Genomic DNA, 176,911 nt, shown 5'->3' on the forward strand with positions numbered 1-176,911 from the left:
TTCGGTCAGGACACGCGCCCCGCGGTGGCGGCAGACGTTGTGCAGGACGTTGACATCGCCTTCGTCCGTGCGGAGGACGATCAGGGAGTAGGGGCCGTAGTCGACCGTGATGTAGTCGCCCGGCTCCGGCAGCTCGGCAACGCTGCCGGCGAAGATCCAGTGCTGGCCGAAAATTGCCTCCATGTCGACCTTGAAGATTGCGGGGTCGGTGTAGAAGGGGGCATCGAGGGAATACCCCTTGCGCCGGAAGGCAAACAACTCGGTGATCTCAGCCAGCTGCTCTGCAGGCAATGAAGTAGCGAGTTTTCCGCGCGAATTGAGGGGCACGTTCACTGAAGTAGTCATCTGTTTCCTCCCGGTAGGGCTGGGTAGTTTGCGGGTCGGCGTTGTCGAAGACGTCTTGTGGCCATGCGATCAGGGAGGATCGGCCTGCGGCAGAACCGCGAGGCCGAGAGAATAACCGTAAGCGTGTGACGCAACATCAATCACCATGTGCAACAGTGTGACGCCTGCCACCCATGGTGTCAATCCACTACGAAAACGGCAGAAAGTTACGGGCGTCACGTAGGCGCAGCCATGCGGACACGCCGCGCACTTGCCGGTTGCGCATGGCACGAAAAGCTAGCGTGGTATTGCCCGATATTGCTTGTAAGGACTCCCGTAATCATCCGTTCCGCCACCCCGCCCCTGACCGCCCTCGCAGCACTGGTTCTTGCCGTGTCCCTGACCGGCTGTGAGGCTGCAGCCAACGCCCTCGAATCCATCGACAACAGCCCGGGCACGGCCTCAGCCAGTGACGTTGCCGCCGCCATCGTCCATTTGGAGAACATCCCGGTGAAAGGCCGTGCCCCGAAAACCGGCTATACCCGTGACGCGTTCGGCCCGGCTTGGGCGGACACCAACCACAATGGCTGCGACACCCGCAACGACATCCTCGCCCGCGACCTGGCCGGGGAAACATTCAAGGCCGGGACGAATAACTGTGTGGTCACCTCGGGAACCCTCGCAGACAAATACACCGGCACAACCATCAGATTTGTCCGCGGCCAGGACACCAGCTCTGACGTCCAGATCGACCACATCGTCGCGCTAAGCGACGCGTGGCAGAAGGGGGCACAGCAGCTCAGCGTGGACCAGCGCAAGGAACTTGCCAACGACCCGCTGAACCTCATGGCAGCTGACGGCCCAACCAACAGCGCCAAAGGCGACAAAGACGCCGCCACCTGGCTGCCGCCGAACAGGTCCTTCCGCTGCGAATACGTTGCACGCCAGACCGCGGTGAAGGCCAAGTACAGCCTCTGGGTCACCCAGGCAGAGCACGATGCCATTGCCGGTATCCTCGACGGCTGCAAGTAGATCCGTGCCCCGGTCAACCGCTTCCGGCCGGCGGGCCGGTAGGCTCGGAGCATGGTGGTTCAAGATTCCCGGGGCAACGCCACCCGGAATATCGACAAGGAATTAAGCCGGCGCCGCGGCTGGATCCTGACTGTCGCCGTTGGCTTCGCCCTGCACATTCTGAGCATCGTTATTGGGCTGAAACCAGCGGGGGAGTTGTGCGGCAGTCCGATGCTCCCGAACAGCGGTCAGGCTGAACTGTCCGACGCGCAGCTGTCCACCACCGGTCTTGCGGCGCAGTGCTACCGGGACATTGCCTCGGCCGCGGTGCCCGTCTGGATCATGATGGGCCTGGGGATCTGCCTGGTCCTGGCGGGCGTGGCCGTCCGGATCGTCGGTATCCGCCGGCACGCGGCGGCTCAGGGAGCGTAGCAGCCGGGTCTACGCCAGGGACGCGGCCAGTGTGGCGCAGGCGTTTTCGCATTTGCGGCAGGCTTCAGCGCAAAGGCGGCAGTGCTCATGCATTTGTGCGTGCTGTTCGCACTCCGCGGCGCATACCCGGCATACCGTACGGCAGGCCTCCAGGACGGCCCTGAGGACTTCCGCGCTGGCGCTGGTTTGGCGGGTCAGGATGGCCCCGGTGGCTGCGCAGATATCCGCGCAGTCCAGGTCGGTCCTAATGCAGCGGGCCAGATCTGCCACCATGTCCTCACTGAGGCATGCATCGGCACAGGCGGTACAGGCCTGGGCGCATTCAAGGCAGGCTGCGATGCACTCGGCCAGCTTTTCCTTGTCCACCCCCTGGCTTCCGGCGGGGTGGGTTTCGATCATCCGGCCAATGTGGTGGGTCATCACCAGCTCCTTGCGTCGTGGTCCCTGACACAGCCCACCCTAGACCCGGACCGGGCCTGTGTCACCCGCGCGTTGCCGCCCGGCGACCGGCAGGAACAGCCTCAGTTTCCTCCGTAGCGGCTGAACGTGGCTCCGCCGTCGCTGGAGTGCACAATTCCTTCGGCCGTCGCGGCCCAGACGGCCGCCGGGCCACCAGCTTTCAGAGCTGTCAGGGCCTGGACCGTGCCTTCGATCTGCCCGGCAGGGGCCCAGGTGGCTCCAGCGTCCGCTGACGTGTGCACTTTGCCGCCGGGCGCGATCCCCACGACGTCGGTGGCGCTGGCGAAAGCGGCGAACTGGATCACCGGCGCGGCGGTGTTCAAGGTCCAGGTCTTTCCGCCGTCGGTGGACCGCCGGAGTCCGTCGGTGGTGGTGGCGAGGACGGTGTCGGCGGCGGGGTGTCCGGCAAGGGCGAATGGCGTGAACCCGGGATCTGCAGCACTCCAGGTTGTCCCGTCGGCGCTGGCGCGCAGGGTTCCGTCGAAACCGAGAACCCCTGATTTGCTGGTGGTCAGGGCATGGAAGTCTGATTCTCCCTGGCGCGACAGTGGTTCCCAGGTTTTGCCGCCGTCGCTGCTTCTCAGCAGGCCCATGGGGTTGGGCAGGGTGGAATCCGGTCCAGGGTGGCCGGAGGCGTAGAAGACGCCTGGCTCCGCCGCAGGGGTAAATCCCATGAAGTCATTGGGGGTGCCTATCCTGGCACCCGGAAACCCGGTGACGTTAAAGAGACCTTCGTGTGTTGCCAGGAACAGTTCACCGGTCCGGGCGTCGACGGCGAGGCCGTGCGCGTGGGAGCCAGGCGGTTCGCCGCTGGTTGTGTGGGTGTCTGCCGTGCCGGCGGGGCCTGGGGATGCGGAACATCCGGACAAGGCGATGACGACGGCGGCCGCTGCGGCCAATACAAGCCGGCGCGGGGCGGGGGCTGGAAAGGGCAAAGATGCCTCCAATGGGCTGGGGCCGCGGCTGTCCGCGGGTATCAGGGGGTTCTCTTCTCCAACGTACCGGGACTTGGGAGGGTTTCCTGCCCGGCAGGGGCGAGGGGCCGTGCGGGGCGGGCGGTGCTGGCCTCGGGCGTCCCGGGCCGGGGGAGCCGGAGCCGCTTGAGCAGCAGTGCGTTGACGGCCACCAGGAAGCTGGAACCGGACATGGACAGCGCTGCGATTTCAGGGCTGAGGACAATCCCGGCGAAGGCAAACACGCCGGCGGCGATCGGCAGGGCGATGGTGTTGTACCCCACGGCCCAGCAAAGGTTCTGCCGCATCTTGCGAAGCGTGCCCTTGCCGATGCGCAGGGCAATGGGAACATCCAGGGGGTCCGAGCGCATCAGGACGACGTCGGCGGTTTCGATGGCGACGTCGGTGCCGGCGCCGATGGCGATGCCCAGGTCTGCCTGGGCGAGCGCCGGGGCATCGTTCACGCCGTCGCCAACCATGGCGACCTTCCTGCCGGCGGCCTGCAGTTCAGCGATCTTGGCCGACTTATCCCCGGGGAGGACCTCGGCGATGACGGTGTCGATTCCAAGCTGCCCGGCGATCCGCCGGGCGGTTGCCTCGTTGTCGCCGGTGAGCATCACGACTTCAACGCCGGCCTCGTGCAGCGCCGCCACCGCCGGGGCTGCGGTGGCGCGGGCGGCGTCGGCCAGCGCGATGACCCCGGCGGCCTGGCCGTCCACGGCCACGAGGACAGCGGTGCGGCCGGTGCCCGCAAGTTGGTCGCGCACCGCCGACAGGCGGCCGAGGCCGATGCCCTCGTCCGACATGAGCTTCCGGTTGCCCACCAGTACCCGGTGGCCCTCCACCATGGCTCCGGCGCCGTGGCCGGGGACGTTCCTGAAACCGGTCGCCTGGAGCGGTTCAATACCTTCCTGGCGGGCATGCCGGACCACGGCTGAGGCGAGGGGATGTTCGGATTCCTGCTCAACCGCAGCGGCCAGTGCCAGCAGTGCGGAACGGTCGATGCCTTCGACGGCGACGTCGGTCACCTCCGGTTCGCCCTTGGTCAGGGTTCCGGTTTTATCCATCACCACGGTATTGATCCGCGCGGAAACTTCCAGGGCAGTGGCATTCTTGAAGAGCACCCCGCGTTTGGCGCCGAGGCCGGTGCCCACCATGACGGCGGTAGGGGTGGCCAGGCCGAGGGCATCGGGGCAGGTGATGACTACGACGGTGATGGCGAACAGCAGTGCAGTCTGCACTCCTGCTCCGGCGGCCAGCCATGCGATAAACGTCACGCTTCCGCCGATCAGGGCGACGAACACCAGCCAGAATGCGGCCCTGTCTGCCAGCCTTTGCCCGGGAGCCTTCGAATTCTGTGCCTCCTGCACCAGCGCCACGATCTGAGCCAGGGCGGTGTCCGCCCCCACCTTGGTGGCGCGGACCCGCATGGTTCCCGTGGTGTTGATGGACGCGCCGATGACGTCCGATCCGGGCGCCTTGGTTACGGGGAGGCTTTCGCCGGTGACCATGGATTCATCCACTTCTGACTGGCCGTCCTCAACGACGGCGTCGACCGGGATTTTGGCTCCGGGCCGGATCAGCAGCAGGTCTCCCGTCCGGACCTCGGAGGTGGGGATTTCCACTGTTTCCCCGTCGCGGATGACCAGCGCTGCCGGCGGCGCGAGTTCGAGCAGGGTCCGGATGGCCTCATTCGCGCCGCCACGGGCACGCATTTCGAACCAGTGGCCCAGCAGCACGAAGGAGGCCAGGACCGTGGCGGCCTCGTAGAAGACCTCACCACCACCGGTGAACGTGATCCAGACGCTGTAAAGCCATCCGGCGCCGATGGCGATCGCCACCAGGACCATCATGTCCAGGGTCCGGGCACGCAGCGCCCGGTAGGCGCCGTCGAAGAAGATCCACGCGGAGTAGAAGATGACCGGCAGGGACAGGATCAGGGCCACCACGTCGTCGCGCAGGCCAAATGGAGCAGGGACGGTAAAGCCGAACATGTCCCGGCCCATGGGTGACCAGAGGGTCACCCCAACGGAGAGGAAAGCCGCCACGAGGAACCTGTTGCGCATGTCCCTGACCATGTCGTCCATGGACATGCCCGCGTGATGCCCGCCGTGCCCCATCATGTCCTGCGGGGTATGGGCCATGTGTTCGTGCGGGGCCGGCTGCCCGCCGGGGCGACTGCCGTCGTCGTGCCTGTGCTCATGTACACGTGGGGCGGCGGGGGCCTCCTGCGCCGGGTAGCAGATGTGGTCGGGGACAACTTCTCCCCTGCAGTGGTAGCCGCAGTCCTGTACCCAGCGGGCGATCTGCCCGACCGAGGTCACCGAAGGGTCGAAGCTGACTGTCGCTGTCTGTGCCACGGCATTCGCCTCAACGGCTTCCACGCCCGGCCTCCGCATCAGGACCTGTTCGACGGCGGCCTTGGAGGTGGCCCAGTGGAGGCCACCTACTTCCACCACGGTGCGCTTGATTGTTGATGCCACGGTTCCTCCTTCAAGTGCTGCTGTCGGCTGGAGGAGGCGGGGCGGGGCAAGGGAGCCGTTGTTCGCCTTCTGCGGGACCTTCAACGCGTAAGGGCGGTCGCCTGGACGTCATCTTCCGCTTGTCGCCAACATATACCGCCGGTAGGTACTCCCGAGTGGTGCCTGGAGGGCCTGCGTAATGGATTTTGCCCAGCTCTGCTCCCTGGCAACAGGGTCTTTCGTCACCGTCGCAACAGGGGGGAGTCAAAGCGCGAGCTGGCGAAGGTGGCACTGGCTGATCAGGTCGGCAGCTTCATCAAGATCGTCGGTACAGCGCAGCAGCCGCAGGTCCCCGGGGGCGATGAAGCCTTGGTCCTGCAGTTGCGTGCGGATCCAGGACACCAGCCCGGACCAGTGGCGGGCGCCAATCAGGACGACAGGAAATTCGTGGATCTTTCCGGTCCGGACGAGCGTCAGCGCTTCAAAAAGTTCATCCATGGTGCCGAAGCCGCCAGGAAGCACAACAAAAGCGGAGGCGTAGCGCACAAACATGATCTTCCGTGCGAAGAAGTACCGGAAGGTCATGGATATGTCCACGTAGGCGTTGACGGATTGTTCGTGGGGCAGTTCGATGCCGAGGCCGGCGGATATGCCGCCCGCTTCGAGCGCGCCGCGGTTTACGGCTTCCATCAGGCCCGGCCCGCCGCCGGTCACCACGGTGAAGCCTTCGACGGCCAGCCTGGCACCAAGGGACCGGGCTGCGGTGTAGAGCGGATCGTCCGGGCCGGGCCGTGCGGACCCGAAAACGGCGACAGCCTTGCCGATTCGTCCGGACAGCAGCTGGAAACCTGCCTCGATCTCCGCCCGAATCCTTTCCAGCCTGGCCGGGTCCCCGGCGGGATCGGCCAGGACCGCCAGGAGTTCCTCGTCAGTCATCCTCATGGGGAGAACGTTCCTGCGTGCATCCTGCAGTGCTGGTCATGCTCTCCTGGTTCTTCGCTGATCAGGCGGCCGTCCTCGATGGTGATGACGCGCTTGGCGGCCGTGCGAAGCCGCTGGTCGTGACTGACAATGATGACGGCCCGACTCTCCCGGCAGGCGGTTTCGCAGAGCAGCAGGGTCACGTCCTGCCCGGTTTTGGCGTCAAGGTTTGCGGTGGGTTCGTCGGCGAGGATCAGGCGTGGGTCGTTGGCAAGGGAGCGGGCGATGGCCACCCGCTGCTTTTCTCCGCCCGACAGGTCCCGGGGCAGGTTTTTGAGCCGGTGCCCGAGCTGAAGCTGGTTTAGCGCGGCGCGGGCCTGCCCGCGGGCCTGTTTCCGGGGCACCCCGGCCATGAGACGGGGAAGCATAACGTTTTCCTCTGCGGTCAGGGCGGACAGCAGGTTGAAGGTTTGGAAAACGAAGCCGAACTCCTTCAAGCGCAGCCGGGACAGCTGCGCGGGGCCGAGGGCGGAGGTGTCCTGGCCCGAGATGAGGATCCTGCCCGCGGTGGGGGACATCAGCGTGCCAATCATGGACAACAGCGTGGTTTTGCCGGAGCCCGAGGGTCCCATGACCAGGACGATGTCGCCGGCGGCAACGTCAAGGGATACGTGGTCCACGGCGGTGACCGCGGTGTGGCCAGCGCCGAAGGTCTTTGATACCTCCTGGACCGAAACGACGTTCATGACCGGAAGACCTCGGCCGGGTCGATGCCGGCGAGCCGGTGCACGGGCAGCAGCGAGGACACCACAGCCATGCCCACGGTGACGGCGAAGATCCAGGCGGCGTCTGCCCAGCGGATCTCCGTGATGAATTCGGGCACAAAACTGCCCGCGCTGGCATTAATGGCCAACGCCAGGGCCGCGCCGACGGCGTAACCTAGCACGGCCGCCGTCACCGCCTGCTGGACCACCACGGTGTAAAGCTGGCGGTTGCTCACGCCGATGGCTTTCAGGACGCCGTATTCGCGCGCCTTTTCAATCGTGGAGGTGAAAATAGTCAGGCCGATCACTGTCATGCCAACGGCTATCCCGATCAGCAGCAGGACCAGGATGATGGGCAGGAAGGTGTCACGGACGATGTTTGTGTTGTTGTCCACGAACCGGTCCTTGGTGATGGCATCCACCGCAGGTTCGGTTTCGATCCGTTCCGCGACCGCAGCCGCGTCCGCTCCTTCCTGCACGGTGACGAGGAAGAAATTCGTGGCGCCGGGCAGCTGGAGGATATTCTCGGCGTCGCTCTTGGTGGCGAAGGCGAACGAGAAGCTGAGGATGTACCCGCCGTCGGAATACCCCGCGACTTTCAGCGGCCTGCCGGCCACCTCCAGCGTGTCTCCAATCCTGATGTCCTCGCTCCGCCCGACCGTGCGGTCGATGATGATTTCGCCGTTTTCCGGTACGGCTTTGCCTTCCACCACGCGGGCGGGAGCGCCGACACCGTTTTGCGTGTCGTCGGCGATGACGTAGAAGTTGATGTCCTTGCCATTGTGCGCAACAGCCACCCGGCGTCCGCTGAAGGGCTTGGCCGTGGCCACCCCCTCCACGCCTGCCAGGAAATCCCGGAGCTTCAGCGGCAGCACGGACGGGGTGTGGAACATGTCCGTGGCTCCCGTTTGGGTCACCCAGTAGTCGGCCGGAACGGTGCGGATGTATTCGCCGATCTTGTGGCTCCAGCCCTGGTAGAGGCCCTGGATGCTCATGATCAGCAGGACGCTGAACGCAACCCCGCCGACGCTGATCAGCAGCCGGGTTTTCTCCTGGACCAGGTTCCTTACCGCCAGGAACAGCACGGCGTGCCTCCTGGCCATGTCCACAGGTTGGCATCCATGACCGCTCCTATGGCTTCTGTCCGGCGTTTGCCGGGTGGCGCCTGCGGGGAACGAATCCCGGGACCTGGCGCCGGTACCCGTTGTACGCGGCGCCAAACTTCGCAACCATCAGGGCCTCTTCCCTCCGGGCCAGCCGCAGGTAGACAACAACCAGGACGGGAAACATCAGCAGGGTCAACAGGGTGGGCCACTGCAGCAGGAACCCGGCCATGATGGCCAGGAAGCCAAGGTACTGCGGATGCCGGACCCAGCCATAGGGGCCGGTCGTGGCCAGCCGGCCGTCACGCTGGGCCCTAAAGAGCACCTGCCAGGACCTGTACAGCAGGATGAATCCGGCAGCGATCAGCAGGTTGCTCAGGAGGTGCAGCGGGCTCAGGTGGGGGTCTCCTTCCCAGCCGGTGAGGTCCTGCCAGAGATGGCCTGAATTGTGCGTCAAGAGGTCAAGGCCCGGCACCCGGCTGCCCAGCCAGCTCGAGAGCAGGTAAATGGTCAGCGGAAACCCGTACATCTCGGTGAACAGCGCCACTATGAAGGCGGAAAAGCTTCCCAGCGCCCGCCAGTCAAGCTTGCTCCGGGGACGGACAAAACTGAAAGCGAAGATGATGAACACCGCGGAGTTGAGGAACACCAGCCACCATAGGTTGTATCCGTAGTCAGTGGGCATGGCCCGACCCTCCTCCCGCCGGGGGACCTCCATGCCCGCCGTGACCCCCGTGCATGAACAGGTGCATGCCCATCATCAGCACCACACCCAGGTACGGAAGGGCATCAAGGATGTGCAGCCAATGGCTGGTGACCAGATAGACGCCGGCGGCACCGATGGCGATGAGGAGGACACCTTGGACGAGGGGCGTCAGCGGGCGCCCCGGGTCCACGGGCCGTGAGTCGTCATGTCTGTCCATGGCATCAGTCTCGGCCTGCCTGCGGGGTGCGGGTAGAGTCAAACGGCCCGGGCACCCTGCAACGTGGCTGCGCTGGACACCGGCCTCCTGCAGTTCAGTGGTCCCCGGAGTGCTCGGTGTGTTCCACCGCCGGTTCCGGGCCCGGGGCAGTGCCGCCGGCCGGGGAACTGATCAGCGGCCCGACCACGAAGGCGGAGAGGCTGAACATGCCGGCGAAAACCAGCAGGCCAATTACCGGTGCGGCCCAGTTGCCGAACTTCCGTTACAGCCCGGCCAGCATGGGAATCGACGCCACAAACCCGAGTGCGCCGAACAGCGCCGTCCCGCCGGAACCGGCCACCAGCGCCGTCCCGGCGAGGAGCCCGATATGGTGAAGAACGTGCGGCAGGAGGCCCACGACCAGGCCCACGGCACCAACAATCGACTGCCGCAGCGCCTGCAGGCGTGTCCTGGCCGGCCGCGGTTTGAGACCGTCCCCGGCTCCGTGGCCGTCGGGAGTGCGCCGATACGCATGGCGCCGGGCGGCCGCCGGGGATTCTTTCCTCATGGTCCACAGTGTCGTGCCGCAGCCCTGCCGGCGCCAGGGCCAAAAGCCCGGATCGGGCATTGTCCGGCCGCGAGCCTGGCCCCGCATGTGAGGCAAGTGCACGACGGCGGGTGCTGGCCGCCGTCGTTCGCCTCCTTCGGGTGTGGCTACTGGAAACGGAAGCCCTCACCGCTTCCCCGGCGGGCGATAAGCACGGGACCCCGTGCGTGGTGAAGGACGGCGTGGGCCGTGGAGCCGATGGTTTCCCTGAGCATCCCGTGCCCGTGGGAGCCGACGACCACCATTCGTGCCCCGTCCGAAGCTTTGAGGATGGCGTGCGGGACCGAGGTGTCGTGCAGGACCCGGCCGTCAACGGGGACCCCCGGTGCAAGGGCGCGGGCACGGGCCACGGCGGCGGCCAGGACGGACTCAGGGTCCGCCCCGTCGCCGGCCAGGGGGCGGTGCCCGTATCCGGCAGGGGTGTGGTGCACATGAACCACGGTGAGTCCCGCCTCCTCAACCTCGGCCAGCGCGCACGCATCCTCCAGCGCTGCGGGGGAGCCTGATGCATCAACTCCGACGACGACGGGCCCTTCCGGGCGCGGTGCCGGCCTGATCACTGCCACGGGGCAGCTTGCGGCCGCGGCGAGTTCCAGGCTCACGGATCCCACGAGGAGCCCCAGGAATCCGCCGAGGCCCCGGCTCCCCACGACGAGCATGGCGTGGCGTGCCGAGAGGGCCGCGAGATGCGAAGCGGGCAGCCCATGGAGCAGGGTGGCGTCAATTTCCAGGCCGGGGCCGGCCGCCTGCGCTATTTGCAGGCCCTCTTCAAGGACGGCCTCGGCGGCCCGTTCCAGGCCGCTGTCCGCGACACCCGGGACGGGCCCCAGGTTGCGGGTCAGCAGCGGCCACAGCGAACAGTGCACCACCTGGAGGGGCAGGCCGCGGAGCCAGGCCTGCCTCGCCGCCCACCGGATGGCGGTGGCAGCCTCATCGGAACCGTCATAGCCGGCGATGATTGATCCGGAGTCCGTCATCGCATCCTCGCGTTCCTGATCAGCGGGACCTTAGGCCCTGTGGCATCCCATTCCTTGGTTCCATCCTGATTCTACGAGGCAAGGAGCAGCAGATGTCCGTTTGGCAGGAGCAGATCACCCCCGGCCGGTTTGATGGCCAGACGGTCATCGTCACCGGAGCCGCATCCGGCATCGGGCTGGCCACGGCATTGCGCGTCGCCCGTGAAGGCGGGCACGTCGTGGCCAGCGATCTCAGCGACGAGGGCCTGGAGAAACTGGTGGCCGGGTACCCGGAGCTGGAGTTTGCGACCGTGGGAGGAGACATCAGCCGGGAGGACGTGGTGCAGCAGGTGGTGGCAGCCGCCGACGGCCGCATCGATGCACTCGCGAACGTGGCCGGGATCATGGACAGTTTCCAGCCGGTGCATGAGTTGGATGACGCCACCTGGCAGCACGTCCTGGAGGTCAACCTCACCTCGATGATGCGCCTGATGAGGGCCGCCATCCCGGTGATGCTCGCCGCCGGTTACGGGTCGGTCGTGAACGTCTCGTCCGAGGCGGGCCTGCGCGGCGGCGCAGCCGGCACTGCCTACACCGTCTCCAAGCATGCCGTCATCGGGCTGACCCGCAGCTCCGCTGTGATGTACGGACGCCGCGGACTGCGCATCAACGCTGTGGCCCCAGGAGGTACCAGGACGAACATCCACGCTGAATTCAAATCCCAGCTTGGCGCCGAAGTCCTTGGCCCGCTGCTGCAGGCCAACGTGGGCCCTATTGCCGAAGCCGCGGAGCTCGCCGCCTGCATCACCTTCCTGCTCAGCCGGGACAGCTCGAACATCAACGGCGCAGTGCTTGCCTCGGACAACGGATGGAACGCCATCTAACCCCACCGGACGGAAGGTGACAACGCATGCCCAGGATAGCCGGCGTGCTGTTGGCGTTGCTGGTGTTGCTGCCCAGTGCTGCGGGCGTTGCCAGGACGCAGCCAAAGACCTCCTCCGCGATGCCCAATGGATGGACGGAACCATTGCCGAAGTCCGGCGGGCTGCGGAACTCATCAACCAGCCCTGGTACCAGTCCGCCGCTTTCATCGTCACGGCCTGGGTGGCTGCCGGCACGGCGGCACTGGGTGCCGCTGCCTTGCTCGTTGCGCGGACGGTGACCAGGTCCGCCGTCCGCAAGGAGATTGAGCGCGGTGACCAGAGCTTCTCCAGTGTCAGCATGGACCTCGACGTGACCGAACTGAACGCCGGCACCATCCCGGAATTGTCCCGGTACGGCAGCCAGATCCTCGAAAAGCACCGTACGTTCCTCAACCGTTATAACGCCGCCAGCGCACTGGCCACCCGCGCGCACGCGTTGTCCCGTCACGAACGCGGGCAGCGGAAGAACCTCAGGCTCGCCCGGGACTATGCAGATGCCACGGCCGAGCTCGATGCACTGGACGACGTCATCGCCGACACCAACGCCCTGCTCAACCGTGCAGCCGCGTGGCCCACGGCGTGGGACCGCCAGCTCGCACCCTTCCGCAACGATCTCGCAGGGCTGGAACAGCTCCTCGCCAAACGCCACGGCCAGGGGGACTCGGCCAGCGCAGCCGCGCTCCGCTCCTTCCGCGACCGGAGCGTGCGGGACGTTGAGCGCTGGACTGCAGAGTTCGCGGAAGCAAATATCAGTACCGAGGAAGCCCTGGACCGCCTCTACGAGGCACGGACGCGGCTCGCCGATCTCCTGGCGAACCACGCGCAAACGGTCATCGCGGGCTATGCAAAGAATGAACGCGAAGCGGAGCTGATGCGCCAGGACATGGAGGCCACCCAGAACGGCCCCGACCACAAGCGCCGCCGCAGCTATGAACCCAGCATCCTGGGCGCCGTCTACCCGTCCTACAACTTCCTTTCTGTCGCCACGTTCTCCTCCGGACTCAACACCGGGGTCAGCAGCGTTGATTCCGCACGGGGCGGGGGAACCGGCACCACCGGTTACGGCAGCAGCGGAGGCAGCTTCTCAGGGTCGGGCAGCTCGTCCGGTTTCTAGGCAGGTTCCGGTGACCCGCACAACGGACCGTCGCGGGTACCGGCGAACGACGCACGACGGCACATACCCTAGGCACATGAGCGAGCGTAGAAGTACCTGGCATGCCCAGCACAAGGAGAGCCTGAGCCGGGGCGAACGGGCGGCCGACGTCCTGCGCAATGGAATGGGCAGTTGGACGTTCGTGGGCCTGTTCCTCGCCTTCATGGCGGCCTGGGCCATGGTTAATTCCGTTGTCCTGGCCCTGGACGCCTGGGACCCCTACCCGTTCATCCTCCTGAACCTTTTCCTGTCCATGCTGGCCGGCCTCCAGGGAGCCATCCTGCTGATCGCGGCCAAGCGGCAGGACGCCATCGCGGCGGCAATGGCCCGGCATGATTACGAGACCGATGTGCAGTCGAAACTGGAAATCGAGCAGCTGATGGCGATTAACAGCCAGCAACTGGAGTTGTTGAAGGAACTGCGAAGGACGCTGGACGAAGGAACGCCCCGGCCCGGGACGGACAGCGCCTGACTGATCCGTCTGCCGGTCGCCGCGCGCTGCCCCGCCGGTCAGGTGTAAGGCCAGATAACCCTGGTCTGCCACTGTTGCGGGTCAGGCTGGTTTTCCGGATCGGTCAGGTAGTACTCCCACATGATGTTTGCCGGAGTGAATCCTTCCGCCTCGATCTGTTGCTGGATCACCCCGTAAGTCCGCTGGAGTGTGTCATACGGGCCGGCGTGGACGGCCTCGAAGGCGTCGGTTTCGGGCAGCGTCCCGGCCTCAACGCCGCCTGCCGCCGTGAAGCCGCCCGCCACGGGGAACCCCGCCTCCACGTCCACCGTCTCCGCCGGGGTTCCCCGGTACAGGGCGAAGGGCGGTCCTGCGGGACTCGCGCCCTGCAGCTGGACCGCTGCCATCACCGTGCCGAAGGCACGGCCAAAGAAGTCCGTCAGTTCGGCCATAGGGACACGTTCGCGGACGACGGCGACGGGCTGTTCAGCCAGGTGGACTTTCCTCGGGTGCGGGGCAGTGTTAGTCATGGCTCCAGCATGCCCGGGCGGCCGCGGCAATGGCAGTGTCCAAGGACCCTAAACGCCCGAAGGGATCTACGGGAGCCTACCCTGCATGCGCATAGGCCAGGCGCATCCATTCTTCGACTTCGCCGTCCAACTGGCTGCTGTCCGTCAGCTCGAGATGGTGCATCCAGATGCCTGGGGACGGGTGGGCGACCTGCTTGAAACGCGGCGACGGTATTTCGGCAGGAAGCGCCAGTGACAGGACCGCCGGCACCTCGGATTTGACGTAGAGACCGGGCCGCCAAAGGTAGGCGAAACCCCGCCGGCGACGGAACGCAACCTGGCTTTTGGTGGTGCGGACCTCCAGGGGACCGATCCGCGAGGCCATGAGTTGTGCCGCCTTGCAGATGGCAAGCCCGGTTGCCGAACCATCAAAGAATCGTTCAACGGTCCAGGGCGCGCCGCCCTCCGGGGACCCGGTGGCGGCTATTCGAGCCCCGCCCGGGTCGCCTCGTCCAGCGGTGTCCGCCACATGCCGGAGGCCGACAGCGTGAACTTCCGGCCGGTCACGGACTGCGGGATGATCCGGACCAGATGGTCCTGGCCGACGCCCTGCCAGGGGAACAGGCCGCGGCGCGTCTCGTTCAGGGCGCTGCCCGCAGCGTCATCCTGTACTGCACGGCCCTTGACGACGACGCTCCACGCCAGCCCGAACTCCGCGCTCACGCTGTCGGCTTCCAGGCAGACCGTGGAGTTCGCCTCGATAGCCTGCAGTTTGGTGCCGCCGCCGGTGCGGAAGAGAAGTTCCCGGCCGTCCGGCTTGAAGCTCACCGGAAACACATCAGGCTCGCCGTCAACAACAACGGCAAGGCGTCCCACACTTGTATGTCCCAGCAGGTTCCAGCACTCCTCGGCGTCGAGAATTTCCGCTTCAGGCACCATATTCATGTCTGTCATGCCCAGATCCTATGAACGCACTCCTCCCGTCAACAGGGCACAAAGACCCCTTGCCTTATCAATCCCGACGGGAGGGGACCAAGGACCCTGATGCGCTGCCGGACCAACAGACGATAGTGGACGGTGGCCGCTGTCGCATCGAGGAAGTCGAGCACCCCATGGACCTCCGCCTTATCTCGCGGGTGTTGTACCTCAGGGCTGCCTGGCGGAAGAGGGACCGGTGGGACGCGGCCCGGATCGGCAGGCATCAGGACCGTGCACTGCAGCAGTTGCGCCGCGCGGCGTATGCCGGGTCAGCGTACTACCGGCGTCACCATGCCGGACTGTTCGGCGCGCCCCTTAGCGAGTTGCCGTCCGTTACGAAAGCGGACCTGATGGACAACTTCGACGAGGCGGTCACGGCCCGGGGCCTGAGGCTGCCCGATCTGGAAAACCATCTGCGTCTCCTGGTTGAGCACCATGAAGACCCCGGACTGCCCTGGCAGGGCAAATGGCGGGCCGCGGCCACGGCAGGCACGACGGGCCGGAGCGGAACCTTCGTCTGGAACCGGGCTGAATGGGGGACAGTGCTGGCCTCCTACGCCCGCGCAAACGACTGGGCGGGGGTCCCTGCCGGCCCGACCCGCCGCTTGAAGATGGCATTGGTGAGCTCCCGCGTCCCCACCCACCAGTCCGCCGTCGTCGGTGCATCACTGCGCTCCGGAATTGTTCCAACCCTCCGCCTGGACGTCACCGCCCCGATGGAGGAAACAGTCTCTGAGCTGAACAGGTTCCAGCCCAGGGTCCTGGCCGGTTACGCCTCGGCGCTCAGGCCCCTCGCCGCGGAGCAGCTGGCAGGGCGGCTGCACATTGCACCGCAGGCCGTGATGTCGGCTTCAGAAGTACTCACTCCGCTTGCGGCAGCCGAACTCGAGGCGGCATGGGGGAGCGTCCCCTTCGATGTTTACGCCGCGACCGAGACGGCCGGCATCGCCTCACCGTGCACGTACCGGAACCGGCACGTTTACGAGGACCTGGTGATTGCCGAACCCGTGGACGCATCGGGGACTCCGGTGGCGCCGGGGACCACCGGGACAAAGCTCCTCGTCACGGTCCTGTTTTCCAGGACCCTGCCTCTGATCCGGTATGAGATGTCGGACACGGTGCGGCTGGACGGCCGGGATTGCCCCTGCGGGCGTTCCTTCGTCCTCCTCGACGCCATCGAAGGCCGCATCGAGGATGTCCTGCACCTGCCCGCAGTGGCCGGCCACGTCGATGTCCACCCGATCGTGTTCCACCATGCACTCGATCAGGCCGGCGCCGCAGGATGGCAGGTCATTCAGGAACGAGGCAGCCTGCGGGTGCTCCTTGCCGGCCTGGCCCCGGGACATTCGCCGGAGTCCGCGCGAGCTGCGGTGGAGTCGGCGTTGCGGGCTGCAGGGGTTGTGCGGACAGGAGTGCAGGTCCAGGTGGTGGAACGGCTGGAAAGGACAGCTTTGGGCAAAGCGCCGTTTGTGCGTGGGCTCAAGGCCTGAGCCTGAGACCGGGTGGAAGGCCGGGTCCAAGTGCCCTAGTGCCGCCGCTGCTGCCGACGTAGTTTCACCTGTATGCGCAATAGTTCGGGACACAGCACTTCGGGGCACAACACTCCAGGGCACGGCGGGGCGGGAGCCGTGGAGGAACTGGAAGCCGGCACATGCTGGGACCTTCTGCGGCAGGTTTCGGTGGGGCACCTGGCAGTTACCGTGGAGGGACACCCGGAGATTTTCCCGGTCAACTACAAGGTTGACCATGGCTCGGTGGTCTTCCGGACCGGAGAGGGAACAAAGCTCGCCGCTGCGGGCGGACAGGCCCCCGTCGCCTTCGAAGCGGACGGCACGGATCCGGCCACCGGCAAGGCATGGAGCGTCCACCTGAAGGGCCACGCCGCCGTGCTGGACCCGACGCCGGACCTCATGGCCGGAGTCGGCCTGACACTCTTCCCGTGGCAGGCAGGGCGGAAGGACCACTTCGTAAGGATCATCCCGACGGCGGTCAGCGGCCGCCGCTTTCCGGTGACGCCTGCGCTGACCTGGTGGAACCACCTCACTGATGTCCCGCGGGCGGGCCTTGCCTGAGGGGCAGCCCCTCCCGCAACCGGGCACGCTTTCCGGGCCGGAATCCACTGTACCGGGCGGTGAACCGCGACCGCGGTTCCCGGCCGGGGCGGTCGGGCTGGTGCGGCGCTACCCGCTTGTGGCACTGACCGGCCTGGTACTCCTCCTGACCGCGCTGCTGCTGCTGTCGGGCTTCGAACAATCCGCCCGCCTGCTGGCATCGGGCTACGCGGTCGGTGCCGCGGCGGTGCGTGCATGGTCTATGGTGCGGTCACTGCGCGAGGGCCGGTGGGGGATCGACGTGCTCGCCCTCATGGCGACCGCCAGCACAATTGCGGTCGGGGAATACCTGGCCGCGCTGGTGGTGATCCTCATGCTGTCCGGAGGTGAGGCGTTGGAGGCCTTCGCCCAGGGACGTGCAGCCCGCGAACTGCGGTCCCTGCTGGACAGGGCACCACGGTTTGCCCACCGCGAAGCGGCAGGCGGGACCCTGGAAGACACACCGGTGGGAGAGGTCGTGCCCGGGGACATCCTGGTGGTGCGCCCTTCCGAACTGGTGCCCGTCGACGGCGAACTCCTCAGCGATGCTGCGAGCCTGGACGAGTCGTCCCTGACGGGAGAAAGCCTGCCGGTCGAGCGGGTCCGCGGAGACCGCCTGCTCAGCGGCTCCGTCAACGGGGAAGCGGCCATCCGGATCCGCGCCTCGGCCACAGCAGCCGATTCGCAGTACGGCCGGATTGTCGCCCTCGTGGAGGAGGCGTCCTCCAGCCGGGCACCCGTGGTGCGCCTGGCCGACCGCTACGCTGTCCCCTTTACCGCACTCGCCATCACCATGGCAGCCACAGGCTGGTGGCTCTCGGGGGATCCGTTGCGGTTCGCCCAGGTCCTGGTGGTGGCCACCCCGTGCCCCCTCCTGATCGCAGCGCCGGTGGCGTTCCTCGCCGGCACCAGCAGGGCAGCCCACAAGGGAATCATCATCAAGAACACCGGAACGCTGGAACAACTGGCGAAGGCCCGGACAGCGGTGTTCGACAAAACCGGTACCCTGACCTCGGGCCGTCCGGTCCTCGACACCATCCAGCCCGTGGAGGGCATGGAGGCCGGCGGTGCCGCCGCCCCCTCCGCCCTGCGGATCCTCCAGCTCGCAGCCTCCACAGAACAGTACTCCTCCCATGTCCTGGCAGGTTCCGTCATCGAAGCCGCCGCTGTACGGAACCTCGAACTCCTGCCCGTGACAGAAGCCACCGAACACGCCACGCAGGGTGTTGAAGCCGTCTGCGGCGGTGAAAGCGTGGTCGTCGGCAAGGCAGGCCTGGTCCGAAAAACGGCCTCGGGCTTCCGCGAGGCCGAACTCGACACCGGCCAGCTTGCTGTCCATGTCGCAGTCAACGGAGCCTACGCCGGCGCCCTCATCATGAAAGACCCGCTCCGCCCCGAGGCCGGCCGGACACTCGACCGGCTCAAGAATCTCGGCGTCAGGAACACCATGCTGCTGACAGGGGATGCCGCCGGGACGGCCGCGCACATCGCCCGCGAAGCAGGCATCGAGCGGTTGCAGGCGGACTGCCTCCCGGAGGACAAGGTCCGCGCCGTAGCCGCCCTGCAGGATCGCCCCGTCATGATGGTGGGCGACGGCGTGAACGACGCGCCCGTCCTCGCCGCCGCGGACGTGGGAATCGCCATGGGCGCCAAGGGTGCCACCGCCGCGAGCGAATCAGCCGACGTCGTGATTATGCTGGACGACCTTTCCAGGGTCGCCCTGGCAGTGGAGGTGGGCAAGCGCACTGTCAACGTGGCCCTGGCCAGCATCTGGACAGGCATAGGCCTGAGCGTCGGACTGATGGCCGTGGCGATGACCGGGTACATTCCCGCCATCACAGGCGCCCTTTTGCAGGAGGCTGTTGACCTTGCCACCATCCTGAACGGCCTGCGGGCCCTGCACGGCGGCGCCCGCGGGCCCGGCCCCCGGGCGTGACCTTCGGCCCTTCCCCCCGCACGCCGCCGGCGGGAACGTAATGGGTATGCACGCTGCTGGTGGGCCCGAAGGCGGACGACGTGTGATGGCGTCGCCCGGCCTGACCTCGGAACGGGCCGCCCAGCTCCTGAAACAGGCAGGGCCCAACGTCCTTCCCGGTGAAAAACCGATCCCGCAGTGGCGGAAACTCTGGGGCGAGCTCACCCATTTCTTCGCCCTGATGCTGTGGTGCGCTGCTGCCCTGGCGTTCGTTGCGGACATGCCGGAACTGGCTGTGGCGATCGTCGTCGTCGTCATCGTCAACGGGGTCTTCGCGCACATCCAGCAGGAACGTGCACAGCATGCCGCGGCCAAACTGCGGGCGCTGCTGCCGGCGGACGTGCTCGTCCGCCGGGACGGCCGGGTCCAAAAGGTGCATGCCAGCGGGCTCGTTCCCGGGGACTGCGTGGTCCTGGCGGCCGGGGACCGGATTCCCGCGGACGTCCAACTGGTTACCGCTGCAGCCTGTGCGGTGGACGAGTCGATGCTGACCGGCGAAAGCGAACCCTTGCCAAAAACAGCCGGTGAGTCCGCGTGGGGCGGTACCTTCCTGGTCAACGGCGACGCCGAAGCCGCCGTTACGGCCACCGGCGCGGGAACACGCCTGGCAGGAATAGCCGCACTGACCAGCCGGGCAGCTTCACCGCCCACCCCGCTGTCCCGGGAACTGCGCCGGATCGTCCGGCTGGTGGCGTCGGTGGCCCTGGCCATCGCGGCCCTGTTTTTCCTGGTTTCGCTGCTGGTGGGGATCCAGTGGCGTGACGCTTTCCTGTTCGCCATTGGGGTGGCTGTCGCCCTCGTGCCGGAGGGCCTGCTGCCCACTGTGACCTTGTCCCTGGCTATGGGCGGGCAGCGCATGGCCTCGAGGAACGCGTTGGTCCGCAACCTGGAGGCTGTGGAGACGCTCGGGTCAACCACCTTCATCTGCACGGACAAAACCGGAACGCTCACGCAAAACCGGATGAACGCCGTCGAGGTCTACACCGCCGGCGGTTTGGTGCGGATAGCGGGCGAGGGGTACGGGCCCGCGGCGACCGTCGAGGGCGGGGGCCGGGAGGAAGCTGCGCGGGCGGCGCTCGCGGCGCGGGCCGCCTCACACGGCCGCGCCGAACTCCACAACGGACAATGGCGTGCCTCGGGCGACCCGATGGAAGCGGCGATCGACGCACTGGCCCGGCGACTGGCGGGTCCGGACCTTCCCGACACGCCGCCTGCACGCCGCCTTGCCTTTGATCCTGGCCGACGCCGCGAGTCGGCGATCGAGGGCCGGGAACTGTTCTGCAAAGGCGCGCCGGAGGCTGTGCTGCCCTTGTGCCGCGACGTTTCCGCCGCCGTCGCGGAACGGGTCCACGGCATGGCGTCGCGGGGCCTGCGAGTCATCGCTGTCGCAAGGAAGGGCCTGGCTGGTCCGGCGGACCTCAGGGAATCGGGGTCCGCGGAGGAACTTGAGCGCGGCATGGAACTGCTGGGCCTGATCGGGCTCCATGACCCGCCGCGTCCCGATGTTGCGGACGTTATACGCACGGCCCGCCGGGCCGGCCTGAAACTGGCGATGATCACCGGCGACCATCCCGCAACGGCGGCGGCCATCGCCCGGGAAATTGGCCTCATGGGTGCGCCGGAGTACGTGCTGGAGGGCCACAGCCTTCCTGCCGATGAACAACTCCTCGGGGCGCTGCTGGACCGCGACGGTGTGGTCATCAGCAGGGTCTCGCCGGAGCAGAAGCTTCGCGTCGCCAAGGCCCTGCAGTCCCGCGGCCACGTGGTGGCCATGACCGGTGACGGCGTCAATGACGGCCCCGCCCTGCGGGAAGCGGACATCGGTGTTGCCATGGGCCTCACCGGCACCGACGTGGCCCGTGAGGCCGCCGACCTGGTCCTCCTGGACGACCACTTCGGGACCATCGTGAATGCCATCGAGCAGGGCCGTGCCACCTACTCGAACATCCACCGCTTCCTGACCTACCATCTGACGGACAATGTGGCGGAGCTGACGCCCTTTGTTGTCTGGGCCCTCTCCGGCGGGCAGTTTCCGCTGGCCCTCGGAGTCCTGCAGATCCTTGCCCTGGACATCGGTACAGACCTGCTGCCGGCCCTCGCACTCGGCGCGGAACCGCCCGGAAAGCGGATCCTGTCCCGGCCCCCGGAGCGGCGGCACCTGATGGACCGCCAGTTGATGGTGCGGGTGTTCTGCGTCCTGGGCCCGGTGGAAGCCGTGATCGAGATGGCCGCATTCTCCGCAGTCCTGTTCGCCGGCGGCTGGATGCGCGCCGGCGCCCCGGAACCCGGGCTTCTGCTTGCCGCGTCCGGCGCGGCCTTCACCGCCGTGGTGCTGGGCCAGCTGGCCAATGCCTTTGCGTGCCGGAGCGCCACCGTCCCGCCCTGGCGGCTCGGCTGGTCAACCAACCCGCTCCTCGCCTGGGCCGTTCTGGCCGAACTGGCGGTGCTGGGCGCCTGCCTGTTCGTGCCCCCGGTGGCGGCGCTGCTGGGGCAGGCCCCGCCACCCCCCGCGGGCCTGCTTGTGGCTGCGCTCGCCATTCCCTCGCTCCTGGCCGCGGACTGGGTGCATAAGGCCGTCAAAGGCCGACTGGCACGGAGGTGAGGTCCCCGCCACCCGCGGGCATTGAGGAGCGTTCGGGGCGGGCAGGTGCCGGGACCAAAGACCCTGCCGGGCCCTGCCGCCGCGGCACAGAATCGAGGCATGACTGCTCCCTCCGTCACATCCCTGACCGGCGCCCATATCAAGTGGTTCGAGGAGACCGGGATCGGGGACATCGCCTCCGTGGGAGGAAAGAACGCCTCCCTGGGCGAGCTCAGCCGCTCGCTGCGGTCTGCCGGGGTGAAGGTCCCCGAAGGTTTTGCCACCACTGCTGCCGCCTACCGGACCTTCCTCGAACACAACGGGCTGGAACCGCAGATCCGGGACACCATCGGGGAGTACCGCGCTGGGCGGAGCACCCTCAGGGAGGCCGGCGCCGCCATCCGGGAACTGGTCCTGGCGGCACGGTTCCAGGAGAGTTTCGAAGCTGAGCTCCGGGAACATTACCGGCTCCTGTCCAGCCGGGCCGGGCAGGCCGACGTGTCCGTGGCGGTCCGCAGCAGCGCCACCGCGGAGGACCTGCCCGACGCGAGTTTCGCCGGGCAACAGGAGACCTTCCTCAACGTGGCCGGGGAGCGGGCCGTCCTGGAGGCCTGCCGGCGTTGTTACGCTTCGCTTTTCACCGACCGTGCCATCAGCTACCGGGAGATGAAGGGCTACGACCACCTGGACGTGGCGTTGTCCGTTGGCGTCCAGCAGATGGTCCGTTCGGACGTGGGCGCCTCCGGGGTCATGTTTTCGATCGACACCGAATCGGGGTTCCCCCAGGCCGTGATCATCAGTGCGGCCTGGGGGCTTGGCGAAACAGTGGTCCAGGGAACCATCAACCCGGACAAGTACCAGGTGTTCAAGCCCCTGCTTGCTGACCCCCGGTACAGCCCGGTGATTGCCAGGGAATTGGGCGCCAAGGAACGCAAAATGGTATACGCCCGGGCGGCAGTGCACGGACGGAGACCGTGGAGACCACCGGCCGGGAGCGCAGTTCCCTGGTGCTGGGCGATGACGAAGTTATCCTGCTGGCGCGCTGGGCTGTGGCCGTCGAGGAGCACTACGGCCGGCCGATGGACATGGAGTGGGCCAAGGATGGGATTACCGGCGAACTGTTTATGGTGCAGGCCCGGCCCGAGACGGTGCAGGCCCGGCGCAGCAGTTCCAGGTTCCGTACCTACCACCTGGGCCGGCCGGGACGGCTGCTTGCGGCAGGTGCCGCGATCGGCGATGCCATCGCCGCCGGGACGGCATGCGTCATCCGGGACGCGAAGGACATCGAATCCTTCGTGGACGGGGCCGTGCTGGTCACCCGCATGACTGATCCTGACTGGGTTCCCGTCATGAAACGTGCTGCCGGCATCGTCACCGACCACGGCGGACCGACCAGCCATGCTGCCATCGTCAGCCGCGAACTCGGGGTGCCCGCCGTCGTCGGAACCGGGAACGCAACCGAAACGCTCCCGCACGGCGCACCCATCACCCTGTCCTGCGCCGAAGGCGAGGAAGGAAGGGTTTACGAAGGTCTGCTGGAGTACACCGTCGAGGACGTGGACATCGACCGCCTCCCCGCGACCCGCACGGATATCATGGTCAACATCGGCAGTCCCGCTGCAGCATTCAAGTGGTGGCGCCTGCCGGCTGCGGGCGTGGGCCTGGCGCGGATGGAATTCATCATCAACAACCTCATCCGGATCCATCCCATGGCGCTGGTCCACCCCGAAAAGGTTGCAGACCCGGAGGAAGCCGGGCTCATCCGGAAGCTGACCGCCGGCTACGCGGACCCGCAGGAGTACTTCGTTGACGTACTGGCCACGGGAATCGCCAAGATCGCGGCGCCCTTCCATCCCAAACCGGTGATCGTCAGGTTGAGCGACTTCAAAAGCAATGAGTACAGCCACCTGATCGGCGGTGCAGCTTTTGAGCAGCCGGAGGAGAACCCCATGCTTGGCTTCCGTGGCGCTTCACGCTACTACAGCGAACGCTACCGGGACGGTTTCGCCCTGGAGTGTAAGGCACTCAAACGCGTCCGCGAGGACATCGGCTTCGCCAACGTTGTGGTCATGGTTCCTTTCTGCCGGACCGTCCGCGAAGCCGACCTGGTGATCGAAGCGATGGCCGCCCAAGGGCTGGTCCGCGGAAGTGCGGGGCTGCAGCTCTACATGATGTGCGAAATCCCATCCAACGTGGTCCTCGCGGAACAGTTTGCCGATCGGTTCGACGGCTTTTCGATCGGTTCCAATGACCTCACCCAGCTGGTGCTTGGCGTGGACCGGGACTCTGAACAGCTCGCCGGCCTGTTCGATGAGAGGGATCCGGCCGTCATCGCCATGATCAGCCAGGCAATCGGAAAAGCCCATGCCGCTGGGATCAAGATCGGCATCTGCGGGCAAGGCCCCAGCAACCATCCGGACCTTGCCGAACTCCTCATTGGCCAGGGCATCGACTCGATCTCGCTCAACCCGGATACGTTCCTGAAGACCGTGCCCGTGATTGCTGCGGCAGAACGCCACCTGGCCGGACAGGCCTAACGGCACTGTGACCGCCGGGTCCCGGCTGATATCACTGACCTATGACCGTCTCGCCCACCGCGGCTGCCGCAAGGCCGCCGTTCGACGCCGTAATCTTTGACCTGGACGGTGTTGTGACCAATACGGCGCGGACCCACCGGTCGGCCTGGAACGAGGCCTTCGAGCGCATCCTGAACGACCCCCGGGTCCCGGCAACGGCCGACCGCTCGCCGATGTCCAAGGCGGACTACGCGGCGTACGTTGACGGACTGCCCCGGGAGGAAGGGGTCCTGAAGTTCCTGGCCGCGAGGGGCGTCACGGTCGAGCGGGGAACCGAACGGGACAAACCAGGCACCTGGACCGCGCATGGGCTGGGCGCTCTGAAGAACGGAATCTTCCTGGAGCACTTACGGAAGGACGGGGTGCAGACCTATCCGGGCACAATGCAGCTGCTGGAGAGGCTGACCGATGCCGGCGTCCCCACCGCTGTGGTCACGTCCAGCCGCAATGCGTCCTTCGTCCTGGACGCGGCCGGTGTCACGGACCGTTTCAAGGTTGTGGTCGACGGCGGTTCCGCTGCCCGCCTCGGCCTGCGGGGCAAGCCCACACCGGATGTGTTCCTGGCCGCTGCCTTCCGGCTGGGAGTACCCCCGTCCCATGCCGTGGTCATCGAAGATTCGGTGGCGGGCGTTGAGGCAGCCCGCCGGGGCGGGTTCGGCCTCGTGGTCGGTATCGACCGCCACGGCACACGGCGCGACCTGGAGGCAGCCGGTGCCGGTGCCGTCCTGAATGACGTCGGCGAACTCGACCTGGGGCTGGTCCTGGGTGATGCATGGCGGCTCACCTATGAAGGTTTCGACGCCGGACACGAGGGGCACCGCGAAGCTCTGACGACGGTGGGCAACGGCTACCTGGCGGTCCGCGGAGCTGCACCGGAGGGCGGTGGCCTGTCCTCGTACGCCGGCATGTATCTTGCAGGGGTCTACAACCGCGCAGCGGCGGAAGCCGGCGGTGAGCCGGTGGTGGAGGAACACCTGGTCAACGCCCCCGATTGCCTGCCCTTGGACCTGCGGCTCGGGGACGGGGCCTGGTGGTCCGAAGGCGGAATGGCCGTCGTCCTGGAGCACCGGTCCCTGGACCTGCACCGTGCGGTCCTGGAACGCCGGCTGCTCCTGGAGGCGGGCGGGGGACGGCGGCTGGAGGTGGTCCAAAGCCGGTTCGCGTCCATGGCTGAACCGCACCTCCTGGTACTGGACACCACAATCACGCCACTGGGCTGGTCAGGAATGCTGGAAGTGCGCAGCGGCATCAACGCCGGGGTCCGCAACGCCAACATTCCCGGCCCGGCATCCGGCGAGGGCATCCACCTGGTCGATGTCACGGGCACAGGGCCGGCGGTGGAGGAACCTCCGGACGGAGGCATCTCCGTCGTCGAAGCAGAAACCACGCAGAGCCGCATCCGGATCGCTGCGGCATTCCGCACCTGCGTTCCCGGCGGCCTGGAAGGGAGGCGGGGGCAGTCGGGGGCCTTCCATTTCCGTACTTACCGGGTATCCCTCGCCGACGGCACTCCTGCGAGGGTTGGCAAGTTGGTGGGGGTGGTTACGTCCCGCGACCGGGCCATCTCCTCCCCGGCATCCGGGGCGGTGGCCGTCCTCGAACGCGCCGGCCATGATACCGGCACGCTCCTGGCCGCCCACCAGGACGCGTGGCAGCGCGAGCTGCGCCCGTTCCTGGTCGACCTTGACGCGCCGGGCCAGGTGCGGCTGGTGTTGAACCTCCATATCTTCCACGTCCTGCAGACCCTCACCCGCCACACCGCCGAACTCGACGCCGGCGTCACGGCCCGGGGCCTGCACGGCGAGGGATACCGGGGCCACGTGTTCTGGGATGAGCTGTTCGTGCTGCCGCTGCTGACGTCAAGGACGCCGCACGTGGCGCGGTCCCTCATCAATTACCGGTGGCGGCGCCTCCCGGCTGCCCGGCACGCAGCGGCGCAGCTGGGGTACCGCGGCGCGATGTTTCCCTGGCAGAGCGGCAGCGACGGCACGGAAGAAACCCCTAAATGGCTTTACAACGACAAGTCCGGCCGCTGGGTGAAGGACCACTCGCACCTGCAGCTGCACGCAGGCCTGGCGGTGGCCTTCAACGCCTGGCAGTACTACCAGGCGACCAACGACAAGACCTGGCTGCTCGGCAGGGGAGCAGAACTGATCATGGAGGTTGCCAGGTTCTTTTGTTCCCGGGCCGAATACAGCGAAAGCACCCGACGCTACCATCTCCGGGGCGTGGTGGGCCCGGACGAATACCACACCGGATACCCCAACAGGCCCGAGCCCGGGCTGGACGACAACGCCTACACCAACACCATGGCAGCCTGGTGCTGCCTCCGGGCAGCCGAGATCGCCACAACCTTCCAGGGCGGTGAGGCGGACGAACTTGCAGGACGGTTGGGCGTCACAGGAGGGGAAGTGGCCGGCTGGACCCGGGTGGGCAGGTTGTTCTTCGTGCCCTTCCATCCGGACGGCGTGATCAGCCAGTTCGCCGGTTACGGGGAGCTGGCCGAACTCGACTGGGACCGCTACCGGGAAACCTACGACAGCATTGAACGGCTGGACCTCATCCTGGAGGCCGAAGATGACGGGACCAACGGCTACAAACTTGCCAAGCAGGCCGACGTCCTGATGCTGCCGTACCTGCTGGGCAGGGATGGCCTGATCAGCCTGCTCTCCGAGCTGGGCTACACGCTGACCGTGGAACAGTTCAACCGGACCGTAGAGTACTACCTCAACCGGACCGCCCACGGGTCGACGCTGAGCCGGGTGGCCCACGCCTCCGTCCTGGCAGCCCTGGACGCCGACCGCGCCTGGGACAGTTTCCGGGAGGCATTGGACGCCGACCTGGACGATACCCAGCATGGCACTACCCGGGCGGGAATACATCTGGGTGCCATGGCGGGAACCGTCGATGTCGTCCAGCGCAGCTTCGCAGGACTGAGGCTCAGCGGTGACGCGCTGGTCTTCGCACCCAACATGCCCAACGGGCTCCGGTCCGTGGCCTTCGAAGTGCACTACCGCGGGCACCACCTGACAGTCGGGCTCAAGGACGGCCGGATACGGATAACTTCATCGCCGGGGGACGCCGCGCCGGTCAGGTTGAAGGTGGCCGGCGCCATCACGGCACTTTCGACGGGGGAGACCCGGGAGTTCCGGGTTCCGCGCCCCGACCCGGGCACGGCCGTGCCGTGAGGCAGTTCGGCATCCTCACGAGCGGCGGTGACTGCCCCGGGGTCAACGCGGTGATCCGCGGGGCTGTCCTGGCCGGCACGATCATCCATGGCTTCGGCTTCGTGGGCTTCCGCGACGGCTGGCGCGGTGTGCTGGAACAGGACATTGTTCCACTTCCCCGCCAAAGTGTCCGCGGGATCTCCCGCCTGGGCGGAACCATCCTGGGAACCTCCCGCACCAACCCGCTCAAAGACGGCGGGACAGCGGCGGTCCGTGACAGCTTCCGGCGCAACGGCCTGGACGGCCTGATCGCGATCGGCGGCGAGGGGACCCTGGCGGCAGCCAGGGAGTTGTACCGGCAGGGGATCAACGTGGTGGGCGTCCCCAAGACCATCGACAACGACCTCGGCGCCACCGACTACACCTTTGGCTTCGACTCCGCCGTCCAGACCGCCACGGAAGCCATCGACAGGCTCCGCACTACCGGCGAGTCACACCACCGCTGCATGATCGCGGAGGTCATGGGCCGCAACGCCGGCTGGATTGCCTTGCACGCCGGGTTGGCCTCCGGCGCCCACGCCATCCTGATCCCCGAGCACCCGGTGCCCCTCAAGCAGGCAGCCGCCTGGGTGTCCTCGGCCCGGGACCGGGGGCGGGCACCCCTCGTCGTGGTCGCCGAGGCCTTCACCCCCGTCGGCCAGGCGGCACCCTACGCGCCCCGCGGGCTGGACACCTTCGGCAGGCCGCGGCTTGGCGGCATCGGCCGGCTGTTGGAGGAGGAACTGCAGCGAATGACCGGGATCGAAACCCGCGCCACCATCCTCGGACATATCCAGCGCGGCGGCGAACCCACCGCTTACGACCGGGTGCTGGCCACCAGGCTGGGGACCGCCGCCGTCGACGCCGCCGCCAACGGCCGGTGGGGGACCATGGTGGCGCTCCGCGGCACGGACATTGTCAGCGTCGACCTGGGACTTGCCCTTGGAGAACCCAAACTGGTTCCGGAAGCGCGGTACCAGGAGGCGGCAGTCCTCTTCGGCTGAGCGCCCTTGCCGGCGGGTACCGCCGGACCGAAGTCACGCCGGCCGGACACGCAGGACAGCGGACCCTGTGATCCTGTCCGCGGCGAGGTCGGCCAGGGCTGTGCCTGCAGCGTCAAAGGGATAAACAGTGGTGGCCGGTTTCAACGGGATGTCCGCTGCCAGGGCAAGGAATTCACGGCCGTCAGCACGCGTATTCGCTGTCACGCTGCGCACCTGGCGCTCGTAGAACAGGTGGGCCTGGTAGTTCAGGGCCGGTATGTCGGTGAGGTGTATACCCGCGATGGCCAGCGTTCCACCCCGGTCAAGGGCGCCCAGCGCCACCGGTACCAGGTCGCCGACAGGGGCGAACAGGATAGCGGAATCCAGCGGCACGGGAGGGCGGTCATCGGCTCCGCCGACGAATTCCGCGCCAAGGTCCCTGGCGAGGGCGCGCGCCGAAGCGGAGCGGGTCATCACGTAGACCGTGGCGCCGAGGTGCATCGCCATCTGCGCGGTCAAGTGGGCGGAACTGCCAAAGCCATAGATGCCCAGCCGGCCGCCGGCGGGCAGATTGGCCCGTTTCAGTGCCCGGTACCCGATCAGGCCCGAGCAGAGCAGCGGTGCGGCCTCCTCGTCCGGGAAGACTTCCGGGATGGCGTAGGCGAAGTCCTGGTGGACAGTCAGTTGCTCGGCGTAGCCGCCGTCCTTGTCCCACCCGGTAAACACCGGCGCCGTGCACAGGTTTTCGTCCCCGCGGCGGCAGTAGGCGCAGGCGCCGCAGACGCCGCCGAGCCAGGCCACACCAACCTTGTCGCCGGGCAGGAACCGCGACACGCCCGCACCGATATCGGCCACGGTGCCCACGGCCTCATGCCCCGGCACGACGGCGGGATGCCGGGGCGGGAGGTCCCCTTCGGTCAGGTGAAGGTCGGTCCGGCATATGCCGCAGACCGTGACGTCGACCAGGACTTCATGGTCCCCGGGCCGTGGATCGGCGCGTTCACCCTGGACCAGGGGATGGCCGGATATGGGGCCCGGCCGGCCCACCCACCATGCACGCACTGTTTCCTCCTCTGCCGTCTGGCTCAAGGCTGGCAGCGTCAGTGCGCCGTGCCCAGAGCCGAAAGTCACATCCGCGGCCGGGATGAACGCCGGTCCGCGGTGTGCCGCTGGAACCAGGCGGCGGCTTCGACCGTAAGGCACCCGGCCACGGCTGCCGCCAAGACGGCAGCCAGGAGGTCCGGCGGCGGCCAGTCGAGCCGGAAGAAGTCCTTGACCGGTGGCAGGGTGAAGAGGATGGCCAAACCGCCGTACATGCCGGCGAGGATGAGCGCCTTGGGTGCCGTAAGCCGCCGGGATGCGACGACGAGGATCCAGGCTGCCACGAGGGCCAGCGCCAGGGCGGTTGCGGACTGCGTTTCTTCCGTGCTGTGCCCCGCAATGCGGGCGTAGGTGCCCACGGCCAGCACGCACAGTGCTGTTGCTGCCCCGGCAGGGACAGCGAAGGCCAGGGAACGGGCGAGGAACCCGGGAGCATAACGGCGGGCGCCGGGCTGCAGGGCCAGGAAGAAGCCCGGCAGGCCAATGGTCAGTCCATCGAGCACGGACAGCTGCCGTGGAAGGAACGGGAAGGGCCACAGGAGCAGTGCAAACGCCAGCGAGACGGCGGTGATGTAGACGGCCTTGCTGAGGAAGACCATGGATACCCGCTCGATGTTGCCGATAGCCCGGCGGCCTTCGGCGACCACGGAGGGCAGCCTGTCGAAGCGGCCGTCCAGGAGAACCATGCGCGCCACCGCTTTGGTGGCGGGGGACGCCGTGTCCATGGCAATACCCAGGTCGGCCTCCTTCAACGCAAGCACGTCATTGACCCCGTCCCCGGTCATGGCCACCGTGTGTCCGCGCCGCTGCAGGGCCTGGACCATGTCGCGTTTTTGCTCCGGGGTGACGCTGCCAAAAACGTCATGGGCAGCCAGGACTTCTTCCAGCCGGCGCGGGTCGGCAGGGAGGTCCCGGGCGTCAAAGGCTCCGCCGTCGCCTCCCAGGCCGACCTCTCCGGCGAGCGCCGCAACGGTGCGGGGATCATCGCCTGACAGGATCTTCAGGGTTACCCCCTGCTCCCGGAAGAATGCGAGGGTGCCTGCCGCCTCTTTACGGATGTTTTCCCGAAAGGTCAGCAGCAGCGCGGGGACCAGCCCGGCGGGCAGCTCCCCGTTTTCCCCCCGCTCCGGAAGGCTCCCGGGCAGGTGGGCAAGAGCCAGGGTGCGCAGCCCGCTGGACGCGAGTTCAACGGCGAGCCGGTAGGCACGGCCGTCACCCGGGTGGCTGCCAAGCACGGCGTCCGGGGCGCCAAGGACCCACGTTCCGGCGGCCGGCGAGCCCGGCGGGAACGTCACGGCACTCCACTTCCGCGCGGAGGCGAACGGTACCGATGCGGCCTCCTGGAGCAGCGTGTCCGCGGGGTAGGCGGCGCCGATGGCCGTGGCGGTGGTGCTGGCTTCGGCTTTGGCACCGAACCACTCAAGCGCCTGGCGCCACCCCGGCGCCGGTGGTGCGCCTGCATCGTGGACGGCGTCAAAGGCCATGGCTCCCGAGGACAGGGTGCCCGTCTTGTCGAGGCAGAGGACGTCAACCCTGGCCAGCACTTCAACGGCCGCGAGTTCCTGTACCAGCACCATGTGGCGGGCCAGCCGGACGCCGCCCACGGCGAACGCCACACTGGTCAGCAGGACCAGGCCCAGCGGGATCATCGAGATGATGCTGGCCACCACGCCCACCACGGCGGGTATCCAGCGGCCTGATGAAAAGGCCGCTGCCCAACCCCCGGCGCTCTGCACCTGGGCATGGGTCACCAGGAGCGCGGTGGGCAGGAGCAGCCACGTGATGACGCGGAGGACCTTGTCCAGGCCGGCGCGGATTTCCGATGTGACCAGGGAGAACCGTTTGGCCTCGGCCGTGAGCCGGTGGGCAAACGTGTCCGGGCCTACCCGGAACACCACCGCCGGGCTGCTTCCTGCCATGACCAGGGTTCCGGAGAGCAACACTGCCCCTGAGGATTTGGCGACGGGCGCGGATTCACCGGTGAGGAAGGACTCGTCCGCCTCAACGTACCCGCCGTCCAGGAGCCGCACGTCGGCGGTGACTTCTTCGCCGGGGCTGAGCAGGACTATGTCATCCGGCACCAGCTCCCCGGCGGGAACGGACTTGGCTTCGCCGTCGCGGATGACCCTGCTCCTGGACGCGTGGAGGATGGCCAGGCGGTCCAGCGACTGCTTGGCGCGGTACTCCTGGATGATCCCGATCAGGGCGTTGCCCAGGGCAGAAAAACCGAAGAGCGCGTCCCGCCACTGGTCCAGCACAAACAGCAGAATGAAGCTTCCTGCCACGATGCCGTTGAAGAGGGTCAGGACGTTGGCGCGGATGATCTCCCACATGCTGCGGCTGGTGGTTCCCGGCACCGTGTTGGCCAGGCCCCGGCCGGTCCGTTCCAGGACCTGGGCCGTTGTCAGCCCTGAGGGCAACGGGGTGACAGCCGGTGGACCGACCGCGTGGCGCGGTGCTCCGCTGTCGCCTGCCTCAGCCATTGCACTGAAGGAAGGCTCCGGTCCTCATTGTTCGTGCCGGACCTTCCGCAGCCGGGTGATAACCGTCGGACACGGCGGCCGGGACAGTACGGCGTGGGCGGTGGAGCCGAGGAGGAACCGGCTGACGCTGCCCCTGCCACGGCTGCCGACCACCAGCAGCCGGGCGTCTGCGGCCGCCTCCACGAGGGCATCGGCAGGTTCGAGGACAGTTTCCAGGAGTCCATGGACAACAAGGCCAGGGTGATCCTGGCGGAGCCCGGCCACCGTTTCGGAGAGGACGATCTGTTCCTCCTCCAGCACATGGCCGGCGAACCGGCTCGAGGGCAGGCCGGCTTTGATCCAGCGGTTGGGGCCAGTGAAGGCGTAGGCAACCGTCAATTCCTCGCCGAGCGCGTCCGCCTCGGCCGCTGCGAAAGCCACGGCCTGCGTCGCCTCTTCCGAGCCGTCCACACCAACTACCACGCCGCGGCCTGCTTCCTGCCCGGCTCCGATAACAGCCACCGGGCACTGCGCGGTGGCTGCCGCCTGCAGCGCCCGGTCAGTGAGGGCCCCGCGCGGGTGGCTGCTGGTGCCAAGGACCAGCATGGACACATTCGCGGAATAGGAGCCGAGGGATGAGCCAATGCCGCCCTCCAGCAGTTCACTGGATACCTGGAGGCCGGGCGCACCGTCCCTGACGCGTTTTACGGCCTCTCCGAGGAGTTCCAGGCCCGACTCCCGCAAAACGTCGATGTACGGCAGCGCCTCGCCTGACATCCAGCGGTCGTCCAGGACGTGGACGATCACGAGGGGAGTGTGCAGCCTACGGGCGCGCGCGGTCGCCCATGCCAGGGCGGCGTTGGAAGCGGCGGAGTCGGTGATGCCGACGGCGATGGGCTGGGTCATGGGATTCACCTTTTTCTGGTCCCGGGCAGCGGGGTCAGGCGGGGCCTTCCGGTTCGAGCGGCGGCCACCAGTGCGTGGGAGGGGCGATGACGAACCTCCGCCCGGTGATATCCGCCGGTGTGACCCTGATCAGGTTGTCCTTGGGCCCTGCCTGCCAGGGAGACAGTCCGGCGTCCATGGCATCTTGCACTTCCTCGGCGTCGCTGACCACCGCGGCATGCCCTTTGACCACCACGCTCCATGCGATGGTGCCGTACTGGTTCATGCCGTCGGCTTCCAGTGACATGGCGCCCCGCGAACCGGCGGCTTCCAGTTTGGTTCCTTCCCCGCTGCGGATCAGCAGTGTTCCGTTGACGGGGACGTAGTTCACGGGGAAGATCTCCACCGTGTCCCCATGGTTGAAAGCGATCCTGCCCACGGAGACCGTGCGCAGATACCGCCAGCAATCATGGATGCCGAGTACTTCCGCTTCCGGTTCTGTCGCTGCTGTATCCATGACCGCAGCTTAGGGCCGGTTCCGTGGCCCGGTGTAGGGGAAAAAGTCCCTTCACGTGCTGGGACGGCGGCGGCCGGGCCAAGCTGCCAAAACTGCCGCTGCCCGGGCATTTCACCCATCGGCCACGTCTCCTAGACTGGTGCCAGGGCTGATGCTGTGCGCCCGGCAAACGGTAGCGCGGCGAGGGATCGGTGATCCCAAGCCTTAAGGGGCTGCTGAGGGGCCGCAAGGACGCGGGCGTATCAACAGGAGGTCGGACGTGAGTACGGAGCCGTGGCGCTCGCCCATGAGGGAGAGAGCTGAAGACCTCCTGCGGGACTTTGTTGCCCGGGCGGACGAACTGCTGCAGACCCAGGAGCGCATGAACGGACTGCTCTCCGCCGTGGTCGGCCTCGCCCAGGACCTCAGCCTGGAGACCGTACTGGACCGTCTGGTCCGATCTGCATGTGAGCTCGTCGGCGCCAGATACGGCGCACTGGGTGTGATCGGCGAGGACCGCAGCCTTAGCCACTTCATCACGGTGGGAATTGACAGTGAAGGGATCACATCCATTGGCGACCTGCCCACCGGCCACGGTGTCCTGGGCCTGCTGATCCGCGAACCGAAACCTTTGCGGCTCCACGACCTGGGCCAACACCCCATAGCCTCGGGTTTCCCTGCCAATCATCCCCCCATGAGGACATTCCTGGGCGTGCCAGTCCGGGTCCGCGACGAAGTCTTCGGGAACCTCTACCTTACGGAGAAGAACGGCGGGCAGGACTTCACGCCGGAGGACGAGGACCTTGCGGTGGCGCTGGCAGCCGCAGCAGGCGTGGCCATCCAGAACGCCCGCCTGTTCGACGACAGCCGGCGGCGCCAGAAATGGCTCGAAGCGGGGATGGAACTGAGCAGCAGGCTCATTGTCACCCCCCAGCCGGGAAATGTGGAGAACCTGGATCTCGTTGCCGACACGGCATTGAAGGTCTCGGAGTCCGCGCTCGCCGTGGTTGCCGTCCCGGGCGGTGATGGAACCCTGCGGTGCCGGTCCGCCCTCGGCGCACAGAGCCTGCAGGCGGGCCAGGAAATCAAGGGTTCAGCCCTGATTTCGGGTGTCACCGGAACAGGCGAGTCGGCGATGGCCGGTGATCCGCGGCAGGTTTTCGATGCTGAGGTCGCGGAAAAGCTGGGTGCCGTCCTTGTATGTGCACTGGGCCATGGCAGCAGCGGGAACGGTGTGTTGCTGCTTGCCCGGCCGCCGGGTGCAGGGTCCTTCACCCAGGCGGAGGTTGAATCGAGTTCAATGTTCGGCAGCAGGATCGGCCTGGCCCTGGACCTTGCCCGGGTCCACGCGCTGCGTGAGCAGAACCTGCTGTTCACGGACCGGGAGCGGATTGCGCGCGACCTGCACGACCTGGTGATCCAGCGCCTGTTCGCGTCCGGCCTCAGCATCCAGAGCCTTCGCCGCTACTCACAGGATCCCGTCGCGCATGACCGGATAGCGGCAGTCACCGGCGAGCTTGATGACACCATCCGGATCCTGCGCGACACAATCTATTCGCTCCGCACCGGGGAAGTGGACACCGGGCCGTTGACGGGCCGCATCCTGAAAGTGGCGGAGGAAAACTCCAGGGGATACGCCACGGCACCACGGGTTTCTTTCGTGGGGCCGGTGGATGAGGCCGTAGGGGAGAATATCGCGGGGCACGTGCTCTCGGTCCTGTCCGAGGGGCTGAGCAACGCTGCACGGCATTCAGGAGCCGACGATATCCGGGTCACCGTGTCGCTGCGCGACGGCGGAGTGGAACTGGTGATCACAGACAACGGCCGTGGATTCACCGAACCTTCCCATGTCAGCGGCCTCGCCAACATGCGGCACCGTGCCGAACTGCTCGGTGGTTCCTGCATCGTCGACAGCACTCCGGGCCGGGGTACACGCATCGTCTGGTCCGCGAAGCTCCAGTAGGGCGTACCCTGCGGTGGCTCAGGGCGCGTCCTGGCCCGCCCGCGTGACGTAGACCGCCGCCTGGGTGCGCCGCTCGAAACCCAGTTTCGCCAGGATCGAGGACACGTAGTTCTTGACAGTCTTCTCGGCCAGGTACAGTTCAGCACCGATTTGCCGGTTGGTCATGCCCTGCCCGATCAGTGTCAAAACCTTCCTCTCCTGCGCGCTGAGCGCCTCGGTCCTGGGGTCGACGGGAGTGTCGGGGAGCCCGGCGATGATCCGCTCCCGGTCACCGGGTTCAAACAGGGACTCCCCGGCTGCGGCCCTTCGGATTCCGTTGAGAAGGTCGTTGCTTCTGATCTGCTTGAGGATGTAGCCCGAAGCCCCTGCCAGCACGGCGCCGCGGAGGGCCTGCTCGTCGTCGTAACTGGTGAGAATCAGGCAACGCAGACCGGGGTCCAGCGAGCGTACGTCACGGCAGACTTCGATGCCCGTGCCGTCGGGCAGGCGCCCGTCCAGGATCGAGATATCCGGCCGCAGTGCCGGTATGCGCCTGGTGGCTTCCGCGGCGGATCCGCTTTCGCCCACCACCACGAAACCTTCACCTTCCAGCAAATCCTTCAGTCCCTGCCGGACAAGCTCGTGGTCGTCGAGGATGAACACCCGCAGGGGCCCTCCCGGGCCGGCGTCTCCTGCCGGGCCTGTTTCATGCCTGTACACCTTTGCTCCCGTCTCAATGGGACTCGGCCCGCACGATTGCCCGGGCGGCCCGGCTGGCGGGCATAGACCATTCTTCCGTCCCCGCAACCATGCCGGAAGGGACTAAAGCCACGTGTCGCCGTGCACCGGTCATGACTTTGGGCCCTAGGCCCGGAAGGCGGTCGGCCCCAGGGTTGTAACAGACAACAGAGGACGGAGCCGCACAATGGATACCGGCAGCAAGCCACCCGTGATCATCGTGGGCGTTGACGGGTCCACGGCGTCCATCGCAGCTCTCCGCACAGCAGAGCAGCTGGCAGGACCACTGGCAGCCCAGGTGGAAGCCTGGACGTGCTGGGATGTCCCTCCGGGTTACGGGGTGTATCTGGCGGTGGGCATCGAGGGATTCAAGTTTGCAGCCAAAGAAATGCTGCAGCACTCGCTCACCGACGCATTTGGCGCGGAACGGCCTGCCGGCCTGCGAGGCAGGCTGAAGCGCGGCAGGCCCGGACACCTGCTGGTGGAAGCCAGCCGGGACGCAGCACTCCTCATTGTTGGCCGGCGGGGCCATGGCGGGTTCGTGCCGGGATCGGTGAGTTCAGCCTGCGTCAGCCACGCCCACTGTCCTGTCCTGGTGGTTCATGCCGAGGACAAGGACGTAAAAGAGGACAAGAACCCTGAAGACAGGGACGGCGACGGCGGGCGGTGAGACGGGCGGGCGCGCTCAATGGTGACCCGCTCAAGGGTGACGGGTGCCGTCGTCGTGCTTCTCCGCGTGGTGCCTGCCTGCGTCGTGGTGCTCGCCGTTTTCTTCGCCGACCAGCTCATGCAGGCCCTGGACCGCCTCTGCCAGGGACAGATCGGGCGATTGGGCAATGAATGGCATGAGGAGACGGTTCTCTTTGTCCAGGTGCACCGCGAACAGCCTTTGGACTGCCGCGCCCGCCACTGCGGCGGCAACCCCGGTTGACGTGCGCAGTTCCTCCACCAGGTCCACGATCACGCGGTGCTCCGCCAGCATCCCTTCCACCAGGAGTTTCCCTTCCGGCGTCCCATGCGGCCCGCTGTACAACGGTCCCTCTTCTGCCAGGGCATGCGGGATGAGTTCCGCGTCACACCAGTCCACGAGGGTTGCCTGCGCCGCCTGCCCGGCGGCGGGATCACCTGCTTCGACTGCCTCCAGCAGCAGTGCGACAAGCCCGTTGAGATGCCGGAGCATTTCCGCGTGGTGGTTCTCCACTGCCTGCATCGCCTGGGTCTCTGCGGCAGCGTCTTTTACCTGGTTCATGGTGCCTTCCTTGGTGTTGGGCGGTTTCCCGGGCGTGTGCCACGGCCGGTGGTTAACGGTGGCACCGCGGCCACCACGTGGTCCGCGGGGCCGTGTCCGGCCAGCAGGCCCAAAGACAGCAGCAGGAAGCCAAGCTCAGCCAAGCCCACCGCAAAGTAGAGTGCCTGGAGGGCGCTGAACGGGATAAACACCATCTGGACGAAGATCCAGATCAGGATTGCGAACGCGGCCACCGCGGTGACGAAACGGGCCGGGTGCGACCTGCGAAGGGTCAGCACGAAGGCGGCCAGATGCGTTCCGCCCACAACTACTGTGAGGATCAGGCCCGGGACAAGGTAGCTCTCGAACGGTGAATCCTGGAGCAGCCACAAGGGCAGCGACGCTTCCGGCGGCAAGGCAACCGCGCCAGGGCCCAGCCAGGTCTGCACCAGCATCACGAGTCCACTGATGATGGACGTCGCCGCGGTGAATCCCAGCAGGACCAGCAAGACAATGCGGCTCATGGTTTTCTCCTTTTCCTGCCGCACAGCGGCTCCCGGGGCAGCCGCAGGTTCCGTTCCAATGCCACCAGCAAGCGGGGGCCAGCGGCAGAGCCATTGGTCCCCTAATCCGGCGGCAGTGCCGCTGCCGGGGCTTTCGGCTCTGGCCCCTTTCCCCGCTGCACGGGGAACCTTGAAGGGAACAAAGGAGCACTGGATGGCGGGACACGCAGGTACCCGGGAAGGCCAGGAGCTGATGCGCCGGACGTTCCTCACCCGGTGGGTGGTATGGGTGGGCCTGGGCGAAAGCCTGGGATTCCTGGCTCCGGCTGCTGTGCAACTGCTGGCTGCGGCCTTCTGGCCCGCAGCGGTGTTTCCGCTGCTCGTTGCGGCGGGAGCCGTTGAGGGCGCCGTCCTCGGCTGGTTCCAGGCAAAGGTGCTCAGGACCCGCCTTCCCGGGGTTTCAAAGAACCGGTGGGTCTTGCTTACGGCTGCCGCGGCTGCCGCCGCCTGGGCCCTGGGGCTGCTGCCGTCCGCCACGGACGCCTGGCAGGACTGGCCGGTGGCCACACAAGTGGTTGCCGGGAGTGCCGGCGGGGCCGCGCTCCTGGTTTCACTCGGCCTGGCGCAATGGTTTGAACTGCGGCGGCACGTGGCTGGGGCCTGGCGCTGGATAGCGGGCAGTGCCGCTGCCTGGGCTGCCGGGCTTGGTGTCTTCATGGCGGTTGCCACCCCGCTGTGGCAGCCGGGTCAGGACTGGGTGCTGGTGGCCGCCATTGGCGTGGCCGCGGCGGTCCTCATGGCCGGGTCCATGGCCGTTGTCACCGGCGTGGTGATGTCACGCCTCGTTGGGGACGGACCCCGCCGGGCGGTTAGCTCCCGCCCGTTCCCGTGACCGCCCCCTGGTTAGGGTGCCGTTTTCAAGCGGGATAACGTCGATGCGCTCCTGTCCTTGCGCCCCGGCCCCGATTACCACCAGGACGTTGCGGGCGGTGACCCCGGCCAGTGCAGCGACCACTCTGTCCGCGAGCCCATCCTGCCGTGGTGTGGTCTCCTTCACCGGGGACAGGGCTGCCGCCGACTGTGCGTCCCCGGCAGCATCAGCCCTTCGCCACACTGTGACCGAAGCTCCGGTAGCGCCGGCGATGGCCGCCGGCAGGGCCTCCCCGGCTGTCCCCGCCACGAGGGTTATCTGCTCGATGGTGCGGCCGCTGCCCTGCGGGGAACCCGCGGTGGGGATGGACCTCTCGTGGCGCCACAGGACAAAGTGGTATCCGGCGACGAGGGCCGCGGCTACCAGCAAACCGAACGGTGCCCGGATCCGGTCCACGAGGCTTCCGCCGGAGACTTCACCAAGCACGAATTCGAAGAGCCGGTATCCGATGACGAGGAGCGCGATGAGTGCCACGACAGCACTGATGCCGAAGAACACCACCAGGTAGACGCGGCGTCCGGGCGTGAGGGTCTCCGTGCCGTGCCGCTGCTTCAGCGGCTTCCAGGTCCGCCACCACACCGGACCACCCACCGCCAGGGAGCTGATGCCTCCCAGCAGCAGCGTGCGGGGGCCGCCGCCGGCCAGGGGTGAGACAGCCATGGCAAGAGTGGCGTTGATGATGACGCCCACCCCGGCAGCGGCCGCTGCCAGCGCGATGCCGGACGTCACCAGCCGTCCCGCCCGCCTGGCTGCAGCCGAACCGCTTGTTCCGCTGACCCGGTGGTACCGCCACACCAGCGCGCCGATGACTGCTGAGGCAATCGCAGAGCCGGCAGGGGCCAGCAGTTCATCCGTGGGCACGTCCCGGACGAACACGGTCCGAAGGAGGACAAAGAGCACGACGGCGGCTCCGCCCAGCGCCGTGATCCCCGCCGCGAAAATCCCTGCGGCGAGCACCGCCACGTGCATCAGGGCGGTGCCGGCAGCCCGGCCGGCCTCCCTGATCCAATGCCACCACCACACAACGGAGCCGCCGGCTGCCCACACCAGCCCCTGCAGCACGGGCTGCCACCATTCCCCCTGCCCGGGGGTGAGGCTGGTGAAGCCGCGGATTGCGGTGTCGAGCAGGTCACCCAGCGCGGCAATGGCGGCGAAGGTTGCCACCAGCAGTCCAAAGACCGTGCCGATGACGGCAGGAACGTCGTCGAGGTTGATGGGGCGCTTTGCCGTGTGCCTCCACATCCAGCGGTGCCACAGCCAGACCGCGGCCCAGGCCATGCCGGTCGCCAGGGATTCCTGCCAGAATGGTTCCTCCGGGCTGATCAGCGATGCCGCCGCCGCCAGCAGTGAAGTGCTCGCCTGGATGAGGGAGACTGCATAGACCGCTGCCAGGTACAGGCCCCAGCCGGGAGCGGTGCGTTCGGCCTCATCGTCCAGCCGTCGCCAGACCACCCACCACAGAAGTGCTGCGAGCGGGCCGCCGATGAGCGTGAACGCCAGGGACAGGGCCAGCCCGCCCACCTCCGTTGATGCCAGGACCGCACCCGAGGTGAAAAGCCGCTGCAGGAGTCCGCCCAGTCCCACGGCAGTTATGGATACGAGGGCGAACAGCAGAACGTACAGGATGAGACGGCGGAGGGTCAGCTGGGCGGTGGCTGCCGCCGGGGCAGCGTTCCGGGCCGGGGCGTTCACGGCTTAACGCCTGCCCCGGCACAGGACAGCAGCTGGTACGGTGCCTGGTCGATCAGCCACTTGTCCTGGACCTTCAGCAGTGAGAACCGGTCCTCGGCCTGGTACTCCGACGGGCCGAAGGGGCCGCCGCCCGCGTCCAATTCCGTAATCGAGACTTTCACCAGGGCCGAAGTTTCCCTCTCGGTCGTGGAAATCAGCACCACCCGTTCGGGGACCGGCCCGCCTTCGCGGAAACCGCTGCAGGCGGAACGGGCAGCATCGGTGAGGTAGGAGTCGGCGGTGGCGGTGTCGCCGTCGATGACCGCCGTGCTGTAACGCTGGACAACGCCGGCAGGGGTGGACGCATCGAGTTGTTCAGGCTCTCCACGCGAAAATACCACCGCCAGCGCAACGACCACCAGGCCGGCGATGGCGGCGACAATGGCGATCAGGATTCGGTCTGTTTTGTGCGCGCCAGCGTTCATGCAGACAGTATGGCGTGCCGTGGGACGCCAGGGATGTGCCGTTGGGCCCTACAGCCAAGTACCGGCTATTCCACCGAGGTGTTGTTGGGGATGCCGGGGTACTGCCGCCGCTTGCGCTGGAGGAAACGGGGCGGGTCGATGAGGCGTGACGCGGACGACGCCCCGGCTGCCATCACCAGGAACCCGATGGCGCCCAGTGCCGTGGACATCAGCACGGCTCCCAGCATGAGCAGGAGGAAGCCTGCGGCGGCCAGGAGGAGGGACCCTGCCAGCCGCCAGCCACTTGATTTCGGCCGTGGCGGCCGGCCCAGGTGGGCGGCGAGTTGCGGGTCATCTTCGAGCAGCCGGCGCGCTATGTCATTGAGCAGGCTGCGTTCCCGCCTGGATAGTGACATCGGTGCCTCCTGTAAACGCGTATTGGTCGACGTGAATCCAATACCGGTTTCAGTGTCCGGCACGTGTGCTGCCCCGGGTAGGGGCAAACGTCCTGTGCCTGACTACGGTGCTGGTCCGGGCCCAGCGACGGTGGCGGAGTACTCACAACTCCTTGCGCCGGAAGAGAACTGCGGCGAACCACACAAGGAGGACGGCAAGGGCAAGGGACGTGACAACAGGCCAGAGGGGCAGCGGAACATCCGACCCGGCTGCCAGGGCAGCAGCCTGGCCCATGATGCCGGCAGGCGAATAGGTTGCCAGCGGCTTCCAGATGGCTGCTGCGGAGAGCAGCGCATAGACGCCCAGGCCGATTCCGGCAGCGCCGGCAGCGGCGGGCACCATCACCGACAACGCCGTCATCAGTGCGATGAAGAAGGCGCCAAGCGTCAGCCACAGCAGGGCGGCCTCCCACAATACGGCAGCGGGCGCCGCCCCGAACATTACCGCGGTCATGAGCCAGGTGGCACATGTCCCGGCCGCCAGCGTTACTGCAATAAACACCGCGTGGATCACGGCTTTTGTGACCACGAAGGCCGTACGGGACAACGGTTTGGCGAGGACGAAGGCAGCGGTGCCGCTTCGAACCTCCGAGGAGATCAGCCCGCCGTAAACGATGATGAGCGCGAAGAGCACGATTTGGGACAGGTTCTTGATCCATTGCCCGTATGCGTTGAGATACGTTGGTGGCGGGATACTGATCTGCCCCAGCTGCCCGCCGGCAACAGCGGAGAGCAGCTCCGGGGTGAAACGGGCGAGCGGCGGCCCGGTCAGAGCGAAAAACATGATGATGCCCGGCAGTACCCAGACGCGCCAGGTGCGGACCAGTTCCAACGCTTCCTTCCGGGCGAAGACCAGGGACGTGTTCATGGCTTGTCCGCCTCGACGAGGTGAACGAACACCTCTTCAAGGTCCATCTCCTGCGTTTCCAGGCGTGACAGCCCTGTACCTTGGCGGCTGACCAGGCCGGGGATCGCCCGTCGGGCGGCTTCGAGGTCCCCGACCACGACCTCCAGGACCCCGTCCGGCCGGATTGCTGCAGATCTCGCCCAGGCGCACCTGGAAATTGCCTCGGAGAGGATGCCGGCGCCGCCCGTTACCTCAAGGAGGATCTTCTGTTTAGGGTAGCGGTCCTTTAATTCCCCTATGGGGCCCTGCGCCACGACCCGGCCCCGGTTCAGGACTGCCAGCGTGTCACAGACCCGTTCGGCGTCCCCAAGGATGTGGGTCGAGAAGAACACGGTGGTCCGGCCCCGCAGGGAAGACACCAGTTCCAGGACATCCTTGCGTCCCATGGGATCGAGGGCGCCTGTTGGTTCGTCAAGGAGCAGGAGTTGCGGCGCGCTGACAAGGGCCTGGGCAATGCCCAGGCGCTGGCGCATCCCGCGGGAGTAGCCGCCGACTTTTGTCTCCGTGCCCGCCAGGCCCGCCATGTCCAACAAAATCCGTACCCGGTTGTCGAGTAGTCGTCCTGTCATCCCATGCAACCCGCCCGCTAGCCGCATAATTTCGGTGGCGGTCATCCAGTTGTAGAACGCCGGGACATCCGGCAGGTAGCCAATTTTTGAGCGCAGTGCTGTCCCGGAGCCAGGCAGCGGGTGTCCCAGCACGCGCAGGGACCCGGATGTGGGCCTGGCAAGTCCGGCAAGGAGCCGCAACATCGTGGTTTTCCCCGCGCCGTTCGGGCCCAGGAAGCCGAAGATTGAGCCTTCCGGGACGGAAAGGTCCACTCTGTCGAGGGCAGGGTGGATTCCGAAGGTCTTGGTGAGCCCGGTGGCTTCGATTGCCGGTTTCATTGCTGCAAGGGCTGGTCCGGGGGGCCGTACAGCTCATTGGCGGTCTCTGCCCCGCCGATGTGCCTGTGAGGGGCATGGCGGTCAGCCGTGGCCTCCGCTGCTGAAGGTTTTCTGCCTGCCAGGAAATAAAGGACCGGGCCAAGCAGGTTGAGGAGCAGTATCACCGCCACCCAGATCCATTTCCTGCCGAGTGCAATCCCTTCGGCGGGCCGCCGGTACAGGTCCACCAGCGCGACGGCGTCCAGCGACAGCGCCGCGGCCAACAGGATGCCCAGCACCGCCAGCACGCCCGCGGGGAGAACCGACAGGTCCGTGTTCATGGCCGCCGCCGGCTCAGCTGTGGGCCGCGACGTAGGCGGCCAGACCCTTGACGGTGGACACCTGCGGATAGTCCTGTTCCGGGATGTCCACGCCGGTTGCCTCATGTATGACCTCCACGAGCCGCAGGAAGTCCAGCGAGTCAAGCTCAAGGTCCTGCCGCAACCGGGCATCACCGGACAGGTCCTCCGGCCCAAGATCCGGGGCCACCTGCCCTATGGCCCAATGGACCGCAACCATGGCACTGTCTCCGTTCACAACTCCTCCGGTCTCTGCACGAGTTCATCCAGCCGGGCCAGGTAGCGTGCTCCGCGCAAGCCGTCGCTGACCCTGTGGTCCGCCGAGAGGGTGGCAGTCACCATGGGGCGGACGCCCAGCATCCCGTCCTGGGCCCACGGCCGTTCCATCAGCCGGCCCAGGCCCACCATGGCGACCTGGGGCGGATAAATCACGCCAAACACGCTCTCCACCCCCAGGTCGCCCAGGTTGGTGACGGTGATGGTCGGATCGGCCATCTCCGCCCGCTGCAGCCGGCCCGCCCTCGCCCGCGCTACGACGTCCCGAAGCTGTTCCATGAGGGCATCCAGGGTCAGCGTGTCCGCGTCGTGGATGGCGGGTGCCACGATTCCGCCCTTCCGCAGCGCCACCGCGACACCCAGATGTATGGACTGGCTGGGCCGGAATTCGTCGTCGACGTAGAACCCGTTGACTTCCGGGACGTCTTTGGCAGCCAGGGCGGCTGCTTTCAAAAGGAGTGCGGAAACCACCAGCCGCGCGGAAACGGGGCGCCCGAGGTTTGCCTTCTCCATCCATGCCACCGTGGCGGCCATGTCCAACGTGGTACTGAGGTAGTAATGCGGGATGTTCTTTTTGGAACGGGACATCAGGGCGCCCACGGCCCGTCGGAGACTGGACTCCCGTTGTACCGCTGCCACAGGCGGTCCGGCGGCGGGCACCGCGGCTGCCGGGGGCCGCGCAACCGCCGCTTCCACGGGTTCGGTCCGGTCCACGACGCCGAAACTGCCGGCACCCGAAAGAATGTCAGCTTCGGTGATTGCGCCGCCTGGCCCTGTTCCGGTCACGGAGGCGAGGTCCAGTCCCCGCTCTGCTGCAAGCCGCCGTGCCCGCGGCGATGAACGGAACCGGAACGCTTCGCCGGCCGCGGCCCGCGTCGGCGCGGCTTCCGGGCGCCTTTCCTCCGGGTGCCTGTCCTCCTGGCGCCTGGCCCCGCCCGGGTCCCGCTTCGCCGGCCTGCCCGGCGTCGCCGCAGCGCGTTCCACATCCGCGCGTTCCACATCGGCGCGGGTCACCGCGCCGTCCCTGCCGGTGCCGGGAATTGTGTCCGGATCGATACCGAGCCTGCGGGCGAGGTGCCGGACAGGCGGGGAGATGTGCCTGCCGACTGACGGCGTGTCCGGACCGCCGGTTCCGGCTTTTGCAGGCCCTGCTTCCGGGGACGCGGCCAAGGATGGCGCCGCCGCGGGATGTTCGCCGTCCGGTGTGGCGGTGATCCTGGCCAGGGGAGTACCGATGGGAACAGTGGTCCCCACGTCCACCAGCAGTTCGGCGACAACCCCTTCCTCGAAGGTCTCCACGTCCATCATCGTCTTGTCCGTGTCCACCACGGCCACCACGTCGCCGCGGTGAACGAAGTCACCCGGTTTGACGAGCCACTCCACCATTTTGCCGTGATCCATGTCTGCGCCGAGGGACGGCATGCGGAAGTCAGCCATGGCGACCCACCGCCTCCTGTGCAGCCGCTACAATCCGCTCGGCGGAGGGCAGCGCCGCGAGTTCCAGGTGCTTTGCGTAGGGCAACGGCACCTCAGCACTGCAGACCCGGGCCACCGGGGCATCGAGGTCGTAGAAGGCCGATTCGGTGATCCGGGCACTGATTTCGGCTGAGATGCTGCCGCTGCGCCACCCTTCGTCCACGACCACCGCCCGGTGCGTCCGGCCTACCGAGGCCAGGATCGCCGCGTCGTCAAGCGGGCGCAGGCTGCGCAGGTCCAGGACTTCCGCGTCAATGCCGTCCCCGGCGAGCTGTTCCGCGGCGTCCAGAACCGCCGGAAGCGTCCCGCCGTAGGTGATGAGGGAGACGTCCTGTCCCGGCCGCCGGACAGCCGCCGTGTCGATGTCTACCGGCCCGGCGTCGTCCTCAAGCTCGCCTTGCATGTTGTAGAGCGTTCCGTGTTCGAAAATGAGCACAGGATCCGGGTCCTGCAGGGCGGTCCAGAGCATGCCGCGGGCGTCCTCAAGGGTCGCGGGCGCGAGGATGCGCAGGCCAGGGATGTGCGCGTACCAGCCTTCCAGGCTGTGGGAATGCTGGGCACCCAGCTGGCGTCCGGCTCCTGTGGTCATCCTGATCACCACAGGGACGTTGAACTGTCCCCCGGACATATGCAGGAGCGTGGCGGCGTTGTTCATGATCTGGTCCAGGGCAAGCAGGCTGAAGTTGACGGTCATGATCTCCACGATCGGCCGCATGCCGCCCAGGGCGGCACCGATGCCGGCACCGACGAAACCGGACTCGGACAGGGGAGTGTCGCGGATCCGTTCCGGACCGAATTCCTCGAACAGGCCCAGGCTGACAGCAAAGCAGCCGCCGTACGCTCCGACGTCCTCTCCCATGAGAAAGACCCTTTCGTCGCGTTTCATGGCGTCCCGGATTGCGGCCCTGACGGCTTCCCGGTAAGTGGTTTTCATTCGGCATCACGCTCACTGTGGACGAAGCGGGTGAGTTCCTCCACTGGTTCCGGAGTGCCGGCCTCGGCGAATTCGATGGCCGCTTCCACCTCAGCCTCGGCGTCCCGCTGCAGGCCTGTCCACTGTTCTTCGCTCAGGTGTCCCGTCTTTTCCAGCGCGGTACGGAGCAGGTTGATTGGATCCCGTTCCTGCCAGTGCGCAACTTCCGCCTTCTCGCGGTAGCGTTCGGGATCGAACATAGAGTGTGCGCGGAAACGGTACGTGCGCAGTTCCAGGAAGTGCGGGCCTGCGCCGGAACGGACGGCGTCCACTGCGCGGCGCGCGGCCTCATGGACGGCGAGCACGTCCATCCCGTCGACTGACCAGGCGGGCAGCTGGTATCCGGCGGCCTTCAGTGCGATGTCCGTCTGGGATTGGGACCGGCCCAAGGCCGTGCCCATCGCGTACAGGTTGTTTTCGCAGCAGAAGAGTACCGGCAGTTGCCACAACGCGGCCAGGTTCAGGCTCTCGTGGAATTCACCCTCCGCCGCGGCCCCTTCCCCGAAGAAGCACACCGTCACCCGCGGCCGCCCGGCCATCTTGTCCGCGAGGGCAAGCCCCACGGCGAGGGGCAGCCCGCCGGCCACGATGGCGTTGCCTCCGAAAAAGCGGGTGTGGGCGTCAAAGAGGTGCATCGAGCCGCCGCGGCCCCGGCAGCACCCCTGGATGTATCCGTACATCTCGGCAAAGATGGCACCGGCGGAGACACCCCGCAGCAGGGCGTGGCCGTGTTCCCTGTAGGTGGCGACCACGGCGTCGCCCGGGTCCAGGGGGCCCAGCACGCCCGCGGCAACGGCCTCCTCACCGATGTACACGTGCAGGAATCCGCGGATCTTCGCCGCACTGTAGAGCTCGACGCACTTCTCCTCCAGCCGCCGCACGCGCAGCATCTGGTGCAGGAGGTGCCGGGCGAGGCCGGCCTGGTCCGCGCCGACCCGCTCAGGTTTGCCGGTCATCGTGCTTCCGAGGGGGATTCGATTGTTGACGTGTCGCCTTCCGGAAGTCCCAGTTCCCTGGCTTTCAGGAGGCGGCGGAGGATCTTACCGCTGCGGGTTTTCGGCAACATGCTGGTGAAATCAAGCAGGCGCGGAGCCACCGCGGCTCCAAGCCGCTTGCGGGCGAAGCCGATGATGTCCAGGCGCAGCTCCTCGGACGGCTCCCACCCGTCCCGCAGCTCGACAAACGCCTTAACCACTTCGCCGGCCACGGGGTCGGGTACACCGATGACGCCCGCCTGGGCCACCGCCTCGTGTTCCATCAGCGAACTTTCCACTTCGAAAGGGCCTATAAGGTGGCCTGAAGACTTGATGACGTCGTCGCTTCTGCCCACGAACCAGTAGTAACCGTCCGTATCCCGGCTGGCGAGATCCCCTGTGAGGTACCAGTTCCCGGCGAAACAGCGCCGGTAGCGTTCCTCCTCATTGAGGTAACCCCTGAACATCGAGGGCCAGCCCGCCCGCAAGGCCAGTTCTCCCATGGTGTCCGGTTCCGTGACGAGTGTCGGCTGCCCATCCACGATCACCGGCTTGCCGTTGTCATCCCGCGCCACCAGTGCCGCTTCCACACCGGGCAGCGGCCTGCCCATCGACCCGGGCCGGATCTCGGTGGCCGCGAAATTGGCGATCATGATGCCACCGGTCTCGGTTTGCCACCAGTTGTCGTGGACCGGCTGGCCGAGAGCCTCCTGGCCCCAAAGCACCACCTCGGGGTTGAGCGGTTCGCCAACACTCGCCACAAACCGGAGCGCTGACAGGTCGTGGCCTGCGGCCCGGTCCGCGCCGGCCTTCATAAGCATCCTCAGGGCTGTAGGGGCCGTGTACCAGACGGTGACGTGCTGGCCGGCAAGGATGCGGTACCAGCGGTCGGCCTCCATTTCCTCTTCGTCAACGATTGTGGTGACCCCGTGGACCAGCGGAGCGATCACGCCGTAGGACATCCCCGTGACCCATCCGGGATCGGCGGTGCACCAGTAGACATCGTCCGGGTGCAAGTCCAGTGCGAAGAGGCCCGTGGCATAGTGGGCTGCCACCGCGTCGTGGACGTGGAGGGCACCTTTGGGCGTGCCGGTGGTCCCGCTGGTGAAGTGCAGCAGGGCCACGTCGTCGCCCCGCGTCGCAGCGGTGGGGCCGGTGTGCGGTGCGGCCTTCATCAGTTCCGCCAGATCGAGTGTTCCCGGTTCGGCGGCACCGTTGGCGTCGGTCAGTAACACGTATTTAAGGTCGGGCAGGGTATCGCGAATCTGGCGGACTTTCCTGCGGTAGAGGGTCGTGGTGGTGATGAGGGCACGCCCGGATCCCAGCTGCAGGCGCTGCCGCACGGGCTCCGGTCCAAAGGCCGGAAACAGCGGGCAGAAGACGCTGGCGTTCTTGAAGGTTCCCAGCACGGCGACATACAACTCCGGGCTGCGGCCCGTCAACGAAAAGATCCGGTCACCACGCCCGATCCCGAGCTGGTCCAGGACAGCGGCAAACCGGTTCGTCTGCCCGGCAAGCTCGGCGTAGCTCATCGACCGGGTGGAACCGTCGGCGCGCACGAAGCGCAGGGCCGGATGGTGGGCGCGGGGGCCGGCAGCGTGGCGGTCCACCGCTTCATGGGCGATGTTGAGGCCGCCGCCCGGCAACCCGGACAATGCCTTGCGGGCTTCATCCCAGGTGAACCTGCGCTGCATTGATTCGTAATCCGGCAGGTTGGGCGGGACAGGGAAGCGGGAGATGTCTTTGGGGATCCGCGGCCAGCGGGTAAAGCCTTGGGTACCTGCCGTCATGCTCCCATCCGACACCTGCCGGGCAGTACCGGCAAGGGTAGAAAGTCCCGCCGGAGGAGCATCCTGGTGCCTGGGGGCTATGCCGACTCGGGCGGGGTCACTGTACCCGCGGTGTCACCGCCGTCGATGACGAACTCGGCCCCGGTGACGAACGAGGATTCGCTGGAAGCCAGGTAGAGAACGAGGTCGGCGACTTCCCCGGGATGGCCTATGCGGCCGAGTGCAACGCGGCTCATGTCCATGGCAAGGTCGGCAGTCATCGGGGTGGCAATGACTCCGGGATGGACGGAATTGACCCTGATGCCGCGCCGTCCCAGGTCCAGTGCAACGCTCTTGGTGAGTCCACGCACGCCAAATTTCGACGCCGTATAACCTGGGATCTGCTCATAGCCGCGAATGCCGGCGATGGAGGAGATGTTGATTATTGACCCCGCTTTGGACTGCTTCAGGGCCGGGATTGCAGCCTTGATGCCAAGGAATGTACCTGTCAGGTTCACGCCGATAACAGCGTTCCACTGTTCCAGGGTGTATTCCTCTATCGAGGCGAAGTTCACGATTCCCGCATTGTTCACCAGGATATGCAGGCCCCCGAACGTCTCTACCGCTGCACCCACGGCTGCCTCCCAGTCCAGCGGACTGGTCACATCAAGGTGAACGTAGAGTGCCCCGGAGCCCATGCGTTCTGCAGTGTCCTTTCCCTCGTCGTCGAGGATGTCACCTATCACCACCTTCGCCCCCTCCCCATGCAGCCGTGATGCCACGGACGCTCCAATCCCGCGCGCACCCCCGCTGATCAGCGCTACTTTGTCAATGACCCGTTCCATCTGATGCTCCTTCAGTGTGGTTGGTTCCGGTGATCACCGGATCGGTTGGTTTGCGTCCGGCGGGGCGGAGCCTAGAAACCGGACGGCTCGGTTTCGAGTTCCGGTTCCTGGGGCAGGTGTTCATGGTGCAGGGGCTGCAGCGCCGAGGTCTGCGGGACCCAGAACAATGCGTCGTAGCGTCTGCCCATCACGGTGGGCACGTAGTTGCCCTTCTCCCGTTGCGGGTTGTAAACCACTCCGATGGCCCGGTGCCCGCGCCAGCTGGAGAGCCAGTGCCCGTCCCGGTGCGCGCCGAATACCAGCGTGGACGGGCCTTCCAGTGCCTGGTGCAGCAGGTCCTCATGGCTGCCGGGCAGGGCGTCAGGGACAGCCATCACCTGTTCCGGGGATCCCCAGGCGCGGGCCGCCGTGACGGATCCCTGATAGGACGCGAACCCCACCAGCGCCACCGTCCCGTGATGCCGGCGGCGCATAAGCTCACCGATGTTGACCATGCCGTCCATTGCCATATCGGTGGCGCGGGCATCACCGATGTGCGTGTTGTGCGCCCAGATGAGCCCCTTGGACCCGGCGCCGTGGTGGCGGGCCAGCCGGTCAATGGTGTCGCTCATATGGTGGTCACGTATGTTCCAGGATTGCTGGTCGCCCCGCACCATAGTCCGGTAGTAGCGTTCGGCGTTGGCTGCGACAATAGCGTTCTGCACTGCGTCAAATGCTGCGGGATCGTCCTCCACGTGTCCGGTGGTGTGGCGGTGCACTGCGGCCAGCAGCGCCACGACATCGGCTTCGCACGACTGGGGCACCAGGCGGGAGCTCAATGCGTACCGCTGCGGGTCCTCACGGAACGGAACAAAGCACTGCCACGCCCGCAGGGCGGATGGTACGTCACTTGGTGCGTTGGCATCGAGCCAGCCGAAGATCTCCCGCAGGGAATCCCACAGTGAATAGACATCGAGCCCGTAGAAACCTGTTCTCCGGTTTTCTGGCCGGCCCAGGTTCCACTCGCGAAGCCACGCTATGAACGTGGCAATCTCATGGTTGGCCCACATCCACGTGGGCCAGCGTTCGAAGCCGGCAAGGAGCTGCCGGGCATCGAGGTCCTGGTCGCCCTGGCCCCGCACCCACCGGTTGATCCGCCAGCAGTCCGGCCAGTCACCCTCGACACCGATCCAGGTGAACCCGTGCTCTTCAATGAGCCTGCGGCTCAGTACTGCCCGCCAGTGGTAATACTCCCGGGTGCCGTGCGAGGCCTCTCCGAGGCAGACGAACCGCGCCGGCGCGCAGAGGTCAACCAGGCCGTCAAGGCTGCCCGCCCTTTCCAGCGGGCGGGCCAAGGCCCGGATCCCCTCGAGTTCCGGCCCGTGCCCGTGGCTTGACTGCCCGCTGCCGACGCTCATTGCAGCAGCTCCCGGCTGTTTTCCTCCTGCCGGGACGGCAGGAGGAACCGGCTGAACCATCCGGCGGCGAGTGTGGCAGCCCGCGCCAAGGTCCCAGGCTCTTCGAAAAGATGGGTTGCATCCGGGACGATTTCCAGCCGTGCCGGGGCGCGCATGAGGGCCAGGGCCTGCCGGTTGAGCGCCAGCACCTGGGTGTCCGCACCACCCACTATCAGCAAGGTGGGGGCCCGTACGGCCGCAAGCCGGGAGCCGGCCAGGTCCGGCCTGCCTCCCCGCGAGACGACGGCGGCGATGTTCGCATCGGGTTCGGCGGCAGCCCATAGCGCTGCCCCGGCGCCAGTGCTTGCCCCGAAGTAGCCGGTCCGGCCGCGCCCGCCCTGCTGGATGTTGAGCCACCGGTTTGCCGATCCAAGCCGCCCTGCCAGCAGCGGAATATCGAACACGTTGGCCCGGTTGACCTCCTCGGCCGGCGTCAGGAGGTCAAGCAACAGCGTGCCCAGGCCCGCTTCGTGCAGGACGGAGGCCACGAACCGGTTACGGGGACTGTGCCTGCTGCTGCCGCTGCCATGGGCGAAGATCACAAGGCCTTCACAGCCTGTGGGACGGAAGAGGCTGCCGAGGAGCCGCACGTTCCCGGCGGGAATCTCCACCTCATCTTCGGCGCCATCGTTTTGAACGCCCTCTGAGCCGGACCGGTGCAGGGTGCGGGCGGCCGCGTCCAGCAGCCGCACCACCTCGTCATCCTCCGTGGGCGAGAAGTCGTGGTAGTAGTAGCCAACGGCCTGGAAGTCCCGGGGTGAAGCCAGGCATACGACGTCGTCCGCTTCCTTGAACGAAGCAACCGTCCGGGCGGGCGCGACGGGAACGGCAAGGACGACACGTGCCGCGCCCAGGTGCCTGGCCACCTGGCAGGCGGCCCGCGCGGTGGAGCCGGTGGCAATGCCGTCGTCGACAATAATGGCTGTGCGCCCGTCGAGGTCAAGGCGCTCCCGCCCCTGCCGGTAGCGGGCAAGGCGCTGCTCCAGGAGCCCACGTTCCTTCCGTTCGACCGTCCGCAGGTCTTCCTCCGTGACGCGTGCCAGCGAGAGGACGCGCGCGTCGAGAACCCGCACGCCGTCCTCTCCGATGGCCCCCATGGCGACCTCGGGCTGGAACGGAACCCCCAGTTTCCGCACCACTATCACGTCCATCGGCGCATCAAGGGCCTTCGCCACTTCGAACGCCACCGGGACCCCGCCCCGGGGCAGTGCCAGCACCACAACATCCCCGCCGCGGAACGCGGCCAGCCGTTGTCCCAGGCGCCGGCCGGCATCGGTTCTGTCAACAAACTCGAACATCACGGGTTCACCTGTCGTGGAGCAGTTCCCCGCCGTGCAAGTCGGTCCCCGGCGTCCAGGACATCCGCAGGACAAAATGGGCGTCGGAGGTGCCCTTGGCGATCAAAGCGCCCGCGTCCCCGGCCAGTTTCACCCCGAATTCGATCTCCATCTGGTCCGGGGCCAGCTCCGCCATGGCCTCGAGCGCTGCAGCAGCTGCCGGGCGGACGCTGGCGAGGGCATCTTCCAGGCGCCTGCCGACGTCAAGGATTCCCTGCTCATTCCGGGCCGGATGGTTCACGCCGTAGCTGTTGTCGTCAGCCTCGACCAATACCGTCCCGGAACCAACCTCGTACCGCAGTACTTCAGTCATGGCGAAACGACACTGCTAATGCGACATGCGCATGTTGTGGCGGACGTCAATACTGGGCCGGATGGCCACCGCGGTGACCACCAGGGCTACAGCCCCGGCTATCCAGCAGGTCAAGGCCGCCCCCGTTGCAGAGGTGTAGGAGCCCAGCCACGGGGAGAGAACCAGCCCGGCAGCGAGGACCGCCTGCGCGTATTCCATGGCAGGTGTTCCGGGCAGGGCCAGGTTAACGAGGCCGCTGACTGCCAGGAGCCCGCCGAGAACGAGCATCAGGGTGGTTGACATGCCTTCCTGCCGGGTGAACAGAACCGCGGCAGCGGTGAAAATTCCGGCGGCGACGGCCACATAGTCCTGCCACCGATACCACTTCTTCACTTCATTTTCCTTTCTCAGTTACTGGCCCCGGGTTATTTCGATCTTCTGTGGCGCCGGCTGCTGGGCCGCCGTCGGAACGGGTGCCCGGACCTCCAGCACCCCGTCCTTGTAGGACGCTGTAATGTCTTCCGGTTTGACGCCGTCGGGGAGGGCGAGCCTGCGGACGAACGAACCGTAACGGAACTCTGACCGGTAACTGTTCTTGGCCTTCTGCTCGGACTTCTCGCGCCGCTCAGCCTTGATTTCAAGACCCCCGTCGACGAGGGAAATATTGACATCCTTATCCGGGTCGACCCCTGGCAGTTCGGCTTTAACCACAAGGGTGTCACCCTCCACCGATTCCTCCACCCGTATGCCGGATGCGGATGTGTCGCCTTCGAACAGCCTTTCCAGCATGTCCATCGGCGAGCGCCGGGTGTCAAACCATTTCATGAGATCAGCCACGGTTGCCTCCTTGCACTGGTGACCGTCGGGTGGATACCCGACGGATTAATCCTCGGAGCCGGGCGGATGCGGACGTAGAGGCTTTGGTCCCCAGCCTTCGGAGACGTTGGAAAGCAGGGCCTCCGCCCAGGCGCGGGCCTTGTCCAGTTCGCCGCTCCTCAGCGGCCCTTCCGTTCCCTGCACATAAAACAGTGCCGGGTCCGAGATGATGCGGGCACCGCCTTCCTTCAGCATCCTGGTCATCTTCCTGGCGGCGTCGCCGTGGATGAAGAACCTGATGCGGGTATCGAATGCGGCCGCATTGATGCCTTGGAGCCGGCCGTTGCCGAGCTGTGCCAGGAGGGCTGTGACCCTCGCGGTTGGCCGCCACCCGTTCACGGGGGAACCAACGACCAGGAGGTCGCCCGGCGCCAGGGCACGGAGATCGAACTCCGGTACCGGCACCGCCGACGCGTGCAGCGGGTGGAGTTTGCCGGCAATCGCTTCGGCCACGGATTGGGTGTTCCCGTAGGCGGAGTCGTAAACGATATGTGCTTTCATGCTGCCTCCCTGGTGTTGTGGTTGATGGCGTGCGGACTAGAACCTGTGGCGCCGGAAGCGCTTGTCCACCGCCACCACGAGGGAGGCGAGCAGGGCGATCCCCAGGATCCGCAGCCATGCCTCACCGCCGATCGGTGCCGTGTGGAAGAGTTCGTTCATGGCCGGGGTGTAGGTGATGGTCAGTTGTGCGGTGGCCTGCACCAGGACGCCCAGGATGACCCAGCGGTTGCTGAACGGGCCGATCCGCCAGCCGGAACGGGTAAGGGACCGGCAGCTGAAAAGGTAGAACAGTTCCACGGCCACGAAGAGGTTGACCGCGGCGGTCCGTGCTTCGGCCAGTGAGGCGCCGGCGGCCAGTTCGAGTTCGAAGATCCACCAGGTGCCCGCCACGAGCAGCGTGGACACCAGCAGGATCCGGAGTGTGAGGGTCCAGGTCAGCAGGGGCCGGTCGGGTGCCCTGGGCGGCCGTGACATCAGGCCTGGCTCCTTCGGTTCGAACGCCAGCATGAGCCCCAGGGCAACGGCGGTTGTCATGTTGATCCACAGGATCTGGGTGGGCAGGACGGGCAGTGTTGTCCCCAGGAGGATGGCAACGAGGATCACCAGGCCTTCACCCATGTTCGTGGGCAGGGTCCATACGATGAACTTGGTCAGGTTGTCGAAGACGTTGCGGCCCTCCTCGACGGCCGCCTCGATGGTGGCGAAGTCGTCATCGGTCAGGACGATGTCTGCCGCTTCCTTCGCGACCTCCGTACCTGCGCGCCCCATGGCGATCCCAACGTTGGCCTGCCGGAGGGCCGGGGCGTCGTTGACGCCGTCGCCCGTCATGGCCGCCACATGGCCGCCGGACTGCAGCGCGCCGATCAGGCGGAGCTTTTGTTCCGGGGTGACCCGTGCGAAAACCGTTGCCCGCTCCACGGCCCCGGGCAGTTGCTCCTCAGGTATGGCGTCCAGTTCGGTTCCGGTCAGCGCCGTCCCGTCCGCCCGGCCGGCGCGAAGGCCCACTGCCTTGGCGATGGTGGCTGCCGTGCCCACATGGTCCCCAGTGATCATTTTCACCGCCACCCCCGCCTCAAGGCAGGCCCGCACTGCAGCCGCCGCCGCTTCACGGGGCGGGTCGAGCATGGCCTGGAGCCCGGTCAGCACCAGTTTGCCCTGCAGGAGTGCTTCCTCGAGTCCGGCTTCCGGAGGCACCCGCACCATGGCCGTGGCGAGCACCCTCAACCCGGTGCCGGCAAAATCGTGGGCAGCATCAAGGACCGCCTCCCGGGACAGGGACATGCTGTTACCGCGGCTGTCCATACCGGCATCGCAGAGGTCCAGCACTTTTTCCAGTGCACCCTTCACCAGCACGATGGAGTGCGCCGCGCCTGATCCGTCGGCGGAGATCGGCGCGTGCAGTGTGGCCATGTACTGGCGTTCGGAGGTGAAGGGCAGTGCGCCGGCACGGGGACTGGCAGCCAGGAACCGGCCGATATCGACGCCCCCTTTGCCGGCCGCCACCAGCATCGCCGCTTCCGTAGGGTCGCCCTGCGCCTGCCACACCTTGCCTTCGCGGACGACCCTGGCGTCATTGCAGGCACCCCCTGCAATGAGGGACCAATACAGTGCGGCATCGCCGGCCGCCGGTGTCGCCGCTTCCGTTCGCCAGACAGGCGCTTCAACGCCGGCCGCACGGACCTGCCCCTCAGGGCCGTAACCGGACCCGGTTACCCCATACCGGCCCGACGGGGTCCACAGGGACCGCACCGTCATCTGGTTTTCCGTAAACGTGCCGGTCTTGTCCGAGCAAATCACCGTCGTGCTGCCCAGCGTTTCGACGACCGGCAGGCGGCGGACCACAGCGCGGCGCCGGGCCATCCGGCGGACCCCGATTGCCAGGGTCACGGTGACGGCGGCAGGCAGCCCTTCCGGGATGGCTCCCACCGCGAGCGCGACGGCGGCAGTGAACATTTCTGCCGGCTCCTGCCCGCGTGCCACGCCGGCGAGGAACGCGACGGCGGCGAGGGCCAGGATGGCCACCGTCAGCGTCGTGCTGAACCGGGCCAGCTTCTGCGTCAGGGGCGTGGCAACAGGCCGGACGGCGCCCACGAGCCGGTGGATTTCCCCCAGTTCGGTTTCACCGCCGATGGCGACGACCACGCCGGCGCCGGTACCGGCCGTGACCAGGGTTCCGCTGTAGACCATGTTCCGGCGGTCAGCCACAGGTGTGGTGGGCGGCAGGACCACCTCGTCCTTTTCCACCGCTTCGGATTCGCCCGTCAGCGCCGACTCGTCCGCGCGCAGGCCGGAAAGCCGGACCAGGCGCAGATCCGCGGGCACCTTGTCCCCGGCTTCGAGCAGGACAAGGTCTCCCGGAACAAGCTCCTCCGAGGGAATCTCCATCCTTCGCCCGTCCCTGACCACCACGGCCCGGGTTCGGACGAGGGAGTGCAGCGCATCCAGCGCGGCCTCTGCCCGGACTTCCTGGACGAAGCCGATCACTGTGTTGACGAGGACGACGGCGAGGATCACGACGGCGTCCAGATATTCACCGAGCAGTCCGGCGACGGCCGCGGCGGCCAGCAAAACGTAGACCAGGGGATTGTTGAACTGGCGCGCGAGTTTCCGCAGGACGCCCCCGCTGCGCGAACGGGGCAGCACGTTCGCACCGAACTGGGTGTGCCGGCGCGTCGCCTCTGCGGAGGCCAGGCCGCGCATGTGGTCGGTTTCGAGGAGCAGGACAACCTCGTGCAGCGGCAGGCCGTGATGGGCCGCGTCCGCTGTTCCGTTGCGGGCGGGCACAGGCTTCCGGCCGGTGCGCCGGTCCTGCCGGGTCTGGTTCACTGTCCTGGCTCTCCTGGTCTGGTTTCAAACAGCGGTATCGGGCAGGCAGTTTTACGGGGCAAGCAGTGCATCGAGGGTGACGAAGCCGTAACCAGCGGCACGGATCCTGTCGATGAGGACGGGCAGGGCGTCCGCATCCAGGGTGGTGCCGTCGTCGGGATTGGAACCCAGGTGCATCAGCACGATCTCACCGGGCTGAAGCGCCGCCAATGTCCGGTCGGCAACAGTCTGTGCGGTGATGCCGCCGCTGGTGCCCTTCCATCCCAGCGTGTCGATTGTCCAGCGGACGGCGACGTAGCCGAGGTTGTTGACGGCAGCGATGGTGCGGGGGTCGCGTTCGCCGTAGGGGAACCGGAACAACGGCCGCGGATCGCCTCCCGCTGCCAGGATCACCTGCTCTGCCCCGCGGACCTGCTGGCTGATCTGCCCTTCGCTAAGTCCGGTAAAACCGGGATGGGTCATGGAGTGGTTGGCGAGCCGGTGGCCCGCGCCGGTAATTTGTACCACTCCGGCCGGATTGGCTTCGGCCCAGTTGCCCGTGAGGAAAAACGTCGCTGCCACCTGCTTGGCGGACAGCGTTGCCAGGATCTTAGGCAATCCCGCCGCATTGGCACCGGCGTCGAACGTCAGCGCCACCACGCGCCCGGCTCCGGGGATCACTGTCAGGTCCTGGTTGCGCAGGGTCCCCGGGAACGCCGGTGGCGGTTCGGGGCCGGGCTCTGTCGGCGTCTCCGGGGGTACCTCGACCGGAGGGACGGTAGCCGGCGGTTGAACCGGTGCCTGGCCTGCTTCCGGCGTATCATCCGGGGATTGCAGGGGCTGCGGCGTGGAGCTTGCCGGGCTGGTGGGGGAGGCTGGTGCCGGCGGCTCGGCCGTTGGCTGCGGCCCGGCCTCCGGGGGACGGAACACAAGGACCAGTATGACGGCGACAAGCAGAAGGGCCAGGGCGGCTCCCATGGCCACCACCCGCCGTCGTCCGCCCTGCTGTGGCGTCGTCAACGGCCAGGCCCTGACGCCGTCCTGCCCACCGGATCGTCCTTAGGACTTCTGGGGGTGCTTTTCGGGCGTGTGCACCACCAGCACGGGGCAGTGGGAATGGGCCACCAGGGCCGAACTGACCGAACCCAGCAGCAGGCCGCCAAAACCGCCGTGCCCGCGCCTGCCGACCACGATCATGTCCGCCTCGCGACTGGCCTCGATCAGGGACTCCCGCGGATGCCCGCGGACCAGGTTGGGCACAACGTTCGACGGCGTGCTGTCGCCAAACGCCGTGACAAGCGCTTCGTTGAGGATCTGGCCGGCCCGTTCTTCGAAGCCTTCGATGCCCACCATCACGTAGCCCGCATAAACCTGGGGGTAGTCCCAGTAGGCATTGGCCAGGACTTTGGCCCCCAGGGGCAGCGCAAGGCGCTGGGCCTGCCGGAGTGCTTCGATGGAGGCGTCCGAGCCATCCACCCCCACAAGGATCCGGGTGAACGGTCCTTCTGCGATATCCATGTCAGCTCCTTGTACGGGCGGTGCGGTCATCGGCCATAATCTCCCGGCCGGCGCCGGCGAAGGTAGGGCCTAAAGTCACTGCGGAACCGGCCCCGGCCCCGGACCCGGACCTGGCGCGGGCAGGTCAGCGGGTCCGGAGTCGAGCCGGAAGGGCGGATACTCGTCCCGCATCAGGGCGGTATAGGCGATTACCCGATAGATCCAGCGGTTGATGCCGAGTATCAGGTCGAACAGCGGGCGCTGGTACCGGCCGGTGAAGAGCAGGATGACCAACGCAACCAGGACCAGGACACCCAGCAGGGACAATCCCGTGCTCCTCTCGTAGGTTGTGCCGAGGTCGGTGGTTTCCGCCCGCCACGACCAGCTGGTGCCCGCCAGCGCGGCAACGATGAGCAGGTGCGGGATGGCCAGCAGCCACCACTTGACCAGCACCAGACCGCGGGAAAGCCGGGCCGGGTAATCCACCTCGAAGTCGGCGGGGTAGCTGGTACGGGCCAGGGTGAAAGGCGGGTAGAGATCCGTGCCGGCGGCGGTGAAGGCGTAAAACGCCACCCGCCAGTTCCAGCGCAGGACACCTACGTTGAAATCGAAGAGAGCCCGCGGATACCGCCCGGTGAACAGGATGGCGAACCCGGCAACAACCGTGGCGACCAGGAACGCAAACCAGAGGAAGGCCAGCAGGATGACATGCGGGATGGCCAGGAACCACTTCACCAGCCACATGGCGCGGGACAGCCCTGGGTCGAGATAGCCGGTGAGCCGGGCAGGGTACGGTGCCAGTTCCCCTTGCCCGGCTGCCTCCAGCGGGCGGACCTGTGGCGGTCCGTCGGGCGGTGCTGCTGGCGACCCGGGGTGCGGTGCGGCGGGCGGTCCCGCCGTGCCCGCATATCCGGGTGCAGAGCGGGGGTAGCCCGGTGCAGGGCCGGGGAACGCGGGAGGCGGCGCCTGCGGGCCATGCGGCGCCGGGCCGGCGTGCCGTCCCAGTCCCATGGCGCCGAGCACCAGCAGCGGAACCCCGATGGCCAGGGCAATGGCGCCTCCCACCAGGAGTCCGGTGGCTGCGGGCCTGATCAGTCCGGACCGTGCGCCCGCCTCCAGCCGCGCGTCCACGCCCTGGCTTGCGTCCGCGTTCATGAGGACGATGGCCCAGTTGCCGGCCGCAAGGTCCCAGGTGAGCTCCTGTTCACCGGCACCGGAAGCGGAGGCTGTCCAGAACGCCTGCCCGGCCGGCGGTGCCGGCACGGCAGCGCCCGGGATGTCACGGTACTCCGCGCGGAAGGGCGTCATTTCCACGTCGAGCAGTTCCGAATGGTGGACGCCCGCAAGGTAGGTTTCGACGTCGTCGCGCGGCGCGATGCCGATGAAGATCTCCCTGGCAGGGTCAACGGCGGTGGCGCGGAGCCGCAGGGTCCCGACATCGAAGGGGAGCTGCGGGGGAACGCCTTCGCCGACGGCGTCAAGCGGCGGCGAGGTCAGGGCATGGGATCCTACGGAGAGCCGCGCGGTGCCGGTTGTGAAATACCCGTCGCCCTGGGCAGACCCCAGCGCCATGGCCACCGCACCGCCTGCCAGGGCTGCCAGGCCCAGCAGCGAAAACACGATGCCCAGGATGAGCAGGAGCACTGCAGCAGTTTTTCTCATGGTGTCGAACCTTGCGAACAGGGGCCATGGCGGGAGGACGGGGAGGGAATCCCGTACCGTGCGCCTAGATCTTGTCCTGCATGGCCTGGAGCCGGGTGATGACCGTAGGGCATGGCAGGTGCTTGAGCACCCCGTGCGCTGTCGACCCCAGCAGGAGCCTCTTGAAGCCGCCCCTGCCGCGGCTGCCCACGACCAGCATCCGCGCTCCGGAGGCTGCATGGATCAGGGCATCGGCGGGATCCCGTTCGGTGTCCAGCACCTGGCGCACTTTCAGGTCGGGATAATCCTGTTCGAGCCCGGCGACGGTCTCGGAAAGCACAACGCGTTCCTCTTCGGCGATCATTTCCGCCAGGCTGGCCGGTGACAGGCCGATGTCCGTAACGGCATCCGGTGTCCGGACGGCATACACAACCGTGAGTTCGTCGCCTTCCCGGTCCGCCTCGGCGGCAGCGAACGCCACGGCCTGGGTCGCTTCCCGGGACCCGTCAACGCCCACCACGATTCCGGTGCGCCCGTTCAGGTCCTGGGTCCCCACCACGGCAACCGGGACTTTGGCGGAAGCGGCTACCTGGAGGGCCCGGTCAGCCAGGGAACCGCCCAGGTGTCCGCTTCCGGATCCCACCACCAGCATGGACGCCTTGCCTGAATACCGTGCAAGTTCGCCTCCAACACTTCCGTTCAGGAGGCGGGTGGTTACCGGGACAGGGAAGGCGCCCCGGATCCGCCCTGCCGCGGTTTTCAGGAGCTGGTCGCCGGCCTCCTCGAGGACGCCGAACCACGGGTAGGGATCGGCCACCCAGCGGTCGTCCACCACATGCAGGATGACCAGCGGCAGGCCGGCGCGTTCGGCGCGGCGGGCGGCCCACAACACTGCCTCCTGGCTTTGCGCGGATTCATTGGTGCCGACGGCGATTGGTTTACGTGATGTCATGGCCCGGTCTTCCTCCTGGTGCAGATGCTGTACACCTCCAACATTGGTGGCCAGGGAGGGGGGAGTTGTAGGGCCAAAGGTCATCATGGCGCCGGGCAGGGCTGTATCTTCGGAGACGGCCTCAGCGCGTGGCTTTCACCTCACGTGCAGCCGGCTTCCGCCGCGGCGCCGCACTGCGGACGGCACCGATGCCGGCTGCCACCACCAGTGCGATGGCCGCCCCCTGCGTCCAGTTCAGCTGCTGTCCGAGCAGGACAAGGCCGGCGACGGCAGCGACGGCGGGGGAAGTGCAGGTCAGCACGGAGAAGACAGCGGCGGAAATGCGGCGCAGGGCCACCATCTCCATGGCGTAGGGGACGGCGGAGGACAGCAACGCCACAGCCAGTCCCAGTGCGAGGATGCCCGGTTCGAAAAGGGCCGGCCCGGCGGTCCATAAGGCGCCGGGAAGGGACACGGCAGCGCCGATGGCCATGCCCAGGGCCAACCCGTCGAATCCGCGGAACATGGCGCCGGCCTTCGCGTTGCAGAGGATGAATGCCGCCCAGGCAGCAGCCGCGCCGAGTGCGAAGCAGACGCCTGCCAGGTCGAGGTCGGCCGGGGCGCCCCGGCCCAGGAGCGCAACGCCTGCCAGGGCCATTGCTGCCCACAGCAGGGAGCGGACCTTCCGGCTGACCGCCACCGAGAGAATGAGCGGACCCAGCACCTCCAGGGTGATAGCGGTGCCAAGCGGCAGCCTGGCGATGGCCTCGTAGATCAGGCTGTTCATCGCCGCCAGCGACACACCCAGGCCCAGGGCAGCAGACCACGCCGGCGCGGAATGCCCCCTTAACCGCGGCCTGGCGACGGCAAGGAGCACGACGGCGGAGAACACCAGCCGGAGCGCGGCAAGCCCCAGCGGGCCGGCGGCGGGAAAGACAGTCACAGCCAGGGCGGCACCGGCCTGCTGGCACACCACCGCCGCCAGGACCAGGAGGACGGCAGGGGTGGAAGGGCGCGGCTGGGATCCGGCGGCAGGCGGGCGGACGGTCGGCATGGTTACAAGGCTAGGCAAGGGGCCGCGGCGGGGGAAATGCGGGCGCACGCGGTTTTGGGGTGCAGATCCTGTTTCCCCTAAGGTTGATGCTCGATGAAAGCCCTTGACCAGCAGCCCGAGCAGCGCCGCGCCCGCCGCGGTCCTGTATTTGTAGACACGTCAGGCCGCCGGCTGCGGCTGGCCAAGGTGGGCGGCCTGGCGGCGCTGGGGCTCGTGGCGGCGTACGTCGCGCTGCTGCTGGTTGCCTTCATTGGCGGCTCCAACGTCCCGGCACCCTACCTGCCCCTGCCTGCCGCGGCCGGTAAGCCGGAGCTGCCCCCGCCTCCGCCGGCCCCGTTGTCCGGTGCGGGGGACCGGCCTGCAGAAACACCGGCGCCCGCCCCGGTTGCGGCTTACGCCCCGGGACCCGGAGCCGAGCCCGGGAACGTTCCCGCCGTCCCGCCGGCCGAAATCACCCCCGCCCAGCCCGCCGAGCCTGCTGCGCCCGCAGCCGTGCCGGTACCGGCGGATGACGCAACGGCGCCGGGCATGAGCGGCACCGACCCCGGCATGAGCGGCGCTGCCCCCGGGCAGGCAACGCGGCCCACAGCACCCGCCCACCCGTGATGCGCCGCCCGAACCCCGGCTCCGGTCCCGCCAACGTCAAGGCTCACTGGATCGTTCTCCTGGCCGTCGTGTTCGCCCTGGGTGTTGCACTGGCCGTGCAGGGATATATGCACCACCTGGGCGGAGTCGGGTACGCATCGCCGGCTCCTGGCACGTCCGCCGATACCGTTCCGGCTTCCGTATCCCAGGGCGGCCCCGTGGTGGACGCCCGCGGGGGGACCGTGCGGACGGTGAGCCCGCCGGACCGGACGCTGGCCCTGACCTTCGACGACGGCCCGGACCCTGTCTGGACGCCGCAGATCCTGGATGTGCTGCGCAAGCACCAGGTCCACGCGACGTTCTTCGTGGTTGGCTCGGCTGCAGTGGACAATCCCGAACTGGTGCGGCGCATCGCCGCTGAAGGCCACGAAATCGGTGTCCACACGCTCACCCATACCGACCTTGGAGCTGCAGAGGGGTGGCACCGGGATCTCGAAGTGCAGGGCGCGCAGGACGCCATTGTCGGAGTGACCGGCCAGGCCGTTTCCCTGCTGCGGCCGCCTTTCAGCTCCGGCAACGGGGAGCTCACTGATGGCACCTGGTCCGCCATGCAGGGGCTGGCGGACAGGGGCTACCTCACCGTGCTGAGCAGCCTGGACAGCAAGGACTGGGAGACTCCGGGCGCCGCGGAGATTGAACGCAACGCCACGCCGGCGGGGGACCAGGGCCAGGTCATCCTGATGCACGACGGCGGGGGCGACCGGGCCCAGACCGTTGCGGCCCTGGACGCCTCGCTTTCCCGGTACGCGGACCAGGGGTACCGCGTCACTTCGGTGGGTGACGCCATCGGCATCAACAGCATGCGGCCTGCCTCCACTGTTGAACAGGCCAGCGGCTGGGCCCTTGTGTGGGGCATCCGCTTGAGCGACTTCGTTGTCACAGCCATCTCGTGGGGGCTGGTCGCGGCCGGTGCGGTGACCTTCATCCGGGCCGTCCTGGTCATCTTTTTCGCCGCCCGGCACAGCCGCGCGGCGCGCCGGCTGCACGGCAGCGGGCGCGGCAGGCGCAGGTCGGACGTCCTGGTCCGGCCTGAGGTCACCGAACCGGTGTCGGTCATCGTTCCCGCCTACAACGAGGCCGCCGGGATTGAAGCCGCGGTCCGGTCAATCGCCGCATCCACGCACCCGGTGGAAATCATCGTCGTGGACGACGGCTCAACCGACGGTACGGCCGATATCGTCGATGCCCTGGGGCTCCCGGGGGTGGTTGTGATCCGCAAGGAGAACGGCGGCAAACCCTCCGCCCTGAACGCCGGGCTGCACGCGGCGGCCCACGACCTTGTGGTGATGGTTGACGGCGACACCGTGTTCGAACCGGACACGGTCCACGCCCTCATCCAGCCCTTCACCGACCCGCGGGTGGGCGCTGTCTCCGGCAACACAAAAGTCGCAAACCGCGGCGGGGTCCTGGGCGCCTGGCAGCATATCGAATATGTGGTGGGCTTCAACCTCGACCGCAGGCTGTTCGACGTCGCGGAATGCATGCCGACCGTGCCGGGCGCCATCGGGGCCTTTCGGCGGGACGCCCTCCTGAAGGTCGGCGGCGTCAGCGATGACACGCTGGCCGAGGACACGGACCTGACCATGGCATTGTGCCGTGACGGCTGGCGGGTGGTCTACCAGGAGGACGCCCGTGCCTGGACCGAGGCGCCGGCAAGCCTCGGCGCCCTCTGGCGCCAGCGCTACCGCTGGTGCTACGGCACGCTGCAGGCGATGTGGAAGCATCGGGGCGCCGTACTGCAGACCGGTGCTGCCGGCAAGCTGGGCCGGCGGGGACTCGGTTACCTGCTGGTCCTGCAGGTGCTGCTTCCCCTGTTCGCGCCCATCGTTGACGTCTTCGCGATCTACGGCCTGATCTTCCTTGACCCGCTCCGCATTGCAGCCCTGTGGCTGGTTTTTCTGGCCGTGCAGTTCCTGATGGCCGCCTACGCGTTCCGGCTGGACAAGGAGCGGCTGCGGCCACTGTGGACCCTTCCACTGCAGCAGTTCGTCTACCGGCAGCTGATGTACCTGGTGGTTATCCAGGCGGTGGTGACGGCCCTGGCGGGCGTCCACCTCCGGTGGCACCGGATGGAAAGGTACGGCAGCCTGCGCGTCCCGGCCGCAGGCAGCGAAACGTAACCCTGGACGTCCGGCGCGGGGAAGGCACGCCGTCCGCTGCGGCTAAGGGCCGTGAGAGCCGCCTCTCGCTACGCAAATAGGGGGCATTGTTGATTGACTTTCCTTGTCAACCTGAGGATGCTCAATCTTACAAATTCACCGCACTAAACCCTGCTCAGATCGGGTCGCCATGGACAACGATGACTATGGAAACTTTGAATTGGATCTTTTGAAGTCCTGGCAGCTGCGCCAGGGCGGGGAAGTGGTCCATGTGGCCGCCCGCCAGCAGCGGCTCATCGCGGTGCTGGCCGTGCGGGGTGACAGCCTCCGCAACTATGTCGCCGGTCTCCTCTGGCCCGAATATCCGGAAGCCAAAGCCTTGGAAAGCCTCCGCGTCACAGTCCATCTGGTTACCCGCCAACTTCCGGGGCTGGTCATCAAAAAGGGGCCGGTGCTGTCCCTGGATGCGCGCACCATTGTGGATTTGCACCGGGTCCGCACGGCCCTCAAGGCCGCCGGCACGGCGGATTATGCCGCGGCGGAAATTCTGCTGCAGGACCTGCGCGGCCTTGATTTCCTGCCCGGCTGGTATGAGGACTGGGTGCTGTTCGAGCAAAGCAGGCTCCGGCACGACCAGCTGCGTGCCTTTACCCTTCTGGCGCACCGGTTCACCGACGCCGGTGACTACGGTGCTGCTGCCGATGCGGCAGTGGCGGCCCTTGAACTCGAACCCCTTTACGAGAGTGCGGTGCGGGTCCTCGTCACGTCGGAACTGGCCCAAGGCAACCTTGCCACGGCGCTGCTCGCCTACGACAAGTACCAGGAACAACTCCAGCGTGACATGGGGGTGCCGCCGTCGGAGGGGCTGAGGCACCTGGTGGCCGGCATCAGGCCGCAGGCGCCTTCCCCGCTGCTGGCTGCGCAGGAACCGCTAGTCGCCGTCCTTGACAGCGGCCTGGGCCAGCAGCCACTGCTGCACAACGCGTAGGGCCTGCTCCGCATCAGCGGTGGAGACGGTGGTCCGCTCCGCGGCGGACGTACCGCCGTACGTGATCCGGGCCCGGAAGCCGCCGCCCTGGGCGCCGCGCTCATGCCAGGTGCTGACGACCAGCGTCCCGGCGTCCGGGACGGAGCTCCCGTCCGGTGTGCCACCGGATCCGTCATCCCTGCGCATGATGCCCCCACTTTCAGTCAGCAACGCAACCCTTTCCCGGGCTGAGACCGGTGTCCGGCCCTGCGCCCTGCCGGCCAGGATGCTTCCCGTTGCCGCGGCCCTAAACCGAACTGGCTCTCATCCTGCCGCACAACTCCGGGGCAACGGTTTACCTTTAGTAAATATTCACGCAAAATTGAGCCTTTCCGGGCGCGCCGCCGCCTCCAGCGAACCACCCCTCCGTTACCCGGCCATGACGGGGCCCCGGTGACCGAAGCCGCCTGGGGCCTGTAACGCCGTCGTAACGGCATGCATGATCAACTGCCACCGCTGCCCGCAGGCCCGCGGGAGCGGGAAGATTTGGCGGAAGAGGGACAGGCAATGGGCACCGCAGGCGACGATGGCAGGCTCCCCATCATCTATGTCCGTGGCTTCGCCGGCACCGGATCGGCCATCAACAGCGCGGTGGACGATCCGTTCTACGGATTCAGCCAGGGCTCGGTCCACGTCCGGGCGGACAGCCGCGGCAGGGCGCAGTTCCACCAGTTCGAATCACCCATGCTGCGCCTCATCACGGACCACAACTACGAGGTGCCGGTCCACGGGGACCAGTCGGCGTTCCTCAACGGTGCCGATCCCGGAAGCGTCAACCCCGCATCGGTCTGGATCCACCGCTTCTACGACGACTCCGCCGATACATTCGCCGACGGCCCGGTGCCCTTCTCCTTCGAGGCGGCAGCCCGGGACCTGTTCAAACTCATCAAACTGGTTTTGGACCGGACCGGGGCGCCCAAGGTCTTCCTGGTGGCCCACTCGATGGGCGGGCTCATCTGCCGGTCCCTGCTGCAGCGGGTCATCCCCGAGGAACTGGCGGACGGCGCCGGCACCATCGATCCCGCGGCCGGCGCCAGATACGTCGCCAGGGTCTTCACCTACGCCACCCCGCACGGCGGCATCAACTTCGCCATCGGGTTCGGCTGGCTGGAGCGCCTGCGCGACGCCACCGGGATCCAGGGGGCGGACATCTTCGGGCCGGACCGGATGTACGACTACCTCACCCCGCCGGCCCTGCGGCGGCAGCTGGGCAGGGACGCCTTCAAGGGCACGGAGATTCCCGACGGCGGGTTCCCGGCCGCGGAGCTCTTCTGCCTGGTCGGGTCCAACCCCGAGGATTACGACGTTGCCTTCGGTCTGTCGTCCAAGGCCGTGGGCGCACGCAGTGACGGGCTGGTCCAGATCGACAATGCGGCCGTCCGGGGCGCGCCGCTGGCCATCGTCCACCGCAGCCACAGCGGACGGTACGGGATCGTCAACTCCGAGGAGGGGTACCAGAACCTGCAGCGCTTCCTCTTCGGCGACCTGAAAGTCGAGGTCGAACTGGTGGGGTTCACCGTGGGACGGGACGCGCCCGACGAGGTCGAGTTCCAGCTCGACGTCAGCCTAGCGATCCGCGGGCTGCCTGTGATGGTCCACGAACAGAGCGCCGCGCACTTTTGCCCGGTACAGATCGAGCGGTGGAAGGAAGGGGACCCTATCGATTCGCCCCAGCCGCTGCTCACCACCTTCCTCTCTTCACAGGCACCACGCCCGCGGGTAGGCGGGCGGATGGTTCCCACGCTGCGCCACGCCCTCAGGCTGCGGCTGATGTCCATCACCGAAAAGGAAGGCCGTTTCTTCTTCGCGGACCACATGGAGCAGACCGAGGACTGGCAGGACACCCTGGTGGTGGACATCCAGCCGCCATCCGCGGACCGGCCGCTGCCGATGGCCTGGGCCGCCTGGAACAGCACCATTCCCACCGCCCTGCGGGACTGGAACCCCGAGGACAAGGACCGACTGGTGGACCGCAACAGTGCCGCGGACAATTGGAGTGGACGCATCGACGTCCCCGACCTGATGAAACCCCTGCTCGGACAGAACGCCGGCATCCGGATCACCGTAACGCCCAGGACCCTTCCGCTGTAGCCGGCCGTAACGGTGCAGTAACGCGGCCGCGCCTATCGTCCTGCCTGCCAGTCCTTAAGCATGGAAGAAGGCCACGATGTCCCAGTTGCAGGGGTTGCATTACCACGCCGGGCAGGAGGAGGCGGCCTCCCGATCGGCCGAGTCCTTCCGGGGCCAGCCGCCCGCAGGGGAAGCTGACGGGCCGGCCCTGACCTTCACCAGCAACGAGGCTGCGGCCCGCTTCTACCTCGACCAGCTGCTGCAGCAGGACGACCGGCCCGCCATGCGGTCGCTTGCCGAGCCCGAGCTGCCGGAACGGGTACCGGACCTTGTGGTGGGCAGCGAGCGGGACGTGCCGGCGCTGGGGACGCACACACTGCGTTTCTCCCAGACGTACCGGGACATCCCCGTTTTCGGGGCCGCTGCCCTGGTGGAGCTCACCGGTGCCCGGGAACTTGTCAGCGTTACGGGCCAGCTGGGCGAGGCGCCGGACGCCAGCCCGGTGGAGTCCCTGAGCCGTGCGGAAGCGCTGGCCCGGGTGGCGGCCTACACCGGCGCGGACATTCCCGCCGAGGCCGGAGCGGGCGCACGCCTCAACTTCTTCAAGAAGGACGACGACGGCACCTGGCACCTGGCGTGGTTCTTCACCGGCCTGCCGGCCGAGCCGCCCGCAGACAACGGGGACGGCGGCAGTCCTGATGAGGCCGACTTTGGGCACGGCCTGGGCAGGCGGCCGGTTCCGCCCGGCTACAACTACCTTGTGGACGCCCACGACGGCGCGATCCTGTTCTGCTACAGCGCGGCCCCCACCGCACTGGCCATCCCGGCGCGGTGCAAGGGCATTGACGAGGACGAAGCGGAACAGACGTTCTTCGGCGAGTTGGTTTCACCCACGGGAACCACCTGCCGCCTCAACGACCCGCGCCGGATGGTCCGCACCTACGACCTGCAGTTCGCCGACATCGACACCAGCCCACGGGACCCCGACTTCCCGGTGGAAGCAGAAAGCAGCGACTACGGCATCACCAACCGTGCCGCGGTGTCGGCCCACGCCAATGCTTCGCGCGTCCTCGACTTCTACAACGTGGTGCTGCAGCGCAACGGCATCGACGATAAGGGCATGGACCTGATCTCCCTGGTCAACGTCACCGCGGCCAGCATGCAGCCGCCCCCCGGGCTGCTCAACGCCTTCTGGTTCAGGCACCGCATGTGGTACGGGCAGATCCAGAAGAACGGGCGGCTTGTCAGCCTGTCCCGCTTCCTGGACGTCATCGGGCATGAGCTCACGCACGGCGTGATCGAGACGACCTCGAACCTGGTCTACGCCACCCAGTCGGGCGCACTGAACGAGTCCTTCGCGGACGTCGCGGGCGTCATCATCAAGAACTGGTATGAGGCCCCCGACCGCAACGACGTGAGCACATGGGACTGGGAGATCGGTCCCGGGCTGCGGCCCGATGGCCGGCCGTTGCGCGACTTCGCCGACCCGGCGCGCACGGGCCACCCTAAGCACATGGACGAATTCCGGAAGCTGCGGCCAGGTGAACTGCCCGGCCGTGCCAACGACCAGGGGTGGGTTCACTTCAACAGCAACATCCACAACAAGGCCGTCCACAACCTGCTGACCATGGCCCGGGACGGAAAGCGGGTCTTCAGCGTCGAGGATGTCGCTGTCCTGACATACCTCGGCATGGCGCGCCTGGCCCCGCTCGCCACCTTCCCCGAAGCGCTCCAGGCCGTGGTGGACGTGGGGCAGACATACTTCGGCGGGGATCTGCAGAAGGCGGACAAAATCGGCGCTATCCGGAAGGCGTATCAGCTGGTGGGGATCACTTCCCCATAACGAGCTTGTCCGGCGTCCAGGACTGGACCTGTCCTGGAAAGGAAGCGCCGGCCGCTGCGGGGATGGTGATGCGGGCCTGCCCGCCGCCCAGGTCTTCCCAGCGGCCCGGGAAGGCCTGCCCGCGGTCGTCCGGGCTGCTGCCGTGCCAGATGCAGGTCCCGTCCGGATGGACTTCGATGGCATCCCGCCATCGGGCGGGCTTCAGTGCGTAGCCGCGGGGCCGGAACACCATGGTCGAGGCCGTGTCCTCCTCATGGGCGTGCAGCCACACGCCGGCCATTTCCGCCGGGATTCCGCTCATGGTTGTGTCCGCAAGGTCATGACTCCATCATCCACCCGTTGGTGCGGTGGCACTATTGAGTGCCGCGCGGATTCCCTCCAGGATCGTCCTGGTTTGTTGGTTTTCACGCCGGAGCCGGTCCACTTCCTGCCGGAGCTGCAGCAGTTCGCTGTTGTCCTGGGCATGTTCCGGGGCTTGCTCCTGGGTTTCCTGCTGCGCCGCGTGGCCGGCGGCCACCGGTACAGGACCTGTAAAGGACGGGCCGGTTCCGCCATGCGAAGGCTGGGCAGCCACTGCTGGTGGCGAAGCAAGGGCGAAGGCGGGCGAAGCCAGGAAAGTCGACCGGGCACCCTCCAGGCAGGCGTCCATCCGGCGTGACTGGCCGTTGGTGAACATGAACATTGCGGCATCGTCCGTGTAGTCCATGTAGTTCATGAACATGTTTCCATCCGGCCCGTTGTCGCAGCTGATCTGCGGGAATGCCGGGCTGTTGAAGGTGGCGTCGGCCTGGTTGGGCGTGTCGTCCACCAGGTCGCTGCCCCGGCACGAGCCGCGGTCGTCGCCCCAGATGTGCCGCAGGTCCAGCCAGTGTCCGATTTCATGCGTCGCGGTGCGGCCCAGGTCGAAGGGTGCCTGTGCCGTGCCGCCCTTGCCGAAGCAGAAGTTCGCGATCACCACGCCATCGGTGCTGGGCGGGCCGCCGGGGAACTGGGCGTACCCCAGGATTACCCGGCCGATGGTGTCCTTGATTTCGCTGCACACCCAGACGTTCAGGTATTCGTCGCTGGGCCACGGGTCCGCGCCGCCGGTGCTGGACGATTTGACGTCGTCCAGGTCCGTGGTGAAGAACGGCGTCGTGGTGGCGGTCCGGGTGATGCCGTCAGTCGCGTTGCCGTCAGGGTCCTGGACCGCCAGCCGGAACTCGATGTTGCAGTCGGCAACCCGGTCAGCCCAGACCGGCGGCACCCTGGACACATCGGGGTTGCCGGCCCGGAAGTCCTCATTGAGGACTTCGATTTGGCTGTGGACCTGTTCGGCGCTGATGTTTTGGGCGGGCTCGTCGGGGTTGTGCACCACGTGGACCACCACTGGGATTACCAGCACCCCGCGGCGCGCCGCGCGCCGCGTCTGTTCCTCGTAGGCGAGCGCCCGGTTCTCGATGAGGGCACGGCGCTCCTGGTAGGTGATGCTGTGGTTCAGGAGCCGGCGGTGGACTTCCATGGTCCCGCACAGCTCGCGGCTCCGCGGCTCAATCAGGTTCAGCTGGCTTACCTCATACATGGTTTGTTCTCCTTTGCCCGTCAGGTGCGGCGCTGCTGAAGTCGATGTCCAGGGCCTGCGCGATGAACAGGATGTTCATCCGCAGGATTTCCAGGGCGAGGCCGGTGTCGAGGGCCTCGAACGTGTCCTGGCCGGTATGGACCCGGCGGTTCGCCGAGTCGGTGCCTTCGATGGTCAGCACGGCAGGTATTCCGTGCTGCAGGAAGGGCACGTGGTCGCTGTTGAAGGGGTCGAGGCTCGTCTGCACAGCCAGGGTGGTGTGTTGCCGGGCGATACTGGCCAGGGCGTCGATCACCGGCCGGGACACCGGGGCTCCCTCCAGCAACACTGTTGGGTGGCCGGTGTTCCGGCAGGCGATCATGTCCATGTTCACCACGGCCTCGATGCGGGCCCGCTCTGTGGTGTCCAGGCCGGCAACATAGTGCCGGCTGCCGTAGAGGCCCTGCTCCTCGCCGCCGAACAGGATGAGCCGAATGCCGTGCCGTCCCGCCCGGCCGGCGAGCGCCTCACCGATGGCCAGCACACCGGCGCTTCCGGAGGCGTTGTCGTCCGCTCCCGGTGCCGGCGCTTCAGGATCCTGAAGGTTGACCGAGTCCAGGTGCCCGGTAGCCAGCACCACCTTCGGGTCGGGACCGGTGCCAGGGCGGTCAGCCACCAGGTTGCGGGTGTTCCCGCCCGGAAAGGGGACGTCCTGGACCGCTGTTGCGAAGACCAGGTCCTCCAGCCGGTCCTTCGCCCATCGAAGGGCGCCGAGGAAGTCCGCGCTGCCGGAGTGGCGCGTCCGCAGGGAAGCCAGCCTGTCGACGTCGTGCTCATACGAGGCCCGGGACAACATCGGGAGGCCTGCGTCCCCGACAGGTCCGGCGGCCGGGCCGGGCGGATGCTCGTCGAAGACGATGCCGTCGGCCGGCAGCGGCCTGATGTCGTAGCAGGCCGCCGCCGCCCCGCGGTGGACGAGCGTGCCGGGGGTGGCGTCGACCACCAGGTAGCGTCCCTTGTCCACCAGCACCCGCGCGTCCGGGTGCTCGTCCTGGAACGTCCGGCCGACCTGGGTCACCAGGTGGAGCCGCTGCTCCGGCAGCAGCGGCGGGCGTGGACCGGGTATTCCGGTTCGGCCGGTGGACTGTCCGGCACGGGCGGGTGACTGGACCACCAGCGTGTCGCCCAGCCGGGTCCACCTCGCTCCGCTTCCGCGGAGCCGGTCCACGGCGCTGCTCCGGGTGGCGGGGGAGTCCCGCAGCACCGTAGTTTCGGGTGGTTCCCGGTCCTGGAGGAACTCGCGGACCAGCGGGACGAGCGCGGGCAGTGTGTCCACGTCGCCGCCGGCCTGGCCTGGGCCCCGCACGTGTACCGCCACAAGCCCGAGCAGGCGGGCGGCGAGCACGTGGCCCGGGTTTTCGGTGACGAACAGGACGTCCTTGAAGTCCAGGGCGGGACTGAGCTTCGCAGCGGCTGCACGGAACATCGCCGGGTCCGGTTTGAAGACGCCCACCTCGGTGGACAGGGTCACCCGTTCGGCCACCGGCTCGAAGAACTCCCGGATGCCCAGGTCGTCCAGAAGGTCGCAGTACTGCTGCCGGATGGCGGCCACGTCCTCCGGACCGGCGGGCATGTGGAAATCGGAGAGCAGGCCCAGCACCGGGGCGGGCTCTCCTTCCGGGCCGGGGGAGGCGATGGCCTCGAGGGTTTCCCGGGCGCCGGGCAGCAGGACACCGCCGCTTTCCAGCGTGTTCCCGAGATCGAACAGGACAAGCTTCACGACGGCGGTCACCACCGGATGTCCGCCGGCCCGCCCAGTGGGGCGCGGCCGGTGCCGGGACCGTGCCGCGTTTCAGCCCCGCTGCCGTGCAGGGGGCCGGGGAAGCGGAGCCCGGTGCGGTCTTCGAGTTCCGCCGTACTGACCTGGAAGGCACGGAACTCGTCGAAGTCCAGGGACTCGAGCGGGTTGATGTTCTGGGTCAGCAGGAAGGCGCTGCTCTTGAACGCGCCGTCTTCCACGTAGGCGAGGATTTTCCAGTATTCGCGGGGCATGCGGACGCCGCGGTACTCGCGGGCGTTGTCCTGGAACACCGGACCGCCAAACGCGGTGACTCTCAGGTCCTGAACGTCGACGTCGGCGAAGACCGCCTCCTCAAGGCGCCCCCACACCCCGTTCTTGCTGCTCTGGTTGAAATCGTCCATTTGCGGGGCGATGTTGGTGAAGTAGAACGAGTCCCGGTTGGCGCTGTTGGCCTCGGGCAGCGGCCCCCATACCAGGTCCGCGCGGCGGGCGATGTGCCCCCGGTCCAGCCGGTTATCCCCGTACAGCTCATCTCCGTTCTGGAATTGTTCCGGAAGGCGGGAATCCTTGACGAACGCGATCCCCTTGCGCGTGACCTTCTTCAGGCTGCCACCGTCGATGTTCCACGCCACCCAGCGCGCGAAGCGTCTCGACTTGCTCACGGCGAGGGAAAAATGCGTATAGGGGATCACTTCCGCACCGTCCAGACGGACTGCGTCCTCCAGCAGGCCGGCGTCCATCGACGGGACACCCAGCTCAATGCCAAGGAAGTCGGAAGCGTACCCGGTGCTCTGGGAATCCTGCTTGCCGCCCATGCCGCGACGGTATGGCGACGGGCGTTATCCCGGCGTTACAGCGCCCGCCCTGCCCACTTCGGTCCCAAAGTTTTTGTCCGGATATGCAGGCTTCCAAGGCCCCGAACCCTGCATACCTGGACAGAATCTCCTGTGAGGCGTGTCAGGTGACCGATTTTTACAGCGATGCCAGCGCTTCAGGCAGAGGCATCCGCAGCGCGGGCCCGTGTCCGGGAAGGATCACTCCGGCGTCGATGCCGGCCAGACCCCTTGTTGCTGCAGCACGTGCCGCCCCCGGGTCCGAGTGGTACATGGGGTGCAGCATCTGGGAACCGGTGCGCCGGCTGATGGGGTGGCCGCTGACGAACGAGTCTCCGACAGCTATCGCCGCTGCCCCGGGCAGCAGTACCGCGGAGTTGCCCGGCGTATGCCCTGGCAGCAGGACCGGCTCGGGGGTGCCCGGCAGGTTGCCGAGCGTGCCCGCATCCCAGGCCCTGGCGTGGACGGCGGGTTCGGCCCGCAGGGCGCCTGCCCGGATGACGTGGAGCATCCAACGGAAGACCCTCGGCCGCCACGCCCGGCTGATGACCTGGCCGAACGTGACCTGGTGCTTTTCCTCGCCGCGGACGTGGGCAAGCTCCTCCGGTGAGCAGAGGACCGGGGTTCCGTAAGCCGTGGAGAAGTGTGCGGCTGACCCGGTGTGGTCCACGTGGCCGTGCGTGATCAGCAGCGCTGCGCAGGCAGCCGGTTCCAGGCCGAGGAAGCGGAGGGAGCCAAGGACGAGGGGCAGGTCGGCCGGGTACCCGCTGTCAATGAGGATGAACCCGGTGGCATCCCGCACCACCACCCAGTTGGAGGCGGGTCCCTCCACGAAGAAGACACCAGGGGCCTGCTCGGAAACCCCGTCCGCCGGGGTCCACTGCCTCACTGCGTGAGCGCAGCAACAGCGCTGATTTCAACGAGCGCCCCGGGCACACCCAGTCCCGCGACGAGGGCAGCGGTCACGAGGCCCGGCTCATCGGATGCGAGCTCGGAGGCGACGGCCCCGTAGCCCGCTGCCACGTCCACGCCGTCGACGAACAGCACCGTCCATTGGACGACGTCGGCCACGCCCGCCCCGGCGGCGGCGAGCGCGGTTTTTACGTTCTGCAGGGCGCGGCCGGATTGGGCTGCGACATCCCCTGGCCCCACCAGAGTCCCGTCCGCGTCGACGGCGTTCTGGCCGCCAACGTAGATGGTGGTGGCGCCGGGCGGCACTACTGCGACGTGGCTGAAGGCCGGGCTGAACACGAGCCCCTCGGGGCGGATGCGCTGGATGGGTGCCATGCGAAAATCATGCCATTCTTCGGGCGGTGATGGCCCCTATACCAGCGGCCACGGGTAGCGCATGCCGGTGGGGTCGTGCGGCAGCACCCGTTCATGGAGCAGCCGCCGGACCCTCCGCTGCAGCGCCGGGACCTCCGCAGGGTCCAGCAACCCGGCAATGGCCTCCGGCACGTCCACGGCCAGGGGCGCAATGTCCTCCAGCAGCACCTCCGGAACAGGGTCGCCGGCGAAGTCCCAGATGACCGTGCGCAGTTTGAACACCGCGGAAAAGCACAACCCGTGGTCAATGCCCCACACCCGGCCGTCGTCACCGCGCAGCACGTGCCCGCTTTTGCGGTCCGTGTTGTTCGCGACAAGGTCGAACACCGCGATCTGCGCCAGGCACGGGTGCGTCTCCGGCGCCTCCGCGTGGAGGGTGAAGTAATGCTCGCGGAAGTCGCAGTCCACGAACCACTGCAGCGAGCCGGTTCCCAGCGGAGCCTCCGCCCGCACCACCGTTGGGGGGACCAGGCCCCAGCCCAGGTGTTCACTGAGCAGGTAGGCGGCGCGTTCGCGCCGGTACAGCCCGGGCTCGAAGTCGGACAACGGCCGCTCCCCGGCCGCCGGTTTGTAGATGGCCCGGGCCGTGTCCTCCCCGCGCGTGACCTGGACGAGGAACGTGGCATTGCTGCTGCGGGGCATGCGGCCGAGCAGCTCAACGGCTCCTTCCCGCAGGAGTCCCAGCGGGTCACTGTGCGCCTGCTGTCCCATGTCAGGGCACCCGCAGTCCGCTCAGGGGCTCAGCTGTTGAATTCACGGTGAGCACAACCGGTGCCTTCCCTGCGGTGAAGGAAATGGCGGAGACGGACCCGGTGCTGATGACGATCCGCTGGAAGAGGTCCAGGTGCATGCCCAGGGCGTGTGCGACGGCAGCCTTGATGGGGTCGGCGTGGGAGAAACAGGCGACGACGGCTCCGGGGCGGGCACTGGCCATCCCCTCGAGTGCACCCACCATCCGGTCCTCCACCTGCCGGAAGCCCTCACCGCCGGGGAACCGGAACGCCGAGGGGTTGTGCTGCACGGTGTGCCACTCCGGAAGCTGCGCAAGCCCGGAGAGTGCGGCACCGGTCCAGTCCCCGAAGTCGCATTCGAGCAGACCGGCGTCCTGCTGCACTGCCAGCCCGGTCCGCTGTGCGGTGGGCTCTGCCGTCTGCAATGCGCGCTCCAGCGGGGAGGAATAGACCGCATCCACCGGCAGCCCGGCAAGCCGCTCCGCCACCTGTTCGGCCTGGGCGCGGCCCCGGTCGGACAGGTGCAGCCCCGGCGCCCGGCCCGGAAGCACGGTGCCGGTGGTAGGGGTTTCCCCGTGGCGCACCAGAAGGATCAGGGTGCTTTCAGTCATCAAGACCCAGACTAACCTTCACAGGCTGCCCCGGGTTCCGCTGCCCCCGGCACGGGGACCCGCTCGGGTCCACTAAAACTGTGATTCTTGCAGGGGTTGGTCTGGGACTGGCAGCAGTGTTGATACCGATATTTCTTTCTGGCGCGCTACTCAAAGAACAATTGCCCCCTTAGGGTGCGTTCCCCCGATTTGTCCGCGCCGTTTGGAGCGCCCGGCGTTGACCTGTCCCACAGCGGTGGCCTGATCCGAACTTGTTGACGGGCCCCATGGAGCAAGTTAAAGCGCGAGGGGCGACAACGCCACATGTACCTCTCATGCTTTGGCAACATGCCATGCGATCGGATGCAAGATTGGATCCTCTGGGGCAAGATGAGGTCGCATGGTGACAGTTCAGGTCTGGCTCAGAGTCCCAATGGACGATGTGACCTATAGCGGGCAAGGGGGGGCCGGTTCACCGTCATAACCGATGTGTTTCAAATCCCTAGGGTTTCGAGGCTGGAAGTAGCTCCCGCTCCCAGCAGGGAGGTGCTCGACTGAGAGCTAGGCTGGGGATTCTCAGTCGGCCTGCTTCGCCTGTTCCCTGACCCAACAATCAAATTCGAGGGCGTTGTCGCGCTGCTGCGGTGTGCAGTTCTCGAGCGCAAAGTGCAGGCGCTCGTTTAACTCTGGGCTCGAGCCACCATCCATCAGCAGCAGAGCCTCAGCGCGGGCGAAGAGAACCCCGGCGTTTGGCTTTCTCAAGTGTCCAAGGACTCCGGTTCGAATCTGGTCGAGCATGTTTTCCCGTTTCAGCAACCGGTCGACAATTGGCCAGCCCGCGGCGTCCAGCTGGACAAGCATGTCTTCGACTGCGGACCTAGCGGAAGCAGCATCGCTGATCTCCCACCAAGCATCCAAGCCCGGTTTCGTACCACTCGGGTGTAACCGCTCGCGATAGAGGCCAAGAGATTCGGTCACCGACTTCGGCATTGCGGCGCCCAGCTGCATCCGGCTCCAGCGAAGCCACGGCTCAGGGGCGACTGCCAAGTTAATTACGCACTTCAGATGTTCCGCCGAACTAAAAGACGATGACTGCACGTTCACGACGGCCCAGTCGCCAGAAGACGTCGACTTTCGCCAGGTCGGGGCTGTGCCCTTTAAGCCGTGGCCCCTCGCGCGCGGACCGAGCACGTCTCGTAGCGCAACGTTGAGCGCTTCCTGAGCTGTCATGTAGCAACACTCGCACGCTCGGTTCGAAAACACCCAGATACCAGGAGCGGCAATCACCTTGCCCCTTGGAACAGATGTCTCGAAACCTTGGCGTCTCAAAATCCAAGGGTTGTGAGACATCCTGGGCGTGTAGCGATTAGGGCACCTTCACCGGGCATTTTTGCGGGCAGGGTATACGGGACAGCTGAAAGTGCACCGCTGCAAAGCAGCACGTCAAAGACGGGTTGTCGCAGTTAGGGACCGGCTATCGGGCGGCCGGCCGCTCGTAACCCTTGGGTGGCTGCAGCAGACCGACTGGAGGCTTCTGTTCCGCTGACAGATAAGAAGTCGAACCCAGAAGTGCGCGATGCATTCATGGTTGGATGGCAGACGTGGGGAATTTGAGTGGCAGCACTTTCTGGACGCGTGTAGCGGCAGCGGCCCAGCTGGTTCATTTTGGCGGACGTATCGTGCCGAGCACGCTCGCGCTCAGCGTTATCCTTTGGCTTATCCCCGGGATGGTCTACGGCCTCGCGGTCTTGGTCCGGTTCTTTGTCATCCCCGCAGAGATCCGCGATTCAGGCTATTTCCACTACGGCATCCTGGTCCTGGTGGCGCTTAGCACTATTGTCGCTCTGGGCCTGCCAATCCTAATGTTGTACCGGGTGCGCGCGGCCAGGGTTGTCCTAACAGCGATCGCCGTGCTGTTCACCGCCGCGCTTTGCATGAAACCGACCACGCAGGCACTGGGAGCGTATGCCGCAGTCGTGGCAGGCACGATCCTGATGTGGCTCTCGCCATCAAACCGGTATCTGGACCGGCGTCTTTTCGTCGGGAAAACTCGACTATAGGCCAGTTCATACTAACCACAGGGATGAGGATTCGATTTCGCACTGTCCGATAGCAACTGACCGGTTCATTGAGTTGGTGCCGCGAATCCGCGGTCAAGCAAGACCGGGGCCGGTAGCGTGCGGCGTCCGGCAAAGTCCTCTACCGGGCACCGGCAGTATTCTGTTGGGCATAAGGTTCGGGTTCACCGTACTTGCTGTTCAGGCCAGAAGGAGATGCCGAGATGGCTGAGCGTCAGATGCTCACTGTTCCCGATCTTGTTGGGCAGCCTGTGCATATTGCACAGGAGATGGCGGCGAACATTGGGTTTGGTCTCGCGGCCGGGGATCCTGACGGACCGGGGCTCCGTTCGCGTACGTGGCCGGGGCTATTCTGGGTGGCCTCCCAAGATCCTTCCGCAGGGTCGGTCCTTGATCGGGGGAGCCAAATTAGGATTACTTTCATTCAGGACGGCCAAGCCCGAAGCGACGTGCCAGAGCAGACGGGCGGCCCGACCCCCTCGCTTAGGAGTCATGCGGAGCCTGAGAAGAACGAGTGAGAGATGTCCGGTGAAGGATCCTCAGGCGGACGTCTATGCATCAATGATCGACCGGCTAGTAGGAGCACGCCATGACCTTGCATCCCGCCGGCGGCCCCATCCGGGTGCTGGCGCCCCTGTCCATCCTCGACGGGCAATACGCTAGTGGAATGCCGATGCGATGGTTGATCCGAGAGACATTCACAGGGGGCCTCTCTGAAGAAGAGCATGATGAGAGGGGGCGGCAGTGGTGGGAAGCCCGCCAGTCGATCCGGCCGTTGCTTCATTCCGGCGCTGACCGCCTAATAGACATCAACGTGCACGATGGCATCATCGACTCACTCCGTCAGATCGAACCGGATGTGGTCGAACTCCGTGCACTGATTGGTGATCTGCAGGTTGGCTATGAATGGCTCTATGCCCGGTACGAGGGTGCAAGTCTGAACATTGTCGAGCCGGGCTTCGGTGAGGCCGGCACCGCCTTCGAAATGCTCCGGGACGAACTGGCGCTCCAAGACAGCTTCTTCGTTCACAGCGTCATCACTTGGCCGCATGGGGAATTCGACATTGTGTTCGCTGCCGTAGAGCTGGAACTCACTCCAGGTCACGGACAGGATCGAGACGCACTTTTCGTGCGGGAAGAACCGCCCGCATCGCGAACCGTAGGATGAAGTACCTGTGGATCAATCGGGACACTTCAAATGTCCGGTTAGGGATCCCCTTACAGACAGTTAGGGGGTATGTCGGCCGTCGAGGACTACCTTCCTTTTGTCGATCCGTCGTCGGCCCGGGGCCTCGCAAAACCAGGGCACGACGGATCATGAGAAGTCAAGGCCCAATTATCCGTCAGGCGATCGCGGCAGCAGCCGCAGTTTCCAAGGGGTTTAGGGGTTCCCGTCCAAGGATGTCGGCGATGTCGGTCCCTGTCTCGTCGAGGAATCCGTGACTTGCGGCGGAATGGATGGAGAGCAGCATAGGTGGCTGGAGGGCAACAGGTCTGCGGAGTTTAGAGCTCGCCGCAGTTCTTTGAGTTTGCCCGGCCGATACTCTGCACCCAACGTGTCAGCGAGCTCCTTGGCCGTGATGACGGTGTTCCCGACGAGGTCGTAAGTCTTGCCTTGGTGCCTCTCGGGGCTCTGCGCGATGATTGCCGCTGCTTCTGCCAGGTCGTCCCGGGCGACCGCGGCGACGCCGCCCTGTCCGAATGGAGCAGAGATGACCCCTTCCTGCGGGGTTAGGAGCTGACCGATCAGCTCAGCGTAAAGACCGTTCCTTAGGATGGTCCACCGTACCGTTCCACTGCGAAGGCGGCGTTCTGTCCAGCGGTGGGCCAGTGCGAATCCCAGGTGGTCGCCGGCATCAGTGAGGCTCGTGTAGACGATGTGCCTGACGCCGTCACGTTCGGCGGCCGTGATGGCGTTGCCGTGCCTGGTGATCACGATGTCGTCTTCTTCAGTGCCTGCAGACACCAAGACCAGTGTCCCCACGCCCTCGAAGGAGATCGTTTCGGGGACATCGAAGTCCAGGGCCCGGAGCCGGCTGGTGGTGTTGGGGTTACGGGTCGCTCCGGTTGCTGGCGCACCCGCCTTCGTGAGGTGTTCGAGGATAGCTGTGCCGAGGTGGCCGGAGGCTCCGGTAACGAGAATCATGGGCAGGCTCATTTCACTGGTACTTTGCGGTAACTAGACTCATCATCGGTAACCGAGCAAGGGCCCACAAGGAGGCACTTTGGTGTTAGGCAGTCACATGGAAGTAACCCCCGTCCTGGAACCTTGCGGCGAAGCCGACCATCCGGACTGCGGAATTCGAGACGTCCTGGACCGGATCGGTGACAAGTGGTCGGTACTGGTCATCGTGGAGCTCGCCTCCGGCGTAAGACGCTTTCGCGAGCTTCAGCGGGCTATCGATGGCATTTCACAGCGCATGCTCACACTCACAGTGCGACGCCTTGAACGAGACGGGCTGGTTACCCGCACGGTCTACCCAACCGTTCCTGCCCAAGTCACCTACGAACTCACCGAACGCGGAAACAGCCTCACCGTGCTGGTCAGACAACTCGCGGACTGGTCCCTGGAGCACAAAGACGCCATCGGAGCATCCCGGGAGATCTACGATCGCCAAAACCCAGACCAGCAGATCCGCTGACCCTACCTCGGCTTCAACGCGTGACAGCCAAAAACCGTAGGGATCTGAGGCATCGAGGTTATGAGACACACAGCAGTAAGGAAAAGCTCAGCCGCCCGGAAGGGGATCCCTAACAGGATGAAAAATGCGCAGAGTCTTCTGACCGTGCAAGAATCGCGGAATGGATGAGGATGAGCGACATGCGCGGGATGAACTAGCAACACTTGAGGCCCTTTTGCAGGCAATGGATCGGCGCGATGAGGTGTTCCAAGTGGTTGACGATTCAGAGACAGTGGATGAAGCTATCCGTGGTGTTGGCCAGCTGTTGGGCATCGGAGCTGCGGGCAGCCGGGCGGTTATCGACCTGCAGGTGAGAAGGTTCACCGGAGGCCAGCGTCGGGCCATGGCTTCTCGCGCAGGAGAACTTAGATCAATGTTGCTTGATGGTCACTAAGTGTCCGATGAAGGATCTTTTACCGCGCCCTCGGAGACGTCCTCGCTTTAAGCTGGGCGGCACCGAGAATCGTAAGGCCAGCTGTGCCAAGCAGTACCAGGACTAGCAGTCCCAGAAGGGGAAGCTCATGAATGGCCAGCTGGGGAATGCGGCGCGAAGGTACTGCGAGTACGCCCACAAAGGCTCCGATCAGACCGAAATAGCTGCCGGCCATGAAACTGCGGTGGGCTCTGATGTTTCTCTTCCGAACAGCCCACAGTCCTGCGGTCAGCGTGCAGAATGTCAGGACTGAAAGTGCGTGAAGCCAATTAAAACCGCCGTCTATGGTTCTAATCCCGAAAGAGGTCAGCACCACGACGTACATGGAAACAACCCAGATCCGACCGACGATCCTATGAGAGCTGCCGCCCTTGGTCCGTCGCAGCAGGTTCACCGCTCCAAAGATCAGCGCATAGCTGGCAGCTATTGCATGCAGAGAGATCAGAACAGTCCAAGAGGGAGGCATACTCTGGAGCGTAGCGGACCCAAGAGTCCAGCCCCCTTTGTGTCCCACTTCCTTAGAACTGGGATACCCCTGCTGGGTGTCATTTTCCGAAGTCGTCTGCACGGAATGTCCACACTCGTCTGCACAGCCGCCCCCGTCCCGAAAGGGGATCCCCTAACGGACGCGTTGATCACCCAGGAGATTGCTCGTCGTCACTGCTGTGCTTCCGGCTTTCCCGCCACGCATACATGAGAACCAAAACCATCACGAATGCCGGGCCCAGCCCCGCGATGCCGCCGAGCCCTGAAATTCCACGTTGGACCGCTCCCGACTGAACGACCGACATACGAATTCAGCGGGTTATCAGCACAATCGCTATCGCCACTCCAATGAGGACAGCACCTAGCCCAACAACGACCATGTATCCAGGCTCTGGCCGCCCCATCAACTTGGTGCCCGCCTTGCCAAACGCTGATCGTTGAGAGTCTTCCATCAATTTGCTGAACGCTCTGCGCTTTACGATCAAGAGAACTCCGATAAGGACGGCGATTCCCGCAACAAGGCTTCCAATGAGTAGCTCCATGATTCCGGTATCCCATCCTAAAGATTGCGGCCAGCCTAGCCCTAAACCTCGGATATCTGTACCTGTTCTTTTCGTAGGTGGAGTACAAACTTCACTGCTCGCTCAATCACGATCACAATCTCACACGAAAGGCCGACATGCCCCTGCGATAGCGGGCTCGAACTGCTGAGCCGCCAAGAGTCCCGTAGGCCGGTGCACCACCGTACGCTCTGGCGTCCGTTTATGGATCCCTGACCGGACGCGAATCCCGAACGGGAGATTGAGCCGCCGGATCAGCTTCCCTCAAATATTCAACAACGACTCGTCAAACCAGACATCTTCGTGGCCTGGTGCCAAGAGGAATCGCCACCCCGCGGGCAAAGCGAGATAGGGAACGACTGCAGGGCACCAGGTCGTCAGATGCTCGACGTGCAACGGATCGAAGAAGTCATCCGCCATTCCGAGATCTTCACCGCGCCAGATGAACCAGCCACTCGTCCCAGCAGCGGCTGGATGCCTGAGCCCGTTGAGGGGATGAACATCTGGCGACCGCACGTTCCTGGAGACTCCCACCTTCATGCCCTGCATCGGCGGTGTGGGGACAGCCCCGAACCTGGCGGTCAGCTGCATCTGGGCGGAAAGGATCGAATCGTGCATATCTAGCATCTTCGCCTATGAAAGCGCGCATAACCCTGTACGGTGAAGGATCCTTTACCGGACGCTACGTGAATGGAACAGATTCAAGGGAAACAGATCCTAATTCAATAATTGCGACCTTGCACCCAAGCAACCTGGCCAACGATCTGCTCCAATGTTCGGACATCTCGAAGCTGGCCTAGGTCGGTTCGATCAACTAAAAATATGCGTTCGTCGTCGCTGCTGACCGGCAATGTTCTTATTGGCCCTGCGTAGCCTGCGAGACTGAACGCGCCCAATACAGCGGTGCGCCGTCCGATGTTAAAGACCATCAAATAGTAATACCGCATTCATCCGGGGGCCGTAGGTCGATCCTCTTAGCTCAATAGTCGGGTCAGCGCCTTCTCTACGGCGCCGGCGCCGTAAAGAAGGTCGGGAGGGCTGTCTGTAGATGCATCCGCAAGGAGTCGTTCCTCTGCAGGCCGGGCCAGCTCATTTTCACCATAAAAGACCTGGTAAGTCCTGCCTGAGAGCTGTTCAGAGCGTGTGAAAATCGGGACGGGCCACTCGCCTCGATCCCATTTCGTGTCCTTACCGATAATGAGCCATTCGCCTTGCTTCAGGCTCAGGTCTCCAAATCTGGCGACGAGAACGGCATCGGTCTTGGTCAAGCCTCTAAAACTGTCCTCGTTAGGTTGCCGCCAAGTGCGGGGACCGAAGAAGTAACCCAGGAGGATTCCCGAAGAGGTAGCACGAGCGATAAGTCCGAGACCAAACCCTCCGGTCCGCAGAGGAACGCAGAACCAATCACCTTCTCCATACGCGGGTCGTTTGCTCATGTAATGCCACGGCTAGGACCTCTGAGTGCTTTCATGAGCCGACTTTATCTAAGCGGGCATCGTTGCGCTAAGTCGTGAAAAGGGAACCCGCTAACCAGTACACACTTCCGCGCCACAGCAGGAATTGTCCGTATGCCGGTGGCCTAAAGTGCGCTTCCGCGGTTCGATAGGGGATCCCATGGCGGACAGGGGCAGATCCAGCTCCATCGAGGGACCCCTCGCCCTAGCGATCGTAAGCGTCTGGGTTCGATGAACTGCGGTACTTGATGACGGCCAGACCGATGGCATTAGCGGCAGCGAAGCCAAGGGCCACCACGATTACAACGATGTTGAAGGTGATCCAGAATGGTGACGATACTTGGTTGAACAGTGCCACAACTCCTGGGACAACGCCGCCGATGACGCCTGCCACTGATGGAAACCAGGACTTCTTTCCCTGGCGGGTCTTCCTATCGTCGTTCATGGTCTGCCGAACCTCTTTCGCCATCCCGATCAGCCAGCCGTGGACTTGATCCTACGCCTCCATGAATTGCTGGATCCGGCTTGGCCTATCCGCCCGTAAGCCGGTCCCTAACTGCGACAACCCGTCTTTGACCTGCTGCTTTGCACCGGTGCTCCTTGAGGTGTCCCGTATACCCTGCCCGCAAAAATGCCCGGTGAAGGTGCCCTAATCGCTACACTCCAGGATGTCTCATAACCCTTGCGATACGAGACGTCGCATCCGGCGAACAATCGCATGGCCTGCACCGACATAAGATTTTGTGCGAATCGAGGACACGCTGTGGGCAAGCGCCATTCTCGTAACTATGTCTCATAAGCTTCTGGTGGAAAACGAGTACTCATCCATAGTTATGAGACAGGTGCCAGGGTGTTGCAATACAACAGCCTTTCGAGACACTGGCGTGGGCTTTAGGAGGGACAACCCCGGGCGCGCAAACGGGCGGAATAGCCATGTACGCGGCGTCCCGTAGAGCCGTCTCGCAGTAGATCGTCTCGCGGCGGGTGCACGCACCGGCCTGTCCAGCCCCTCCTTCGTCGGGGCCTGCGCCGCACGAAATTCCCTGCGGCGCTCCTTCGTCGCTGATTTCCTCCGGGAATTTCCCGCCCCTGCCCGCACAGGTAGACAGGCCTCCGTCGGCCACAGCTCCGCCAGCTTCGCCAGCAGCCAAAACAACAAAGGGGGAGGGGAGGCTGGCCGGACACCAAGGCCACCCCAGACGACAACTTCGTCGATGCCCGCACCCCCTTTTCACCCGCTTGACAGACACAGAAGCGTCGGGGAATCTCCCCGAATCCCTCGATTAGCGGAGGAGGCGGGCTTACCGTAGAGGGGTGACTGATCGTCCCGCTATCTTCACCGTCGGCGAACTGCGTGCCGCCGGCCATGTCCACAAGGAACTGCGGCGCGAAATCCGGGACAACCTGCTGGCCGCGCTCGCCGCCGGGCAGGATCCCTGGCCGGGATTGTTCGGATTCAGCCGGACGGTCCTGCCGCAGCTGGAGCGCGCACTGATCGCGGGCCATGACGTGGTCCTGCTGGGCGAGCGCGGGCAGGGCAAGACCCGCCTGCTCCGCACCCTGGCCGGCCTGCTGGACGAATGGTCCCCGGTAATCGAGGATTCGGAGCTCAACGAGCACCCGTTCCAGCCCATCACCGAGCAGTCGCGCGCCCGTGCCCTCACCGAGGGAGACCGGCTGCGGGTTGCGTGGCGGCACCGGTCGGAACGGTACGTGGAAAAGCTCGCCACTCCAGACACGTCGGTGGCGGACCTGATCGGCGACGTCGATCCCATGCGGGTGGCTGAGGGCCGCCGCCTCGGGGACCCGGAAACAATCCATTACGGCCTGGTTCCACGCTCCAACCGCGGCATCATCGCCATCAATGAACTGCCGGACCTGGCCGAACGGATCCAGGTGGCCATGCTCAACGTGATGGAGGAACGCGACATCCAGATCCGCGGCTACGTGCTGCGGCTGCCGCTGGACGTGCTGGTGGCGGCGTCCGCCAACCCGGAGGACTACACCAACCGAGGCCGGATCATCACGCCCCTGAAGGACCGCTTCGGCGCCGAAATCCGCACCCATTACCCCATTGAGCTGGCGGACGAAGTTGCGGTCATCCGGCAGGAGGGGCGCCTGGTGGCCGACGTCCCGCCCGTCATCCTGGAAATCCTCGCCCGCTACACGCGGGCGCTGCGGCAATCGCCGGCCATTAACCAGACCTCCGGGGTCTCGGCGCGCTTCGCGATCGCCGGCGCGGAAACTGTGGCGGCCGCCGCCCTGCGGCGGGCCAGCGTGCGCGGGGAGGACCACGCCGTGGCCCGGATCGTCGACCTCGAACCCGCGGCGGAAGTCCTTACCGGGAAGATCGAGTTCGAGTCGGGAGAGGAAGGCCGTGAACAGGGCGTCCTGGACCACCTGCTGCGCACGGCGACCGCGGAAACCGTGCGGGCGCACCTGCACGGCATTGACCTGGGTCCGCTCGTCGCCGCGCTCGACGGCCACACCACCGTCACCACCGGCGACCAGGTAACCGCCCGGGAGTTCCTGCAGAACCTGCCGCCGCTCAACGGCTCAGGCCTTTACGACGACATCAGCAAACGCCTGGGCGCGGACACCGAAGGCCGGCGCGCCGCCGCCGTCGAACTTGCTTTGGAAGGTCTGTACCTCGCCCGGCGGATCTCCAAGGAATCCGACGACGAGGCAACGGTCTACGGCTGAAGCACGGTCCGCAGGGCACGGCTTCGAAAGGGCAGGAGGGATCATGGCGCTGCACAACCGGGCCACGTACGGCCGGTACGCGGGCGGGCCGGACCCGCTGGCGCCGCCGGTGGACCTGGCCGAAGCACTCGAGTCCGTTGCCGAGGACGTGATGGCCGGCTACTCGCCGCGGCACGCCCTCCAGGAGTTCCTGCGCCGCGGCGGGAAAAACCGGGAAGGCCTGGACCAACTTGCGCGCCGGGTGCAGCAGCGGCGAAGCGACCTGCTGGGCCGCCACCGCCTGGACGGCACCCTCAACGAGGTGAAGAAGCTGCTGGACACGGCGGTCCTGGAAGAACGCAAGCAGCTTGCCCGGGACGCCATGATGGACAACACGGACCGGGCGTTCCGCGAGATGCAGCTGCAGAACCTTCCAGCCTCCACCGCGGCAGCGGTCAACGAACTCGCCGCCTACGACTGGCAGTCCGGCACCGCCAGGGAAGCGTACGACCGCATCAAGGACCTGCTGGGCCGGGAAGTCCTCGACCAGCGCTTCGCCGGCATGAAACAGGCACTCGAAAGTGCCACCGATGAGGACCGGGAAGCCGTCACCGAGATGCTCAGCGACCTCAACGAACTCCTCGGCAAGCACCGGCGCGGCGAGGACACCAACGCCGACTTCCAGGAGTTCATGGCCCGGCACGGGCACTTTTTTCCCGAGAACCCGAAGTCCGTGGAGGAGTTGGTCGACGCCCTTGCCAAGCGGGCTGCCGCCGCAAAGCGGATGCTGCAGTCCATGTCCGCGGAGCAGCGGGAGGAGCTGATGCGGCTCTCCGCGCAGGCGTTCGGCTCGCCCGCGCTGATGGAACAGCTCGACCAGCTTGATGACAGCCTCAGGGCCCTCCGCCCCGGCGAGGACTGGAGCGGTTCCGAACGCTTCGAGGGCCAGGAGGGCCTCGGGCTTGGCGACGGCACGGGCGTCCTCCAGGACATCGCCGACCTCGACGCGCTGGCCGAACGGCTTTCCCAGTCCTACAACGGCTCGCACCTGGACGACCTCGACCTGGACGCCCTCGCCCGGCAATTGGGGCAGGACGCGGCCGTGAGCGCCCGCACGCTCGCTGAGATCGAGCGGGCCATGCACGACGGCGGTTACCTGCGCCGGGGTGCCGACGGCGACCTGCGGCTGTCCCCGCAGGCGATGCGGCGGCTTGGGAAGTCGCTGCTGCAGGACACGGCCAGGCAGCTGTCCGGCCGGCAGGGGCGCAGGGACACCCGGAGCGCCGGCGCGGCAGGGGACCTGACCGGCTCGAGCCGGCCGTGGGCGTTCGGGGACGCCGAACCGTGGGACGTCACCCGGACCATGACGAACGCGATCCGCCGGACCGCGGCCGACGGCGGGAATCCCGCCCGCGGGTTCCGGCCGGAGGCGGGGGACATCGAAGTGGCCGAAACCGAAGCCCGGACCCAGGCCGCCGTCGTCCTGCTGGTGGACGTCTCCTTCTCCATGGCGGCCGAGGGGCGCTGGGTGCCCATGAAACGCACCGCCCTGGCCCTGTACCACCTCATCTCCACCCGGTTCCGCGGCGACCGCCTGGAACTGATCACGTTCGGCCGGTACGCGCAGTCCATGGACATCGCCGCGCTGACGGCCCTGCCGGCCCTGCGGGAACAGGGCACCAACCTGCACCACGGCCTGCTGCTGGCCGGCCGGTTCTTCCGCCGGCACCCGTCCATGCAGCACGTCCTGCTGGTGGTGACCGACGGCGAACCCACCGCGCACCTGCTGGCCGACGGCGACTCCTGGTTCAACTGGCCGCCGGACCACGAGACCATCCGGGCCACCGTCACGGAACTCGACCGGCTGGGACGCGCCGGGGTGCAGGCCACCTTCTTCCGGCTCGGCGACGACCCCGGCCTCGAACGTTTCGTGGAGCGGATGGCCCGCCGGATCGACGCCCGGGTGGTGGCACCGGAGGTCGGCGGCCTCGGAGCCGCAGTGGTGGGCGAGTACCTGCGCGCCCACGTCCGCAGCTCCTACGGCGACGCCGGCTGGGAGCTTTAGCCTTTCCCGTCCAGCCCTGCCTGCGAAATGAGCTCGGTCAGCCACGGCCGGTGTTCGCGGTGGAACGTCAGGCCTTCCGGCAGGCCTTGGACTGCAGGCTCGCTGTCCGTGATGTCGATGGTGATCCGGCCGCCGGCCAGGGGAGCATTGGTGATATGCAGGTTCCCGTAGGACTTGGGCAGGGCCGGGTCCAGCCAGAAACCGCCGCGGGAGACGTGGGCGTCGTACCGCATCAGGCATGTGATGAGCATGATCGGTGTAGTGGCCGCCCAGGCCTGCGGGGAACACGCGGTCGGGTACGGCACCGGCTCGGCCACCTGCTCCCGGCTGAAGCCGCAGAACAGCTCGGGCAGCCGACCGCCGGAAAAGTCCGCCGCTTCAAGCAGGGCGGTGGCGATGCGCTGCGCCTCTTCAACGAAGCCGTACCGCATCAGGCCCGCCGCGATGATGGCATTGTCATGTGGCCAGACCGAACCGTTGTGGTAGCTGGCAGGGTTGTAGGCGCCCATATCTGAGGCCAGGGTCCTAACACCCCAGCCGCTGAACATCTCGGGCGACATCAGCCGTTCGGCGACCAGCGGCACCTTGTCATCGTCAACGATGCCGTGCCACAGGCACTGGCCCATGTTGGAGGCGCAGGCGTCAACGGGCCGTTTGTGGCCGTCGAGGGCGACGGCGAAGTAGCCCCGGTCCGGCAGCCAGAATTCCTCGTTGAACCTTTTCTTCAGCTGCGCCGCCTCCGTGGTGAGCCGGGCAGCCAGCGGTGCGTCCCCGGCGTCGTAGGCCATCCAGGCCCGGGACAACAGCGCGGAGTAGACCAGTGCCTGCACCTCGCACAGCGCGATGGGGGGCTCGGCGATGGTTCCGTCCGCGAAATTTATCCCGTCCCAGGAATCCTTCCAGCCCTGGTTGATGAGGCCCTGGTCGTTGAGCCGGTGGTACTCGACAAACCCGTCGCCGTCCTTGTCGCCGTAGGTCCGGACCCAGTCCAGGGCCCGGTCGGCGTTGGGCAGGAGCGCGGCAATGGTGTCCTTGCCGAAGCCCCAGCGGCTGACCGATGCCAGGGTCATCACAAACTGCGGGGTGGCGTCCACACTGCCGTAGTAGACGGACTTGCCGCCCAGGGCCAGCCCGGAGGACACACCAAGGCGGACTTCGTGCAGGATCTTGCCGGGCTCCTCCTCGCTCATCGGGTCCACCTCTTTGCCCTGCCGGTCCGCCAGTGTCTGCAGGGTGCCCAGGGCCAGGGAAGGGTCCACGGGCAGCGCCATTTCCGAAGCCCACAGGGAGTCGCGGCCGAACAGCGTCATGAACCACGGCGCGCCGGCGGCCACCACGATCCGTTCCGGATGGGCCGGGTCCTCGATCCGGAGCGCCCCGAGGTCGTCATAGCTGCGCCGCAGCGTCCGTTCGATGGACCGGTTCGTCATCTGCAGCGTGGGGATTTTGGCAACCCATTCCTGGTGGCGCCGGTCGCTCGGTGACAGCCCGTGCCCGGCCGGGCGCGCAATGTTGTGCTGCCCGGCCGGCGCCACGCTCAGCCGGGTGGACCACTGGCCGTATCCGGGCACGACGGCGTGGTAGGTGAGTGCACCGGCGGAGGCGACGGCGCCGCGTCCACGGACCAGGACAGCCTTCCGCAGGTCCTGCCAGGCCGCGCTGATGATCAGGGAATCGCCGTCGGCGCCGCGCGTGACCTCCCAGCGCCGCTGGACCCGCGCCTCCTTCACTTCGAACAGGTCGGCGAAGTCCGAGTCGACGCCCACGGAGATGCTGCACCCAACGGGGTCGCCGGAGTAGTTGCGGATGGTGATTTCCTCAACCACGCCGGCCGCGACTTCGCGCAGCCGCTCCACGATCAAGGGACTGTCCGCGTATCCGTCGGCACGGGGAACACGGCCAATGAACAGCGCCCGGTAGGGTTCCTTCGTCTCCGCCGTCAGCGGCTCGAGGGGCTGGCCGTTCACCGTCATGTTCCACCCGGACAGGATGCGGGTGTCCTCGTGGAAGACGCCGTGCGGAAGGTCGGAATGGATGTCCCCGTTAGCAGCGGAGATACAAAAACATGAGCCTTCCACCAGGGTGACGGTCCCCGCCCCCACAGGCCCCGCCGCTGTGTCTGCATTCCATCCAGCCATGTCCGCTCCTTTGACGGCTACGACGGTTCCCGGCGGAATAGACGCTACGCCTCGGGCAGGGCTGATAAAAGAGGGTTGAGCCTTGTACCTAAGCCTTGTACCGCAGCCCGGCCGGGCATACCATTGCCGGCACATCCACGCCGATCAGTCCGAGGAGCCGGCCATGGGCGCCACACCTGCTGAAACGTCACCAGCGACCCTGATGGTGGACCTGATCATCTCCCTGGACGGGTACGCGTCGGCCGAGGGCTGGCCCGGGTGGTGGGGGCTGGAGGGGCCCGAATACCTGGCCTGGCTGGACCAGGAATCGGCGAAGAACTACACCTTCCTGCTGGGCGCGAACACCTACCGGCTGATGTACGGCATGTCCGCCCAGGCCGCGGCGGACCGGTCCGGTTTTTCCGAGGAGGAGGGCGCCAGCCTCACCGGGCTGTCCGCCGTACCGAAAATCGTCTTCTCGTCCTCGCTGCAGGCGCCGCTGGACTGGCCGAACTCGACCCTGGTCAGCGGGGACGCGGTTGAGGCGGTCCGGGAGCTGAAGCGGACCGGGACCGGGCCCTTGAGCACGCTGGGCAGCATCAGCCTGGCCCGGTCGCTGCTGCTGGCCGGCCTGGTTGACAGCTTCCGGCTGGTGGTCTTTCCGGTGATCACCGGCGCAACCGGGCGCGAGCGGATTTACGACGGCTACCCGGATGTCCGGCTGGACATGGTGCAGAGCAGGACGTTCGACGGCCGCCTCCAGCTGCTCGAGTATGTTCCCACGGTACTCACCGGCCCGCCGGGCATTGGACAACCCGGCAGGGGCTAAGCGCCCCGCCAGCGTGTCCCGCAGCTGCCCGTGGCGTGCGTTGACAGGACGCACGGCGGGGCGCACGCTTGCAGTGGCTGGGTGTGGCGGGCAACGGCGCGCGCGTCGCAGGCCGGTACCCCGCGGTCCCGGGAGAGCCTGCGGGCCGTCCGGATGAACAGCAGCAAGTCTTCCGTTCAGGAGGAACACCAAATGACCGCAGTAACAGTCAAAGCTCTTGAGGCGAAGTCTTTTGACGAGCCGGACGAAAAGCGCCGGCCACCCAAGACTCAGGTTGACGTGGTCACCCTCGGGGACACGACTTTGGCGAGGATGACGTTCGAACCCGGCTGGCGCTGGTCCGAAACCGTCAAGACCGTTGTCCACACCGACAGCTGCCAGGTTAACCACCTTGGCTTCTGCACCGCCGGCAGGCTGACGGTGCAGATGGAGGACGGTACCCGGGCCACGGTCCAGGCCGGCGGGGCCTATTCCATCCCGGCCGGCCACGACGCCTGGGTGGAAGGCGATGAGCCGTTTGTGGGCTATGAGCTGATGAGCGCGGCCACGTACGCCAAACCGGCCTAGGCAGGAACCGCTTCCGCGTCGGCTGCCCCGAGGGCCTCGTCAAGGATGGCCAGGCCCTCAGCAGCATCAGCGTCGCTGATGTTGAGCGGTGGCGCGACGTGCACCCGGTTTCCGAGGACCAGCGGCAGCAGTCCCCGCTGGAGGCAGGCTTTGACCACGGAGGCCATCGGTGCGTTGGCGGCGCCGGTGGCCCCCGGTGGCACCAGCGGCTCCCTGGTCAGCGGGTCGCGCACCAGCTCCAGGCTCCAGAGGCCGCCGATACCGCGGACGTCCCCCACCGAAGGGTGCTTTCCGGCAAGCTCCCGAAGCGCCGGACCCAGGATGTCCGTGCCAAGGCGGGCGGCGGCTCCCACCGTGTCCTCCTCGTGCATGGCGGTGATGGCCCCGACGGCCGCCGCGCAGGCGAGCGGGTGCCCGCTGTAGGTTATGCCCGCCGGATAGGGGCGCCGGGTGAACATGTCGTAGACCGCGTCGCCCACGAGGACGCCGCCGAGCGGTACGTATCCGGAGTTGACGCCCTTCGCGAAGGCGATCAGGTCGGGGGCCACGCCGGCGTGGTCCACGGCGAACCAGGCGCCCGTGCGGCAGAACCCGGCCATAACCTCGTCCGCGATGTACACAATCCCGTGGCGGTCGCACAGTTCCCGGACGCCGCGCAGGTAGCCCGGCGGCGGGACGATAACACCTGAACTGCCCGTGACGGATTCCAGGACCAGGCCGGCGATGGTCGACGGCCCTTCGAGCAGGATCACTTGTTCCAGGTGGGCCAGTGCGCGCTCAGACTCTTCCTCCTCCGTGGTGGACCCGAACGCTGAGCGGTACAGGAACGGACCGAAAAAATGCACGGCACCGCCTGTGCCGGTGTCCGAGGCCCAGCGGCGCGGGTCGCCGGTGAGGTGGATGGAGGTCGTCGTCGAGCCGTGGTAGGAACGGTAGGCGGCCAGCACCTTCGGCCGGCCTGTGAACAGCCGCGCCATCCGCACCGCATGCTCAATGGCTTCGGTTCCGCCGGTTGTGAACAGGACATGTCCGAGGTTCTCCGGCGCTACTTCCACGATCAGCCGCGCCGCTTCGCCCCGGACATCCGATGCCGAGCCCGGCGCGAGGGTGCAAAGCCGGTCAGCCTGTTCTTTGATTGCGGCAACGATCCGCGGGTGCTGGTGGCCGAGGTTGGTGAACACCAGCTGTGAACTGAAATCCAGGTAGCGCCGCCCGCCGGCGTCGACTACATGGCTTCCCGAGCCGCCCGTAATCGTCGGCACGTCGCGCGGTCCCTGGACTGTCCAGGGGTGGAAGACCAGATCGTTGAGGTTCATGGCTGGAATTGTATGCCTGCCGGACGTGCACCGGACCGGCATCGGATAGGGTGCCCAGTGGAAGCATTCGGCTGAGGGGGAAGGCAACAACAACATATGGGCGCGCTCCGGTATCTCGCAGCTTCCGTCCCGCCCCGGATGGCGAGTGCGGGGTCCGTGGTGGCCCTCCCCATCCTGGCGGTGCAGCAGATGGGTGATGTCGCCGTCGGGGGACTGCTGGTTGCCGCGTCGCTGGGGCCGAGCATGCTCGCGGCGCCGCTGGTCGGCGCGGTCCTCGACAGCACCCGGCGTCCTGGCCTCTGGGTGGCGGCCGCAGGCATGGTCACGGCTGCCGCCTTCGCCGTCACCGCGTTCGTTGGCAGTGTTCCGTTGGCCGCTGTCGTCGCCGTGCTGGTCATGGCCGGTGCTGTCTCACCCTTCTACACTGGCGGGCTGTCGAGTTTCGCGGCGGGTGCCATCCCGGACATCAGGCGGGCGTTCGCCGTCGATTCGCTGTCCTACAACGCCTCGGCCGTTGCCGGTCCGGCAATCGTGGCGCTGATCGCGGTGATCCTCCCCGCCCAGGCGGCGCTGCTGGTCCTCGCAGGCGCCGCAGCCCTCGGCCCCTTGGCCCTCCGCACGGTGGGGCTCCGCCCGCACGGCCGCGCCCGCGGTTCGTTGGGCGAGGCGATCAAGGCCGGGCTGCAGAGGATCTTCAGCCACCGGCCGCTTGCCGTTGTCACGGTTTCATCAACGTTCACCCAGCTGGGACAGGGCGGACTGGCCATCGCCGCCGTTGCCCTCTCGATCGAGAGGATGGGGACGCCCGGAGAGGGCGCCGCTGTGGTGACCGCGTTCGCCGTCGGCAGCCTGCTCGGTGCCGTACTGGAGACCGCACGCCCCGCGCGGGGCCGCCCGCACCTTGTGATGATGGCAGGCTTCCTGGCCACGGGCCTGTTCACGGTGGTCGCCGCAATTGATGTGGGGACGGCGTGGACCGTTGCCGCGATCACACTCTCCGGGGTTTTCACGGCCTCCACCAACGCCGCGATGCTCTTCCTCCGCAACCTCCACAGCCCAGCGCACCTGCGCTCCCAGATCTTCACGGTCACTGCCGGTTTCCGCGTCAGCGCCTCCGCCGCCGGGGCCGCACTGGCAGGGAGCGCGACAGGATGGGGCGGCGCGGTCACGGTGGCCGCGGTCGGGGTCATCTGGATTGCCGGCGCAGCAATGATGGGCGCATACCCGCGCCAGCAATCTGTGTAAGGATCGGGTATGCCCCGCCTGATGCTGCTGGACACCGCTTCCTTGTATTTCCGCGCCTTCTACGGACTGCCGGACACCATCCGCCGTCCGGACGGGACACCGGTCAACGCGGTACGCGGGCTCCTGGACATGATCGCCCGGCTCGCCACCGACTACCACGCCACGCACCTGGTCGCGTGCTGGGATGACGACTGGCGGCCGCAGTGGCGGGTCGATTTGATCCCCACCTACAAGTCGCACCGGGTCGCCGAGACGGTCACGGATGCGCCCGACGTCGAAGTGGTACCGGACGCGCTTGAGGCGCAGCTTCCCATGATCCGCCACGTGCTGGGCCTCGCCGGCATCGCGATCGTTGGCGCCGCCCACCATGAAGCCGACGACGTTGTGGGAACCTACGCCAGCCACGCGCCCTTCCCCGTGGACGTCGTGACCGGCGACCGCGACCTGTTCCAGGTGTGCGACGACGAACGGCAGGTCCGCGTCATCTACACCGCCCGCGGCATGCGGAACCTCGAGGTGTTCACGGAAGAAACCGTGGTTGCCAAATACAGGGTCCTGCCGCAGCAGTATGCAGACTACGCGACGCTGCGCGGAGATGCGTCCGACGGCCTGCCCGGCGTTTCCGGGATCGGCGAAAAGACGGCGGCATCCCTCCTCCTGAAATTCGGCACCCTGGAAGGCCTGCTGGAGGCGGCGGACGACCCCGCCAGCGGACTGGCGGGACCGGTCCGGGCCAAGCTGTCAGCCGCGGAGGACTACCTGAAAGCAGCCCCCGCCGTCGTCCGCCTGGTCAGGGACCTGGCGCTGCCAAGCCTCGAGGAGGCTGGTGCCCGGCTGCGGCCCGTAACCGGCGGCCCGCGGGCTGAGCTGGAGCGGCTGGCAAGCGAGTGGAACCTCGGCGGCTCGGCGGGCAGGCTCCTGGAAGCGCTGGACCGGACCGGATAGCGGGTGCACGTGACGTAGCAAGTCCCTGAATGACCCTGCGTTTCGGTCCGCGTCGGAGAATTGCGGGGCGGTTGTGCAGCGCAATTCGGTGATGGTTTGGTGAGGTAACGATCCAAACGAGAGGCCAATTCCATGACCGTCACATCTGACCTTGCTCCCCGCCGGCTTCGGGACATTTTTGGAACCTTCGCCACCGGGCTGACCGTTATTACCGGTTCCACCAGGGAGGGCCCGGCCGGCTTTACCTGCCAGTCCTTTGCCTCCCTTTCCCTGGAGCCCGCCCTCGTCACCTTCAGCCCGGCGCGGACCTCCAGCACGTGGCCGGTACTGCGGGATGCCGGCTCCTTCACGGTCAACATCCTCCCGGCGGAGCACCAGCACCTTGCAGGGCAGTTCGCACGCTCAGGCACGGACAAATTCGCCGGCGTGAGCCATAAGGCCTCACCGCTGGGCAACCCCGTCCTCGACGACGCCCTCGCCTGGATCGACTGCGAACTGCACGCAGAATACGACGGCGGCGACCACACCATCGTGGTGGCTGCCGTGCGTCACCTCAGCGCACGCCAGGATGCCGAGCCCCTGCTCTTCTTCAAGGGCCGTTTTGCCGGTTTGTCGCCGGCGGAGCACCTGCTCGAGGCTGCCAGCTGACCAGGTAGCCCTCCTGTTCGTCCGCCCGACCGCCACTCCCGCATCCTTGCGCCCCGGCCCGCAGGTAGTAAGCTTGCTGAGCATTACTAGTAAGCTTGCTGATGAACCTGAGGGAAGCGGGAGTGATGGGCACGATATGTGGTGTCGCCTGGTCCATGATGCTGATGGCCGGAGGAGCGGTCATGGCGACAGGTGCGCCGTTCGGCGCCCTTGGCCTCGGCGGACAATACCTTGCAGGCCATGTTCTCCTTGGGCTGGGCATCGGCCTGCTGGCTGCGAGGGTTGTGCGCGGTGCCGCCAGGCGCTCCGTCAAGGCTCTGCGCCCCCGGCCCGCGGAGGTTTCGGCCGCCGAGGTGCAGGCGCCGTCCCGGGCTGTTGCCGCTGTGGCTGTCCTCCCGGTCCGGCCGGCAAGCATGCCTCCGCTCCGTGGCCGGCATGCCGCCTAGGGCTACGCTGGCCCTGCATTCAGCGTCCCTGAAGGAAGGCCGGTCCAGGCAGGCGGGGATTTGGCGCTTTGGGACGGCTGGAACGGCAGTAGCGGCGGCCCTTGCCGTTACAGCAATTGTCGTCGCGGTTGCCACGGGTTTCCGGACGCCGGACTCAGACCAGGCGACGTTGCGGGGCTTCCAGATCCGGGTCCTGAGCATCAGCCAAGCCGCGGCGGACAACAGAATGGACGGAGCGCTGGCAGCATTGCACGCGCTGGAGAGTGACCTGGACGCGGCCGCGCGCGACGGTAGGATCTCCGCCTCCCGCTTGCGTGGAATCGAAAAAGCGCTGGACGCCGTGCGGTCGGACCTGGACACGCGGTTGGCTTCGGCGGCTGAGGCGGTGGAACCTGCTCCGGCGGCAGATGTGGCAGCAACAAGCGCCGCCGGCGGAGGCCAGGCGCAAACCGTACCTCTTGAACCCGTACCCGCCGCGCCGGTTGCAGTACCTCCACCCGCTCCTGCCGACACGGGCGGCCATCACGAGGATCCGCCGGCCGGCGCACAAGGGAACGGCAAGGGCAAAGGCAGGCCCTGACCGGCCAACGGGCGGAGCGTCCGGGCAGAATGGACAGGTGACTTCTTTTCCCGGGCCGGCCCGGACCGTGCCCGCTCAAGCCTTCGACCTCGCCAGGATGAGCGCCGGCCTCGCCTTTGCCACGGCGCTGCCGGCCCTCAGGGAGGCCCTGGCGAAGGGGCCAACGGCAGGGGCAGCGGTGGTGCAGGCTCCGCCGGGTACCGGAAAAACGACGTTGGTGCCGCCGATGCTTGCCACACTGGGGAGCGGTGAAAGGCGACGCGTGGTCGTCACCCAGCCCAGGCGGGTGGCGGCGCGTGCCGCTGCCCGCCGTCTTTCCGGACTGGACGGTTCCCCCCTGGGTGGACGGGTGGGCTACACGGTCCGCGGGGAACGGAAGGCAGGCCCGGACACGGTCGTTGAGTTCGTCACCCCGGGCATCCTGCTGCGCCGCCTGCTCGCGGATCCGGGCCTCGAGGCGGTTGCCGCCGTCGTTCTCGACGAGGTCCACGAGCGCGCCCTGGAGACCGACCTCCTGGTAGGGATGCTGGCCGAAGTGCGGGAGTTGCGGGAAGATCTGGTGCTGGTCGCGATGTCCGCCACGCTGGACGCCACGCGCTTTGCGACGCTTCTCGGCGTCGGCGGGGACCCGGCGCCGGTCGTGGACTGCCCTTCCGTCCTCCATCACCTCGACGTTGAGTGGGAACCGGCGCCCTGCCCGCGGCTGGACAGCAGGGGAGTAACGCACCTGTTCCTGGACCACGTCGTGGAGGTGACCGTGCGCGCCCAGGGCCGGGCAACGGCAGCGGACCCATCGGCGGATTCGCTGGTATTCGTGCCGGGTGCACGCGAGGTCTCACAGGTGGCGGCCGGCCTGCGCCGCAGGCTCGGGAACGCCGTCGAGGTACTGGAACTGCATGGCCAGGCAGCCCCTGCCGAGCAGGACCGGGCAGTTTCCGGACGCGGGCCGGGCGACAAGGCGCGCATCATCGTCTCCACCGACCTCGCAGAGTCCTCCCTGACGGTACCAGGCGTCCGGCTGGTCATCGACTCCGGCCTGTCGCGGGAACCGCGCCGCGACGCCGGGCGCGGGATGAGCGGACTGGTCACCGTGTCCTGCTCCCGCGCGTCCGCGGACCAGCGCGCGGGCCGGGCGGCCCGCCAGGGACCGGGGCAGGTGGTCCGCTGCTACAGCCAGCAGGCCTTCGGCGCCGCACCGGCCCATGTCACCCCGGAGATCAAAGTGGCCGACCTGACCGGGGCAGCTCTGACCCTGGCCTGCTGGGGTTCACCCGGCGGTGCCGGCCTCGCCCTGCCGGACGCGCCGCCGCGGCAGGCGCTTGACGACGCCATGGAGGTGCTGAAGGAACTTGGCGCCGTCAGCAAGGACGGGCAGGCTACGGCCACCGGCAGGATTCTGGCCGGCATACCGGCGGATCCCCGCCTGGCCCGCGCATTGCTGGACGGCGCCGCAGCTGTGGGCCCGCGGGAAGCGGCGGAGGTAGTGGCAGCGGTGGCCGGGGACTCCCGTGCCCCCGGTGCGGACCTCCAGCTGCTGCTCTCGGGGTTCCGCGGAGCCCCGGGGCCGGACGCACGGCGCTGGGCGGAGGAGACCAGGCGGCTGGAAGCGATCGCAGGCCGCGCCCGGAGTAATGCCGCGGCACCTGTCCTCCCTGCAGGCTGTCCGAAGAGCGAGGTGGCGGGGGCCGTCGTCGCGCTGGCGTTTCCGGACCGCGTGGCCAGGCGGGTCCCGGGTGACGGGCCGGTGCGCTACTTGCTGTCGTCGGGTACGCGGGCAGGGCTGCCCGCAGGCAGCCCGCTGTCCGGGTACGACTGGCTGGCAGTTGCCGAAGTCGCGAGGGCCGAGGGCCGTGATGCCGCCGGTACCGGCGCGGTCATCAGGGCGGCGGCGCCGCTCAGCGCAGAACTCGCCGAAGCCGCGGCCTCGCACCTGCTGGCCGAGTCCGTGGAAGCGCAGTTCAGCCAGGGCCGCGTGACCGCACGGAAGGTCCGCCGGCTCGGAGCCATCGTCCTCGCTGACACTCCCGTCCGTCCGTCGCCCGGAGAAGGCCGCATCGCGCTGCTGGATGCCCTCCGCCGGGAGGGGCTGGCCATGCTGGAATGGTCGACGGCGGCCTCAGCACTGCGCCGCCGCCTTGCCTTCCTGCGAAGGGAAGTAGGGGAGCCGTGGCCGGATGTGTCCGACGAGGCCCTCCTTTTGCGCCTCGACGAGTGGCTGGGTCCGGAACTGGAAGCTCTTGCGGCCGGAGGCGCCGTTGGATCCGTGGACCTTGCCCAGCCGCTGGGCCGCCTGCTGCCCTGGCCCGAAGCTGCGGGCATGGACCGGCTGGCTCCGGAAACGCTGGAAGTTCCCAGCGGGTCCCGGGTTCCGGTGGAGTACCCGGACCCCGGGGAGGAATCCGCGCGGCCGGTGGTCGCCGTCAAACTGCAGGAGTGTTTCGGCCTGGCGGAGACCCCGCGGCTGGTCAACGGCACCGTTCCGGTACTGTTCCACCTGCTCTCACCGGCCCGCCGCCCGTTGGCTGTCACTGACGACCTCACCTCCTTCTGGTCCGGCCCCTACGCACAGGTCCGGGCGGAAATGCGTGGCCGTTACCCCAAGCATCCGTGGCCCGAGGATCCGTGGACGGCCCCAGCCACGGCACGGGCAAAACCCCGCAAGTAGCTGGTCCCGCCGAACTTCACCGGGGCTTTTGGGGGATGGGTGAGAACTAAGATACACAGCCGAAACGATGCGTCGACGTGCCGAAACATGCCTTGGTTAGGCTCCTTGCTACATGGACAGCGCAGTCCATTCAACATACGGAAGGACGTAACGATGTTTCTCTTGAACAGCCTGAACCTTTTGCTCGACGGCCGGCGCAGCGACGACGGCCGGTCCTCCGGCGGCAGCAGCGGGAAGACAGAGTTTCCCGAAGGCACCCTCTCCTCCGCCGCCTGGGAAGGCTGGTGGCACGAGGAGGCGGCGTAAGCGCTGAGCCTAAAGGGTGGCCCGGATGAAGTCCGCCACCGGGGCGGCCAACTCCGCGCCGATCTCGCCGGCCGGCCGCTTCCTGCCGGCCACGGCAAAGGAATGGTCCCCGCCCTCAATCCACTGCAGGACAGCGGACGGGCCGATGCGCGACACCACACCGTTCAGGATCCCGGGAGTGGCGAACGTATCGCGGGTGCCCTGGAGGAACAGCATGGGTGCACTCACGCCGTACAGGTGTTCGTCCCGGAGCTTCTCGGGTTTTCCGGGCGGATGCAGGGGATAGCCGAGGTAGACAAGGCCCGCGGCAGGCATCCCGTCGGCTACAGCCATCGACGCCATCCGGCCGCCGAACGATTTTCCGGCCGCCCACAGAGGTCCCGCGTCGCCGTACGATGCGGCCTGGTCTGCCGCTGCAGCCATGATGGCGCGCCAGGTGGCAATGGCCACCGGGGGACGGTCCGGAAACCTGCGCCCGGCTTCCCTGTAAGGGAAGTTGAACCGCAGGGTGGCGATGCCGAGGCCGTTCAAGGCACCAGTGAAGCCGCGAAGGAAAGGATGCTCCATGCCGGCTCCGGCGCCGTGCGCGACGACGAGCGTGGCCCAGGGGCTGTCCGGCCGTGCATAGGCGGCCGGCACCGCCGTTCCGTTCACGTCAACAGTAAGGTTCTTTTCCACGGCAGGCATGAATCCATCATGCCGGACCGGGCGGGCCGAAATATGCGGGCTTGCCGATGGCGGGGGTGTACGTTGTCCCCATGGCGAGCGAACAGACCACCATCACGGTCCAGGGCCCCCACGGGGAGCGGGAGATGCGCATTTCGAGTCCGGGCCGGGTGCTGTGGCCGGACCTCGGACTGACGAAACTGGACCTCGCCCGCTACATCGTTGACGTTGGCGACGCATTTATTGCGGCGAACGGCGACCGTCCCGTGTCCCTGCAGAGGTACTCGGACAACATCAATGGGGAAATGTTCTTTTCGAAGAACCCGCCCAGGGGGACCCCTGACTTCGTCCGCTCCGTCAAGGTGGTGTATCCCAGCGCACGGTCCCATCCGCAGCTCGTGCTGGACGAACCCGCTGCAGCAGTGTGGGCAGTGCAGATGAATACGGTGGTGTTCCACCCGTGGCCGTCGCGGGCGGAGAACACTGACAACCCGGACCAGTTGCGCATCGACCTGGATCCCCAGCCCGGAACGGACTTTGACGACGCCGTACCGGCGGCGCTCGTGCTCAAGGAGGTGCTGGCGGAGGCTGGCCTCGACTGCTTCATTAAGACCTCGGGCAACCGGGGCCTGCACGTCTATGCCCCGATCGAGCCGGTGCACGAATTCCTGGACGTCCGGCATGCGGTGATCGCAGCGGCCCGTGAGGTGGAGCGGCGGATGCCGGACAAAGTCACCACGGCATGGTGGAAGGAAGAACGGGGCCAGAGGGTCTTCCTCGATTTCAACCAGGCCAACCGTGACCGCACCATCGCTGGCGCCTACAGCCCCCGGGCCCTGCCACACGCCCCGGTCTCGTGCCCCATCACGTGGGACGAACTGGGAAACGCCGATCCCAAGAACTTCACGATCCTCACCGTCCCTGAACGGCTGCGAACCATCGGAGACCCGTGGGCTGACTTCGGCCGTAACCCCGGCAGGATCGATACCCTGCTGGAGTGGTGGGAGCGTGACACCAAAGCCGGACTCGGTGAGATGCCGTTTCCCCCGGATTACCCCAAGATGCCGGGGGAGCCGCCCCGGGTGCAGCCCAGCCGGGCCCGGAAGCAGGATTAGCCGGGCCACAACGCTGGGCCCGCCCGGCCGCGGTCGGCCTTTCCCGGCACCCGCAGCCGCGTACCCGGTAGTGGTGGTGCGGTGGAGTGGTAGGTGTGGCGGGTTGGGGTTTGGAGTTCCACGCTGTGCCGGGCTCCAGGTAGTGTGACGGGTTTGGCTGACCAGCCGGGGGTTTCCTTGGTGTGGTTGCAGGCTTCGCAGAGGCCCTGGCCATTACCTGCGGTGGTGGGCCCGCCGCTAAACCACGAGATGATGTGGTCATTGTGGCGGATGGGCGCGTCGCAGTACGGGGTGCGGCAGAGATCGTCCCGCACCTGGATGAAGCGGCGCAGCCCTGGCGGGAAGAACCTGGCCTTCGAATCCATCGCCACCAAATCACCGGTCACGGGTGCTGTGTAAAGCCGTCGGAGCCACGTGGTGAATTCTTCCCCGCCTGCTGGCCCATTCAGTTCTGGAAGGCGGCCCATGGCGGCCCGTCTCGCCCATTCGGCGGGGACGGTTCCGTAGCCGGTGAGCCGGGCGGGTTCACTGTCGCCCTGGAACAGTGTGCGGTCGGTCATGACGAGCTGGACCTCGATGCTGCTCACCCCGCCCGCAACACCTGTAGCGCGTTCGACCAGGGTGTCGGCCATGATCTGGCCCTTGGACCGGTCATCACCACTGGAACGCAACGAGTCGGCTTCCTGGGTGAGGGCGGCGTAGGCTGCCACACCCTGGGCGACGGGAAGCAAAGCGGTCACGTATGCCATGGTGTCCGGCGCAGGACGCAGCGTCACGGTCCGCTCGGTCACAGCATGGCTCGCCCGCTTCACCACCGACCGCGGGTCCCGCCGGTACGCGGCCGCCTTGACCGCGGAAATGGTGGTCCGGTCGCCGGCGCCCTCGAAGGTTCCGGTGTTAGCGGCGAGTTCCTCATCTACCGCCGCCCGGTCTTCCACCGACAAACATGACGTCTCCCGGACTATCAGGGCGGCGCGCCACTCATTCAACCGGCCGGAACGGAACGCCGCGAACGTGTGCGGCATCCCCGTCAACGCCTTCGCCAGGCCCAGCAGCCTCCCGCCGCGCGCCGGGGACTCGCGCCGCGCCAACGCCACCTGCGCACCCACCCCGGCTCCCTGCTCCTCATCAGGGACCCCGGCGGCGGCCTGCTCCCGCCGCTGCTGCACATCAAAAGCCACACTGATCTCCGCCTGCCGCGCGGCCACAAATGACTTCAGATCCTCCAGCTGCCGGAGCTGGTCAATCATCCCCGCACCATCAGCCGCCATCCGCACCGTGGCAAGAACCCTCAACGCATCCGCAACAGACGGACCGCCGGAACGAGGCACCTCACCGTGCCCCAGCCCCACTGCCGCCGCCTCAAACGCCTCCATAAACAAAGTCTTCCAGCACCCACCGACATTCCTGAGGACCCAAAATGCCCATGTGGAAAACCCGCGCGGCATGCGGACTAAGGGGCAAAAGGAGGCGCCGCCGTCGTAATTTTCGAAGCGGACCTACGGCCTACTCAAACCGGGACGGATCGCCGGTGCCGCGCCGGACCACCTCGGCGACGCCGCTGGAGAAGTCGACCACCGTGGTGGGCTCCGAACCGCAGTCGCCGGCGTCAATGACGGCGTCCACCTGGTGGTCCAGCCGTTCCTTGATGTCCCAGCCCTGGGTCAGCGGATCCTCCTCGTCCGGAAGCAGCAGGGTGCTGGACAGCAAGGGTTCACCCAGTTCGGCAAGCAGCGCCTGCACAACCCGGTTGTCCGGAATCCTGACGCCCACCGTTTTCTTCTTGGGGTGCAGCAGCCGCTTCGGGACCTCCCTGGTGGCCGGAAGGATGAAGGTGTAGCTCCCCGGGGTGACCGCCTTGATGCTGCGGAACACGTCGTTGCCGATGTTGACGAACTGTCCGAGCTGGGCAAAGTCCCGGCACACCAGGGTGAAATGGTGCTTGTCGTCGAGCCGGCGGATGTTCCTGATCCTGTCCAGCGCTTCCTTGTTGCCCATCTGCGCTCCCAGGGCATAACAGGAATCGGTGGGGTAGGCGATCAGGCCCCCGTCGCGCAACAGTTGCACCGCCTGGGCGATGGCTCGCGGCTGGGGATCCTGCGGGTGGACGTCAAAGTATCTGGCCATGGCCACGAGCCTATGTTCCCGGACGGCTGAGTGCACTATTACCGGGGTCAAACCCCCTACCAGCAGGGCGTTCTTTGCGGCAGGATGTTGTTCGTCCCTGCCATTGCCAAAGTCAAGGAGCACCATGCCGACCATCTTGAACCCCTACATCAGCTTCCGGGACAACGCCCGCGAGGCCATGAACTTCTACCAGTCAGTCTTCGGCGGCGATCTGAGGGTCAGTACCTTCGGCGACTACCAGGCCAGCGATGATCCGGCGGAAGCAGACAAGGTTATGCACGGCATGCTGACCACACCCCAGGGCCTGGTCCTGATGGGTGCCGACACCCCGAACAGCATGGAATACCGCGAGGGTTCATCCATCTCCATTTCCCTCAGCGGCGAGGACGAGGCGGAACTGCGGGGCTACTACGACAAACTCAGCGGCGACGGCGGTTCGGTCACGGTGCCGATGGAAAAGTCGCCGTGGGGTGACGTCTTCGGGATGTGCACCGACCGGTACGGCATCGGCTGGCTGGTTAACGTCAACAGCGCCCAGGGCACCGGCGGCGCATCCTGATGCATGGCCTTCCCGCGCGGGCCACCCCGCGCGGGAATCCCGGCCGCCGTCGCGCGTTTTATCAGGTGGTGCACGCGTCCCGGGGGGCCGGTTGAGGCCGTCACCGGCGCCTGCAAGGATGGACCAGTGGAGTCCTTTTTCGAGTTGCTTGACGACAGCTGGTGGCTGGTCTTTCCGCTCATCGCCTTCCTGGGCCATTCAGCCGGGAAATGGCGCAAGGCAAGCGAGCGCCGCCATCAGCGGCGGGTGGAACTGTACAAACTGAAGAACCAGCACCGGGAGGCTGACAAGGCCTCCCTGGCGGAGGTGGAAGCCCTCATGGCACTCCACGACGACACCAACCGGCGCTGGCTGGACTACGAACTCGATGTCGGAAAACTGATCGACTTCCCCCTCATGACCGATGTCCGGGAACCTTTGACTGTGGCCTTCCTCCGTGCCAAGCGTGAGGCAGACGGGCAGCGCCCCGCCGACCCCGGAGCCACCCCTGCCGGACGGCTGGAGGCCTACCGGCAGGCGGTGAACGGTTTCGCGGTGGCCCTGGACGTTGCGGAACGGGAAGCGCGGCGGATCAAGGACAGCAAGTTCACCGGCCCGGAACGCGAACGGCTGGCAACGGCGCGCAAATTGTTGATGATCGCGGAGAACGGGGCTGCCACCCCGGCCGAACGCCAGGCAGCCTACAAGCGGGCCCGCCGTGAACTGGACGGCCTCATCGTCCTGCCGGAAGTGACTGTCGCGTCGCTCGAAGAACGCATGGCGCCACGGCTTGATGCCGGCCGGCGCCCGTCGGAGCGCCCCGGCGGCTAAGAGGGCAGCCTGGTGCGGACCCTTTACATCGACGTCGACGGCGTCATCTGTCCTTTTGGCCCCGGCCGCACCACTCCCTGGGGTACTGCCTGGCAGCACGCCGACGCGGGCCTCCTGCCCGTTGCCTTCGCGGCCGAACTTGTGGAGGACCTTAACCGGCTGGCGCGCGTTGAGTCCGTGCGGTGCGTCTGGCTGACCAGCTGGGAAGAGCTTGCCCCGCAGTACCTGTGCCCCGTGATCAACCTGAGGGGCGGGACATGGCCGTACCTCTCGGGTGCCGGCGCCGGCAGCGGAAACGGCTGGTGGAAGCTCCGGGCCATCCAGGACGACATCGAAGCCACCACCCCGGAGGCGGTCGCCTGGATCGACGACCAGCTGGCGTTCGAAGCCGAAGCCCAGGCGTGGGCGGGCCTGCTTGGCCGCAGGATCCTGCTGGTCTCGCCCGACCCGCGGCTGGGGGTATCTCCGTCGGAAGTGGCGCAGGTGGAGGCTTTCCTCACCGGGCCGTTGTTTTGACCTGATGGTCCGGGCGCGTACGATCGATAGGGTTTCTGGCCGGTTCTGTTAACTCCGCAAGTCATGCCAAGCGAACAGCTGGTGAATTATGCTGTGCAGATGCAGCCGGGGGATTAGAAACTGCTGAACGTCGACTCTGCAGATTGGGCAACAGGTGGATATCACCTTCATGGTGGCGCTGGTCATCGCACTGGCACTATTTTTCGACTTCACGAACGGCTTCCACGACACCGCCAACGCCATGGCCACGCCCATCGCAACAGGTGCCATCAAGCCGAAGACCGCGGTGACCCTGGCTGCCATCCTGAACCTGGTGGGCGCCTTCCTGTCCACCGAGGTGGCCAAGACAGTCTCCGGCGGCATCATCCGTGAAGGATCCGACGGCATCCAGATCACGCCGGACATTATTTTCGCCGGCCTGATGGGGGCCATCCTGTGGAACATGATCACCTGGCTCAAGGGCCTTCCCTCGAGTTCCTCGCATGCCCTCTTCGGCGGCCTCATCGGCGCCGCGATTGCCGGCATCGGGTTCCACTCCATCAACCTGGAGGGCCTCCTGCAGAAGGTCATCCTGCCCGCGATTTTTGCTCCGCTTATCGCCGGCGCGGTGGCGTATGTCTGCACCCGCCTGGCCTACGCGCTGACCTCGCGGCACGATCCCGAGACCGGCAGCAAGCTGACCCAGAAGCGCGGCGGTTTCCGCACCGGCCAGATCTTCACGTCCAGCCTCGTGGCCCTGGCGCACGGCACGAACGACGCCCAAAAGACCATGGGCATCATCACCCTTGTCCTTATTGCCGCGGGCACGCAGGAGCCCGGCTCCGGCCCCATGTTCTGGGTCATCGCCTCCTGCGCCTTCGCCATCGCGATCGGCACCTACGCCGGCGGCTGGCGCATTATCCGCACCATGGGCGCCGGCCTCACCGAGGTCAAGCCGGCCCAAGGCTTCGCCGCGGAAACCAGCACCGCCTCCGCCATCCTCGCCTCCTCCCACCTCGGCTTCGCGCTCTCCACCACGCAGGTTGCTTCCGGCTCCGTCATCGGTTCCGGCATGGGCCGTCGCGGAACGAGTGTCCGCTGGAGCATGGTGGGCAAGATCGCCTTGGGCTGGCTGTTCACGCTTCCAGCAGCAGGCATCGTGGGTGCGCTGACCGCCCTGCTGGTCAAGACCGGGGTGGTGGGCGTGCTGATCGCGGCCATCGCCGGCACGGGCGCAGTGCTCTTCATGTTCTTCTACTCGCGGAAGTCCGCCGTCGGTCACCACAACGCCATCGAAGTTGAGGAAGCCGGGCAGGCCGTCAAGTTCCGCAAGAAGAAGGCAATGGCCCGGGCCCGCGCCAAGGCGAAGGCCCACGTCCAGGCCCAGGAACGTGCCCGGTCAACGAACCAGTCAACCGGCAGCACCGCCGCCAACACCACCGACGCCGAGGCGAACGCCGATGCCGACGCCACCACCTCCAAGGAGACGCAACGATGAAATGGTTGGAACTCCTGACCGTCGCCGGGGCCACGCTGATTGCCGCCGTGACAGTGGTGACCCTCTACTCCCTGGGAGTGCGCCTGACGGCCATCGCCGGTGATGCCCAGCAGGCATCGCCCGGCGTGAAGCGCTCCCTGGCTTATGTCTGCTTCGGGCTGTGCGGCCTGGCCGTCCTGTTCGGGCTGTACCTGATCATTCCGTACTTCTCCGGCTAGCCACTGGGCAGTGGCGCGGCTCTTGGCTAGGCTGTGCCCATGTCCCGGATCCAATACTTCGTGGCCGCCTCCCTGGACGGCTATATCGCCACCGCCACGGACGACCTCGGCTGGCTCCTGCAGTTCGACGGCTTCGAGGGCGGCGCCGAGAGCTACGAGTCGTTTATGGCCGGCGTCGGGTGCATCGTCATGGGCGGAGAAACTTACGCCTGGCTGATGGCCCACGAACCCGACAAGTGGCCCTACCCGGGTACCCCCAGCTACGTCTTCACCCGGCACGAGTACACCGCCGCGCCAGGAGCGGACATCACATTCGTGCGCGGCGACGTGGGTGAGTTCGTCGCTGACTTCCGGAAGGATGCCGGCGGGAAGAACGTCTGGGTGGTGGGCGGAGGCAACCTCGCCGCGCAGTTCGCCGACGCGGGCCTGTTGGACGAGATCATCCTCTCCGTCATCCCGGTGGTGCTTGGCGGGGGGGAGCGGCTGCTTCCCGTGTCAGGCCCGACGCCGCCACTTGAGCTTGCTGCCTCGCGCACCATGGGCAGGGGAGTCGTAGAGCTCCGCTACCTCCTCAACAGCAGCGCCTGAATAGCAACGCCTAGGCAGGACCGTCCCCGGCGGACTGGCCGCCGGCAGGTGCGTTGTCCCTGATCATGTTGGTGATGCGGGCCGTGGACAGCCGACGGCCCGCGGCGTCAGTCATCACCACCTCGTGGGTTACCAGGGTGCGTCCCAGGTGGATGGCCGTGCACGTACCGGTCACCAGCCCCCCGGCGATGGATCGGTGGTGCGTGGCGCTGACTTCGATGCCCACCGCATGCCGCCCCGGACCGGCATGGATGCCCGCCGAGAACGAACCGAGCGTCTCGGCAAGCACAACGTGCGCGCCCCCGTGCAGGATCCCGGCCACCTGTGTATTGCCTTCAACCGGCATGGTGGCCACGGTCTTTTCGGGGCTCATCTCCAGGAAGTGGATGCCCATTTTCACTACCAGGGCACCGATCCCGAACCGGCCCAGCCAGCCGTGCAGGTGCTCCGGAATCCCGGCCGCAGCCAGCTCCTCGGAGAAAGGTCCCGGCGTGAAATTGTCCATCATGGCAACTAGGCTGGCATCTGTGAGTGAAACAACCAAACCGGCCCCTTTTCCGTCCCAAGTTCTGCAGCCCGCCGCCGGTGGGTCGGTTTCGGCTACTGAAGCCCCCGTCGTGCCCATCACCGGCCAGCCCCGGCTTCTTGTGCTGGACGGACATTCGATGGCGTTCCGCGCATTCTTCGCCCTCCCGGCGGACAAGTTCTCCACGATGAACGGGCAGCACACGAACGCCATCCACGGCTTCACGTCCATGCTGATCAACCTCATCAAGGAACAGCAGCCCACCCACATTGCCGTAGCCTTCGACGTCTCCGACGAAACCACCCACCGCAAGGCCCAGTACAGCGAGTACAAGGGCGGCCGGAACGAAACGCCGCGCGAGATGAGCGGCCAGATCGACCTCATCGCCCAGGTGGTCGAGGCCTGGGGCATCAAGACCATCAAACTCCCCGGCTACGAAGCGGACGACATCCTGGCAACCCTCGCCGCGATGGGCGAAAAAGCCGGCTTCGAGGTGCTCCTGGTCTCGGGTGACCGGGACGCCTTCCAGCTCATCACGGACAATGTGTTTGTCCTGTACCCCAAAAAGGGTGTCAGCGACATCCCCCGGATGGACGCGGCGGCCATCGAGGCCAAGTACTTCGTCAGCCCGTCCCGCTACTCAGACCTTGCAGCGCTTGTGGGGGAGACCGCGGACAACCTCCCCGGCGTGCCCGGCGTCGGCCCCAAGACGGCCGCGAAATGGATCAACCTGTACGGCGGGCTGGAAGGTGTCCTCGAACACCTGGACTCGATCGGCGGCAAGGTGGGCGACGCCCTGCGTGAGAACGTGGAGAACGTCAAGCGGAACCGGATGCTCAACCAGCTCCACACGGACCTTGAACTCCCCGTCACCCTTGACGACCTGTACCAGCCCCGGCCGGACCAGGCAGCCCTCGAGGGCCTGTTCGACCAGCTCGAATTCAAGACCATCCGCAGCAGGCTGTTCGCGCTTTACGGCGACGAGGAGGCCCCGGCCGCCGAGCGGGAAAACATCGACATCCCGCAGTACACCACTCCCGCCGGCGCCGCAGAGCTGTCAGCATTCCTGGACGCAGGTACCGGCCGGCGCTCAGCGGTCGCCGTGGACCTGGTTCCGGGCCGGATCGGGGAGGACGCGGCCGCCCTCGCCATCGTCCGCGACGGTGCTGCTGTCCACCTTGACCTCACAGGACTGGATGCCGAGACCGAGAACGTCCTGGCCGCGTGGCTCCGCGACCCCGAGGTCCCCAAGGTCCTGCACGGCTTCAAGGCCGCACTAAAGGCGCTGGCCTCGCGGGGGCTGGAACTGGAGGGAGTGGTGGACGACACCTCCATTTCCGGCTACCTCATCCAGCCGGACCGCCGCACCTATGAACTGGCCGAACTCGCGCAACACCACCTCAACGTGGGCATCTCCGCGGCCACGGCGAAGGCAGGCCAGCTGGAACTCTCCTTCGACGGCGACGACGCCGCCGCAGCCGACGCACTCGTACAGGCCGCCGCTGTCGTCCTCACCCTCAGCAGGTACTTCGAAACCGAGCTGAAGGAGCGCAAGGCGGAGGAGCTCCTGTCAACGCTTGAACTCCCGGTCAGCCGTGTTCTCGCGGACATGGAAACCGCCGGCATCGCCATCGACATGGACCGGATGGACGAACAGCTCGCCGATCTTGCCAGGGTCATCGACAACGCCCAGGAGCAGGCCTTCGCCGCAATCGGCCACGAGGTCAACCTCGGTTCGCCCAAGCAGTTGCAGGCCGTCCTGTTCGACGAGCTGCAACTGCCCAAGACGAAGAAGATCAAATCCGGCTACACCACCGATGCTGCGTCCCTGAAGAACCTCCTGGAGAAAACCGGGCACGAGTTCCTGGTCCAGCTCATGGCGCACCGGGAGGCGGCGAAACTCCGCCAGATGATCGAATCGCTGAAGAAGTCTGTGGCTGAGGACGGCCGGATCCACACAACCTACGCCCAGAACGTGGCTGCCACGGGACGGATCTCGTCCAACAACCCGAACCTGCAGAACATCCCGATCCGCAGCGAGGAAGGCCGCCGGGTCCGCGGGATCTTTGTGGTCAGCGAGGGCTATGAGTGCCTGCTGTCCGCGGACTACTCGCAGATTGAAATGCGGATCATGGCGCACCTGTCCGGCGACGAAGGCCTCATCCAGGCGTACCGGGACGGGGAGGACCTGCACCGGTTCGTGGGCTCGAACATCTTCCATGTACCCACCTCCGAAGTCACCAGCGCCATGCGCTCCAAGGTGAAGGCCATGTCCTACGGCCTGGCTTACGGCCTGACGTCCTTCGGACTGTCCAAGCAGCTGGAGATCTCCGTGGATGAGGCACGGACCCTCATGAAGGATTACTTCGACCGGTTCGGCGCCGTGCGGGATTACCTCCGCGGCGTGGTGGACCAGGCCCGGGTGGACGGCTACACGGCCACCATCGAGGGGCGCCGCCGCTACCTGCCCGACCTCACGAGCACGGACCGGCAGTTGCGCGAAAACGCGGAGCGCATCGCCTTGAACAGCCCCATCCAGGGCTCGGCAGCGGACATCATCAAGCGCGCCATGCTCGGCGTCCATGCCGAACTGCAGGCGCAGGGCCTGAAATCGCGCATGCTGCTGCAGGTCCATGACGAACTGGTCCTTGAGGTCGCCGCCGGCGAGCGGGCAGCCGTGGAGAAGCTGGTGACGGAGCAGATGGCCGCGGCCGCGGACCTCAGCGTCCCGCTGGAAGTCCAGATCGGCGTTGGCCCGAGCTGGTTTGACGCCGGACACTAGCCAGTTTGTGCTGGTCAGGCGCCGGATGTGTTGGCTAGGCTCGGACGTGTGGCTGATCTGAGCGGAAACTATGACATCCGGCGCTTTCCTGCCGTTTCGAAAGGCAAGGACGGCTACGCGGAGGCGGACACGTGGGCGAAGGCCGTGGGATTCGGATTCCACGAGTCCACCCGGACACCGGAACACCGCGAACGGTCACTCGCCACCTACGAGGTGGACGGCAGGATCTTCACCGGCGCCTACCAGACCGGCGGCGTGGCACCGTCGTCGCTGCCGGCCGACGTGCCGGTGGCGACCTTCGGGACCTTCCGCAAGACGCTGAACGTCGGCTTCGGCCGGATGCTGGAAGCCCAGCTGGTCACGGCTGTGACCGTGCGCACGTCGCACCGCCGGCGCGGCCTGCTGCGCCGCATGATGACCGAGGACCTGCAGGCTGCGAGGAACGACGGGCTCGCGGTGGCAGCGCTGACGGCCTCCGAGGGGACCATTTACGGCCGCTTCGGTTACGGCGTGGCCAGCCTTGAACGCTCGGTGAAAGTGGACACCACGGCACGGTTCAGCCTCCGGCACCAGGCCACCGGGTCCGTCGAGGTTGCGGATCCCAAGGTACTTCTGGACGTGGCTCCGGTGGTCTTCGACCGCGTCCACCGCCATACCCCGGGATCGATCGGAAGGCAAGAGTGGTACCGGCAGCTGGCCTCCGGGTCCCTTGGCCGTGACGGCAAGGAAGATCCCGCCATCAAGGTCGCCCTCCACTACGGGCCCGACGGCGGCATAGACGGTTATGTGTCGTACAAATTCCTTGGCTGGGAGACGGAGCCCTACACCGTGGAAGTGGTGGACCTCGTGGCCGCCACGGACCACGCCTACCTGGAACTGTGGCAATACCTTGCGGCGATCGACCTCGTTGAGCGCGTCTCCTGGAACGAAGCACCCGTGGACGACCCCCTCGGCTGGGCGCTGTCGGACCCCCGCTGCATCGACGCGTCGGACAGCCGCGACATGCTCTGGCTGCGCATCCTCGACGTCCCCGCAGCGTTGGCGGCCCGCCACTACCCGGCAGACGGCCGACTTGTGCTCGCCGTCCACGACGCGCTTGGCCTTACCGGCGGGACCTTCGCGTTCGAAGCCTCCGGCGGGCCGGCCGCCGTCGAACGCGTTCCCGACGGGACGCCCGCGGACCTGGAACTCGACATCGCCGACCTTTCGTCGATCTACCTGGGCGGTGTTTGCCCGGTTACGCTGAAGGCGGCGGGAAAGATCCGGGAGGCGACGCGCGGCTCGGCGCTCAGGGCCAAGCAGCTGTTCGGGGTGGAGCGGGCAACACACTGCCTGACGCACTTCTAGGGGACAGGCCTCCCACAGGCCGGGCTTGCACAGGCCGGGCCGGTAAGGGCGGCCAAGGTACCGTTTTTGATTCTTCTTGGCGGCTGCGACTAGAATAAACGGGCGTGTACCACGTGCACGTTCTCTAAATCCACAAAATCAGGATGACCCGGAGGATCCGCTGGATCCACCGAGAATCGCGCCTGCGTTCCATAGCGCGGGCGTGCCGGTTTGCCTGACCGACTAACTATCCACAACGGAGCCCCTACTACATGACCATCACCTCCACCGAGAAGCCCGGTACCCCGCAGGTCGCCATCAACGACATCGGTACCGCTGAGGACTTCCTCGCAGCAGTCGACGCGACCATCAAGTACTTCAACGACGGAGACCTCGTCGAAGGTACCGTCGTCAAGGTCGACCGCGATGAAGTCCTGCTCGACATCGGTTACAAGACCGAAGGTGTCATCCCCTCCCGCGAGCTGTCCATCAAGCACGACGTTGATCCCGGAGAAGTTGTCTCCGTCGGCGATCAGGTCGAAGCCCTGGTGCTCACCAAGGAAGACAAAGAAGGCCGTCTGATCCTCTCCAAGAAGCGTGCTCAGTACGAGCGTGCCTGGGGCGACATCGAGAAGGTCAAGGAAGAAGACGGTGTTGTCACCGGTACCGTCATCGAGGTTGTCAAGGGTGGTCTTATCCTCGACATCGGCCTGCGCGGCTTCCTGCCCGCATCCCTCGTCGAGATGCGCCGCGTGCGCGACCTGGCTCCGTACATCGGCCAGCAGATCGAAGCCAAGATCATCGAGCTCGACAAGAACCGCAACAACGTGGTCCTGTCCCGCCGTGCATGGCTCGAGCAGACCCAGTCCGAGGTCCGCTCCACCTTCCTCAACAAGCTGGAAAAGGGCCAGGTCCGTCCCGGCGTTGTTTCCTCCATCGTCAACTTCGGTGCATTCGTGGACCTGGGCGGCGTAGACGGCCTGGTTCACGTTTCCGAGCTGTCCTGGAAGCACATCGACCACCCGTCCGAGGTTGTCGAAGTTGGCCAGGAAGTCACCGTCGAGGTTCTCGAGGTCGACCTGGACCGCGAGCGTGTTTCCCTGTCGCTCAAGGCTACGCAGGAAGACCCGTGGCAGACCTTCGCCCGCACCCACGCCCTCGGCCAGGTTGTTCCGGGTAAGGTCACCAAGCTCGTTCCGTTCGGTGCGTTCGTTCGCGTCGAAGACGGCATCGAGGGCCTGGTCCACATCTCCGAGCTGGCTGTCCGCCACGTCGAACTGGCCGAGCAGGTTGTCTCCGTTGGCGACGAACTGTTCGTCAAGGTCATCGACATCGACCTGGAGCGCCGCCGCATCTCGCTGTCCCTCAAGCAGGCCAACGAGGGCGTCGACGCCGACAGCACCGAATTCGATCCCGCTCTGTACGGCATGGCCGCAGAGTACGACGAAGAGGGCAACTACAAGTACCCCGAGGGCTTCGACCCCGAGTCCAACGAATGGCTCGAGGGCTACGAAGCACAGCGCGCCGCCTGGGAGCAGCAGTACGCTGACGCCCAGACCCGTTGGGAAGCACACAAGAAGCAGGTTGCCCAGCACGCTGCCGACGACGCTGCTGCCGCAACGTCCGGTGACGGCGACTCCGGCGCCACCAGCTACTCCTCCGAGCCCGCCACCACCGATTCCGGTGCCGGCACCCTGGCTTCGGACGAGGCTCTTGCTGCCCTGCGCGAGAAGCTGACCGGCAACTAATTGCCGCCGGCCCTCCCGGGCAACAGCAGACCCCCTGCCAATAGGCAGGGGGTCTGCTGCGTTAAAGATCGACGACGGCGCTGACGGTGCCGTCGTCGTCGGGCCTTAAGTTTCCGCCGGCCGAGGCCAGCAGGTGCTGCGCGGCGTCATTGCCGGCCAGCGTGCGGGCGGTGACCCGCCTGATGCCGGCCCGGCGTGCCTCTGCCAGGACCAGCCGCAGCGCCGCTGCGCCGATCCCGCGCGAGCGGAAGCTGCGGCCGAGCCAGATGCCGGTTTCGGCCGACGGGACGTCCGCCGAGGTGTCACGCTTCAGGCGCACCGACCCCGCAAGTTCGGCACCGGAGAACACAGCCCAGGACTTTTCCCCTGCCGGGCCGTCCAGCCCATCGGCTGCGGCGCGGTGGTAGCTGAGGAACCAGCCCGTCCTCTCCAGGTCCCAGCCGGGCCCGCCGACCGGGGGAGCGACCTCGTCAGGGGATGCGTCGCGCTTGGCCAGCTCCAGCAGCCCCTCGAGCACGGTTTCGTCCACGTCTGAGAGGGACACGTCAGGCGAGGGGTTCATCGATCCACTCCGTTCCTTCGGGCGTGAGCGCAGCGCTGCCGGCGGTCAGGAGCTGGAGACGCCCGGCGGCGTCCGCGATGGCGGCCGGATCGTCCGTCACGGCCACGCGCAAGACCGCGCCCTGCGCGCTATAGCTTGTTGGCGCCATAACGAACCCAGCGGACCGCAGATCGTTTTCAAGCCTCCCCGCTGCAGCGTGCGGCACCTCGGCGGCGCAGATGCGCAACCTGCTGCGGCGCACCATGGGTGCCAGCGACAAGGCGGTGGACACGGAGTCCGAGTAGGCGCGCACGAGTCCGCCCGCGCCAAGCAGGACCCCGCCGAAGTAGCGGACGACGACGGCACTGACGTCGCTGAGGTCGGCCACCCCTGGACCCGTCTCCCTTTTGGCGAGGGCCTCCAGCATCGGGACGCCGGCTGTGCCGGACGGTTCGCCGTCGTCGCTGGACCGCTGGATGTCCCGGTCCGGGCCGATGATGAACGCGGAGCAGTGGTGTCGGGCGTCGTGGAACTCGCGGCGGAGGCCGGCCACCAGGTCCCGGGCGGCCTCCTCTGTGTCGGACCGGCGCAGGACCGTGATGAAGCGGGAGCGTTTGATCTCGATCTCATGGCGGAAGTCCGGTCCGGAAGCCAACGTCGTGTAGGCCGTGGCCCTGCTCTCCTGATCGCGCACCCGGCCCAGTCTAGCCGCGACGGTAGGGTGGGGGGGTGCTGAAGATCGGGTTGACGGGCGGCATTGCGTCCGGGAAGTCAGTGGTGGCCGCGCGGCTGCGTGAACTGGGTGCCGTCCTGGTGGACGCGGATGCCCTGGCGCGGGAAGTCGTGGAGCCGGGCACTGAAGGGCTCGAGCGCGTCGCTGCGGAGTTCGGCGACGTCCTGGATGCCGACGGCAGGCTCGACCGCCCCCGGCTCGGTGCGCTGGTCTTCAACAACCCGGAACGCCTCGCGGCGCTGAACGGCATTGTCCATCCCCTGGTCCGGTCGCGCGCCGCGGCCATCAGCGCCGCAGCGCCCGCGGATGCCGTGGTGGTCCAGGACATTCCGCTGCTCGTCGAAACCGGGCAGGGGAGCAACTTCCACCTGGTGATCGTGGTGGACGCCCCGGACGAGGTGCGGCTGCAGCGGATGCTGGAACACCGGAACATGACGGAGGACGCAGCGCGTTCCCGGATGGCCGCGCAGGCGTCACGGGAGGACCGCCTGGCCGCAGCTGACGTCGTCCTGGACAATTCAGGCACGCTCCCGCAGTTGCTGGACCAGGTGGACCGGCTCTGGGCGGACCGGCTGGTTCCCTTCGCCGCCAACCTCGCCGCCGGCATCCGGGCGCCGCGGACCGGCGGGCCGGCGCTGGAGCCGTACCGGGAGGATTGGGCGCGGCAGGCCGCGAGGATTGCTGCCAGGCTCACGACGGCGGCTCCCGGGCTGATCCTCGCGGTGGACCACATCGGCTCCACCGCCGTTCCCGGCCTGGCAGCCAAGGACGTCATCGACCTGCAGGTTGCGGTGTCCGGGCTGGACGACGCCGACACGCTGGCGCCACTGCTGGCCGCGGCAGGGTACCCCCTGGTGCCCGGCGCCGGGCAGGACACGCCGAAACCGGACCTGCCGGACCCGGCCCAATGGCAAAAGCGGTTCCACGCCAACGCCGATCCCGGCCGGCCCGTGAACCTCCACGTGCGGGTGGCCGGTTCGGCCGGCTGGCGCTACGCCCTGATGTTCCGCGACTGGCTGCGGCACGACGACGCGGCACGAAGGCGGTACGAAGCGCACAAGGCAAGCCTGGCAGCCGGTTACGCCGGCACCGGCACCACCCGGCAGTATGCGGAAGCCAAGGAGCCGTGGTTCACCGGCGTTGCCTGGCCCGGGATGTCCGCCTGGGCAGGCGCAACCGGGTGGGAACCGCCGTCGTACCCGTCCTGAACGCGCGCCCGGCGCCCTGCCTTGTTCGCCCGTAACGGACTCGGCGGGCCGCTGCCGGTGCCCGGTTGTAGATTAGATCCATGAGCCTTGCGCAGGATATCAACCGTGTTGTAGCGCCCTTCGAAGTCGTCAGCGAATTCAAGCCCGCGGGCGACCAGCCCACCGCCATCAAGGAACTTACGGAGCGGATCAACAACGGCGAGAAGGACATTGTGCTGCTCGGCGCCACCGGTACCGGTAAGAGCGCCACCACTGCCTGGCTCATCGAACAGGTGCAGCGCCCCACGCTGGTGATGGTGCAGAACAAGACCCTCGCCGCGCAGCTGGCCAACGAATTCCGCGAGCTGCTGCCCAACAACGCAGTGGAATACTTTGTCTCCTACTACGACTACTACCAGCCCGAGGCCTACGTACCGCAGACGGACACCTTCATCGAGAAGGACTCCTCCATCAACGAGGAAGTGGAACGGCTTCGCCACTCCGCCACCAACGCACTGCTCACGCGGCGGGACGTCATCGTGGTGGCAACCGTGTCCTGCATCTACGGCCTCGGCACCCCGGAAGAATACATCGCCGGGATGGTGACCCTGCGCAAGGGCCAGGAAATGAACCGGGACGCGCTGCTGCGCAAGTTCGTCTCCATGCAGTACGCCCGCAATGACATGGACTTCCACCGCGGAACCTTCCGGGTCCGCGGCGACACGGTGGAGATCATTCCCATGTACGAGGAACTGGCCCTCCGGATCGAGTTCTTTGGCGACGAGGTGGAAAACATCTACACCCTCCACCCGGTCACCGGCGAGGTCATCCGCGAGGAAACCGAAATGTACGTCTTCCCGGCCTCCCACTACGTGGCCGGGCCCGAACGGATGACGCGCGCCATCAAGTCCATCGAGGACGAACTCGCGGAGCGGCTTGCGGTGCTGGAGGGGCAGAACAAGCTGGTGGAGGCCCAGCGCCTGCGGATGCGCACCACCTACGACCTCGAAATGATGCAGCAGATGGGCTTCTGCAACGGCATCGAGAACTACTCCCGGCACATCGACGGCCGGCCCGGCGGATCCGCCCCGCACTGCCTCCTGGATTACTTCCCGGACGACTTCCTGCTGGTGGTGGACGAATCACACGTCACCATCCCGCAGATCGGCGCCATGTACGAGGGCGACATGTCCCGGAAGCGGACCCTGGTGGACCACGGCTTCCGGCTTCCGTCCGCCATGGACAACCGTCCGCTGAAGTGGGACGAGTTCCTGGAACGCATCGGACAGACGGTCTACCTGTCGGCCACACCCGGCAAGTACGAGCTCGGCAAGGCCGACGGCTATGTCCAGCAGATCATCCGCCCCACCGGCCTGGTGGACCCGGAAGTCATCGTCAAGCCCACCAAGGGCCAGATCGACGACCTCCTTGGCGAAATCCGGACCAGGGTCGAGCGGGACGAGCGCGTCCTCGTCACCACCCTGACCAAGCGCATGGCGGAGGACCTCACCGATTACCTGCTAAGCCACGGCATCAAGGTGGAGTACCTGCATTCGGACGTGGACACCTTGCGCCGCGTGGAACTGCTCCGGGAACTCCGGCTCGGCAGCTTCGACGTCCTGGTGGGCATCAACCTGCTCCGTGAAGGCCTGGACCTTCCGGAGGTGTCGCTGGTGAGCATCCTGGACGCGGACAAGGAAGGCTTCTTGCGTTCCTCTACCTCCCTGATCCAGACCATCGGCCGTGCCGCGCGTAACGTCTCCGGCCAGGTGCACATGTACGCTGACCGGATCACCGACTCGATGGCCAACGCCATTGATGAGACCAACCGGCGCCGCGCCATCCAGGTCGCGTACAACCAGGAACACGGCGTGGACCCGCAGCCCCTGCGGAAGAGGATCGCGGACATCACGGACCAGCTGGCGCGTGAAGACGCCGACACCGATGCGTTGTTGGGCAGCTTCGATTACGGCAAGGGCAAGCGCGGCATTACCGCGGCGGCGAAGCCCGGGGCCAAGGCCGCCAAGGGGGCCAAGAAGGGCGCTGCCATCGTCCGCGGGGACGGCCTCGCCGCAGCACCCGCCGAGGACCTGGTGGGCCTGATCGAGCAGCTGACCGAGCAGATGCACGGCGCCGCCGCCGAACTGCAGTTCGAGGTGGCAGCGCGGATCAGGGATGAGGTCAGTGAGCTGAAGAAGGAGCTGCGCCAGATGCAGGCGGCCGGGCACGCATAAGCCTGGCAGCCCGACACAAAAGGGAAGGGGAGTGGCGGCCCGCCCGGCTGCGGTACAGTTAACGTCACGTAGGGGAGTATCCCAAGCGCTACGATCGTCAACACGCAGGGCATTGATGCCCTGCCGGGCGTAGCGGGCCGCCACTTCAGCACCAGGTGCACAGGCAGGCCGGAGAGACTTACACCGCATCTCTGTACCCTGCGAAAGGCTACCCTGTGCTCGATTTGCCCGTGTGGTTCGAGGTCGGCTCCTTTGTCGTCCTCGGCCTGATCCTCCTCATTGACCTGCTCCTGGTGGTCCGCCGCCCGCATGAACCTTCCATGAAGGAAGCCGGCCTGTGGGTGGCGTTCTACGTCACCCTCGCCCTGGTGTTCGCCGGACTGATGTTTGTCTTTACCGGGCCTGAGTTCGGCGGCCAGTTCGTGGCGGGCTGGGTCACTGAATACAGCCTCAGCATCGACAACCTCTTTGTCTTCATCATCATCATGGCCAGGTTCTCGGTGCCCCGGAAGTACCAGCAGGAAGTGCTGATGGTGGGCATCATCATCGCGCTCATCCTGCGCGGCATATTCATCCTGCTCGGCGCCATCGTCATCGAGCAGTTCAGCTGGGTGTTCTACATCTTCGGCGCGTTCCTGCTGTGGACCGCCTGGAAGCAGGCCCAGGATGAGGGCGAGGACGAGGAAGACCGCGAAAACCCGATCATCGCGAAGATCCGCAAGGTCATCCCGATGTCCGAGAAGTTCGACGGCGGCAAGCTGCGCACCACCGTGAACGGCAAGAAGGTCTTCACCCCGATGCTGATCGTGTTCATCACCATCGGCCTCACGGACCTCCTGTTCGCCGTGGACTCCATCCCCGCCATCTTCGGCCTCACGCAGAGCCCGTTTATCGTGTTCACCGCCAACCTGTTCGCCCTGATGGGCCTGCGCCAGCTGTACTTCCTGCTCGGCGGGCTGATGAACCGCCTGATCTACCTGAAGCACGCGCTGTCCTTCATCCTCGCGTTCATCGGCGTCAAGCTTGTCCTGCACGCCATGCACGTGAACGAACTGCCGTTCATCAACGGCGGCCAGCACATCGAATGGGCCCCGGAGATCCCGACCTTCGTGTCCCTGGGTGTCATCGTCGGCACCATCGTCGTCGCGGTGATCGCAAGCCTGGTCAGCTCCAAGGCCAAGGAGGCCCACCTGGACCCCCGCCTCGAAGAAGACGCCCGCAAGAGCCACAGCGACGTCGACTAGGTTTATCCTGCTTGACCCGGACACCCCGGCCGCGCATCGCGGCCGGGGTTTTCCCGTTTTAAATAGCCCCTGTGGAAGCCCCGTGGCGGGGACTATGCTTCGTCCATGGCCCCCACAGTAACCACTGAAGAGGACGTGCGGCGGGTACAGCGGCGTACCGTCGCCCTGCTCGCCGCGGCCCAGATGTTCGGCGGAATCGGCACCGGCGCCACCGTGTCCATCGGTTCGATCCTCGCGGTCGAGCTCTCCGGTTCCAGCGCCTGGGCCGGGTCGGTGGCAACGCTCATGACCCTGGGCGCTGCACTGGCCGCGCTGCCGCTGGCTTCGCTGGCGGAGCGCCGCGGCCGGCGGACAGGCCAGGTCGCAGGCCTGGTGGCCGCCCTTGCCGGCACGGTCCTGATGGTGCTGGCCGTTGTCACCGGCGTCTTTGTCCTGCTCGTTCTTGGTGCCGCAGGCATTGGCGTGGGAACCGCGGCGGGCCTGCAGGCGAGGTTCGCCGCCGTCGACCTTGCCGACCCTGAACACCGGGGCCGCGCGCTGTCCACAGTGGTGTGGGCGGTAACGGTGGGTGCCGTCGCAGGCCCCAACCTGATCCAGCCCGGCACTGTGGTGGGCGCGGCGCTCGGGCTTCCGCCCGTGGCAGGACCGTTTGTCATCTCCGGCGCCGGCCTGCTCGTGGCGACCGTCCTGGTGTTCGCAGGCCTCCGGCCGGACCCGCTCCTGCTGGCCCGGTCACTGGCCCGGGAACTGGCCCCTGGGCAACAGGCCGCCGCGGGGAAGGGCCAGCCTGCCGCCCGCCGTTCCCTTGCCCGCGGGATGCAGGCGATCCGCGCCTCGCGGACCGCGCTGCTCGCCGTGGCGGCCGTCGTCGCCGCCCATGCGGTGATGGTGGGTGTTATGTCCATGACGCCGCTGCACCTGCAGCAGCTGGTGGAGGGTCCGTCCGCCCACGCCGTACACGCAGCCTCCGGCGACGTGCTGGTGATCATCGGCTTCACGATCTCGCTCCACATTGCCGGCATGTTCGCACTGTCTCCGGTCATGGGCTGGCTGACGGACAAGGCCGGCCGGACAGAGACGATCATGATCGGGTTTGCCCTCCTGATTACCGCGGTTCTGGTGGCCGGGTTCGGGCAGGGTTCCACCACCGCGGTGGCAGTGGGGCTGGTCCTGCTTGGCATGGGCTGGTCCGCCGCCACCGTGTCCGGGTCCACGCTCCTGGCGGAGAGCGTGGGCCAGGAGGCCCGGGTTGTGGTGCAGGGCGTGTCGGACATGCTCATGGGGGCGGCGGGGGCCGTTGGCGGCGCCGTTTCCGGCCTTGTGCTCAGCTGGACGGGCTACCTTGGCCTGAACCTGCTGGGCGGGGTGGTGGGCGCCTGTATCCTCACCGCGGCGTTCCTGGCCCGCGTTACCACGCGGCGGGAGTCAGCGGCGGCCTGACCTGGCCATGCCCAGGAGCCGGCCGAAGATGCCCTCCCCGTCGTCGGCGATGCCGTCATGGTGGAAGTCGCCGGTTTCCCAGACCTGAAGACCCCGGACGGCAGCGGCGGTCTCCAGGGACAGTTTCCGGTCCACGTAGATGTCGTCGGAATACACGGCCGCGGCCGCCGGAACCAGGTTGGCAGCAAGCTGGTGGACATCGTACAACGGCGGCCAGTCCTGCTTGGCCGCCAGGAGCTCCGCCACGTCGCGCAGGGGCTGCAGTGCGGGGTCCTGGTCGAAATACCAGGGATACACCATCTCGCCGGTAAGCAGGAGGGGTTCGGCATCGGGGCGGAACTCCGGATATTCCTCCAGTACCCGCCAGGCGGACCAGTCGGTGGCCTGGCCCTGACCGTAAATGGACTCATGCATCAGGGCGTACAGCGGGTTGGACCTGCGCGACACAATGCCCTGCACCTGGTCCAGGAACGGATCGGAGAGCCGGGGGCCGGCGGGGGTTGGCGTGAAGGCGTCCTCCAGCAGGTAGTGCAGGCTGTCGACCCTGGTGTTGCCGCCCAGGAAGGCACCCGTCATCTGGAACCGCTCCACGGTGAGCGGACTGCCGTCGGGCAGGTACTCGGCTGTGGTCCGCAGGTGCCCGGCAATCCGCTCCACCATGGCGCGGTCCTCCGGGTACCAGCTGAAATACTCAGCGTTCCGCGCCGCCACCCGCTGGAAGGTGGCCCGGTAGACGTCGTCGGCGGGGCCCGTCAGGGGAGCCAGTCCTCCGGTGATGAGGACCTCCCGCAGGCCCGCGGCGGCAAAAGACAGGTAGGTCAGGGCGCAGAAGCCGCCGTAGCTTTGCCCGTACACCGTCCACGGCGGGGAGCTGAGGGCCGACCGGATGAGTTCGGCGTCGGCAACGATCGAATCGGCCCGGAAATGCTCCAGGTACCTGGCCTGCTCTGCGGCAGGCCCGCGCAGCGGCAGGGTGTTGCGGTCAACCGGGGTGGACAGGCCGGTGCCCCGCTGGTCGAGCATGAGGATGCGGAACTCCTTCGCCGCGGCCTTGCTCCAGCCGCCGAGCGAGCCGAACCGGTTGCCCCGGCCTCCGGGGCCACCCTGCAGGTACAGCAGCCACGGAAGTTTTTCCGCTTCCTCCGGGCTGTGGGCCGCGGAGACGTACTCACGCGCGAAGACCGTAATGGTTTCCCCGTGCGGCGCTGTGTGGTCCAGCGGCACCGTGAAGTAATGCTCAACGGTCCGGAGGCCGCGGAACTCGTGCCGGGACCGGATTTCGTGTCCGGCCTCAGCCACGGGCCACTGCGGGGACGCTGCCAAATTCCTGGAGGGCGTCGCCCGTCAGCCGGAAGGTGGACCAGCCGTCCATGGGCCGGGCGCCCAGCCGGCGGTAGAAGTTGATGGACGGCTCGTTCCAGTCCAGGACACTCCATTCGACCCGGGCGTAGCCGTTGTCCACAGCGATGCTTGCGAGATGCTGCAGGAGGGCTTTGCCGTGGCCTTCGCCGCGTGCCGCCGGGCGGACGTAAAGGTCCTCGAGGTAGATGCCGTGGACGCCCTCCCAGGTGGAGTAGTTGAGGAACCACAGCGCGAACCCCTGTACTTCGCCGGATTCGTTCCCGGCCATCGCAGCGTAAACGCGGGCGTTCTCCCCGAACAACACCTCCCGGAGCAGCTCCGGAGTGTTGCGCACGGCGTCCGGCTCCTTCTCGTAGTGCGCCAGCTCGTGGATCATCTGGAGGATTTCGGGAACGTCTTGCTCGGTTGCGGGGCGGATAACACTCATTGTCCGAGCTTACCGCCCAGTACCCGCCCCGGCATGCTGCTCAAAGCCGGTTGACCTCTGTCACGCGCACCACTGCGGTGCCGGTCTCGTCGGAGCCCGCCAGGTCCACTTCGGCGGAAATGCCCCAGTCATGGTTCCGGGCCGGATCGTCAAAGATCTGCCGGACCTTCCACACGCCCGGTTCCTCCGTGATGATGAGCAGCCCCGGGCCGCGGGCATCCGGGCCGGTTCCGATGTCATCATGTTCGTCGAAGTAGTCGTCCAGGGCGTCTTCCCAGCGGTCGCGGTCCCAGCCGGAGCCGCCGTCCAGTTCACCCAGGGCCTCGGCGTCCTCGTCCGCGAACAGTTCCACCCGGCGGAACATTTCGTTCCGGACCATCACCCGGAACGCCCGGATGTTGGAGGTGAGGGAAGGCGGGGGCGGCGGTGGCGCGTCGTGCGGCGTTGGTGCCCCGCCGGACGCCAGTTCCTCCCACTCGTCCAGGAGGCTGGAGTCGACCTGGCGGACGAGCTCGCCCAGCCACGCAACCAGATCCTCGAGGTCCTCCCGCAGCATGTCCTGCGGGACGGTCTGGCGGAGCGCCTTGAACGCGTCTGCGAGGTACCGCAGCACAATGCCTTCCGAGCGCGCCAGCGAGTAGAACTGGACAAATTCGCCGAAGTTCATGGCCCGTTCGTACATGTCACGCACAACCGACTTGGGTGCCAGCTCGAAGTCGCCCACCCACGGGGCGGCCTTGCGGTACACGTCAAAGGCGCCGCCCAGCATCTCCGCAAGGGGCTGCGGGTAGGTGACGTCCTCGAGCATGGCCATACGCTGTTCATAGTCGATGCCGTCCGCCTTCATGGCTGCTACGGCTTCGCCCCGGGCCTTCTTCTGCTGGGCGGACAGGATCTGGCGCGGCTTTTCCAGCGTCGCCTCGATCACGGACACCACGTCCAGGGCGTACGACGGCGACTCCGGGTCAAGGAGTTCCAGCGCAGCCAGGGCGAAGGGGGAGAGCGGCTGGTTGAGGGCGAAGTTCGGCTGCAGGTGGACGGTGAGCCGGACGGTGCGCCCGTCCGGTCCCTGCTGTTCCGGCGGAATGCGTTCCACCACCTCCGCGGCAAGAAGTTCGCGGTAGATGCCCAGCGCTTTTTTCATCAGCTTCAGCTGCGAGGGGCGGGTCTCGTGGTTTTCCGTCAGGAGCCGCCGGGCGGCGGTGAACGGGTCGCCGGGGCGCTCCATCAGGTTCATGAGCATGGCGTGCGTGACCGTGAAGCTGGAACTCAACGGGTCGGGCACGGACTCCACCAGCCGCTTGAAGGTGGGCTCACCCCAGGAAACAAAACCCTCCGGGGGTTTCTTCTTCACCACCTGGCGGAGCTTCTTCTGGTCATCGCCGAATTTTGCGACCGCCTTGGCCATCGCCCGGACGTTCTCCGTGACATGCTCGGGCGCCTGGACCACCACCGTGCCAGCGGTATCGTAGCCTGCCCGGCCGGCGCGCCCTGCAATCTGGTGGAACTCGCGCGAGTTGAGCAGGCGGGTGCGGACGCCGTCGTATTTGCTCAGCGCGGTCAGCAGGACGGTGCGGATGGGAACATTGATGCCCACGCCCAGCGTGTCGGTGCCGCAGATGACCTTCAGCAGGCCCGCCTGTGCCAGCTGCTCCACCAGGCGGCGGTACTTGGGCAGCATGCCGGCATGGTGCACGCCGATGCCGTGCCGCACCAGCCGGTTCAGCGTCTTGCCAAAGCCTGCGGCGAACCGGAAGTTCGCGATGAGTTCGGCGATCCTGTCCTTTTCCTCGCGGGTGCAGACATTGATGCTCATCAGGGTCTGCGCACGGTCGATGGCCTCGATCTGGCTGAAGTGGACCACATACACCGGCACCTGCCTGGTGGACAGCAGCTCTTCGAGCGTCTCGTGCACGGGGGTCTCGTGGTAGTAGTAATGCAGCGGAATGGGCCGCTCCGCTGAGCTCACGGTGGTGGTGGGCCGGCCGGTAAGGTCGGTCAGTCCGGTTTCGAACCGCGTGACGTCGCCCAGGGTGGCCGACATGAGCAGGAACTGGGCCTGTGGAAGTTCCAGCAGGGGAACCTGCCAGGCCCAGCCGCGCTGCGGGTCAGAGTAGAAGTGGAACTCATCCATGATGACTGCGCCCAGATCCGCTGCCGCACCCTCGCGCAGTGCGGTGTTCGCCAGGATTTCCGCGGTGCAGCAGATGATGGGCGCGTCCTGGTTGACGCCGGAGTCGCCGGTGATCATGCCCACGTTTTCGGCGCCGAAGATGTCGCAGAGGGCGAAGAATTTTTCCGAGACCAGCGCCTTGATGGGGGCGGTGTAGTAGCTGCGGCGGCCCTGCGCCATGGCCTGGAAATGCGCTGCGATGGCCACCAGCGATTTCCCGGAGCCGGTAGGTGTGGCCAGGATGACGTTGGCACCGGTTGCAAGTTCCATGATCGCCTCGTCCTGGGCCGGGTAAAGCGCCAGGCCGCGGCTTTCCGTCCATTCCACGAAGCGGGTGTACAGGTCATCGGGATCGACGGCGGCCGTGGGCTGCCCGGCTGACTGGGCAGGAAGCTGGTCAACGAGTTTCATTGGTTTCCAGCTTAGTGCCAGCCTGCCGCGGGAAATCGCGCGCCGGGCTAGGCTTCCCGGTAGCAAGTGCGCCGCCGGGAAGTAGGGAAGCTGATGAGATGGAATCCTGACAAGTACGTACAGTTCGGCGATTACCGGGACCGGCCCTTTTTCGACCTCACGGGCAGGGTCCACGCCGAGCGGCCGGCCCGGGTGGTCGATCTGGGATGTGGACCGGGCAACCTCACGGCAACCCTCGCCGAACGCTGGCCGCGCGCCGACGTGGCGGGCGTGGACTCCTCGACCGACATGCTGGCCAAGGCCCGGAGGCTTGCCGCCGACTACCCGAACCTGCGGTTCGAACAGGGCGACATCGCCGGGTGGAAACCGCCGGCGGACACTGATGTCGTGGTCAGCAATGCCGCCCTCCAGTGGGTGCCGGGCCACCAGTCCATGATCAGGGAGTGGCTCGAAGCCCTGCGGCCGGGCGCCTGGTTCGCCATGCAGGTGCCGGGAAACTTCAACGCACCCTCCCACGCCCTGCTGCGCGAACTCGCCGCGTCAGGGAAGTGGGAAGACAAGCTCGGCGGGGTGCTGCGCGGCGCGGAATCAGTTGGGGAGCCTGCGGAGTACCTGGATATCCTTCTGGACGCCGGCTGCACGGCCGACGCCTGGGAGACCACGTACGAGCAGGTCCTGCCCGGCGCGGACCCTGTCCTGGAGTGGGTCAGGGGCACGGCGCTGCGGCCGGTGCTGTCCGTGCTGCCCGGCGGGGAGGGTGCAGTCTTCGAGGCCGAATATGCCGCGGCCCTGCGCTCGGCGTACCCGGCAGGACGCCACGGGACGGTGTACCCCTTCCGCCGCATCTTCGCCGTCGGGCAAAAGAACTGATCTAATTCAGGTCATGGACCATAGACGCGTCGAGGCCGGCCGGTGAAGACTGCTCCCGACTTCCCCGGAACGTGGAAACCCAATCCTGCCAGCACAGTGGCACTGTATGAACAGTTGCGCCTGCGCATCATCCACCTGGCGGACAGCGGAGCCTTGCCTCCTGGCACTAGACTGCCCGCCGTTCGTGCCCTCGCGGAACTGCTGGACGTGGCGCCGCACACAGTTGCCCGGGCCTACAAGGAGCTCGAGGCGGGCGGTATCGTTGCCACCCGCGGCCGGAACGGCACCGTCGTGTCCGCACGTGACGAACGTCTCAGTGGGTTGTCCGCGGCAGCAGCCGCCTATGCGGAGGCCGCCAAATCGCAGGGCGCCACCTTCGCCGAAGCCGTCAAGCTGCTTGCAGCCGCCTACGACGCCGGCTGAGGCGCCGGCGCGCGTGGGTGTTCGAAGAAATTTTCGATTAGCATTATTGGGTGCCTAAAGCCGTAGCTGAAGAAACCATTTCCTCCACCTCCGTCGCCCTGGCTCCTGCCGCGAGTGTGCATCGGCCGGACCTGTCCCGCCTTGTGGTGAAGGGCGCACGGGAGCACAACCTGCGGAACGTGGACCTGGACCTGCCGCGTGACGCCATGATCGTCTTCACCGGCCTCTCAGGCTCGGGCAAGTCATCGCTGGCGTTCGACACCATCTTCGCCGAGGGCCAGCGCCGCTACGTTGAGTCGCTCTCCGCATACGCGCGCCAGTTCCTCGGCCAGGTGGACAAGCCCGACGTCGACTTCATCGAGGGCCTCTCCCCGGCGGTGTCCATCGACCAGAAGTCGACCAGCAAGAACCCGCGCTCAACCGTAGGCACCATCACGGAGATCTACGACTACATGCGCCTCCTCTGGGCACGCGTGGGCCGTCCCCACTGTCCTGTCTGTGGCGAACCCGTCACCAAGCAGACGCCCCAGCAGATCGTCGACCAGCTCCTCGAACTCGACGAGGGCACCCGGTTCCAGGTCCTGGCTCCCGTCGTGCGCGGGCGCAAGGGCGAGTTCGTCGACCTCTTCAAGGAGCTCAGCGCCAAGGGCTATTCCCGCGCCCGGGTGGACGGCGACCTGATCCAGCTGACTGATCCGCCCAAGCTTGGCAAGCAGTTCAAGCACACCATCGAGGTGGTGGTGGACCGCCTGGTGGTCAAGGAAGGGATCAGCCAGCGGCTTACCGACTCCATCGAAACCGCCCTCGGGCTCGCGGAAGGCCGGGTCCTCGCGGAATTCGTGGACCTTGACGCCGACGATGCCGGCCGGATCCGCGCCTTCTCGGAAAACCTCGCCTGCCCCAACGAGCACCCCCTGGCCATCGACGAGATCGAACCGCGCTCGTTCTCCTTCAACAACCCCTTCGGCGCCTGTGCAGCCTGCAGCGGCATCGGCACGAAGCTCGAAGTGGACGAGGAACTCATCGTCCCCAACCCGGAACTTTCGCTGTCCGAAGGCGCGATTGCGCCCTGGTCGCTGGGAACCGCCACCACCGAGTACTGGAACCGGCTGCTTGAGGGCCTGGCCAAGGAGCTTGGCTTCTCCATGGACACCCCTTGGGAGAAGCTGGGCAAAGACGTCCGCCAGACCGTCCTGCACGGCAAGGACCACAAAGTGGTGGTGCAGTACCGCAACCGGTTCGGCCGTGAACGCAAGTACAGCACCGGCTTCGAAGGCGCCATCCAGTACGTCCACCGCAAGCACGGCGAGACGGATTCCGACTGGGCCCGCGACCGCTACGAAGAGTACATGCGGCAGATTCCCTGCCCCGCCTGCAACGGCGCGCGGCTCAACCCCGCGTCCCTGTCGGTGCTCATCAACGGCAAGTCCATTGCCGACGTCGCGGCCCTTCCCATGCGCGACTGCGCGGACTTCCTGAACAACCTGGTCCTCACCGGCCGCGAGGCGCAGATCGCCCACCAGGTCCTCAAGGAGATTCAGGCGCGCCTGACATTCCTCCTCGACGTGGGGCTGGAGTACTTGAACCTGGAGCGGCCATCCGCCACGCTTTCGGGCGGTGAGGCCCAGCGCATCAGGCTGGCCACCCAGATCGGGTCCGGCCTGGTGGGGGTGCTGTACGTCCTTGACGAGCCGTCCATCGGCCTGCACCAGCGCGACAACCGGCGGCTCATCGAGACCCTCACCCGGCTCCGCGACATGGGCAACACCCTCATCGTGGTGGAGCACGACGAGGACACCATCCACGTCGCCGACTGGATCGTGGACATTGGACCCGGGGCCGGTGAACACGGCGGCCAGGTAGTCCACTCGGGCTCGTACCAGGACCTGCTGGACAATACGAAGTCCCTCACCGGCGACTACCTTGCCGGACGCCGGAGTATTGAGGTCCCGCGGAAGCGCCGCAAATACGACAAGAAGCGCGAACTGAAGGTCGTTGGTGCGCGGGAAAACAACCTCAACAATGTGGATGCGACGTTCCCTCTGGGGCTGCTGACCGCGGTCACTGGCGTCAGCGGCTCGGGCAAATCCACCCTGGTGAACGAGATCCTCTACAAGGTGCTGGCGAACAAGCTCAACGGCGCCAAGCAGGTGGCCGGCCGGCACAAAACTGTCCAGGGCCTGGAGCACCTGGACAAGGTGGTGCATGTCGACCAAAGCCCGATCGGCCGCACGCCGCGCTCAAACCCGGCCACCTACACCGGCGTCTTCGACAACATCCGCAAGCTCTTCGCCGAGACCACCGAAGCCAAGGTCCGCGGCTACCTGCCCGGCCGGTTCTCGTTCAACGTCAAGGGCGGGCGCTGCGAGGCCTGCTCCGGCGACGGCACGCTGAAGATCGAGATGAACTTCCTGCCTGACGTCTACGTCCCCTGCGAGGTGTGCCACGGTGCCCGGTACAACCGCGAAACCCTTGAAGTGCACTACAAGGGCAAGACCATCGCGGACGTCCTCAACATGCCCATCGAGGAGGCGGCGGAGTTCTTCGCTGCGTTCTCGCCCATTGCACGCCACCTGAAGACGCTGGTTGACGTCGGGCTTGGCTACGTCCGCCTCGGCCAGCCTGCCACCACGCTTTCCGGGGGTGAAGCCCAGCGCGTCAAGCTCGCCGCGGAACTGCAGAAGCGGTCCAACGGCCGCAGCATCTACGTGCTGGACGAGCCCACCACCGGGTTGCACTTCGAGGACATCCGTAAACTGCTGCTGGTCCTGCAGGGGCTGGTGGACAAGGGCAACACGGTCATCACCATCGAGCACAACCTGGACGTCATCAAGAGCGCGGACTGGATCGTGGACCTCGGCCCCGACGGCGGTTCCGGTGGCGGACAGATCGTTGCCACCGGCACGCCGGAGCAGGTGGCGGCCTCCACCACCAGCCACACGGGTACCTTCCTCGCAGAAATCCTGGGCTAGGGCCGGAGAAGTATTCCGTGTCGGGAATGCGAGTTTCAGGCATTCCAGTTGACGTGAGAAACTAACCCGGTGACTTCAACAACTGTGCCCGTGATCTTTGACCTGGACGGCACTCTTGTCGATCCGGCCGGTGGAATTACAGACGGAATAGCCTCAGCCCTTCGCGGGCTGGGGCTTCCTGTTCCCGGCCAGGACCTGCTCGAAGCCATGATCGGACCCAAGCTCAGCGACTCGCTGCTCAACGTGGCCCAGGTACCCTCGCATCTCCTCGACGACGTCATCCGGAGTTACCGGGAGTACTACGTCGCCACCGGGATTGCCCAGAGCCGGCTTTACCCGGGCGTCCGGGAGGTCCTGGAATCCTTCGCGGCGGCAGGCCGGCCGCTGGCCGTGGCAACACAGAAACCACAGCGGCTCGCCAACACGGTTCTGGCGCACCACGGCATCGATGGGCTGTTCCTGAGCATCCGCGGGTCGGCGGACAACGAATCGGCCGTTGAGGGTGTGCCGCTCGGGAAAACCGAAATCATTGCCGCCGCCCTCAAAGACCTCGACACCCGGCACGCCCTGATGGTGGGGGACCGCGCACAGGACGTTTCCGGCGCGATCGCCAACGGGCTGGACTGCATCGGCGTCGCGTGGGGCTTCGCGCCCGACGGCGAACTCGAGGATGCAGGTTCCGTCGCCGTCGTCGGCACCGCCGAAGAGCTGGTGGGCGTCATTGACCGCCTGGAGGCCATCCACAGCGCCGCCATGAGCGAGGTGACCAACGATGGAAATGTTTGAGGCCGTCCGCTGGACCACCCGCACCCTGATCGCCGGCACCTGCCGGCCCACTGTCATTGGGATCGAGAATGTCCCGACCGACGGTCCGTTCATCGTGGCACCCAACCACCTGTCCTTTTTTGACAGCGTCATTGTGCAGGCGCTGATGCCCCGTCCCGTGGCGTTCTTTGCCAAGGCCGAGTACTTCACCACCGGCGGGGTCAAAGGCAAGGTCATGAAGGCCTTCTTCGAATCGGTGGGCTCCATCCCCGTGGAGCGCGGCGAGCAGGCAGCCAGTGTCCAGGCGCTGAAGACCCTGCTGGATATCCTTGAATCCGGCCGGGGCATTGGCATCTACCCGGAGGGCACCCGCTCCCGGGACGGCATCCTCTACCGGGGCAGGACCGGCGTTGGCTGGCTGGCCCTGACCACCGGGGCGCCGGTCATCCCGGTGGGCCTGATTGGAACCGAAAACCTGCAGCGCGCCGGTGAGAAGGGCGTGAAGCCGCAGCACTTCACCATGAAGGTGGGCCGGCCGCTGTACTTCGACAAGACGGGCCCGGACCACTCCCTGCCGGCCCGGCGTGAAGTGACGGACAGGATCATGGACGCGATCGCGGAGCTTAGTGGGCAGGAGCGTTCCACCAGCTACAACCAGAGCAAGGTCGCCGAGTAGCGACCCTGTTCCAGGAGCGGGCCGGGCTGGCCAAGCCACCCGGTCCGGCTCAGTAGAATATATAGGTGGCAAATCCAGCAAGCTACCGGCCCAGAACCGGTGAAATCCCCACCAACCCCGGGGTGTACCGGTTCCGCGATCCGCACGGCCGGGTCATCTACGTGGGCAAAGCCAAGAGCCTGCGCTCCCGCCTGAACTCATACTTCGCCAACCCCGCGGGGCTCCTGCCAAAAACCTACGCCATGGTCCATGCCGCCAGCAGTGTCGAATGGACCGTCGTGGGCAGCGAACTGGAGTCGCTGCAGCTTGAATACACGTGGATCAAGGAATTCAAGCCGCGGTTCAACGTGGTGTTCCGCGATGACAAGACGTACCCCTACCTCGCGGTCACCATGGGCGAGAAGTATCCCCGCGTCCAGGTCATGCGTGGCGACAAGAAGAAGGGCACCCGCTACTTCGGCCCCTACACCGCGGGGGCCATCCGGGAAACCATGGACACCCTGCTCCGGGTGTTCCCGGTGCGCAGCTGCAGCGCTGGGGTGTTCAAGCGCGCGGAGGCGACGGGCCGCCCGTGCCTGCTGGGCTACATCGACAAATGCTCCGCCCCCTGCGTGGGGCGCATCTCTCCGGAGGACCACCGCGCCCTGGCCGAGGACTTCTGTGCCTTCATGGGCGGCGAAGCCAAGCGCTTCATCTCGAGGCTGGAAAAGCAGATGGCAGACGCCGTGGCCAAACTCGACTACGAGCACGCGGCACGGCTTCGCGATGACATCACGGCCCTCCGCAAGGTTTTCGAGCGGAACGCCGTGGTGTTGGCGGAGGACACCGACGCCGACATCTTCGCGCTCCACGAGGACGAACTCGAAGCAGCCGTCCAGGTTTTCCATGTCCGCGGCGGCAGGATCCGCGGCCAGCGCGGCTGGGTGGTGGAAAAGGTGGAGGACTTCAGCACTCCCGACCTCGTCGAACACCTGCTGCAGCAGGTCTACGGCGGCGACGGTGACAGCCACGGCCGGCTGCCGCGCGAGGTGCTCGTACCGGTGGAGCCCAGCAACGCCGGGGAACTCGCGCAGTGGCTTGCCGGTATCCGCGGCGCCAAAGTGGACATCAGGGTTCCCCAGCGGGGCGACAAGGCGGCGCTGATGTCCACGGTCCGCGAGAACGCCGAGCATGCCCTGAAACTGCACAAGACCCGCCGGGCCGGTGACCTTACCGTCCGGTCGCAGGCGCTGCAGGAACTGCAGGAGGCGCTGGACCTGCCGGTGCCGCTGCTGCGGATCGAATGCTTCGACGTCTCGCACGTCCAGGGCACCAACGTGGTGGCCTCCATGGTGGTTGTCGAGGACGGGCTGCCGAAAAAGTCGGACTACCGGAAATTCTCGGTCACCGGGACTGCAGCGGCTGACGATACCGCCGCCATGCACGATGTCCTCACCCGGCGCTTCCGCCACTACCTCCAGGACAAGTCGGCGCAGGTGGACGAGTCCGCCCTCGTCTCCGGGCCCGTGGAGCCGGCTGCCGGGGATGTTGTGCCCGACACCACCACCCCGGCGCCGCGGGCCAAGTTCGCGTACCCGCCCAACCTGGTGGTCGTCGACGGCGGCAAGCCCCAGGTCAACGCGGCGGCACGTGCCCTCGAGGACCTCGGCATCGATGACGTCTATGTGGTGGGCTTGGCCAAGCGCCTCGAGGAAGTGTGGCTTCCGGACAGCGACTTCCCGGTCATCCTGCCGCGCACCTCGCAGGGACTGTACCTGCTGCAGCGCATCCGCGACGAGGCCCACAGGTTCGCCATCACCTTCCACCGGCAAAAACGCGGCAAGGCGATGACGGTGTCCGCGCTTGACGCCGTTCCGGGACTGGGCGCGTCCAAGCGGAAGGCGTTGCTGGCCCACTTCGGATCCGTGAAAGGCGTCAAGGCGGCAACCGCCGAGGAGCTTTCGCAGGCCAAAGGCATTGGTCCGTCGCTGGCCAGCGCCATCGTCACCCACTTCGCTGCCGAGGGCCCGGCCGCCGCGGCTGTGCCCGCCATCAACATGACCACCGGCGAAATCATCGAAACTTAGCTAGGGTAAAGGACGGGGTTTGCGCGGCAGCCCCGCGTGACAACAACAGAAACGGGGCGGACTTCATGGCAGAGACGACGGCGGAATCCGGGGCCGGGCAGGACGGGCTGCAACCCGTCAAGCCCCTCGAAGCGGAGCTGCTGGTGGTCACCGGGATGTCCGGAGCCGGACGGAGCACCGCCGCCGACGCGCTGGAGGACCACGGCTGGTACGTCGTGGAAAACCTGCCGCCGCAAATGCTCGGCACGCTCGCCGAGCTGGTGTCCCACGCCCCGCAGTCCATCCCGCGCCTCGCCGTCGTGATCGACGTCCGCAGCAAGGGACTCTTCGCCGACATTCGTGCCGCACTCGGTGCCCTCGCCGCCAGCGGGGTCACCTTCCGCGTCCTTTTCCTCGATGCCAGCGACAACGTCCTGGTCCGGCGGTTCGAGCAGGGCCGCAGGCCGCACCCGCTGCAGGGAGGCGGCCGCATCCTGGACGGCATCGCCGCCGAACGCGAGCTGCTGCAGGAACTGCGCGACAGCTCCGACGTCGTGCTGGACACCTCCGGCTACAACGTCCATGGCCTGGCCACCGCCATCACTGAACTGTTCAGCGAGACCGGGCCGGTGGCACTCCGTTTGAACATCATGAGCTTCGGCTTCAAATACGGGCTGCCGGTCGACGCCAACTACGTGGCGGACGTCCGGTTCATTCCCAACCCGCACTGGGTGCCGCAGCTGCGGCCGCATACGGGCCTGGACAAGGACGTCAGCGACTACGTGCTGGAGGCTGAAGGCGTCAAGAACTTCGTGGACCGCTATGTCATGGCCCTGGAACCCGTCCTGGACGGCTACCGCAGGGAAAACAAGCATTACGCCACCATCGCCGTGGGCTGCACGGGCGGCAAGCACCGCTCGGTTGCGGTCGCCGTCGAGCTCTCCAAGAAGCTGGCGCAGTTTCCGCGGGTCACCGTGACCACCACCCACCGGGATCTGGGCCGCGAGTAATGGCGCTGTTCACCGGCGCACTGCCGCTCGTTCCGCCTGCCTCCGGCAGGGCCGCCGGCCAGCAGGACAAGGGGCCGAACGTTGTGGCGCTCGGCGGCGGCCACGGTCTTGCCGCATCCCTGTCCGCGCTGCGCCTGCTCACCTCCGAACTCACCGCCGTCGTGACGGTCGCGGATGACGGCGGCTCCTCCGGGCGCCTGCGCGAAGAGTATGGCGTCCTGCCGCCCGGCGACCTGCGGATGGCCCTGTCCGCCCTCTGCGACGACACCGACTGGGGGCGGACGTGGCGCGACGTTATGCAGCACCGTTTCCGGCCGGGCAAGGGGCCGGGCGGTTCGCTTGACGAGCACGCCATGGGCAACCTGCTGATCGTCACCCTCTGGGAACTGCTCGGCGACACCGTGGCCGGGCTGAAGTGGGCAGGCGCGCTGCTTGGCGCCCGCGGCCAGGTCCTGCCCATGTCCACGGTGCCCCTGACCATTGAAGGCGACGTCCGGGTCACGGCTGCGGACGGGACGTCGCAGCTGCAGACCATCCACGGCCAGGCGCGCTGTGCAGTTGCCGGGTCCCTGGAGGACGTCCGGCTCCTGCCTGAAGCGGCGCCCGCCTGCACCGACGCACTGACGGCCATCGAACTCGCGGACTGGGTGATCCTCGGCCCCGGCTCCTGGTACACCTCGGTGCTGCCGCACCTGCTGCTGCCGGAGATGCAGCAGGCGCTGTGCAGCACACCGGCGAAGCGGTGCCTGACCATGAACCTGGCCACCGACACCAAGGAAACTTCGGGCATGACCGCGGCCGACCACCTGGACGTGCTGCGCCGGTACGCACCCGGGTTCACCGTGGACGTCGTCCTGGCCGACCCCGCGTCTGTGCCGGACCGGCAGGAGTTCGAGCGGGCCGCCGGGATGATCGGCGCCGAGGTGGTCTTGGGTAAAGTAGGGGCGTCGGGACGCCGGCCCGTCCATGATCCCCTGCGTCTGGCGACGGCGTACCAGGACATTTTTGGGAACAGTTAGGAAGGTGCCATGGCACTGACAGCATCGGTCAAGGAAGAACTGTCCCGTCTGGACATCAAGAAGTCATCGGTGCGCAAGGCGGAAGTCTCTGCGATGCTCCGCTTCGCCGGCGGATTGCACATCATTTCGGGCCGCATCGTCATCGAGGCCGAGGTGGACCTCGCCTCCACGGCCCGCCGGCTGCGCGCTGCGATCGCGGAAGTCTACGGGCACCAGAGCGAAATCATCGTGGTGTCGGCCGGCGGGCTGCGCCGCGCCAGCCGCTACGTGGTCAGGGTGGTTCGCGACGGCGAGGCGCTGGCCCGGCAGACCGGCCTCCTGGACGGCCGCGGACGGCCTGTGCGCGGGCTGCCGTCCGCCGTGGTCAACGGCTCCGCCGCCGACGCCGAAGCCGTCTGGCGCGGCGCGTTCCTGGCCCATGGCTCCCTGACGGAACCCGGCCGGTCGTCGTCGCTGGAAGTCACCTGCCCCGGGCCGGAGTCCGCCCTTGCCCTTGTCGGCGCCGCACGCCGGCTGGACATCCAGGCCAAGGCCCGGGAAGTCAGGGGAGTGGACCGCGTGGTCATCCGCGACGGGGACACCATCGCCGCCCTGCTCACCCGGATGGGCGCCCATGACGCGCTCATGGTGTGGGAGGAACGCCGCATGCGCAAGGAAGTGCGCGCCACCGCCAACCGGCTCGCCAACTTCGATGACGCGAACCTGCGCCGCTCCGCCCAGGCCGCCGTGGCCGCCGGGGCACGCGTGGACCGCGCGCTCGAAATCCTTGGCGACGACGTCCCCGAGCACCTGAAGTACGCCGGCGAACTGCGTGTGGCGCACAAGCAGGCCAGCCTGGACGAACTGGGCCGGCTCGCCGATCCCGTCATGACGAAGGACGCGATCGCCGGCCGGATCCGCCGCCTGCTGGCCATGGCGGACAAACGCGCCCTCGACCTCGGCATCCCCGGCACGGACGCCAATGTGACGCCTGAAATGCTGGACGAGTAAGCGCCCCATAGAATCAAAAAGATTCCGGGCGCCAGACGCCCGGATGCACAATCCGAGAGTCACCAACCGGACGAAAGTGTCCACGATATTGGAGGATTTTGTGACTGAGTACGTATTGCCCGAACTCAAGTACGACTACGCCGCCCTCGAACCGCACATCTCTTCGCGGATCATGGAGCTGCACCACAGCAAGCACCACGCAGCCTACGTGGCCGGGGCCAACAACGCGCTGGCCCAGCTCGCCGAAGCACGGGAGAAGGGCGACTTCGCCAACATCAACCGGCTCTCCAAGGACCTCGCCTTCCACACCGGCGGCCACGTGAACCACTCCGTCTTCTGGAACAACCTGTCCCCGGACGGCGGTGACAAGCCTGAAGGTGAGCTGGCAGCCGCCATCGACGACGCCTTCGGCTCCTTCGACGCGTTCCGCGCCCAGTTCTCCGCTGCGGCCCTCGGCCTGCAGGGCTCGGGCTGGGGATTCCTGGCCTACGAACCCATCGGCGGCAACCTGGTCATCGAGCAGCTCTACGACCAGCAGGGCAACGTGGCATTGGGCACCACCCCGCTGCTGATGCTGGACATGTGGGAGCACGCCTTCTACCTGGACTACGTCAACGTCAAGGCCGACTACGTCAAGGCGTTCTGGAACATCGTGAACTGGGCCGATGTCGCCCAGCGCTTCGAGGCTGCCCGCACCAACGCCACGGGACTCATCACCCTCCGGTAGTGACTGACGCAACACGCGCTTGTTACAAACTTCACAATCGGACTTAAAGGGCCGGGATGTGGACGGTCCGCCCCCGCACTTGCGGGGGCGGACCCGTTTAAACGTAAGATAGGTCACGGAAGGCGGTTAGCCTTCAGCAATGAGGCTGGTCGCCCTCCGTCTGTAAATCATCTCTGCCCAATGGCGTGCGGGATCTGTTAGTTGGCTCGAGAGCCCGCTCAACTAGTAGTGCTTCTTCAAGCACCAAGGAGAACGAAAAAGTGACGACCCGTATTGGTATTAACGGCTTTGGCCGCATTGGCCGCAACTACTTCCGCGCAGCCCTGGCACAGGGTGCGGACCTGGAGATCGTTGCAGTCAACGACCTCACCAGCCCCGAGGCACTGGCGCACCTGTTCAAGTACGACTCCGTCGGCGGCCGGCTGAAGGAAACCATCGAGGTCAAGGACGGCAACATCGTCGTCAACGGCAACGTCGTCAAGGTCCTGGCGGAACGTGACCCCGCCAAGCTGCCGTGGGGCGAGCTGGGCGTGGACATTGTCATCGAATCCACCGGCTTCTTCACCAAGGCCGCGGACGCGCAGAAGCACATCGACGCCGGCGCCAAGAAGGTCCTGATCTCCGCACCGGCCTCCGATGAAGACATCACCATCGTGATGGGCGTCAACCACAACCTGTACGACAACGCCACGCACAACATCATCTCCAACGCTTCCTGCACCACCAACTGCCTGGGCCCGCTGGCCAAGGTCGTCAACGACGAGTTCGGCATTGAACGCGGCCTGATGACCACGGTCCACGCCTACACCGCGGACCAGAACCTGCAGGACGGCCCGCACAAGGACCTCCGCCGTGCACGCGCCGCCGCCGTCAACATGGTCCCGACCTCCACCGGTGCCGCCAAGGCCATCGGCCTGGTGCTGCCGGAGCTGAAGGGCAAGCTGGACGGCTACGCCATCCGCGTCCCTGTCCCCACCGGCTCCGCCACCGACCTCACCGTGACCGTCTCCCGCGAGACCACCGTGGAGGAAGTCAACGCCGCGCTGAAGCGCGCCGCTGAGTCCGAGGAGTTGCAGGGCTTCCTGACCTACACCGAAGAGCCGATCGTTTCCTCCGACATCGTGGGCGACCCCGCGTCATCCATCTTTGACGCCGGCCTGACCAAGGTGATTGGCAACCAGGTCAAGGTTGTTTCCTGGTATGACAACGAATGGGGCTACTCCAACCGCCTCGTCGACCTTACGGAGCTTGTCGCGTCCAAGCTGGGCTAGGGTTAGACACATGACATCTCACACCCTCAACGAACTCATCGCTGAAGGTGTCCGCGGGCGGTACATTCTGGTTCGAAGTGACCTGAATGTGCCGCTCGACGGCTCTACAGTCACTGACGACGGCCGTGTCAAGGCCTCCCTCCCAGTGCTGTCAAAGCTCACGGACGCCGGTGCCCGCGTGCTGGTAACAGCCCACCTTGGACGCCCGAAAGGCGCCCCCGAGGATAAATACTCGCTCCGCCCCGCCGTCGCGCGGCTGGCGGAACTGGCGGACTTCAAGGTCACGCTGGCCGGCGACACCGTCGGCAGCTCCGCCAGGGAAGCGGCTGCGTCGCTGCAGGACGGCGAAGTGCTGGTCCTCGAGAACGTCCGCTTCGACGCCCGCGAAACCAGCAAGGATGACGCCGAACGCGGTGCCTTCGCTGACGAGCTGGTATCGCTGACGGGGGACAACGGCGCCTACGTGGATGATGCCTTCGGTGCCGTCCACCGCAAGCACGCCAGCGTGTACGACGTCGCCACCCGGCTGCCTTCCTACCAGGGCGACCTGGTGCACACCGAGGTGGAGGTCCTGCGGAAACTCACCGCCGACACGCAGCGCCCTTACGTGGTGGTGCTCGGCGGGTCCAAGGTTTCCGACAAGCTCGCTGTCATCGACAACCTGCTGGGGAAGGCTGACACCATCCTGGTGGGCGGCGGCATGCTGTTCACCTTCCTCGCCGCGGCGGGCCACAAAGTGGCGTCCAGCCTCCTTGAGGAAGACCAGATCCCCGTGGTCCAGGACTACCTGAAGCGCGCAGCTGATGCCGGGACCGAATTCGTCATCCCCACCGACGTGGTGGTGGCGGAGAAGTTCGCCGCCGACGCCGCCCACGAGACGGTTTCCGCCGACGCCATCGAGGACAGCCGCTTCGGCTCCCAGGGCATCGGCCTGGACATCGGCCCGGACTCCGCCGCTGCCTTCGCGGAGCGGATCAAGGGTGCCCGGACGGTCTTCTGGAACGGCCCGATGGGTGTCTTCGAGTTCGAGGCGTTCTCCGCCGGAACCCGCTCCATCGCCCAGGCCCTGACCGAAACCGGCGCGTTCACCGTGGTGGGTGGCGGCGACTCCGCTGCCGCGGTCCGCACGCTGGGTTTCGCCGACGACCAGTTCGGCCACATATCCACCGGCGGCGGCGCCAGCCTTGAGTACCTCGAAGGTAAGGAACTTCCGGGCCTCAGCGTCCTGGACCGCTAGCAGCTGCCCCCTGGCAGTTCCGCTTTCCGTCCTCCGGCCGGCAGGTTGCCCGCGGCAGCCTGCCGGCCGCACACATATCTAGAACTTTTGGAGAAAACGTGACTACGTCAACGAACGGCGCTTTCGACCGCAGGCCCTTCATCGCGGGCAACTGGAAAATGAACATGGACCATGTTCAGGGCATCACCCTCCTGCAGAAACTGGCCTGGACCCTCTCCGACGCCAAGCATGACTACAGCCGGGTCGAGGTAGCCGTCTTCCCGCCGTTCACCGATCTCCGTGGCGTCCAGACCCTCGTCCATGGTGACGACCTGGACATCGCCTACGGCGGCCAGGACCTGTCCCAGTTCGACTCGGGCGCCTACACCGGCGACATTTCCGGCCAGTTCCTGGCTAAGCTGGGCTGCAAGTACGTCCTGGTGGGGCACAGCGAACGCCGGACCATTCACAACGAGTCCGATGACGTCCTGAACGCCAAGGTCAAGGCCGCCTTCAAGCACGGCATCACCCCCGTCCTTTGCGTGGGAGAAGGGCTGGAGATCCGCCAGGCAGGCACGCACGTCAGCCACACGCTGGACCAGCTCCGCGCCGGTGTCGCCGGGCTGACCAACGAGCAGGCCGCAGAACTCGTGGTTGCCTACGAGCCCGTGTGGGCCATCGGCACCGGTGAGGTGGCCGGCCCCGGCGACGCCCAGGAAATGTGCGCGGCGATCCGCGCCGAACTCGAAACGCTCTTCGACGCCGGCACCGCCGCCAAGACCCGGCTCCTGTACGGTGGATCCGTCAAGGCCAACAACGCCGCCGCCATCCTCAAGGAGCGCGACGTGGACGGCCTGCTCGTCGGTGGTGCAAGCCTGGATCCGACCGAGTTTGCTAATATTGTCAGGTTCGAGAGTCACCTGGTGGCGGACTGATCCGTCCCGGTACGCGCACTCCCGTCATCCCAACTTCCTGAAAGGCCGTCGTGGACGTTCTTCATGTCATCCTGCAGATCCTCCTGGGCATCACCAGCCTCCTGCTGACGCTGCTCATCCTCCTCCATAAGGGACGGGGCGGCGGGCTCTCCGACATGTTCGGCGGCGGCATGAGCTCGGGCCTGAGCTCCTCCGGCGTGGCCGAGCGGAACCTCAACAGGTTCACCGTCGTCCTGGGCGTCACGTGGGGCATTGTCATCATTGCGCTGGGCCTGATCATGCGGTTCAGCGGCGGGGACTCCTGATACCCGCTGTCGGGGGCGCGGGGCGGGGACTCCCGCCGCACGCGTACTGCAACTAAACTGTGGCTGTCGGTTATCCGGCGGCCACAGTTTCGTTTAACAAAGATGTTTTCGAGGCAGGAGTTCCGATGGTCCATCCAGCATCCGGCTTCCGGGGAACCCGTGCGGGCGTTACGGCGGGGTCCGGGTCCAGCCTCCACTCCAGTGAGGACCACGGCACCCCACTGCCTCGCATCAAGGTTTCTTACTGGTGCGCCAAGGGCCATGAGACGCAGCCCGTCTTCCTCAAGCTTCCCGACGAGCAGATCCCTGAGGTGTGGGACTGCCGGCGCTGCGGCGCGCCGGCCACCCGGGAAGGTCATGCCGCGGCTGCTGCGGACGCCTTTGACGACGGCTTCAAAAGCCATCTCGAATACGTTAAAGAACGACGCTCCGACCAGGACGCTGAAGACGTCCTGGCCGGAGCGCTGGAGAAGCTACGCGCCCGCGGCGTCCTTCCGGACCAGTTGCTGCGGGACACGTGATGCGGCGTTCTCATCGATAAGCCACAGCGTGCGGGAGGTTCCCCGGGGCCCGGCGGCCGGCACCTGGACCGGATTCGCCCCGGCAAGGGCCAGGCCGACGGCACCGGCCTTATCCTCGCCGGCCACGACCATCCATACCTCCGTGGCGGTGTTGATGGCAGGAAGCGTCAGTGAAATCCGCAGGGGCGGGGGCTTCGGGGAGTTCCGGACGCCCACCACGGTCCGTTCCTTTTCCCGGATCCCTGCCTGCTCGGGAAAGAGCGAGGCAACATGCGCGTCCGGTCCGACCCCCAACAGGACAACATCCAGCCGGGGGAGGGACGCCGGATGCTCGGGACGGTCGTCAGACATGTCCGCGGCGTGCTCGGCGGCCGCAGCCTCCCGAAGGCGGCGGGCGTAGTCGTCGGCCGCTTCTTCCGGTGACTCGAAGTCATCGGACGAGCCCGGCTGGTTGATGCGCTCCGGGTCCACCGGAATGTGCGACAACAGTGCGTCAAACGCCTGCTTCGTGTTCCGGTCCGGATCCGCTGCCCCAACGAATCGCTCGTCGCCCCACCAAAAATTCACCTTGGACCAGTCGACGGCGGGCGCCGCCGGGGAGTCAGCAACAGCCTTCAGCGTGCCGATGCCCACCGTGCCGCCAGTCAGCACCACGGTAGCTTCGCCGTACTTGTCCTGAACGTCGACGAGCTTGGTGATGAGCCGGGCCGCGATGGCTGCCATCAGGACGGATGAATCAGGATGGATGCTTACTCTTGGCTCAACGCTCACTGGGACGGACGCTCCTTAGATTGGTTCGTGGCAGTCCCATAGTAATCACTTCGCCAAACACTTCGTCCGGGTCGAGGCGGCGCAGTTCCTCGGCGAGGCAGTCGCGGAGGCTGCGTCGCGGAAGGGAGATCCGCTGGGCGGGCTGGCCGGGCTGGGTCAGTTCGGCAACCGACAGTCCAGGCCGGAAGAGCTGCACGTCGCCGCCGGGACGGGTCAGCCGGACGCGGCGGATGCCTGTTCCGGCCGGGTCCGCCACGATGGTTACGGGTGCTTCCAGTGCGAGGGTGAGCCAGGCTGCCAGGAGGATCGTGCTCGGTGAGTCCGAGGCACCCTCGACGGCGACCGCCGTGACAGGTGACGGGTCCACTTCGTCGAGGGCGGCGGCGAGTTGGATGCGCCAGTTGGTGAGGCGGGTCCAGGCGAGGTCGGTGTCGCCGGCGCGGTAGGTCTTGTGGATGTTCTCCAGCGCAGCCTGCGGGTCCGGTTCGTTCGCCGAGTCGGTGATCCGGCGGTGGGCGATCCGGCCGATGGAGGTTTCGCAGGCGTTTTTCGGGGCGCCGTGGGGCCACCAGGCCACGATCGGGGCGTCCGGGAGCAGCAGGGCCGCCACCAGGGATTCGGATTCCTGGGCGAGCTGGCCGTAGCCGCGCAGCACGATCACCTCGGAGGCTCCGGCGTCCCCGCCGACCCGGATCTGCGCGTCGAGCCGGTCGGCCTGGTCAGCGCCGGCGTCGGCGAGGACGATGATCCGGCAGGGGTGTTCCCGGGAGGCCTCGTTCGCGGCTTCGATCGCTTCCTCTTCCAGCCCGGAGCGGGTGACCACGACGAGGGTCAGGACCCGGCCGAGCGCGATCACCCCGCCCTGCTCGCGCAGCGACTGGATCTTTTTGGACACGTTCGAGGTGGTGGTGTCCGGCAGGTCTACGATCATGGCCTTCTCCAGGTTCGTCCGTCACGGGCCAGCAGCTCATCGGCAGAGGCGGGCCCCCAGCTGCCCGGGGCGTAGGGCTCGGGCTGTTCATCCAGGGTGGCCCAGTATTCCTCGAACGGGTCCAGGATCTTCCAGGACAGCTCCACTTCCTCATGCCGCGGGAACAGGGGCGGTTCACCCAGGAGCACGTCCAGGATCAGCCGCTCGTAGGCTTCCGGGCTGGACTCGGTGAAGGAGTGCCCGTAGCCGAAGTCCATGGTGACGTCGCGGACTTCCATCTGCGTGCCCGGGACCTTGGAGCCGAACCGGATGGTCACGCCCTCATCGGGCTGGACCCGGATCACTACCGCGTTCTGGCCGAAGTCGTCATCGCTATGGTCGCGGAAGAGCAGGTTGGGTGCGCGTTTGAACACCACCGCGATCTCGGTGACGCGGCGGCCGAGCCGCTTGCCGGCGCGCAGGTAGAACGGCACTCCCGCCCACCGGCGGGTGTGGATGTCCACCCGGATCGCCGCGAACGTCTCCGTCGTCGAATCCGCCGGGATACCTTCTTCCTCCAGGTAGCCCTGGACCTGTTCCCCGCCCTGCCAGCCGCCGGTGAACTGCCCCCTGGCCGAGTGCGTGGACAGGTCATCGGGGAGCTTGACCGCGGCGAGGACCTTTTCCTTCTCCGCACGCAGGTCATCGGCGTTGAAGGAGATCGGCTCCTCCATCGCCGTCAGGGCCAGCAGCTGCAGCAGGTGGTTCTGGATGACGTCCCGGGCCGCGCCCACGCCGTCGTAATACCCTGCCCGGCCGCCGGTGCCGATGTCCTCTGCCATGGTGATCTGGACGTGGTCCACATAGTTCGCGTTCCACAAGGGCTCGAACAGCTGGTTCGCGAACCTCAACGCCAGGATGTTCTGGACCGTTTCCTTGCCCAGGTAGTGGTCGATGCGGAACACCGCGTCAGCCGGGAAAACGGACTCCACGATGTCGTTCAGCTTCCGGGCAGACTCGAGGTCGTGCCCGAAGGGCTTCTCGATCACCACCCGGCGCCATTTATCGCCCTCGGCCTGCGCCAGGCCGTGCTTGGACAGCTGCCGGCAGACCTGCTCAAAGGCCTTGGGCGGGATCGACAAATAAAACGCGTGGTTCCCCCGGGTGCCGCGGACATCATCAAGGTCCTTCACGACCTCGCCGAGCCGCTCAAACGCCCCGTCATCATCAAACCCGCCCTGCACAAAGCGGATCCCCTCCGAGAGCTGGTTCCACACCGCCTCATCAAACGGGGTGCGCGCATACGCCTGCACGGAGGACTTCACCTGCGCCGCGAAATCAGCATCACTCCACTCCCGCCGGCCAAACCCCACCAACGCGAAACTCGGCGGCAACAACCCACGATTAGCCAGGTCATACACCGCCGGCAACAACTTCTTCCGCGCCAAATCACCAGTCACCCCAAACAACACAAGGGACGACGGCCCGGCAATCCGGCTCAAACGACGATCACGCGGATCCCGCAAAGGATTCCGGCCGGTCCTGCCGGGACGTGTCCCGGCAGACCTGCCGTATTCAGTTTCTGGCATGTTGCTTTGTGCCTTAGCTTTCGGTAACGGAGGCTGAGCGGGCGGACAGCGCGGCAATGATGCCCTGCAGCTGTGCCACTCCGGCAGCCCTGTCAGTCAGGTGCAGGCGGAGCACGGGACGGCCGTGCTCACTGAGGACCTGGGCGTCGCCTGCGGCCTGGGCCGCGATGAGTTCCCCGAACGTGAAGGGGCGCTCCGGAATGGCGAGGTCTTCCGCGGCAGCGGCGGTGACCTGGAGGAACACACCGATGGCCGGGCCGCCCTTGTGGAACTGGCCGGTGGAGTGCAGGAACCGGGGACCCCAGCCGAATGTGACCGGACGGCCGGTGGCTGCTGCCAGTTCGTCGCGGATTCCTTCGAGCTGCGCGAACGCCAGGCGGTCGAAGTAGGCCTGGACGCTGAGGTAGCTGTCGCCGGCGAGGGTGCCCAGCAGCGCCTTCACGGCGTCCTCCGCTGTGGCGGCGGCACCAAGCCATTCCCCGCCGCGGACCTCGATCGCGCCGTCAACGAAGGCAGCGGGCGTGGGTTCGGGCTGCGCATCCAGCAGGCCGCGGGCGGCCACCTTGGCGGCCTCCACGTCGGGCTGGTCGAACGGGTTGATGCCCAGCAGGCGTCCGGCAACGGCGGTGGCAAATTCCCAGACCAGCATCTGCGCGGCCAGGCCGCCGGCGATCGCAACCTGGTTGTCGCCAAGTTCGACGTCGGCGTCGGCGGCAACCAGGCGGACGACCAGGACGTCATCTGCGCCGGTCTTCACCTCGGGGGAGGCGGGGCCGGCGACTACCGGGAGGACGCCGGTACCGAGTTTGCCTGTCGACTCAGCAATCAGCTGCTCGGCCCAGTCGGCGAAACCGACGATGCCCGAGCCGTCCTCGGCGATGACGATCTTGTTGCGCAGCGGGCTGGTGCCGCCGAGCGCGGTACCCAGTGCAAGACCAATGTTTTCGGCTGCGTCCTCGTTGAGGACTTCCGCTGCCTCCTCTGCTTCGTCCAGGAAGGCCTGGATGTCCACACCGGCGAGGCCCGAGGGCACCAATCCAAAAGCGGTGAGGGCAGAGAAACGGCCGCCGACGTTGGGATCGGCATTAAAGACGGCCCGGTAGCCGGCTTCGCGGGAGGCCTTGTCCAGCGGAGAACCGGGGTCGGTGACGACGATGATCCGGCTCCTGGCGTCGATTCCGGCGTCGTTGAACGCCTTCTCGAAGACCCTGCGCTGGGAGTCGGTTTCCACGGTGGAACCGGACTTGGAAGAGACCACGATCGCGGTCTCTTCCAGCCGGTCCGCGAGGGCAGCACGGACCTGGTCGGGGTCCGTGCTGTCAAGCACAGTCAGCTCGACGCCGGCGGTACCGGCAATGACCTCCGGAGCCAGCGATGATCCACCCATGCCGCACAGAACGATGCGGCTGACGCCCTCCGCCCGAAGGGCGTCGCGGAGTTCCAGGATCTCCTTCACGAGAGGCTGCGAGACGGTGGCCGCCTCGACCCAGCCGAGTCGGATGGCTGATTCGGCTTCCGCCTCGGCACCCCAGAGGGTGTGGTCCTTTGCGAAGATCCGGGTGGCGACCCGGTCTTCCACCAGGGCGGGAAGGTGCTGTTCGAGTGCCTGGCGTGCAGCGCCGGTGGCTTCGTAGCTGAGTGTGCTCATTGTTGGTTAAGAGGCCTTCCGTGCAGAGGCGAGGGCGCCTTCAACGTCGCCGAGGAGTTCCTTCCAGCTGGCCACGAACTTGTCCAGGCCTTCGGATTCGAGGATGGCGACGACGTCGTTGTAGGACACTCCGAGCTTTTCGAGGGCATCGAGGGTGGCGTTGGCTTCGACGTAGGTGCCGGTGACGGTGTCACCGGTAACCACGCCGTGGTCGAACGTGGCGTCCAGCGTCTTTTCGGGCATGGTGTTGACGACGCCGGGGGCGACGAGCTCCGTGACGTAAAGGGTATCCGGGTAGGCCGGGTCCTTCACGCCGGTGGAAGCCCACAGCGGACGCTGGGGACGTGCCCCGGCTTCGGCGAGCAGGGCCCAGCGCTCGGTTGCGAAGAGCTCTTCGTAAACCTGGTAAGCGAGCCGGGCGTTGGCCAGGCCGGCCTTGCCCTTGAGTGCCTTGGCTTCGTCGGTGCCGATCTTGTCGAGGCGCTTGTCGATTTCGGTGTCGACGCGGGAGACGAAGAAGGAGGCCACGGAGTGGATCTTCGAGAGGTCGTGGCCGTTTTCCTTGGCCTGTTCGAGGCCGGACTGGAAGGCGTTGATGACGGCCCGGTACCGCTCGAGGGAGAAGATCAGGGTCACATTGACGCTGATGCCTTCAGCCAGGACGGCGGTGATTGCTTCGAGGCCCTCGAGCGTGGCGGGGATCTTGATCAGGACGTTGTCCTTGTTGACCTTCTTGTAGAGGTGCTTCGCCTCGGCGATGGTCCCGGCGGTATCCCAGGCAAGGCGCGGGTCAACTTCGATGGACACGCGGCCGTCAACACCGTTGGTGGCCGCAGCTACGGGAGCAAACAGGTCGCACGCGTCAGCGACGTCGGTGGTGGTGATCTCGAAAATGGTGTCCTCGACGCTGGCGCCGGCCGCGGCCGAGGCGGCGATCGTGGCGTCATAGTCGTGCCCGGTGGTGATCGCGGCGTGGAAGATCGACGGGTTGGTGGTCACGCCAACCACGTTCTTCTCTTCGATGAGCTTGCGCAGGGTGCCCGTTTCCAGGCGTCCGCGGGACAGGTCATCGAGCCAGATGGAAACTCCGGCGTCGGAGAGCTGCTGGGTGGGAGTAGTCATGGTGTTTATCTCCTCTAAAAATTTGGTGTTAGGCCTTGGCGGCGGCGAGGGAGTCCTTGGCGGCAGCGGCGACAGCTTCCGCCGTGATGCCGAACTCCTGGAAGAGGCGCTTGTAGTCGGCGGAAGCGCCGTAGTGTTCGAGGCTGATGGAGCGGCCGGCGTCGCCGACGAATTCCTTCCAGCCCAGGGCAAGGCCGGCCTCGACGGACACGCGGGCCTTGACCGCAGCGGGCAGCACCGACTCACGGTAGGCGGCGTCCTGCTTCTTGAACCATTCGACACACGGCATGGAGACCACGCGGGCGGCGATACCGTCGGCCTGGAGGGCTTCGCGGGCCTTCACGGCCAGCTGGACCTCGGAGCCGGTGGCGATCAGGATGACGTCGGCCGGGACGGTCGCGCCGTCCTTGGACGCTTCGGCGAGGACGTATCCACCCTTGGCGACGCCGGCAACCGAACCGAAAGTATCGCCGTCGGCTGCGCCTTCGCCGCGTTCCCAGGTGGGGATGTTCTGGCGGGTCAGGACGATGCCGGCAGGGTTCTCGTGGTTTTCCAGCATGGTCTTCCATGCGACCGCCACTTCGTTGGCGTCACCGGGGCGGACGACGTCCAGGCCCACGATGGCGCGCAGCGAGGCGAGCTGTTCCACCGGCTGGTGGGTGGGGCCGTCTTCACCGAGGCCGATGGAGTCATGCGTCCACACGTACAGGGACGGGACACCCATCAGGGCGCCGAGGCGGATAGCGGGGCGCTGGTAGTCGCTGAAGATCAGGAAGGTGCCGGAGAACGCGCGGGTGCGGCCGTGGAGGCTGATGCCGTTCACGATCGACGCGGCGGCGTGCTCGCGGATACCGAAGTGCAGCACCCGGCCGTAGGGGTTGCCGGACCAGGCGTCGGTCTGCTTGGACGCAGGAACGAACGACGGCGAACCTTCGATGGTGGTGTTGTTCGACTCGGCGAGGTCGGCGGAGCCGCCCCACAGTTCGGGCAGGACCGGGCCGAGCGCGTTCAGGACCTTGCCCGAGGCGGCGCGGGTGGAGACGTCCTTGCCGGCGGGGAAGACCGGAAGGGCGGCGTCCACGCCGTCGGGCAGTTCCTTGGCCTCGATGCGCTGCAGGAGGGCAGCGCTTTCGGGGTTGGCGGCCTGCCAGGCGTTGAAGGACTCTTCCCATTCCTTGCGTGCGGCAGCGCCGCGGTCCACGACGGAGCGGGCGTGGGCCAGGACTTCCTCGTCAACCTCGAAGGACTTGGCGGGGTCGAAGCCCAGGACACCCTTCAGGGCGGCGACTTCCTCGGCGCCCAGGGCGGAACCGTGGATCTTGCCGGTGTTCTGCTTCTTCGGAGCCGGGTAGCCGATGATGGTCCGCAGCGAAATGATGGACGGCTTGGAGGTTTCGGCCTTCGCGGCGAGCAGCGCCGAGTACAGTTCCTGGACGTCTTCGACGTATTCGCCGGTCTTGGTCCAGTCCACGCGCTGGGTGTGCCAGCCGTACGCTTCGTAGCGCTTCAGGACATCCTCGGTGAACGCAATGTCGGTGTCGTCCTCGATGGAAATGTGGTTCTCGTCGTAGATGACAACCAGGTTGCCCAGTTCCTGGTGGCCGGCCAGCGAGGAAGCCTCGGCCGTGACGCCTTCCTGCAGGTCGCCGTCGGAAGCGATGACCCAGATGGTGTGGTCGAACGGGCTGGTGCCCGGGGCGGCGTCGGCGTCGAACAGCCCGCGCTGCCGGCGCTGGGAGTACGCGAAACCGACCGAGGAGGCAAGACCCTGGCCCAGCGGGCCGGTGGTGATCTCCACGCCGGCGGTGTGCTTGTACTCCGGGTGGCCCGGGGTCAGCGAACCCCAGGTCCGCAGCGCCTGCAAATCCTTCAGTTCCAGGCCGTACCCGTTGAGGAACAGCTGGATGTACAGCGTCAGCGACGTGTGGCCCGGAGACAGGATGAACCGGTCCCGGCCGATCCAGTCCGGGTCCCGCGGGTCGTGGCGCATCAGCTTCTGGAACAGCAGGTAAGCGGCCGGAGCAAGGCTCATCGCCGTACCCGGGTGGCCGTTGCCCACCTTCTCCACGGCATCCGCGGCCAGCACGCGGACAGTGTCAACCGCGCGCCGGTCGAGGTCGGTCCAGGACAGTTCTTGCTCTTCCAAATGTGGCACGAAAACCGGGCCCCTCTCTGTGCTGATGGCAAGGCGGCACACTGGACCCGGTTAAAGGCACGCTGTGTGGCGCCCGTTGCGGTGTGTACCAGTCGCCATCGAAATGTTGGTCTCACGTTCAGCCCCGCGCAGTATGGGAATGCGTTTTCCGCTGCTTTCCTGCTGCGTGCTGATCTGGTGACAGCTTAGCCCGATTCCATGTTCCGGGCGGCTGAAATCTCACGTTTTGGACGCAATTTCCCCTTTTATGAATCAGCCTGAAGTGAGGTTGAGTTAATCTGCTCGAATTGGCCGCCGAGCGATCAAATGCGCATACCGGGCGGCCGGTGGGAGGGTGGCGGCACGGTATGATATTCGGAGGCCAACGCCGGGCCCGGACCTTTTTTGTCCGCCCGCAGCTGCGCTGCCAGACACAACTGCCACACAGAACGGGTGACTGCCACCGTGAGCACAACAGATACGCCGCTGAACGCATCCCGGGCATCAGGTGCCGGGATTGCCCGTAAGGCCAAGGCGTATCTCGCCCTCACCAAACCGCGGGTCATCGAACTGCTGCTTGTGAGCACGCTGCCAACCATGATCTATGCCGAGCGCGGGTTCCCATCGATCGGGCTCATCCTCGCCACCCTCGTGGGCGGGGCGTTCGCGGCCGGCAGCGCCGGAGCCTTCAACTGCTACATCGACCGCGACATCGACAAGCTCATGCACCGGACGGAGAACCGCCCCCTGGTGACCGGCGAAGTGACGCCGCGCGAGGCCCTGGTCTTCTCCTGGGTCCTGGGTGCGGCCGCCATCGCCATTCTGTGGTTCGGGGCGAACCCCCTGTCCGCCTGGCTGGGATTCGCCGCCATCTTCTTCTACGTAGTGATCTACACGATCATCCTTAAGCGGCGCACCGCGCAGAATATTGTGTGGGGCGGCGCCGCAGGGTGCTTCCCGGTCCTGATTGCCTGGGCGGCCGTCACGAACTCTGTGGAATGGCCCGCTGTCATCCTCTTTATGGTGATCTTCCTGTGGACGCCGCCGCACTACTGGCCCCTGTCCATGCGGTACGGCGAGGATTACCGCAACGCCAAGGTTCCGATGCTCGGCGCCATTGCCGGCGCCAAGGTGGTCTCGGTCCAGGTGGTGCTTTACGCGTGGGCGATGGTGGCCTGCTCGCTCCTGATGGTGCCCGCCGGAGGCGCTGGCTGGGTGTACACGGCCACGGCAGTGACCGCCGGCGCGTGGTTCCTTTACGAATCCCATTCGCTGTACAACCAGGCCCAGCGCGAGGATATCTCCGGCAAGCGCGCCATGAAGGTTTTCCACGGCTCCATCAGCTATCTCACCCTGCTCTTCATTGCCCTGGCCGTGGACCCGTTCATCGGTCCGGCCGTGATGGCCGCCGGCTAACGCCGCCAGACCTGCAGCACCAAGGACGCCGCCCCGGTACCACGCCGGGGCGGCGTCCTTTTTGCTGCCCGCTTTTCGTCGGGCGCCGACCTCCCAGTTCACCACTGGCCTGCCTCCAACGCCCCAAAAGTGCCTGCGGTTCCCAGCCTTGACAGTTTTGTCATGTTTATCACCTTTGATGTCATAAGGCCTGACAGCGTGGTTACGGTTGGACCGGTCCTGCCCGCTGAGCAAAAGGAAAAACGTATGGCACAGGCATCAGATCCAGCACCCGTCTCCAGCCACAGTCCTCCCGGACAAAAGAACCGGGTCCTGTCCGCAGGCAATAACCGCGTCCTTGGGCACCTGAGAGCGGACGTTCCCGCATCGCTTGTCGTGTTCCTGGTGGCGCTCCCCTTGAGCCTGGGCATCGCCGCCGCATCCGGAGCGCCGATTATGGCCGGACTGATTGCTGCAGCAGTGGGCGGCATCGTCGCGGGCAGCCTGGGCGGTTCTCCCCTCCAGGTCAGTGGTCCCGCTGCCGGCCTGACCGTCATCGTGGCCGGCCTGGTCCAGGAGTTCGGCTGGCAGGTGACGTGCGCCATCACCGTTGCCGCCGGCGTCGTCCAGCTGCTGCTGGGCATCAGCAGGGTGGGGAGGGCCGCGCTGGCCGTCTCGCCCGTCGTCGTCAAGGCCATGCTGGCCGGCATCGGCATCACCATCATGCTGCAGCAGATCCACGTCCTGCTGGGGTCCCGGCCGGCAGGATCCGCCCTGGAAAACCTCACGGGGCTTCCTGCCGCCATCACCGGCCTCGAACTGCACGCCGCCCTGCTGGGCCTCGCCGTCGTCGTGATCCTGCTGGGCTGGAAGCACCTCCCGCCGGCGCTCCGCCGCGTTCCCGGCCCGCTGGCCGCCGTCGTGGCCGGGACGGCGTTGTCCGTGGCTTTCGCTCCCGCCGTTGAGCGGATCAGCTTCAGCGGGTCGATCCTCGACGCCGTCGCCCTGCCCCAGCTGCCCGACGGCAACTGGCGTGCAGCCGCCTTCGCCGTGCTCACCATGGCGCTGATCGCCAGTATCGAGTCACTGCTGTCCGCCGTTGCCGTGGACAAGATGCAGAACGGGCCCCGGACCAACCTGAACCGGGAACTGCTGGGACAGGGGGCAGCGAACATCGTCTCGGGATCACTGGGCGGCCTGCCCGTAACCGGCGTGATTGTCCGAAGCGCCACCAACGTCGAGGCCGGCGCCAGGACCCGCGCTTCCGCCGTCCTCCACGGCATCTGGGTTCTCACGTTTTCCGCGTTCTTCGCCGGACTGATCCAGCTGATCCCGCTGTCCGTCCTGGCCGGCCTCCTGGTGGTGATCGGTGCCCGGCTGGTCAAAATCGCCGACATCCGCACCAGCGTCCGGACCGGCGACCTGCCCATCTACGCGGTGACGCTGCTCTGCGTGGTATTCCTGAACCTGCTCGAAGGCGTCCTCATCGGCCTGGCCCTCGCCGCGGCCAGCGTCCTGTGGCGGGTCCTGCGCGCCTCTGTCCAGGCACATCCGCCCGTCACGCCGTCGGTCCTGTGGCGGGTCACCATCACCGGATCGTGCAGCTTCTTCGCCCTGCCCAAGCTGAACCGTGTCCTGCACACGGTGCCGGAAGGCAGGAATGTGCTGGTGGAGTTGAACGCCGACTACCTGGACCACGCATTCCGCGAGGCGGTCCTCGCATGGCGGAAGCAGTATGAGGCCACCGGCGGGACAGTGCTCGTCGAAGAGCACGGCAACAGCCTCTTCCGGGACGCCGCGCACCAGGCGCCCAAGCGCCAGGAAGCCAGTGAACTGCCGCTGCCGCCGCGCACATCATGGCAGCCCGTGGAGCCGCAATGCGAAGTGGAGGTCCCCAACCCCATCCTTGCGGGCATCAACAAGTACCACCGGCGGTTTGCGGACAAGGTCCGTCCCATGGTCCAGGACCTTGCCGACGGCCAGAACCCCGACACGCTGTTCGTGGCCTGCGTGGATTCACGCGTCAACCCGAACCTGCTGACCAGCAGCGGGCCCGGAGACCTGCTCACGCTCCGGAACATCGGCAACGTGGTCTGCCGGGACGGGCAGGACGCCTCCATCGATTCGGCCCTGTCCTTTGCGGTGAAGGCCCTGGACGTGGACTCGATCGTGATCTGCGGGCACTCGAACTGCGGTGCGATGAAAGCGGTCATTGAGGACGCCGCGGGCAACGCCGATACGTCCCTTGGTGCCGGGTTCGACGCCTGGCTGGAGCACGCCCGGCCAAGCCACCGGGAACTGGAAGCAGGCCATCCCGTGGCCGTTGCCGCCGCCCGGGCCGGGTTCGGCCGGGTGGACCAGCTGGGCATGGTCAACGTCGCCGTCCAGCTCGCCAAGCTCGAGACCCATCCGGTGGTCGGGCCCGCCCTGGCCGCCGGCACGGTGCAGGCCACAGGGCTGTTCTATGACATTGCGACGGCGCGGGTGCTGCTGGTGTCGGCATCCGGCATTGAGTTCCTGGACCAGGCAGAGGTGACTGAATTTCCGCCTGCCGCCTCCGTGCGGTGACCCTGCGGCTGTCCACGGAGATCCCACAATGAAACGCCCGGTCCGGCTCACCGGACCGGGCGTTTTCTATGTGCCAGGCATTTATACGACGGGCTGGCCTATTCGACTGTGCTGGCCTATTCGACAGGGCTGGACTGTTCGACCGGGCTGGATTTGGCGACGTCCCAGGCGTTCGTAGCGGCAGCCATCAGCAGCGCGGCGCCCAGCATATGGGCCGCCACCAGCAGGGCGGGAATGCCGTTGTAGTACTGGGTGAACCCGATGGCCGCCTGCAGCACCGTCACTGCCAGGAGCCCCAGCACGGCGAACCGGAACGGGCCCGTAATGCGGCGCATCAGGACCAGTGCGAGTGCCACGAGGGTTCCCGCGGTGACCAGGTAGGCGGGCACGGCATGGATGTGGGAGAACAGGTCCCAGTCCAGGCCGTTCCTTGGCGCGTCTGCATCCCCGGCGTGCGGACCGGCTCCGGTGACCACCACGCCCAGCATGACGGCGAGGGCGGAGAAGAGGGCGACGGCGGCCGTCACCGGGCGCATGATTCCCGGCAGGGCGGGGTGCACGGTGGCCATAAAGCGGCCGGTCCGGCCGAAAGCGCGGTTCACCAGCAGCGTGGCGAAAACCACCAGTGCCATGGACACCAGGAAGTGCAGGCCCACCACCCAGGGGTTGAGGTTGGTCAGGACGGTGATGCCGCCGATCACCGCCTGGGCGGGGATGCTTGCCAGCAGGCCAAGCGCCAGCAGGAAAAGGTCCCGGCGTTCCTTCCGTAGGTTCCACAGGTAGACCAGCATGAGCGCGGCAACAGCGGCCAGGGCGAAAGTGAGGAGCCTGTTACCGAACTCGATGAAGCCGTGGATGCCCATTTCCGGGGTGTTGACCAGGGACGTGTCCGTGCACCGCGGCCAGGTGGGGCAGCCCAGGCCGGACGCGGTCAACCTGACAGCGCCGCCCGTCACCACCAGCAGGGTCTGCCCGATCAGGGAGGCAACAGCCAGGCGGCGGACGCGGGCGTCCACGGTGCGGGGCAGCCTGGAGGCCAGGCGGCCGGCCAGTTGGGGGAGGCGTGAAGCCGTGCTCACGATTTTCTCAATTCCACTTGAACCAACGGATGGCTGCCGCCCCGGCCACGAGGGCCCAAAGCAGCAGGATGAGGGCGGCGCCACCGTCCAGGGCACCGCCCAGGAAGGCTTCGCGCATCGACCCGCCCAAAGCGCCGGAGGGCAGGAAGCCCACCAGCGCCTGCGCACCGGCGGGAAGTTTTCCGGCAGGGATCACGATGCCGCCCAGCGCGCCCAGCAGGATCCAGAGCAGGTTGGTGATCGCCAGCGTGGCCTCGGGCCTGACTGTTCCCGCCACCAGCAGGCCGAGGGCGGTGAACGCGGCCGCACCCAGCACGAGGAGCGCCAGTCCGGGCAGCCAGCCGGCGGCCGGGGGCTGCCAGCCCAGCACCAGCGCGACGGCGGTGACCACGGCCACCTGCAGGCACAGCACGGCCAGGACCGAGATCACTTTGCCGGCGATCAGCCCGCCACGGCCAAGGGGAGTGGTGGACAGGAACCGGAGGACGCCGTAGCGCCGGTCGAAACCGGTGGCGATGCCTTGCCCGGTGAAAGCCGTGGACATCGCACAGAGGGCAAGAATGCCGGGGACAGCCACATCGATCCGGCTCGCTCCCAGCCCGTCAAGGAACGGTGTCACCGTGAGGCCAACGAGCGCGAGCAGCGGCAGCACAACGGCCAGGATCAGCTGTTCGCCGTTCCGCAACATGGCCAGCGACTCATACTTCCCCTGGAGCAGGACGCGCCGCAGCAGGGAAGCAGGCTCCTGCTTGGCCCCGGCGCCGGCCGGGCCTGCGGCGGGACCGGCGGAAGTGCGGGTCATCGGATGTCCTTTCCCGAGATATCCAGAAAGACGTCTTCAAGGCTACGCGCCTGCAGGCTCATCGAGGCCGGCATGATGTCCCGCGCTGCCCACCACTGCGCCAGCGCGGACAGGTGGGCGGGTGTCAGGGCGCCTGTGACGGAATAGCTGCCGGCGCGGGGCTCGGTCACCTCGATGCCGGCCGGCAGAACGCCTGAGAGGTCGAGCCCGGGCCGGGCATCGAACACCAGTGTCCGGATATGTTCCGCTCCGGCCTCCACCGAGGGGTCGCGCTGCAGCAGCTCCTGGACTGTTCCCTCGGCAACGTTCCGTCCGCCGTCGATGATGTAGACGTAGTCGGCAAGGCGCTGGGCGTCATCCATCAGGTGCGTCGTGAGGATGATGCCCATGCCCGAGTCCCGCAGCTCACCGATGAGGTCGAACACCAGTTGCCGCGACTGCGGGTCGAGGCCGGCACTGGGCTCGTCGAGGAAGAGGACCTCCGGCCTTCCCACCAGGGCTGCGGCAAGGGCGAGGCGCTGCTTCTGCCCGCCGGAAAGCCTGCGGACTGTCGTCCGGCTGAAAGTGTCGATACCCAGCCGCGCCACCAGGTCGTCGACAGGCCAGGGCCTGGAATACAGTCCGGCAATATGGCGCAGCAGGGGAATAGGCCGGGCCGACGGCGGGAGGCCGCCGTCCTGCAGCATCACACCTACGCGGGAACGCAGCCCGGCGCCTGCTGTGGCCGGGTCCTGCCCGAGCAGGGAGATGCTGCCGCCGCTGCGCTTCTGCAGCCCCTGCGCACACTCGAGGGTCGTCGTCTTGCCGGCACCGTTGGCTCCCAGCAGCGCTGTGACCTGTCCCGCCCCGGCCGTCAGCGAGACGCCGCTGACAACCCGGAGCATTTTTCCATCCAGGCTGGGCAGCGGTCCAACATCCTTAATTAGCCCACTGATGGACAGGACCGGGGACTGGGGAAATCGCACCCCAGTATTCTACGGGACGTAGTATTTTCCGCGGACCCGGGCCACCCTTTCTGAGGTCAGCCTGCCCTTACTGGAGCCGGGGACTAAATTACGACAAGATTGTGTTGTGTATTCCATGAGCAACGCTACTGCTGTGCCCATCTCCGGGTACGCGGCCGCCCAGGCTCCCGCCGACCGGGGGGCCGCAGGCGCCGGTCCTCTGGCGGACGCAGACGAGCGCACGCGCGACCGCGTGCTCTCAGCCGTCCTGGAACACGGACCCGTCAGCGCGGCCGAGCTGGGCGACCTGCTGGGCTTCACCCCGGCCGCGGTCCGCCGCCACCTGGATCACCTTTCCCGCGCCGGCGTCATCGAGGTCAAGCGCGTGGCCAAGCCTGGAGCCGGCGCCGGCCGCCCGGCGCGCCGCTACGTACTCAGTTCCGCTGGGCAGTCCAGCCTCGGGAACGACTACCTGGACATTGCCGCCCTCGCGCTCCAGCAGCTGCAAAAAGTTGCCGGCCCGGACGCCGTGCGCGCATTCGCCGTTGAACGTTTTTCGGACATGGAACGCCGGTACGCTCCGGAGATCGAAAAGGCCGGCCCTGATATCGGCGACCGTGCCCGGGCGCTCTCCGAGGCCCTCACCCGGGACAATTTCGTCTCGTCGGCCGCTTCCATCGAAGCGAAAGCGCCGCTGCCGGCCGCGCTCTCCAGCGTGCAGCTCTGCCAGGGGCACTGCCCCATCCAGCAGCTCGCCGCCCGTTTCCCCGTGTTCTGCGACGTCGAAACCGAAGTCTTCTCAAGGCTCGTTGGAGTGGACGTCCGCCGGCTTTCCACGCTGGCCCGCGGCGGACACGTCTGCACCACCCACATTCCTACAGGCAGGCCGTCTGTCCAGTCGCCCACAAGGCCGCCGGCAGCCCCCGCCAGCCTGAACGAAGAAATCAACCATCAGCAAGAAAGGCCGTGATGACGGACCAACTATCAGAGAAAGCAGTAGCCGAAAACACTGTGATCTCGGAGATTCTGGAAAAGAATCCCGAGCTCCACGGCATCGGCAACTACGAGTACGGCTGGGCCGACAAGAACGATGTTGGCGCCAATGCCCGCCGTGGTCTCGACGAAGAGGTTGTCCGGGACATTTCGGCCAAGAAGAGCGAGCCGGACTGGATGCTCGACCTCCGCCTTAAGGGACTGAAGTACTTCGACCGCAAGCCCATGCCCACCTGGGGTGCGGACCTGTCGGGCATCGACTTCGACAACATCAAGTACTTCGTGCGCTCCACCGAGAAGCAGGCAGCCACCTGGGAGGACCTGCCCGAGGACATCCGGAACACGTACGAGAAGCTGGGCATTCCGGAAGCGGAGCGCAGCCGCCTCGTCTCGGGCGTGGCCGCGCAGTACGAGTCCGAGGTCGTCTACCACCAGATCCGCGAGGACCTCGAGGCCCAGGGCGTCATCTTCCTGGACACAGACACCGCGCTGAAGGAACACCCGGAAATCTTCCAGGAGTACTTCGGCACCGTGATTCCGGTCGGTGACAACAAGTTCGCCTCGCTGAACACCGCCGTGTGGTCCGGCGGCTCCTTCGTGTACGTCCCCAAGGGCGTCCACGTGGACATCCCGCTGCAGGCGTACTTCCGCATCAACACCGAGAACATGGGCCAGTTCGAGCGGACCCTGATCATCGCCGACGAGGACTCCTACGTCCACTACATCGAAGGCTGCACCGCGCCGATCTACACCTCGGACTCGCTGCACTCGGCCGTCGTGGAAATCATCGTGAAGAAGGGCGCCCGCGTCCGCTACACGACCATCCAGAACTGGTCCAACAACGTTTACAACCTGGTGACCAAGCGCGCGGTCTGCGAAGAGGGCGCCACCATGGAATGGGTCGACGGCAACATCGGCTCCAAGGTCACCATGAAGTACCCGGCCGTCTACCTTGTGGGCGAGCACGCGAAGGGCGAAACCCTCTCCATCGCTTTCGCCGGTGAGGGCCAGCACCAGGACACCGGCTCCAAGATGGTCCACATCGCACCAAACACCAAGAGCTCCATCATCTCCAAGTCCGTGGCCCGGGGCGGCGGCCGCGCCGCCTACCGCGGCCTGGTCCAGGTGCGTGAAGGCGCCAAGCACTCGGCCAACACGGTGCGCTGCGACGCCCTGCTCGTGGACACGATTTCACGCTCCGACACCTACCCGTACATCGACATCCGCGAAGACGATGTGCAGCTGGGACACGAGGCAACCGTCTCCCGCGTCAGCGAGGAGCAGCTGTTCTACCTCATGTCCCGCGGCATGCCCGAGGACGAGGCCATGGCCATGATCGTGCGCGGCTTCATCGAGCCGATCGCCCGTGAGCTCCCCATGGAATACGCCCTTGAGCTGAACCGCCTCATCGAACTCCAGATGGAAGGATCCGTCGGTTAATGACTGCCGAAGCAACTACCGAAAAGGCCCGCATCGGCGCGCCGTCGATCGCCGGTTTCACCGAGGAAGGCGAGCACCTCGTTCCCTCCAAGGTTGACCGCCACCACAGCCACGGCGTGCAGGTCATGGCCTCCCGCGCGGAGCGCCTGACCAGCCACGACGTCGCCGACTTCGCACTGCCCAACGGCCGTGAAGAGGAATGGCGCTTCACCCCGGTCCGCGAGCTGTCCAACCTGCTCTCGGACGAGGCCAGCGACGCCGGTGTCCTCACCGTCGCCGTCGAAGGTCCGGACGCCTTCGTCCAGGGCACGCTGCGCGCCGGCGAGGCCCCCCGCGGTGCCACCCTGGTCCCGGCCGACCGTGCCGCCGTCGTCGCCTCCGCCAACACCGAAGACGCGCTGCTGGTCCGGATTCCGGCCAACGCCGAACTGGACGAGCCTGTCCGCGTGGTCCTCACGGGCAACGGCGCCGGCCGCCGCTCCAACTCCCACCTGGTCATCGAGGCCGGCGACAACAGCCGCGCCGTGGTGATCCTCGAGCACGACGGTTCCGCCGACCACAACGGCAACGTCGAGGTCTTCGTCCGCGGCGGCGCCCAGCTGACCGTGGTCTCCGTCCAGCTCTGGGAAGACGACGCCAAGCACCTGGCCCAGCACGACGCCGAGGTTGCCAAGGACGCCGTCTACAAGCACATCGCGGTGACGCTGGGCGGCAAGATCGTCCGCCTCAACTCCAACGTCCGGTTCGCGGGCGAAGGAGCCGAGGCTGAACTCCTCGGCCTGTACTTCGCCGACGCCGGCCAGCACCTGGAGCACCGCTCGTTCGTCGACCACAACGTGGCCAACTGCACCTCCAACGTCCTGTACAAGGGCGCGCTGCAGGGCAAGGGTGCGCACACCGTCTGGGTGGGTGACGTCCTGATCCAGAAGCAGGCCGAAGGCACCGACTCCTACGAGAAGAACCAGAACCTGGTCCTGACCGACGGCTGCCGCGCGGACTCCGTTCCCAACCTCGAAATCGAAACCGGCCTCATCGAGGGTGCCGGGCACGCCAGCGCCACCGGCCGCTTCGACGACGAGCACCTGTTCTACCTCATGGCCCGCGGCATCCCCGAGGACGTCGCACGCCGCCTGGTGGTCCGTGGCTTCCTGAACGAAATCATCCAGAAGATCAAGGTCCCGGCCCTCGAAGAGCGCCTGACCGAGGCCGTGGAACGCGAACTCGCGGCCACGGATAACTGAGAACAGACAGACACGAAAGGGACGCATGAGCGGGAAGCCGAAGGGCGAACTGGTGTGCAGCGCCAACGACATCAAGGTCAAGCAGGCGCTGCGCATCCTGATCGACGACTACCCGGTAGCCGTCGTGCGGGATTCGATGGGGGAGATCCACGCCATCGGCGACACGTGCTCGCATGCCGACATCTCACTCTCCGAAGGGGACATTGAAGGCTGCGCCATCGAATGCTGGGGCCACGGCTCCCAGTTCGACCTGCGCAGCGGCCAGCCCCTCCAGCTTCCCGCCTACGATCCCGTTCCCGTGTTCGCCGTCGAACTCGACGGTGACGACGTCTACGTGGATGTCACCAACGTTTTGAACGGCGCGGCAGTAGACAACTACTGAGCGCCCAGCACCAGACTTACGAACGAAAGAAAGAAGAGCATGTCAACTCTTGAGATCAAGGACCTGCACGTCAGCATTGAGACGGAGCAGGGCACCAAGGAGATCCTGAAGGGCGTCAGCCTGACCATCCGTACCGGCGAAACCCACGCCATCATGGGCCCGAACGGCTCCGGCAAGTCGACGCTGGCCTCCACCATCGCCGGGCACCCGCGCTACACGGTCACCAGCGGCTCCATCACCCTCGACGGCGAAGACGTCCTCGAGATGAGTGTCGACGAGCGTGCCCGCGCCGGCGTCTTCCTGGCCATGCAGTACCCGGTTGAGGTCCCCGGCGTGACCATGACCAACTTCCTGCGCACCGCCAAGACCGCCATCGACGGCGAAGCACCCAAGCTGCGTACCTGGACCAAGGACGTCAAGGACGCCATGGAGCAGCTGCGCATCGACGCCGACTTCGCACAGCGGAACGTCAACGAAGGCTTCTCCGGCGGTGAGAAGAAGCGCGTGGAGATCCTGCAGCTGGAACTCTTCAAGCCGAAGTTCGCCGTCCTGGACGAGACCGACTCCGGCCTGGACGTCGACGCCCTGAAGGTCGTCTCCGAGGGCGTCAACCGCGCCCACGCCCAGGGCAACATGGGCACCCTGCTCATCACCCACTACACCCGCATCCTGCGCTACATCAAGCCGGACTTCGTCCACGTTTTCGTTGACGGCCAGGTTGTCGAAGAGGGCGGCCCGGAGCTCGCCGACCGCCTGGAAGAAGAAGGCTACGACCGCTACGTCAAGGGCGCCGGTTCCGCCGTCGCCGCTCCCGCAGCAGCACAGGCCTAGTTAGGACCAGTCATGACCGAAATCACGCCGGGCCGTACGGCCCTGGAGGACGTCGAAGAGGCGCTCAAGGACGTCATCGACCCCGAACTCGGGGTTAACGTGGTGGACCTTGGCCTGCTCTACGGCCTGAAGTACTCCGACGAGGACGGTGCGCTGCTGATCGACATGACGCTCACCACGGCCGCCTGCCCGCTCACCGACGTGCTCGAGGAGCAGGTTGGGCAGGCGCTGGACGGCGTCGTTGACGACTGGCGACTGAACTGGGTCTGGATGCCGCCATGGGGTCCGGAACGGATCACCGACGACGGCAAGGACCAGATGCGGGCCCTCGGCTTCAACATCTGAACCAGCCAAAGTACGACGACGGGCGGTTACCTTCTTCGCGAAGGTAACCGCCCGTCGTCGTTCCCGCCCGTGGGGAGAAGCAAATGTTAGAGGGTGGGTGCGCTGAACGTGTCGCACTGGTTGATGTCGCCGGTCTCGAAGCCCCGGTAGAACCACCGCTGGCGCTGTTCGCTGGATCCGTGCGTCCATGCCTCGGGGGTGACGCGGCCGGTGGCGGCCTCCTGGATGCGGTCGTCGCCGACCGCGGACGCGGCGGACAGCGCATCGTTCAGGTCCTGCTGGGTGAGTGCCTCGAGGAAGGGCTGGCCGTCCGGGCCGGGCTGGGTGGAGGCGTGCTTGGCCCACAGCCCCGCGTAGCAGTCGGCCTGCAGCTCCACGCGCACCGCACCGGACTCGGGACCCTGCGGATCCTGCTGGGCGCGGTCCAGGTCGCCCAGGACATTCTGGATGTGGTGGCCGAATTCGTGGGCCACCACATATTCCTGGGCCAGCGGCCCGCCGGAGGAACCGAAGCGGTTGACGAGTTCGGTGAAGAACCCGGGATCGAAGTAGGCGGTGGTGTCCGTGGGGCAGTAGAAGGGGCCCACGGCGCTGGAGGCGGTCCCGCAGCCAGTGCTGACGGCTTCATCGAAGATCACCGTCTCCGGCTGTGGGTACCGGACGTTGTACTGCTGCAGGTATGCAGGCCAGAAGGCATTGAGGCTGTTGACGGTGCCGGTGATCCGGCAGTCAACCCGCGCATCGGCGTCGGCGCCGGTTTCGCAGGCCGGAGCCGTGCCCTGGCTCTGGGGGGCCGGGGCTGCCCCGCCCGCCAGGCCCTCGAGGAGCTGGGGATTGATGCCGAAGAGTGCCGCGATCAGCAGGATCAGCCCGCCGCCGATGCCGCCGCCCACCTTGGCTCCGCGGCCCATGCCGCGCCGGTCCTGGACCTGCGATGGGTCCAGCTGCACGTTGTCATTGAAGCTCATAGGGTCACATTACCCCTGGGCCCCCGACTCAATCCGTGCAGGCCGGTAAAGTTGATCCGATGCCTTTCCTGAACAGAATCCAGCGCTGGGCCGGCGAACGGCCGCACGACACCGCCGTCGTGATCGCCGGGCGCCGCCTCGACTGGGCGGGCCTCCGCGACGCCGCCGCAGCAATGGTCCCGGAAACCAAAGCGGTCACTGCCCTGTGCGAGGCCAACTCCACGGACTTCGCCGTCAGGTTCGCCGCTGCTGTGGCCGGCGGGCGGCAGTGCGCGGTCCTCGACCCTGCCTGGCACAGCAGGTTGCAGGAGGATATCGTCCGCCGGGTGAATGCGTATGCCGTCCCGGAGGCCGTCTCGCCCGACGACAGCCTTACCGACGGCCCGCCCGGCAGCACGTTCCTGATCGGCCTGACCTCCGGTACGACGTCGGTGCCCAAGGCTTTCACCCGGTCCCGGACATCGTGGCAGCAGTCCTTTGAGGCCTCCATCGAATTTTTCGGCCTGCAGCAGGACGACGTCACCCTGGCGCCGGGCCCGCTCGCAGCGAGCCTGAACCTCTACGCCCTCGCCGAATGCCTCTACGCCGGAGCCGAGTTCCAGACACTTGAGACGTTCGACGTCGGGGACGTCCATGCCGCGATCATCCACGACCGTGTAACACGGCTGGTGCTGGTGCCCACCATGCTGAGGATGCTCAGCGAACGCGGCCTGACCGGAGGCGTGGACGCGTCCGGGATCCGGACGATCATTTGCGCGGGTTCCAAGCTGGATGCGCGCACCCTGGAAGCGGCACGCCGCTGGGCCCCGAACGCCACCATTTTCGAATACTACGGCGCTTCCGAACTGAGCTTCGTCTCCGGTGCCGGGCTGCCGGCCGGGGAGGCACCGGAGCCCGGCGGAACGGGCATCGGCCGGCCTTTCCCCGGTGTGGACGTCCGCATCCTGGACGACGCCGGAGCGCAGCTGCCCGACGGCGTGCCCGGCAACATCTCCGTCCGCAGCGGCCTGGTCAGTAACGGTTACCTGTGGGGGGACGACGGCCAGGCGCTGCGGTCCTTCGGGGACTGGTTTACGGTGGGCGACCAGGGCTACCTTGACGAGGGAAACCTGCACATCCTGGGCCGCCGGGCCGACATGATCCTCACCTCGGGTAAAAACGTGTATCCGCACGAAGTGGAACTGGCCCTTGCCGCGGTGCCCGGCGTCGCCTCTGCCGTTGCAGCGGGCGTCCCGGACGATGTGCGGGGACAGCGCGTGGTGGCAGGCGTCGTCCCGTCCCACGGTGGAATCACCGCCATGCAGCTGCGGAATGGCCTGGAGGTCCTTTTGCCCAGGGACAAACGGCCGCTGCAGTACTTTGTCCTGTCCGAGCTGCCCGTCACGGACCGGGGCAAAGTCAGCCGCAACGTGCTGCTGGACTGGATCCGCACGGGGGACCACAGGGCCCGGAGCCTTGGTGGCTGACGCACTTCCCGCAGACCGGCAGCCTGTCGTCATCGCCGCCCTGCGGACTCCGGTCTGCCGGACCAACGGCGCCCTGGCAAGGCTGCGGGCGTACGAACTCCTGGCCCCTGTACTGCGGGAGCTGCTCACCCGTACGCACATCCAGCCTGAGGCCGTCGACGATGTGGTGATCGGGAACGCCGTGGGTGGCGGCGGAAACGTGGCACGGCTGTCCCTGCTGGAGGCCGGGCTGCCGGTCAGCGTCCCCGGCATCACCGTGGACCGCCAGTGCGGCTCGGGCCTGGACGCAATCGCACTTGCCGCCCGGCTGGTCGCCGCCGGCGGCAACCCCGCCTTCCTGGCCGGCGGAGTGGAAAGCACCAGCACCGCGCCCCTGCGGGCGCACCGGAGCGACGACGGCGGCGCGGAGTTCTACCAGCGCGCCCAGTTCGTCCCGGCGCGCTTCGGCGACCCGGACATGGGGGAAGCAGCCGAGACGGTGGCCGAACGGTTCGGCGTTGGCCGGGAACGGCAGGACGCGTTCGCGCTGGCAAGCCACCGCAAGGCACTCGCCGCTGCAGCCGCGGGGCATTTCGACGGCGAGCTGGTCCCGCTGGAAACCGCGGCGGGGACCGTCGCCGCGGACGATGGGCCGCGGAAGGGGCTGGGCGCCGCGGTGATGTCCAGGTTCCCGCCCGTCTTCGTGGCCGGCGGAACGGTCACCGCAGGCAACTCATGCTTTGACGCGGACGCCGCATCCGCCGTCGTCATGACCTCCCTGCAGCGGGCACGGGAGATGGGTGCCGTGGACGGCCTGCTGGTGCGCGGAACCGCCACCGAGGGGGTCCACCCCGAGGTGCTGGGAGTGGGTGCTGCGGCAGCGGCGCGTACCGTGCTGTCCGGCGCCGGCATAGCGTCAGACCGGCTGGGCCTGGTCGAATTCAACGAGGCCTTCGCGTCCCAGACCCTGGCCTGCCTCGACCAGCTGGGCATCCCGGCGGATCGCGCAAACCTCGACGGCGGCGCGCTGGCCTTCGGCCACGCGTACGGCGCGTCCGGCGCTGTACTGGTGACCCGGCTGCTGGCACAGGCACGGCGGGCGGGGACTCCGGGCAGCCTGGCGCTGGCCATGATCAGCAGCGCCGGCGGAATGGGCACTGCGGCGCTGCTGGAATACACCCGGCTGGAAGACGCCTGACTGCCTTGCGCGGGCGCTAGTCGCCGGCGTCGCCCAGGCCGCGGGCAGCGAGTGCCTCACCGGTCTGCCGGGCGAAGGCGACGGACGTGATGAACACAGGGAGGACCAAGGCACGGGGGTTGCGTTCGAGGCCCCGGGCACGGGCCGAATCCCGAACATCGGCGAACGTTCCAGCGATGTAGGGGATGCTGCGCAGCATGATGCCGATGGTCAGGGCGAAACGCTCGGGATCGGCACCGAACCTCCGGAACGGGCCGGCCGCTTTGACCACACCGTCCAGGAGCTGTTGTACGGGAGTGGTGGCGGTCAGCAGGGAAGCTGCAACGACGCAGACCAGGATGTTCAGGACGATCCTGGCGGCCGTGGGTGCGCCGAGCTGCCACCACTGGAACAGTCCAACCACCACGAGCACGGCGGCGAGCGGACGGACGGCATGCCACAGCCTGCCCGGGCCCGCCCCAGTCAGCAGGAACAGGCCGCACAGAACTGTCAGGACCGCCGCGGAAACGAACCAGTCCTGGATGATGAACGTGGCCAGGCCGCAGCCGACAACCACGAGGAACTTCAGCGCCAGGGGTGACCGGTGAATGAAGGAGTTGCCCGGCACATAGTTGGCGAGGAGGAAACCATGGCCCCTCACCGTGACCCCGGTTCCGTTGCCTGAAGCCCTGCCAAGCACAGGGTGCGGTACGCCGCCACCGCCTCCGCGGGAGCGCCGTCGAAGAAGATCCGGCCCGCCTCCACCACCAGTACCCGGTCCATCTCCAGGGCCAGGTCGAGGTCGTGGGTGGACATGATGATCTGCTGGTCCAGCCCAGAGAGGGTGCGGCGGAGCAACTCGCGGTTCCGGAGGTCCAGCAGCGTGGACGGTTCGTCCAGCACCAGCACGGCCGGTGAGACCGCCAGGACCGCCGCGAGGGCCATCAACTGCCGTTCTCCGCCTGAGAGTTCGTAAACGCTTTGGTCCGCCAGGTGCAGCAGGCCAAACCGGTCCAGCGCCTCCTCGGCGAGCCTGCGCCGCTCTGCACCGTTCTTGACCGAGCGGCGAAGCGAGAGTTCGACGTCCTCGCGTCCGGTGGGCATGACCAGCTGGGACAGGGGGTCGGTGAAGACAAAGCCGACGTTACGGCGCACTCTGCGGACGGAACGTACTGTATCTTCGCCGTCGACTGTTACTGTGCCGGCCGTTGGCTGGACGAGGCCGTTGACCAGGCGCAGCAACGTGGATTTTCCGGAGCCGTTGGCCCCGATGACCCCGATCCGGGCCTCGGTGAGGTCAAGGTTCACGCCGTCCAGGAGGATCTTCGCTTCCGGTGTGTGGTCCAGCGGAACCGCCACGGACACCTGGTCAAAGGTCACGATGGGCATGGAAGGGATCCTAGGCGTTGGCGGGCTGCTGGACGTTCCGCTTCACGCGGCGCACCAGGATGTCCGGGAAGGCGCGGTGCAGGGCAACGGCGATGACCGCGGCAAGAATGTTCTTGATGATGTCCCCGGGGTAGAAGACCAGGTCGCTGACGAAGGCCTGTTCCAGGGTGGCCTTGGTGTTCAGGGCGATTCCGGCGACCCCGAGCGTGTGGACGACTGCCACGCTCGTCACGGTGGCGGACAGGAACAGCCAGAGGGCGCGGGCCCTGGTGGTCCGGCGGATCACCAGTGTTGCCAGCCATCCGACAACGCAGGCGGCAATGGGAAAGGCGATGATGTAACCGGCGGACGGCCCGGCGAGGATGCCCAGGCCACTGCGGCCCTGGCTGAAGATGGGCAGCCCTGCCAGGCCCAGCAGCGTGTACAGCCCGACGGCGGCGAAACCCCGGCCCGGGCCCAGGACCAGGCCGGTAAGCATCACGGCGAGGGTCTGGAAGGTGATGGGAACCCCGAAGCCGTTCACAGCGAGTCCGGGCACGAGCGCCGCGCCTGCCACCAGGGCGGCGAAGACGGCGATCAGCCCCAGGTCGGTGGCGTTCCAGCGGCGGCGGGCCGCCGGCAGGGGCTTGTTGACGGCGGTGGAGGTCTTGCTCATGGTGGTCCTGTCCTGGGTTGTTCGGGGAAATCTGCGGTACTCCCGACGCTACCGGGGCGGAGCGCCGCGCATTTTGTAGGTGCCCTACTAACCGTGGGTGCAGCACCTGAGGGCTGGGTACAACAGGGGTCAGGATGGGGCGGTGGGAAGCACCAGCAGGTACCCGGTTGGCAGGTTGCTGCTCCAGCGCCGGGGTTCCCGGACCACGAACTGGGTGGCCAGTTCGTCAGGTGTGAGCAGGGTGTTGGATGCCGGTGAGGGGCCCCACTGCCCGCTGCCGTGCGGATACAGGGGGTCAAGGACGCTGATCCCGGTTACGGTGAAATCAGGGAAGACCTTCGGGTCACCCACCGATTCGAAGCCGCTCATCACCCAGGCGTGCCGTCCCCGCCACATGACCAGTCCGACGGGCCGGCCTGTTTCTGTGATAGCCCGCGCGGCGGCCTGGAGCGCATCCCCGTAGTCAGGAATGCTGACCACCGTGTAAGGACCCAATCCCGCCTCGGTCAGCACCTGGGCCCAGCCAAGCGGACTGGCGCCGTTGTAGGAGTTGTTCGACCGGACCCTGGCCATCTCCCAGAGCTCACCCTGCTGCGCGGGGTCCGCCCAGGTACTGCCACCTGTGTCATCGATAAGGTTGTGGGCCATCTGGATGCTTGCCGCCACGCACCAGTCAAACGTGTACTGCGGAACGAAGTCGCCCTCCTGGTAGAGGTTGAGCGCGAAAGGCTCCGGTTCCGGAGCCGCCGGTTGTGCCGTGTCCTCTACAAGGGCCGGGGCAACGGCGGTGGCAGAGGGGGATGCTGCAGGTGGTGCCGAGAGGGCGGTTTCGTCAAGGCCAGCGGAGGGCGTGCACGCTCCCAGGATCGTGGCAAGGGCGACGAACCAGGCCAGGAAGCGGTAGCGGGCTCCGGTCATGATGGGTCAATTTTAGCCCCGGCGCCCGCGGTTTTGCCCTTTAGAATGCGTAGCGGATCCGGCAATAGGGCGCGATGTCCCCGATGAGGGCGGTGAGCTGCCGGACGTAGCGGCCTTTTGTTCCCGAGCGGTAGCGGACGTTGGCGAAGCCGTTGGAGGAGACTTTGGATTCCTGGAGGTCGGGCCGCCACAGCACGTTCTCGGCCTGGGGATGCCATCCCAGGTTCACCTCGTGCAGGCGCTCATTGTGGGTCAGGAAGATGACTTCGGCGGCGAGCTGGGCCTTTGCCGCCGGGGTGAGCGTGGCGTCCAGCTGCCGCAGCAGCTCCTCCCAGTCCGTCAGCCACGTGTCGGTGATGATGACAGGGGAGAAGTTGACGTGGACTTCGTACCCGGCTGCGACGAAGTCGTTGATCGCTGCCATGCGGTCAGCCACGGGGGAGGTGCGGACGTCAATGGATCTGGCCAGGTCAGCGGGCATCAGCGAGAACCGGATCCTGGTGTGGCCGCCGTGGTCCCAGCCGAGCATCGCCGGGTTGACGTACTTGGTGGCGAAGGACAGTTTCGCGGTCGGCAGGTCCCGGAAGAGGGTCACAAGGTCCTCCACGTTGTCGCTGATGAGGGCGTCAACGGAGCAGTCGCTGTTCTCCCCGATGTCATACACCCACAGTTCCGGGTCGCACTGGTTGGGCTCCAGCTTGATGCCCTGCCGGGTGGCGTGGCGCTCGAGCGCCCCGGCGATCTGGTCGATGTTGGCGAACACCGTAACCGGGTTGCTGTAGCCCTTGTGCCGCGGCACGTAGCAGTAGGCGCAGGCCATGGCGCAGCCGTTCGCGGTCGAAGGTGCGATGAAGTCGGCGGACCTGCCGTTCGGCTTGACGGTCAGTGCCTTCTTCACGCCCAGGACCAGCGATTCCGTCTTGATCCGGGACCACCGCGGCACGTTCGTTTCGTCACCGTGCACCTCGGGGATGTTCCAGTGGTTCTGGACCGGAACGACGTCGGCGTCCGGCCAGCGCGCGATGATCTCCTTGCCCCGCGGAAGGTCCAGGGCCGCCGGCTGCGCGTAGATGCGCCGGATCTGCAACAGCCGGTGGAAGTCCATTCCTCCATTCTCTCCGGCCCGCATGCGGACGGCGGGCGATTAAGCCGAGGGCATCGGCTCCGGTCACGCACCCGTGGTGCGGACGGTAGACTTGGGAGGGCCGTTCTGGCGGCCGTTGCCGCCCCCGCCCGCCACCGATGTTCCGGGGCCGCGGCTTATCCCTGCTGTGAAAGGCCTTACCTGCTGTGATTACCGTCCAGGACCTCGAACTGCGCGCCGGCGCCCGGCTCCTCATGGACCAGGTGAGTTTCCGCATCGACAAGGGTGACAAGATTGGCCTGGTGGGCCGCAACGGTGCCGGCAAGACGACCCTGACCCGTGTGTTGGCCGGGGAAGGCCTGCCCGCCGCCGGCAAAGTCACGCGCAGCGGTGAAATCGGCTACCTTCCGCAGGATCCCCGGACGCCGGATATGGAGCAGCTGGCACGCGACCGGATCCTGTCCGCACGGGGCCTGGACGTCGTCGTCGGTAAACTCAAGAAGGCGCAGGCGGACATGGCAAGCGAGGACGCCGAAGTCCAGCGCAAGGCCATGGGCCGGTACGACCGGCTGGAGGCGGAGTTCCTGTCGGGCGGCGGCTACGCGGCGGAGGCCGAAGCGGCAGCCATCTCCTCGAACCTCGCCCTTCCCGAGCGGATCCTGAACCAGCCCCTGAAGACGCTCTCCGGCGGTCAACGCCGCCGTGTTGAACTGGCGCGCATCCTGTACTCGGGTGCCGAAACCATGCTGCTCGACGAACCGACCAACCACCTGGACGCCGACTCCATCTCCTGGCTCCGGGACTTCCTGAAGAACCACCAGGGCGGCCTGATCGTCATCAGCCACGACGTGGAGCTGCTTGAAGCCACCGTCAACAAGGTCTACCACCTGGACGCCAACCGGGCGCAGATCGACTTCTACAACATGGGCTGGAAGCGGTACCTGCAGCAGCGCGAAACCGACGAGCGGGCCCGCAAGCGGGAACGGGCCAACGCCGAAAAGAAAGCCCAGGTCCTCATGGACCAGGCCAACAAAATGCGCGCGAAGGCCACTAAGGCCGTGGCCGCCCAGAACATGGCCAAGCGCGCGGAACGGCTGCTCAGCGGGCTGGAAGCCGTCCGTGAGCAGGACCGCGTGGCAGCGCTGCGGTTCCCCGAGCCGTCACCCTGCGGCAGGACGCCGCTCACCGCCGAAGGCCTGAGCAAGTCCTACGGCTCCCTGGAAATCTTCACCGACGTCGACCTCGCCATCGACCGCGGCTCCAAGGTTGTCATCCTGGGCCTCAACGGCGCCGGAAAGACGACGCTGCTGCGGATGCTCGCCGGAGTGGACCAGCCGGATACCGGGGACATCGTTCCCGGCCACGGCCTCAAAGTGGGCTACTACGCCCAGGAGCATGAAACCCTGGACCACGACCGGACAGTCCTGGAAAACATGCGCTCGGCGGCACCGGACATGAAGGACGCCGAGGTCCGCGGCATCCTGGGCTCCTTCCTGTTCTCCGGCGACGACGTGGACAAGCCCGCGGGCGTGCTCTCCGGCGGCGAGAAAACCCGGTTGGCCCTGGCCACCATTGTGGCCTCCAGCGCCAACGTCCTGCTTCTGGACGAGCCAACCAACAACCTCGACCCCGCCAGCCGCGCCGAAATCCTGGGCGCCCTCCGCAACTACACCGGCGCCGTCGTCCTGGTCAGCCACGATGAAGGCGCCGTTGAGGCCCTCAACCCCGAACGCGTGGTGCTGCTGCCGGACGGCGTCGAGGACCTGTGGAACGAGGACTACCTGGACCTGATCACGCTCGCCTAGGCGCTCTCGGCTGGTCGCCTTGGGTCAGCGGACGGGCATTTCCTCCGCGTTCGTGATCCTGCGGAGGTCGAGGTACGTGATGCTGAACATTGAGTAGTGGTCGCCGGCCCCTGCCCAGAGCAGCTCCTGGGACTGGAGGGACGCGTCCAGAAGGGTTCGGATCCGTTTCGGATGGCCCACCGGAGCCACGCCGCCTACTTTCTGCCCGGTGTGCTTGAGGACGAAGTCGGGGGAGGCGCGACGGATCCGGCCGTCGCCCAGATGCTCCGCCACCAGAGCGGTATCGACCCGCGCCGCGCCGCTGGCCAGGATAAGTAAAGGCTCTCCGCTGAGGTCGAAGATGAGGCTGTTGGTGATCGCCGCGACATCGCATCCCAGGGCTTCGGCTGCCGCGACCGCCGTGGGCACCCCCGAGGGAAAGGTGCGCACCGTGTCCCCGGCCCCGCAGGCGAGCAGGGCCGAGCGGACCCGGGCGACCGGGCCGTCGTCGTACTCTGCCATGTCCTAGTACCCCTGCGCGTCGAGGAGGGCGTCTTCCTCTTCTTCGGACGTCGCCTTCTTCCGCTTCTTCGGCGGGGACGGACGACGGCGGTTGGAGACGGCGGCGTGGACGGTGCCTACGGGCAGATCCGCATCGTCCTCGGCATCAATCGCAGCGTTCCGCGCCTGCTGCCGGGCGGCGTAGCCGAACCCCACAAACATCAGGATGCCGAACGCGAACCACTGCAGCGAGTAGGAGAGGTGGGTGCCCTCCTCGGTAGACGGCTTCGGGAACGCCGCGGGCATGTCCGCGGCGGGCGGGGTTTCGGACGCCAGCTGCCCGTAGGCGCCGGTGAGCAGGGGATAGCCGAGCTGGCCGGCATAGGCCGCGAGGTCGATGGACGCCAGCTGGCCCTCGGGTGCCCCGCGCTGCAGGGCCGGTTCCGGATGCTTCAGGCGGACGACGGCGGTCACCTCACCGGCGGGCGGCGCGGGGATCGAGTCGGGACTGCCGGGATTCTTGTTGCCGATGGGCAGCCAGCCCCGGTCAATGACCACGGTTTCACCGGAGTTGAGCCGGAACGGGACCACCACCTCGTAGCCCGGCTGGCCGTTGAGGGGCCGGTTCCGGACCACACGCTGGCCAGCGGCGTCGTAAATTCCCGTCAGCTCCACCTGGGTCCATTCCTTTGCCGGGTCCAGGTGCAGGAACTGGTCGCGCGCTTCGGCGAAAGGAATGGGGTCGGCTGAGTAGTTGGTGACCACGCGGTTGATTTCGGCGAGTGTTTCCGCCCGGCGGTCCATCTGCCAGCGGCCCAGGAACACGCAGGCCGTGGCAAAGATGGCGGCCAGCAGGAGATAGCCCAGCCACTTGCTGGAGAAGAGGAACCGGTACATTCAGCTGTCCTGCTCCAAGGACCCGTCCTGCGGGCCGGCCTGCAGCGGCAGTGTTTCCTTCCACAGGCCGCGGGTCTGCAGGTAGTCCTCCAGCCACTCGCGGTGCTCGGCGCACGCCAGCCAGATCTTGCGCCGTTCGGGGGTGTGGATTTTCGGGTTGTTCCAGAGCAGCTGCCAGGACGCGCCTGCCCGGCAGGCCTTCCGGGAACAAAGGGCATCCGGGTCGCCCATGGCGGGATCAGTTCCTGCCGCGATGTCGAAGATGCTCATGGTGCTTGCCGTTCTTCCCCTGGTCCGGTGTCGTCGTCGATAATCAGCTCGCCCTGCAGCACATCGTTGCCCGGGTCCGCGTCGGCCGGGCGCCCGGGACCCTCCAGCTCGGCCAGCGGCGCGGAATCCAGCAGGGCGTCGCTGTGGCCTTCGGCTTTGTCGTTGCCGTTGGCGATCACCACCGCTATCCACGGGAGGAAGACCGCCCCGGCAACGGCGATGATCTTGAACCAGCCGTCCACCACAAAGATCAGGATGAGGCACACCATGCGGATGCCCATGGCCAGCGCATACTTGACCATGCGCTTACGCATGTCCTCGGAATGGGCTTCCGCGGCATCCGTAATGCTGTGGACTTCCGAATCGCCGGAGAACCGCCCGGGTTCTCCAGACGCGGTCCGTCCTGCATGGTTTTCGAGGGTCACGGTGGTTTATCACGCTCCAAAGGCTTGCCTCAATTCTCTCACCAACGGTTGTGCCGCCCAAACCCGCAGCGGGCGGGAGGCTAAGATCGGATGCAGTCCCAACACACCTTTGCTACCGCGGCGCAGCGTGCCGCAGAATCCCGGAGCCACCCTATGACTGAAGCAGTGTCCGCACCCCGCAGCGTCCTGATCACCGGCGGCAACCGCGGCATCGGCCTCGCAATCGCCGAAGCATTCCTCGCCAACGGGGACAAGGTCGCCGTCACGTTCCGCAGCGAATCACAGCTGCCGGAGGGCATCCTGGGCGTCAAGGCGGACGTGACTGACGAGGCCTCCGTCGATGCGGCCTTCAAGGAAGTCGAAGCCGCCCACGGACCCGTGGAGGTCCTGGTGGCCAACGCCGGCATCACGAAGGACACGCTGCTGCTGCGCATGAGTGAGGACGACTTTACGTCGGTCATCGACACCAACCTCACCGGAGCGTTCCGGGTCATCAAGCGCGCTTCCAAAGGCATGATCCGCCTCCGCAAGGGGCGGGTTGTCCTCATCTCGTCAGTGTCGGGGCTGTACGGCGCGCCGGGCCAGATCAACTACTCCGCCTCGAAGGCGGGCCTGGTGGGCATCGCCCGTTCGCTCACCCGCGAACTCGGCTCGCGCGGCATCACCGCCAATGTTGTGGCTCCGGGCTTCATCAACACGGACATGACCGCCGAGCTTCCGGAAGCCACCCAGAAGGACTACCTGGCCAGCATCCCCGCCGGCCGCTTCGCCGAGGCATCGGAAGTGGCCAACGTGGTCCGCTGGATCTCCAGCGATGAGGCAGCGTACATCTCCGGCGCCGTGATCCCCGTCGACGGCGGCCTGGGCATGGGGCACTGACCCACCCGCATCCTGACACCTGCACCGCACTAGCCCCGCCGTCCATCTTTGTCGGACCCGGACAAGGGAATCGGTCGGGCCCGCTGGCATGATGGACTGCAGACCTCTAGCGATTTAGACGTTTCGAACAAAAGGAGCCCGCATGGGACTGCTGGACAACAAGACCGCGATTGTCACCGGATCATCGCGCGGTATCGGTGCCGACGTAGCGAAAATCCTCGCCGGTGAGGGGGCCGCCGTCGTCGTCAACTACCGCCAGAAGGCGCCCCGCGCCAATAAGGTGGTCCAGGGCATCGAGGCTGCCGGCGGCCGTGCCGTGGCGGTCGGCGCAGACCTCACCAGCCAGGAAGGCGTCCAGGCCCTGGCCTCCGCCGCGATGGAGAACTTCGGTTCGCTCGACATCCTGGTCCTCAACGCTTCCGGCGGGATGGAGACCGGCCTGGGCGAGGACTACGCCCTGCGCCTGAACCGCGACGCGCAGATCAACATGCTCAACGCCGCGGTGCCGCTGATGAAGGAAGGCTCCCGGGTGGTGTTCGTCACCAGCCACCAGGCACACTTCATCAACACGGTGCCGACCATGCCTGCCTACGAACCGGTGGCGCGCAGCAAGCGTGCCGGCGAGGACGCACTGCGCGAACTGATTCCCAGCCTCGCGGAAAAGGGCATCACCCTGGTTGTTGTGTCCGGGGACATGATCGAAGGCACCGTGACCGCCACGCTGCTCGACCGCTCCACCCCGGGCGCCATCGAGGCGCGCCGGGCTGAAGCCGGAAAGCTGTTCTCCGTCGAGGAGTTCGCGCAGGTGGTGGCCGGAATGGTGACCGCCGACGTCGAATCCGGCCACACCGAGTACGCCGGCGGCGCCGACTACTTTGGCAAGGGCGCACAGTAGCCCGCCACCAAGGGTTGCCTTTAAAAGGGGGGGGTGCCCGGTGCAGACCGCACCGGGCACCCCCCCTTTACTGTTTCCGGCTGCTCAGACCCCAGCGATGTGCCGGACAGCGTCCAGGTAGGGCATGTTGACGGCGGCATCGGCAACGGCGCGCACTGCGGGCTTTGCATTGAATGCCACGCCGATGCCCGCGGCGCCCAGCATGTCAAGGTCGTTGGCGCCGTCGCCCACGGCCACGGTGTGCTCAAGCGCGATGCCTTCCGCGGCGGACCATTCGCGCAGGTACTTCTCTTTTGCGGCGCGGTCAACAACTGCGCCGAGCACCTTTCCGGTCAGGGCGCCGTCAACGATCTCCAGTTCGTTGGCCTGCCAGTAGTCCAGCCCCAGTTCAGCGGCGATGGGTTCCAGGATCTGGTTGAAGCCGCCGGAAACCACAGCCACCACATGCCCGGCCGCCTTGAACGCCGCCACCAGCTCGGCGGCCCCTTCGCTGAGCTTCACTTCCCGGCGGACGGAATGGACGACGTCGGCCGGCAGCCCGGCGAGCACCGCCACCCTGGCGTGCAGGCTCTGGGTAAAGTCCAGCTCGCCGCGCATGGCAGCCTCGGTAACGGCAGCGACTTCGTCACGCTTGCCGGCGTACGCCGCCAGGAGTTCGATGACTTCCTGCTGGATCAGGGTGGAATCGACGTCCATGATGAGGAGCTTGCGCCCGGCCGAACGCAGCCCGGCGGGAACCAGCGCGGTGTCCTGGCCGGGTAGCGGGGGGGGGGGGGGGGGGGGGGGGGGGGGGGGGGGGGGGGGGGGGGGGGGGGGGGGGGGGGGGGGGGGGGGGGGGGGGGGGGGGGGGGGGGGGG

The 176,911-nt window shown here is 66.7% G+C and carries 166 protein-coding genes and 2 pseudogenes (1 of these 168 running past the window's edge); 77 read left to right on the plus strand and 91 right to left on the minus strand.

Features of this window, described 5'->3' with window-relative positions; translation table 11 throughout:
• A protein-coding gene (locus ACYQ1Z_RS11190; RefSeq protein WP_459792596.1) for an aromatic ring-hydroxylating oxygenase subunit alpha crosses the window boundary here: on the minus strand, positions 1 to 345 show its 5' end (the start). Its footprint begins 960 nt before the window's first position; the window shows 345 of its 1,305 coding nt (coding positions 1-345); its start codon is at positions 343 to 345; its stop codon lies beyond the left edge, outside the window.
• Between the two features lie 297 nt (positions 346 to 642).
• On the opposite strand from ACYQ1Z_RS11190, the gene ACYQ1Z_RS11195 reads away from it, so the two are divergent.
• The gene (locus tag ACYQ1Z_RS11195; RefSeq protein WP_459792597.1) at positions 643 to 1,356 is read left to right on the plus strand and encodes an HNH endonuclease family protein; all 714 of its coding nucleotides are present in this window, start codon (positions 643 to 645) and stop codon (positions 1,354 to 1,356) included.
• Between the two features lie 51 nt (positions 1,357 to 1,407).
• Complete coding sequence (locus tag ACYQ1Z_RS11200) at positions 1,408 to 1,767, plus strand: hypothetical protein (RefSeq protein ID WP_459792598.1); 360 nt, start codon at positions 1,408 to 1,410, stop codon at positions 1,765 to 1,767.
• A gap of 9 nt (positions 1,768 to 1,776) precedes the next feature.
• On the opposite strand, the gene ACYQ1Z_RS11205 is transcribed toward ACYQ1Z_RS11200, so the two are convergent.
• The 10 genes from ACYQ1Z_RS11205 to ACYQ1Z_RS11250 all read right to left on the minus strand — a co-directional run bounded on the left by ACYQ1Z_RS11205 (position 1,777) and on the right by ACYQ1Z_RS11250 (position 10,915).
• Positions 1,777 to 2,187, minus strand: a complete 411-nt coding sequence (locus ACYQ1Z_RS11205; protein ID WP_459792599.1) for a four-helix bundle copper-binding protein — start codon at positions 2,185 to 2,187, stop codon at positions 1,777 to 1,779.
• A 101-nt stretch (positions 2,188 to 2,288) separates the two neighbouring features.
• Entirely contained in the window at positions 2,289 to 3,161 is an 873-nt protein-coding gene (locus tag ACYQ1Z_RS11210) for a F510_1955 family glycosylhydrolase (protein WP_459792600.1), read from the minus strand.
• A gap of 41 nt (positions 3,162 to 3,202) precedes the next feature.
• A complete protein-coding gene (locus ACYQ1Z_RS11215) occupies positions 3,203 to 5,662 on the minus strand; it encodes a heavy metal translocating P-type ATPase (RefSeq protein ID WP_459792601.1) in 2,460 nt (819 codons plus the stop codon).
• 243 nt (positions 5,663 to 5,905) lie between these two features.
• Complete coding sequence (locus tag ACYQ1Z_RS11220) at positions 5,906 to 6,583, minus strand: LOG family protein (protein WP_459792602.1); 678 nt, start codon at positions 6,581 to 6,583, stop codon at positions 5,906 to 5,908.
• Positions 6,580 to 7,308 (minus strand): ABC transporter ATP-binding protein, encoded by a 729-nt coding sequence (locus ACYQ1Z_RS11225; protein ID WP_459792603.1) that lies wholly within the window; start codon positions 7,306 to 7,308, stop codon positions 6,580 to 6,582. The genes ACYQ1Z_RS11220 and ACYQ1Z_RS11225 overlap by 4 nt, the downstream gene beginning before the upstream one ends.
• Positions 7,305 to 8,429 (minus strand): ABC transporter permease, encoded by a 1,125-nt coding sequence (locus tag ACYQ1Z_RS11230; RefSeq protein ID WP_459792604.1) that lies wholly within the window; start codon positions 8,427 to 8,429, stop codon positions 7,305 to 7,307. The genes ACYQ1Z_RS11225 and ACYQ1Z_RS11230 overlap by 4 nt, the downstream gene beginning before the upstream one ends.
• Before the next feature lie 28 nt (positions 8,430 to 8,457).
• Positions 8,458 to 9,114 (minus strand): methyltransferase family protein, encoded by a 657-nt coding sequence (locus ACYQ1Z_RS11235; protein ID WP_459792605.1) that lies wholly within the window; start codon positions 9,112 to 9,114, stop codon positions 8,458 to 8,460.
• The gene (locus ACYQ1Z_RS11240) at positions 9,104 to 9,352 is read right to left on the minus strand and encodes a DUF2933 domain-containing protein (RefSeq protein ID WP_459792606.1); all 249 of its coding nucleotides are present in this window, start codon (positions 9,350 to 9,352) and stop codon (positions 9,104 to 9,106) included. The genes ACYQ1Z_RS11235 and ACYQ1Z_RS11240 overlap by 11 nt, the downstream gene beginning before the upstream one ends.
• A 262-nt stretch (positions 9,353 to 9,614) precedes the next feature.
• Positions 9,615 to 9,899 (minus strand): hypothetical protein, encoded by a 285-nt coding sequence (locus tag ACYQ1Z_RS11245; RefSeq protein WP_459792607.1) that lies wholly within the window; start codon positions 9,897 to 9,899, stop codon positions 9,615 to 9,617.
• Between the two features lie 146 nt (positions 9,900 to 10,045).
• A complete protein-coding gene (locus tag ACYQ1Z_RS11250) occupies positions 10,046 to 10,915 on the minus strand; it encodes a universal stress protein (protein WP_459792608.1) in 870 nt (289 codons plus the stop codon).
• A 92-nt stretch (positions 10,916 to 11,007) separates the two neighbouring features.
• Between ACYQ1Z_RS11250 and ACYQ1Z_RS11255 the strand changes: the two genes are divergently transcribed.
• The 3 genes from ACYQ1Z_RS11255 to ACYQ1Z_RS11265 all read left to right on the plus strand — a co-directional run bounded on the left by ACYQ1Z_RS11255 (position 11,008) and on the right by ACYQ1Z_RS11265 (position 13,442).
• On the plus strand, positions 11,008 to 11,778 hold the full coding sequence (locus tag ACYQ1Z_RS11255) for an SDR family NAD(P)-dependent oxidoreductase (RefSeq protein ID WP_459792609.1): 771 nt from the start codon (positions 11,008 to 11,010) through the stop codon (positions 11,776 to 11,778).
• Positions 11,747 to 12,931: a DUF5129 domain-containing protein gene (locus tag ACYQ1Z_RS11260; RefSeq protein ID WP_459792610.1), complete on the plus strand. Its 1,185-nt coding sequence runs from the start codon at positions 11,747 to 11,749 to the stop codon at positions 12,929 to 12,931. Before ACYQ1Z_RS11255 ends, ACYQ1Z_RS11260 begins: the two co-directional genes overlap by 32 nt.
• 76 nt (positions 12,932 to 13,007) lie before the next feature.
• Positions 13,008 to 13,442: a DUF1003 domain-containing protein gene (locus ACYQ1Z_RS11265; RefSeq protein ID WP_459792611.1), complete on the plus strand. Its 435-nt coding sequence runs from the start codon at positions 13,008 to 13,010 to the stop codon at positions 13,440 to 13,442.
• A gap of 38 nt (positions 13,443 to 13,480) precedes the next feature.
• Here ACYQ1Z_RS11265 and ACYQ1Z_RS11270 read toward each other — a convergent pair whose 3' ends face one another.
• The 3 genes from ACYQ1Z_RS11270 to ACYQ1Z_RS11280 all read right to left on the minus strand — a co-directional run bounded on the left by ACYQ1Z_RS11270 (position 13,481) and on the right by ACYQ1Z_RS11280 (position 14,884).
• The gene (locus tag ACYQ1Z_RS11270; RefSeq protein WP_459792612.1) at positions 13,481 to 13,951 is read right to left on the minus strand and encodes a GyrI-like domain-containing protein; all 471 of its coding nucleotides are present in this window, start codon (positions 13,949 to 13,951) and stop codon (positions 13,481 to 13,483) included.
• A gap of 76 nt (positions 13,952 to 14,027) precedes the next feature.
• Positions 14,028 to 14,417, minus strand: a complete 390-nt coding sequence (locus ACYQ1Z_RS11275) for a DUF5655 domain-containing protein (RefSeq protein ID WP_459792754.1) — start codon at positions 14,415 to 14,417, stop codon at positions 14,028 to 14,030.
• Positions 14,414 to 14,884, minus strand: a complete 471-nt coding sequence (locus tag ACYQ1Z_RS11280) for a pyridoxamine 5'-phosphate oxidase family protein (RefSeq protein ID WP_459792613.1) — start codon at positions 14,882 to 14,884, stop codon at positions 14,414 to 14,416. The genes ACYQ1Z_RS11275 and ACYQ1Z_RS11280 overlap by 4 nt, the downstream gene beginning before the upstream one ends.
• Before the next feature lie 158 nt (positions 14,885 to 15,042).
• Between ACYQ1Z_RS11280 and ACYQ1Z_RS11285 the strand changes: the two genes are divergently transcribed.
• The 7 genes and pseudogenes from ACYQ1Z_RS11285 to ACYQ1Z_RS11315 all read left to right on the plus strand — a co-directional run bounded on the left by ACYQ1Z_RS11285 (position 15,043) and on the right by ACYQ1Z_RS11315 (position 28,340).
• Complete coding sequence (locus tag ACYQ1Z_RS11285) at positions 15,043 to 16,398, plus strand: phenylacetate--CoA ligase family protein (protein WP_459792614.1); 1,356 nt, start codon at positions 15,043 to 15,045, stop codon at positions 16,396 to 16,398.
• Positions 16,399 to 16,470: 72 nt separating this feature from the next.
• Positions 16,471 to 16,980 (plus strand): pyridoxamine 5'-phosphate oxidase family protein, encoded by a 510-nt coding sequence (locus ACYQ1Z_RS11290; protein WP_459792615.1) that lies wholly within the window; start codon positions 16,471 to 16,473, stop codon positions 16,978 to 16,980.
• A 100-nt stretch (positions 16,981 to 17,080) separates the two neighbouring features.
• Positions 17,081 to 18,934, plus strand: coding sequence for a heavy metal translocating P-type ATPase (locus tag ACYQ1Z_RS11295; RefSeq protein WP_459792616.1), 1,854 nt, complete (start codon positions 17,081 to 17,083; stop codon positions 18,932 to 18,934).
• 85 nt (positions 18,935 to 19,019) lie between these two features.
• On the plus strand, positions 19,020 to 21,575 hold the full coding sequence (locus ACYQ1Z_RS11300; RefSeq protein ID WP_459792755.1) for a cation-translocating P-type ATPase: 2,556 nt from the start codon (positions 19,020 to 19,022) through the stop codon (positions 21,573 to 21,575).
• 99 nt (positions 21,576 to 21,674) lie between these two features.
• A pseudogene (gene ppsA / locus ACYQ1Z_RS11305) lies at positions 21,675 to 24,091 on the plus strand (phosphoenolpyruvate synthase).
• Between the two features lie 41 nt (positions 24,092 to 24,132).
• Positions 24,133 to 27,318 (plus strand): beta-phosphoglucomutase family hydrolase, encoded by a 3,186-nt coding sequence (locus tag ACYQ1Z_RS11310; RefSeq protein ID WP_459792617.1) that lies wholly within the window; start codon positions 24,133 to 24,135, stop codon positions 27,316 to 27,318.
• Complete coding sequence (locus tag ACYQ1Z_RS11315) at positions 27,315 to 28,340, plus strand: ATP-dependent 6-phosphofructokinase (RefSeq protein WP_459792618.1); 1,026 nt, start codon at positions 27,315 to 27,317, stop codon at positions 28,338 to 28,340. The genes ACYQ1Z_RS11310 and ACYQ1Z_RS11315 overlap by 4 nt, the downstream gene beginning before the upstream one ends.
• 33 nt (positions 28,341 to 28,373) lie before the next feature.
• Here the strand turns inward: ACYQ1Z_RS11315 and ACYQ1Z_RS11320 are convergent, their stop codons facing one another.
• Genes ACYQ1Z_RS11320 through ACYQ1Z_RS11335 form a run of 4 tightly spaced genes read right to left on the minus strand, consistent with a single transcriptional unit; the run spans position 28,374 to position 33,284 of the window.
• Entirely contained in the window at positions 28,374 to 29,408 is a 1,035-nt protein-coding gene (locus ACYQ1Z_RS11320) for a zinc-dependent alcohol dehydrogenase family protein (protein ID WP_459792619.1), read from the minus strand.
• Between the two features lie 38 nt (positions 29,409 to 29,446).
• Complete coding sequence (locus tag ACYQ1Z_RS11325; RefSeq protein ID WP_459792620.1) at positions 29,447 to 31,903, minus strand: HAD-IC family P-type ATPase; 2,457 nt, start codon at positions 31,901 to 31,903, stop codon at positions 29,447 to 29,449.
• Between the two features lie 24 nt (positions 31,904 to 31,927).
• On the minus strand, positions 31,928 to 32,788 hold the full coding sequence (locus ACYQ1Z_RS11330) for a universal stress protein (RefSeq protein ID WP_459792621.1): 861 nt from the start codon (positions 32,786 to 32,788) through the stop codon (positions 31,928 to 31,930).
• Positions 32,789 to 32,822: 34 nt separating this feature from the next.
• Entirely contained in the window at positions 32,823 to 33,284 is a 462-nt protein-coding gene (locus ACYQ1Z_RS11335) for a pyridoxamine 5'-phosphate oxidase family protein (RefSeq protein WP_459792622.1), read from the minus strand.
• A gap of 286 nt (positions 33,285 to 33,570) precedes the next feature.
• Between ACYQ1Z_RS11335 and ACYQ1Z_RS11340 the strand changes: the two genes are divergently transcribed.
• A complete protein-coding gene (locus tag ACYQ1Z_RS11340; RefSeq protein ID WP_459792623.1) occupies positions 33,571 to 35,226 on the plus strand; it encodes a GAF domain-containing sensor histidine kinase in 1,656 nt (551 codons plus the stop codon).
• Positions 35,227 to 35,244: 18 nt separating this feature from the next.
• On the opposite strand, the gene ACYQ1Z_RS11345 is transcribed toward ACYQ1Z_RS11340, so the two are convergent.
• Entirely contained in the window at positions 35,245 to 35,925 is a 681-nt protein-coding gene (locus ACYQ1Z_RS11345) for a response regulator (RefSeq protein ID WP_459792624.1), read from the minus strand.
• A 205-nt stretch (positions 35,926 to 36,130) separates the two neighbouring features.
• Between ACYQ1Z_RS11345 and ACYQ1Z_RS11350 the strand changes: the two genes are divergently transcribed.
• A complete protein-coding gene (locus ACYQ1Z_RS11350) occupies positions 36,131 to 36,613 on the plus strand; it encodes a universal stress protein (RefSeq protein ID WP_459792625.1) in 483 nt (160 codons plus the stop codon).
• A 30-nt stretch (positions 36,614 to 36,643) separates the two neighbouring features.
• Here the strand turns inward: ACYQ1Z_RS11350 and ACYQ1Z_RS11355 are convergent, their stop codons facing one another.
• Positions 36,644 to 37,192 carry a hemerythrin domain-containing protein gene (locus tag ACYQ1Z_RS11355; protein ID WP_459792626.1) on the minus strand — a complete coding sequence of 183 codons (549 nt, stop codon included), beginning with the start codon at positions 37,190 to 37,192 and terminating at the stop codon, positions 36,644 to 36,646.
• Positions 37,189 to 37,695: a hypothetical protein gene (locus ACYQ1Z_RS11360; RefSeq protein WP_459792627.1), complete on the minus strand. Its 507-nt coding sequence runs from the start codon at positions 37,693 to 37,695 to the stop codon at positions 37,189 to 37,191. Before ACYQ1Z_RS11360 ends, ACYQ1Z_RS11355 begins: the two co-directional genes overlap by 4 nt.
• Positions 37,696 to 37,888: 193 nt before the next feature.
• Between ACYQ1Z_RS11360 and ACYQ1Z_RS11365 the strand changes: the two genes are divergently transcribed.
• The gene (locus tag ACYQ1Z_RS11365) at positions 37,889 to 38,566 is read left to right on the plus strand and encodes a hypothetical protein (RefSeq protein WP_459792628.1); all 678 of its coding nucleotides are present in this window, start codon (positions 37,889 to 37,891) and stop codon (positions 38,564 to 38,566) included.
• On the opposite strand, the gene ACYQ1Z_RS11370 is transcribed toward ACYQ1Z_RS11365, so the two are convergent.
• The 24 genes from ACYQ1Z_RS11370 to ACYQ1Z_RS11485 all read right to left on the minus strand — a co-directional run bounded on the left by ACYQ1Z_RS11370 (position 38,510) and on the right by ACYQ1Z_RS11485 (position 62,010).
• On the minus strand, positions 38,510 to 40,297 hold the full coding sequence (locus ACYQ1Z_RS11370; RefSeq protein WP_459792629.1) for a DUF5671 domain-containing protein: 1,788 nt from the start codon (positions 40,295 to 40,297) through the stop codon (positions 38,510 to 38,512). The two genes, ACYQ1Z_RS11365 and ACYQ1Z_RS11370, sit on opposite strands and share 57 nt — an antisense overlap.
• Positions 40,294 to 40,761 (minus strand): hypothetical protein, encoded by a 468-nt coding sequence (locus ACYQ1Z_RS11375; protein WP_459792630.1) that lies wholly within the window; start codon positions 40,759 to 40,761, stop codon positions 40,294 to 40,296. Before ACYQ1Z_RS11375 ends, ACYQ1Z_RS11370 begins: the two co-directional genes overlap by 4 nt.
• Positions 40,762 to 40,826: 65 nt before the next feature.
• Positions 40,827 to 41,156, minus strand: a complete 330-nt coding sequence (locus tag ACYQ1Z_RS11380) for a DUF3040 domain-containing protein (protein WP_459792631.1) — start codon at positions 41,154 to 41,156, stop codon at positions 40,827 to 40,829.
• A gap of 142 nt (positions 41,157 to 41,298) precedes the next feature.
• Entirely contained in the window at positions 41,299 to 42,063 is a 765-nt protein-coding gene (locus ACYQ1Z_RS11385) for an ABC transporter permease (protein WP_459792632.1), read from the minus strand.
• Complete coding sequence (locus ACYQ1Z_RS11390) at positions 42,060 to 42,989, minus strand: ABC transporter ATP-binding protein (protein ID WP_459792633.1); 930 nt, start codon at positions 42,987 to 42,989, stop codon at positions 42,060 to 42,062. The genes ACYQ1Z_RS11385 and ACYQ1Z_RS11390 overlap by 4 nt, the downstream gene beginning before the upstream one ends.
• Positions 42,986 to 43,309 carry a PLDc N-terminal domain-containing protein gene (locus tag ACYQ1Z_RS11395; protein ID WP_459792634.1) on the minus strand — a complete coding sequence of 108 codons (324 nt, stop codon included), beginning with the start codon at positions 43,307 to 43,309 and terminating at the stop codon, positions 42,986 to 42,988. Before ACYQ1Z_RS11395 ends, ACYQ1Z_RS11390 begins: the two co-directional genes overlap by 4 nt.
• Positions 43,310 to 43,322: 13 nt before the next feature.
• Positions 43,323 to 43,565, minus strand: a complete 243-nt coding sequence (locus tag ACYQ1Z_RS11400; protein ID WP_459792635.1) for an acyl carrier protein — start codon at positions 43,563 to 43,565, stop codon at positions 43,323 to 43,325.
• Entirely contained in the window at positions 43,562 to 45,040 is a 1,479-nt protein-coding gene (locus ACYQ1Z_RS11405; RefSeq protein ID WP_459792636.1) for a 2-oxo acid dehydrogenase subunit E2, read from the minus strand. The genes ACYQ1Z_RS11400 and ACYQ1Z_RS11405 overlap by 4 nt, the downstream gene beginning before the upstream one ends.
• Positions 45,033 to 46,013 (minus strand): alpha-ketoacid dehydrogenase subunit beta, encoded by a 981-nt coding sequence (locus tag ACYQ1Z_RS11410; RefSeq protein WP_459792637.1) that lies wholly within the window; start codon positions 46,011 to 46,013, stop codon positions 45,033 to 45,035. Before ACYQ1Z_RS11410 ends, ACYQ1Z_RS11405 begins: the two co-directional genes overlap by 8 nt.
• Positions 46,010 to 47,008 carry a pyruvate dehydrogenase (acetyl-transferring) E1 component subunit alpha gene (gene pdhA / locus ACYQ1Z_RS11415; protein ID WP_459792638.1) on the minus strand — a complete coding sequence of 333 codons (999 nt, stop codon included), beginning with the start codon at positions 47,006 to 47,008 and terminating at the stop codon, positions 46,010 to 46,012. Before pdhA ends, ACYQ1Z_RS11410 begins: the two co-directional genes overlap by 4 nt.
• Positions 47,005 to 48,816 (minus strand): acetate--CoA ligase, encoded by a 1,812-nt coding sequence (gene acsA / locus ACYQ1Z_RS11420; protein ID WP_459792639.1) that lies wholly within the window; start codon positions 48,814 to 48,816, stop codon positions 47,005 to 47,007. Before acsA ends, pdhA begins: the two co-directional genes overlap by 4 nt.
• Positions 48,817 to 48,893: 77 nt before the next feature.
• Entirely contained in the window at positions 48,894 to 49,640 is a 747-nt protein-coding gene (locus tag ACYQ1Z_RS11425; protein ID WP_459792640.1) for a glucose 1-dehydrogenase, read from the minus strand.
• Between the two features lie 71 nt (positions 49,641 to 49,711).
• Positions 49,712 to 51,037 (minus strand): erythromycin esterase family protein, encoded by a 1,326-nt coding sequence (locus ACYQ1Z_RS11430; protein ID WP_459792641.1) that lies wholly within the window; start codon positions 51,035 to 51,037, stop codon positions 49,712 to 49,714.
• On the minus strand, positions 51,034 to 52,374 hold the full coding sequence (locus tag ACYQ1Z_RS11435) for a phosphoribosyltransferase family protein (protein WP_459792756.1): 1,341 nt from the start codon (positions 52,372 to 52,374) through the stop codon (positions 51,034 to 51,036). Before ACYQ1Z_RS11435 ends, ACYQ1Z_RS11430 begins: the two co-directional genes overlap by 4 nt.
• A gap of 7 nt (positions 52,375 to 52,381) precedes the next feature.
• Positions 52,382 to 52,726, minus strand: coding sequence for a CU044_2847 family protein (locus tag ACYQ1Z_RS11440; protein ID WP_459792642.1), 345 nt, complete (start codon positions 52,724 to 52,726; stop codon positions 52,382 to 52,384).
• 15 nt (positions 52,727 to 52,741) lie between these two features.
• A complete protein-coding gene (locus ACYQ1Z_RS11445; RefSeq protein WP_459792643.1) occupies positions 52,742 to 53,098 on the minus strand; it encodes an SPW repeat domain-containing protein in 357 nt (118 codons plus the stop codon).
• A gap of 18 nt (positions 53,099 to 53,116) precedes the next feature.
• Complete coding sequence (locus tag ACYQ1Z_RS11450; protein WP_459792644.1) at positions 53,117 to 53,542, minus strand: Hsp20/alpha crystallin family protein; 426 nt, start codon at positions 53,540 to 53,542, stop codon at positions 53,117 to 53,119.
• A gap of 45 nt (positions 53,543 to 53,587) precedes the next feature.
• Positions 53,588 to 54,082: a flavodoxin family protein gene (locus ACYQ1Z_RS11455; RefSeq protein ID WP_459792645.1), complete on the minus strand. Its 495-nt coding sequence runs from the start codon at positions 54,080 to 54,082 to the stop codon at positions 53,588 to 53,590.
• Between the two features lie 36 nt (positions 54,083 to 54,118).
• Positions 54,119 to 56,908, minus strand: a complete 2,790-nt coding sequence (locus ACYQ1Z_RS11460; protein WP_459792646.1) for an HAD-IC family P-type ATPase — start codon at positions 56,906 to 56,908, stop codon at positions 54,119 to 54,121.
• A 51-nt stretch (positions 56,909 to 56,959) separates the two neighbouring features.
• The gene (locus ACYQ1Z_RS11465) at positions 56,960 to 57,907 is read right to left on the minus strand and encodes a polysaccharide deacetylase family protein (RefSeq protein ID WP_459792647.1); all 948 of its coding nucleotides are present in this window, start codon (positions 57,905 to 57,907) and stop codon (positions 56,960 to 56,962) included.
• A gap of 39 nt (positions 57,908 to 57,946) precedes the next feature.
• Positions 57,947 to 58,405 carry a universal stress protein gene (locus tag ACYQ1Z_RS11470; RefSeq protein WP_459792648.1) on the minus strand — a complete coding sequence of 153 codons (459 nt, stop codon included), beginning with the start codon at positions 58,403 to 58,405 and terminating at the stop codon, positions 57,947 to 57,949.
• 75 nt (positions 58,406 to 58,480) lie between these two features.
• On the minus strand, positions 58,481 to 60,046 hold the full coding sequence (locus ACYQ1Z_RS11475; RefSeq protein ID WP_459792649.1) for a DUF4389 domain-containing protein: 1,566 nt from the start codon (positions 60,044 to 60,046) through the stop codon (positions 58,481 to 58,483).
• Positions 60,047 to 60,110: 64 nt separating this feature from the next.
• Positions 60,111 to 60,977: a universal stress protein gene (locus tag ACYQ1Z_RS11480; protein WP_459792650.1), complete on the minus strand. Its 867-nt coding sequence runs from the start codon at positions 60,975 to 60,977 to the stop codon at positions 60,111 to 60,113.
• 121 nt (positions 60,978 to 61,098) lie between these two features.
• A complete protein-coding gene (locus ACYQ1Z_RS11485; RefSeq protein ID WP_459792651.1) occupies positions 61,099 to 62,010 on the minus strand; it encodes an EamA family transporter in 912 nt (303 codons plus the stop codon).
• A 93-nt stretch (positions 62,011 to 62,103) separates the two neighbouring features.
• Here ACYQ1Z_RS11485 and ACYQ1Z_RS11490 point away from each other — a divergent pair, with 93 nt between their 5' ends.
• The 3 genes from ACYQ1Z_RS11490 (at position 62,104) to ACYQ1Z_RS11500 (ending at position 65,742) form a co-directional block, all read left to right on the plus strand.
• Positions 62,104 to 62,616 carry a hypothetical protein gene (locus ACYQ1Z_RS11490; protein ID WP_459792652.1) on the plus strand — a complete coding sequence of 171 codons (513 nt, stop codon included), beginning with the start codon at positions 62,104 to 62,106 and terminating at the stop codon, positions 62,614 to 62,616.
• Complete coding sequence (locus ACYQ1Z_RS11495) at positions 62,616 to 64,775, plus strand: bifunctional polysaccharide deacetylase/glycosyltransferase family 2 protein (protein WP_459792653.1); 2,160 nt, start codon at positions 62,616 to 62,618, stop codon at positions 64,773 to 64,775. Before ACYQ1Z_RS11490 ends, ACYQ1Z_RS11495 begins: the two co-directional genes overlap by 1 nt.
• Before the next feature lie 169 nt (positions 64,776 to 64,944).
• Positions 64,945 to 65,742: an AfsR/SARP family transcriptional regulator gene (locus ACYQ1Z_RS11500; protein ID WP_459792654.1), complete on the plus strand. Its 798-nt coding sequence runs from the start codon at positions 64,945 to 64,947 to the stop codon at positions 65,740 to 65,742.
• Here the strand turns inward: ACYQ1Z_RS11500 and ACYQ1Z_RS11505 are convergent.
• Entirely contained in the window at positions 65,686 to 65,928 is a 243-nt protein-coding gene (locus ACYQ1Z_RS11505) for a hypothetical protein (RefSeq protein ID WP_459792655.1), read from the minus strand. The genes ACYQ1Z_RS11500 and ACYQ1Z_RS11505 overlap by 57 nt on opposite strands.
• A gap of 360 nt (positions 65,929 to 66,288) precedes the next feature.
• Here ACYQ1Z_RS11505 and ACYQ1Z_RS11510 point away from each other — a divergent pair, with 360 nt between their 5' ends.
• Positions 66,289 to 67,872: an esterase/lipase family protein gene (locus ACYQ1Z_RS11510; RefSeq protein ID WP_459792656.1), complete on the plus strand. Its 1,584-nt coding sequence runs from the start codon at positions 66,289 to 66,291 to the stop codon at positions 67,870 to 67,872.
• A 76-nt stretch (positions 67,873 to 67,948) separates the two neighbouring features.
• Positions 67,949 to 69,694 carry a M4 family metallopeptidase gene (locus ACYQ1Z_RS11515; protein WP_459792657.1) on the plus strand — a complete coding sequence of 582 codons (1,746 nt, stop codon included), beginning with the start codon at positions 67,949 to 67,951 and terminating at the stop codon, positions 69,692 to 69,694.
• On the opposite strand, the gene ACYQ1Z_RS11520 is transcribed toward ACYQ1Z_RS11515, so the two are convergent.
• The 9 genes from ACYQ1Z_RS11520 to ACYQ1Z_RS11560 form a co-directional block, all read right to left on the minus strand.
• Positions 69,681 to 69,995 (minus strand): hypothetical protein, encoded by a 315-nt coding sequence (locus tag ACYQ1Z_RS11520; RefSeq protein WP_459792658.1) that lies wholly within the window; start codon positions 69,993 to 69,995, stop codon positions 69,681 to 69,683. The two genes, ACYQ1Z_RS11515 and ACYQ1Z_RS11520, sit on opposite strands and share 14 nt — an antisense overlap.
• 27 nt (positions 69,996 to 70,022) lie before the next feature.
• The gene (locus tag ACYQ1Z_RS11525) at positions 70,023 to 71,255 is read right to left on the minus strand and encodes a zinc metalloprotease (protein ID WP_459792659.1); all 1,233 of its coding nucleotides are present in this window, start codon (positions 71,253 to 71,255) and stop codon (positions 70,023 to 70,025) included.
• Entirely contained in the window at positions 71,248 to 73,026 is a 1,779-nt protein-coding gene (locus tag ACYQ1Z_RS11530; protein ID WP_459792660.1) for a M20/M25/M40 family metallo-hydrolase, read from the minus strand. The genes ACYQ1Z_RS11525 and ACYQ1Z_RS11530 overlap by 8 nt, the downstream gene beginning before the upstream one ends.
• Positions 73,023 to 73,850: a DNA/RNA non-specific endonuclease gene (locus tag ACYQ1Z_RS11535; protein ID WP_459792661.1), complete on the minus strand. Its 828-nt coding sequence runs from the start codon at positions 73,848 to 73,850 to the stop codon at positions 73,023 to 73,025. The genes ACYQ1Z_RS11530 and ACYQ1Z_RS11535 overlap by 4 nt, the downstream gene beginning before the upstream one ends.
• A 157-nt stretch (positions 73,851 to 74,007) precedes the next feature.
• Positions 74,008 to 74,757: an MBL fold metallo-hydrolase gene (locus tag ACYQ1Z_RS11540; protein ID WP_459792662.1), complete on the minus strand. Its 750-nt coding sequence runs from the start codon at positions 74,755 to 74,757 to the stop codon at positions 74,008 to 74,010.
• Positions 74,754 to 75,155, minus strand: a complete 402-nt coding sequence (locus ACYQ1Z_RS11545; RefSeq protein WP_459792663.1) for a RidA family protein — start codon at positions 75,153 to 75,155, stop codon at positions 74,754 to 74,756. Before ACYQ1Z_RS11545 ends, ACYQ1Z_RS11540 begins: the two co-directional genes overlap by 4 nt.
• Positions 75,156 to 75,191: 36 nt before the next feature.
• Complete coding sequence (locus tag ACYQ1Z_RS11550; protein WP_459792664.1) at positions 75,192 to 75,905, minus strand: SCO1664 family protein; 714 nt, start codon at positions 75,903 to 75,905, stop codon at positions 75,192 to 75,194.
• A 1-nt stretch (position 75,906) separates the two neighbouring features.
• On the minus strand, positions 75,907 to 76,536 hold the full coding sequence (locus ACYQ1Z_RS11555; protein ID WP_459792665.1) for an MSMEG_4193 family putative phosphomutase: 630 nt from the start codon (positions 76,534 to 76,536) through the stop codon (positions 75,907 to 75,909).
• Between the two features lie 555 nt (positions 76,537 to 77,091).
• Complete coding sequence (locus ACYQ1Z_RS11560; RefSeq protein ID WP_459792666.1) at positions 77,092 to 77,745, minus strand: DUF4304 domain-containing protein; 654 nt, start codon at positions 77,743 to 77,745, stop codon at positions 77,092 to 77,094.
• Between the two features lie 362 nt (positions 77,746 to 78,107).
• On the opposite strand from ACYQ1Z_RS11560, the gene ACYQ1Z_RS11565 reads away from it, so the two are divergent.
• From ACYQ1Z_RS11565 to ACYQ1Z_RS11575, 3 genes are all read left to right on the plus strand, one after another.
• Entirely contained in the window at positions 78,108 to 78,575 is a 468-nt protein-coding gene (locus ACYQ1Z_RS11565; RefSeq protein WP_459792667.1) for a hypothetical protein, read from the plus strand.
• Between the two features lie 236 nt (positions 78,576 to 78,811).
• On the plus strand, positions 78,812 to 79,111 hold the full coding sequence (locus ACYQ1Z_RS11570) for a PASTA domain-containing protein (RefSeq protein ID WP_459792757.1): 300 nt from the start codon (positions 78,812 to 78,814) through the stop codon (positions 79,109 to 79,111).
• Between the two features lie 71 nt (positions 79,112 to 79,182).
• Complete coding sequence (locus ACYQ1Z_RS11575) at positions 79,183 to 79,761, plus strand: hypothetical protein (RefSeq protein WP_459792668.1); 579 nt, start codon at positions 79,183 to 79,185, stop codon at positions 79,759 to 79,761.
• A 213-nt stretch (positions 79,762 to 79,974) separates the two neighbouring features.
• Here the strand turns inward: ACYQ1Z_RS11575 and ACYQ1Z_RS11580 are convergent, their stop codons facing one another.
• Positions 79,975 to 80,739, minus strand: coding sequence for an NAD(P)H-binding protein (locus tag ACYQ1Z_RS11580; RefSeq protein WP_459792669.1), 765 nt, complete (start codon positions 80,737 to 80,739; stop codon positions 79,975 to 79,977).
• A gap of 97 nt (positions 80,740 to 80,836) precedes the next feature.
• On the opposite strand from ACYQ1Z_RS11580, the gene ACYQ1Z_RS11585 reads away from it, so the two are divergent.
• Together ACYQ1Z_RS11585 and ACYQ1Z_RS11590 are read left to right on the plus strand one after the other, a co-directional pair.
• Entirely contained in the window at positions 80,837 to 81,235 is a 399-nt protein-coding gene (locus ACYQ1Z_RS11585; RefSeq protein ID WP_459792670.1) for a winged helix-turn-helix transcriptional regulator, read from the plus strand.
• Between the two features lie 160 nt (positions 81,236 to 81,395).
• Positions 81,396 to 81,668, plus strand: coding sequence for a DNA gyrase subunit A (locus tag ACYQ1Z_RS11590; RefSeq protein WP_459792671.1), 273 nt, complete (start codon positions 81,396 to 81,398; stop codon positions 81,666 to 81,668).
• Between the two features lie 19 nt (positions 81,669 to 81,687).
• On the opposite strand, the gene ACYQ1Z_RS11595 is transcribed toward ACYQ1Z_RS11590, so the two are convergent.
• From ACYQ1Z_RS11595 to ACYQ1Z_RS11610, 4 genes are all read right to left on the minus strand, one after another.
• Positions 81,688 to 82,173, minus strand: coding sequence for a DUF2306 domain-containing protein (locus ACYQ1Z_RS11595; RefSeq protein WP_459792672.1), 486 nt, complete (start codon positions 82,171 to 82,173; stop codon positions 81,688 to 81,690).
• A gap of 844 nt (positions 82,174 to 83,017) precedes the next feature.
• Positions 83,018 to 83,371 carry an immunity protein Imm33 domain-containing protein gene (locus ACYQ1Z_RS11600; protein ID WP_459792673.1) on the minus strand — a complete coding sequence of 118 codons (354 nt, stop codon included), beginning with the start codon at positions 83,369 to 83,371 and terminating at the stop codon, positions 83,018 to 83,020.
• A gap of 356 nt (positions 83,372 to 83,727) precedes the next feature.
• Positions 83,728 to 84,189: an immunity 26/phosphotriesterase HocA family protein gene (locus tag ACYQ1Z_RS11605; protein ID WP_459792674.1), complete on the minus strand. Its 462-nt coding sequence runs from the start codon at positions 84,187 to 84,189 to the stop codon at positions 83,728 to 83,730.
• 223 nt (positions 84,190 to 84,412) lie between these two features.
• Complete coding sequence (locus tag ACYQ1Z_RS11610; RefSeq protein WP_459792675.1) at positions 84,413 to 84,652, minus strand: hypothetical protein; 240 nt, start codon at positions 84,650 to 84,652, stop codon at positions 84,413 to 84,415.
• 869 nt (positions 84,653 to 85,521) lie between these two features.
• On the opposite strand from ACYQ1Z_RS11610, the gene ACYQ1Z_RS11615 reads away from it, so the two are divergent.
• Together ACYQ1Z_RS11615 and ACYQ1Z_RS11620 are read left to right on the plus strand one after the other, a co-directional pair.
• Positions 85,522 to 86,910, plus strand: a complete 1,389-nt coding sequence (locus ACYQ1Z_RS11615; RefSeq protein ID WP_459792676.1) for a magnesium chelatase — start codon at positions 85,522 to 85,524, stop codon at positions 86,908 to 86,910.
• A gap of 43 nt (positions 86,911 to 86,953) precedes the next feature.
• Positions 86,954 to 88,954 (plus strand): vWA domain-containing protein, encoded by a 2,001-nt coding sequence (locus ACYQ1Z_RS11620; RefSeq protein ID WP_459792677.1) that lies wholly within the window; start codon positions 86,954 to 86,956, stop codon positions 88,952 to 88,954.
• Here ACYQ1Z_RS11620 and ACYQ1Z_RS11625 read toward each other — a convergent pair.
• The gene (locus ACYQ1Z_RS11625; protein ID WP_459792678.1) at positions 88,951 to 91,092 is read right to left on the minus strand and encodes an amylo-alpha-1,6-glucosidase; all 2,142 of its coding nucleotides are present in this window, start codon (positions 91,090 to 91,092) and stop codon (positions 88,951 to 88,953) included. The genes ACYQ1Z_RS11620 and ACYQ1Z_RS11625 overlap by 4 nt on opposite strands.
• 163 nt (positions 91,093 to 91,255) lie before the next feature.
• On the opposite strand from ACYQ1Z_RS11625, the gene ACYQ1Z_RS11630 reads away from it, so the two are divergent.
• Complete coding sequence (locus ACYQ1Z_RS11630) at positions 91,256 to 91,900, plus strand: dihydrofolate reductase family protein (protein ID WP_459792679.1); 645 nt, start codon at positions 91,256 to 91,258, stop codon at positions 91,898 to 91,900.
• A gap of 192 nt (positions 91,901 to 92,092) precedes the next feature.
• Positions 92,093 to 92,467, plus strand: a complete 375-nt coding sequence (locus tag ACYQ1Z_RS11635; protein ID WP_459792680.1) for a cupin domain-containing protein — start codon at positions 92,093 to 92,095, stop codon at positions 92,465 to 92,467.
• Here the strand turns inward: ACYQ1Z_RS11635 and ACYQ1Z_RS11640 are convergent.
• Positions 92,464 to 93,783 (minus strand): aminotransferase class III-fold pyridoxal phosphate-dependent enzyme, encoded by a 1,320-nt coding sequence (locus tag ACYQ1Z_RS11640; RefSeq protein ID WP_459792681.1) that lies wholly within the window; start codon positions 93,781 to 93,783, stop codon positions 92,464 to 92,466. The two genes, ACYQ1Z_RS11635 and ACYQ1Z_RS11640, sit on opposite strands and share 4 nt — an antisense overlap.
• Positions 93,784 to 93,879: 96 nt before the next feature.
• Between ACYQ1Z_RS11640 and ACYQ1Z_RS11645 the strand changes: the two genes are divergently transcribed.
• The 6 genes from ACYQ1Z_RS11645 to ACYQ1Z_RS11670 all read left to right on the plus strand — a co-directional run bounded on the left by ACYQ1Z_RS11645 (position 93,880) and on the right by ACYQ1Z_RS11670 (position 100,618).
• Positions 93,880 to 95,028: an MFS transporter gene (locus ACYQ1Z_RS11645; protein WP_459792682.1), complete on the plus strand. Its 1,149-nt coding sequence runs from the start codon at positions 93,880 to 93,882 to the stop codon at positions 95,026 to 95,028.
• A 9-nt stretch (positions 95,029 to 95,037) separates the two neighbouring features.
• Positions 95,038 to 95,973: a 5'-3' exonuclease gene (locus tag ACYQ1Z_RS11650; protein ID WP_459792683.1), complete on the plus strand. Its 936-nt coding sequence runs from the start codon at positions 95,038 to 95,040 to the stop codon at positions 95,971 to 95,973.
• 132 nt (positions 95,974 to 96,105) lie between these two features.
• On the plus strand, positions 96,106 to 96,621 hold the full coding sequence (locus ACYQ1Z_RS11655; RefSeq protein WP_459792684.1) for a flavin reductase family protein: 516 nt from the start codon (positions 96,106 to 96,108) through the stop codon (positions 96,619 to 96,621).
• Between the two features lie 101 nt (positions 96,622 to 96,722).
• Entirely contained in the window at positions 96,723 to 97,067 is a 345-nt protein-coding gene (locus tag ACYQ1Z_RS11660; RefSeq protein ID WP_459792685.1) for a hypothetical protein, read from the plus strand.
• A gap of 677 nt (positions 97,068 to 97,744) precedes the next feature.
• Positions 97,745 to 100,312: an ATP-dependent helicase HrpB gene (gene hrpB / locus ACYQ1Z_RS11665; protein ID WP_459792758.1), complete on the plus strand. Its 2,568-nt coding sequence runs from the start codon at positions 97,745 to 97,747 to the stop codon at positions 100,310 to 100,312.
• A 153-nt stretch (positions 100,313 to 100,465) separates the two neighbouring features.
• Complete coding sequence (locus tag ACYQ1Z_RS11670) at positions 100,466 to 100,618, plus strand: hypothetical protein (RefSeq protein ID WP_459792686.1); 153 nt, start codon at positions 100,466 to 100,468, stop codon at positions 100,616 to 100,618.
• A gap of 9 nt (positions 100,619 to 100,627) precedes the next feature.
• On the opposite strand, the gene ACYQ1Z_RS11675 is transcribed toward ACYQ1Z_RS11670, so the two are convergent.
• Positions 100,628 to 101,305: an alpha/beta hydrolase family protein gene (locus tag ACYQ1Z_RS11675; RefSeq protein ID WP_459792687.1), complete on the minus strand. Its 678-nt coding sequence runs from the start codon at positions 101,303 to 101,305 to the stop codon at positions 100,628 to 100,630.
• Between the two features lie 71 nt (positions 101,306 to 101,376).
• On the opposite strand from ACYQ1Z_RS11675, the gene ligD reads away from it, so the two are divergent.
• Positions 101,377 to 102,399, plus strand: coding sequence for a non-homologous end-joining DNA ligase (gene ligD, locus ACYQ1Z_RS11680; protein ID WP_459792688.1), 1,023 nt, complete (start codon positions 101,377 to 101,379; stop codon positions 102,397 to 102,399).
• Here ligD and ACYQ1Z_RS11685 read toward each other — a convergent pair.
• A complete protein-coding gene (locus tag ACYQ1Z_RS11685) occupies positions 102,396 to 103,649 on the minus strand; it encodes an HNH endonuclease (protein ID WP_459792689.1) in 1,254 nt (417 codons plus the stop codon). The two genes, ligD and ACYQ1Z_RS11685, sit on opposite strands and share 4 nt — an antisense overlap.
• Before the next feature lie 256 nt (positions 103,650 to 103,905).
• Positions 103,906 to 104,526 carry an L-threonylcarbamoyladenylate synthase gene (locus tag ACYQ1Z_RS11690; protein WP_459792690.1) on the minus strand — a complete coding sequence of 207 codons (621 nt, stop codon included), beginning with the start codon at positions 104,524 to 104,526 and terminating at the stop codon, positions 103,906 to 103,908.
• A 124-nt stretch (positions 104,527 to 104,650) separates the two neighbouring features.
• Here ACYQ1Z_RS11690 and ACYQ1Z_RS11695 point away from each other — a divergent pair, with 124 nt between their 5' ends.
• From ACYQ1Z_RS11695 to ACYQ1Z_RS11720, 6 genes are all read left to right on the plus strand, one after another.
• A complete protein-coding gene (locus ACYQ1Z_RS11695) occupies positions 104,651 to 105,085 on the plus strand; it encodes a VOC family protein (RefSeq protein WP_459792691.1) in 435 nt (144 codons plus the stop codon).
• 126 nt (positions 105,086 to 105,211) lie between these two features.
• On the plus strand, positions 105,212 to 105,895 hold the full coding sequence (locus tag ACYQ1Z_RS11700; RefSeq protein WP_459792692.1) for a hypothetical protein: 684 nt from the start codon (positions 105,212 to 105,214) through the stop codon (positions 105,893 to 105,895).
• Between the two features lie 12 nt (positions 105,896 to 105,907).
• Complete coding sequence (locus ACYQ1Z_RS11705) at positions 105,908 to 106,411, plus strand: HAD domain-containing protein (RefSeq protein WP_459792693.1); 504 nt, start codon at positions 105,908 to 105,910, stop codon at positions 106,409 to 106,411.
• A 154-nt stretch (positions 106,412 to 106,565) separates the two neighbouring features.
• Positions 106,566 to 107,888, plus strand: coding sequence for an inorganic phosphate transporter (locus ACYQ1Z_RS11710; protein ID WP_459792694.1), 1,323 nt, complete (start codon positions 106,566 to 106,568; stop codon positions 107,886 to 107,888).
• Positions 107,885 to 108,106: a hypothetical protein gene (locus ACYQ1Z_RS11715; RefSeq protein ID WP_459792695.1), complete on the plus strand. Its 222-nt coding sequence runs from the start codon at positions 107,885 to 107,887 to the stop codon at positions 108,104 to 108,106. Before ACYQ1Z_RS11710 ends, ACYQ1Z_RS11715 begins: the two co-directional genes overlap by 4 nt.
• Before the next feature lie 39 nt (positions 108,107 to 108,145).
• On the plus strand, positions 108,146 to 108,694 hold the full coding sequence (locus ACYQ1Z_RS11720; RefSeq protein ID WP_459792696.1) for a dihydrofolate reductase family protein: 549 nt from the start codon (positions 108,146 to 108,148) through the stop codon (positions 108,692 to 108,694).
• Between the two features lie 10 nt (positions 108,695 to 108,704).
• Here ACYQ1Z_RS11720 and ACYQ1Z_RS11725 read toward each other — a convergent pair whose 3' ends face one another.
• Complete coding sequence (locus ACYQ1Z_RS11725; RefSeq protein ID WP_459792697.1) at positions 108,705 to 109,202, minus strand: PaaI family thioesterase; 498 nt, start codon at positions 109,200 to 109,202, stop codon at positions 108,705 to 108,707.
• Between the two features lie 157 nt (positions 109,203 to 109,359).
• Here ACYQ1Z_RS11725 and polA point away from each other — a divergent pair, with 157 nt between their 5' ends.
• The 3 genes from polA to rpsA all read left to right on the plus strand — a co-directional run bounded on the left by polA (position 109,360) and on the right by rpsA (position 115,076).
• Positions 109,360 to 112,002, plus strand: coding sequence for a DNA polymerase I (gene polA / locus ACYQ1Z_RS11730; protein WP_459792759.1), 2,643 nt, complete (start codon positions 109,360 to 109,362; stop codon positions 112,000 to 112,002).
• 57 nt (positions 112,003 to 112,059) lie between these two features.
• The gene (locus ACYQ1Z_RS11735; protein WP_459792760.1) at positions 112,060 to 113,349 is read left to right on the plus strand and encodes a GNAT family N-acetyltransferase; all 1,290 of its coding nucleotides are present in this window, start codon (positions 112,060 to 112,062) and stop codon (positions 113,347 to 113,349) included.
• A 251-nt stretch (positions 113,350 to 113,600) separates the two neighbouring features.
• Positions 113,601 to 115,076 (plus strand): 30S ribosomal protein S1, encoded by a 1,476-nt coding sequence (gene rpsA, locus ACYQ1Z_RS11740; RefSeq protein WP_459792698.1) that lies wholly within the window; start codon positions 113,601 to 113,603, stop codon positions 115,074 to 115,076.
• A gap of 61 nt (positions 115,077 to 115,137) precedes the next feature.
• On the opposite strand, the gene ACYQ1Z_RS11745 is transcribed toward rpsA, so the two are convergent.
• Together ACYQ1Z_RS11745 and ACYQ1Z_RS11750 are read right to left on the minus strand one after the other, a co-directional pair.
• On the minus strand, positions 115,138 to 115,638 hold the full coding sequence (locus tag ACYQ1Z_RS11745) for a GNAT family N-acetyltransferase (RefSeq protein ID WP_459792699.1): 501 nt from the start codon (positions 115,636 to 115,638) through the stop codon (positions 115,138 to 115,140).
• Positions 115,622 to 116,311, minus strand: coding sequence for an IMPACT family protein (locus ACYQ1Z_RS11750; RefSeq protein WP_459792700.1), 690 nt, complete (start codon positions 116,309 to 116,311; stop codon positions 115,622 to 115,624). Before ACYQ1Z_RS11750 ends, ACYQ1Z_RS11745 begins: the two co-directional genes overlap by 17 nt.
• Positions 116,312 to 116,346: 35 nt before the next feature.
• Here ACYQ1Z_RS11750 and coaE point away from each other — a divergent pair, with 35 nt between their 5' ends.
• From coaE to ACYQ1Z_RS11770, 4 genes are all read left to right on the plus strand, one after another.
• Complete coding sequence (gene coaE / locus ACYQ1Z_RS11755) at positions 116,347 to 117,558, plus strand: dephospho-CoA kinase (protein WP_459792701.1); 1,212 nt, start codon at positions 116,347 to 116,349, stop codon at positions 117,556 to 117,558.
• Positions 117,559 to 117,638: 80 nt separating this feature from the next.
• Positions 117,639 to 119,771, plus strand: a complete 2,133-nt coding sequence (uvrB, locus tag ACYQ1Z_RS11760; RefSeq protein WP_459792702.1) for an excinuclease ABC subunit UvrB — start codon at positions 117,639 to 117,641, stop codon at positions 119,769 to 119,771.
• A 215-nt stretch (positions 119,772 to 119,986) separates the two neighbouring features.
• Positions 119,987 to 121,015: a TerC family protein gene (locus ACYQ1Z_RS11765; protein ID WP_459792703.1), complete on the plus strand. Its 1,029-nt coding sequence runs from the start codon at positions 119,987 to 119,989 to the stop codon at positions 121,013 to 121,015.
• Positions 121,016 to 121,120: 105 nt separating this feature from the next.
• Positions 121,121 to 122,455, plus strand: a complete 1,335-nt coding sequence (locus ACYQ1Z_RS11770; RefSeq protein ID WP_459792704.1) for an MFS transporter — start codon at positions 121,121 to 121,123, stop codon at positions 122,453 to 122,455.
• Here the strand turns inward: ACYQ1Z_RS11770 and ACYQ1Z_RS11775 are convergent.
• Genes ACYQ1Z_RS11775 through ACYQ1Z_RS11785 form a run of 3 tightly spaced genes read right to left on the minus strand, consistent with a single transcriptional unit; the run spans position 122,441 to position 126,828 of the window.
• Positions 122,441 to 123,754 (minus strand): alpha/beta fold hydrolase, encoded by a 1,314-nt coding sequence (locus tag ACYQ1Z_RS11775; RefSeq protein ID WP_459792705.1) that lies wholly within the window; start codon positions 123,752 to 123,754, stop codon positions 122,441 to 122,443. The genes ACYQ1Z_RS11770 and ACYQ1Z_RS11775 overlap by 15 nt on opposite strands.
• Positions 123,747 to 124,244: an N-acetyltransferase family protein gene (locus ACYQ1Z_RS11780; RefSeq protein ID WP_459792706.1), complete on the minus strand. Its 498-nt coding sequence runs from the start codon at positions 124,242 to 124,244 to the stop codon at positions 123,747 to 123,749. The genes ACYQ1Z_RS11775 and ACYQ1Z_RS11780 overlap by 8 nt, the downstream gene beginning before the upstream one ends.
• A gap of 40 nt (positions 124,245 to 124,284) precedes the next feature.
• Entirely contained in the window at positions 124,285 to 126,828 is a 2,544-nt protein-coding gene (locus ACYQ1Z_RS11785; RefSeq protein WP_459792707.1) for a DEAD/DEAH box helicase, read from the minus strand.
• A 93-nt stretch (positions 126,829 to 126,921) separates the two neighbouring features.
• Here ACYQ1Z_RS11785 and ACYQ1Z_RS11790 point away from each other — a divergent pair, with 93 nt between their 5' ends.
• From ACYQ1Z_RS11790 to ACYQ1Z_RS11860, 15 genes are all read left to right on the plus strand, one after another.
• Entirely contained in the window at positions 126,922 to 127,698 is a 777-nt protein-coding gene (locus ACYQ1Z_RS11790; RefSeq protein WP_459792708.1) for a trans-aconitate 2-methyltransferase, read from the plus strand.
• Between the two features lie 42 nt (positions 127,699 to 127,740).
• Positions 127,741 to 128,121: a GntR family transcriptional regulator gene (locus tag ACYQ1Z_RS11795; RefSeq protein WP_459792709.1), complete on the plus strand. Its 381-nt coding sequence runs from the start codon at positions 127,741 to 127,743 to the stop codon at positions 128,119 to 128,121.
• Positions 128,122 to 128,171: 50 nt separating this feature from the next.
• Positions 128,172 to 131,093, plus strand: a complete 2,922-nt coding sequence (uvrA, locus tag ACYQ1Z_RS11800; protein WP_459792710.1) for an excinuclease ABC subunit UvrA — start codon at positions 128,172 to 128,174, stop codon at positions 131,091 to 131,093.
• Between the two features lie 69 nt (positions 131,094 to 131,162).
• On the plus strand, positions 131,163 to 131,879 hold the full coding sequence (locus ACYQ1Z_RS11805; protein ID WP_459792711.1) for an HAD hydrolase-like protein: 717 nt from the start codon (positions 131,163 to 131,165) through the stop codon (positions 131,877 to 131,879).
• Positions 131,866 to 132,534 (plus strand): lysophospholipid acyltransferase family protein, encoded by a 669-nt coding sequence (locus tag ACYQ1Z_RS11810; RefSeq protein WP_459792712.1) that lies wholly within the window; start codon positions 131,866 to 131,868, stop codon positions 132,532 to 132,534. The genes ACYQ1Z_RS11805 and ACYQ1Z_RS11810 overlap by 14 nt, the downstream gene beginning before the upstream one ends.
• A 65-nt stretch (positions 132,535 to 132,599) precedes the next feature.
• Positions 132,600 to 134,600, plus strand: coding sequence for an excinuclease ABC subunit UvrC (gene uvrC, locus ACYQ1Z_RS11815; protein ID WP_459792713.1), 2,001 nt, complete (start codon positions 132,600 to 132,602; stop codon positions 134,598 to 134,600).
• A 65-nt stretch (positions 134,601 to 134,665) separates the two neighbouring features.
• Entirely contained in the window at positions 134,666 to 135,589 is a 924-nt protein-coding gene (gene rapZ, locus ACYQ1Z_RS11820; RefSeq protein ID WP_459792714.1) for an RNase adapter RapZ, read from the plus strand.
• Complete coding sequence (locus tag ACYQ1Z_RS11825; RefSeq protein WP_459792715.1) at positions 135,589 to 136,608, plus strand: gluconeogenesis factor YvcK family protein; 1,020 nt, start codon at positions 135,589 to 135,591, stop codon at positions 136,606 to 136,608. Before rapZ ends, ACYQ1Z_RS11825 begins: the two co-directional genes overlap by 1 nt.
• Before the next feature lie 9 nt (positions 136,609 to 136,617).
• Entirely contained in the window at positions 136,618 to 137,598 is a 981-nt protein-coding gene (gene whiA / locus ACYQ1Z_RS11830) for a DNA-binding protein WhiA (RefSeq protein ID WP_050055346.1), read from the plus strand.
• Positions 137,599 to 137,698: 100 nt separating this feature from the next.
• Positions 137,699 to 138,325 carry a superoxide dismutase gene (locus tag ACYQ1Z_RS11835; protein WP_459792716.1) on the plus strand — a complete coding sequence of 209 codons (627 nt, stop codon included), beginning with the start codon at positions 137,699 to 137,701 and terminating at the stop codon, positions 138,323 to 138,325.
• 260 nt (positions 138,326 to 138,585) lie between these two features.
• Positions 138,586 to 139,596 (plus strand): type I glyceraldehyde-3-phosphate dehydrogenase, encoded by a 1,011-nt coding sequence (gene gap / locus ACYQ1Z_RS11840; protein ID WP_459792717.1) that lies wholly within the window; start codon positions 138,586 to 138,588, stop codon positions 139,594 to 139,596.
• 10 nt (positions 139,597 to 139,606) lie between these two features.
• Entirely contained in the window at positions 139,607 to 140,833 is a 1,227-nt protein-coding gene (locus ACYQ1Z_RS11845; RefSeq protein WP_459792718.1) for a phosphoglycerate kinase, read from the plus strand.
• A 98-nt stretch (positions 140,834 to 140,931) separates the two neighbouring features.
• Positions 140,932 to 141,747 carry a triose-phosphate isomerase gene (gene tpiA, locus ACYQ1Z_RS11850; protein ID WP_459792719.1) on the plus strand — a complete coding sequence of 272 codons (816 nt, stop codon included), beginning with the start codon at positions 140,932 to 140,934 and terminating at the stop codon, positions 141,745 to 141,747.
• A 50-nt stretch (positions 141,748 to 141,797) separates the two neighbouring features.
• A complete protein-coding gene (gene secG, locus ACYQ1Z_RS11855) occupies positions 141,798 to 142,052 on the plus strand; it encodes a preprotein translocase subunit SecG (RefSeq protein WP_459792720.1) in 255 nt (84 codons plus the stop codon).
• A 125-nt stretch (positions 142,053 to 142,177) separates the two neighbouring features.
• Positions 142,178 to 142,573 carry an RNA polymerase-binding protein RbpA gene (locus ACYQ1Z_RS11860; protein WP_459792721.1) on the plus strand — a complete coding sequence of 132 codons (396 nt, stop codon included), beginning with the start codon at positions 142,178 to 142,180 and terminating at the stop codon, positions 142,571 to 142,573.
• Here the strand turns inward: ACYQ1Z_RS11860 and pgl are convergent.
• Genes pgl through tkt form a run of 6 tightly spaced genes read right to left on the minus strand, consistent with a single transcriptional unit; the run spans position 142,526 to position 150,759 of the window.
• Positions 142,526 to 143,344 carry a 6-phosphogluconolactonase gene (pgl, locus tag ACYQ1Z_RS11865; protein WP_459792722.1) on the minus strand — a complete coding sequence of 273 codons (819 nt, stop codon included), beginning with the start codon at positions 143,342 to 143,344 and terminating at the stop codon, positions 142,526 to 142,528. The genes ACYQ1Z_RS11860 and pgl overlap by 48 nt on opposite strands.
• On the minus strand, positions 143,334 to 144,275 hold the full coding sequence (locus ACYQ1Z_RS11870; RefSeq protein ID WP_459792723.1) for a glucose-6-phosphate dehydrogenase assembly protein OpcA: 942 nt from the start codon (positions 144,273 to 144,275) through the stop codon (positions 143,334 to 143,336). Before ACYQ1Z_RS11870 ends, pgl begins: the two co-directional genes overlap by 11 nt.
• Positions 144,272 to 145,843, minus strand: a complete 1,572-nt coding sequence (zwf, locus tag ACYQ1Z_RS11875) for a glucose-6-phosphate dehydrogenase (RefSeq protein ID WP_459792724.1) — start codon at positions 145,841 to 145,843, stop codon at positions 144,272 to 144,274. Before zwf ends, ACYQ1Z_RS11870 begins: the two co-directional genes overlap by 4 nt.
• Before the next feature lie 13 nt (positions 145,844 to 145,856).
• The gene (locus ACYQ1Z_RS11880; protein WP_459792725.1) at positions 145,857 to 147,491 is read right to left on the minus strand and encodes a glucose-6-phosphate isomerase; all 1,635 of its coding nucleotides are present in this window, start codon (positions 147,489 to 147,491) and stop codon (positions 145,857 to 145,859) included.
• 6 nt (positions 147,492 to 147,497) lie between these two features.
• Complete coding sequence (gene tal / locus ACYQ1Z_RS11885; RefSeq protein WP_459792726.1) at positions 147,498 to 148,613, minus strand: transaldolase; 1,116 nt, start codon at positions 148,611 to 148,613, stop codon at positions 147,498 to 147,500.
• 28 nt (positions 148,614 to 148,641) lie between these two features.
• A complete protein-coding gene (tkt, locus tag ACYQ1Z_RS11890; protein ID WP_459792727.1) occupies positions 148,642 to 150,759 on the minus strand; it encodes a transketolase in 2,118 nt (705 codons plus the stop codon).
• 441 nt (positions 150,760 to 151,200) lie between these two features.
• Between tkt and ACYQ1Z_RS11895 the strand changes: the two genes are divergently transcribed.
• Entirely contained in the window at positions 151,201 to 152,163 is a 963-nt protein-coding gene (locus ACYQ1Z_RS11895) for a heme o synthase (RefSeq protein ID WP_459792728.1), read from the plus strand.
• A 246-nt stretch (positions 152,164 to 152,409) separates the two neighbouring features.
• A complete protein-coding gene (locus ACYQ1Z_RS11900; protein ID WP_459792729.1) occupies positions 152,410 to 154,710 on the plus strand; it encodes a SulP family inorganic anion transporter in 2,301 nt (766 codons plus the stop codon).
• Between the two features lie 116 nt (positions 154,711 to 154,826).
• On the opposite strand, the gene ACYQ1Z_RS11905 is transcribed toward ACYQ1Z_RS11900, so the two are convergent.
• Genes ACYQ1Z_RS11905 through ACYQ1Z_RS11915 form a run of 3 tightly spaced genes read right to left on the minus strand, consistent with a single transcriptional unit; the run spans position 154,827 to position 157,556 of the window.
• Positions 154,827 to 155,789, minus strand: a complete 963-nt coding sequence (locus ACYQ1Z_RS11905) for a COX15/CtaA family protein (RefSeq protein WP_459792730.1) — start codon at positions 155,787 to 155,789, stop codon at positions 154,827 to 154,829.
• 7 nt (positions 155,790 to 155,796) lie between these two features.
• Positions 155,797 to 156,591, minus strand: a complete 795-nt coding sequence (locus ACYQ1Z_RS11910; RefSeq protein WP_459792731.1) for an ABC transporter permease — start codon at positions 156,589 to 156,591, stop codon at positions 155,797 to 155,799.
• Positions 156,588 to 157,556 carry an ABC transporter ATP-binding protein gene (locus ACYQ1Z_RS11915; protein ID WP_459792732.1) on the minus strand — a complete coding sequence of 323 codons (969 nt, stop codon included), beginning with the start codon at positions 157,554 to 157,556 and terminating at the stop codon, positions 156,588 to 156,590. Before ACYQ1Z_RS11915 ends, ACYQ1Z_RS11910 begins: the two co-directional genes overlap by 4 nt.
• A 115-nt stretch (positions 157,557 to 157,671) precedes the next feature.
• On the opposite strand from ACYQ1Z_RS11915, the gene ACYQ1Z_RS11920 reads away from it, so the two are divergent.
• The 6 genes from ACYQ1Z_RS11920 to ACYQ1Z_RS11945 are packed head-to-tail and all read left to right on the plus strand — an operon-like array spanning position 157,672 to position 162,767.
• Positions 157,672 to 158,505, plus strand: a complete 834-nt coding sequence (locus ACYQ1Z_RS11920) for a helix-turn-helix transcriptional regulator (RefSeq protein WP_459792733.1) — start codon at positions 157,672 to 157,674, stop codon at positions 158,503 to 158,505.
• A complete protein-coding gene (gene sufB, locus ACYQ1Z_RS11925) occupies positions 158,505 to 159,968 on the plus strand; it encodes a Fe-S cluster assembly protein SufB (protein WP_354176921.1) in 1,464 nt (487 codons plus the stop codon). Before ACYQ1Z_RS11920 ends, sufB begins: the two co-directional genes overlap by 1 nt.
• A complete protein-coding gene (gene sufD, locus ACYQ1Z_RS11930) occupies positions 159,968 to 161,209 on the plus strand; it encodes a Fe-S cluster assembly protein SufD (RefSeq protein WP_459792734.1) in 1,242 nt (413 codons plus the stop codon). The genes sufB and sufD overlap by 1 nt, the downstream gene beginning before the upstream one ends.
• 25 nt (positions 161,210 to 161,234) lie before the next feature.
• A complete protein-coding gene (locus tag ACYQ1Z_RS11935) occupies positions 161,235 to 161,591 on the plus strand; it encodes a non-heme iron oxygenase ferredoxin subunit (protein ID WP_459792735.1) in 357 nt (118 codons plus the stop codon).
• Positions 161,592 to 161,630: 39 nt separating this feature from the next.
• The gene (gene sufC / locus ACYQ1Z_RS11940) at positions 161,631 to 162,422 is read left to right on the plus strand and encodes a Fe-S cluster assembly ATPase SufC (RefSeq protein WP_459792736.1); all 792 of its coding nucleotides are present in this window, start codon (positions 161,631 to 161,633) and stop codon (positions 162,420 to 162,422) included.
• A gap of 12 nt (positions 162,423 to 162,434) precedes the next feature.
• The gene (locus ACYQ1Z_RS11945) at positions 162,435 to 162,767 is read left to right on the plus strand and encodes a metal-sulfur cluster assembly factor (RefSeq protein WP_459792737.1); all 333 of its coding nucleotides are present in this window, start codon (positions 162,435 to 162,437) and stop codon (positions 162,765 to 162,767) included.
• 86 nt (positions 162,768 to 162,853) lie between these two features.
• Here ACYQ1Z_RS11945 and ypfJ read toward each other — a convergent pair whose 3' ends face one another.
• Positions 162,854 to 163,735, minus strand: coding sequence for a KPN_02809 family neutral zinc metallopeptidase (ypfJ, locus tag ACYQ1Z_RS11950; RefSeq protein ID WP_459792738.1), 882 nt, complete (start codon positions 163,733 to 163,735; stop codon positions 162,854 to 162,856).
• A gap of 59 nt (positions 163,736 to 163,794) precedes the next feature.
• Here ypfJ and ACYQ1Z_RS11955 point away from each other — a divergent pair, with 59 nt between their 5' ends.
• Both ACYQ1Z_RS11955 and ACYQ1Z_RS11960 read left to right on the plus strand, forming a co-directional pair.
• The gene (locus ACYQ1Z_RS11955) at positions 163,795 to 165,201 is read left to right on the plus strand and encodes a class I adenylate-forming enzyme family protein (protein ID WP_459792739.1); all 1,407 of its coding nucleotides are present in this window, start codon (positions 163,795 to 163,797) and stop codon (positions 165,199 to 165,201) included.
• Entirely contained in the window at positions 165,191 to 166,378 is a 1,188-nt protein-coding gene (locus ACYQ1Z_RS11960) for a thiolase family protein (RefSeq protein ID WP_459792740.1), read from the plus strand. The genes ACYQ1Z_RS11955 and ACYQ1Z_RS11960 overlap by 11 nt, the downstream gene beginning before the upstream one ends.
• 16 nt (positions 166,379 to 166,394) lie before the next feature.
• On the opposite strand, the gene ACYQ1Z_RS11965 is transcribed toward ACYQ1Z_RS11960, so the two are convergent.
• From ACYQ1Z_RS11965 to ACYQ1Z_RS11985, 5 genes are all read right to left on the minus strand, one after another.
• A complete protein-coding gene (locus ACYQ1Z_RS11965) occupies positions 166,395 to 167,018 on the minus strand; it encodes an energy-coupling factor transporter transmembrane component T family protein (protein ID WP_459792741.1) in 624 nt (207 codons plus the stop codon).
• Complete coding sequence (locus ACYQ1Z_RS11970; RefSeq protein ID WP_459792742.1) at positions 167,015 to 167,746, minus strand: energy-coupling factor ABC transporter ATP-binding protein; 732 nt, start codon at positions 167,744 to 167,746, stop codon at positions 167,015 to 167,017. Before ACYQ1Z_RS11970 ends, ACYQ1Z_RS11965 begins: the two co-directional genes overlap by 4 nt.
• 10 nt (positions 167,747 to 167,756) lie before the next feature.
• Positions 167,757 to 168,401, minus strand: coding sequence for a biotin transporter BioY (locus ACYQ1Z_RS11975; protein WP_459792743.1), 645 nt, complete (start codon positions 168,399 to 168,401; stop codon positions 167,757 to 167,759).
• A gap of 129 nt (positions 168,402 to 168,530) precedes the next feature.
• The gene (locus tag ACYQ1Z_RS11980) at positions 168,531 to 169,319 is read right to left on the minus strand and encodes a hypothetical protein (protein WP_459792744.1); all 789 of its coding nucleotides are present in this window, start codon (positions 169,317 to 169,319) and stop codon (positions 168,531 to 168,533) included.
• Positions 169,320 to 169,359: 40 nt separating this feature from the next.
• The gene (locus tag ACYQ1Z_RS11985) at positions 169,360 to 170,424 is read right to left on the minus strand and encodes a spore photoproduct lyase family protein (protein WP_459792745.1); all 1,065 of its coding nucleotides are present in this window, start codon (positions 170,422 to 170,424) and stop codon (positions 169,360 to 169,362) included.
• Positions 170,425 to 170,609: 185 nt separating this feature from the next.
• On the opposite strand from ACYQ1Z_RS11985, the gene ACYQ1Z_RS11990 reads away from it, so the two are divergent.
• Positions 170,610 to 172,208 (plus strand): ABC-F family ATP-binding cassette domain-containing protein, encoded by a 1,599-nt coding sequence (locus ACYQ1Z_RS11990; protein WP_459792746.1) that lies wholly within the window; start codon positions 170,610 to 170,612, stop codon positions 172,206 to 172,208.
• Positions 172,209 to 172,232: 24 nt separating this feature from the next.
• On the opposite strand, the gene ACYQ1Z_RS11995 is transcribed toward ACYQ1Z_RS11990, so the two are convergent.
• Genes ACYQ1Z_RS11995 through ACYQ1Z_RS12010 form a run of 4 tightly spaced genes read right to left on the minus strand, consistent with a single transcriptional unit; the run spans position 172,233 to position 174,280 of the window.
• Entirely contained in the window at positions 172,233 to 172,709 is a 477-nt protein-coding gene (locus tag ACYQ1Z_RS11995) for a YbaK/EbsC family protein (RefSeq protein ID WP_459792747.1), read from the minus strand.
• A gap of 3 nt (positions 172,710 to 172,712) precedes the next feature.
• Complete coding sequence (locus ACYQ1Z_RS12000) at positions 172,713 to 173,585, minus strand: SURF1 family cytochrome oxidase biogenesis protein (RefSeq protein ID WP_459792748.1); 873 nt, start codon at positions 173,583 to 173,585, stop codon at positions 172,713 to 172,715.
• Positions 173,586 to 173,855, minus strand: coding sequence for a hypothetical protein (locus ACYQ1Z_RS12005; RefSeq protein WP_459792749.1), 270 nt, complete (start codon positions 173,853 to 173,855; stop codon positions 173,586 to 173,588).
• The gene (locus ACYQ1Z_RS12010) at positions 173,852 to 174,280 is read right to left on the minus strand and encodes a DUF3099 domain-containing protein (RefSeq protein ID WP_459792750.1); all 429 of its coding nucleotides are present in this window, start codon (positions 174,278 to 174,280) and stop codon (positions 173,852 to 173,854) included. Before ACYQ1Z_RS12010 ends, ACYQ1Z_RS12005 begins: the two co-directional genes overlap by 4 nt.
• A gap of 153 nt (positions 174,281 to 174,433) precedes the next feature.
• On the opposite strand from ACYQ1Z_RS12010, the gene fabG reads away from it, so the two are divergent.
• Positions 174,434 to 175,159: a 3-oxoacyl-ACP reductase FabG gene (fabG, locus tag ACYQ1Z_RS12015; protein ID WP_459792751.1), complete on the plus strand. Its 726-nt coding sequence runs from the start codon at positions 174,434 to 174,436 to the stop codon at positions 175,157 to 175,159.
• Between the two features lie 142 nt (positions 175,160 to 175,301).
• Positions 175,302 to 176,054 (plus strand): SDR family oxidoreductase, encoded by a 753-nt coding sequence (locus tag ACYQ1Z_RS12020; protein WP_459792752.1) that lies wholly within the window; start codon positions 175,302 to 175,304, stop codon positions 176,052 to 176,054.
• An 84-nt stretch (positions 176,055 to 176,138) separates the two neighbouring features.
• Here ACYQ1Z_RS12020 and serB read toward each other — a convergent pair.
• Positions 176,139 to 176,810 (minus strand): annotated as a pseudogene (gene serB, locus ACYQ1Z_RS12025) (phosphoserine phosphatase SerB); the annotation flags it as partial.
• Positions 176,811 to 176,911: the final 101 nt, after the last annotated feature.

The sequence above is a fragment of the Arthrobacter sp. AD-310 genome (genome assembly GCF_054656615.1).

What these genes read in the sequence shown, in the direction of transcription:
- ACYQ1Z_RS11200 (WP_459792598.1), top strand. Translation starts at nt 1,408, where the DNA reads ATGGTGGTTCAAGATTCCCGGGGCAACGCCACCCGGAATATCGACAAG.
- ACYQ1Z_RS11205 (WP_459792599.1), bottom strand. Translation starts at nt 2,187, where the DNA reads ATGACCCACCACATTGGCCGGATGATCGAAACCCACCCCGCCGGAAGC.
- ACYQ1Z_RS11220 (WP_459792602.1), bottom strand. Translation starts at nt 6,583, where the DNA reads ATGAGGATGACTGACGAGGAACTCCTGGCGGTCCTGGCCGATCCCGCC.
- ACYQ1Z_RS11225 (WP_459792603.1), bottom strand. Translation starts at nt 7,308, where the DNA reads ATGAACGTCGTTTCGGTCCAGGAGGTATCAAAGACCTTCGGCGCTGGC.
- ACYQ1Z_RS11230 (WP_459792604.1), bottom strand. Translation starts at nt 8,429, where the DNA reads ATGGCCAGGAGGCACGCCGTGCTGTTCCTGGCGGTAAGGAACCTGGTC.
- ACYQ1Z_RS11235 (WP_459792605.1), bottom strand. Translation starts at nt 9,114, where the DNA reads ATGCCCACTGACTACGGATACAACCTATGGTGGCTGGTGTTCCTCAAC.
- ACYQ1Z_RS11240 (WP_459792606.1), bottom strand. Translation starts at nt 9,352, where the DNA reads ATGGACAGACATGACGACTCACGGCCCGTGGACCCGGGGCGCCCGCTG.
- ACYQ1Z_RS11245 (WP_459792607.1), bottom strand. Translation starts at nt 9,899, where the DNA reads ATGAGGAAAGAATCCCCGGCGGCCGCCCGGCGCCATGCGTATCGGCGC.
- ACYQ1Z_RS11250 (WP_459792608.1), bottom strand. Translation starts at nt 10,915, where the DNA reads ATGACGGACTCCGGATCAATCATCGCCGGCTATGACGGTTCCGATGAG.
- ACYQ1Z_RS11255 (WP_459792609.1), top strand. Translation starts at nt 11,008, where the DNA reads ATGTCCGTTTGGCAGGAGCAGATCACCCCCGGCCGGTTTGATGGCCAG.
- ACYQ1Z_RS11265 (WP_459792611.1), top strand. Translation starts at nt 13,008, where the DNA reads ATGAGCGAGCGTAGAAGTACCTGGCATGCCCAGCACAAGGAGAGCCTG.
- ACYQ1Z_RS11270 (WP_459792612.1), bottom strand. Translation starts at nt 13,951, where the DNA reads ATGACTAACACTGCCCCGCACCCGAGGAAAGTCCACCTGGCTGAACAG.
- ACYQ1Z_RS11280 (WP_459792613.1), bottom strand. Translation starts at nt 14,884, where the DNA reads ATGACAGACATGAATATGGTGCCTGAAGCGGAAATTCTCGACGCCGAG.
- ACYQ1Z_RS11285 (WP_459792614.1), top strand. Translation starts at nt 15,043, where the DNA reads ATGGACCTCCGCCTTATCTCGCGGGTGTTGTACCTCAGGGCTGCCTGG.
- ACYQ1Z_RS11290 (WP_459792615.1), top strand. Translation starts at nt 16,471, where the DNA reads ATGCGCAATAGTTCGGGACACAGCACTTCGGGGCACAACACTCCAGGG.
- ACYQ1Z_RS11300 (WP_459792755.1), top strand. Translation starts at nt 19,020, where the DNA reads ATGGCGTCGCCCGGCCTGACCTCGGAACGGGCCGCCCAGCTCCTGAAA.
- ACYQ1Z_RS11310 (WP_459792617.1), top strand. Translation starts at nt 24,133, where the DNA reads ATGACCGTCTCGCCCACCGCGGCTGCCGCAAGGCCGCCGTTCGACGCC.
- ACYQ1Z_RS11325 (WP_459792620.1), bottom strand. Translation starts at nt 31,903, where the DNA reads ATGGCTGAGGCAGGCGACAGCGGAGCACCGCGCCACGCGGTCGGTCCA.
- ACYQ1Z_RS11330 (WP_459792621.1), bottom strand. Translation starts at nt 32,788, where the DNA reads ATGACCCAGCCCATCGCCGTCGGCATCACCGACTCCGCCGCTTCCAAC.
- ACYQ1Z_RS11335 (WP_459792622.1), bottom strand. Translation starts at nt 33,284, where the DNA reads ATGGATACAGCAGCGACAGAACCGGAAGCGGAAGTACTCGGCATCCAT.
- ACYQ1Z_RS11340 (WP_459792623.1), top strand. Translation starts at nt 33,571, where the DNA reads ATGAGGGAGAGAGCTGAAGACCTCCTGCGGGACTTTGTTGCCCGGGCG.
- ACYQ1Z_RS11350 (WP_459792625.1), top strand. Translation starts at nt 36,131, where the DNA reads ATGGATACCGGCAGCAAGCCACCCGTGATCATCGTGGGCGTTGACGGG.
- ACYQ1Z_RS11355 (WP_459792626.1), bottom strand. Translation starts at nt 37,192, where the DNA reads ATGAACCAGGTAAAAGACGCTGCCGCAGAGACCCAGGCGATGCAGGCA.
- ACYQ1Z_RS11360 (WP_459792627.1), bottom strand. Translation starts at nt 37,695, where the DNA reads ATGAGCCGCATTGTCTTGCTGGTCCTGCTGGGATTCACCGCGGCGACG.
- ACYQ1Z_RS11365 (WP_459792628.1), top strand. Translation starts at nt 37,889, where the DNA reads ATGGCGGGACACGCAGGTACCCGGGAAGGCCAGGAGCTGATGCGCCGG.
- ACYQ1Z_RS11375 (WP_459792630.1), bottom strand. Translation starts at nt 40,761, where the DNA reads ATGAACGCTGGCGCGCACAAAACAGACCGAATCCTGATCGCCATTGTC.
- ACYQ1Z_RS11380 (WP_459792631.1), bottom strand. Translation starts at nt 41,156, where the DNA reads ATGTCACTATCCAGGCGGGAACGCAGCCTGCTCAATGACATAGCGCGC.
- ACYQ1Z_RS11385 (WP_459792632.1), bottom strand. Translation starts at nt 42,063, where the DNA reads ATGAACACGTCCCTGGTCTTCGCCCGGAAGGAAGCGTTGGAACTGGTC.
- ACYQ1Z_RS11390 (WP_459792633.1), bottom strand. Translation starts at nt 42,989, where the DNA reads ATGAAACCGGCAATCGAAGCCACCGGGCTCACCAAGACCTTCGGAATC.
- ACYQ1Z_RS11395 (WP_459792634.1), bottom strand. Translation starts at nt 43,309, where the DNA reads ATGAACACGGACCTGTCGGTTCTCCCCGCGGGCGTGCTGGCGGTGCTG.
- ACYQ1Z_RS11405 (WP_459792636.1), bottom strand. Translation starts at nt 45,040, where the DNA reads ATGGCTGACTTCCGCATGCCGTCCCTCGGCGCAGACATGGATCACGGC.
- ACYQ1Z_RS11410 (WP_459792637.1), bottom strand. Translation starts at nt 46,013, where the DNA reads ATGAAAACCACTTACCGGGAAGCCGTCAGGGCCGCAATCCGGGACGCC.
- pdhA (WP_459792638.1), bottom strand. Translation starts at nt 47,008, where the DNA reads ATGACCGGCAAACCTGAGCGGGTCGGCGCGGACCAGGCCGGCCTCGCC.
- acsA (WP_459792639.1), bottom strand. Translation starts at nt 48,816, where the DNA reads ATGACGGCAGGTACCCAAGGCTTTACCCGCTGGCCGCGGATCCCCAAA.
- ACYQ1Z_RS11425 (WP_459792640.1), bottom strand. Translation starts at nt 49,640, where the DNA reads ATGGAACGGGTCATTGACAAAGTAGCGCTGATCAGCGGGGGTGCGCGC.
- ACYQ1Z_RS11430 (WP_459792641.1), bottom strand. Translation starts at nt 51,037, where the DNA reads ATGAGCGTCGGCAGCGGGCAGTCAAGCCACGGGCACGGGCCGGAACTC.
- ACYQ1Z_RS11435 (WP_459792756.1), bottom strand. Translation starts at nt 52,374, where the DNA reads ATGTTCGAGTTTGTTGACAGAACCGATGCCGGCCGGCGCCTGGGACAA.
- ACYQ1Z_RS11440 (WP_459792642.1), bottom strand. Translation starts at nt 52,726, where the DNA reads ATGACTGAAGTACTGCGGTACGAGGTTGGTTCCGGGACGGTATTGGTC.
- ACYQ1Z_RS11455 (WP_459792645.1), bottom strand. Translation starts at nt 54,082, where the DNA reads ATGAAAGCACATATCGTTTACGACTCCGCCTACGGGAACACCCAATCC.
- ACYQ1Z_RS11470 (WP_459792648.1), bottom strand. Translation starts at nt 58,405, where the DNA reads ATGGATATCGCAGAAGGACCGTTCACCCGGATCCTTGTGGGGGTGGAT.
- ACYQ1Z_RS11475 (WP_459792649.1), bottom strand. Translation starts at nt 60,046, where the DNA reads ATGAGAAAAACTGCTGCAGTGCTCCTGCTCATCCTGGGCATCGTGTTT.
- ACYQ1Z_RS11480 (WP_459792650.1), bottom strand. Translation starts at nt 60,977, where the DNA reads ATGACATCACGTAAACCAATCGCCGTCGGCACCAATGAATCCGCGCAA.
- ACYQ1Z_RS11485 (WP_459792651.1), bottom strand. Translation starts at nt 62,010, where the DNA reads ATGCCGACCGTCCGCCCGCCTGCCGCCGGATCCCAGCCGCGCCCTTCC.
- ACYQ1Z_RS11490 (WP_459792652.1), top strand. Translation starts at nt 62,104, where the DNA reads ATGAAAGCCCTTGACCAGCAGCCCGAGCAGCGCCGCGCCCGCCGCGGT.
- ACYQ1Z_RS11495 (WP_459792653.1), top strand. Translation starts at nt 62,616, where the DNA reads ATGCGCCGCCCGAACCCCGGCTCCGGTCCCGCCAACGTCAAGGCTCAC.
- ACYQ1Z_RS11500 (WP_459792654.1), top strand. Translation starts at nt 64,945, where the DNA reads ATGGACAACGATGACTATGGAAACTTTGAATTGGATCTTTTGAAGTCC.
- ACYQ1Z_RS11505 (WP_459792655.1), bottom strand. Translation starts at nt 65,928, where the DNA reads ATGCGCAGGGATGACGGATCCGGTGGCACACCGGACGGGAGCTCCGTC.
- ACYQ1Z_RS11510 (WP_459792656.1), top strand. Translation starts at nt 66,289, where the DNA reads ATGGGCACCGCAGGCGACGATGGCAGGCTCCCCATCATCTATGTCCGT.
- ACYQ1Z_RS11515 (WP_459792657.1), top strand. Translation starts at nt 67,949, where the DNA reads ATGTCCCAGTTGCAGGGGTTGCATTACCACGCCGGGCAGGAGGAGGCG.
- ACYQ1Z_RS11520 (WP_459792658.1), bottom strand. Translation starts at nt 69,995, where the DNA reads ATGAGCGGAATCCCGGCGGAAATGGCCGGCGTGTGGCTGCACGCCCAT.
- ACYQ1Z_RS11525 (WP_459792659.1), bottom strand. Translation starts at nt 71,255, where the DNA reads ATGTATGAGGTAAGCCAGCTGAACCTGATTGAGCCGCGGAGCCGCGAG.
- ACYQ1Z_RS11535 (WP_459792661.1), bottom strand. Translation starts at nt 73,850, where the DNA reads ATGGGCGGCAAGCAGGATTCCCAGAGCACCGGGTACGCTTCCGACTTC.
- ACYQ1Z_RS11545 (WP_459792663.1), bottom strand. Translation starts at nt 75,155, where the DNA reads ATGGCACCCATCCAGCGCATCCGCCCCGAGGGGCTCGTGTTCAGCCCG.
- ACYQ1Z_RS11550 (WP_459792664.1), bottom strand. Translation starts at nt 75,905, where the DNA reads ATGGGACAGCAGGCGCACAGTGACCCGCTGGGACTCCTGCGGGAAGGA.
- ACYQ1Z_RS11555 (WP_459792665.1), bottom strand. Translation starts at nt 76,536, where the DNA reads ATGACTGAAAGCACCCTGATCCTTCTGGTGCGCCACGGGGAAACCCCT.
- ACYQ1Z_RS11560 (WP_459792666.1), bottom strand. Translation starts at nt 77,745, where the DNA reads ATGACAGCTCAGGAAGCGCTCAACGTTGCGCTACGAGACGTGCTCGGT.
- ACYQ1Z_RS11565 (WP_459792667.1), top strand. Translation starts at nt 78,108, where the DNA reads ATGGCAGACGTGGGGAATTTGAGTGGCAGCACTTTCTGGACGCGTGTA.
- ACYQ1Z_RS11570 (WP_459792757.1), top strand. Translation starts at nt 78,812, where the DNA reads ATGCTCACTGTTCCCGATCTTGTTGGGCAGCCTGTGCATATTGCACAG.
- ACYQ1Z_RS11575 (WP_459792668.1), top strand. Translation starts at nt 79,183, where the DNA reads ATGACCTTGCATCCCGCCGGCGGCCCCATCCGGGTGCTGGCGCCCCTG.
- ACYQ1Z_RS11580 (WP_459792669.1), bottom strand. Translation starts at nt 80,739, where the DNA reads ATGATTCTCGTTACCGGAGCCTCCGGCCACCTCGGCACAGCTATCCTC.
- ACYQ1Z_RS11585 (WP_459792670.1), top strand. Translation starts at nt 80,837, where the DNA reads ATGGAAGTAACCCCCGTCCTGGAACCTTGCGGCGAAGCCGACCATCCG.
- ACYQ1Z_RS11590 (WP_459792671.1), top strand. Translation starts at nt 81,396, where the DNA reads ATGGATGAGGATGAGCGACATGCGCGGGATGAACTAGCAACACTTGAG.
- ACYQ1Z_RS11595 (WP_459792672.1), bottom strand. Translation starts at nt 82,173, where the DNA reads ATGCCTCCCTCTTGGACTGTTCTGATCTCTCTGCATGCAATAGCTGCC.
- ACYQ1Z_RS11600 (WP_459792673.1), bottom strand. Translation starts at nt 83,371, where the DNA reads ATGCACGATTCGATCCTTTCCGCCCAGATGCAGCTGACCGCCAGGTTC.
- ACYQ1Z_RS11605 (WP_459792674.1), bottom strand. Translation starts at nt 84,189, where the DNA reads ATGAGCAAACGACCCGCGTATGGAGAAGGTGATTGGTTCTGCGTTCCT.
- ACYQ1Z_RS11610 (WP_459792675.1), bottom strand. Translation starts at nt 84,652, where the DNA reads ATGAACGACGATAGGAAGACCCGCCAGGGAAAGAAGTCCTGGTTTCCA.
- ACYQ1Z_RS11620 (WP_459792677.1), top strand. Translation starts at nt 86,954, where the DNA reads ATGGCGCTGCACAACCGGGCCACGTACGGCCGGTACGCGGGCGGGCCG.
- ACYQ1Z_RS11625 (WP_459792678.1), bottom strand. Translation starts at nt 91,092, where the DNA reads ATGGCTGGATGGAATGCAGACACAGCGGCGGGGCCTGTGGGGGCGGGG.
- ACYQ1Z_RS11630 (WP_459792679.1), top strand. Translation starts at nt 91,256, where the DNA reads ATGGGCGCCACACCTGCTGAAACGTCACCAGCGACCCTGATGGTGGAC.
- ACYQ1Z_RS11635 (WP_459792680.1), top strand. Translation starts at nt 92,093, where the DNA reads ATGACCGCAGTAACAGTCAAAGCTCTTGAGGCGAAGTCTTTTGACGAG.
- ACYQ1Z_RS11640 (WP_459792681.1), bottom strand. Translation starts at nt 93,783, where the DNA reads ATGAACCTCAACGATCTGGTCTTCCACCCCTGGACAGTCCAGGGACCG.
- ACYQ1Z_RS11645 (WP_459792682.1), top strand. Translation starts at nt 93,880, where the DNA reads ATGGGCGCGCTCCGGTATCTCGCAGCTTCCGTCCCGCCCCGGATGGCG.
- ACYQ1Z_RS11650 (WP_459792683.1), top strand. Translation starts at nt 95,038, where the DNA reads ATGCCCCGCCTGATGCTGCTGGACACCGCTTCCTTGTATTTCCGCGCC.
- ACYQ1Z_RS11655 (WP_459792684.1), top strand. Translation starts at nt 96,106, where the DNA reads ATGACCGTCACATCTGACCTTGCTCCCCGCCGGCTTCGGGACATTTTT.
- ACYQ1Z_RS11660 (WP_459792685.1), top strand. Translation starts at nt 96,723, where the DNA reads ATGAACCTGAGGGAAGCGGGAGTGATGGGCACGATATGTGGTGTCGCC.
- hrpB (WP_459792758.1), top strand. Translation starts at nt 97,745, where the DNA reads ATGAGCGCCGGCCTCGCCTTTGCCACGGCGCTGCCGGCCCTCAGGGAG.
- ACYQ1Z_RS11670 (WP_459792686.1), top strand. Translation starts at nt 100,466, where the DNA reads ATGTTTCTCTTGAACAGCCTGAACCTTTTGCTCGACGGCCGGCGCAGC.
- ACYQ1Z_RS11675 (WP_459792687.1), bottom strand. Translation starts at nt 101,305, where the DNA reads ATGCCTGCCGTGGAAAAGAACCTTACTGTTGACGTGAACGGAACGGCG.
- ligD (WP_459792688.1), top strand. Translation starts at nt 101,377, where the DNA reads ATGGCGAGCGAACAGACCACCATCACGGTCCAGGGCCCCCACGGGGAG.
- ACYQ1Z_RS11685 (WP_459792689.1), bottom strand. Translation starts at nt 103,649, where the DNA reads ATGATTGACCAGCTCCGGCAGCTGGAGGATCTGAAGTCATTTGTGGCC.
- ACYQ1Z_RS11690 (WP_459792690.1), bottom strand. Translation starts at nt 104,526, where the DNA reads ATGGCCAGATACTTTGACGTCCACCCGCAGGATCCCCAGCCGCGAGCC.
- ACYQ1Z_RS11695 (WP_459792691.1), top strand. Translation starts at nt 104,651, where the DNA reads ATGCCGACCATCTTGAACCCCTACATCAGCTTCCGGGACAACGCCCGC.
- ACYQ1Z_RS11715 (WP_459792695.1), top strand. Translation starts at nt 107,885, where the DNA reads ATGAAATGGTTGGAACTCCTGACCGTCGCCGGGGCCACGCTGATTGCC.
- ACYQ1Z_RS11720 (WP_459792696.1), top strand. Translation starts at nt 108,146, where the DNA reads ATGTCCCGGATCCAATACTTCGTGGCCGCCTCCCTGGACGGCTATATC.
- ACYQ1Z_RS11725 (WP_459792697.1), bottom strand. Translation starts at nt 109,202, where the DNA reads ATGATGGACAATTTCACGCCGGGACCTTTCTCCGAGGAGCTGGCTGCG.
- polA (WP_459792759.1), top strand. Translation starts at nt 109,360, where the DNA reads ATGGCGTTCCGCGCATTCTTCGCCCTCCCGGCGGACAAGTTCTCCACG.
- rpsA (WP_459792698.1), top strand. Translation starts at nt 113,601, where the DNA reads ATGACCATCACCTCCACCGAGAAGCCCGGTACCCCGCAGGTCGCCATC.
- ACYQ1Z_RS11745 (WP_459792699.1), bottom strand. Translation starts at nt 115,638, where the DNA reads ATGAACCCCTCGCCTGACGTGTCCCTCTCAGACGTGGACGAAACCGTG.
- uvrB (WP_459792702.1), top strand. Translation starts at nt 117,639, where the DNA reads ATGAGCCTTGCGCAGGATATCAACCGTGTTGTAGCGCCCTTCGAAGTC.
- ACYQ1Z_RS11770 (WP_459792704.1), top strand. Translation starts at nt 121,121, where the DNA reads ATGGCCCCCACAGTAACCACTGAAGAGGACGTGCGGCGGGTACAGCGG.
- ACYQ1Z_RS11780 (WP_459792706.1), bottom strand. Translation starts at nt 124,244, where the DNA reads ATGAGTGTTATCCGCCCCGCAACCGAGCAAGACGTTCCCGAAATCCTC.
- ACYQ1Z_RS11785 (WP_459792707.1), bottom strand. Translation starts at nt 126,828, where the DNA reads ATGAAACTCGTTGACCAGCTTCCTGCCCAGTCAGCCGGGCAGCCCACG.
- ACYQ1Z_RS11790 (WP_459792708.1), top strand. Translation starts at nt 126,922, where the DNA reads ATGAGATGGAATCCTGACAAGTACGTACAGTTCGGCGATTACCGGGAC.
- ACYQ1Z_RS11810 (WP_459792712.1), top strand. Translation starts at nt 131,866, where the DNA reads ATGGAAATGTTTGAGGCCGTCCGCTGGACCACCCGCACCCTGATCGCC.
- rapZ (WP_459792714.1), top strand. Translation starts at nt 134,666, where the DNA reads ATGGCAGAGACGACGGCGGAATCCGGGGCCGGGCAGGACGGGCTGCAA.
- ACYQ1Z_RS11825 (WP_459792715.1), top strand. Translation starts at nt 135,589, where the DNA reads ATGGCGCTGTTCACCGGCGCACTGCCGCTCGTTCCGCCTGCCTCCGGC.
- whiA (WP_050055346.1), top strand. Translation starts at nt 136,618, where the DNA reads ATGGCACTGACAGCATCGGTCAAGGAAGAACTGTCCCGTCTGGACATC.
- ACYQ1Z_RS11845 (WP_459792718.1), top strand. Translation starts at nt 139,607, where the DNA reads ATGACATCTCACACCCTCAACGAACTCATCGCTGAAGGTGTCCGCGGG.
- ACYQ1Z_RS11860 (WP_459792721.1), top strand. Translation starts at nt 142,178, where the DNA reads ATGGTCCATCCAGCATCCGGCTTCCGGGGAACCCGTGCGGGCGTTACG.
- ACYQ1Z_RS11870 (WP_459792723.1), bottom strand. Translation starts at nt 144,275, where the DNA reads ATGATCGTAGACCTGCCGGACACCACCACCTCGAACGTGTCCAAAAAG.
- zwf (WP_459792724.1), bottom strand. Translation starts at nt 145,843, where the DNA reads ATGCCAGAAACTGAATACGGCAGGTCTGCCGGGACACGTCCCGGCAGG.
- ACYQ1Z_RS11880 (WP_459792725.1), bottom strand. Translation starts at nt 147,491, where the DNA reads ATGAGCACACTCAGCTACGAAGCCACCGGCGCTGCACGCCAGGCACTC.
- tal (WP_459792726.1), bottom strand. Translation starts at nt 148,613, where the DNA reads ATGACTACTCCCACCCAGCAGCTCTCCGACGCCGGAGTTTCCATCTGG.
- ACYQ1Z_RS11900 (WP_459792729.1), top strand. Translation starts at nt 152,410, where the DNA reads ATGGCACAGGCATCAGATCCAGCACCCGTCTCCAGCCACAGTCCTCCC.
- ACYQ1Z_RS11910 (WP_459792731.1), bottom strand. Translation starts at nt 156,591, where the DNA reads ATGACCCGCACTTCCGCCGGTCCCGCCGCAGGCCCGGCCGGCGCCGGG.
- ACYQ1Z_RS11920 (WP_459792733.1), top strand. Translation starts at nt 157,672, where the DNA reads ATGAGCAACGCTACTGCTGTGCCCATCTCCGGGTACGCGGCCGCCCAG.
- sufB (WP_354176921.1), top strand. Translation starts at nt 158,505, where the DNA reads ATGACGGACCAACTATCAGAGAAAGCAGTAGCCGAAAACACTGTGATC.
- sufD (WP_459792734.1), top strand. Translation starts at nt 159,968, where the DNA reads ATGACTGCCGAAGCAACTACCGAAAAGGCCCGCATCGGCGCGCCGTCG.
- ACYQ1Z_RS11935 (WP_459792735.1), top strand. Translation starts at nt 161,235, where the DNA reads ATGAGCGGGAAGCCGAAGGGCGAACTGGTGTGCAGCGCCAACGACATC.
- sufC (WP_459792736.1), top strand. Translation starts at nt 161,631, where the DNA reads ATGTCAACTCTTGAGATCAAGGACCTGCACGTCAGCATTGAGACGGAG.
- ACYQ1Z_RS11945 (WP_459792737.1), top strand. Translation starts at nt 162,435, where the DNA reads ATGACCGAAATCACGCCGGGCCGTACGGCCCTGGAGGACGTCGAAGAG.
- ypfJ (WP_459792738.1), bottom strand. Translation starts at nt 163,735, where the DNA reads ATGAGCTTCAATGACAACGTGCAGCTGGACCCATCGCAGGTCCAGGAC.
- ACYQ1Z_RS11955 (WP_459792739.1), top strand. Translation starts at nt 163,795, where the DNA reads ATGCCTTTCCTGAACAGAATCCAGCGCTGGGCCGGCGAACGGCCGCAC.
- ACYQ1Z_RS11970 (WP_459792742.1), bottom strand. Translation starts at nt 167,746, where the DNA reads ATGCCCATCGTGACCTTTGACCAGGTGTCCGTGGCGGTTCCGCTGGAC.
- ACYQ1Z_RS11975 (WP_459792743.1), bottom strand. Translation starts at nt 168,401, where the DNA reads ATGAGCAAGACCTCCACCGCCGTCAACAAGCCCCTGCCGGCGGCCCGC.
- ACYQ1Z_RS11980 (WP_459792744.1), bottom strand. Translation starts at nt 169,319, where the DNA reads ATGACCGGAGCCCGCTACCGCTTCCTGGCCTGGTTCGTCGCCCTTGCC.
- ACYQ1Z_RS11985 (WP_459792745.1), bottom strand. Translation starts at nt 170,424, where the DNA reads ATGGACTTCCACCGGCTGTTGCAGATCCGGCGCATCTACGCGCAGCCG.
- ACYQ1Z_RS11995 (WP_459792747.1), bottom strand. Translation starts at nt 172,709, where the DNA reads ATGGCAGAGTACGACGACGGCCCGGTCGCCCGGGTCCGCTCGGCCCTG.
- ACYQ1Z_RS12000 (WP_459792748.1), bottom strand. Translation starts at nt 173,585, where the DNA reads ATGTACCGGTTCCTCTTCTCCAGCAAGTGGCTGGGCTATCTCCTGCTG.
- ACYQ1Z_RS12005 (WP_459792749.1), bottom strand. Translation starts at nt 173,855, where the DNA reads ATGAGCATCTTCGACATCGCGGCAGGAACTGATCCCGCCATGGGCGAC.
- fabG (WP_459792751.1), top strand. Translation starts at nt 174,434, where the DNA reads ATGACTGAAGCAGTGTCCGCACCCCGCAGCGTCCTGATCACCGGCGGC.
- ACYQ1Z_RS12020 (WP_459792752.1), top strand. Translation starts at nt 175,302, where the DNA reads ATGGGACTGCTGGACAACAAGACCGCGATTGTCACCGGATCATCGCGC.